Source organism: Brevibacillus sp. HB1.1 (assembly GCF_013332445.1).
Classification (GTDB): Bacteria; Bacillota; Bacilli; order Brevibacillales; family Brevibacillaceae; genus Brevibacillus; species Brevibacillus porteri.
This window is the reverse complement of record NZ_JABMIV010000001.1, coordinates 861,506-1,061,889: the sequence shown is the minus strand read 5'-3', so window position 1 is coordinate 1,061,889 and position 200,384 is coordinate 861,506. Positions and strand designations below refer to the sequence as shown.

General features: G+C 46.7%; 147 protein-coding genes, 5 tRNA genes and 1 pseudogene (1 of these 153 cut by a window edge). 108 read left to right on the top strand and 45 right to left on the bottom strand.

Annotation, left to right across the window (positions count from 1 at the left end; translation table 11 throughout):
• The first annotated feature begins 31 nt into the window (after positions 1–31).
• The 3 genes from HPY27_RS05005 to HPY27_RS04995 all read left to right on the top strand — a co-directional run bounded on the left by HPY27_RS05005 (position 32) and on the right by HPY27_RS04995 (position 309).
• A tRNA-Pro gene (locus tag HPY27_RS05005) sits at positions 32–108 on the top strand.
• A 25-nt stretch (positions 109–133) separates the two neighbouring features.
• Positions 134–221: transfer RNA gene (locus tag HPY27_RS05000), tRNA-Leu, on the top strand.
• A gap of 14 nt (positions 222–235) precedes the next feature.
• Positions 236–309: transfer RNA gene (locus HPY27_RS04995), tRNA-Gly, on the top strand.
• A 292-nt stretch (positions 310–601) separates the two neighbouring features.
• Here the strand turns inward: HPY27_RS04995 and HPY27_RS04990 are convergent.
• Positions 602–1,768: a sensor histidine kinase gene (locus HPY27_RS04990; RefSeq protein ID WP_017250398.1), complete on the bottom strand. Its 1,167-nt coding sequence runs from the start codon at positions 1,766–1,768 to the stop codon at positions 602–604.
• 213 nt (positions 1,769–1,981) lie between these two features.
• On the opposite strand from HPY27_RS04990, the gene HPY27_RS04985 reads away from it, so the two are divergent.
• The 13 genes from HPY27_RS04985 (at position 1,982) to ytfJ (ending at position 11,094) form a co-directional block, all read left to right on the top strand.
• Positions 1,982–2,632 (top strand): TerC family protein, encoded by a 651-nt coding sequence (locus tag HPY27_RS04985; protein WP_017250397.1) that lies wholly within the window; start codon positions 1,982–1,984, stop codon positions 2,630–2,632.
• Between the two features lie 121 nt (positions 2,633–2,753).
• Positions 2,754–3,338: a YkoP family protein gene (locus tag HPY27_RS04980; protein WP_017250396.1), complete on the top strand. Its 585-nt coding sequence runs from the start codon at positions 2,754–2,756 to the stop codon at positions 3,336–3,338.
• The gene (locus HPY27_RS04975) at positions 3,338–4,468 is read left to right on the top strand and encodes an MGDG synthase family glycosyltransferase (protein WP_017250395.1); all 1,131 of its coding nucleotides are present in this window, start codon (positions 3,338–3,340) and stop codon (positions 4,466–4,468) included. Before HPY27_RS04980 ends, HPY27_RS04975 begins: the two co-directional genes overlap by 1 nt.
• 79 nt (positions 4,469–4,547) lie before the next feature.
• A complete protein-coding gene (locus HPY27_RS04970; RefSeq protein WP_007717155.1) occupies positions 4,548–4,751 on the top strand; it encodes an alpha/beta-type small acid-soluble spore protein in 204 nt (67 codons plus the stop codon).
• A gap of 150 nt (positions 4,752–4,901) precedes the next feature.
• A complete protein-coding gene (locus HPY27_RS04965; protein ID WP_007717150.1) occupies positions 4,902–5,108 on the top strand; it encodes a DUF1657 domain-containing protein in 207 nt (68 codons plus the stop codon).
• 84 nt (positions 5,109–5,192) lie between these two features.
• On the top strand, positions 5,193–6,053 hold the full coding sequence (locus HPY27_RS04960) for a DUF421 domain-containing protein (protein WP_017250394.1): 861 nt from the start codon (positions 5,193–5,195) through the stop codon (positions 6,051–6,053).
• 15 nt (positions 6,054–6,068) lie between these two features.
• Positions 6,069–6,542 (top strand): stage V sporulation protein AC, encoded by a 474-nt coding sequence (gene spoVAC, locus HPY27_RS04955; protein ID WP_017250393.1) that lies wholly within the window; start codon positions 6,069–6,071, stop codon positions 6,540–6,542.
• A 3-nt stretch (positions 6,543–6,545) separates the two neighbouring features.
• Positions 6,546–7,562 (top strand): stage V sporulation protein AD, encoded by a 1,017-nt coding sequence (spoVAD, locus tag HPY27_RS04950; protein ID WP_173622308.1) that lies wholly within the window; start codon positions 6,546–6,548, stop codon positions 7,560–7,562.
• Between the two features lie 4 nt (positions 7,563–7,566).
• Positions 7,567–7,917, top strand: a complete 351-nt coding sequence (gene spoVAE, locus HPY27_RS04945; RefSeq protein ID WP_017250391.1) for a stage V sporulation protein AE — start codon at positions 7,567–7,569, stop codon at positions 7,915–7,917.
• A 94-nt stretch (positions 7,918–8,011) separates the two neighbouring features.
• Positions 8,012–8,659, top strand: coding sequence for a spore cortex-lytic enzyme (gene sleB / locus HPY27_RS04940; RefSeq protein WP_174224451.1), 648 nt, complete (start codon positions 8,012–8,014; stop codon positions 8,657–8,659).
• 146 nt (positions 8,660–8,805) lie between these two features.
• Complete coding sequence (locus tag HPY27_RS04935) at positions 8,806–9,777, top strand: S-layer homology domain-containing protein (RefSeq protein ID WP_238144496.1); 972 nt, start codon at positions 8,806–8,808, stop codon at positions 9,775–9,777.
• A gap of 66 nt (positions 9,778–9,843) precedes the next feature.
• Complete coding sequence (locus HPY27_RS04930; RefSeq protein ID WP_173622307.1) at positions 9,844–10,503, top strand: DUF2953 domain-containing protein; 660 nt, start codon at positions 9,844–9,846, stop codon at positions 10,501–10,503.
• A 108-nt stretch (positions 10,504–10,611) separates the two neighbouring features.
• Positions 10,612–11,094, top strand: a complete 483-nt coding sequence (ytfJ, locus tag HPY27_RS04925; protein ID WP_069851476.1) for a GerW family sporulation protein — start codon at positions 10,612–10,614, stop codon at positions 11,092–11,094.
• A gap of 68 nt (positions 11,095–11,162) precedes the next feature.
• On the opposite strand, the gene HPY27_RS04920 is transcribed toward ytfJ, so the two are convergent.
• Both HPY27_RS04920 and pyc read right to left on the bottom strand, forming a co-directional pair.
• A complete protein-coding gene (locus HPY27_RS04920; RefSeq protein WP_017250386.1) occupies positions 11,163–11,849 on the bottom strand; it encodes a hypothetical protein in 687 nt (228 codons plus the stop codon).
• 73 nt (positions 11,850–11,922) lie between these two features.
• Positions 11,923–15,369, bottom strand: a complete 3,447-nt coding sequence (pyc, locus tag HPY27_RS04915) for a pyruvate carboxylase (RefSeq protein ID WP_174224450.1) — start codon at positions 15,367–15,369, stop codon at positions 11,923–11,925.
• Positions 15,370–15,487: 118 nt separating this feature from the next.
• On the opposite strand from pyc, the gene HPY27_RS04910 reads away from it, so the two are divergent.
• The 12 genes from HPY27_RS04910 to HPY27_RS04855 all read left to right on the top strand — a co-directional run bounded on the left by HPY27_RS04910 (position 15,488) and on the right by HPY27_RS04855 (position 24,016).
• A complete protein-coding gene (locus tag HPY27_RS04910; RefSeq protein WP_371813445.1) occupies positions 15,488–15,925 on the top strand; it encodes a gamma-glutamylcyclotransferase family protein in 438 nt (145 codons plus the stop codon).
• Positions 15,926–15,974: 49 nt separating this feature from the next.
• Positions 15,975–16,508, top strand: a complete 534-nt coding sequence (locus tag HPY27_RS04905) for a hypothetical protein (RefSeq protein WP_017250383.1) — start codon at positions 15,975–15,977, stop codon at positions 16,506–16,508.
• An 87-nt stretch (positions 16,509–16,595) separates the two neighbouring features.
• Positions 16,596–17,117 carry a thiol peroxidase gene (tpx, locus tag HPY27_RS04900; RefSeq protein WP_007717107.1) on the top strand — a complete coding sequence of 174 codons (522 nt, stop codon included), beginning with the start codon at positions 16,596–16,598 and terminating at the stop codon, positions 17,115–17,117.
• Between the two features lie 178 nt (positions 17,118–17,295).
• Positions 17,296–17,925 carry a TetR/AcrR family transcriptional regulator gene (locus tag HPY27_RS04895; RefSeq protein WP_174224448.1) on the top strand — a complete coding sequence of 210 codons (630 nt, stop codon included), beginning with the start codon at positions 17,296–17,298 and terminating at the stop codon, positions 17,923–17,925.
• 7 nt (positions 17,926–17,932) lie between these two features.
• A complete protein-coding gene (locus HPY27_RS04890) occupies positions 17,933–18,637 on the top strand; it encodes an MBL fold metallo-hydrolase (RefSeq protein WP_069851467.1) in 705 nt (234 codons plus the stop codon).
• 73 nt (positions 18,638–18,710) lie between these two features.
• On the top strand, positions 18,711–19,226 hold the full coding sequence (locus HPY27_RS04885) for a hypothetical protein (RefSeq protein ID WP_017250380.1): 516 nt from the start codon (positions 18,711–18,713) through the stop codon (positions 19,224–19,226).
• Positions 19,227–19,275: 49 nt separating this feature from the next.
• A complete protein-coding gene (locus tag HPY27_RS04880) occupies positions 19,276–20,196 on the top strand; it encodes an RluA family pseudouridine synthase (protein ID WP_174224447.1) in 921 nt (306 codons plus the stop codon).
• 282 nt (positions 20,197–20,478) lie between these two features.
• The gene (locus HPY27_RS04875) at positions 20,479–21,396 is read left to right on the top strand and encodes a fumarylacetoacetate hydrolase family protein (protein ID WP_174224446.1); all 918 of its coding nucleotides are present in this window, start codon (positions 20,479–20,481) and stop codon (positions 21,394–21,396) included.
• 25 nt (positions 21,397–21,421) lie between these two features.
• Complete coding sequence (locus HPY27_RS04870) at positions 21,422–22,582, top strand: homogentisate 1,2-dioxygenase (protein ID WP_174224445.1); 1,161 nt, start codon at positions 21,422–21,424, stop codon at positions 22,580–22,582.
• Positions 22,583–22,601: 19 nt separating this feature from the next.
• The gene (locus tag HPY27_RS04865) at positions 22,602–23,222 is read left to right on the top strand and encodes a flavin reductase family protein (protein ID WP_017250376.1); all 621 of its coding nucleotides are present in this window, start codon (positions 22,602–22,604) and stop codon (positions 23,220–23,222) included.
• Between the two features lie 116 nt (positions 23,223–23,338).
• Positions 23,339–23,686, top strand: coding sequence for a PspC domain-containing protein (locus HPY27_RS04860; RefSeq protein WP_017250375.1), 348 nt, complete (start codon positions 23,339–23,341; stop codon positions 23,684–23,686).
• 150 nt (positions 23,687–23,836) lie between these two features.
• Positions 23,837–24,016, top strand: a complete 180-nt coding sequence (locus HPY27_RS04855) for a hypothetical protein (protein WP_017250374.1) — start codon at positions 23,837–23,839, stop codon at positions 24,014–24,016.
• Positions 24,017–24,081: 65 nt separating this feature from the next.
• Here the strand turns inward: HPY27_RS04855 and HPY27_RS04850 are convergent, their stop codons facing one another.
• The 3 genes from HPY27_RS04850 to map all read right to left on the bottom strand — a co-directional run bounded on the left by HPY27_RS04850 (position 24,082) and on the right by map (position 26,643).
• Positions 24,082–24,678 (bottom strand): TetR/AcrR family transcriptional regulator, encoded by a 597-nt coding sequence (locus HPY27_RS04850; protein WP_173622301.1) that lies wholly within the window; start codon positions 24,676–24,678, stop codon positions 24,082–24,084.
• A 14-nt stretch (positions 24,679–24,692) separates the two neighbouring features.
• Complete coding sequence (locus tag HPY27_RS04845; protein ID WP_173622300.1) at positions 24,693–25,718, bottom strand: LLM class flavin-dependent oxidoreductase; 1,026 nt, start codon at positions 25,716–25,718, stop codon at positions 24,693–24,695.
• Positions 25,719–25,896: 178 nt separating this feature from the next.
• Entirely contained in the window at positions 25,897–26,643 is a 747-nt protein-coding gene (gene map / locus HPY27_RS04840) for a type I methionyl aminopeptidase (RefSeq protein WP_173622299.1), read from the bottom strand.
• A gap of 132 nt (positions 26,644–26,775) precedes the next feature.
• On the opposite strand from map, the gene nadE reads away from it, so the two are divergent.
• The 3 genes from nadE to HPY27_RS04825 all read left to right on the top strand — a co-directional run bounded on the left by nadE (position 26,776) and on the right by HPY27_RS04825 (position 28,641).
• Positions 26,776–27,528, top strand: a complete 753-nt coding sequence (gene nadE, locus HPY27_RS04835; protein WP_017250370.1) for an NAD(+) synthase — start codon at positions 26,776–26,778, stop codon at positions 27,526–27,528.
• A gap of 2 nt (positions 27,529–27,530) precedes the next feature.
• A complete protein-coding gene (locus HPY27_RS04830; RefSeq protein WP_174224444.1) occupies positions 27,531–28,355 on the top strand; it encodes an MBL fold metallo-hydrolase in 825 nt (274 codons plus the stop codon).
• 64 nt (positions 28,356–28,419) lie between these two features.
• Positions 28,420–28,641, top strand: a complete 222-nt coding sequence (locus HPY27_RS04825; protein WP_173622297.1) for a hypothetical protein — start codon at positions 28,420–28,422, stop codon at positions 28,639–28,641.
• Between the two features lie 64 nt (positions 28,642–28,705).
• Here HPY27_RS04825 and HPY27_RS04820 read toward each other — a convergent pair whose 3' ends face one another.
• Positions 28,706–29,191 (bottom strand): DUF2062 domain-containing protein, encoded by a 486-nt coding sequence (locus HPY27_RS04820; RefSeq protein ID WP_026043234.1) that lies wholly within the window; start codon positions 29,189–29,191, stop codon positions 28,706–28,708.
• Positions 29,192–29,403: 212 nt separating this feature from the next.
• Between HPY27_RS04820 and HPY27_RS04815 the strand changes: the two genes are divergently transcribed.
• The 7 genes from HPY27_RS04815 to HPY27_RS04785 all read left to right on the top strand — a co-directional run bounded on the left by HPY27_RS04815 (position 29,404) and on the right by HPY27_RS04785 (position 36,785).
• Positions 29,404–30,033, top strand: a complete 630-nt coding sequence (locus HPY27_RS04815; protein WP_026043233.1) for a DedA family protein — start codon at positions 29,404–29,406, stop codon at positions 30,031–30,033.
• Positions 30,026–30,544 (top strand): YkvA family protein, encoded by a 519-nt coding sequence (locus tag HPY27_RS04810; protein WP_017250365.1) that lies wholly within the window; start codon positions 30,026–30,028, stop codon positions 30,542–30,544. The genes HPY27_RS04815 and HPY27_RS04810 overlap by 8 nt, the downstream gene beginning before the upstream one ends.
• A 19-nt stretch (positions 30,545–30,563) precedes the next feature.
• Entirely contained in the window at positions 30,564–31,511 is a 948-nt protein-coding gene (locus tag HPY27_RS04805) for a 3'-5' exoribonuclease YhaM family protein (protein ID WP_017250364.1), read from the top strand.
• A 123-nt stretch (positions 31,512–31,634) separates the two neighbouring features.
• Positions 31,635–33,200 carry a YcdB/YcdC domain-containing protein gene (locus HPY27_RS04800; protein WP_174224443.1) on the top strand — a complete coding sequence of 522 codons (1,566 nt, stop codon included), beginning with the start codon at positions 31,635–31,637 and terminating at the stop codon, positions 33,198–33,200.
• 166 nt (positions 33,201–33,366) lie between these two features.
• Entirely contained in the window at positions 33,367–34,362 is a 996-nt protein-coding gene (locus HPY27_RS04795) for a hypothetical protein (RefSeq protein ID WP_017250362.1), read from the top strand.
• On the top strand, positions 34,359–34,634 hold the full coding sequence (locus HPY27_RS04790; RefSeq protein ID WP_017250361.1) for a hypothetical protein: 276 nt from the start codon (positions 34,359–34,361) through the stop codon (positions 34,632–34,634). Before HPY27_RS04795 ends, HPY27_RS04790 begins: the two co-directional genes overlap by 4 nt.
• A gap of 81 nt (positions 34,635–34,715) precedes the next feature.
• Complete coding sequence (locus tag HPY27_RS04785; RefSeq protein WP_017250360.1) at positions 34,716–36,785, top strand: YecA family protein; 2,070 nt, start codon at positions 34,716–34,718, stop codon at positions 36,783–36,785.
• Positions 36,786–36,858: 73 nt separating this feature from the next.
• On the opposite strand, the gene HPY27_RS04780 is transcribed toward HPY27_RS04785, so the two are convergent.
• A complete protein-coding gene (locus HPY27_RS04780; RefSeq protein ID WP_017250359.1) occupies positions 36,859–38,076 on the bottom strand; it encodes an MFS transporter in 1,218 nt (405 codons plus the stop codon).
• Between the two features lie 227 nt (positions 38,077–38,303).
• Between HPY27_RS04780 and HPY27_RS04775 the strand changes: the two genes are divergently transcribed.
• From HPY27_RS04775 to HPY27_RS04735, 9 genes are all read left to right on the top strand, one after another.
• Positions 38,304–39,257: a carbohydrate kinase family protein gene (locus HPY27_RS04775; protein WP_017250358.1), complete on the top strand. Its 954-nt coding sequence runs from the start codon at positions 38,304–38,306 to the stop codon at positions 39,255–39,257.
• 57 nt (positions 39,258–39,314) lie between these two features.
• Positions 39,315–39,452 (top strand): hypothetical protein, encoded by a 138-nt coding sequence (locus tag HPY27_RS04770; RefSeq protein ID WP_007717021.1) that lies wholly within the window; start codon positions 39,315–39,317, stop codon positions 39,450–39,452.
• A gap of 229 nt (positions 39,453–39,681) precedes the next feature.
• On the top strand, positions 39,682–41,142 hold the full coding sequence (locus HPY27_RS04765; protein ID WP_017250357.1) for an LCP family protein: 1,461 nt from the start codon (positions 39,682–39,684) through the stop codon (positions 41,140–41,142).
• Positions 41,143–41,317: 175 nt separating this feature from the next.
• On the top strand, positions 41,318–41,632 hold the full coding sequence (locus tag HPY27_RS04760; RefSeq protein ID WP_017250356.1) for a hypothetical protein: 315 nt from the start codon (positions 41,318–41,320) through the stop codon (positions 41,630–41,632).
• Positions 41,633–41,707: 75 nt separating this feature from the next.
• Positions 41,708–42,178 (top strand): hypothetical protein, encoded by a 471-nt coding sequence (locus tag HPY27_RS04755; protein ID WP_174224442.1) that lies wholly within the window; start codon positions 41,708–41,710, stop codon positions 42,176–42,178.
• A 147-nt stretch (positions 42,179–42,325) separates the two neighbouring features.
• The gene (locus tag HPY27_RS04750; protein ID WP_173622292.1) at positions 42,326–44,329 is read left to right on the top strand and encodes an oxidoreductase; all 2,004 of its coding nucleotides are present in this window, start codon (positions 42,326–42,328) and stop codon (positions 44,327–44,329) included.
• A gap of 165 nt (positions 44,330–44,494) precedes the next feature.
• Positions 44,495–44,791 carry a hypothetical protein gene (locus tag HPY27_RS04745; RefSeq protein WP_017250353.1) on the top strand — a complete coding sequence of 99 codons (297 nt, stop codon included), beginning with the start codon at positions 44,495–44,497 and terminating at the stop codon, positions 44,789–44,791.
• Positions 44,792–44,865: 74 nt separating this feature from the next.
• Positions 44,866–45,714 (top strand): YtnP family quorum-quenching lactonase, encoded by an 849-nt coding sequence (locus HPY27_RS04740; RefSeq protein WP_017250352.1) that lies wholly within the window; start codon positions 44,866–44,868, stop codon positions 45,712–45,714.
• Positions 45,715–45,941: 227 nt separating this feature from the next.
• The gene (locus HPY27_RS04735; RefSeq protein ID WP_017250351.1) at positions 45,942–47,177 is read left to right on the top strand and encodes an MDR family MFS transporter; all 1,236 of its coding nucleotides are present in this window, start codon (positions 45,942–45,944) and stop codon (positions 47,175–47,177) included.
• On the opposite strand, the gene HPY27_RS04730 is transcribed toward HPY27_RS04735, so the two are convergent.
• Positions 47,169–47,957, bottom strand: coding sequence for a GDSL-type esterase/lipase family protein (locus tag HPY27_RS04730; RefSeq protein ID WP_017250350.1), 789 nt, complete (start codon positions 47,955–47,957; stop codon positions 47,169–47,171). The genes HPY27_RS04735 and HPY27_RS04730 overlap by 9 nt on opposite strands.
• Positions 47,958–48,086: 129 nt before the next feature.
• On the opposite strand from HPY27_RS04730, the gene HPY27_RS04725 reads away from it, so the two are divergent.
• The 3 genes from HPY27_RS04725 to HPY27_RS04715 all read left to right on the top strand — a co-directional run bounded on the left by HPY27_RS04725 (position 48,087) and on the right by HPY27_RS04715 (position 50,536).
• The gene (locus HPY27_RS04725; protein WP_017250349.1) at positions 48,087–49,046 is read left to right on the top strand and encodes an ABC transporter ATP-binding protein; all 960 of its coding nucleotides are present in this window, start codon (positions 48,087–48,089) and stop codon (positions 49,044–49,046) included.
• On the top strand, positions 49,012–50,007 hold the full coding sequence (locus tag HPY27_RS04720) for an ABC transporter permease (protein WP_017250348.1): 996 nt from the start codon (positions 49,012–49,014) through the stop codon (positions 50,005–50,007). Before HPY27_RS04725 ends, HPY27_RS04720 begins: the two co-directional genes overlap by 35 nt.
• A gap of 88 nt (positions 50,008–50,095) precedes the next feature.
• A complete protein-coding gene (locus HPY27_RS04715; protein WP_017250347.1) occupies positions 50,096–50,536 on the top strand; it encodes a small multi-drug export protein in 441 nt (146 codons plus the stop codon).
• A 42-nt stretch (positions 50,537–50,578) separates the two neighbouring features.
• Here HPY27_RS04715 and HPY27_RS04710 read toward each other — a convergent pair whose 3' ends face one another.
• Positions 50,579–51,025: a GNAT family N-acetyltransferase gene (locus tag HPY27_RS04710; protein WP_174224441.1), complete on the bottom strand. Its 447-nt coding sequence runs from the start codon at positions 51,023–51,025 to the stop codon at positions 50,579–50,581.
• A 158-nt stretch (positions 51,026–51,183) separates the two neighbouring features.
• On the opposite strand from HPY27_RS04710, the gene HPY27_RS04705 reads away from it, so the two are divergent.
• Positions 51,184–51,444, top strand: coding sequence for a YusU family protein (locus tag HPY27_RS04705; protein WP_015892299.1), 261 nt, complete (start codon positions 51,184–51,186; stop codon positions 51,442–51,444).
• Positions 51,445–51,491: 47 nt separating this feature from the next.
• On the opposite strand, the gene HPY27_RS04700 is transcribed toward HPY27_RS04705, so the two are convergent.
• The 4 genes from HPY27_RS04700 to HPY27_RS04685 form a co-directional block, all read right to left on the bottom strand.
• Entirely contained in the window at positions 51,492–52,325 is an 834-nt protein-coding gene (locus HPY27_RS04700; RefSeq protein WP_174224440.1) for a DUF1835 domain-containing protein, read from the bottom strand.
• A 74-nt stretch (positions 52,326–52,399) separates the two neighbouring features.
• On the bottom strand, positions 52,400–53,794 hold the full coding sequence (locus tag HPY27_RS04695) for a hypothetical protein (protein WP_173622286.1): 1,395 nt from the start codon (positions 53,792–53,794) through the stop codon (positions 52,400–52,402).
• A complete protein-coding gene (locus HPY27_RS04690; RefSeq protein ID WP_007716978.1) occupies positions 53,775–54,344 on the bottom strand; it encodes an RNA polymerase sigma factor in 570 nt (189 codons plus the stop codon). Before HPY27_RS04690 ends, HPY27_RS04695 begins: the two co-directional genes overlap by 20 nt.
• A 52-nt stretch (positions 54,345–54,396) precedes the next feature.
• Positions 54,397–56,061 carry a DNA repair helicase XPB gene (locus tag HPY27_RS04685; protein WP_026043231.1) on the bottom strand — a complete coding sequence of 555 codons (1,665 nt, stop codon included), beginning with the start codon at positions 56,059–56,061 and terminating at the stop codon, positions 54,397–54,399.
• Positions 56,062–56,202: 141 nt separating this feature from the next.
• Between HPY27_RS04685 and HPY27_RS04680 the strand changes: the two genes are divergently transcribed.
• The 5 genes from HPY27_RS04680 to HPY27_RS04660 all read left to right on the top strand — a co-directional run bounded on the left by HPY27_RS04680 (position 56,203) and on the right by HPY27_RS04660 (position 61,558).
• On the top strand, positions 56,203–57,522 hold the full coding sequence (locus HPY27_RS04680) for a hemolysin family protein (protein WP_017250342.1): 1,320 nt from the start codon (positions 56,203–56,205) through the stop codon (positions 57,520–57,522).
• Between the two features lie 129 nt (positions 57,523–57,651).
• The gene (locus tag HPY27_RS04675) at positions 57,652–58,656 is read left to right on the top strand and encodes an ABC transporter substrate-binding protein (protein WP_174224439.1); all 1,005 of its coding nucleotides are present in this window, start codon (positions 57,652–57,654) and stop codon (positions 58,654–58,656) included.
• Positions 58,657–58,748: 92 nt separating this feature from the next.
• Entirely contained in the window at positions 58,749–59,804 is a 1,056-nt protein-coding gene (locus tag HPY27_RS04670) for an ABC transporter substrate-binding protein (RefSeq protein ID WP_017250340.1), read from the top strand.
• Between the two features lie 28 nt (positions 59,805–59,832).
• Complete coding sequence (locus HPY27_RS04665) at positions 59,833–60,768, top strand: ABC transporter permease (RefSeq protein ID WP_017250339.1); 936 nt, start codon at positions 59,833–59,835, stop codon at positions 60,766–60,768.
• The gene (locus HPY27_RS04660; RefSeq protein WP_017250338.1) at positions 60,761–61,558 is read left to right on the top strand and encodes an ABC transporter ATP-binding protein; all 798 of its coding nucleotides are present in this window, start codon (positions 60,761–60,763) and stop codon (positions 61,556–61,558) included. The genes HPY27_RS04665 and HPY27_RS04660 overlap by 8 nt, the downstream gene beginning before the upstream one ends.
• A gap of 10 nt (positions 61,559–61,568) precedes the next feature.
• Here the strand turns inward: HPY27_RS04660 and HPY27_RS04655 are convergent, their stop codons facing one another.
• The gene (locus tag HPY27_RS04655) at positions 61,569–62,792 is read right to left on the bottom strand and encodes an MDR family MFS transporter (protein WP_174224438.1); all 1,224 of its coding nucleotides are present in this window, start codon (positions 62,790–62,792) and stop codon (positions 61,569–61,571) included.
• A 134-nt stretch (positions 62,793–62,926) separates the two neighbouring features.
• Here HPY27_RS04655 and HPY27_RS04650 point away from each other — a divergent pair, with 134 nt between their 5' ends.
• From HPY27_RS04650 to HPY27_RS04620, 7 genes are all read left to right on the top strand, one after another.
• Positions 62,927–64,729 carry an SgrR family transcriptional regulator gene (locus HPY27_RS04650; RefSeq protein ID WP_174224437.1) on the top strand — a complete coding sequence of 601 codons (1,803 nt, stop codon included), beginning with the start codon at positions 62,927–62,929 and terminating at the stop codon, positions 64,727–64,729.
• Positions 64,730–64,829: 100 nt separating this feature from the next.
• A complete protein-coding gene (locus HPY27_RS04645) occupies positions 64,830–65,261 on the top strand; it encodes a tellurite resistance TerB family protein (RefSeq protein ID WP_017250335.1) in 432 nt (143 codons plus the stop codon).
• Positions 65,262–65,392: 131 nt separating this feature from the next.
• Entirely contained in the window at positions 65,393–66,190 is a 798-nt protein-coding gene (gene surE / locus HPY27_RS04640; protein ID WP_017250334.1) for a 5'/3'-nucleotidase SurE, read from the top strand.
• A gap of 3 nt (positions 66,191–66,193) precedes the next feature.
• Positions 66,194–67,234, top strand: coding sequence for a hypothetical protein (locus HPY27_RS04635; protein WP_174224436.1), 1,041 nt, complete (start codon positions 66,194–66,196; stop codon positions 67,232–67,234).
• 149 nt (positions 67,235–67,383) lie between these two features.
• A complete protein-coding gene (locus HPY27_RS04630; RefSeq protein WP_017250332.1) occupies positions 67,384–67,866 on the top strand; it encodes a hypothetical protein in 483 nt (160 codons plus the stop codon).
• A 64-nt stretch (positions 67,867–67,930) separates the two neighbouring features.
• Positions 67,931–68,527 carry an RNA 2',3'-cyclic phosphodiesterase gene (gene thpR / locus HPY27_RS04625; RefSeq protein ID WP_174224435.1) on the top strand — a complete coding sequence of 199 codons (597 nt, stop codon included), beginning with the start codon at positions 67,931–67,933 and terminating at the stop codon, positions 68,525–68,527.
• A gap of 49 nt (positions 68,528–68,576) precedes the next feature.
• Complete coding sequence (locus HPY27_RS04620; protein WP_026043230.1) at positions 68,577–69,245, top strand: hypothetical protein; 669 nt, start codon at positions 68,577–68,579, stop codon at positions 69,243–69,245.
• Between the two features lie 62 nt (positions 69,246–69,307).
• On the opposite strand, the gene HPY27_RS04615 is transcribed toward HPY27_RS04620, so the two are convergent.
• A complete protein-coding gene (locus tag HPY27_RS04615) occupies positions 69,308–69,781 on the bottom strand; it encodes a chemotaxis protein CheW (protein WP_174224434.1) in 474 nt (157 codons plus the stop codon).
• A gap of 414 nt (positions 69,782–70,195) precedes the next feature.
• On the bottom strand, positions 70,196–71,014 hold the full coding sequence (locus tag HPY27_RS30720; RefSeq protein WP_483296510.1) for a DUF8189 domain-containing protein: 819 nt from the start codon (positions 71,012–71,014) through the stop codon (positions 70,196–70,198).
• A gap of 590 nt (positions 71,015–71,604) precedes the next feature.
• Between HPY27_RS30720 and HPY27_RS04605 the strand changes: the two genes are divergently transcribed.
• The gene (locus HPY27_RS04605; protein WP_017250327.1) at positions 71,605–72,603 is read left to right on the top strand and encodes a hypothetical protein; all 999 of its coding nucleotides are present in this window, start codon (positions 71,605–71,607) and stop codon (positions 72,601–72,603) included.
• A 219-nt stretch (positions 72,604–72,822) separates the two neighbouring features.
• On the opposite strand, the gene HPY27_RS04600 is transcribed toward HPY27_RS04605, so the two are convergent.
• Positions 72,823–73,344: a hypothetical protein gene (locus tag HPY27_RS04600; RefSeq protein WP_017250326.1), complete on the bottom strand. Its 522-nt coding sequence runs from the start codon at positions 73,342–73,344 to the stop codon at positions 72,823–72,825.
• A gap of 86 nt (positions 73,345–73,430) precedes the next feature.
• On the opposite strand from HPY27_RS04600, the gene HPY27_RS04595 reads away from it, so the two are divergent.
• Positions 73,431–74,111 (top strand): TerC family protein, encoded by a 681-nt coding sequence (locus tag HPY27_RS04595; protein WP_174224433.1) that lies wholly within the window; start codon positions 73,431–73,433, stop codon positions 74,109–74,111.
• 41 nt (positions 74,112–74,152) lie between these two features.
• Here the strand turns inward: HPY27_RS04595 and HPY27_RS04590 are convergent, their stop codons facing one another.
• Together HPY27_RS04590 and HPY27_RS04585 are read right to left on the bottom strand one after the other, a co-directional pair.
• Positions 74,153–75,241, bottom strand: a complete 1,089-nt coding sequence (locus HPY27_RS04590) for an HD-GYP domain-containing protein (protein ID WP_017250324.1) — start codon at positions 75,239–75,241, stop codon at positions 74,153–74,155.
• 154 nt (positions 75,242–75,395) lie between these two features.
• Positions 75,396–76,013, bottom strand: coding sequence for a MerR family transcriptional regulator (locus HPY27_RS04585; RefSeq protein ID WP_017250323.1), 618 nt, complete (start codon positions 76,011–76,013; stop codon positions 75,396–75,398).
• A gap of 233 nt (positions 76,014–76,246) precedes the next feature.
• Here HPY27_RS04585 and HPY27_RS04580 point away from each other — a divergent pair, with 233 nt between their 5' ends.
• The 3 genes from HPY27_RS04580 (at position 76,247) to fabI (ending at position 78,049) form a co-directional block, all read left to right on the top strand.
• Positions 76,247–76,972: a ZIP family metal transporter gene (locus HPY27_RS04580; protein ID WP_017250322.1), complete on the top strand. Its 726-nt coding sequence runs from the start codon at positions 76,247–76,249 to the stop codon at positions 76,970–76,972.
• A gap of 39 nt (positions 76,973–77,011) precedes the next feature.
• Entirely contained in the window at positions 77,012–77,179 is a 168-nt protein-coding gene (locus HPY27_RS04575) for a hypothetical protein (protein ID WP_174224066.1), read from the top strand.
• A 96-nt stretch (positions 77,180–77,275) separates the two neighbouring features.
• Positions 77,276–78,049 carry an enoyl-ACP reductase FabI gene (gene fabI, locus HPY27_RS04570; RefSeq protein ID WP_016742464.1) on the top strand — a complete coding sequence of 258 codons (774 nt, stop codon included), beginning with the start codon at positions 77,276–77,278 and terminating at the stop codon, positions 78,047–78,049.
• Between the two features lie 149 nt (positions 78,050–78,198).
• On the opposite strand, the gene HPY27_RS04565 is transcribed toward fabI, so the two are convergent.
• Both HPY27_RS04565 and HPY27_RS04560 read right to left on the bottom strand, forming a co-directional pair.
• On the bottom strand, positions 78,199–80,613 hold the full coding sequence (locus tag HPY27_RS04565; protein WP_174224470.1) for a UvrD-helicase domain-containing protein: 2,415 nt from the start codon (positions 80,611–80,613) through the stop codon (positions 78,199–78,201).
• A gap of 71 nt (positions 80,614–80,684) precedes the next feature.
• Positions 80,685–82,049: a hemolysin family protein gene (locus HPY27_RS04560; protein ID WP_174224432.1), complete on the bottom strand. Its 1,365-nt coding sequence runs from the start codon at positions 82,047–82,049 to the stop codon at positions 80,685–80,687.
• A 285-nt stretch (positions 82,050–82,334) separates the two neighbouring features.
• Between HPY27_RS04560 and HPY27_RS04555 the strand changes: the two genes are divergently transcribed.
• Together HPY27_RS04555 and HPY27_RS04550 are read left to right on the top strand one after the other, a co-directional pair.
• A complete protein-coding gene (locus HPY27_RS04555) occupies positions 82,335–83,057 on the top strand; it encodes a YitT family protein (protein ID WP_173622278.1) in 723 nt (240 codons plus the stop codon).
• Positions 83,058–83,066: 9 nt separating this feature from the next.
• On the top strand, positions 83,067–83,996 hold the full coding sequence (locus tag HPY27_RS04550; RefSeq protein WP_174224431.1) for an MBL fold metallo-hydrolase: 930 nt from the start codon (positions 83,067–83,069) through the stop codon (positions 83,994–83,996).
• On the opposite strand, the gene HPY27_RS04545 is transcribed toward HPY27_RS04550, so the two are convergent.
• Positions 83,966–84,328, bottom strand: coding sequence for a hypothetical protein (locus HPY27_RS04545; RefSeq protein WP_017250316.1), 363 nt, complete (start codon positions 84,326–84,328; stop codon positions 83,966–83,968). The two genes, HPY27_RS04550 and HPY27_RS04545, sit on opposite strands and share 31 nt — an antisense overlap.
• 106 nt (positions 84,329–84,434) lie before the next feature.
• On the opposite strand from HPY27_RS04545, the gene HPY27_RS04540 reads away from it, so the two are divergent.
• Positions 84,435–85,280, top strand: a complete 846-nt coding sequence (locus HPY27_RS04540; protein ID WP_174224430.1) for a PHP domain-containing protein — start codon at positions 84,435–84,437, stop codon at positions 85,278–85,280.
• 62 nt (positions 85,281–85,342) lie between these two features.
• On the opposite strand, the gene HPY27_RS04535 is transcribed toward HPY27_RS04540, so the two are convergent.
• Together HPY27_RS04535 and HPY27_RS04530 are read right to left on the bottom strand one after the other, a co-directional pair.
• The gene (locus HPY27_RS04535; protein WP_017250314.1) at positions 85,343–85,765 is read right to left on the bottom strand and encodes a DUF3995 domain-containing protein; all 423 of its coding nucleotides are present in this window, start codon (positions 85,763–85,765) and stop codon (positions 85,343–85,345) included.
• Between the two features lie 105 nt (positions 85,766–85,870).
• Positions 85,871–86,386, bottom strand: a complete 516-nt coding sequence (locus HPY27_RS04530; RefSeq protein ID WP_174224429.1) for a TetR/AcrR family transcriptional regulator — start codon at positions 86,384–86,386, stop codon at positions 85,871–85,873.
• 200 nt (positions 86,387–86,586) lie between these two features.
• Between HPY27_RS04530 and HPY27_RS04525 the strand changes: the two genes are divergently transcribed.
• The gene (locus HPY27_RS04525) at positions 86,587–87,486 is read left to right on the top strand and encodes an NAD(P)-dependent oxidoreductase (RefSeq protein WP_174224428.1); all 900 of its coding nucleotides are present in this window, start codon (positions 86,587–86,589) and stop codon (positions 87,484–87,486) included.
• A gap of 105 nt (positions 87,487–87,591) precedes the next feature.
• Here HPY27_RS04525 and HPY27_RS04520 read toward each other — a convergent pair whose 3' ends face one another.
• Both HPY27_RS04520 and HPY27_RS04515 read right to left on the bottom strand, forming a co-directional pair.
• Positions 87,592–88,047, bottom strand: coding sequence for a GNAT family N-acetyltransferase (locus tag HPY27_RS04520; protein ID WP_017250310.1), 456 nt, complete (start codon positions 88,045–88,047; stop codon positions 87,592–87,594).
• A gap of 78 nt (positions 88,048–88,125) precedes the next feature.
• Positions 88,126–88,635 (bottom strand): YjcG family protein, encoded by a 510-nt coding sequence (locus HPY27_RS04515; RefSeq protein WP_017250309.1) that lies wholly within the window; start codon positions 88,633–88,635, stop codon positions 88,126–88,128.
• 145 nt (positions 88,636–88,780) lie between these two features.
• Here HPY27_RS04515 and HPY27_RS04510 point away from each other — a divergent pair, with 145 nt between their 5' ends.
• A complete protein-coding gene (locus tag HPY27_RS04510) occupies positions 88,781–88,939 on the top strand; it encodes a hypothetical protein (protein ID WP_017250308.1) in 159 nt (52 codons plus the stop codon).
• Positions 88,940–88,941: 2 nt separating this feature from the next.
• Here HPY27_RS04510 and HPY27_RS04505 read toward each other — a convergent pair whose 3' ends face one another.
• Entirely contained in the window at positions 88,942–89,646 is a 705-nt protein-coding gene (locus tag HPY27_RS04505; protein WP_174224427.1) for an alpha/beta hydrolase, read from the bottom strand.
• A 180-nt stretch (positions 89,647–89,826) separates the two neighbouring features.
• Between HPY27_RS04505 and HPY27_RS04500 the strand changes: the two genes are divergently transcribed.
• The 4 genes from HPY27_RS04500 (at position 89,827) to HPY27_RS30025 (ending at position 91,879) form a co-directional block, all read left to right on the top strand.
• Positions 89,827–90,420, top strand: a complete 594-nt coding sequence (locus HPY27_RS04500; RefSeq protein WP_017250306.1) for a phosphatidylglycerophosphatase A family protein — start codon at positions 89,827–89,829, stop codon at positions 90,418–90,420.
• 419 nt (positions 90,421–90,839) lie between these two features.
• Positions 90,840–90,916: transfer RNA gene (locus HPY27_RS04495), tRNA-Ile, on the top strand.
• Positions 90,917–90,941: 25 nt separating this feature from the next.
• A tRNA-Val gene (locus HPY27_RS04490) sits at positions 90,942–91,017 on the top strand.
• Between the two features lie 148 nt (positions 91,018–91,165).
• The gene (locus HPY27_RS30025; RefSeq protein WP_254612808.1) at positions 91,166–91,879 is read left to right on the top strand and encodes a GNAT family N-acetyltransferase; all 714 of its coding nucleotides are present in this window, start codon (positions 91,166–91,168) and stop codon (positions 91,877–91,879) included.
• Positions 91,880–92,243: 364 nt separating this feature from the next.
• Here the strand turns inward: HPY27_RS30025 and HPY27_RS04475 are convergent, their stop codons facing one another.
• Together HPY27_RS04475 and HPY27_RS04470 are read right to left on the bottom strand one after the other, a co-directional pair.
• Positions 92,244–92,828, bottom strand: coding sequence for a DUF3221 domain-containing protein (locus HPY27_RS04475; protein ID WP_017250304.1), 585 nt, complete (start codon positions 92,826–92,828; stop codon positions 92,244–92,246).
• 35 nt (positions 92,829–92,863) lie between these two features.
• Complete coding sequence (locus tag HPY27_RS04470) at positions 92,864–93,643, bottom strand: S1 family peptidase (protein WP_173622276.1); 780 nt, start codon at positions 93,641–93,643, stop codon at positions 92,864–92,866.
• A gap of 617 nt (positions 93,644–94,260) precedes the next feature.
• Between HPY27_RS04470 and HPY27_RS04465 the strand changes: the two genes are divergently transcribed.
• Positions 94,261–94,773: a hypothetical protein gene (locus HPY27_RS04465; RefSeq protein ID WP_017250301.1), complete on the top strand. Its 513-nt coding sequence runs from the start codon at positions 94,261–94,263 to the stop codon at positions 94,771–94,773.
• 350 nt (positions 94,774–95,123) lie between these two features.
• On the opposite strand, the gene HPY27_RS04460 is transcribed toward HPY27_RS04465, so the two are convergent.
• Together HPY27_RS04460 and HPY27_RS30020 are read right to left on the bottom strand one after the other, a co-directional pair.
• Positions 95,124–95,951, bottom strand: coding sequence for a hypothetical protein (locus HPY27_RS04460; RefSeq protein ID WP_173622275.1), 828 nt, complete (start codon positions 95,949–95,951; stop codon positions 95,124–95,126).
• Between the two features lie 102 nt (positions 95,952–96,053).
• Entirely contained in the window at positions 96,054–96,173 is a 120-nt protein-coding gene (locus tag HPY27_RS30020; protein WP_254612807.1) for a putative holin-like toxin, read from the bottom strand.
• Positions 96,174–97,127: 954 nt separating this feature from the next.
• On the opposite strand from HPY27_RS30020, the gene HPY27_RS04455 reads away from it, so the two are divergent.
• Positions 97,128–98,183 (top strand): hypothetical protein, encoded by a 1,056-nt coding sequence (locus HPY27_RS04455; protein WP_174224425.1) that lies wholly within the window; start codon positions 97,128–97,130, stop codon positions 98,181–98,183.
• A 368-nt stretch (positions 98,184–98,551) separates the two neighbouring features.
• On the opposite strand, the pseudogene HPY27_RS30715 reads toward HPY27_RS04455, so the two are convergent.
• A pseudogene (locus tag HPY27_RS30715) lies at positions 98,552–98,659 on the bottom strand (tyrosine-type recombinase/integrase); the annotation flags it as partial.
• A 352-nt stretch (positions 98,660–99,011) separates the two neighbouring features.
• Between HPY27_RS30715 and HPY27_RS04450 the strand changes: the two are divergent.
• The 3 genes from HPY27_RS04450 to HPY27_RS04440 are packed head-to-tail and all read left to right on the top strand — an operon-like array spanning position 99,012 to position 100,216.
• Positions 99,012–99,563: a hypothetical protein gene (locus tag HPY27_RS04450; RefSeq protein WP_238144487.1), complete on the top strand. Its 552-nt coding sequence runs from the start codon at positions 99,012–99,014 to the stop codon at positions 99,561–99,563.
• Positions 99,556–100,092 (top strand): accessory gene regulator ArgB-like protein, encoded by a 537-nt coding sequence (locus HPY27_RS04445; RefSeq protein ID WP_017250294.1) that lies wholly within the window; start codon positions 99,556–99,558, stop codon positions 100,090–100,092. Before HPY27_RS04450 ends, HPY27_RS04445 begins: the two co-directional genes overlap by 8 nt.
• On the top strand, positions 100,082–100,216 hold the full coding sequence (locus HPY27_RS04440; RefSeq protein ID WP_017250293.1) for a cyclic lactone autoinducer peptide: 135 nt from the start codon (positions 100,082–100,084) through the stop codon (positions 100,214–100,216). Before HPY27_RS04445 ends, HPY27_RS04440 begins: the two co-directional genes overlap by 11 nt.
• Positions 100,217–100,533: 317 nt before the next feature.
• Here HPY27_RS04440 and HPY27_RS04435 read toward each other — a convergent pair whose 3' ends face one another.
• The 4 genes from HPY27_RS04435 to loaP form a co-directional block, all read right to left on the bottom strand.
• Positions 100,534–100,944 carry a hypothetical protein gene (locus tag HPY27_RS04435; RefSeq protein ID WP_174224424.1) on the bottom strand — a complete coding sequence of 137 codons (411 nt, stop codon included), beginning with the start codon at positions 100,942–100,944 and terminating at the stop codon, positions 100,534–100,536.
• Positions 100,945–101,106: 162 nt separating this feature from the next.
• Entirely contained in the window at positions 101,107–101,925 is an 819-nt protein-coding gene (locus HPY27_RS04430) for a lipase family protein (RefSeq protein WP_173622273.1), read from the bottom strand.
• A gap of 40 nt (positions 101,926–101,965) precedes the next feature.
• The gene (locus HPY27_RS04425; RefSeq protein WP_174224423.1) at positions 101,966–102,796 is read right to left on the bottom strand and encodes a lipase family protein; all 831 of its coding nucleotides are present in this window, start codon (positions 102,794–102,796) and stop codon (positions 101,966–101,968) included.
• Positions 102,797–102,995: 199 nt separating this feature from the next.
• On the bottom strand, positions 102,996–103,529 hold the full coding sequence (loaP, locus tag HPY27_RS04420; RefSeq protein ID WP_017250289.1) for an antiterminator LoaP: 534 nt from the start codon (positions 103,527–103,529) through the stop codon (positions 102,996–102,998).
• A gap of 370 nt (positions 103,530–103,899) precedes the next feature.
• Between loaP and HPY27_RS04415 the strand changes: the two genes are divergently transcribed.
• The 13 genes from HPY27_RS04415 to HPY27_RS04355 all read left to right on the top strand — a co-directional run bounded on the left by HPY27_RS04415 (position 103,900) and on the right by HPY27_RS04355 (position 180,500).
• Positions 103,900–104,661, top strand: a complete 762-nt coding sequence (locus HPY27_RS04415; protein WP_371736720.1) for a 4'-phosphopantetheinyl transferase superfamily protein — start codon at positions 103,900–103,902, stop codon at positions 104,659–104,661.
• An 83-nt stretch (positions 104,662–104,744) separates the two neighbouring features.
• Entirely contained in the window at positions 104,745–108,011 is a 3,267-nt protein-coding gene (gene fabD / locus HPY27_RS04410) for an ACP S-malonyltransferase (RefSeq protein ID WP_174224421.1), read from the top strand.
• A gap of 38 nt (positions 108,012–108,049) precedes the next feature.
• A complete protein-coding gene (locus HPY27_RS04405) occupies positions 108,050–108,853 on the top strand; it encodes an alpha/beta hydrolase (protein WP_173622270.1) in 804 nt (267 codons plus the stop codon).
• Between the two features lies 1 nt (position 108,854).
• Positions 108,855–109,670 carry a class I SAM-dependent methyltransferase gene (locus HPY27_RS04400; RefSeq protein WP_174224420.1) on the top strand — a complete coding sequence of 272 codons (816 nt, stop codon included), beginning with the start codon at positions 108,855–108,857 and terminating at the stop codon, positions 109,668–109,670.
• Positions 109,671–109,690: 20 nt separating this feature from the next.
• Positions 109,691–117,916: an SDR family NAD(P)-dependent oxidoreductase gene (locus tag HPY27_RS04395; RefSeq protein ID WP_174224419.1), complete on the top strand. Its 8,226-nt coding sequence runs from the start codon at positions 109,691–109,693 to the stop codon at positions 117,914–117,916.
• Positions 117,913–129,843, top strand: coding sequence for an SDR family NAD(P)-dependent oxidoreductase (locus tag HPY27_RS04390; RefSeq protein WP_174224418.1), 11,931 nt, complete (start codon positions 117,913–117,915; stop codon positions 129,841–129,843). The genes HPY27_RS04395 and HPY27_RS04390 overlap by 4 nt, the downstream gene beginning before the upstream one ends.
• The gene (locus HPY27_RS04385) at positions 129,840–151,361 is read left to right on the top strand and encodes a non-ribosomal peptide synthetase (protein ID WP_174224417.1); all 21,522 of its coding nucleotides are present in this window, start codon (positions 129,840–129,842) and stop codon (positions 151,359–151,361) included. Before HPY27_RS04390 ends, HPY27_RS04385 begins: the two co-directional genes overlap by 4 nt.
• Positions 151,362–151,363: 2 nt before the next feature.
• Complete coding sequence (locus tag HPY27_RS04380; protein WP_174224416.1) at positions 151,364–162,589, top strand: SDR family NAD(P)-dependent oxidoreductase; 11,226 nt, start codon at positions 151,364–151,366, stop codon at positions 162,587–162,589.
• A gap of 18 nt (positions 162,590–162,607) precedes the next feature.
• Positions 162,608–169,966, top strand: a complete 7,359-nt coding sequence (locus HPY27_RS04375) for a beta-ketoacyl synthase N-terminal-like domain-containing protein (protein WP_174224415.1) — start codon at positions 162,608–162,610, stop codon at positions 169,964–169,966.
• Between the two features lie 54 nt (positions 169,967–170,020).
• A complete protein-coding gene (locus tag HPY27_RS04370) occupies positions 170,021–176,035 on the top strand; it encodes a non-ribosomal peptide synthetase (protein WP_174224414.1) in 6,015 nt (2,004 codons plus the stop codon).
• A 26-nt stretch (positions 176,036–176,061) separates the two neighbouring features.
• Positions 176,062–177,879 (top strand): asparagine synthase (glutamine-hydrolyzing), encoded by a 1,818-nt coding sequence (gene asnB / locus HPY27_RS04365; RefSeq protein ID WP_174224413.1) that lies wholly within the window; start codon positions 176,062–176,064, stop codon positions 177,877–177,879.
• A gap of 93 nt (positions 177,880–177,972) precedes the next feature.
• Positions 177,973–179,289 carry a condensation domain-containing protein gene (locus HPY27_RS04360; RefSeq protein WP_174224412.1) on the top strand — a complete coding sequence of 439 codons (1,317 nt, stop codon included), beginning with the start codon at positions 177,973–177,975 and terminating at the stop codon, positions 179,287–179,289.
• Positions 179,290–179,333: 44 nt separating this feature from the next.
• The gene (locus HPY27_RS04355; protein WP_017250276.1) at positions 179,334–180,500 is read left to right on the top strand and encodes a cytochrome P450; all 1,167 of its coding nucleotides are present in this window, start codon (positions 179,334–179,336) and stop codon (positions 180,498–180,500) included.
• Positions 180,501–180,609: 109 nt separating this feature from the next.
• Here the strand turns inward: HPY27_RS04355 and HPY27_RS30015 are convergent, their stop codons facing one another.
• A complete protein-coding gene (locus HPY27_RS30015) occupies positions 180,610–180,834 on the bottom strand; it encodes a hypothetical protein (protein ID WP_017250275.1) in 225 nt (74 codons plus the stop codon).
• A gap of 124 nt (positions 180,835–180,958) precedes the next feature.
• Between HPY27_RS30015 and HPY27_RS04350 the strand changes: the two genes are divergently transcribed.
• The gene (locus tag HPY27_RS04350) at positions 180,959–182,029 is read left to right on the top strand and encodes a hypothetical protein (RefSeq protein ID WP_174224411.1); all 1,071 of its coding nucleotides are present in this window, start codon (positions 180,959–180,961) and stop codon (positions 182,027–182,029) included.
• Between the two features lie 37 nt (positions 182,030–182,066).
• On the opposite strand, the gene HPY27_RS04345 is transcribed toward HPY27_RS04350, so the two are convergent.
• Positions 182,067–182,957 (bottom strand): LysR family transcriptional regulator, encoded by an 891-nt coding sequence (locus tag HPY27_RS04345; RefSeq protein ID WP_017250273.1) that lies wholly within the window; start codon positions 182,955–182,957, stop codon positions 182,067–182,069.
• Positions 182,958–183,067: 110 nt separating this feature from the next.
• Here HPY27_RS04345 and hutG point away from each other — a divergent pair, with 110 nt between their 5' ends.
• From hutG to HPY27_RS04330, 3 genes are all read left to right on the top strand, one after another.
• On the top strand, positions 183,068–184,036 hold the full coding sequence (hutG, locus tag HPY27_RS04340) for a formimidoylglutamase (RefSeq protein ID WP_174224410.1): 969 nt from the start codon (positions 183,068–183,070) through the stop codon (positions 184,034–184,036).
• 12 nt (positions 184,037–184,048) lie between these two features.
• Positions 184,049–185,236, top strand: a complete 1,188-nt coding sequence (gltS, locus tag HPY27_RS04335) for a sodium/glutamate symporter (protein ID WP_174224409.1) — start codon at positions 184,049–184,051, stop codon at positions 185,234–185,236.
• A gap of 456 nt (positions 185,237–185,692) precedes the next feature.
• A complete protein-coding gene (locus HPY27_RS04330; RefSeq protein WP_173622258.1) occupies positions 185,693–187,267 on the top strand; it encodes an FAD-dependent oxidoreductase in 1,575 nt (524 codons plus the stop codon).
• A gap of 4 nt (positions 187,268–187,271) precedes the next feature.
• Here HPY27_RS04330 and HPY27_RS04325 read toward each other — a convergent pair whose 3' ends face one another.
• Positions 187,272–187,895 carry an AAA family ATPase gene (locus HPY27_RS04325; protein ID WP_174224408.1) on the bottom strand — a complete coding sequence of 208 codons (624 nt, stop codon included), beginning with the start codon at positions 187,893–187,895 and terminating at the stop codon, positions 187,272–187,274.
• A gap of 185 nt (positions 187,896–188,080) precedes the next feature.
• Here HPY27_RS04325 and HPY27_RS04320 point away from each other — a divergent pair, with 185 nt between their 5' ends.
• The 3 genes from HPY27_RS04320 to HPY27_RS04310 all read left to right on the top strand — a co-directional run bounded on the left by HPY27_RS04320 (position 188,081) and on the right by HPY27_RS04310 (position 190,125).
• Positions 188,081–188,554: a hypothetical protein gene (locus tag HPY27_RS04320; RefSeq protein ID WP_174224407.1), complete on the top strand. Its 474-nt coding sequence runs from the start codon at positions 188,081–188,083 to the stop codon at positions 188,552–188,554.
• A gap of 30 nt (positions 188,555–188,584) precedes the next feature.
• Positions 188,585–189,172 carry a DUF3238 domain-containing protein gene (locus tag HPY27_RS04315; RefSeq protein ID WP_174224406.1) on the top strand — a complete coding sequence of 196 codons (588 nt, stop codon included), beginning with the start codon at positions 188,585–188,587 and terminating at the stop codon, positions 189,170–189,172.
• A gap of 383 nt (positions 189,173–189,555) precedes the next feature.
• On the top strand, positions 189,556–190,125 hold the full coding sequence (locus HPY27_RS04310) for a GNAT family N-acetyltransferase (protein WP_174224405.1): 570 nt from the start codon (positions 189,556–189,558) through the stop codon (positions 190,123–190,125).
• 62 nt (positions 190,126–190,187) lie between these two features.
• Here the strand turns inward: HPY27_RS04310 and HPY27_RS04305 are convergent, their stop codons facing one another.
• Positions 190,188–191,648 carry a flavin monoamine oxidase family protein gene (locus HPY27_RS04305; protein ID WP_173622254.1) on the bottom strand — a complete coding sequence of 487 codons (1,461 nt, stop codon included), beginning with the start codon at positions 191,646–191,648 and terminating at the stop codon, positions 190,188–190,190.
• A gap of 155 nt (positions 191,649–191,803) precedes the next feature.
• On the opposite strand from HPY27_RS04305, the gene HPY27_RS04300 reads away from it, so the two are divergent.
• The 4 genes from HPY27_RS04300 (at position 191,804) to HPY27_RS04285 (ending at position 195,644) form a co-directional block, all read left to right on the top strand.
• Positions 191,804–192,367 carry a putative glycolipid-binding domain-containing protein gene (locus tag HPY27_RS04300; RefSeq protein ID WP_173622253.1) on the top strand — a complete coding sequence of 188 codons (564 nt, stop codon included), beginning with the start codon at positions 191,804–191,806 and terminating at the stop codon, positions 192,365–192,367.
• 23 nt (positions 192,368–192,390) lie between these two features.
• Positions 192,391–192,777, top strand: a complete 387-nt coding sequence (locus tag HPY27_RS04295; RefSeq protein ID WP_173622252.1) for a hypothetical protein — start codon at positions 192,391–192,393, stop codon at positions 192,775–192,777.
• A gap of 18 nt (positions 192,778–192,795) precedes the next feature.
• A complete protein-coding gene (locus HPY27_RS04290; protein WP_173622251.1) occupies positions 192,796–193,266 on the top strand; it encodes a macro domain-containing protein in 471 nt (156 codons plus the stop codon).
• Between the two features lie 362 nt (positions 193,267–193,628).
• Complete coding sequence (locus HPY27_RS04285) at positions 193,629–195,644, top strand: endonuclease MutS2 (protein ID WP_174224404.1); 2,016 nt, start codon at positions 193,629–193,631, stop codon at positions 195,642–195,644.
• 67 nt (positions 195,645–195,711) lie between these two features.
• Here HPY27_RS04285 and HPY27_RS04280 read toward each other — a convergent pair whose 3' ends face one another.
• The 3 genes from HPY27_RS04280 to murB all read right to left on the bottom strand — a co-directional run bounded on the left by HPY27_RS04280 (position 195,712) and on the right by murB (position 198,369).
• Positions 195,712–196,902 (bottom strand): multidrug effflux MFS transporter, encoded by a 1,191-nt coding sequence (locus HPY27_RS04280; RefSeq protein ID WP_174224403.1) that lies wholly within the window; start codon positions 196,900–196,902, stop codon positions 195,712–195,714.
• A gap of 188 nt (positions 196,903–197,090) precedes the next feature.
• Positions 197,091–197,444: a HesB/IscA family protein gene (locus tag HPY27_RS04275; RefSeq protein ID WP_173622248.1), complete on the bottom strand. Its 354-nt coding sequence runs from the start codon at positions 197,442–197,444 to the stop codon at positions 197,091–197,093.
• 22 nt (positions 197,445–197,466) lie between these two features.
• Complete coding sequence (murB, locus tag HPY27_RS04270) at positions 197,467–198,369, bottom strand: UDP-N-acetylmuramate dehydrogenase (RefSeq protein ID WP_173622247.1); 903 nt, start codon at positions 198,367–198,369, stop codon at positions 197,467–197,469.
• A 220-nt stretch (positions 198,370–198,589) separates the two neighbouring features.
• Here murB and HPY27_RS04265 point away from each other — a divergent pair, with 220 nt between their 5' ends.
• Positions 198,590–199,225, top strand: a complete 636-nt coding sequence (locus HPY27_RS04265; protein ID WP_017250256.1) for a helix-turn-helix transcriptional regulator — start codon at positions 198,590–198,592, stop codon at positions 199,223–199,225.
• Positions 199,226–199,278: 53 nt separating this feature from the next.
• Entirely contained in the window at positions 199,279–200,196 is a 918-nt protein-coding gene (locus tag HPY27_RS04260; protein WP_174224402.1) for a phosphotransferase, read from the top strand.
• A 55-nt stretch (positions 200,197–200,251) separates the two neighbouring features.
• Here HPY27_RS04260 and HPY27_RS04255 read toward each other — a convergent pair whose 3' ends face one another.
• Positions 200,252–200,384, bottom strand: the 3' end of a protein-coding gene (locus HPY27_RS04255; RefSeq protein WP_254612806.1) for a sigma-54 interaction domain-containing protein. It continues 1,346 nt past the right edge of the window; only the last 133 of its 1,479 coding nucleotides appear in the window; its start codon lies off the right edge, out of view; it ends in the stop codon at positions 200,252–200,254.

The following is a 200,384-nucleotide window of genomic DNA, read 5'->3' as shown; positions in this document are numbered from 1 at the left end:
CTTTACTACAAAAGTGAAGAAAATATAATGTCGGGAAGTAGCTCAGCTTGGTAGAGTACTTGGCTTGGGACCAAGGGGTCGCAGGTTCGAATCCTGTCTTCCCGACCATGATTTGCCCACGTTTTACAGGTTTGCCGGGGTGGCGGAATGGGCAGACGCAACAGACTTAAAATCTGTCGGGAGTTTCTCCCGTACCGGTTCAAGTCCGGTCCTCGGCACCAGCATTTATTTTGATGCGGGTGTAGTTCAATGGTAGAACTCCAGCCTTCCAAGCTGGTCGCGTGGGTTCGATTCCCATCACCCGCTCCATACATAAAGCAGAGAGCCAATAGGTTCTCTGTTTTTTTGCGTCTAGGAAAGCAGGACTATTTTTACTTGAGGCAAAAGTATGAAGGCTTATCCAATCGTTGAATAGATAAGCCTTTGTTCAATACAGGTATAAATTTTTGTCGAAAGCTGTCTGACGTTTTCTATGGTAGAAACATATGTTTTCGTGTACAGTAAAACTAAGATCGCTTACCGATGAAATTGGTAACGGATCTCTTGCCTTGCCTCCTGCCTTGTCAGGGGGCTTTTTTGCGTGAGACAAAAGAATGCGACCTTAGAGAGCTTCCATTCGTGGACCAACTTCCTGAGCATTCGCAATCGGCAGAGAAACGATAAAGCGTGTGCGTTTTTCATTGGAATCACAATGGATCGTGCCTTGATGCTTTTCAATAATATTTTTGCAGATGGACAAGCCGATACCTGTCCCATTTTGTTTAGTCGTAAAGAATGGTTGGAAAAGATTTTCTACGATCTCGGGTGGAATCCTTTCGCCGTTGTTTTCCACACTCAAATAGAGCCATCCATCTGAAGAAGTGGAAATGACATGAATATACTTGTCTGTACGATTTTGTACGGCGTCAATGGCATTGTTTAATAGATTGACGACAACTTGCTTCAAGCCTTCTTCATAACATGCGAGTGAGCAGGGGTGGATTTGTTTTTCAAAACGTATGTTTTCTCCCACGAGGCGAGGCGTAATCAGCATCTCTACTTCTTCAAGCAGTTCTTCTACTTGAACGGTTTTAAAAATTTCATCGAGAATTGGTTTTTTGGAAAAGCTGAGGAATCCGGTCAGTTGCCGATGTAAATTCTCAAATTCATGCATGACGACTTGAATGTACGTCTGAAGCTGGGCCTGTTCCTGCGTAGACTCGCCGATCAGCTTCAGGAACCCTTCAATGGCACACAACGGATTACGCAGCTCATGAGCCATATTGGCGGCAATTTTTCCGAGCATGGTCAGTTTGTCGTTATGCAAATAGGAGATCGTTTCTTCCTTCTGGACCAGCTCTTTATTTATCATTTGTTCAAAATGATAAACAGCCCAGAAGACACTTTCATCCATGGCCTTGCCCAGTTGGCTTTCCAAATAGTGCATTTCTTGTGAGGAGAGGGACCATCTCTGTAATTCTGGTTGGAGAACCCGCCAGAATACATTCCGGTACAATTGATATGTGCGCAAAATGGAGGAGAAGGGGAATTCCTGAGAACGAAGCCATTCTCCCATATCTAATGCCCAAGTCTGCATGTCATGATCTACATCCTCAACCAGATAGCGAGCCAAGAGCACTGTTCGTTTTTCTGCAAAATCGCGAGGAATGGTTACAGGAATTTCCATGCTGCGAACAATTTCTTGCAGCCATATTGTGGTGATGCTTGGTGTTAAGTCTAAAATCTTCCTTGAAACGTTATAAAGGTTTAGCGTCACAGTCTCCACCATCTCTTATCCACCCCACTAAAATCGTAAGGGAAAATGCCTAATTTAGACAAGGTATAATTATCCTGATTTCGCAATAAAATGTATTTTTTTCGGAAGTTTTTATCTACAAAATCCGCTGAAAACCGCCTTTTTTCGGAAAAATATTCAATCATGAGTCCGATTCCAGTCGCATAAAGTAGAATGGACGAACTTTATTGGACCAGGGAGGCAGGGATGGGCGAGTATTTTTGGCTGGGTCTTCTACACATCTTTATGATCGATCTGGTATTAAGCAGTGACAATGCTGTGGTCATAGGTATGGCCTGCCGCGGACTCCCTCAAAATGAGAGAAAACGGGCAATTCTATATGGGACATTGGGAGCAATCCTCTTGCGAATTGTGCTAACGGGAATGACTACTTGGATGTTGGATATTCCTCTCGTGAAGGCAATCGGGGGATTATTATTGCTATGGATAGCGTGTAAGTTGATGCTAGGTGAGAATGAAGAGTTCGCAGACGTATCGCATAATCAGACAATTGGTCAGGCGGTCAGGACCATTATAGTAGCAGATTTTGTCATGAGTTTAGACAATGTTTTGGCAGTTGGTGGAGCAGCACATGGCGATTTATGGTTAGTTTTGCTGGGGTTAGCGATGAGCATCCCATTATTAATGTGGGGAAGTGTATGGATTGCCCGCTTGATGAATCGTTTTCCCAGTATGGTCATCATTGGCGGAGGAATTCTTACCTTTACGGCAGTGGATATGTGTCTCCAGGATCCATATGTCTGGAAGTGGGTGAATCCTTTGCTCCTCAATCATATGTGGTTGCCCGTATTTGCTGCATTAGTGGTCATGTTTTGGGGGCGGATGAAAAGGACGTGAAAAGGTGATGAGGATTGTACATTGTTGGGCATACTACAACAAAGGTCATGGCCGTTTTGCGAAAATGTAAGTGGTCACATCCAGCTGAATGAAAACATAGCGGGAAAGGAACTATTTCGAAATGAATACAAGCCTCTTGATGCTATGGGGATACTGGGATGAAATCTACCAGCGTTGCACCAGACTTACCTATATTGAGAAAGGGAACAATATTTTTCGGGTTGTTGTATTACGCTATCGGGGAGAGCCACTCGTAACTACCGATCACTGCATCATTCATGACGGGGATTTGATCCTAAAGCTACATATACACAATTATTACTTTGCTACACTGTGCAAAGGAGTGAAGGATGAACTGCGCTTGGCACTTCTTTTGCGAAGACTTATCCTCCAATCACTGCCAAAGCTAGCCACGTTCCTGGATTCGATGGAAAATAAAGATCAAATAAAAGGGATAGTGGGAACGACCATGCTACATAAAGGGGTAACACCTTTGGGCTTCTCGATTTCTGATGTGCCCATGACTTGGTTTTTTCGGTACAAGCGATGGTACTTGCGCCTCATGCTAAGAATCGTGCATCCCAATGGAAAGCGGCGATTGCAATCATGGAATCATGAAATGCCCCTAAAGCGTGTTTATATGTCCAAGGAATTTTTACTCAATCGATATGCGGAGGGCAAGCAGCCTCTAGGAGAGTCCTACTAATGGCAAAGCGGTTTCTGTTAGTGACAGAGGAATGGGCAGGGAGTGGTCATCGGATGGCTGCTGAAGCTCTGCAAGAAGTTTTACTGGAAAGTGAGGGGGCACGATCGGCGCGAGTGGTGGGAGGATTGAAAACCGCCAGTCCAGGCTTACGTGTGCTCTCTCATTTTTTTTATCGCAATATGCTGCGCTACGGTCAACCCGTGTGGCAACGCATCTATGAACAGGAAGAAATGCTGGGCAGTGCATTAACCAAAGCACTGGGATGGTGGCTATCCGCAAGATTAACCAATCAACTGTTGCAAGAAGAGAAGCCAGATGTCGTCATCGCTACGCATGCATATTGCTTGTCCGCATTGGCAGAAGCGAAGAAAAGGGTGTCCAAGCCTTTCCAGCTCGTTTGTGTGCCCACGGACTTCCATATTAATCGGTTTTGGGTTCATCCAGCAATTGATGCGTACATGGTGGCACATGAGCAAATTGCGCAAATTCTAATCGAACGCTACGGGATTGGCCCTGAAAAAATCCATGTTTATGGCATTCCAGTTCGGCCTGCTTTTACTACAGCGTTGCATACCGACAAAGCGGCTTGGAAAAAACAACTGGGACTCGTGCCAGATCAATTCACTGTGCTGATTGGTGGGGGAGAAGGCGGTTATGGTGGAGTGGAGCAGGTCGTACGAGAGTTGCTGTTGGAAGAGCAACCATTGCAGATAGTAGTCGTGACAGGGAAGAATACAAGCCTGTACAGACGACTGGCGGGCTTATTAGGTACAAAGAGCACTGACCATCGTTTTATATTGAAAGGGTTTGAGCCGCAAATGTGGCAGTGGATTGGAGCAGCTGACGCCTATATAACGAAGCCAGGTGGCATTTCGTGCGCGGAGTCACTTGCTCTTAAGACACCGCTCATTTTATTCCACCCATTACCTGGACAAGAAAAGCATAACTGTTCCTTTTTACTCGAGCAACAAGTGGCGATCTTGGCTGAAACGCCGGTCGAAATCAAAGAAATCATCAGGTCATGGCGTCAGCCTGAAAAAAGGGATGCTTTTGTAGGATGTTTGGACAAGCTGGGGCGACCAGAAGCAGCTCATCGAATAGCCCATGCTCTGCTTCAATTAACAGACTAAAATTGGAAGAAAAAAAGAACGAATGAACAAGCAAAACTTCACGCATATTAAACTTACAAACGACGAGGAGGTGATACAAATGGCGAACAACAACAGATCCAGTAACAATCTGGTGGTTCCTCAAGCAAACCAAGCGCTGGACCAACTGAAATACGAAATCGCATCCGAATTCGGTGTTCAGCTTGGACCAGACACCACTTCCCGTCAAAACGGTTCAGTTGGAGGAGAGATTACAAAACGTCTTGTCTCCTTTGCTGAGCAACAACTGGCTGGACGTGGCTAATCTAATAAGCTGGATGAAGGGAGGCACCTATGGTGTCTCTCTTTTTATTTTTCTAAGAAAAAGGAAATTATTTACAGATGAAAATGGGGGAGACCACCGCATAAATATTGGGTGGAGGCGGATTCTATATGTGTTAGGAGGTGAGTGGATATGACAGTAGGAGCACAAGTAAAACAGACGCTTGCCAGCTTGAAAGGCGCACAAGCAGATTTTGAAACGTTTGCTCTTAGCACGCAAAACAAGAAAGCGAAGCAATTGTATTCGCAAGCAGCAGAGCAGACACAATCCATCGTAGACAACCTCCAGCAGCGTGTAACGGAGCTGGAAAAGGAAGAACCACAGTTTAAGGGATTCTAGTGGAAGTGTAGGGAAAGGGAGAGGGACTTCCTCTCTCTTGGTTTTACTACCTATAAAAATCACCTCAGGTGATGGAGGTGGCTTATGCCTGACTGGTTAAATATTACGCTGCGTTCCATTGGCGCAGTTGCGTACTTATTTTTATTGACGAAGATTATTGGGAAAAGGCAAATCAAGCAACTTACATACATCGAATACATTGTCGGCATCAGCATCGGTTCGATTGCGGCCTTCATGGCAACCGAAATGGATGGACCGATCTATCATAGTTTGATCGGCATGGGGATTTTTGCGCTTTTCCCTTATTTAATGGAGTGGCTATCACTCAAGAGCAAGTTTCTCCGCGACCTATTTGAAGGGAAATCAACAGTTCTCATCAAAGAAGGCAAGATTTTGGAGGACAATCTGAAAAAGGAACGATTGACTGCGGAAGACTTGATGGAACAATTACGAATCAAAAACGTGTTCCGAGTAGCTGATGTAGAGTTTGCGTTAATGGAGACAAGCGGGGAAGTCAGTGTCTTATTAAAATCAGAGAGTCAGCCGGTAACCCCCAAACACCTTGAATTGACAGTAGCTCCTGCGGAAGAGAATCAAGTGGTCATTATGGATGGGGTGATCATGGACGAGCCGCTGGCAACAGCAGGTCTGAATCGCAGATGGGTTCGCACGGAGCTGCAAAAAGCGGGAGTGGCTTTGGAAAATGTTTTCCTCGGCCAAGTAGACAAAGGTGGAGAGCTCTATCTCGACCTGTATGACGATAAATTGATGGTTCCAGGTGCCCAAGCGATGAAGCTGGCTTTTGCTACATTGAAAAAATGTCAGGCGGATCTGGAGCTGTTTGCACTCAATACAAAAAATGAACAAATGAAGCGTACCTACCAAACCGATTCGGAACAGCTACAACAGATTATCGATCAAGTAAAACCGTTCATGATACGGTAAAAAGGAGTAAGTAACATGGCAGATCAAAAAAAGAAAAAGCTGACTCCCGTCCAGCAAGAATATCAGGAATTGGCAAAGGGACACGAGCCTCCGCGACCGCTTTTGCGCAATTTTACTCGGGCATTTTTAGTGGGTGGCGGCATTTGTATGATCGGACAAGGGATACAAGAAATGTTCATTCACTACTTCCATTTTACGGAGAAAACCGCTGGGAATCCTACAGTAGCTGTCTTGATCATTCTTTCGGCTCTTTTGACCGGTCTAGGACTATATGACCGGATTGCCCAATGGGCTGGGGCAGGAACGAGTGTGCCGGTTACGGGTTTTGCCAACTCGATTGCATCAGCGGCGATCGAGCATCGCAGCGAAGGATTTGTGCTGGGGGTCGGCGGTAACATGTTCAAGCTCGCGGGGTCAGTGATTGTGTTTGGAGTGGCGGCGGCTTTCGTCGTTGGCTTGATCAAAACATTGTTTACGATGGGAGGCTGACGGATGCGCCAAGGTCATCAGTCTTGGGTCTTTCCTTTAAAACCTGTCATTCTCGGGCACGCTGCGATTGGTGGGCCTTTTGAAGCTAAGGGACCGTTAGCCGAAGACTTTGATATCTTGCACGGAGACTTGAATCTCGGACAAGACAGCTGGGAAAAGGCGGAGAAAGTCCTGCTGGAAGAAGCGTGCTCGAAAGCGGTGGAGAAAGCGGGGCTCACGAAAGAGCAAATAAACTTTATGCTTGCCGGGGATTTAATGAACCAGATCATATCTGCCAGCTTTTCGGCCCGGACGCTTTCGATTCCGTTTCTGGGGATTTTCGGAGCGTGTTCAACAGCGATGGAGGGCTTGGCCTTGGCTGCTCTCATGGTGAATAGTCAAGCTGCCGAGTACGTCTTGGCTGCTACCTCCAGTCACAATGGGGCTGCGGAAAAGCAATATCGCTATCCAACGGAGTACGGCTCACAAAAGCCCCCAACGGCACAATGGACCGTGACGGGAGCAGGGGCTGCTGTTGTAGCCAGTCAGGGTAAGGGATTGCGGATTACGGGAGCCACCATCGGGCATGTAGTCGATATGGGATTAACAGATCCATTCAATATGGGAGCAGCGATGGCGCCTGCCGCATTATCCACGATTGAGTCGCATTTCCGTGACTTTCAGCTCCCTCACGACCATTATGATTTGATTGTAACAGGCGATTTAGGACGAACGGGCCATGCCATTTTATCTGATCTGTTGCCCAAGCATCACATGCACATTCCCTTAGAGCGCTATGTCGATTGCGGGAAGCTCATTTATGGTGAAAATCCAAATGTATGGTCGGGTGGTAGCGGATGTGGCTGTATCGCTACAGTGACGTACGGGCATCTACTTCGGCGGATGAAGCAAGGAGAATGGAAGCGAATCTTGCTGGTTGCCACAGGAGCCCTCTTATCCCCGTTGACCTTCCAGCAGGGAGAAAGCATTCCTTGCATCGCCCATGCCGTGGCTATTGAGTCGGAGCAACTTGGAGAGTGATACCATGATGTTTTTGTGGGCGTTTCTCGTAGGAGGAACGATTTGCTTAATCGGTCAATTTCTCATGGATGTCGTCAAGCTCACACCTGCCCATACGATGTCCTCTCTTGTTGTCACTGGAGCAGTGCTAGACGGACTCGGTCTATACGAGCCACTGGTTCATTTTGCCGGAGCAGGAGCGACAGTACCCATCACGAGCTTTGGAAATGCACTGGTACACGGTGCAATGGCGGAGGCCGAGAAGCATGGAGTCATTGGCATTATTACCGGCATTTTTGAAGTGACGAGTGCGGGGATTTCGGCTGCCATCGTCTTCGGATTTATCACAGCAGTCATGTTCCGGCCAAAAGGATAATGGCAGGTACATATTGCCACTTGTGCCAAAATACTTGAATTGAACCTACTTTCGCCAACTTGTAGAATGGGTTGGGTAAAGGAGGGAACAATTTATGTGGTGGAGCAAGAAAGCAGTATTAACCTTGCTTGCTGCCTTTATGGCTGTAGCGTGTATTTTCCCGGCCGACTCCCTGGCAGCCATACAGATTCAGCGCGGAAGTGTGAACGGGGATGTATGGGATCTGCAGTATCGTTTGCAGATGCTGGGTTACTACAACGGCAAATTGGATGGCATTTACGGTGCGAATACAACAAAGGCCGTCAGACAGTTTCAAAAAGCATACGGCTTATCGATTGACGGTATCACTGGACCAAATACATGGCGCGTTCTAAAGAAAGTGTCGGTAAATAAAGCGGAAATGCAGATGCTGGCGCAGCTGGTCTATTCCGAAGCACGCGGAGAACCTTATGAGGGCCAAGTAGCTGTGGCTGCGGTCGCGTTGAACCGTGTCCAGTCCAAAAACTTTCCCAATACACTTGCCGGTGTCATCTTTGAGCCATTAGCGTTTACCGCTGTAGATGATGGACAATTCTGGATGACTCCTAACAAGACTGCTTATCAGGCAGCTTGGGATGCCGTACGAGGATGGGACCCGACAAACAATTCTATTTACTACTTTAACCCTGTTACGGCGACCTCCAAGTGGATTTGGTCACGTACACAAGTGAAAAAGATCGGCAAACACATTTTTGCCATTTAACCATTGCTCATGCAGCCCTTGAAACAGTATTCGTCATGATGCTGTTCGAGGGCTTTCCTTTTGACTGGAAACTATTGTTCGTTGTTTTTACAAAATAGTTCGATAAAATGGTACGAAAGGAATCGCATATTTCCCCATGGAGGTTGATGATGAAGAAACGGATGATCCTTGCCTCGCTGGCAGCCTTTTTGCTAATAGGTACACCAGTTGTCGAGGCAGAAACAACGAAAATGAACGAAACACCTTATGTAGACATTAGCGGCCATTGGGCAGAACAAGAAATCAATCAACTTTACATAGCGGACGTAATTGGTCAAAACGAATATTTTCGACCTGATGACAATGTGACATTGGGTGAACTGCTCACGATGTTTGTGAATGCGAAAGGAATTGAACCTCTTGGCAACAAGCAATCATCCTTTGCGGACGTACCGGGAAACAGCTGGCTGTCGCCTTATGCAGAGACGGCCTATCGACTGGGAATTGTCCATGGGCAGAAGCAGGGGAATCACCTGTTTTTACATCCGGATGCCCCAGTAAAAAGAGCAGAGCTCGCCTCTATCCTGGTAAGAACAATGGGGGACAGCGGGGTAGTCAATAACCTGAAGTGGTCTACGACGATCCAGACATTGAACCAATACCCGGATGGGAACAACGTGAAAGAGAAAGAGCAACGCCCACTCGTTTACGCCATGCAAAACGGGTTAATGAGTTCCTATGGGGACGGTACATTAAAGCCGAACAAGTATATGACGAGAGCCGAAGCAGCCACATACGCGGCCCTTCACTTGCTTCCGGATAAGCCGAGAACGACAAAAGCTCTCGCAAACGGAACACCTTTTCGCCAGGAATTAACGGTACAGACGACTGCTTACAGCTACCCGAACGACAAAATCCTGTCGTATCTGGAGTATCCACTGCGCGAAGGTGTAGTAGCGGTTGATCCAAATGTCATCCCGCTTGGTACGCACTTGTACATCGATGGCTACGGCTATGCAGTGGCAGCTGATATCGGTGGTGCGGTAAAGCAACGCCATGTGGATCTGTATCTTCCGACGTTGAACGAAGCTGAAAATCATGGCTTGCAAAAAGGCGTCAAAGTATACGTACTTGATTAATAAAAATGCTGAACATATTTCCTGCTCTTTCCACTCATACTAACGTGGAAGGGGTGGGATTTTTTCATGGTATGGGTGTTGCTAGCATTGTTTGGTTTATTTGTCCTACTAGCGATTACGCCAATACAATTGACGTGTTTTTACAGTCGCGAGGGCGATAATGATCAATTGGAAATTACGATTGCAGCTTGGGGTATCATTCGCAGGAAATACGAAATTCCCATTCTCCTCTTGAAAATGACAGAAACTGGGCCTGAGCTTGTCGCAAAGGTGGAAACGATCCAGCAAGGAAGCAAGCTTCGGGAAAAGGTCAAAGATTTTACGCGGAGACAAGTGAAGGTATGGTATCGAAATTATCGTGACGTGCTGGAAAGAGTGCGTGATTTGCTGCCTTTGCTAAAAGACCTGTTCAAACAAATTCGCTGTACGAAGTTAGAATGGCATACGTTGTTGGGCACAGGTCAGGCAGCGGAAACAGGGGCGCTGACAGGACTAATCTGGGGAGTGAAAAGTCTGATTGTCGGGATTCTCTCTCACTCCATCTCTTTACAGACGATGCCTGCCATGAGTGTACAGCCTGTCTGGAACCAAGCCCTTCTACATACGAAAGTTCAAGCGGTGTTACATTTTAGTCTGGGTCACTTCGTTTTCTATGCGCTAAAAGTAATTCTGCGGATTCGAAAAAGTAAACAACGAAAATGGCAAGCTGCGCCTACGCGTGCCTAATGACAAAGGTTGGAGCCCGCATATTTATTCCCTTGTGTAGGGTACATGCTCCGGATTTGTTGGGGGAATGATAAAACATGACACAGACAGGAAGGAGGAGCGACAAATATGGCAGACCACCCGATTCAAGGCCTGATGAGAACAGCGATGGAAAATCTCAAGCAAATGGTGGACGTGAATACAATCATAGGTGATCCGGTTGAGACACCTGACGGTAGTGTCATTCTTCCGATCTCCAAGGTAGGATTTGGTTTCGCAGCAGGGGGTAGTGAGTTTCAATACGATCACCAGCATAATGGGCACCAACACAATCAACAGCATGAACATGCTGGTCACCCGTTTGGCGGGGGTAGTGGGGGCGGTGTCTCCATCACACCTGTAGCTTTTTTGGTCGTTGGCAAACAAGGAATTCGCTCGATTCCGCTTGAAAATACGACCCATCTCTATGACCGGATTTTGGATTCTGTTCCGCAAATCGTGGATAAAGTTCAGGGGATGTTTACCAAATCGGATGAACCCACTGTTTATTCCAATACGATAATTGCCAGAGCAGAAGAACAAGATTTGGAAGACCTGATGGATCGAAAGTAAGGCAAGCACAAAACAGGTATGCTCCACAAAAGGGGCATACCTGTTTTTTCAGTAGTAAGCGTATGACATTACCAGCGTTCGTTTACATACAAGCCTGTTTTCGCAACATGCTGATAATGAAGGCTCGAGCTGGAGGAGGCGATATAAGGATGGAGAGCCATCGCTTCCTCGTAGTACCGTGAAAAGGAGCCGAGGGGCTTGCTTTGCAATCCCAATGTACCTGCTCTGAATGCTTGGGCTACTCGCTCCATTGTATTTGTATAGTCCACATAGTGGGTCTGTACGGCCTCCAGCCATTTCTCATCGTCCATTTCCAGTTGTCCATCTGGTAACAGCTTGATTCCAAACATTTGGAGTTTTTCCTCTGCGTCTTTTGCCACTTGAGCGAATGCATCCAGCTTTTGCGCCGTCAAGGTATCTGCCTTTTCCGTAAGAAATAGCTGCAGGTGATTGTATTTACTTACTAACGAGTGTGTTCGCTCATGGAATAGCTCCATGTCAGGTCCAGCTTCGCTATCTTTACCCGCGGCTATAAATTCCCGAGCACTCTTCTCCAAATCGGAGGAAAACCGGTAGAGACGCGATAAGGAATCGGAAAGCTCTGTTGTCCATTGCTGCTGACGAGTGTAGAACGGCTGCAAATTATAACGGAAGATTGGATTGACCGGCGTGCTTAATTTTGCCTGAAGCATATGGGTACGATAGCGGCCTACCCGCTGCGTAAATGGAACATGGCTGACTCGATTCGTTTTCATGTCGGTCACCTCCTTAAAAGCAAATGGAATGAATCCCCAGGAACAATTTACTATCTCCTATTATAGACGATGCCTACTCCATTTCAATGAGCAGATCGCCAGTTTGAATGGCTTCGCCTGCTTTCACGTAGACGGCTTTAATTTTTCCGTCGAGTGGGGCTTGAATCGTCGTCTCCATTTTCATCGCTTCACTCACCAAAAGATGCTCGCCTTTACGCACCTTGTCACCTTCTGCTACAAGCACCTTGAGCACTTTTCCAGGCATAGAGGCACCGAGGTGGCCAGGGTTTTGGGCTTCTGCTTTTCGGCGGATCAGTTCAGAGACTTTTGCGGATTGGTCACGGATGAAGATTTCACGTGGCTGTCCGTTCAGTTCAAAATAGATGATGCGTCTGCCATCTGGATGAAGCTCGCCAACTGCGACCAGCTTGATAATCAGCGTTTTACCGCGCTCGATCGTAATGGCGGTTTCCTCACCCGGACGCAATCCGTAGAAAAACGTTCCGGTATCCAATACCGACAGGTCTCCGTATTCCTTCAGGCGTTGTTCAAATTGCAAATAGACTTGCGGATACATGATATAGGACAGGACGTCTAGCTGACTGAGCTCACGTCCGATTTTGGCTTCCAACTCAGCCGTAACTTGCGTAAAGTCAATAGGCGCGAGCAATTCGCCAGGACGTGCAGTAAAGGCATCGCGACCTTTTAGCACGAGCTCTTGCAACTCCTTCGGGAACCCTCCCGGCGGTTGGCCAAGATACCCTTGGAAAAATTGAATGACCGAATCCGGAAAGTCGAGGCGTGTGCCTTTCTCCCAAATGTTTTCCTCATTCAAGTTGTTTTGGACCATGAACAATGCCATATCACCGACTACCTTGGATGACGGGGTCACTTTTACAATGTCACCACACATTTGATTGACGACAGCATACATGTGTTTCACTTCGTCCCAACGACCTTCCAGACCAACCGCTTTGGCTTGTTGCTCCAGATTGGTGTATTGTCCGCCAGGCATTTCGTGAACGTACACCTCAGTGTTGCTCGCCTTCATGCCACTTTCAAAGCCTTGGTAGTACGGACGTACATCCTCCCAGTAATCCGACAGCTTGTTGAACGATTCAAGAGACAAGCCAGTCTCACGCTCCGTATGGGCTAGGCTCGCGATCAACCCGTTCAAGCTTGGCTGGGAAGTGAGTCCAGACATGGAGCTGACGCAAGCATCGACGATATCCACGCCTGCTTCGATTGCTTTCAGAAGCATAGCACCAGCGTTTCCTGACGTATCGTGAGTATGCAAATGGATCGGAATGCTGATTTCTTGTTTTAAAGCAGAGACGAGCGAATAAGCAGCATACGGCTTCAAAAGACCTGCCATATCCTTGATCGCGAGAATGTGGGCACCTGCTTTTTCCAATTCTTTAGCCAGATTGACGTAGTAGGCCAAGCTGTATTTGGTCTTGGTCGGGTCCAGAATATCTCCGGTGTAGCAAATCGCTGCTTCGGCTACCTTGCCAGATTCACGTACGGCTTCAATGGCTGTTTGCATTCCGGGAAGCCAGTTCAGGCTGTCAAAGATCCGAAAGACATCAACGCCATTTTCCGCAGAGGCTTTAACGAAGGCGTGGATCACATTATCCGGGTAATTGGTGTAGCCTACGCCATTTGCTCCGCGCAAAAGCATTTGGAACAGGACATTCGGTATGCGTTGGCGGAGAATTTGCAGTCGTTCCCAGGGAGATTCCTGCAAAAAGCGCATCGTCGTGTCAAAAGTGGCACCGCCCCACATCTCCAGCGAGAAGAGCCCAGAACCGAGCTTGCCTGTCGCTTCTGCAATGGAGGCGAGATCGTAGGTGCGCACACGCGTAGCAAACAAAGACTGGTGGGCATCGCGGAATGTCGTGTCTGTAACAAGCACATGCTTCTGTGCCTGAATCCAGCGTACCAGACCGTCGGCACCTTCCTTATCCAGAATTTGCTTCGTCCCGTCCGGATATGGCTGAGCAAATGGTGTCCGCGGGATGCGAGGTGAGTCGAAGTGCGGCTTTTTCTCCGATTTCTGGAGACCAGGATATCCGTTGACAATCGTGTCTCCGATATAAGATAGTAATTTGGTACCCCGGTCCTGACGGCCAGGGAAGATGAACAGCTCTGGTTTGGTATCAATAAACGACGTATCGTAGTTGCCACTCAAAAAATCAGGATGTGTCACGACATTTTCCAAAAACGGCAGGTTCGTTTTCACGCCACGAATACGGAACTCACGCAATGTGCGGAGCATTTTGCGAGCGGCTTGGTCAAAGCTCGCGCCATACGTGGAGATTTTGACCAGAAGCGAGTCATAAAACGGTGTAATGATCGCGCCTGGATAACCATTGCCGCCGTCCAGCCTTACGCCGAAGCCGCCACCAGAACGCCAGGCGGACAAGCGGCCGGCATCTGGCAGGAAGTTGTTTTCAGCGTCTTCTGTTGTGACACGGCACTGGATGGCAAAACCACTCATCTGGATATCACTTTGCGCACTGATGCCAATCTCCTCACCGGAGAGCGCATGACCCTCAGCTACGCGAATCTGTGACTGAACAATGTCGATTCCAGTGATGAGCTCTGTGATGGTATGCTCTACTTGAATGCGAGGATTGACTTCTATAAAATAAAAACGCTTGTCCGGCGTTAACAAAAACTCGACAGTACCAGCGTTCGAATAACCGGCTTTTTGCATAAGAGTGAGAGCAGCCTGGCAAATTTCTTCACGCAGTTTGTCATTCAACGATAGGCTCGGTGCCACTTCGACCACTTTTTGATGGCGCCGTTGAACAGAGCAATCGCGCTCATACAGATGGACGATGTTTCCGTAGTTGTCTCCGAGAATTTGGACCTCGATGTGTTTGGGCTGTTCTAAGTATCGCTCCAGATACACCTTAGCATTGCCAAAGGAAGAGCGGGCCTCGGAACGTGCGCGATCTAACGAATCTTGCAATTCCTCCTGACTGCGGACGATACGCATGCCACGGCCTCCGCCGCCAGATACACCTTTAATAATGATGGGGTAGCCGTATTCTTTGGCAAAGAGAAGTGCCTCTTGAAGTGTTTCGATGGGCTCCGGAGTGCCAGGAATCACTGGGATTTCCGCTTCAATCGCAAGACGACGTGCTTCTACCTTGTCCCCGAATTTGTCGATCAGCTCAGGGGATGGTCCAATGAAAATGATGCCTTCCTCTTGGCAACGCTTTGCAAAATCAGCGTTTTCAGCAAGAAATCCATAGCCTGGGTGAATGGCATCGATATCGTTGCGCTTGGCTATTTCGATGATACTTTCGATATCGAGGTAAGCCTCAATAGGCCCTTTACCCGCTCCGACCAAGTAAGACTCGTCAGCCTTGAAGCGATGGATAGAAACGTTGTCTTGCTCGGAGTACACGGCTACCGTACGTATGCCGAGTTCCGTTGCTGCACGAAAGATCCGAATGGCGATCTCACCGCGGTTTGCTACCAGTAGGCGATTGATTTTTCTCTTTTTCATTATTCTCTCCCCCTTACGTCTCGGAAAAAAAGACGTATTAAAATTATATATAGAACAAATATACAAAATTTTCTCGACACAAGACACCCTTTTTTCGATCACAGGAGGATGGATGAACATGAGCAATCAGTACGACAAGCTGCCTGTATTTGTGTACGGCACACTTTTGACGGGCTTTGGTAATTATAGGAATTATGTAAAACCGTATCAGCATGAGGCAACACCTGCGATGATTCAAGGTGACATCTATCATTTGCCAGCAGGCTATCCGGGATTGCTGAAAGGAGAGCAGGGGATCGTGGGGGAGATCGTCACGTTTGCCCCTGACGTGTACGAGCAAGCACTAGCTGGACTTGACGAGCTGGAGACGTACTATGGCGAGGGTGATCCGTGCAATGAATATGAACGGATCATCGTGCCAGCGACCGTGGAAGGAACAGGTCAGGTCGTGAACGTCTACGTATATCGTTATTTGGATCAAGACCTGGTCAAGCAAACAGGAGTGCACATTTTGCATGGGAATTGGCGACGCTACATGCAAGAGCAGTCTGAATAGCCAGTGCTAGTTTTGCCAAAACTGGTAGGGAAAAGGAGGGAGCCCTGCCATGGAATTACTCCATAGTGAACCTGCACAAATCTGGCGTTACCTGATTCCGCAAAATCACTGGATGTTTCCCGACGAAGTTCCAGAAGATGAACTGATCTTTCATTATCGCGACCACATTTATTTTGTAAACAATGACGGCTCAGTTTTGTCCATGCCACAGCCTGCTTGCTTCGAAACGCTGGATATGGGGACCTTGCTGGAGTATTTGGCAACATCGGACGACACCATTGATTTTGACGATGAGGGAGAATTCGATTACGGCCATGTCTTAAAGCGTATGGGGTATATCGTGCCAGTCAGGGACAAGCGGGGAAAAGCCACGTATCAAATTGAAATTATCAACACAGCATTGCCGAAAGCACATGGAACGCGGTACGAAATGAAGCAGGTTACTTTCGCTTTTGCCCTCTATCACGCGCTGATGCGCTGTCATGAGCTGAATGCGAAAACGGATTGGGAGTATGAGCATGAAGTGAAGCGAATCGCCGAGGTACAAGCCAAGCGAAGCGGAAAAGTGCAAGTGAATCTGTAATTTCTACTATTGGCATAGTGAAAAAAAGTGAATGATAGGGTATGATATTGAGGTACATATGAAAGATTTGGTGAGGAGGAAGAAATCATGACAACTGCTGTTGAGCGTCAAGGCGCATTTGTATTCAAAGGTGGTCCTGTAACACTGCTCGGTCCTGAAATCAAAGTAGGAGATACTGCTCCTAACTTTACTGTAGTAGGTGGCGATCTGTCCCCTGTAACTTTGGAAGATTCCAAAGGCACTGTTCGCATCATCTCCGTAATCCCTTCTATTGACACTGGCGTGTGCGATGCACAAACTCGCCGTTTCAACGAAGAGGCTGCGAAATTGGAAGGCGTAACTGTGCTGACTGTTTCCGTTGACCTGCCATTCGCGCAAAACCGCTGGTGCGGTGCTGCTGGCATCGACAAAGTGAAAACAGTATCTGACCACAAAGACCTGTCCTTCGGTACAGCTTATGGCGTAGCGATCAAAGAGTTCCGTCTCTTGGCTCGTGCTGTATTCGTAATCGATGCAAACGACAAGGTTGTACACGCTGAGTATGTGGCTGCTGCTGGTGAGCATCCAAACTACGAAGCTGCGATTGCTGCTGCACAAGCTGCGAAGTAAGCAATTTTCATAAGTAAGCTCCCTTTTTGTCCATGTGACGGAAAGGGAGTTTTTTTATTTGCAGCAAGTGGAAAAAATAGTCTTGACGGATTTAGTAACCAGTGGTTATATTATAACCAATGGTTACTAACCGATGGTTACTAATTTTTTTCGAGAAGTAAGGAGTTGACTATCAAGCATGGCAAGCAAACAAGAAATACGCTCAGAAGAAACGAAACGGGCGATTTTGACGGCAGCAGCAGACCTTTTCGCTACCCGAGGCTTTGATACGGTATCCATCAGGGAAATCGCCAAAGCAGCCGGATGTTCCCATACAACCCTCTACATTTATTTCAAGGACAAAGAAGCACTGCTTCATCATCTGTCCAAGGAACCGTTGCAAAGCTTGGCGCTACAAATGGAAGAAACACTGTCCAAACAAGGACGAACACCAGAAGAGATCCTGCGTGAAATCAGCAGTCAGTTTATCCACTTTTGCTTGCGCAATCGAACGATGTATACGTTATTCTTCATGATCAATGCCTCTCGGATCGATGTAGAGGAACCGGAAAAAGAATTGCAATCGCTGCGCAATCAATTGTTTGGTTTGTTGAGGCAGGCTGTGAGACATTGCTTGCCAACTGAGATAGAGGAAGAAAAAACGCTTGCCTATGCACGAGTTTATTTCTACACGCTGCATGGCATCGTCGGTACGTATACACATTCCGAAGAACCATTGGACAGCTTGATGGAAAGGCTAGCCCCTACATTTGCTCTATCCGTGGAAGTTTTTCTAGCAGGAAGTCAAAAAATAATGAACAGGGAGTGACCAGAGAATGATCAGAGTGGAGCAAATCTCGGCGAACATTTGGTGTATCAAAGCGTGGTTGTTGATTCCTTTGCGGGTTTGGATTGTCAGGGAGGAGGATGGCGTTACGCTTGTCGATGCGGGGATGCCATTTATGACGAAACGGATTATGGCTTTTATCAAGCAGCTGAATGCAGGACCACTCAAACGAATTTTGCTGACGCATGGTCATTCGGATCATGTGGGGGCCGTTAAAAAAATAGCGGCGGCAGAATCCGTACCAGTCTTTGCCCATCGAATCGAGATTCCGTATATGGAAGGGAAAGAGCTGTATCCTCGTCGTAAAAAGCTGGAAGTAAACGTCCAGCCTGGCCTAGCTCAGTCTTTGCCAGAGGATGCCGAAGGGAATGTAGCTCCAATTGGCGGACTGCAACCTTATCTGACACCTGGTCATTCTCCAGGGCATGTGGTGTATTATCACGAAAAGGACGGAGTGCTTTTGGCGGGAGACTTGTTTACTTCCAAACGCGGCAGATTGCATCGTCCCATGCCGATGTTTACGGCGGATATGGCGCAAGCACTCAAAAGCAGTTTGATCGTCCGCCAATTGCAACCACGCCATTTGGAAGTGTGCCATGGCAAACCGATCTATCATCCGGCAGAACAGCTCGATGACTATCTGAAAGAGGTCTCTACTTCTTTTTCGATCCCAACTAGTGTTTGGCAATCATAGGGCACTTTTCGTCTGAGCTGAATCGTATGAAACGAATCCCCTTTTTCTCGCGTCATAGGTTTGAGGTGATTGGATGAAAAAGGTAGGATGGATTGGCCAACTATTTCTGATAGCGACACTGTTACTGACAGGGTGTGGGAACGGATCGTCTGCGCAAGGGACTTCGCAGCTTGCAGAACCACCACAGCCAGTCATTGAATGGAGCGGAAAAACAGCTGTGACGGTGCCTGCATCTTCCTGCTGGAGCTATAATAACGAGTCGATCTGCAAAGATATGGCGGCACCACCGGAACTTGTCGCAGAGCATAAGCCTGCCCCACTGCAAGTAAGGCCAGGGGCCACGATGACCATCACTTTTGCCCAGCAGCCAACTACAAATACGCTCAAGGTCACCCAATGGAACGGCATGAAAGAAGTGGAGCAAGTAATAGAGAACGGCAATCAGTGGAAGGCGCCCGAACAGCCAGGTTGGTATTTGTTTGACGTTCGCGGTCAGTGGGCGCAAGGTGATGCAGGGCATGCATTTGTCATCGAAGTAAAGGACAGCATCGGATCAGCATATCAGACGGTTATGGCCAAACAGCCATGATCGTTTTTTGCTATACTGAGGGGGAGGGAAGACTTAAAGGAGAGACAACATGCTAGAAGAATTAATAAGCTTCACGGTTGATGAGGCAGATGCAGGGCAAACTGTGCGAGAAGTACTGCAAAAGCGTTATGGTGTATCACGCCGCTTGCTCATACGTGCCAAGTTTAAAGGCTCCATTACTCGGAATGGCGTCCTCGTTTTTGTGAACGAAAAATTGCAAGCCGGCGACAAAATAGCAGTCATGGTTGAAGAAGAGGCGGAAGAGACCGTTGCCCCAGAGGACATGCCGCTCTCCATCCGTTACGAGGACGAGGATTTGATGGTCATCGCAAAGCCAGCGGGATTGGTCGTTCATCCGACAGGAAATCATCCCAGTGGAACCTTGGCAAATGGGATGATCGCGTATTGGAAAAAACGTGGCGAGCACAGAAAGTTCCGGGCGGTGAACCGTTTGGATAAAGATACATCAGGTTTGATGATCGTGGCGAAAAATCAATGGGCACATGAACAATTCAGTCGAATGCAGCAGATCAGGACGTTGCAGCGGACCTATCGAGCTATCGTTCAAGGGATCGTGGAGTCAGACGAAGGTACGATTGATGCGCCGATTGGTCTTGCGGAAAATTCGTTTATCACCAGACAGGTAAGACCGGATGGGCAGACAGCTGTTACCCATTATCGTGTGCTTGCCCGAGGGGAAGGAATGAGTTTTGTCGAGGTAAAGCTGGAGACGGGGCGAACGCATCAGATTCGCGTACATATGAGCAGTGAAGGGCACCCACTAGCCGGAGATGATCTGTACGGGGGAGAACGGGAGCATATCGGCCGACAAGCTTTGCATGCATGGGGGCTATCCTTTGTTCATCCGCGTAGCGGTCTTGCGATGAGCTGGGAGGAGCCACTGCCAAGTGATATGGAGCAGCTAGCCCAACTATTTTTTCCTGATTATCCGTGCAAGGAAATGACCTAGGCGAAAAATTTCGTCATTTCCCTCTGGAAAGCTGTAAGCGTTTTCGATATGATAGAAGAAATTCGTTACAAACAATTGGAGACACAACAGAGAATAGCTGGCTGTCTGCGGGGGGAAATCTCGCAAAGATTTTTTTCAGTAGCAGACTAGACCCAGCTTGCGCCTGATGCCTGTTTCGGATCGTTTTGACAAAGAGGGTTTCCCTTTTTATTTGTCATGCACCGGAATTGCTTTGGGGGTGAGCTGGGTTTTCTTATTTGCCCAAGAGAAGGAGAGGGTTTCATGAAGCTGGTTTCCTATCGAGAAAGGGAAAGGGATGCTTGGCGAGCAGGGCTTCTGCACGAAGGAAAAGTCAAAGATATTGCACATGCTTGCCCAGGGGCGCCGAGTACAGTGCTTGGATTGCTCGAAGAGTGGGCGAACTGGTTACCCGTTCTCAAAGCAGCATACGAAGCACAGGATGCCTGGGATTTGGAGCAGGTCGAGCTAGGTTCGCCACTTCCACGTCCTGCCAGCTTTCGAGACTTTTACGCCTTTGAGGCCCATGTGATGACAGCAAGAGCCAAACGCGGACTTCCGATGGTGCCCGAATGGTATCACTTCCCCGTCTTTTATTTTTCGAATGCAGCAGCTTTTACAGGGACGCAAGCGAATATTCGCAGACCAAAAGCAACCGAGTGGCTGGACTATGAGCTGGAAATTGCCTGCGTGATTGGAAAAGCAGGCGTAAACATCCCAGTTGAACGAGCGGAAGAGCACATCGCAGGATATTGTATCTTAAACGACTGGAGCGCCCGGGATATACAACGGGAGGAGGTCAAGGTCGGCTTAGGGCCAGCCAAAGGCAAAGACTTCGCAACGTCCATGGGACCGTGGCTGGTTACACCGGAGGAGCTGGCAGATGTAAGTATCGCAGGCGAAAAGGGGAGCCGCTATGATCTGGGGATGGTGGCACGCATCAATGGTAAGGAGTATTCAAAAGGAAACTTCAAAGACATTCATTATACATTTGCTGAAATGATTGCCCGCGCCTCAGAGGATTGCTCCTTGTATCCCGGAGATGTTATCGGATCGGGAACAGTAGGGACTGGTTGCATTTTGGAGCTGGGGACAGAGCAGTATGCTTGGCTTGCGCCAGGTGATGTAGTGGAGCTAGAGGTGGAACGCCTCGGTGTGCTTCGCAATACGATTTGTGAATAAGGATGAAAAAAGGAGGAAGGAACGTATGGCTTTTTATCAACGAATGGGGGAAGTTCCACAAAAGCGGCATACGACGTTTTACAAGCCGGATGGAGGACTGTACCGCGAGCAAGTGATGGGAACCAAAGGGTTTTCCGGAATTCAATCCATTCTGTATCACCACAATCCGCCTACTCAAGTGAGGGAGACGCGCAAATACGCAGACGTCCGCATGGAATATGTGGAGCAGGTTGATTTGAAGCATCAGCATTTTAAAACGTTTGATGTTCAGCCGGGAGGGGACCCGATTTTCGGACGTCGATACATGCTAGGAAATAACGACGTCGTCATGGCAGTATGCGCACCAACAGAGCCGATGGATTACTTTTATCGCAATGCAGATGGGGATGAAGTCGTCTTTGTCCATCAAGGAGAGGGAGAGCTGCAAACGATTTTCGGTACACTCACTTACAAGCCGGGTGACTACCTCGTTATTCCGATCGGCACGACCTACCGGATTGTACCTTCTGTGCAGAGTCGTTTCCTCGTCATTGAGTCCCAAAATGAGATCGTACCACCAAAGCGATATCGCAACGAATATGGTCAATTGTTGGAACATTCGCCGTTTTGTGAACGTGATATTCGTTTGCCGGAAAAATTGGTGACGCATGTGGAAAGTGGAGACTTCGAGGTGCGCGTCAAACGCCAATCCGTGGTCTACAGCTACTTCTTTGACTTCCATCCGTTTGATGTCGTTGGCTGGGACGGTTATTTGTACCCGTATGCATTGAGTGTTCATGATTTTGAACCGATTACTGGACGCATACATCAACCACCACCTGTACATCAAACCTTTGCCGGTCAAAACTTTGTCATCTGCTCGTTCGTTCCGCGAATGTACGATTATCATCCGCAAGCGATCCCTGCGCCTTACTACCACAGTAATGTAGAAAGTGATGAGGTGTTATACTACGTAGATGGCAATTTTATGAGTAGAAAAGGTATTTACGAGGGTTCGATCACTCTGCATCCAATGGGGATTCCTCACGGGCCGCATCCAGGCAAGGTAGAGGCGAGCATTGGGAAAAAAGAAACGCAAGAGCTGGCTGTCATGCTGGACACATTCCACCCGCTTCACGTTACAAAGCAAGCGTTGCAAATTGAGGATGAGGCATACATGTCAAGCTGGTTGCCACCGCAGGAATAGGAAGAGGTGTAAAAACGCAATGGAAATCGCCATTCACGAGATTGAACGGCAGGAAAAATACAAGCTCTTGATCGGATGTATCGTCCCGAGGCCGATCGCTTGGGTCACTTCGTTAGGGGAGGGAGGCATCGTCAATGCGGCTCCTTTCAGTTATTTTAATGTCGCTAGTATTGAACCGATGATGGTTTCGGTTGCCGTCATGCGCAAGCCGGGTAGTGTCCCAAAGGATACGGCACGAAACATCATGCAAACGGGAGAATTCGTGGTCAACATGGTGGACGTACACAATGTGGATGCAGTCAATCAGACTTCTGCTGATTATCCGCCAGAGATCAGTGAAGTAGAGGCATTGGGGCTGGAGGTCGCCCCATCTGTTCTCGTCAAGGTGCCGAGACTGCGTGCATCCCGCATCCATTTTGAGTGCAAGCTGCATCAGATTGTGGAATTAGGTAGTCCGACGACTTCGGATTTGATTATCGGGGAGGTGGTGCATGTACATGTAGCGGATGAGCTGTATCATGCAGGACGGATTGATGCCGCAGCGTTTGCTCCTGTTAGCAGATTAGCTGGCCATACGTATGCGACTCTGGGAGAACAGTTTGATCGTCCCCGCCCCGTTTATGAGCCTCCTGCCAAATGATTGATCTCCGTCCAGCGACGGAGGACAAATCCCTCTACGGACCATTTTACCGGAATCGCCTATCGGGTATCCTGTAGATACAAGGCAAGCGGATACTGTAGAGAGGGTGGAATGCAATGATGGAAAGACGACTATACCGTTCTCATGATAAACGGTTATTTGGAGTTTGTGGTGGGATTGCGCAATTCTTACGCATTGACTCTACGCTGGTACGTGTAGGAGTTGTCGTTCTCACTGTTTTTACAGGAGTACCGATTTTGCTTTACTTGCTGATGGCGATGATCATGCCAAAGGAACCGCAGTGGTCATACGCTTCTGACGGTTTCCCGATGCATGATGCCCCATATAGTGGACATGCACGTATGAACGATTTGGATCAGGAGATTGACCGTCTGGAGAAGCGTGCTTTGGTACAGGAAGTGTATCGCCTACGCGAAGAATTGGGCAAATACAAAGGACTTTAAAGCAAATAAAGAGACTTCCAGGGCTTTACGCTCATGGGAAGTCTCTTTTCACTTTTTTACCTATTTTGACCCTACAAAAAATGGTCAGCAACTTCTGGCGATTGCTGCATAACATGTAAGGTGGAAAACCTACATAGGGAGGGAAAAGCAGTGTATCTCGGCGTGTTCGATTTGAATGAGCGTTTGGAGCAAACCCGCAAAATCCTGCGGGAAAAGCAACATCTGAAAAAACTGATTGAAGAAGACATCTGTGACTTGGAACAAGACGTCAAAGAATTAGAAGCGATGACGGCGAAACAAGAAAAGTATGCGACCAGTGCCCGGCGCTAAAACAGCTGTATGAGCGACAAAAAGAGGAAGTGGCAACTGCCCGATGAAGGCAGAAAGCCACTTTTTTAATTATGAAGCGCTTGGTCCAAAACTTTTTCTACGATGGCAGGAACCATGCGGATCGCTGCACTATCGGTTCCGTACGTCTGGCTATCCGCGTAAGTACCTTCCATCAACAAGATCAGCATATAGGCCAGCTCGCATGGATTCGCAGCGCCAAGGGCAGTCGTGCGCTCCAAAAAAGCGTCGCGGATTCGTTTCTGATGGGAGCATACCAACTCGCGAACAGGATGAACCGGATCAGGAAACTCGACAGCTACATTGATAAAACAACAGCCGCGAAATTGCTCGTTGGTCGCGCGCTCAGCCAGATCAGCAAAAAACTGAATGAGTTGCTCTCGTGGCCGATTGGGATGTTTGGCGATGCTCTCTTCCCATTCTTGCCAAAAAACGTCTTGCTTTCGGGTCATGTAGGCGAGAATCAGGTCCGTTTTCGAGGAAAACTGCCGATAGACGCTCATTTTATTCATTCCGGCCCGCTCGACGATGGCGTCTACACTGACGGCATGGATCCCTTCTTGATAAAACAATTCTTCAGCAGCGTTCAATATGATCTCTTGTGCTTTTTCCCGAGGCACGCGAGGCCGTTTTGCTTCCGTCATATTCCATCCCCCATTTAGGACTTCCAGACGTCGGAGACAATTTCAAAAGAGCGCACACGATCGGCATGGTGGTACATTTGCGTCGTAATCATGAGCTCATCTGCGCCTGTAGCATCGAGTAGCTCTTGTAGTTTGCTTTTCACGGTAGCCGGGCTACCGATGATGGAAGAACGCAGCTGTGCTTGGACAGACAGTTTTTCGAATTCGCTCCATAGCTCATCCATATTGTCCACAGGTGGTTGGATAGGCTTGAGATCGCCGCGGACGAGATTTAAGAATGCTTGGTAATGGGAGGTGGCCAGTCGATTCGCGAGCTCATCGGTATCGGCTGCCATCACATTGACGCCAACCATGGCATATGGCTGATCCAGCACTTCCGATGGACGGAAACAATGGCGATACGTCTGCAATGCAGGTAAGGTGAAGTTCGGCGAAAAATGTCCAGCAAAAGCAAACGGCAATCCGAGCATGCCCGCCAGTCTCGCTGAGAAATCACTGGATCCGAGTAGCCAGATCGGGATGTTCAGACCTTCACCAGGGATAGCGCGGATAGCTGATGCCGACTCGTTAGTTCGTGGACGAAGATATTCACGCAGCTCCTCCAGTAACTCCGGGAAATCCTCTCCACCAATCCGCAAATCGCGGCGTAGCGCTCGTGATGTTCGTTGGTCCGCCCCGGGTGCGCGTCCAAGACCTAAGTCGATCCGGCCTGGATAGAGGGACTCCAGTGTCCCGAATTGCTCGGCGATTACGAGTGGAGCATGATTGGGTAGCATAATGCCGCCTGAGCCTACACGGATTTTGCTGGTGCCACCAGCAATGTAACCGATGAGAACGGAGGTGGCAGAGCTGGCTACGCTGGGCATTGCGTGGTGTTCGGCGAGCCAATAACGAGTAAAGCCCCATTTTTCCACCTGTTGCGCCAAATTGAGACTGTTTTTGTACGATTCAGCAGCGTTGCTGCCTTCTGTAATGGGTGCTAAATCGAGAACGGACAATGGGATATCTCGTAGTTGCTTAGATAAGATTGTATCGGACATGGGATGGAACCCTCCTTGTGCTTAGCGTTGCTGGTCGGATAAGTTTGTTACTGAGTAGTAACAAAGCGTACTTGCATCATACGGAGCGGCAGAAGGGATGTCAACGATTGGATGTGCGACCGAGCACATTGGGAGAAAAAGAAAGAGCCCTGACAATGCAAGGGCTCTTCGTACATCCTTATTGTTTTGTTAAGATAACAGGTCCATCCGCGGTAATAGCGAGGGTGTGCTCGTATTGAGCGGACAGCTTCCCATCGCGTGTACGTGCTGTCCAACCATCTTCATCGACGGTCGCATGGTACGTCCCGATGTTCAGCATGGGCTCAATGGTAATGACCATGCCTTCTTTAAGGCGTTGTCCTCTGCCAGGAGGGCCAAAGTGAGGAACGAACGGCTCCTCATGCATTTCCTGACCGATTCCATGTCCAGTAAAATCGCGCACGACGGAATAGCCTTGTGCTTGCGCATACGTTTGGATGGCGTGGGAAATGTCGCCGATCCGATTGCCTACAACAGCTTGCTCAATACCGAGATACAGCGATTTTTCAGTGACTTCCAGCAGTCTTTTCGCTTCTGGGGACACTGTCCCCACTTCATAAGACCAAGCGGAGTCTGCCAGCCAACCATTTTTGCGAACAACCATGTCGATTGTTACGATATCGCCATCACGCAGAGGCTCTTTTTTCGGGAAGCCATGGCAGATGACATCATTTACTGAACCGCATGTGGCATATGGATATCCATGAAACCCTTTTTGCTCAGGGGTCGCGCCATTTTTAGCCAAAAATTCTTCTACGAATTGATCAATCTCCCAGGTAGAAATGCCTGGACGAATCATCTTGGCAATCTCACGATGACAAGCAGCCAAAGTCTTGCCTGCTGCATGCATGAGTTCAATTTCTTCAGGTGTCTTGAGGATAATCATCGACTCTCTCCTTCTCCTCGTTAGTCAAGAACTCTCTATAGTATATAGTGTAGTCCCGTTCTGTGCCAATTGCCACACTGAAAACGGCATGGTAGGATGAGGGAGAAATACTCAACCCTGGGGGTAGGTAGCGTGGACAAGTTTCAAGAACATCTGGCGAACTACCAGATTCATGTAAAAGAAGACGTGGAAAAACGTATTGCCTTTATTCGTGAGCAAATTGACGGAAATGGCCTCGGCGGTGCAGTCGTCGGTATTTCTGGTGGGATTGACAGTGCGGTTACGGCAGCGCTGTGTGTTCGTGCATTAGGCTCTGAACGTGTTATTGGCGTTTGGTTGCCTGCTTACTCGCAAACCGTTCATGAAACAGATTCCAAGCGACTTGCTGAAGCGATTGGCTTTCACTTGCACAAGGTAGATGTAGGGCCTGCCTACGACGCTTTGGTTCCTGCTATCGAAAGTGTACTTGGGCTTGATGATAAAACAAAGGGAAATACAAAGGCTCGTTTGCGCATGACAGTGTTGTACGCCATCGCTAACCAAAAAGGATACTTGGTAGCGGATACGTGCAACCGCAGCGAGATTCATGTTGGTTATATGACAAAAGGCGGAGACGGTCTTGCCGATTTTAATCCAGTAGCAAGCCTGACGAAGCATGAGATGCGAATACTCGCAGCTGAGCTCGGGGTGCCAGGAGAGATAATTACGAAGCCGCCTTCTGCCGATTTGTGGGAAGGACAGACGGATGAACAAGAGATGGGCTTCACCTATGAGGATCTGGATCGTTTGCTGATTACAGGGGAAACTCGACCAGAAGCCAAAGAACGTATTGATTACCTGCATCGAATCTCTGAGCATAAGCGCAACACCATGCCAGGCATATAGATATGGCACAATCCTACAAGCTGTTTACAAGTTGTCTGTGGCAAACGACCAGTGCAGTTGTATCAACCGAACAACGTCTCTACTTGTTTGATCCGGCCTATTTTCCCCATGAGATAGAGGCGATTGCTGATTATGTGCAGAGTGAGAGGAATGGAAGGGAGCTTATTCTCGTCCTGACTCACGGAGATTGGGATCATGTAGTCGGAGTTGGCAAATTTCCGGATGCCACAGTCATTGCACAAAAGGAAATCCTCACCGCTGGACGGATCGAGAAGAAGCTGAACAAGGCGAAACGGTTTGACGGGTCGTATTACGTGGTCAGATCGTATGAAGTAGGAATGCCGACATTCGCGAAATTAGTAGAGGATGCACAGGATTGGCAGGAAGTCTTTTTCTTGCCTGTACCAGGACATACATCCGATCAGATGGCGACCTTGTTCCGGGAGCAGAAGCTGCTGGTTGTCGGTGACATGCTATCCAATTTGGAGTTCCCGTTTATCGATGATAGTAGTGCCTATTTGGAGAGTCTGGAAAAAATCGAGCAGTTGGTCTTACAAGGAGAAGTGGAAGAAGTTATTCCTGGCCACGGAGTACCTGCAAAAGGACGCGAGGAAATCCTGCATCGGATTGAACGGGATCGCCAGTATTTGTTGGATGCACGTGCAGTTGTGTTCGAGGCTATCGCCAATAACGTAGAGGAAGACGTACTCAGAGAGCAGTTTTCCCAACTGACGTATGATGGTGTATCGATCGATGAACATCTCTGTTCTTCCCATGACCAAAACCGGGATCAACTATACAAGGAAGCTATTTCGCAGAAAGGTTGATTATTCCACGGTTTTATAAGATAATAGGGGTTACGCAAATCTTTCTAGGAAAGAGGTGGAACAGATGTCTACAACTGAATTGATGCTGAGAACAAGTCTGGAAGGACGTGTGAAGCGTACGTTGCAAACGTACTTCCGTCGCCCTAACGACGTGTTGATCAAGGAAAGCCTCGGAGCGAACGGTTTGTCCCCAGAGCAAGTGGAAGTAACCGTGGAGCTCTTGAACGAAGACAAAACTGTTGCCGAAATCATGGAGCACCTGCACGATAAAGGCTACTTTGCATAACATTGCGAGCAAAAAAGACCGGACTGACATTCGATTGTCAGACCGGTCTTTTTCGTTCGAGCGATTAAGGGGTAGGGCTTTCCTCAGGAAATGAGCGCCGCAATTTCTTACGACGATACAATTGAAGGCCAGTTAAAACGAGAATGTAGCTCGCAAAAGCGACAATCAGCCCCATGATGGCACTCCCGGTAAAATAGACAAGTCCTTTTTCTTTCACCCAGACAAGCCATTGCATCCCAGGCTCGTGATGGATCAATTGCCCTTGTAACGGTTTGCCGATCAACACGTATCCAATATTGTAATTGAAAAGAATGAAAAGCGGTAAGATGAGCTTTCCGATGACAAACGCAACCAAAGCAGCGGGCAAGCTGGCGCGAAACAGCTTGCAAAGTGGGAAAAGCAACAAAAACGCAAGGCCAAAAGTAGGTAGGGTAATGAACTCGATGAAGATTCCGAGCGAAAATCCGCGGGCGACAAAAGCTGGAGCCCCTTTCATTCTCAGCACCTTGTAATATTCGAATTTTAGCTTTCGATATGTTTTTTTCCACATCCGTGCTATCCCTCGTTTGTCCCAAGTCATTTGTCTGTCATATCCCCTAAGGGTAAGGCGAATGGTGAAGCTGGATTTGTTTTTTGTTTGATGCTGTAGAGTATCTCCAAGTTGGCAAAAATTAATAGTTGCCATACGAGCTCTGATTTGTGAATGCGCCTTTCTTTTGGCATAATGGAAGAGGGCAGCTTGCTGGAAAAGTGGTGACATTCGTGGCAGATGTAATGGGAACCTTTAGTGACTATATTACGCAATATGGGTATGGCGCCTTGTTTGGATTGTTCTTTCTAGGAATTTTGGGGATGCCCTTACCTGAAGAAACGCTGCTCGTTTTTTCTGGATTTCTTGTCTCAACGGGAAAATTGCAATTTTGGCCTACTTTTTTCGTCTGCTTTCTCGGTTCCGTTACAGCGATGACGGTGGCATATTGGATCGGCAGAACGTTAGGTTACCCTTTTCTCGAACGATATGGGAAGCGACTAGGGATGGGCTATACCGTTTACAAAAAAACGGAAGAGTGGTTTAATCGCGTCGGCAAATGGGCGCTTCCGCTAGGCTATTTCATCCCTGGTGTTCGTCAGTTTACGGCCTATTTTGCGGGGATCACGCGATTGCCATTTCCGACTTTCATGCTTTATACCTATTTGGGTGGGCTGTTTTGGAGCTTGCTTTTTGTGACGCTTGGCTGGCAATTAGGAGAACGCTGGGATGAGCTGTTTGATTTGATTGCTCGTAACCTCGCGATTTTCTTTATCGCTTTGCTCGCATTGATCGCAACCTGGTCGTATTTCAGACACAAGAAGAATGTAAAAAAGCAATTACGGAGGGATCAGAATGAGTGAAGAAAACCGCAACGAAAATCTACTGCCTGTGGTTCAGAAGCCAACCGAACTGGTTCCTGTAGTATTACCGGAAAAACATCAGCGATTTTATGATAAATTACGTGACAAAATCGAAGCGTTCATTAGAGACAAGGGAGTCAATGATTCAGTAGCCAACTTTATATTGCTTGCACCCGATTTGTTTGTTCTCTTGGCTCGCCTTATGCTGGACAAGCGCGTAGGTGTTCAATCAAAAGCGTTAGCAGGTGTAGCGGTTGCCTACTTCATTACCCCGGTTGATTTTATTCCGGAGGTATTAGTGGGCGGATTCGGGCTTGTGGACGACGTCATTTTGGCCGTTTATGCTTTGCGCAAGATTTTGGTGGACATCGATGAATCGATTGTACGTGAGCATTGGAATGGCGAAGAAGACCTCTTGGCTGTCATTACGAAGGTAGTTCGATCTGCGGATGATCTGGTCGGCAAGAAAATAGTGAAAAAGCTGGAAGAAACCCTGTTCCGAAAAAAATAAGCTAGGATGGGACAAATAGATGAAATATTTATTGGATTATCAAGAGGGAGAGCGTGTTGTCGCTTTTTGCCTGATTAAAAGCAAGGAAGCTGGCGTAGCGAGTAACCAGAGTGAATACTTGAATTTGGAGCTGGGAGATCGCTCCGGAACGATCACGGCAAAGCTATGGGATGTCAATGCAGAAATGAAGGAATGGATCAACGTCAAGGCTGTCGTGAAGATCGACGCTGCCGTCCAAGTGTATCGTGGGAAAAAGCAACTGGTGATTCAACGGATCAGACCGGCTGCCGCATCAGACGAAGTTCAGATGGAGTCGCTCATTCCGATCTCTCCATTTCCAGTAGATGAACTGTGGACAAAGCTTACCCATGCAGTCGATAGCCTGCAGAGTGCCACGCTCAAGGCCATTATTCAAGAAGCGCTGGCAACAGAGGAGATTCAGGACCGCCTTCGCCATTATCCGGCTGGTGTTCGCATGCACCACAACTATTATCATGGTTTGCTCGAGCATATTGTCTCTCTGTTGACGGCGGCACAGAGCCTCTTGCCGCTGTATCCACAAGTAGACAGGGATGTACTGATTGCGACTTGTATTTTGCACGATATTGGAAAACTGTACGAGCTATCTGATCCCATCGCACCGGATTACACCACGCCAGGTCAGTTAATTGGTCACCTGGTCATGGGAGTCGAGATGGTGAGTGGCATTTGCCGCAAGCTAGATATTGCTTTAGGGGACGCGGAGGTTCTGCACTTGAAGCATTGCATTTTGAGTCATCATGGAGAGGTAGAGAACGGCTGGGGCAGTGCTGTATCTGGAAAAACGCCAACAGCTGTCATGTTCCATTATCTGGACCAGATCGACAGCAAAATGAACGCTTTGAGCCAGACATTAGCGGACATGACGGAAGAAGAGGAATGGGCGTACGCTGGCGTGCTTAGACGAAAAGTCTGGCGCGGGTATTAATTCATGGAACAAAAAGCCAACTGCTAAGCAAAACGAAGCAGTTGGCTTTTTTTAGATAAATCAGAAACGTTTTTGAAGGAAGCTCGTCTTAACAGTAATGTCTTGTAATTAGGAGGTAATCTTGTGAAAAAGCGAAACAGAGCTGCCATGTTTGTGTTGGCAGTCAGCATGGTCACGACACCAGTGGCACTTCTGCATCCGTTGTCTTCCTATGCGTATGATGGCAAATCAAGTCTGGAACCCATTCAGTTGCCAGAAGACATCGTCCACTTGTTAACAGAATTGAAAGAGGACTATGTGCCTCTCATGAAAGACCTTCATGTGGACTCATACGGTGGGACAAGCAACTCGGGGTATGTCATTAATCTCTCGGATCGAAAGAGTATCATTACTACGAATACGACGCTCAATATCTCCACGAATGCAGAGGGAGATATGACCAGATTTGTCCTGCATGATGTGAATCGGGACAAAACAACCAAAATCAATAAAAAGGAAGCCTATCAAAAGGCTGTCGATTTTATTCGAAATTACATAGCGGTTAACCATGTTATTTCCCCGCAAGCGACGCTCTCTTTCGATCGTGCGTCAGAGCTGGATCATCTGGCAGTCGTCAGTGTCTACCCACAGTTGAACAATACGTGGGTGGACAAAGAGACAGCGCGGGTCATGGTTGATGCAAAGGGCCAGGTTGTCTATTTTCAGCAAGATAAGGTAAAGCTTCCTACCCCAGCAGAAGTAGCGGACCCAAGCAAAACTGTACCACTCGAAAAGGCAACGAAGGAGTGGCAAGACAAGGTATCCATGGAACTGGTCTACGATGAGTCAGCGGGCAAGCTTGTTTACGTGCCCGACCAATTGCCAACGATAGATGCTCTGTCTGGTGAAGAAGTTCCGTCTGTGTATAAAACAACAACGAATGAGACGATGAAAATCAAAGGAACAGCAGACATGGGCATCTGGCGAGATACGAAAAAAATGGAGCAGATGCTCGAGAAGGATTTTGGACTGAAGCTGAATCAGCGCACGTACAAAAATGTAAAAGAAGACAAAAAGTATAAAAACAGTGACATCGATCGCCATGAATGGAATGCGAGCTCGTATCAAAGTGCGTGGATTACTCTCGACCGTAAAACAAAATCACCCATTGAATTCAAGCTGGACGGTTCCGTAGAAAAGGAGCTTGAGAAGCCGCTCACGCATGATGAGGCAAAAGACATCGCAGTACAATTTGTGGAGAAATACTTATTGTCCAAAGAACAAGCTTTCTCCGTAAAGGAGACGAGTCTTATAGAAAATCTGCCGGGTTGGGCGGATCAAAATTTGGTGCGGCCGATCAGTAGCTTTGCTTTTCATCCTGAGATTGATGGTATCCCTACGAAGAGACCATTGTTTTACATGGAAGTGGACGCAAAGAAGGGTAATGTAGTCCTTGTTCAAGTAAATGACCTGCCGTCCATGCCTGCTACCATCAGTAAAGACGGTATTGTCAAGGATGAGAAAGCAAAGGATGCGTATCTCAAAGAAGCAAATCTACGCTTGGCATACTGGTATCCGAAGGTAGGTACACATTCAGCGAAACTGCCGGAGCTGGCCTATTTACCAACGGCCGATGCCAAGTCTTTGCAGATCGATGCTGCAACGGGTGCAGTGGAAGAAACCTGGCTGGAATGGAAAGCGTCCGACTAAGCATTACCCGACATGGTGTAGAAGCCGTGTCGGGTTTTCCTTTTCATCATTATCGGAATTCATAAACACTTCAAGTCAGGTAGGATTTTTTTTCTTTTTGTAGAATATCTTCTTGATTCCCATTTGATTTGGCAAACAATGCCGAACACGAGAAGGAGAAAGTGCAATGAAACGGCCAACTTATACCCTACCAAGTATTGTAAAAAAGGTATTCCGGCCCGGTGAGCGCTCCCTTCCACGTACGGAGATCTGCTCCCGGATGGAAGCGAATGAGCTGAATGCTTTTTTGGATCTGGACTGCAAGACAATACTGGATAAAGTGTTGAACATGGAGCAGTCTCCAGTGCGAGTTGGAAGTTCAGAGGCGATCGTAGAGGTCACTCACCAGCCGCATCAAGTGTACGACTTGGCTCATCGCTATTTACGCGATAGCCAAACACCAAAAAAGCTTGAGCAAATTGTCGCAGAGCTGCGTCGTCAAACGCAGTTTGGCTGGAATCAGATTCTTCGTATGTTGCAATTGGAACGCGATCCTCGCTTTGTGCAATATCAAGGCGACAGCAGATGGTTTTTGGCAGAGTGGACTTTGGGCAATGACCAAGTGTATGCGTTTTGCCGCGACAATGGCATTACGCAGGTAGCTGCTCGCACATTAGTCCATTTTCTGGAGCAGGAAGTAGGAATTGCTGCAGATGCTGCTTTTCTCCCTGCGCAAGATGACCGCTTCCGCATTGACGGTGATACCATGTACATCATTGCTCGTAGCGAAGATTCCAAGGAAGAGCAGGCGGCCCTCGAGGTTGCTGTTGCTGCCCCTTCTGTATCGATAGGAAACAGCGAGTCCGTCTCAGAAGAAATTGCATCGGAAGAACCAGCGAATCCCTTACATCAGGTGGAACAACAACATGAACTATTAGTTACCAAGGAGGAAGCTACTATGTCTACCATTACCAACCAGCAAGTTCTTGAGGAAGTACAAAAACTGATGCAAGAAGCTATCGACCGCTTGGAGACAAGAAACCAAGAAATGTCCCAAGAAGTTGTCGCTCATTTTCAACAAAGCAATATGCAAGCTATAGAAGTGCTAATGAAAGAGAAACATAAGCATGAGCAGATCGTACTTGGCATTCAACAGGTGCTGGCGACCAGTGAACAACAATGAGTAAACTTGAGGCTACGATCCGGTTAGAGCAGAGATTTGCCATCCTGCGCGAGGTTATCGCGGGCTATCGGATTCGCCTTCAAGAAATGGAGCAGGAAGTGGTAGAGCTTTTTACCACGAACCAGCTCTCTGCTATTTCAGCATGTATGGGCGAGAAGCAGCGCATCGTCAGGTTGATGAATCGACTGGAACAATTTATTGTTCAATGGGAAAGCAACAACACGGATGTGGGTATCGCACATGAACCAAAGCGAGAACACTTGAACACATGACGAATAATGCGGTAAAATAGGGGGATTGTGCATGATTCCCCGCGCATGCCGCGTGGGCTGGAAAGGAGATCCAAACCCTCTATGTCGGTAGGAAGAAACGAACTGTGCCCTTGTGGGAGCGGAAAAAAATACAAAAAATGCTGTGGGGTTGTCACTCCCATTACGGAGCTGCGTAGCCGCCACGAGCAAAAGCTGCAAAAAGAATACGCTGGCTGGGTCGAAAGACTGAACCATTTTGTCGGCGCAAATGTAACCAGCGAGACGATTCAAGAAGCGCGGAATCGTTTTGCCGAAGAAGTAGGCTTGACTCAAGAGAGTGTCGCACGTCCTGAATGGGCAGCCCATTTCTTCAACTGGTGTGTATTGGACGTCAAAACAGGTGGAAGCACGCTGCTTGAGAACTATATCAAACAGCATGGACGTCGGATGGAGCCTGATCTTCGCCGTGCGTTTGCTGGATTGCACCTGAACGTTTATGAAATCGTGGAAGTGGATCGTGATGTCATCACGGTTCAACAACCGATATCGGAAGAAAAACACTATCTGCTTCGTGCCAATACGTTGAATGTTGTCCCTGGGCAATTGATCGTTGGGCGCCTGCTGAATCTAGGTCTGCGTGATATGCTCTTCTCTGGCAGCATCATCTTGCAGCCACATGTCAAGGAAAGCCTGCTCGAGTGGTTACGCCAGCATCCAGAAGTAGAAGCTGCGAAGGTAGATACGAGCAAGAGAAGCTATACGACAGAGCTGTATCACTTCATCGTTCAATTTGGTGGAGCGGCAAGCGAGTCGGAAGCACCGAAGCAAGAATCGCTACTGCGTCGTACCTATGCGATGCCAGATCGTAAACAGCTCCTGAAAGTAATCGAGTCGAATCCTGCATTCGAGCTGAAAAAACGGGATGCTGCTCGTGAGACATGGGTATATGCGACACGCAAGGAAGAGCATTTGTTCCCGAATTTAAAGGATGCCTTGTTGGAGCTATACGAAGTACAGGCAGAAGTGATTTTGCAGGATGATAGCCTGATTCTGGAAGGGTATGCATCGCAGTTAGATGAAGTCGCAGAGCTTTTACTGCTGCTTGCATTTGAGAACGAAGAGGAGATTCGCGTTCTTACTTCAACGGGCTCTCGTTTGTCCAAAGGAACTCTGTTTATCACGAGTCAGCCTACTTTGCCACCAAAAGTGTTGCAGTGGGCGGTCCAATCCTATTTTACCGAAAAATGGCTGGTTACTTCCCATGAACAGCTCGATGATTTGGCACCGCTCTTGGTTGCGGCTACAGAAAACGAGGAACTGCATGGGAAACTCCACAAGCTGATGGAGCAAATGGAACAGGATCATAAAATCGGACAAGGCTTGGCTCGCTTTATCCGCATGGACATTCTTCGTCCGCGCCTCTCGTTGTCAAATGACAGCCTGCATGTGCATAACCTGCTGCGCCGTCCGTTGATCGAGGGGTTGCCGGAGAGTGTGTACACCGTGCATCCTGACAGACTTGCGGACATCAATCGCTTCGTGCAAGAGATGACCGAGGGCAAGTCGGAAGCAACCGTCAAAAAATACGATGAGGTCATGAATAACTTCCGTTCATTCGTCAGAGGAGCGTTTGGCCCATCTTTCACATGGGAGCAGTTGCGTAGAGAGGATCTGGTATACTTCTTCGTCCACGACATTTTCACGCGCACAGACGCAACGACCAAAACGTTGGCAACGAATCTGATGTCTGTTTTGACGGCGTTCTTCAAGTGGCTGGATAAGCAAGGACCATACGCGCTTTATCCTGTCATGCAGCCATTGTTCGCCGAGTTGAAGGAAACATTGCCGGAATCCTATCGCTTGCGTGGTGTGCTGGAAAAGGAAGCGACTCAAAATCTTTTCAGCAAACCAATGGCGATCAAAGATGTCACGGAAGAATCCATACTCGTGCAAGAAATCACTTCATCTGGTTGTACGGCAAAACGAGCGAATGGCGAGACAATCAAGCTGTCTATTGGCGCTGAATTGGGTGCTATGCTGGCAGCAGATTGGGTGATCCATGGCTTGTTCGGTCAAGGTGAGGACGGTACTTGGAGACTGTTTGGTACGCCTGAAGTGTATCCACCAGTCATTGCCCAAGTGCTGGGCGCACCAACAGGTGTATTAGTCTAGAACCCCTAGCATAAAGAAAAACCCGAGGATTCGTGTCCTCGGGTTTTTTGTTTTGACTTTTCCTTGGAATAGATTAGTGAGCCCATTCGCGGAGTGTCTTGTCTTTCGGCAGCAAAAAGCCCATAACCCCGATTAACGGGAGGAACGAACATAACAGAATGACAAAGCTCAGACTGTAAAGATCGGCGAGATAGCCGAAAACGAGAGCGCCCATGCCTCCCATTCCAAAGGCAAGCCCGATGATCAGTCCGGATACGGTACCGATTTTGCCAGGCAATAGCTCCTGCGCGTACACGACTGTGACGGAGAAGCTCGAAAGCATGATAAAGCCGCTGATCACCATTAATGGAAAGGCCCAATTGCCTGAGACGTAAGGCGTCAGCAATGTCAGTGGAAGTGAACCGAGTGTGGAAATGATGAGCAAGTTCCTTTTTCCGAATCGGTCAGACAGCGGTCCGCCAAAAAATGTCCCAATCGCTCCTGCGAAAAGAAAACCAAAAATGACGAGCTGTGCACTGGCATAATCCATATCTTTCACATACATCAAATAAAACTGATAAAAGCTTTGGTAGCCAGCATTCATCCAGGACCGCACACTGACGATGACAACCAGGAGACCGAGGGCAATCAATCGCTTGTTCCGATTCGTATACGTGACAGGTGCGGCAGTAGCCTTTTTCAAGCGCTGTTGCCCACGATACCAGAGAGCAACATAGAGCAAGATGCCGCTAGCTAATAGCGCGGGCAACAGAAACCAGGCAGCCCCTGTCTGTCCCAGATTTGCAAAGACCAGGATGGTCATCAAGGGGGCGAGTGCTTGCCCGGCATTTCCACCTACTTGAAAAATGGATTGTCCCAGCCCTCTGCGAGGACCGGATGCCAAGTGGGCGAAGCGTGAGGCTTCTGGGTGGAAGATGGCTGAGCCAATACCAACACAGGCGACTGCTGCGAGAACGAAATAGTAACTACCGGAGAATGCGAGTGCCAGCATCCCCAATCCCGATACGATCAAAGCCAGTGGTGGCAATAAAGGAATCGATTTGCGATCGGAGAAGTAACCGACGAATGGTTGCAAAACAGATGAAGTAAGATTCATGACGAGTAAAATCATTCCGACTTGTGTAAACGTTAATGCCAGATTCTTCTCTACAATAGGAAGCAATGCAGGGATGACCGCTTGTAAGCTGTCGTTTAACAGATGCGCAATGCTAATGGCAAATAGCATGCGATAGACAGTTGGTGCCGCAGTCCCTGCCGGTGTAGAGTGAATGGGTGTTGATGAGGCACTCATGTCAGTTCATCCCCAACCTTTCTTAGGTAACTTACTTTTTATTTTTTTCAATGTAGCATGGATTCTACAGGACGTCATCCATGAATGATGGGAATATGATGGTCGGAAATAAAGAATTTGATCTGTCAGGAAGTTTTTTAAAAAGTAGGTAAATGGAGAAACGGTGTCGAAAAAGAGAGGAGCACAATGGACTAGACCATGAGCAGAAGGCTAGGGGGAATGCTGGAATGCTGGAAGGTATAACAGAATACTGGCTATGCGTGGGAGGAGCCAATGTTGACGTGCAGGGGATCACTTCTGCCAGACTGTTGCCTGGAACAAGTAATCCGGGTGAAGTACATCAAGCAGCAGGCGGCGTAGCTCGAAACGTGGCGGAAAATCTGGGATGGCTAGGAGAAGAAGTGCAGCTGTTTGCTCTGGTGGGAGAAGATGCAGATGGCGAGTGGCTAAGACAGGTCACAGCAAATAGTGGAGTGGCTACTCATGGCATGTTGCGAATCGCAGGGAAATCGACTGGGCGCTACTTGGCTATTCGTGATCGTGACGGTGAATTGTACACGGCTGTTGCAGACATGGAACTAAATGAAGAGTGGCCAGCGGAGATTGTCCAGCAAGGTCTCAAACGCTTGTCTCAGGCCGCAGGCTTGTTTCTGGATGCCAATCTTCCCGTCGAGGTTATGCGGGCATTTTTGGCGGAAGCTAGAAGACTCGATAAAAAGATCATCGTGGACCCTGTTTCTGTGAAAAAAGCAGAAAAATGGAAAGGGTTACTTGAAGGTGTTCATATACTTGTCGCGAGCATTGATGAACTGGAAGTGCTAGGTGGCCAATCACTTCATTCCTATAATGATGTGGAAATATGCGCGAAAAAATTGGTGGCAGAAGGTATTCATCAGGTCATGGTCATTTGTGGGGAAGCAGGGCTGTGGCTGTGCACCGCACAGGAGGAAAAATGGCTTGCTGCCCCGACTATGCCGATTCGAGAGTCCGCAGGAGATGCGTTTGCCGCAGGTATCATTTATGCGCAAAACAAAGCATTGTCCCTTACAGAACAAGCAGCTTTCGGCGTTGCTTTGGCTGAGATGAGAACAAAGGGAAATGGCCAATACGATATCGATGTCCTTTTGGCACGAAAAGATTACTATGCCGCAAAAGAAAGACAGATCCTCGACAGAGAATGAAAATACATAGCTTGACGTACACTACCCGTTAGTTGGTACAGAGGAGGAGTGTATGTCATGGAAAAGAAATCGAATGATGTGAATGGAAAACAAGAGAGCCATGTTCGGCAGGGTGGGGATTCACACCGCTCCAAAAACAAGCGTCCTGAAGGGCCTGTACAAGGATTTAGTCAGGCACCACGCGGCTTGCAATAAGTCTAAATTTATATGTGCAACTAAAGTCCCCTTATCGACAAAAAGATGGGGGACTTTTCGTTTAAAGGAACATTTTTCTACAAATGCAGACAACGATATGGTACAATACCTCAATCAGAGTATTGCCAACTGAAGAAAAAAGTGGTGCATATTGTCGAGTGGCACAATTCAAAATCGTGCCTCCCTTTACTTTGTCAAAAAGCGTGCGCGAACAAGGAGACTGATTCATATGCCAGATACTGTTGTGAAAACACGCGCTTCAGCTTCTCGAAAGAAACAGCCGAGCCGTAATCGAAAAATACGTAAACTCGTTGTATCCTTCACATTGATCACCTTGCTGCTGGTTGGCGGTGTGGCTGGAGCAATTTATTGGAAAATTGAGGACACTCTGACGGAAGTAACGAGTCCTGCAAACAGCGGATTTACTTCGCCAGTATCCCAAAATGTCGATCCTGTTTACTACTCGGATAAGCCAATGTCGTTTGTATTGCTTGGTTCTGATACCCGTCCGGAAACTGGTTCCATGAATACAGACGTAATGATTGTGGCAGTTGCCAACCCAAAGACGAAGAAAGTTACCATGGTATCGATTCCGCGGGACACACGCGTCAAGATCCCAGGCTATCGCGACTACCATAAGATCAATTCTGTCTATGCCAATGGCGAAGCAGAACGCAGGCAAGCAGAGCGCAACAACCGAACGGTTACTGAAGATGGTATTTCCTTAACGAAGAAAACGTTGAATGAAGTACTGGGTATTCCGATTGAGCATTTTGTAGCCATTGATTTCGATGGTTTCAAAGCGGTCATTGACGAATTAGGTGGTGTGGAAGTCAATGTGGATCGCAAACTGGTATACGATGATCCAACTGACGATACTCACATCAATCTCCAGCCAGGTCTTCAAAAATTGAATGGTGAGCAAGCACTTGGTTATGTCCGACATCGTCATGACAACCGTGGAACGAAGTACTACTCCAGTGACTTCGACCGTAACCGTCGCCAACAAGAGGTCATCAAGGCTGTCGTGGACAAAACGGCTTCTCTTGAAGGCTTAACGAAGATATTTAACGTCATGGACGTAGGTGCCAAGAATATACATACCGATCTTTCCAAGGATCAGATCAAAGGCTTGGCCTACGATTTCAAAGGATTTAATTCTTCTACGGTCACCGCATTGGATAATGGGGCATATTGGCAGGGAGGATACACGTATCTCGAAAAAGAAAAGCTCGAGTCTGTTCGCGATTCCTTGCAATCAGAGATGGGATTGAGTGGGAGCGTCGTAGCGTCGCTCAACAATTCTCCGATACTCGGTTCCGGTGAAGCGGTAGCGACAAGCAACAAGAAGAGCGTCAAGAAGAAAACGACAGAATCAGCTGCATCAACATCAACGAAACAAAAAACGGAGGCTCCGAAAGAACAAGAGCCGAATTCAACAGACAATCAAGACGGTACGGCAAATGAAGGTGCAATGCCGCCACCTGATGTCGTAGACTCAGAAGGGCAAGGCCAGTCGACAGATCAAGGTCAGGGAGCACAGACGCCTGCGACTGATGCAACACAATCTCCTGGGACTGTACCAGCAGGTAATAACGGCAACAACTCTACACCACCGCCGGATATTATCCCGCCGTCCAGTCAGGATGCAGGTCCTGCAACTACACAAGGATCGAACACGAACTCTTAACGAGTACGAAAAACACCCGTTCATCATGAGCGGGTGTTTTTATTTGTCGATTCATTAAAAAATTTTAAAAATTCGTTTATGGAAAAGGTTTAGAAAACACCAATTTCGTGGTACAATAATAATATGCTGATAAGACAGATTAATCAGATAATTATTACTGACTGGAGGGATTTCTATGACGATTTTCTTGGTGAACCTGTTCCTGGTGATTGCTTTTGTGTACCTGATCAGCCGCCAACAAAACGAAGAGTTTGTGTACGATGAAGATTTTTTCCTCCAGAACCCTTCAGCTTTGGAAGAATATCAGCAGATGCCGATTGATTTCCAGCATGCCTTTTTCCGCAAGCATAAAGAGTGGATTAAGGAAAAATATATGCGCGGAGAAAGCTACATTTTAGGTTACTGTCCAAACAAAGAAGTGCGTCGTGCGTGGCTGTCAGAATTCATGAATCAAAAAAATATGAACAATTCACCGACCCCTTCCTCGTGAAGGGGTTTTTCGCATCTGTAGAACTCGTGCTATACTGCTACGAGAGGATATCGTGAAATAGGAGGAAAGAAGTACGTGTTACAATTTATGCTGGAAAAACTAAATCAACAGTTACATACGCATGGAATGATTTCGGATATCGTCTTGCGCTCCGATCATTCGTTGCTGGAAGAAGCGGAAGGGCAAGAGGTTCTGATCACGTTTTCCGAGGCAGAGGACGAAAAGCAACCAACGGCTACCATCCATCTGTTTTCGCTTACAGAAGAGGACAGCTGTGAAATTGAGGTGGAAATTGACTATCCTTATAGCTTGCAAGATGAGGAGATTCAACAATTATGGAAGCAAGCAAAAAGCTTGGTAGCTGAGTGTTCGCTGACAGAAAAGCGCCGCTTTGTCGAGCCTGGCACGCAGGCGGAAGCGAAAGTCGTACTGGATTATCACTTTGTCGTGCAGATGCCACGAACAGAAGCTGAAGAAATCGCATTTACAGAAACCATCGCAAGATTTTCTGCAGATTTGGGGATGCTCGTCAAACTCGGCGCATAAAAATAGGCTGTACATAAGGAAAGCTCAGGGGTATTATCCTGAGCTTTTTGCATGAAATGTGAGGAAGGAGGAATATGAGGAGGAGAGAGAGAATCGTATAGATAATAAAAATGAATGAGCATTCACTCGTTAGGAGGGCGTTTTAACGTGGAACTTTCAAAAGTATGGGAACCGATTCAAATTGGTTCGATGACGTTGCCTAATCGGATAATGATGGGGTCCATGCACGTTGGATTTGAAAAGCTTGAGAATGGTGTAGCGAGGCTTGCTACCTTTTACGCAGAGCGTGCTAAAGGAGAGGCAGGTCTGATCGTGACAGGAGGGGCTGCTGTACATCCAGAAGGCGGTATGGGCGACGAGTATTGCAATGTATACCAAGACGAGGATATCGAGAAATTGCGTCTGATCACGAAAGAGGTTCATCAAGCCAATGGGAGAATTGCGTTGCAGCTGTTCCATTCCGGGCGTTACGCGTACAAGGAAGCAACAGGATTAGACCCGGTAGCACCATCGCCATTGCAGGCGCCGATTAACCGTTGGAAGCCGAGAGAGTTAAGCGCAGAGGAGATCGAAGTAACGATCCAATGCTTTGCTGATGGCGCCGTCCGTGCTAAAAAAGCTGGCTTTGATGCCGTAGAAATTATGGGTTCGGAAGGATACTTGATCAATCAATTTTTATCCCCTGTGACCAATAAGCGAGAAGATGAGTGGGGTGGGGACTTTTTACGCAGAGCCCGCTTTGGTATCGAGGTGGCTAAGCGTGCCCGCCAAGCAGTGGGACCCGATTATCCGATTATCTACCGGATGTCGGGATTGGACTTAATGCCGGATAGTACGACGATGGAAGAGACATTGCAATTTGCCAAAATGCTGGAGGAGGCAGGAGCTGATGCTCTCAATGTCGGAATTGGCTGGCATGAATCACAAGTGCCGACGATTGGCATGATGGTGCCGCGTGGAGCGTATGTATGGGTGGCTCAGCAAGTCAAGCAGGTCGTGAACATCCCGGTTATTGCCAGCAATCGAATCAGCGACATGCGCCAGGCTGAAAAGATTTTGTATGAAGAATGCAGCGATATGGTTTCGATGGCTCGTCCATTTTTAGCGGACCCGTATATCGTTCAAAAAAGTAAAGAAGGACGCTTTGATGAAGTAAACACATGTATTGCTTGCAACCAAGCCTGTCTCGACCATATCTTTGATGGGAAGGTAGCCTCCTGTCTGGTCAATCCTCTCGTGGGCAGAGAAGCAGAGTGGCAGTTGGTTACGGCGGAAAACCGCAAGAAGGTAGCTGTAATCGGAGCGGGGCCAGCCGGCTTGGAGGCAGCTCGTGTGCTGGCAGAGCGAGGGCATCAGGTGGTTATCATGGAGGCCAAAAGACAGATCGGTGGACAATTAAACTACGCCAGACAGGTGCCGGGTAAAGAGGAATTTAATGAAACGCTTCGCTATTATCGGACAGAGCTTGCGCGTCTTGGTGTCGAAATAAGGCTGGGAACAGTGGCAGAGGCAGACGCCCTGATTGAAGAAGGCTTTGCAGAAGTGGTAGTGGCAACGGGAGTCATTCCTCGGCGTCCAGAGATTCCAGGAGTGGAGCTTGGACATGTAAAGGGATATGATGCGGTATTTGAAAAGCGCGCCAAGGTCGGTAGACAAGTAGTCATCGTCGGTGCAGGAGGAATCGCATGTGATTTGTCCCATTTGCTGATGCACGACGAAACGATTTCACCGAAGGCAGCGGAATACTTGCAGGAGTATCGGATTCTGGATGGAAGAGCTGTACAGCAACTGCAACAGCGAAAACGAAAGATCAGCATGTTGCGGCGTGGGAAGCATGTCGGATCGGGCTTGGGTAAAACGACGCGCTGGGCAGTTCTCGCCAACCTGAAGCGACGTGGCGTAGAGATGCTGACACAAATTGAATATAGCCGGATTGCAGAAGAAGGGGTATACTTCATTCAGAACGGGGAGGAACGCATGATACCTGCTGATACGGTCATTGTAGCGGCTGGAGCGACCTCCAACAATTCGCTATACCACGCATTGCTTGATCGGCTGCCTGTGCACCTCATAGGCGGGGCTAAAGAAGCGGGAGAGCTCGATGCTAAGCGAGCGATTTTGGAGGGTGCGACGGTAGGAAGAGCGATTTAAGGTGATGAAAAGATTTTCTATTTCGAAAACAATGGGGATCGGATATGATTAAGAAAAGTATGTCGTCTTTTTAGAAGTTTTGTCGAATCGCTTTTCAACCTCCGCTAATTCTTGCAAAATGAAGTTATACTGTTCAAATTCATTTGATTGGGGGCTCTCGCCTTGATGAACCATAATGGCATTCTCTTAGGGAAACGTTACTTCCTGTACTCGTTAGCACCGCTAGTAGAGGTGGAGGGATGGACGTTTACGATAGCCCCGGGGTTTAAGATGATCGCAGGCGGGAGTGCCAATCCATTACAGACATTAATCAGCGTTTACCGAGAGAATGAAAAGGTAGCGCAACTCGTGCTTCATCATAGACGAAGTGATTCAGATGTCACTGTGCAGGCTGTATCAAGTGATCTCCTGTTAGAAATCGCCCCGGCGACTAGAACTGTAAGTGTAGCAGAAAAGATGTAAGGCACCCTGAACGGGGTGCTTTTCACTTTCGATCTTCAATCATCATTCCGAGCAATCGAGGAGGCGGCAGGATCATGGTAGGGAACGAATGGCAGGTAGGTCAGTTTCAATTGTCTTGGCTGAGAGGTGGACTCACGAAGCTGGACGGAGGCGCAATGTTTGGAGTCGTGCCCAAGCCGCTCTGGAGCAAAAGATATCCATCGAATGATCTCAATCAAATCCCTTTGCGTGCTGACCCGATCCTGGTACAGGCTCATGGCAAGCGTATTTTGATTGAATCGGGATTGGGAAATGATCGGCTAACGGAAAAACAGAAGCGCAATTTTGGCTTGGAAGAAGAGTCTCAAGTGGTGGACTCCCTCGCTGCAAAAGGATTGACTCCTGCTGATATTGATATCGTCATCATGACACATATGCACTACGATCATGCCAACGGACTTGTCTCTATTCGTGATGGACAACTTATCTCTACATTTCCGCAAGCTGTCATCTACGTGCAGGAGCAGGAATGGGCGGAAATGAGAGAGCCGAATATTCGCTCGAAGAATACATATTGGGAAGAAAATTGGCGTCCGATTGAGAATCAGGTGAAGACGTACGGAGCTTCGCAGGAAGTTGTGCCGGGAATCACGCTTCATCATACAGGCGGTCACAGCCAGGGACATGCTATCGTACGGATGGAGACAGAGGGGCAGCTGCTTTTGCATCTAGCGGACATCATGCCTACACACGCCCATCAAAATCCATTATGGGTGATGGCCTACGACGACTACCCGATGACATCCATCTTTGCAAAAGACGAATGGATCAACAACGGGATCAAGCAAGGAGCTTGGTTCACGTTCTACCACGATAGCGTTTACCGTGCGGTGAAATGGAACGAACAGGGAGAAATGATTGATCGGATAGAAGTTATTTTGTAAAAAGGACAAGCAAAAGACCGTCAGTGTTTACTGGCGGTCTTTTGTGTTGTTTAAGGTCACCGTGTCCAACCCTATCGAAATTTTGATTACTCTAATAGAAATGTTTCATAATCAAAAAATTTTGAATGCTCATTGACGAACGCCCATTGCCTCTCTACAATGGGAACATCACAGAGCATCTGTTCTGGCAAAGATGGAAAGGCATAACAGTGGTGAGGAGAGAGACAATGAGCTGGATCAAGATGCGTTTACAGGAGTTTCACCCGATCGTCTGGTCATTAGTCGTCGGGACCGTGTTCGTCCGGGCCGCCAGCTCGATGAGCATGCCGTTTTTGTTTTTATACTTGTCTAATCAAACAGATATGAGCTTGGCTATGATCGGATTGACTATTGGAGCAGGACCGCTCGCGGGTACAATCGGAGGCTTTATTGCGGGAGCGTGGTCGGACAGAATCGGGCGCAGGCGAGTCATGCTAGGCGCGTTGTACGTGTGGACGCTCGTGTTCGTCGGGTTTGCGCTTAGTAAAGACCCGTGGATTCTGCTTTTTCTCAATATAGCAGGGGGACTCTGTCGATCCTTCTACGAACCGGTCTCACAGGCGCTGATGGCAGATGTAACGCCACAAGAGAAGCGGCTTCGTGTGTTCGGTATTCGCTACATGGCGATTAACGTGGGGGTAGCGGTAGGGCCTATCGCAGGGGTAGTGCTGGCGAAAAGCTCTGTAGCCTTACCTTTCCTGATGACGGCAGTGATTTATCTCATCTATGTGATTAGCTTGCAAGGATTATTGAACAAATTTGGCATTAAGCAAATTGAGGGTCAAAAGAAAGAAGTGGTTACATTCGGCCGTGCATTCAGTGTAGTCGTGCACGACAAAGCGTTTCGTTTGTACATGCTCGCCGGTGTTTTGGGAGCGATAGGCTACTCGCAAATGTCATCTACGCTGGCAAAATTCGCAGAAATGACGGTCTTGAATGGAACAGAGCTGTTTGCCATCCTGATGACAGTCAATGCGATTGTCGTGATTGTGATGCAGCTTCCGTTGACGAACTGGGCAGAAAAAAAGACGCCTCTCACCGCGATTGTGGTGGGAAACGTCATGTATGCAGTTGGTGACGTGGGTTATGCCTTTGCCAACTCATGGCTGATATTCATTGTGGCGATGGTATTTTTCACAATTGGTGAAATCCTTACGTTTACAGCAGGAGACGTTCTGATCGACCGAATGGCGCCAGAGAGTATGCGCGGCAGCTATTACGGTGCGAAAAGCTTCAGCAACCTCGGCCAGTTCATCGGTCCGTGGATGGGTGGATTGCTGTTGGCACACTACGGAGGTACGACCTTGTTCCTGATTGTAGCAGCTACCTCGATGATGAGCAGTGCCTTCCAATGGGCGGGTGCTCGCGCCTTTGAGGCAACCCGTGGCAAGTCCTTGAATGAAGCGAGGGCTGAATCACTCTAACGCTTGCAAGATACGATCCGCCATCCGTTTATAGCCTTCAGCATTCGGGTGGAAGTGGTCTGTATACAAGTAGTTTTGTTCTTTACGCAAGAACAAGTCGTAGGTCGGCACCACGAATACTTGCGGGTATCTTGAGGCGATTTGGGACGCCTGATTGTTCCAGTCGAGCACAGGCCCGATGGTGTCGACGGATGCTTCGGTATTGCCAAAAGGATTATACAGGGAAGTATAGACGATCGTCGCTGTTTTGTTGACGCTGCGAATCTGTTTGAGAATCTCTTCATAGTTGACCGCAAGCTGATTAAGAGCTGTGGTCACTTTTTCTTTTTCAATGGTATACAGCCCACCTGTCTGCCTGAACAAGTCATTGCCACCGATGGTAAAAAGAATCAGATCGGCTTCAGCGAGCAGCTTCTTCACTTGCTCCTGAGACATTTGTTTGAGCAGCTCAGATGATTCCTGTCCATTAATCGCGAGGTTTGTGAACGTAATCGACTGGCCCGATTTTTTCTCCAATGCTTGGCGAACGAGTCCGACATAGCCTTGGCCATTTGCGTCTCCGGCACCGCGCGTGAGGGAATCCCCTAGTGCGACTACTTTGTGGACACCCTTTTCTGGTAAAGGAGAGGGTGGCTGCTCTTTTTGGGCAGGTGGGGTTGCTGCGGATGGTGCTAACTGCTGCGGGTTCATCGCGAGGACAAACCCTGTCGCAAATAAGAGAAAGGAGAGTAAAGACAAGAGACCTGCCGTGCGCCAAAGAAATTGGCCGGATGTGCGCATCGGGTATCCTCCTATTCGTTTTAAAGTGTATGGTCATGGTATAATGTGGATGGACATCTTATGACAGTGTACCATAAACAGAACGCCATCGTCAGTTGACGAGGCATGACTCAGATAGGAGGGCGCACATTGGCCGAAACGGTCCTCTCAGTAAAAGGATTGCAAAAAGCGATTGGCAAAAAGTCGATCATTCATGATATTACGTTTGATGTTTTCGCCGGAGAGGTATTTGGATTTCTCGGGCCGAATGGCGCAGGCAAAACCACTACGATCCGCATGCTCGTTGGATTGGCAAAAGCCGATGGGGGAGATATTCGCATCGGAGGCATCTCCCTTCAGGAACAGTTTCCGCAAGCAATTGCGCAGGTTGGTTGTATCGTCGAAAATCCGGAGCTATACAAGTTTTTGACGGGTAGAGAGAATCTGGAGCAGTTTGCGAGAATGAGCGGTGGTATTACGCCTGAGCGTATTGAGGAAATCGTTCGCTTCGTTGATTTGGAGAGGGCAATTGATGATAAGGTAAAAACGTACTCACTCGGAATGAGGCAGCGTCTGGGGATCGCGCAGGCACTTTTGCATCGTCCGAAAATATTGATCCTGGACGAACCGACGAACGGTTTGGACCCGGCGGGGATTCGAGAGTTGCGCCAATTTATTCGCAAGCTTGCCGAGGAGGAAGGGCTCGCTGTCTTCATTTCGAGTCATCTTCTCAGTGAAATCGAGATGATGTGTGACCGGGTGGCGATTATCAGCCAAGGGAAGGTCATTTCGGTTGGATTAGTCAAAGAACTGATGGAGCAGTTTGCTGATCAGGTTGATTGGACAATCCCGTCTTCCCACATACAGAAGGCCGAGGAAGTCCTGCGGAAACTACCAGCAGTGACAGATGTGTGGGTGGTCAGTGAAGAGCGTCTGAAATCACGCATGGACATAGAAAAAGTGAGTGAGGCTAACCAAGCGTTGGTCAATGGTGGCATACCTGTGATGGGAATTGCGACAAAGACGGTTACACTGGAAGACCTGTTCCTTACATTGACGGGAGGAGGGGGAAGTCATGGAGCAGAGCATGGTGGGGCTCGTACAGAATGAAACCATAAAATTGCTGCGTCGGCGCCGTTTTCTTGTTGTTGTGCTGATCTTGGCGATTCTGATCCCGATTTTTACATACGCGCAGTACCGCTCGGTTGTCACTGCACAAGAACGAATGGGGACGACCGACTGGCGCCCGTTATTAACCCAACAAATCGTCGATATGCAAAACAGGCTGGCATCAAGCCGTCTTCCTGAAGAGTGGCGGGATTTTATCAAGGTCAGGATTGCACAGCAGCAATATTATTTGGATCATGACATTAACCCGATGGCGCCGGGTGGACCTACATTCGCCCGTGGCTTTATGGATCAGGCCATTTCGATGTTTTTGCCGATGATTATCGTCGTACTCGCGGTCGACCTCGTATCTTCAGAGTTTAGCGAGGGGACGGTCAAGCTGCTATTAACGCGACCCGTACGGCGTTGGAAGGTATTGACCAGCAAATACATCACCCTGCTGCTATTTACCTCTCTCACGGTTCTCACGACACTGATTCTCGCTTATTTACTCTCTGGGGTCGTATTTGGCTATTCGGGATGGGACCTGCCCATTTTGACTGGCTTTGAAGTGGCGGGAGGAGAGCTCGAGACATCTGGCGCATTCATGCTGCCACAATGGCAATTTTTGCTGATGCAGTATGGGCTAGGCTGGTTCGTCTGCGTCGTGGTTGCCACGGTCACACTCATGGTCTCTGTTTTGGTTCGGAGCGCGGCTGCGGGGATGGGAATTATGATGGCAGCATTAATTAGCGGAACGATCCTGACGCAGATGGCATCCTCCTGGGAATCGTCCAAATACTTGTTCGTGGTAAATTTGCAGCTTACGGATTATCTCAATGGAACACTACCTCCGATTAAAGGGATGACGTTGCCGTTCTCGCTGACCGTGTTGAGTGTATGGGCGATCGCAGCGCTGATCATTGCGTACGCGACCTTTATCCGTAGGGATGTCACATCCTAATTTAACAAATTCCGTTACTTATTGACATGTCTGCTCGTCTTTACCATGACGAATGAAAAAGACAGCGAGAGGAGAAAGGCGAAACAGAATGGACGTATTATGGAAAGCAGGCTCGGTGACATTATCTGGCATGTTTGAGCTGTGGGCAGCGATCCCTGTAGGTTTTATGTTGCAACTACCACCGGTTCTGATCGGAATATTTAGTGCGGTGGGTGCGATTATCAGCGCAGGTGTCGTCATTTTTTTGGGAGGTTCTTTGCGCGCCTGGCTTTTAAAGCGTGTAGAGAAACGGAGCAAGCGTCAGGGGCGCATGTGGCAGATATGGGATAAATACGGAGTGGTCGGCCTTGGTCTCGCTTCGCCGCTTTTAACGGGAGCCCCACTGGGAGCTGCTATTGGTATCTCGCTGGGAGCCCCTACGAAAAAGCTCATGCTGTGGATGTCAGTGGGCATCATTATCTGGAGTGTGTTATTGACGGCAGGAGTGGCTTTTGGTCTGTTGCAATTCATGGTACCAGAAACGAAATAGCTATATGAAAGAAAACCGCCAATTTCTGGCGGTTTTTGCTCATCATAACGTGATTCTGTAGACAATCTCTCCATCGTATACGTCGCCAGTTTCTTCAAAGCCGGTTTGTCTGTATAAATGTCTTGCACCTGTATTGTCTGGGCATACGGTCAGGTTGACAAATCGGCTTTGCGGGAAACGGTTCCGTACCGTATCCACGATCGCTGTGAGAGCCGCTCTGCCATATCCTTTGCCTTGGTACTGGTGATCGATCAAAAAACCGTTGAACCAGTAACACCAATCTGTTGAGGCGTCATAGGTAATCATGACAAACCCAACCATTTCATCAGCGTTATACAAACAGAATGGTTCATATGCGCAGTTGTCACCATCAGGGCGGATATGAACCTTCGCTAATGAAACGGCAACAGACGGGACAAAGCGCTGCTGCTCATCTTGTACCTGCAAGCGTAATGCATCTTGCCAGTTATCTCTGGTTGTTGGAACCAATCGAATACCAGTGTCTTTGATAAGTCTTCACCTCGATCATCTTGATAGCTTAAGCGTAACCGATCGTTCCTGAAAAATCTTCCTTTTCTGCTTGGGCGTTTTTTCGTAAAATAAACAAGGATACAAATAGAAAAGTTCCTGAAAGTGAGGTAACTGACATGGACGAGAAAAAAGAAGCGTTGGTCCCTGAACTGGAGGATCTCGTTCGTAAATTTACAGAGCTGTTGACAGGAGAAGCGACTCCTGAGCGCGTAGAAATGGTAAAAGTATGGTGCCTGTACACGACAATGGCAAAAGCAATGCCTCCGCTGATTCAGCATTGGGGAAGCGAGCCTGAGCATATGGAAGCACGGAATCAAATTCGGGAAATCATCGAGCAAATCAAGCAGTGGAATCAGGAGAAAAATCAAAAGCATTAAAGAGTAGGAAAAAACGCTGTCTCTTTGCGAAAGAGAACAGCGTTTTTTTACTTCAATCGAATCTCTAAGCGGCGTAGAGGCATCAACTCTCCACGGTAATCTAGCAGGCCTTGCTTGATCAGCTCATGAACCCGGTATGTCAAATACGTGTCACCAATACATTGATCGCTTTCCCCCATGACGGTACCGATCACACGTGCAGCCTTTTGGAACTTATTTGATGCATGTTCCAAGAGCAAGGCATCATAATAATCCTCCGATACTTCTAATACCTCACCCTGTTTGTAAACGCGCAGCGTGCTATCAGATTGCGACCACTTTTCCCATTCGAGGATGAGGCTTTGTACGAGAGGCGCAGGCATATTCTTTTTCACCTGATAAGCGTCCATCACCAATTTGGGAGGGAGGGCACCCGCGCTTTTCAATACATAAGATACCTCGTTGCCATCTATGTTTCTTACTTTGTAATCGCAATTCACACTAAATGCCGTTATATCGATTCCTTCGAATGAGAGGTTTTTATCCTGAAGCATGGAGACAACATAACGAATCCCTATGCTGTCAGATGCGTTCTGACCATACCACAGAATTACGCTACTGCCATCAGGGACCTGTGATGGCAAGGTTAGATTTCGCAGCAGGTATGCTTTTATCGTTGTCAGGTCTTCGTTAGAGATCGGTTCTACTTGCTTGAAGAAAGAATGAATCCATTCAATCCTTTCATTCATCCCGGTTGCGGTCTCCAGTTGATGTAGCGGTCCAACTGAAAAATCATCCTCGATACAGATGATGCTTTCTGTTTGTAGTAGATTCTGTTTGCGGAAGACGGATCGAAGTGTACCGTAGGCAGGTAGGCTGAAGCAGATGTGAAATTTGTTCATTCGTTAGCTCCTCATGATTAAAAAGACACGATCCCGAAAATCAGGTCGTGTCTTTTCCGATTGTAGGGATCTTTTTACGGATTCCACGTGATATGTTTGGTAGCATCCATTAATTCATTTAAGGTAACTCCGTTTGCGGTCACTACCACATACAACGATTGGTTGTCGGATTGAGCGTTAAAATGAACCGCATGCTGGGCTGTTGATCCTTTTGAATCCGTTTGATCAAAAGAAACGGCGATGGCTTGCTCTCCGTTGACAGCGAACAACTGAGTAGCGGAGAAAGTGCCTGGGATAGAGAGGCTGCGCTTGCCTTCTGTATTGCGCACAACATCTAGGCGAATCCAGTCGTTGTTCCGCTTGTAATCGGCAGTTAAGCGAGTCACCTTCTGACTGGTTTCGGATTCATATTGGACCGATACCGTACTCATCGAGAACCCATTCGGTGCTTGCGAGAGGGCAGGTACGGGCATATCTGATGCTTGTACAGCAGTGTTCAAATCCGAGAAGGAGGAAAGCGTAATGGGCTGCTTCGCTACCGCCGGCAACGTTGGACCCACTAATGCGTTCTCAGTCTTACCGCCATCAGCAGTGTCTGGTTCCACTTGGGAAGCGATCCCAAAAGTCGTAGGCTTCTCAGCAGCGGCGCCATTGGCTTCCTTTGCAGCTACTTGGTTACCAGTATTTGCTGACACGGCTGGAACTTCCGATTTCGCTTTTGCTGCTTGATCAGCTGAGTTCCCTTGTAATCCGCGAGATGCCACGCTGTTCTGCCCGTCTTTATTGATCGTACGTGGCTCGGATGTTACTACTTTTTCCTCTGGTTTCACCATCGCAATCGCATTGTTCGATTGGGGAGGTGATGCAGGAGGTGTATCTTTTGCAGGTGCAGTCGGAGCGACCTGCGATTGTGTAGCGGCGGACTCTGGCTTGCTTTCTGCTTTTTTCATCGTCGGACTATCGGCTGCTGCTGGTATGGAAGCGATAGCAGGTGCTGGGGCTGACGGTGCCGATTTTGATTCCGTATCGGTAAATGCAAAAGTGTTCTGGTTGTCTTTCATCCCGGTTTCTTGAATGGCAGCCATTTGAAGATTATCCGGTGCCATTTGTTGGTAGCCGACGAAACCAACTGCGAGCAAGACAGCCGCTGCGCTAACCCAGGCGTATGAAGGGAAGCCTTTGGTCCAACGCTTGTTTGGCTTTACGATCACTGTGCTCGTTTGTTGCTCTGAAGATGCAGTAGCGGCGTGAGGGGGTACACCTTTTTCGGCGGTCTGGTAGATTGCTTGCATGATTCTGTCTTCCAGGTTCGCTTGAGGTAGTGGAACCTCCTTCAAGAACTGCACCTCCTCTTCTGTTGTCATTTGCGTTTCTATCCAAGCGATGCATTCGTCACAGGTTTCAATATGTGAGTGTGAATCGCTATCTGTGTCATCTAGCCATGCTTTTCTAAATGCCTGGCAGTTCATGTACGAGCCCCCCTTCCTTGCGGGATAACAATTTTGCGAGTTCCTGACGAGCACGCAAGTAACGGACGCGAGCTGTAGATTCGGCGATGCCGAGGAGTGTAGCTATTTTTTCAAACGGATATTCGTGCGTACAGCGAAGGACAATCACTTCTCGATAAGAATCCGACAGTAAGGCAAAGGCCTCCTGAATTTCTCGACGTTGCTCTTTTGTCATGAGCGATTCCTGAGGGGATTCATCCCGTGTATTTGATGGCACATAGGCCAATTGTTCATCCGAGTCATGATACTTTCGGCGACGCAAGAAGTCGATGCTCTTATTTCGGGCAAGCGTATGTAACCAAGAAGAAAACTGGCTGTCCCCGCGGAAAGTGGACAATTTTTCATACGCTTTTACAAATACTTCTTGAGTGAGATCCTCTGCATCAGAGCGATTGTTTACCATTTTGTAAATGAAAACATAGATCATATGCTGATATCGCTGGATGAGGTCGCGATACGCTTCGATGTCGCCTTGAAGAATCCGCTGAATGATTTCGGCGTCGGATTGCATTGAATCTTTGGCCTCCCTTCCCTCTATGAGACGCTGGTTATTCGTAAACGTTTCAGACCAGCGTTTCGATTTCTATAATATCGTATGGATAGCCTTGTTCGACCAGAAAAAGCTGGCGATGGAGCGAAAACTCCTGCTCTCTCGTGTCTCGTGTTACCAATGTATAAAAATGGGCGGTGTTGTCGTCTGTTTTGGGCCTTAAGATGCGTCCCAGGCGCTGTGCCTCTTCTTGTCTGGAACCATACGTCCCGGAAATTTGGATCGCGACGTTGGCATCCGGCAAATCAACCGCAAAGTTGGCTACCTTGGATACGATCAGGCGTGTAATTTCCCCTTTTTTAAACTGCGTGTACAAAAGCTCACGTTCTTTGTCCGGTACTTTTCCTGTAATGAGTGGCAGTTGGAGGGCCGTTGCCATCTGTTCAAGCTGATCGATATATTGCCCGATGATCAAAACACGATCGTGGGCGTGCCTCTCCAATAGCTCGCGGACGACCTCCAGTTTTTTTGGATTTTCTGCCGCAATGCGAAACTTTTGACGAGCGGTTGCATGTGCATAAGCCTCACGCCACTTCGGCTCAAAGGGGAGTCGAATTTCTCGGCAATGCGCCTCCGCGATCCAGCCTTGCTCTTCCATGACTTTCCACGGAACCTCGTACTTTTTTGGACCAATTAGCGTGAAAACATCTTCCTCCCGCCCGTCTTCCCGAACAAGAGTAGCAGTCAGCCCAAGTCTGCGAGTGGCTTGAATCCCAGAAGTAACACGAAAGATGGGTGCGGGCAACAAATGCACCTCATCGTAAATAATAAGCCCCCAGTCGCGCTCTGAAAAGAGTTTCAGATGAGGAAAATCATCTTCGGCGGTGGGGCGGTATGTAAGAATTTGATAAGTCGCCACAGTAATTGGCTTGACTTCTTTATTGTCACCAGTGTATTCGCCGACCATATTTGGATCAAGTCCTGTTTTGTCCAAGAGCTCTGCAATCCATTGACGAACCGATGTCGTATTCGTGGTCAAAATGAGTGTGGCTGTTTGCAATTGGCAAATGGCACCAAGTCCAATGACCGTTTTTCCAGCACCACAGGGCAGGACGAGTACACCGCTTCCCCCGGTCACAGCTCCACCAGAATAGAAGGCATCGACAGCTTCTTTTTGATAAGAGCGCAAGGAGAATGCTCGGCCTTGGGATGTCGTTTCCCGCAAGCTGACTGCACAGGATTCTCCTTCTGTATAGCCCGCCAAATCTTGAACAGGAAACCCGAGCTTGATCAGCTCTTGTTTAATCAGACCGCGCGCATAGCTTTTGATGACGAATTCATTCTCAAAAAGAGCAGCGATTGATTTATAACTGGTCACCTCTGCTAAAAGAAGGGGGTCATCACTCATTAATACGAGATGATCACCAATGCGTTCCAAACGAAACAAGCCGTATTTTCGCATCGTATCTTCTATTTCTTTGACGATGGTAGGCGGGACACCGTACTTGCTATAGCTGCCAAGCACGTCCGTTACCTCTTGTGATGTAAGACCAGATGCAGCCGCATTCCAAAGCGATAAAGGGGTGATCCGATAGGTATGGATGTATTCTGGGTTCTTGATTAGCTCGGTAAAACCACTGATAGCTTGTCTGGCCTCGGAAAATAAAGGATGCTGTGTTTCCAACAATATCGTCCGATCGCTTTGAACGATCAAGGGCAGGTCTGGACGGTACGACAATAGACTCACCTCATTACAAAAGGCATAGGAATCAGCACTATGGTATCACAATCTCAAAAAGAAAGAAAAACGAACAGGTAACATTTTGGCGAGGATGGGAAACAATATCCCAAAGCATGGACGGAAAGGACGGCGGGGAGCATGGCAATTTGGGGAAGCTTGTTTAATTTGATCTTGGTCATGATCCTCGTACTCCTGAACGGGTTCTTTGTTGCGACTGAATTCGCGATTGTAAAAGTTAGGGAATCGCGCATTGTCCAGCTCGCAGCGGAAGGAAACAAGCGCGCTGTTGACGTCGAGAGGGTCCTGCACAATTTGGATGCTTATCTCTCCGCGTGCCAACTTGGGATTACGCTGGCTTCATTAGGACTCGGTTGGCTGGGAGAGCCTGCTGTCGCGCATCTCCTGCATCCAGTTTTTCGTTACTTCCATTTAAATGAAACGGTTGTTAGCAGTATTTCCTTTATTATCGCTTTTTCGCTGATTACGTTTTTGCATATCGTGCTGGGGGAGCTGGCTCCTAAGACACTGGCTATTCAATACTCCGAAAAGGTGGTACTTGCGGTAGCCAAACCGATCCAGCTCTTCTACAAAATCATGTATCCCTTTATTCAAATGCTGAACTGGGCCGCGAGTCGTTTTCTTGCGCTCTTTCATATATCCTTGGAGCCGCATCAAGAAGCACATACAGAAGAAGAGATTCGCATTCTCGTCAATGAAAGTCACAAAAGTGGCTTGATTGATCAAACTGAGCTGATGCTGGTCGATAATATTTTTGATTTCTCGGAGACGATGGCAAGAGAAATCATGGTTCCACGTACAGATATGGTTGTCTTGAACCTGCGCGATCCCTTTGACGAAAACGTGAAGCATGTCCAAAATGGACGGTTTACCCGCTATCCGGTAGTGGATGGTGACAAGGACCATGTTGTGGGTAGTTTGCACATCAAGGATATGTTGACAGGGCTTCTGGAAGGGGAGAGCAATGACCTTCAGAGCTTCATGCGCCCTATTTTGACTGTGCCGGAGACGATCTCGATCAGCCGGTTGCTGACTATGCTACAAAAACAACGAGGACAAATGGCGATTATCATTGACGAGTATGGGGGCACTGCCGGTCTGGTGACGCTTGAAGATATAATGGAGGAAATTGTCGGAGATATTCAAGACGAGTTCGACGACGAGCGCCCCGAGGTGGAGCGAAGTGACGGAATGCTGTCATTGGACGGGCGTATGCTACTGGAGGAAGTGGGCGATTATCTGGACATCGAATTGGAGTCAAGCGATGTAGATACGCTAGCAGGTTGGATTTACATGCAAATCGATCATCCGCCGCGCGTGGGGGATCGAGTAAAAGAGGGGAAGTACGAATTTGTCGTGGGAGAAGTCGACCATTACAGAATCACCAGGGTATATGTAAAGAAAATCGGCAAAGCAGAGGAAGAAGTCAATTTTACTTAAGTAAGGAAAGGGGCTTCTCAATGCGCAATAATATGCTATAATGGGACACAAGTTGCCTAGATGGCAATGAGCCTAATTGCTTAGGGCGATTAGAGCAGCTGAGAGTAGAGACTAGAGGAGGAAGTACAGATGAGACGAGCAGTCAGTATGGTACTGACCGCATTGCTGGCGTTTTCTTTGGCAGCATGTGGCAACGAAACAGGTGGGAAAACAGAGACAGCAGCAACGACAGGCCAAGGGCAAACAGTGAAGCTGGGGCTGACGCAATTCGTGGAGCACCCTGCGCTGGATGCTATTCATAAAGGAATTTTGGATGGACTGAAGGATGCTGGCTACGAAGAGGGCAAGAACTTGGAGGTAGACTCCCAAAACGCCCATGGCGACATGAACAATACGGTCTCGATCGCACAGAAGTATGCCGGAGATAAAAAGGATCTTGTCGTAGCGATTGCGACGCCATCCGCTCAGGCTGCAGCCAAGGCGATTGCAGATAAACCTGTTATTTTCAGTTCCGTAACAGACCCGATCTCGGCTCAACTGGTTGGCAGTCTGGAGAAGCCAGACAAAAATGTCACCGGGACGTCCGATAAAGTATCGATGGAACAACAATTGAAGCTGGTGAAAGCATTCCTGCCTGAGTTGAAAAAGCTGGGCGTGATCTATACGACCTCCGAAATTAATTCAGAGGTACAGGTCAAGGAATTGGAAGACGCAGCGCAAAAAGAAGGCGTAGAAATCATCAAGGCTGGCATTTCGCAGCTATCCGAAGTGCAGCTAGCAGCGCAATCGCTTGCTAGTAAAGTAGATGCCATTATTATCCCAATTGACAACACGGTCGTATCTTCGTTTGAAGCGGTACTCGGAGCAGCAGAAGGAAACAAAATCCCTGTCTTTGCTTCTGATACCGATACAGTGAAACGTGGAGCGGTTGCTACGTATGGGATTGATTACTACCAAATCGGTAAACAAACAGGCGATATGGCTGCCCGTATCTTAAAAGGGCAGAGTGTTGCTGATACTCCTGTAGAGATTTCGAAACAAGCTGATTTGTATATTAATGAAACAGCTGCTGCAAAGTTTGGTCTCACTATTTCTGAGGCACTCAAACAACAGGCGAAAGAAATCATCAAGTAAAAAGAGAGCGTCATGCTCTCTTTTTATTCTTTTAAAACCGTTTTATCCATGTTAAAATTGTAGAAAAAAATTCACGAGGGGGAATTCACTAAATGTTCAAACAAAAGAAGAGTGTTAAAATTTTTCAGAGTTTTTTATTTCCTTTATTGCTTTTGTCTGTTACCGCATGTGGACAGCAAAGCGCTACTCCTGCAAACAATTCTACACCAGCCCCCGCAACCACGACGGCGCCTGCTCCGTCTACTGAAACCAAGCAGCTGACGATTGGAATTGCCCAATTCGTGGAACACCCTGCTTTGGATGCAGCAAGAGAGGGCTTTATCAGCCAATTGGCGAAAAACGGCTACGAAAAAGACAAGCAAGTAAAAATCGATGTGCAATCCGCTCAAGCGAGCATGGATACTGCCATTCAGATTGCCCAAAAATTCGAGGCTGACAAAGTAGATTTGGTGTTGGCTATTGCAACCCCGACGGCACAGGCTGCCGCACAAACTAGCAAGCAGATTCCAATCCTGTTTACGGCGGTAACTGATCCAGTAGAAGCTGGTCTGGTAGCTGCGATGGACAAGCCAGGAGCGAACGTAACTGGTACATCGGATATGAACCCTGTCGAAGAGCAATTGAAGCTGATCAAAGAAATGAAAGCTGATGCGAAGTCTGTTGGAATCATTTATAGTTCTGGTGAAGTCAACTCCAAGGTACAGGTGGATGCGGCAAAAGCTGTAGCTGGCAAGCTTGGTTTAGAAATTAAAGAAGCGGCGATTACGAGCGCAACGGAAGTGAAGCAAGCAGCTGAGTCCATGGTGGGCAAAGTAGATGCTTTCTACGTACCAACTGACAACATGGTCGTATCTTCGATTGCAGCTGTTATCGGTGTAGCGGAAGCACAAAAAATTCCGGTCATCGCTGGTGAAGAAAACTCTGTGAAGAGCGGAGCGATTGCCACTTACGGGATCGACTACACAAAGCTGGGTGAGCAAACAGCTGATATGGCAACAAAAATCCTGAAGGGTGAAGCGAAGCCAGCTGATATGGCTGTTGAAGTGCAAGCAGACATGAAGCTCGTATTGAATAAGAAAGCAGCGGAAAAAATGGGTGTGACGATTCCGCAAGCCATGCTCGACCGTGCTGGACAAGTGATCGAGTAATAAATGCAGTAATTGGAGGATTTCTTCTATGAATCAACTGGCAATAATGGGAGCCATTGAGCAAGGTTTACTATTTGGTATCTTGGCTCTCGGTGTATATCTGACCTTCCGAGTTCTAAACGTTCCTGACTTGACCGTAGATGGTAGTTTTGCCTTGGGAGGCGCAATCGCAGCCAAGTTCATAATCGATGGCACCAATCCGTTTTTGGCCACTTTGCTGGCTTTCATCGTAGGTGGTTTGGCAGGGGCTTTTACGGGCGTCTTGCATACCAAAGGAAAGATTAACGCACTTTTGGCGGGGATCTTGACGATGATCGCCTTGTACTCGATCAATTTGCGTGTCATGGGGAAAGCGAATCTGCCCCTTTTGCGGGAAGATACCCTGTTCACTTATGTGAAGGATATGGGCATTCCGAACCTGGCCGTAGGTGGAGTTACCTTGCTGTCTGGTGTAGCAATCGTCTTTATCGTAGGGGTTATGGTGTTGAAGCTCATCATTGACTGGTTCCTGCATACGGATATGGGTCTGGATTTGCGTGCGACAGGTGACAACTCGAAGATGATCCGTAGCTTTGGGGTAAACACGGATTCGACAACGATCATTGGTTTGGCTCTCTCCAATGGCTTGGTAGCTTTAGCTGGTGCGTGGGTAGCCCAATACCAAGGCTTTGCGGATGTAGGAATGGGGATCGGGATGATCGTCATCGGTCTCGCTTCCGTTATTGTCGGGGAAGTTTTGTTTGGCAGCTCTTCGATTTTCCGAGTGACGCTTGCTGTCATTCTCGGCTCGATTGTGTACCGCTTAGTCATTGCACTGGCTCTGGATGCAGGACTCAATCCTTCTGACATGAAGCTGATTACTGCCCTGATCGTTATCTTTGCCCTGACTGTCCCAACGGTGGCAAAAGGCATCTGGAAAAAGCAAGCGGTACGCACGGCAAGGGGAGGAAGCAGCGATGCTTAAAATTAAAAACGTCAACAAAGTATTCAACGCAGGAACTGTGAACGAAAAGATCGCGCTTCGAAACGTTAATCTGGACGTTAAGAAGGGAGAGTTCATCACCGTTATCGGTAGTAATGGTGCCGGTAAATCGACGATGATGAACATGATCTCCGGTGGACTGACGCCAGATGAGGGTAGCATTACGATTGATGGCAAAGATGTCACGCGCTTGGCGGAGCACCAACGCGCAGGTCTGATTGGTCGAGTCTTTCAGGACCCAATGGCAGGTACAGCGCCGAACATGACGATTGAGGAAAATCTGGCAATCGCTTTGGGGCGGGGAAAACGCCGTACACTTGGATTTGGGGTGAATAACCAGAAGCGAGAGCTGTTCCGTGAGCAGCTCAAGCAGCTGGATCAAGGGCTGGAGAACCGCTTGAAGACCAAGGTAGGTTTCCTCTCAGGGGGACAGCGTCAAGCGCTTAGCCTGTTGATGGCTACCTTCACAGAACCGAAGATTTTGCTCCTCGATGAGCATACAGCAGCGCTTGACCCAAAACGGGCGCAGTTGATTGTAGATTTAACGGAAAAAATCGTGGAGCGCTATAAACTGACGACAATCATGGTCACGCATAATATGGAACAAGCGTTGAACATGGGCAATCGTCTGCTGATGCTCCACGATGGGGGGATTATCCTCGACATTCCGGATGAGAAAAAACGGACGATGAAACCGCAGGATCTGCTTCGCGCATTCGAAACAGCCCGCGGTGGAGAAAGCTTCAGTGAAGATCGCTTCTTGTTAACCTAATCGGATCGAATCAGCCTTCCTGTTCAAGCAGGGAGGCTTTTTCATGCTTGGAAAGATACATGTACATGAATCCGGCACCGATCAAGAGGATGCCCGCTACAATGGTGAATAGCATCGTGCCGCCATCATGTAGCAAGACAAGGCTACCCAAATATGGTCCACACATGCGGGAGATATCCCAGTGTGTTCCCGTGATTGCGAAGTACCGCCCGCGCATCGTGACAGGTGATATTCGTGTGACGAAGGCCATCAGCTGAGTCAGACCAATACTCTCCCCAAGGACGAGCAGCACTTGCAGAGAAAGAAGGACAGGTATGTTGTCGATGAAGGCGTAGCCCAAGGATACGATGAGAAAACAAATGTACGAGCCGCTAATCAACAGGCGAGCCGGCAAGTGCTGTGTCCATTTGACGAGCAAATACTCGAAAAGGAGCAACAGGACCCCTTTTACCGCAATGAGTAAGGCAAGTGTTTGCAAATAGTCTGGCAGCGTGTATTTTAGATGAAGCTGGAGATTCGTCTCGGTTTGCGCGTAAAACAGACTGATCGGCAAAGACAACATCATAATGGCAAGGGCTGGTCGATAAGCATGCCAGGAGCCTCGTGAACGCACATCAGCTGCTTCCTCGACAGGAGCTTCTGGCAGCGGAGTTTGCGGGATTTTCCACCAGACGGCAAGAGCATAGATCAATAGCGAGATCGCAGTAAACAAAAATGCCATAGCAGGATCGTACTTATAAATGATGACGCCGACTAAAGGTCCCAATGCGGCCCCGATACTGCTAGAAGTATTGAGAAGGGCAAAGGCACCTGCCATTTGTGCAGAGGAAATCGTATCAGCGAGATGCGCGCGGCTGGCAGGGATAAACAGGGAGCGGCCAGCACCGTTGATGATGTACAGGATCGCAAAGCCCAGCATGGAGTCTGCCCAAGCCATTCCCAACATGGCGAAGCCTTGCAGGAACAGTGCGAGTAGCATGATCGTTTTTCGGCGATAGCGGTCCGTGATACCACCAGCAAATATCGTCAGCAAAATTTCGGAGAAGGGCTGCAAGCCAATGACAAGCATGGTCATAGTGACAGAGCCGCCGATGTTCTCGCTCAAGTACAATACGAGAAACGGAGCGATCATGGCGCTGGATAAAGAGGTAAGCGTTTCGCCGAACAGACGGACCCAGAGAAGTATTGGATACGCAGCAAAGAATCGACGGAGTGCATGAGGGATGTGTGACATAAGAAAGTCCTTTCTTTCGGCTTTTTCCGGTTAGTTGGTGTTTTTAGAATTGTAAGGTGGCAAAGACCGGAGAAAAAGCGTACGATTAGGCGAATAGTTTTTTCATGTTTTCTGAGGGAATTGGTGGTGGCAAGATGCAACTGGTTGAACAATACATGCGTTTATGTGCGGGGCGGCCTAATGAAGAGATAGGGCATCCGCTTGACATATCGTTAGCTGAAGTTGCTTCGCTTTTATTTTGTACATTGCGGAATACGACCTTGACCTTGAAAAAAATGCAAAGTCAGGGATGGGTAGTCTGGCAGCCGGGGAGAGGGCGAGGAAATCGATCTGTATTGACATGCTTGCTTGCGCCGGAAGACCTGATTCTGAGCGTAGCCAAGGAGCTCGTTCAAAAAGGGGAGATTCGTGCTGCACGGGATATGATCGACGAATATGGGGTAAATTTGCCTGTTTTAGGTGAAAAATTTTCACGATGGATGAATAGTCAGTTTGGACATCGTGTGAAACGGGAAAAGGGAAATAAGGGCAGAGTCGATACCTTGCGTTTGTTTTACAATCGGCCATTTGCAGGGCTTGATCCGATCCATATTCTCCTGCGCTCCGAGTCACATATGGTAAAGCAGCTATTTGATTCTCTGGTTCAGTTTGATCCTGTCACGAAACGGATTGAACCCGCTATTGCTTTTTATTGGGACACTAGTGAAGAAGGGAAGCAGTGGACTTTTTACTTGCGGAAAGGTGTATTATTCCATCATGGCCGTCCACTTGTTGCGGATGATGTGCGCTTTTCCTTGCTTCGTTTGATGGAGCATTCCTATAAACATCGCTGGCTAGCCGCTTCAATCGAATCGATTACCGTCAAAGATGACCACGTATTGACGATCTCCTTGCATATGCCGGATGAATTGTTTTTACAGGCACTAAGCAAGGAATATATGGCGATTGTCCCCTGTGATTACGTTCTGGAGATGGGGGAGCAATTTGCGCAAATGCCAGTAGGAACGGGGCCGTTTCGAGTAGTCCGCAACGACGATTCCATGCTCGTGCTGGAAGCGTTCACGCCTTATTTTGGTGGTAGGCCGTTCTTGGACCGAATTGAAATCTGGTGCGTACCTGGAATGGCAGCAGAAGCAAAGGCAGATGAGAGTTTGTTATCCGTAATGGCTATGGATGATCATCGGGATACGAGCGCTCTGACATGGAGTGATGTCGGCAGATTGGAAGATTGTTTTCAATACGTCAGCTTGAATGGAGCAAAAAATGGCCCGCTGTCACATAGCGAATTTCGGAGTCTCATGGTGGCTATCATTTGTGGACAAGCCTTGAGACAAGAGCTACAGGGAACGAGGGAGCATGCAGTCATTTGGGGTGGAAGTGATTCGTTCCAAGAAAAAAGAGAGGTGCCGGATGTGCAGGAGTTGGTTCGTATTTTCAAAGAGAGCGGGTATCAGGGAGAGGCACTGTCGCTCTACACGTATCCAGATTCCGATCATATAGAAGATGCCCAGTGGATTCAGAAAACGTGCGAGGAATACGGAATTGCCATTGAGATCAGGTATGCATCTCCGGAGGAGCTTGCCTTGCCTCCGTTGTTACAAGAGGCAGATTTGGTTGTGGATAGTGCGAATGTAGATGAAAGGGCGGAGCTGTCTTTACGAGAATTTCTAAACGCTGGTGCGTTGAGTATTTCACATCATTTAGATCCGCATGGAAAGGAAGAGATCGCGTATTGGATGAACCGCATGTCGTGCGTCCAAACAGCGCAAGACCGACAAGCTTGCGTGGACAGCATCATGCATACGCTTGCGGCTTACAGTACGTTTGTCCCGCTGTATTCGAATCGGGTAGAGATACTTGCACATCCGCGGTTATCGGGTGTAAGTCTGGATGCCTATGGCTGGATGGATTTCAGACGCATTTTTGTTAGGGAATAGCATAAATTTGTCACATAATGATGTGAAACCGCTTTCGTTTTTCATCGTATTATCATATGTAGTTATATATTATGCTCATAAAGCTTTTTGAGGAGGAACTATGCCGGTGTATACCAAAATCGAAAAGGACAAACACATTTTGTTTGCGTCCATTCGCTTAATGATCTGCGTCGGACACGCCGACGGTTATATAGGAAATAAAGAAATGGATCGTATTCATGAAATCGTGAATTCGGAGCATTTTACATTGAAAGAACGACAAATTTTAATGGATGACATGGACTATCCGAAGCGTCCGGAGGTCATCGTGGAAGACCTGGTAGCCATGACGCAGGCTGAAAAGCTCGTTATGATGCGCAAGCTCTACCATATGGCATTGATCGATCGGAAGTTATCACCAGCGGAGACAAAAGAGATTGCCCGCATCGCTTGCCTGATCGGAATCTCGGAGGAAAAGCAGCGTCAAGTAGAAGAGTGGATTCGCGAAGGGATTGTTTGGCGCGAACGCTGGAAAGATATTGTAGGAGAATAGACGGGGCCCCAATATGATTGGGGTCCTTTCGTTTTAGGTGGAAGCTTGGCGCAGCCTCGAATTCTACAGTACAATAAGAAAAATGATGTCTTGGCGAGTGGCGACGCTATTTATGAAGGAGGAGACCCAAATTGCGGATCTTGGTTACGAATGATGATGGCATCGATGCTCTTGGTATCAAGCGATTGGTAGAAGCTTTGCTCACTTTGGAGGGAGCGGAAGTCTATATAGTGGCACCGGTTGAAGAGAAAAGCGGGGTGGGACACGGAATTACTTATCGCAGTGCGCTCGCGCCTGAACAGCGTGATTTTCACGGAATGCCGGTGAAAGCGTGGGCGGTCAATGGCAACCCTGCAGACTGTGTAAAAGCTGCTTACCATCTCCTGTTTGAACATGGGAAAAAGCCGGATATCGTATTTTCGGGGATTAACGTCGGGACGAATCTCGGACGTGATATTTATTACTCCGGTACGTGCAGCGGTGCCAGGGAGGCGGTAATCTTGGGGGTTCCCGGTGTTGCCCTTTCCTATGATAACTGGTTCGATCAAGACAACTACGGCGATGTAGTGGAGATGATTCGTCCGATTGTAAAAGAATTCAGTGATCGTGCGGTCAAAGGAGAACTGGCGTCAGAGGTATTCTGGAATATTAATATCCCGCATGTACCGCTGGCTGAGGTGAAAGGAATGGTTCCGGCCACCTTGTCCATGAATCACTATGAAGACAAATATAGCGAAGAAGCAGAAGGCTATTATTTGGCACGCGAGTACCCTCAAGTCATGCCACTGGCGGAGCCGCTGGACTATGATTTGCTCAAGCATGGCTATATTGCGATTACCCCTGTCCACATTGACGCGACAGATCGGACTCTCTTAAAACAAATGGACAATTGGACATTGCTAAAAGCTTGGGGAAAACAGGAGGAATAACGCATGAATGAAGAATTTTTCCCCTCGTTAGCCCCCGATGATACCCTGTGTTCTCCAGACGATTCAACACAGGGAGAGGTTCTCGATCCCGTGGTTTATCACGATTTGTACAAGCTGGCAGAAGAGGAGGGGCTTCCTTACTTTGTCCGTCTAAGTGGAACGGGCGAGGTGGAGCTGTATTTGGTGTTCGAATCGGTGGATGCTTTCAGCGAGCAGACGAGAGATGCCGTTTCGCTCGAATTCAAGACGTATCAAAATAAACTGCTCGCTGTCATTTGGACACTGTCGGACCCGCTGAATCCACTTGGTTTTCCCTTGACGTTCGACATAGCGCATGCTGATGAGCGAAGCATGGCTTTGACAATGATCGAGCAGCCGTATATTTCTTTGCACTACTTGGCTTACGCGGATCGTGAGCTTACCCACATCTATTCCGAGTCGATTTCTTTTTCCCCAGCGGAAGTGGTTCGTACGCGTGAGATGATTCAGGCGCTCTATGAAGGAACACCTGATACTCTTCCAGAAGAGGTGCAGGTGCGTGAGGAAGAGACAGAAAGCATCTCAGCGATGAGTTTGCCTGGATCTGTTTTTACAGAATCGGGGATGGCCTTCGTATTGCGTTACAAGCACATGAGAGATGTCCATGGTGAAGAAGGAGCGCAGCATTTATTGATGAGTACTGTGCAGCAAGCAGTATGGGTCATGCGCAGGCACGCCCGCAGCGAGGTCCGGGATACGTCCTTTACCGTATGGGCTGCGGAAGAGGGAGATTACGCGATGATCGTGCTGACGCCAAGTCTCTCGCATTTGTTCGAGGTCGTTCATATGTCAGAAGATGAAGCGAATCCTTTCTCGCGCTTTTTGATGACCTTGCCGGAGTATGTGGAAACACAGGACGCTTCTCCCTTGCAGGTAGGCGCCTATCCACTATTGCGTTATGAGAGCGGTCGCCTCTATCATTTGGAGCTGGATGAAGATGTACAGAAGCATCTCGCGCAGGTGTTTGCGAAAGCGTTTCCAGGAATGCCTGTCCCTTACCTGTAATTGTTGAGAGATTGTGAAAAAAGACTCTCCCTGGAATTTTTTGTTCTTCGATGAAATATGGGTAAATAAGTCATTTTTCAACAAAGGATATGACAAGCGGGAATTCGAATTAAGTAAGACAGACAATCCATTGGGGAGAGGTGACGACGATGTACGCTGTTGAACCCAATTTGTTCCAGGCTGTTTCTGAATGCGCCCACCGTTTTCAAGGGGAGATTGAGCAACTGGCACAACGTCATGCACTTACGATCGAAGGAGGGCTTCCTGCCTTGGAGCTGCAGGTACATCCGCAGTTTCAGGCTTTGCTCGAGTACAATTTGTGGGGAGAAGCCGGTTTAGTAGTTATTCATGGGAAATTACATAAGCGCGATCAAGTTTGGACAGATTCGTTTTCAGTCATGATGAAGTTTTCCTTGACGCATGATCCGAGTATCGATATCGAAGGAAAGAAGCAGCGCATTGAAGAGTTTTTATATGGGGAAGCAGAGTACTTCTGGAATATCCCTCCTGCTGGTCATGTCGGTCATAGTGAGCTGACCTTGCGTTTTACCTACCAGCCTGGCTCGAACCGTCTTGCGGAATATGTCAGGAGTGTTTTGGGAATCGTAACCGGAAAGATGATGGCTGCCTAACGAGGCAGGAAAGATAAATGGCTCTCCGTCACAGGAGGGCTATTTTTTTCGAAGGAGGACAGAAATGCGCTTATTCATAGCGTTGGATATTCCAGCTGATGCTGCCGCTTATATTGCCGATGTTCAAAAACGGTTAAAGCAAGATGTGACTGCGGACAGGTGGCAGTCTCTCGCTAATTTGCATTTGACTCTGCATTTTCTTGGAGAGGTGGATGAGTCACTCGTACCCGCTATCTGTGAGGATATGGATATCGTCGGCGCGATCATCCAGCCATTTACCCTGCGTGTTGGTAACTTCGGGGTTTTTCCAAATGCCCTGCATCCACGTGTGCTCTGGCTGGGACTGCGCGGCCAACTTTCTCCACTCAACCAGCTGCATTTATTGTTGGGTAGAAGGTTCGAATTGCACGAAGGCTTGTCCTACGATCGGAAGCGGTATCGGCCGCATATTACGATGGCGCGCGGTCCGCATCGCAGTGGGGATGAGCTTGCCCTCGTAGATTGGAATGAACGTTATTTAGCGCAGGAGCCCCCACAATGGAAGGCACGGCATTTCCATTTATATCGTTCCGAGCTGTTGCCGGAGGGCGCGGTACATACGATGATCCACACGAGCACGTTTGATAAAGATCACAGCAAAAAACAAGCGTTGCCTGAATAGACTAAGAAGAAAGGATCAGGGAAGCCTTCCAGAAAGCGGTGGAAAACGGATGGGTGAGTTCACGACCGGCATTCTTTATCCACGCAAATACGAACCGAAAGTACTGATTGCCTTATCCAAGACAGAGCAGCCATACTTCCACAGAAACGTCAACATCGACTGGAATGCATTTTTCCTGCAGGATGAGTGGCTGGAAACCTCCACGACGCTTGATTTTTTGCTGAGACTGTCCAAGCAATTCGTACCCCTCCTCTGGTTTCATGACGCTGAGGACAACGGCTGGGGCTTTCGCTTGTTCGATGCAGGATACGAGGTTGCGTCAGCGACAATCAGCTACTCGCTCGATGTAGAAATGGCGGAAGCCGAGTTTTGCAGGCTTTATCCAGAGATTGACCTGCAGGAAGGAATCGTAGAAAGCGAGGACGTTCGGCAAAAGTATGAAGACATACTGGAGAGGGTAGTGCGTTCGGAGTTGTATCGGCGCGAGGTAGGTAAAGGGATCACACGTATCAAGCCGCAGTCATTTGGTCGGATCGTGGGTCCAAAGCAGATTCAGCAGTTACGTTCCCTTTTTGATCTGCAGTTGTTGACGAACGTCGATGACGACACAGGAGCTTCACTGTTGTATGACTCGGTTGACCTGTTCAAAGAAATTTTGGGAATCGAAGAGATGGTATGGGTGAACTATGCGTATTTAGCAAGCGGAGGCAGAGAGTAGGGAGTAACGAATAAAGAGAACAAAAGCCCAGTGCATCATCGCACTGGGCTTTACACTGCCGCTTACTTCTTTTTCCACTGTCCAAAAATTTCATCCACATCGAGCAGCATGATCAGCTTGTCGTTCAAACGGGCAATTCCGTGCAAATACTTGCCCTCTACACCAGCGATAATCGGTGGTGCAGGCTCGATCAAGTTCTGCGGAATATTCATGACCTCCGAGACAGCATCTACGATAATCCCGATGTTCAACACATCCATCTGCAAATCGACAAAGCGAGTATCATCCGTTTGTTCCAAAGGTTCCAAATCAAACATTTTCCGCAAGTTGATTATCGGTAAGATCCGCCCACGCAGATCAATGACTCCTTCGACATAAGGTGGAGATTTTGGAAAACGTGTAATGGGAAGTGGCTTGATAATCTCACGTACGAGTGAAATCGACAGTCCGTAATATTCATTCCCCATTTTAAACAAAATCTGTTGGTCAACAGCTACTTCTGCCTCCAAATCATTGCTTCTTTTCGTCAAATCCATGTGCACTATTCCTCCCCGAACCGCTTTCCATGTCTTTACCCATATTGTACCATGGACAAACCTATTCAGGACGTTTTTTTGTGGCAGGCAAAGACTTATGAACTAGTTTCAGGGGATGATCTGCAAGGAAGCGAGAACAACAATGGTCATGCTGACTCCAAAGCTGAGAAAGGCAATTTTGCTCAATGTTCTGTCAAAACCAATCTGCATGATCTATTCAGGGTGATTTGATAGAGAATGTACGTTCGAATTGAGTGCAGTATTTGACTAGAAAATATAGTTGTAGACTGAAAAATAAAGTTCTAGACTCGCGGAGCTATTACGCTAATGGGACTTTATGAAAGGGTGTAGCAGTAGCTGATCTCAAATCAATCAAAAAATTTGCTTTACAGTAAGATTTCTTTTACAGCCAGATTACGGTTTGCGAAATCTTTTCCAGGGTGTCCAAGCGGCATTTGGATCGGTACTAACCTTCCACTGTGTGTGGATATCCCCAGATTGGTCAGCTACCCACACTTGCAGACGCCCGTCATTCAACGGTGCCACAGTGAAGGCGACGGGCCGGCCAGGCGCGTGGAATGACCTCCATGGGCTCCAGTCGGAGTTCGGGCCGCCAGTCTTCCACCGGCTCGACAGATGTCCATCAAGTTTGAGACGCCACAGTTGCACCCGCCCGTCGGGAAGAGTACCTGCCGAGATCTTGTCGTCCTCCCTCGTATCGTACCAAACACGCCACGGTGCCCAGTCCGAGTTGGCGTGTCTATGCACCATCCAAGTCGTCAACACGTTTAGTCCAGTAGTCACGAAGAGTTGTATTCGTCCGTCCGCCAGGATGCATGCCGAGATCCGCCTGATGCGATGCCCGCCAGGCGGCGTGAATTCGTGCCATGGAACCCAATCGGAGTTTTCGGCGGTCGTCTTCTTCTGGGTGGTGAAGATCGTGTTGGTCCTCAGGGTAACGAAGACTTGGAGACGCCCGTCGGGGAGAGCAACAGCCGCCACGCTTGTCACGCCAGCACCGTTCCAGAATAATTGCCAGTCTGACCAGCGATGCATCAAAATCTCCCACATCGTTCTGACGCTCGAATCGGAGTTCGCGATGACGAACGCTTGCAGCAACCCGCCCACCCGTGGAAACACACTACCTACTGTCACACCCCCAACTGGAACTCTCACCTTGCGCCATGGCGTCCAGCTGGAATTTGGGTCGTATCGGTTCACTTTATCGACCATCCAGAGGGTGCCATCGTTCTTGCTGATAAATACAGCTGGAGTGGGGCCGTAGCTGGTAGCTCTGTACGAAGCCATGAGTCCGCTGTACATATTGACTGCCTCCTTTGCTTGTTATACAAAACTGAATCTGAGGTTACTACAATTGTTTAGTAACCTCAGATTCACATTACTACATGATTATGATTACCTCATGAGCTTTATACGGTTCAGAAAGTAGTGTTACTACCGCCCCATACTTTCCGAACTAGACGACTTTTGGTTAAAAAGCATTAGCGTAAACAAAGGGGCCGGTATCGTGATGAATCCTAACCTTACGTGGAATGACAATATTTCCACTTCTGTCACTCATGCAGTTACAATCCAAGTGATTCTAACTGAGGGTGTGGTAGCTGTTAGCGGAACACCGACGTGGCGTTTATGTGACTGTGTTTTAATAGGGGGACCGTCCGCAAGCCAAACCGCGTTATCTTAACTCCAATGTGACAATCTAGCTGACTCGGATCTGGATTAAAGCAATTAGGAGAATTTTCTACTTCTTACATGAATGATATTTCATGAAATGGTCAGCCTACTGTTTGGAGACATTCGGAATGAAAATGCAACAAACAATTGCAAGCGTAAATCCCTTTGTAGTACGAAGACAAAAATATTATTGGGGGTTATTTATCATGCTAGAAGTAGAACTAGATATCTTTTCAGGAAGGCCCAATCCCAAATGGATTTTGTCTGAGACCGAAGAGAAGGAACTACTTAAAATAATAACCTCCGACCCGACGCAAATTTCACCAGTGTATACCCCTGAGGAGGAGTTTGGTCTTGGCTATCGTGGATTTATTGTCCGCGAGATTAAGACGGATGAAGGGATTTGGAGCAGGACCAATCGGGAATTGGAAAGTCCACTCCCCATGGAGTTCCGTGTTGGAAGTAAACCAGCGAAGCAAGCCCTCGCTACTGAGTGGCTTTTGCAAACATCAGAAAAGAAAAACAGTAAAGTAACGGACAATCTGCGTGAAGAGGCTGCAAGTGGTGTCGTTTTATTACCTTCGCCCACTGAAGTTGTTGATCCAACCATAGATACTAGTAGTGAAGTCTCCGAATCAATGGTCTGCGCTTCTATGTACTACAATAATAACGTAACCGCTTTCAATGAACCTCATCAAATCGCTAATAATAATTGCTATGCCTTCGCCAGTAATCATCTGGGGGGAGGGCGCTGGGCTCACCCTGGCCTCCGCGGAGGCCGTCCAGCAAGGGAAAATACATGTAGTGAAGTGATGGGTGGTCTGTACGCCGATGGTTGGAGTCATCACTGCTCACCTAGCTCATTGAACGTATTGATGATTGGATGCGTAATTAAACCAGGCGGACCACTTGATTCGGATTTTCACTTCTATCGGCTAGTCACGGATGGATCTCATGGTGCGTTGTGGGGCCACAAACCAGGAGCGACACCAGCTAAAAACAGAGATGATTGTGGGCGGCTTATTGGTTTAGGTTATGACCCAAGAACCATTTGCAGAGGCAGATACACTGAATTCTGTGGCTTTTTCTATCATAATGGTCCAGTGGTATTCGTCAAATCTTATTAACTATTCGATGCCAGGATACAAATGATAGGAAGGATGAGAGCAGGGCAGCCAAGACGCCATGCTTCAGAGATTGTACCGAATGTTGGGACAACTTCAAGCTGAATCATCCTTTTGATTCAGCAGAACCTGACTGATGAGTGACGGCTCCCTTCTACCTTTTTCATTTGTCTCACTAAGAACAGACCGACAAGCGTCAGGCTCGTCGGTCTGTTTTCTTGATTATGGTTCACGAAGGTCGTTCAATGAGATTCCTTGCTCAAGCGCGAAATCAAAATCATCCACATCGTAAAATTGAACAGGCACGATATATTCCAATATCCGATCCTGATAATCAGGCTGGTCTGTGAGAAGTGGGACCTCAAACTTCATGGCCGTCAACAATAGCTGTGTTTCTACGGGATCAAATATCTCCCCCCACATGGCGTTGTCCTCCACTTTTACGACCGTCAGTGTCACACCGTTCGGAAAAGAAAAGGGAACCTTGGACCATGGGGCTATCAGTCCTTTTTCCATTCGCTTGCGATTGAATGGATCGGCAAAAAATTGGCTCATTTCTTTCATAATCCGCCGGACATACTGATCATCAGCAGAGTAGGGCATGATAGGTTCAGGACTCTGGATAAATTCGTCCAATTCATAGATTGTCGACGCGGGTATCAGATATTCTACTGGTTGCGATGGGACCATCAACTCCCCGTAGATAGCCAACATGATCGCTTCTATAACGAATTGTTTCGACATTTCGACAACCCTCCTCGTTACCATCATACAAAAAATCAGGGGCACCGTACAAGGGTGGCGAGTAGGGCTCAAAAAGTTCTGGGAGGGTGCATCCTTTGTTTGAATCTGCCTTTTTTTCGTCGCTGCTACTCATTATTACCATCAACCTTGTATTAAGTGGAGATAATGCCGTGGTCATTGCCATCGCTTGTCGGAAGCTTCCTATCGAACAACGAAAACGAGCCATATTGTGGGGGACGTTTCTTGCTATCATCGTACGCGTGATCGCTACGATTCTTGCTGTTTATTTGCTGAAAATCCCGTATCTGTACATGATCGGCGGAATTATCCTGCTATGGATCAGCTACAACCTGTTACGCGAGGACGAGCGAGAGGAAGCAATCAGCTCGAGTGAAGACTTGGTTCAAGCGGTCAAGACGATTGTGGTGGCAGATGTGATGATGGGACTGGATAACGTACTCGCCATTGCAGGAGCAGCGAAAGGAGATATCGTCCTCATCGTGCTGGGCCTTTTGATCAGTGTGCCTCTCATGATTTTTGGCAGCCAGCTCATTCTAAAAGCAATGGAGCGCTTTGTATGGCTTGTTTATATTGGTTCAGGTGTCCTGGCTGTAACAGCGGTGAATATGATTCTAATGGATGATACAATGCATGAGTGGATCGCGGGGAGGGCTTGGCTCGAATATGCGATCAAAATTGGATTGGTCGCTCTCGTGTTAGTTGCGGGATATTTGCAACGTACGAAAACACCACGTCCCCACGCATGAAAAAACTGAGATGAATAATAAATCTCAGCTTTGTCGCGGGCCTATAAGGTTTTGACGATCGTCACGCTCATCCATTCTTTATCGTAGAGATCGACTTCATAGGTGGAGGCTACTTCAGATCCATCTTCATTGGTAAGAATACGGATCGTCGGTCGATTCACTGCCAATGGATTCACTTTGGAAACGACCCCGGTATGCCCTGTACTTAGCATTACAGTTGAAGCAATTGGATAAATAGCGACGTGCTGCAGGAATAGCTTGAGCAGGTCGAGGTCAAAATAGGTGTTTCCTGTAGCGAACAAATACTCGGTAGCATCACTCGGCGAGTAGCTTTTCCGAAATGGGCGCGGGGAAACCAAGGCATCGTAAACATCAGCGATTGCCACGATTCGTGCATACTCGTGAATGTTTTTCTCACAGAGCTGACGGGGATATCCTGTTCCGTTGTATCTCTCGTGGTGCTGCAACGCACAGTGTGCGGAGACGACCGAGATATTATGTTGATTCCGCAAAATATTGAAGCCTTCTTCGGTATGGTATTGGACACGTTGTCGTTCTTCTGCGCTTAACTCCGTACGCATGGTCCAGAGCTCCTTAGGAACCTGTGTCATGCCGATGTCGAACAAAAGCGCACCAATGCCCAACTCCATCATCTGTTGCTGGTTGTAGCCTTTGGCCATCCCTACCACACCAGACAGAACGGCGACATTGACTGCGTGGTGAAAAAGGTAACCATCCAATACGTGAAGACTGGATAGGTTGACCAAGATATCTTTACGACTGCTCAAATCTTGAAAGATTTCCCGAAAAACCTTTTGAAAACTGCTCCCGAAATCAGGTACGGACGTACGGCGCTTGATCTGCGGCTGATCCATGAGGGTGGTCATCGTTTTGTACACGGCATCCACGGCTTCTTTACGCGTCTCATCGCGGATTACATCTTCCGGCATGATATCTTCTGTGTGCTTGTCTTGAATGTAAAGGGTATCAATTCCCAATTGAACAAGCCGTTCAATGTATCGAGGGGTTAGTTGTACCCCGATCCCCAACAAAACGTTCCCATTTTCCTGGAACAAGCTCTTGGCGATGACATCGCCCGGCTTTACCGAAGTAATATGCAATTTTCTCACAACGAAAGCCCCAGTCCTTTTATGGTGGAATGTAAATAGTCCTGATTTTCAGTCGGTTCATATAGTACCATTTTATCACAGTAGAACATGGGGAGACTACCGCTGTTGAGGTTATTCTCATAATTGTCATTTTTTTCCTTATAAAAAAACACGATTATTGCTCGGCTGCGCGATCTGAACGTGTAAACCAGCGGAAAGGGTTGAGTGACCAGCGAGGTTCGTAGCGGGCATAGCGCTCCTTGCGACGAGTCAAGCGCTGCTGCATGAGATCCAGTTCAAAAGTAACACGACGCATTTCCAAGCGAAGGGACTCTTGCATTTCTTCTATATCCGCAATTTTTTGCAGAATGGTCGATTGCATATGATTCATAGAGGAGAGCTGTGTGAGCTCCTGCTGAAATTGGACGAGTGTCTCGTGGACAGTCACTTCCACTTCTCGCATGCCTGTTCCCAGCTTGTTTGTGGCGCTAATCGTAACGGCGGTTTCTTCTGCACCTGTGAGTTCTTCTTCCAGGAGCATTTCCTCGGACAGACGTCCTTCTTCTATCAGTTGGCGCTGAATATCTTTTAACGAGCTGTTGCCGCTGTCTTTTCTTTCCTTTACTTCCTTGAGCAGTTCAAAGCCTGCTTCGCTGATCAAATAGTGACCCTGCGGATTTTTCAGACGTTCCTGTGCAGGTACGAACAAGTCCAGCCAGTTACGCAGTGTACGAACATGCACATCAAGGCGATCAGCTACCTCTTTTGAAGCCATCCAAACTTGTACATCCATCCAGAATCACTCCTTTTTTTCCTCTCGGTATTCCCGGTGGACTCATTATAGCACCAAAATTTTCCGGGTAAGAGAGAATCGACAAAGGTTCTAAAAACTAGTGATCTTTCGTCCGATTCGGACAGATCGTCGTATTTTGTCAAATTTGGTTGACTGCTCATAATGACCGGGACAGGCGCGTACATATGGAAGGAGAAACCATGTTTTTGCTCGTTGGGTGAGGAGAGGACCGGATGATGCAATCTGTTTTCTGGATTGTCCTTTTGACTGCTGCCTTGGCGAGCAGTATCGGAGGACTGCTGTTGTGTTTGCGTGCCTGGTCATCCGAGGCATTGTTTGCGATGATCAGTGCAGGGGCTGGGCTACTGCTAGCGATAACGCTACTAGATTTGATGCCACATGTCTTTTCTGACAAGAGCTTGTGGTTGATGCCATTTGTGCTCGTTGGCTTTGTGATGCTTTTTGCTCTGGAACTAATCAGCAAGTCTAGCGGAGAGTTTGGCTCCACGGGAATCATTGGGGTCATGACAGGTTTTTTATTGCATGCATTTGTCGAAGGGGTCTCATTAGTCGCTAGCTTGCAGATGGATTCAGAAGTAGGGGTATCGGTGTTGGTGGCGATGCTGCTGCACAAAATTCCAGATGGCGTGACCATTGCCTCTCTTTTGCTGGCAGCGACCAACTCGAGAAAGAAAGCATTTTGGGGGGCGACATCCCTTGGAATCGCGACGATTGCAGGAGCTCTCAGTTTTGGCTTTGCCGAGCAAATGTTTCCTTCGAATTGGTCTGGCATTATGTTGGCCATGACGACCGGTATCTTTTTGTATGTATCCGCTAGCCATCTCGTCCCTTATATCGGACAAACCAAAAAGGCACAGTACGGAGTTTATTTTGTTGGTGCCATGGCCGTGTATTTGATTTTGTCTGCCTTTTTACACGCGAACCACTTGCATGCATAAAAGGTCCCATTCCTAGCCAGTCTAGTCTGGAGGAAGGGAGTGTGGACTGACAGTATGAACCATCAAGAGCAATTGCAAACAGACGATCTCTTGCAGTCACTGACTGAATTCCCGGTCATGGGGACATCGTTGAATCCAATGCAGGAATCGTGGGCTTCCTCTGAAGCTCTAACTGCGCTAACCGATCAGGCCGGAAGTACCGATTAAATGTTTTTGTACGGCCCCTCTCGTTTATCCCCTCGTATCCATGGACAAGATCGGTTATAATGCAGGGGAATAAGTTGGGAAAGGGGCAGATACATAATGAATACATTGTTGCAAGGAAAGAACATCGTCATCATGGGCGTAGCAAACCACCGCAGCATTGCCTGGGGAATTGCGCAATCCTTACATAATGCTGGAGCGAATCTGATTTTTACGTACCAAGGGGAGCGTCTGCGTGAAAACGTGGCGGCACTCACGGAAAAATTGGGAGTAGAGTCGCTGTTGGTAAATTGCGATGTCACGAAGGATGAGGATGTCGAAGCGGCTTTTGCTGTGATCAAAGAAAAAGTGGGCGTTATTCACGGTCTAGCGCACTGCATCGCGTTTGCGAAAACCGAAGAGCTCGAAGGCGAGTATGTCAACACATCCCGTGAAGGATACGCACTGGCACAAGACATTAGCGCATTCTCCCTGGTAGCAGTTGCTCGTGCTGCTCGTCCTTTGATGACCGAGGGCGGAAGCATCGTGACTTTGACGTACCTTGGCGGTGAGCGCGTGATTCAAAACTACAACGTAATGGGTGTAGCCAAAGCTGCGCTTGATGCATCTGTTCGTTACTTGGCAAACGACTTGGGCAAAGAGAATATTCGTATCAATGCGATCTCTGCTGGTCCAATCCGTACGCTTGCTGCAAAAGGCATCCGCAATTTCAACTCCGTGCTGAAGGAAATTGAGGAAAAAGCGCCATTGCGCCGCACGATTGATCAATCGGAAGTAGGCGACACGGCCCTCTTCTTGTTCAGCAATCTCTCCAGAGGAATCACGGGTGAAATTCTGCACGTCGATGCTGGCTACAGCATTATGGGCGGCTAACCAGAAGCAAATTTCCCGAAAAAGAATAACAGGCCCCTATTTCTCGCATACTATACCCAAAATGCGTGAAAGGGGGCCTGTTTTTTATGTTTCCATTAATTACGAACATGGAAGAATTCTTGATTTATATGGGGGGCGGCTTTCAGTACTTACCTGCCCATCTCGGCGATGAAGCGGGAGGTGCGGGTCTTTCGTCCGAATCGCTCCCGGGGGATACCGATACACAAGCTGTGACGGGCCCGGGTAATCGCGACGTATAGGAGACGACGTTCTTCTTCAAGAGCACCGGAGCCGCCTTTTCGCAGCTCATCCAATGTGTACTCATGAGGAAGGGCACCTTCTACCAGATCGGGCAAGAAAACGTGGTCGTATTCGAGACCTTTTGCCCGATGGATACTTAAAACATGAACAGCTTCGTCCGGGAGTGGTCGCATCGTGCGCCACTCTTTTTCTTGTCGGGCCATTTGATCGATATAAGCCAAGAAATCGCTGATTGTCGCATGACGCTTGGAGGCTGCCAGTATTTGTTGCAGCTCATCGCTCCAACGTTCCCGGCCATCTTCCCGGTCTTTCGCCCGTTTTTTTAGATAGTCGCGCAGTTTGCCATCCTCAAAGATGAGCTCCAATGCCTGAGCAGGTGGAACGTCCTTGCACGCGGTGAGAATCTCATTGATTTGCTGCATGTGCTTGCGCTGATACGGTTTGAGCTGTGTCAAATGCGGAAGAACGTGCAGAATCGGCTTGTCCTCGATGATTGCTTGGCTGCGCAAGGCATTCCACATTTCGGCTGAGATGTAGAGAGTCGACAATATTTCTTTAAGCGCATCGGTGTCATCCGGGTTTAACGCGAGCCGTAAGTAATTCAGCGTCCAGCGAACCGTCTGGCGTTGGTAAAAGGAATCCTCCTCTTGGGTGTAATGAAAAGGAATCCCTGCTTCGCTCAGACGCTCTAAAATGGGGCGTGCAGATTCATTGGTGCGGTACAAGATCGCGCATTCCCCCAAAATGGCTCCTTGCTCACGACGATGGATAATTTCATCGACGATCCGGGAAGCTTGTTCTTCTTCGTCTTCCGGCTCGAATAAATACGTGTCGCCTTCCTCGCGATGGAAGGACTGACATTCCTTTGCCCAACGCTCCCGGTTGTGACCGATCAGCGAATAGCCAAGACTGACAATCGAGGAATGGGAACGGTAGTTGACCTCGAGTGTAAATGTCGACGCCTGTGGGAAGTCTTTGGTGAAGCCCAAGATGTACTGGGGATCACTGCCGCGAAAGCCGTAAATGGACTGATCGTCATCCCCGATGACACACAAATTGTTTTGTGGAGCGGCTAACAGCTTGACTGTCTCATACTGAATGCGATTGATATCCTGAAACTCATCGACCATCACATAGGTGATGCGTTCCTGATAACGGCGCAGGAGTCCTGAATCATCGCGCAGCATTTCGTAGCAGCCAATAAGCATGTCGTCAAAGTCAAACCAATGATGCTTTTTCTTCGTGGCCTCGTACAGAGGATAAAGCTGGATCGCCCGTTTTTCTGCATCGTTCGTTGCTTCCCGATACGCGACCTCATGGGGGAGGATGTATTCGTTTTTCCAACGGCTGATAATGCCGAGTGCTTCGGTGATCTCTGTTTCTTTTAACGTGGCAAGGTCATCATGACCGAGCAGTGCGCCAGTCTCGCGTATCAACCGCCATTTTTGCCAATCCTTTTTCAAGAGGCGCTGCTGATCCCAGCGTTCTGGCTGGTGATGCAGGAGCATTCGGTAAAAGATGCTGTGGAACGTACCGGCAATCAGCTCACGTGCTTGTCCAGCAGGTAGCTGCCGGGCAATGCGCTGACGGATTTCATCGGCGGCTTTGGTCGTAAAGGTCACGACCATGATTTGATTCGGCTTTACGCCCAACTCACAGATCAAATGAGTCGTGCGAGCCGTCATAACGCGCGTCTTGCCACTTCCGGCTCCGGCGAGGATGAGAAAAGGTCCCTCGGTAGCGTGCACCGCTTGCTGTTGTCCCGGATGCAGCGGTTGATCACGCATTTGCTCAGCCATGTGAGAGATGGTCTTCTTCGGCATCAAGCGTTTGCGGAAAACCGGTGGCTTCGGAGCTGGCGGGGGAGGCGTCGTGCTCGTGCCAATCGTTCTCTTTTTCGGAAGGCGAAAGGAGCCGATGGTTGTTGTATCTACTTCGTCTATGGATGCACTGTGTTCCATGGTTGAGAAAGCGAGTGGTTCTTTCGTGTTGTCGTCGCTGTCGCTGTGATCCTTTTCGGCCGTAGCAGTCAAGACAGCCTGAAAGGCAGTGGCAGCCGTCTCGTTAATCGCGTGTAGCGAATCGAGAGGAGCAGGACCATTTTCCGTCAGAAGCGGGCACTCTGCTCCTTCAGGATGGAAGAAATGCGGCTCAAAGCTGATGCCAGCATGAAGACGAAGCGCTGATGCACAGGCTGGACAGCGTACCTTGTCCTGCCGGGCAGCCATGCGCCAAAACGGTATGCGGTTGTAGTTCTCTGGTAGCAACAGGATGGGTTTGTTGTCTAGTAAAGCGTAGTTCATCATGACACCTCGGAAACAAGAAGTGCCCCCTGTCGGCAGGGGACACTTGCCATTATGGTTGTTCTTTTCGATTAGGAGTGCAGCGACACGATGTCCTCCGGGAAAGCGGACGAATCTTCTGCTCCCAAATACGTGATGCTCACCCGTGTGATGCGATGGTTTTCCAGTTCACTGATCGCAAAAAGATAGCCTTGGAATGTGACGGTTTTGCCTTTCGCGACCTCTTCATTTAACTGGCTGTAGAGCCATCCGGCAATGGTATCGACTTCGTCGGAAACGACTTCAATCGATATGTAATCATTCAGTTCTGTCAAGAGAGTTTTGCCGGAAACCGAGAGCGTATTGCTGGAGCTTTCTTCAATTTCAGGGCGCTCATTTTCATCGAACTCATCCTGAATATCACCGACGATTTCCTCCAAAATGTCCTCCATCGTTAACAGCCCTGCTGTACCTCCGTATTCGTCAATCACGATGGCGAGCTGGGAGCGGCGTTTTTGCATTAAGCGCAAGACATGGCTAATTTCCATAGACTCCGGCACCGTCAATAGAGGGCGGAGAAAATCATTTAGCTCAGCCTTTCCTGTCGTCAACGCAGAGAGGTAAAAATCTGAGGTGTGCACAAAGCCAATCAGCCTGTCCTTATCCTCATGGGCGACGGGAAAGCGTGAATGGCGAGACTCTCTCATGATTTCGAGGTTTTCGTCAAACGTGTTGTCGTCGTAAAGGCAAATCATATCAATCCGTGGGATCATAATTTCCCGGGCAAGACGTTCGGAAAACACGAAGACATTGTCAACCAACGCCATCTCGGTCTGGTCAATGTGACCACTTTTATGACTCTGGTTCATGAGAAGGCGGATTTCTTCTTCTGTATGAGCAGATTCGTTTTCCGTGGCAGGCTCGATTCCAAGGCGTCTGATCAGTAAATTGGCTGCCCCGTTTAAAAACCAGATGAGCGGATAGCTCAGCTTGTAGAAAAACATGAGTGGTGCAGCAGTCCATAGGGAAGTGGCCTCCGCTTTTTGGATCGCCAAAGACTTGGGCGCAAGCTCTCCGAAGACGATATGTAAAAATGTGATAATAGCAAAGGAGATTGCAAGTGAGGTCGGACCGACCAAATAAGTTGGGAAATGAAATAATGCCATGACGGGCGCGACGTAATGGGCGACGGCAGGTTCACCTACCCAGCCTAACCCCAATGAAGCCAGCGTTATTCCGAGCTGGCAGGCGGACAGATAGGCGTCGAGCTCTCGCGTGACTTTTTGCGCGTAGCGGGCACTTTTGTTATTGCCTTCACTGACGAGCTGGGTCAGACGTGTTTGGCGAACTTTTACCAACGAGAATTCTGCTGCGACGAAGAAGCCGTTCAGAAGAACCAAAAATACCACGAGCAGCAGATTCAGCGTAATCTCCCCTATCGGACTCTCCAAGCACACCTCCGCCTCCCGCAGTGCGAAAGGTGGAGAATTCACCTCCGATACGATAATGGTATTTTACATGTACGACCAAAAACGGATAAATATTCGATCTAAAACCTGCAATGGATATGCTTTTCATGAGCCATGCCTCAGGTTTTCTTGTTACTCGTAAGTATACCAATAGGTCAACCGAACAGTCAAAACGTTCCGATTTGAACGAGCGCATTCTTAGGCAATGCTTGGACATACCTGCTTCTTTCTGATCATAAATATAAACGAGCACGGTCCAAGGAGGGGAGCAACGTGTACTGGCTGCAAAAAGGTGTAGCGATTCTCACAGGAAGCGTGCTTCTAGGCATAGGAGTCAATCTGTTTTTGGTTCCGCACCGCTTGATGGACGGGGGCATGATTGGGATCGGTTTGTTGGCGACGTATTACATGCAGATGCCTCCGGGTCTCGTGATGATTTTGGTAAGTATTCCTGTGTATGTCATCGTCTTTTTTTATGATCGCAGATTGTTTTTTCACAGCTTTCACGGCATGCTGATTTCTGCTTTCTTTATAGATATTCTCTCGGATATGCGTGGTTGGAATCTATGGTCAACATCCTTTTCCGCAATTACTGGCGGCGTGTTAATTGGCATGGGTATCGGCTTGATGCTTGCCTACGAGACGAATACGGGCGGGACAGACCTGCTCGCGCAATTTCTTGCCAGACGATACAAGCTGCGCATTGCCTTGCTGATTTTTCTAATCGATGGGCTGATCGTACTCGGCTCGATTCAGACGATCGGGATGGAGAGAATGATTTTCTCTTTGCTGACGATCGTCGCAGTGGCAGCGACTACGCATATGTTCAGTGGACTCGGACGACCTTTACCACCGTATACGATCATTGGCCCGCTTCTTTCGCCCAAAATAGATGGTCGCTCGTCGCGGCTCTATGTAAACAAGAACACGAGAAATAGGAACGGGGAAGGGGAAGGCGATATTTTGGAGAAAATAAATAGGAAAAGGATGAAATGAGGGAGTGCTGTGTCTGGACAAGCATTTCAAATGATAACGGAGCGTGTCGGCTATTTTCCCGGTCATGTTAACATAGGCCTCGTCATTGGTGAGCATGGAGCAATCCTGATTGATTCTGGTCTGGATACCCAAAACGCAAAAAAAATCAAAAAAGGACTGGACGTTATCGCCCAGCCCTTGTGTGCAATCATTCAGACACACTCTCATGCCGACCATTTCGGTGGAAACGCCTACTTGCTCGGATGCTGGCCCGAAGCAAGGGTCTATGCGCCACCGCTGGAAGAGGCGATCATTCGGAATCCGATACTTGAGCCCATTTACTTGAACGTGGGTGCAGCACCACTTGAGGATCTCAAAAACAAGTTTTTGCTGGCGCAACCTTCTCGGGTGGACCACCTCCTTCCACTGGATGAAGGGATCGAGATAGATGGCGTACATTTCTTTATCCTTTCTCTGCCGGGGCATAGCTGGCAACAGGTTGGCGTCGTCTGTGACGAGATTTGCTTCGCTGCCGACAGTTATTTAGGCGAAGAGGTTTTGGAAAAGCACAAGCTGCCGTTTCTTGTGGATGCGCATGAGACTCTACTCAGTCTTCATAAACTGCTTGCAACCAACTACAGGGGATACTTGCCTGGGCACGGAGCATATACCACCACCTCTCATGATGCCGTGAACAAAAATATTGCTTGGCATGAGCGGATTTTCTCGGTGATCTGCGACATTTTAGTAGAGGAGAGAACACCAGAAGAAGCATTAACTCTCCTGTGTGAGCGTTTACACATTTCCATAGAAAATGCTTCGAGCTACGTCCTGTTTCGGACGGCGTTTATGGGTTACTTGGTCGGGCTTCAAAAAACAAAGAGGGTGGCATACCGATTTGAACATAATCGGTGGTTGTGGAGAACTGTTCAGGATGGAGCGGAGGGAGCAGAAAGGTAATCGGCGATTTCTGCTAGCTTATGCTCTGCAGCTTCGCGGACGGCCTTGGGAATGAAAAAAACTTCTTCGGATGCGGTGTTCATATAAAACTTTGCTTCCAAATACGGATGACCCAGTTTGACATTCAGTTCCCCTTTTCCGGTCGTTGTGCTGGTGTAATTCGTCGGGATGCGCAAAAAATATGCGCTGCTGCTGGCGGAGTCGTACATGACGACATCGTATGTTGGCATACTGTCGCCGCCTGATCGATGAAAGCCTTGTTGCCGCAGCATTTTGTCAACATAAGAGAGTGGCTGAACGACACCGGTAAGGGTCTTGTTTTTTAACCGCATGGACATCCTCCTCGGTTCAACCATTGAGAAATCGAGCTTATTCTCATACTATGTACGGCAATATCAATTCAGACTTGTAGAAAAAGAAAAGAAGGAGTGGACGAGGATGGAACTTATAGCAGATTTGCATACACATACAAAGGCTTCAGACGGTACCTGCGAGCCTGCGGAAAACGTGCGTTTGGCGAAGGAGGCTGGACTTGCTGCACTGGCGATCACGGATCACGACACGGTAGCAGGGATTCCAGAAGCAATGGAGGCTGCCCGCGCACTCGGCGTGGAAATCATTCCGGGAGTCGAAGTGAGCTCCGTAGGGAAGGGGCAGGATATTCACGTTCTCGGCTATTTTGTCCCGTATGAAGACCCAGCTTTTGAAGAGCGTCTCTTCCGTTTGCGAGAGACAAGACATGAGCGTAACCAACTGCTGATAGCACGGCTGCAGGAGCTCGGTATCGACATTTCATTGGAAAAGGTATACCGCCGCAAGCAGGGCACGGACAAAAACATCGGGCGACCGCATATTGCAGAAGAACTGATTGAGCTGGGGATCGTTTCAACGATCGCGGAGGCCTTTGATAAGTACTTGGGCAAAGGGGGAGCGGCTTATGTCAATCCTCCACGCATTACCCCGCAGGAAGCAATCACGCTGATCAAAGAGGCTGGCGGAGTGGCGGTGCTGGCTCACCCGGGTCTGTATGACGATGATGAGCTGGTCCAGGAGTTGATTGTATTCGGATTGGACGGGATTGAAGTGAACCACCCGGACAACGATGAGGTACAAAAAATGCGCTACAGCAAATGGGCAGCACAATACGGACTTGTTATAACGGGCGGTTCTGATTTCCATGGCTGGCGTGGAGAGGAGCCGTTTCATGCGATGCTCGGTTCTCATACCGCAACGATGGATGCTGTTGAACAGATACGTGCGATTGCGGCGAAGCGGAAGGCGTAATTCATCCATACGTAATGGTAAGGACCCTCTTCTCTTTTATGGGAAGAGGGCTTTTTGTGAACTTATAACAAGGCGAGTAGAAATGATATCCCTAACCACAAGCATAGAGGGGTGAACAATGCCGTATCTTGACGAGCAAACTTCGTATTTTTTACTTTTTTAAAAAAGCCAATGTAGTTGAAGTCTCCCACAGCCCGCAGGACAAATACAGCGGCACAGACAATGCATCCCCATTGAATCAAAGAACGGGTTATAACGGGTGGGAGATAACCGCTCTGGGCAAGCAAAAGGTAAGCGGCACAAGTCAACAAGCAAGCAACGACGATCGTTCCGCCTTTCCGAGGGGAAAAAGTTCGACGTGAATGATCAGCTGTTGTGGGAATGACGGAATCGGTCCCCCATTTTCCTCCGAAGGCCCAATAAAAATGCAGCAAGGACACGATGACTAAGAAGATAGCAGATGAGATGGGGAAAACATGCGTCATGGGAATGCCTCCTATTGATTTAAAAGGTTTTGTGAAAGATACGAATCCGTATGTTTTGGGCAAAAAAATCTCTGCGCAGTATAGCCTGTCAGGCAGAGAGGGGAATCAAATCCAAGTCATAAAATGATGCAAGGGTTCGGACATATCGAAAGGTGCTTCTAGCTCTCGGCGCACGAGCCAACCAACATAGAGGAGGTACGCGAGCTGGGCGCGTGCCTTTGCTTCAGCGGGAGCCAGCCCTTTTTTCTCATATAATGTGGCCACGAAGCCGATTCTGCGCTTTTCGATTTCCACGAGACGTTTGGAAAGGGCAGGATGCTGCTTCGCCCAGTTGTAGATAGCGGCTTCGATTTTTCGCTCGCTGTTAAAAACACTCGACAACAGCTGTTCCAACGACATGTTGTCAGCGTGTGGCGCGCGAATGATCCGCTCTGTCGCATGCTCCTCCCAATATTCGATCATGGAGTCCAGTAGCGCTTGACGATCTGGAAAGTGATGATAAAAGCTCCCTTTGCTGATCTTCAGTTTTCTGGCGAGAGGTTCCACACGAACAGCGTCAATGCCTGCTTCAGCCAACATATCAAGCCCTGCCCGAATCCAATCTTCACGTACGTATTGCATGGTTCACCTCAAAAGATACGGTATCGTATGTTTCTGATTCCATGTTATTCCACCGGGAGTGAAGTGTCAAGAAGCATTGATTTTTGTATTGACATTCACACTAGTGTAAACCTTTAGAATCGCAATCAAGAGCGATAGATCTTGCATGTAGCGTCAGATCATCTCACTTGCAAAGTATAAAATGAATGGAGTGTCAAACGATGAAATCAACATCAATTCCAGCGTCTGTATCAGTAATTGGCCTTGGCAATATGGGAGTAGCACTCGCGGATGCTTTTCTAAATGGTGGTCATCCAACGACTGTCTGGAACCGTTCAGCAGATAGAGCCAAAGGTCTAGTCGGGAAGGGAGCAGTACTGGCGGGCAGTGTAGCAGAGGCAATCACGGCAAGCAGCTTGGTCGTTGTCTGCTTATCGACCTACAAAGTCATGCAAGACCTGCTAGAGCCCTTGGAAAATGAATTATCAGGGCGTGTCATCGTCAACCTCACCACCGGAACCCCGGAGGATGCACGCAAGTCTGCCAAGTGGGTAAGCGAGCGCGGTGGGCAATATCTCGATGGAGCGATTATGGCTGTCCCTCAAATGATTGGACTGCCTGAAACACTCATTTTCTACGGCGGGTCGAAGGCTCTATTTGAAGCATATGAACCGACATTGAAGCTGCTGGGAGGTAACGCTGCCTATCTCAGTGAAGACCATGGCGTGCCGTTGATCTACGATTTGTCGCTGCTCACCATGATGTATGGCGCTTGGTATGGTTCTCTGCATGCGTATGCCTTGTTAAGTACGGCAAACATAACGGCGACAGAGTTTCTTCCATACGCAACCAGCTGGATTCATCACTTGATTGCCCCGCTCTTATCAGATCCGGTTGCCGCACGTGCACGTGATGAAGGAAACTTCACGACCGATGTGTCCAACATGAATACGAATAAACTCGGACTTGAACACATTATCCATGCCAGTAAGGAACAGGGAATCCCCGTTGATTGGTTAACGCCGTTGCTAGCATTGGCCACACAGAAAGTAGCAGAGGGCCACGGTGCAGACTCTTTTGAACGAGTGATTGAGGCAATCCGGAAACCACAGCTGATTTAATGCCTTTCTCGGGTGACAATGAAAAACAACCTCGCTTCGCATGATGATCATAGCGAAAACGAGGTTGTTTTTCTATCTGAGGGATGGGGCTGCACGTAGCTTCTGTTATTCGCGAATGGATTTGACCATCGCAATATGCTCGATACCCGCATCATCAAACAAGTCGCCAAAAGGTTCATAGCCGAGCTTTTCATAAAACCGTTGGGCTTGCGTCTGTGCGTTCAGCTTCAGGCTGTCATACCCGTGTTGTTTGGCCAACTCTTCCATCGCGAGCATGATTTGGCGGCCCAGTCCGGTACCGCGTTCTGTTTTGGCAACCGCTACCCGTTCAATTTTTCCTACCCCAGGTGCGTAGGTACGGAGACGGCTTGCCCCCACTGGATTTCCTTCGCGGTAGACTACAAAATGAATCGTCCCGCTATCCAATGTATCATGCTCATCTATTTCCAACTCTTCTGGTACTTCCTGTTCCTCGATGAAAACGACTCGGCGTACGGACAGGGCATCCGCCAATTCTTGTTCAGTGGTGACTCTTTGGATCTGGTAGGTTTGCAGGTTCATCGGTATTCGTCCTTTGTTAGAAAATATCCCTCCCTACGACGGATACGCAGGGAGGGTTGATGATTGAGGAAAGGGTGTTTATTTTTTGAGAAGGAAAGTCTGGTAAACGCTCCAGATGCCATCCTCGAGTTGATAAACCAAGTGGAAGCGATCAATCTCGCTGTTCAGGTCAATTTTTGCCATGCTCAGTTGGCCGGTTACATCCCGCAGCTCATCGTCGGACAGGTCGCGCCCGATGGTCAGATGCGGTACGTATGCGTAGGTTTCTTTCTCATTCACACACTGATTGGCAATCTTTTGATGCAGCTCGTTAAATGGTTCTTTGTTTTGCACAGCCAAATAGATCACGTTGTTGGTAGGGTGGAAAGAAGATACCCGATGGAAATGAGCCGAAAAGCTGTCGGTAGAGGAGGCAACCTGCTCCAGATGGCTCACCAGCTCAGGAAGCTTGGCTTCGTCCAGCTCAAAGGCTTCCTTCAAACGGATATACGGAGGAACCAAAGCATAGCCCGGGTCATAACGTTTCCGGTAAGAATTGGCTACTTCTTGCACCTTGCTAGATGGGAATATAACGATACTGTACATCATCAGAACCACTCCTCCTTACTATCTATCATGCTCTACAAGATATTATTTTAACAGAAAATTCTTCATTTGTGTAATGTTAAGCGTGGGTCTGTATATTCCTTGTGTCAAAGGAAAGACTGTGTAGTGCAAGGAGGTGCCGCACTGCATGTATACGGCTATGATGATCACATTCATTTTTCTCGTTCTGCTTCTACTGTCTGTGCTGACCTTCACGATCTTGACTGCGATACGAAAAGGAGAATTCGAAGAAGCACTCGTATCGACTATCAAGGATGAAGGTCCACAAGAAGAACAGCCACGGTAAGTTTACCCGTAAAGCGTCTTTAGCATACGCGGTAGATTGCGCTGCCAATGGCCCCACGTATGGTCACCCTCAAACGTTTCATAAACGAGGGTGGCTTTTTTCGTACCCAAAATCTCGCGCAACTCTTCATTGGCCGCAAGAAGATTCAATGTGCCCCGGCCCGTGCTTACTGCCGTTTCCTCCGTCCCGATCTCCAAATAAATGGTTTGCGGCACGGAAAAGTCAGCGTCAGCTATCAGACGATTTAACTTTGCGTCCATGGCAATCGACTGGCAGGCAACTTGTCCAAACGTATGTGGATAGTAAAGAGCAGTAAACAGAGAGACAACCCCGCCCAAAGATTCGCCAAGAAGTGTTCGTGCGTTCCCCAAAGGATGTGTGGAGTAATGCGTATCGACATAGCTCACGACTTCATCGGCGAGGAAGCGACGGTAGGCCATATGCTCCTTGCCATCCGGATGATAGCGGTCGTTCCGTTTGCTTTTCTCGACCGGGAGAAAGACAGCGATGATATCAGGCAATTCTTTGTCCCGATTCAATTGATCTAGCAAAGAAGCCATCCTGCCCATTGCCAAGTAATCTTCTCCGTCCTGCACATAAAGGACTGGATACGAGTAGAGTGGCGAGTAGCGTTGGGGTGTGTAGACAATCAGCTTTTCCGGCGTCCCCAAATGCCGGCTTTCCAAGATGATTTCCTCAAGGGCCACTGCGGTGTCCTCCTTATTGGGATCTTCTATTCATTATTATACAGGAGTGAGCGGGCATGCCCAACAGTTTGGGTGCAGGGTCAGTCAGGCTGTGGGCGAAAGATTGTCGCAATTTGGTCAGCGTGTGATACTATGGTAGGAAACGACTTCACTCGATTTGTGGAAGGGGTTGTCTCTTATATGAAGAAGCAAGTACACAGCATCGAAGTCAGAAACGCTGCTCTCGCACGTTTGGCAGAACGCGGAGTGACGATGGATGATATCGCAGAGATCGTCTATCTCATGCAATCACCTTACCATCCAGATCTCACGATGGCGCAGTGCATCGAGAGCGTGAAAGCGGTCTTGGAAAAAAGGGAAATGCAGCACGCCATCCTGGTTGGCGTTGAGTTGGATACGTTAGCAGAGAAGGGCCTCTTGTCCGAGCCGCTCCAATCTATCATCGCGTCAGATGAAGGACTGTTCGGATGCGACGAAACATTGGCGCTAGGCTCCGTATTTGGATATGGAAGTATCGCGGTGACCACCTTTGGCCATTTGGATAAGCACAAGGTCGGGGTGATTAAAAGGCTGGATACCAAGTCGGGAGAGGGACGTGTTCACACATTTTTGGACGACCTCGTGGCGAGTGTGGCAGCCAATGCGTCTAGCCGTATGGCCCATCGGATGAGAGATGAGCAGGAGGCGGAATTGACACGAAATGAGGCGTTGAAGCAACAGGAAGCCGAGCTGCGTGTCGAGGAGAAAGGGAAAGGGACGGAGCAGGCGGGGTAGGTTAGGGTTGCGATGAGGAAGTTTGTCTCGATCATTACCTAATTATCTTGTTTGTTGTTGTACCCTTTATTGGATCGTCTTTAGACTGGCAGAAGCCAATTCTTCACTGGTGTAGCTCATATGCTTGATGGCGTCATGTTTGATGTGATGCCATCAAGTAGGTAATCCCCATGTTTAGTAGGGGGGATGTGGGTCGCAGCGGTGGGGAATGGCTTTTTTGTTGGGGTCTTGGGTAAGCATATATAGCTGAAACGAGATGACGAGGCTTTTTACATGGTAAAAGCAAGACTGATATCACTGGGTTTCTTAGTGTTCTTTTGGTACGAGTGAAAATTTTTACAAGAAATTATTCATTTCCTCTTGAAATCCATTTTACGATGCTGTATAGTAATAAATGTGATCGACGTCCGATACGATTCGGGCCCTTAGCTCAGTTGGTCAGAGCGGTCGGCTCATAACCGATTGGTCGTAGGTTCGAGTCCTACAGGGCCCACCATTAAACGATCACACACATATCCCATGATCCGGTAGCTCAGTTGGGAGAGCACCATCTTGACAGGGTGGGGGTCGCTGGTTCGAACCCAGTCCGGATCACCATAGTATGAACGTTAGAACCCTTGAGGAATCAAGGGTTTTTTATTTTATGCTTTTGATTAGCCACAGTCACTAACCTCCATATTCTACGATTTGGGTGGCAAATACTATTCGTTTTAAAATGGGGACTTCATGAGGAAGGAGGGTGTGAATGAGTACAATTAGAGAAGGCCCTAAGGAAGGTCTTCTCGAATCTGGATTTTCTCCTGAGATTGTGGGAGCAGTCGTTGCTCTAACTAGAAATGAAGGCGAGACCTACATGGAAATTGTAAAAAGAGCGGAACTTGACCCGATAGCAAGGTTCGTTAAACTGGCAGACCTAGAAGATAACTGTGACTTGACCCGCATCCCAGATCCAACAAAAATGACCATGAACGGATGTTGCGTTACAGGAGAGCCATTAAAGAACTACTCTCTACATAAATTGGGATTTGATGAGGTTAGAATAATGAAGATAACATTAGCTGATTCATGGTCAGGGAATGATGTTGTATTTTTCTTTCAGAATAACATTCAAGAAAATAACGATGGTATTTCTAATAGGGAATTTTTATGTCCTGATGGAGCATTTGCTGCTGTGCGTAGAAGGCAAGTCGTTGTAGCAATAGATGATAACCAAATTGTAGGAGCATTACGCTTTTATCCTAGAAAGTCTGATCAAACTATTTCGCTATATCAGTTTGCAATTCGTCCAAGTCATCGAGGACAGAGGTTAATGGATAAAATGCTTCAGATCTTGGGGGAGTGCCCAATTGAGGTAATATGTCCGACTACTTCTAAAATGAATGAGTATTATGAGAAGAGTAGTTGGAGATTGAAAGAAGAAAAGACAGACAGCAACATTTGGGAATGGATGAAATGTTAATTTGATTGGAAAAGGGTGATAGAGATGGACAAAAAAGAGGTTGTCACATTTGAGCACTTTATGGCAATGTATTACTGCAATTTCAAAGAAAAGCCAACTCGCGCTACACTTAGACAATACAGTAACTTATATCGAACAATGAAGATCGAGAAGTAGTAAATATACTTCTGAGTGATTTGGCATTAATCAAGTCAGAAATCTATAACAATGAGCTGACTGATATTTTAAATCATTATGGTTTTGGAATTTCAATTAACGAATTTCGTTCATTAATTGATCCATTGATAGGTGAATTGAACGAATAAAATGACACTTTTATGAGAAATTATCACCTCCTTTCTTTAGTTGCAGCAGGGTACAAATTTTAAATCTCTTTTACTTCTCCTGTTTGTGCATTGATTTTTAGAGTAGTATCTGTTTTATGATCATAGTCGGTTGCTTTTATCAGCCAATGATCTTTCTGTCCACTTGCACTTTTAATAATGATTCCATCGTTATGTGTGTTCTTTAAGTAATTGATTGCGTGTTGAACCGCACTTTTTTCATCCATTTGATCAATAGGATTTTTACTTTCTTCTTTAATTACAAGTTTACTGAGTTCTGCGCCACTGGGATAAGACTGTGCTGATGGTGTTGTTGACCATGTAGATACTGTGTGACCAACTTCGATTTCATCATACGAGATGCTATTCCCCTTGCTATCGAGGAATACGGCTTCTTCTTTTGGGAAATACCACTCTGCTGCATAGAAATTCTCATCGCTCGTCTTGGTTTCATCATTTTCTATAACTAAGAGACCTTTTTTTTCATAATCTTTTTCAGTTACGTATCCTGTTAATGCTTGCTTTTCAACCTTCTTGTGATTAGTGGCACATCCAGTTATGAGCAATGCTGCAATGATTAATATCAAAGCCTTTTTCATTGTGTCATTTCCTTTCTTGTTCCCCATGAGAAAACCTTCTCTCATGGGGAACTTTATTTCAACTAGTTACCAGTAAAAATTGAATCAATGTTAAAATAATCTTCTATTTCGCTGATATGTGTGAAAACTCCAGTATCCGCGCTATGAACTCCTATTGCTGTTCCACCATAAAATATAGGCCCTCCGCTATCCCCTTGTACTTCTGAATAACTAGCTTGTCTCATGTTAGTAAAGTATTGTGTCTCTCCATTGGGGCTTTCTATATTCCCCCTCCAATTAGTTGATTTCAGCGTTCCACACTTCACTCTTTTCATTTGACTTCCTGAAATGCAAACAGTATCTCCAATGGTTTCATCCCTTGTTCTCTGAACCTCTGTAATAGTATTGTATTCTGATTTATAATTTCCAAAAACATAGTAAGTAGCATCATCAGATCCCTTTGTTAGTTCGATGAGTGCTGCATCAACACTACCACCGAAATTAACATCTGCAGTTTTACCAAACCTTGTTCCTCCTTGCTCAAATATATCCCCAACATTTTCCGTGCAGTGTCCAGCAGTTAAAACATAAAAATCGTTATCCTTTTGTACTGAAAACGCAGAAGTGCAACTTCTGTCTTCTGTAGTATTTTTTATTCTTAAGCCAGCTTGAATTGGTCTAAATTTGTCGCTTGGCTGAGCCTGAGCCTTGCGTGGTTCTTCTTTCTTGATAATGAAAATGTCAGCATCAAAACCTATTTCAGCCAATGCAGCCTTTTCATCTATTTTTGCCATAAGAAGCTTTGCAGCCTTTTTTTCTGATGTCTTTTCCTTTACTCCAATGTTAATTTTTTGAGTTGGCAAGTCAACATTGACAGAAACTATATCTAACCCTTTATTCTTAAGGTTTGCTGAATTTTGAAAGACATTTCTGTTATAAAATACAATAATAGGTATATTTTAGGTGAAGGTCAATCTACGATTTTTAAATCTACCAAACAATCATACTGACATTTCCGAATATCAATATATTTTCTGTAATTTAGTTTCAATTATTCACTCAGTTAGTGAGATCTATTTCATAACTAACTCATCGTTTTACTTGTTACTTTCATATGCAATGGTTTTTTTGTTCAACCTTACGAACCAAAATGCTCTCTATTTTGTTTGCTTTACAATCCTCTAGTATCTCAAGCTCACGTTCATTGAATCCTACTTCATTCAACTTCAGCAGCATCTTTGACATCTCTTTTTGAGTAATCTGCATACCACGATATTTCTTAACATTAATGATTGAAAGAGATGTCAATAAAAGAGCTAAAAAAGGATTATATAAATTGCTAGTACCTGTTAATTTACAAGTTGTTATTGAACTAATGAAGTGGCAATTTAGAAATTACAAACCCGAGTTTGTACTAGAACCATTTAATATTGCAATCGATATTTAATGCTATATTAAGAAATAAAAAGGGAGGATGCTCATGGAAACGATCATAGTTGAGCCACGAAAAGGAATTGGGCAGATAACGTTAGGAATGACTAGAGAGGAAGTAAGAAAGTACGCCGAAGCAAAGGGTGTGAGACTCTTCAATCCAAGGAAAGATTCAACGGCGGTGCAGTCCGTTGGGGATTTCAAGGTAGAGTACGATTCGGAAGATAGAGTTATATTCATAGAACTGTCTTCTTTTAAGGGTGATCATGATATAACCTGTTTGCTTATGGATATTAATGTGTTTGAGACAAAAGCAGAGGATTTAGTTGAACGAATTGATAAAATTTCTCCATATGATAGAAATGATTGGGAGTTAGGATATAGCTATACCTTTCATGAATTGGGGCTGGCATTTTGGCGACCAAATGTTTTTAGAGATGAGGATATGCAGCAAGAATGGTTTTTATCCCATGATAAAGAGGAGCAGGAATCCTATTTGAGAGATCAATATTTCAGGACTGTAGCAATAGCAGTGGATGGGTATTGGAATAAATCCAAATGAAAGTGACATTTAATTCAGTCTTACAAACTACAAATGGTAAAATACAGGAAAATGCACTTATATCAGGAGTGAATGAACCTATGAAAGGCAAAAGAAGACTATCCCTCAGTCATTTTCCTGAGTTTGGGATAGTCTTCTTTTTACATATTCATCTGCCTGTCTAGAGAATATCATAGATGTTTTACCTATCACTAAAATCAACAAGAAGTAGATTGATGAGCATGAAGAAGCATAGAATTTATAAAGGGGTAATTAGAGAAGGATTAACAGAAAGGTTATCTTCCGAATACTACTTAAGAATCCCACTGATTGCCAAGGTTTTAGAGCTGGGAGTCTCAAATACTCAACTGTTACTTTAGTACAATTTCCTTTTTCCATACCAATTCTTGATTTGCTTCGTTTTTAAAAGTGAGCGTTAGGACACCCTTCTGACCCTTCATCTTTTGAGCATCATAATTAAAACTGAGTATCTGCAAGGAGCCACCGATTGTAAATTTAGGTTTTGTACTCTCAGAAAAAGCGTTTTCCACCGCTTGTTCAACTGTATTCACAATCGTTTTCTCATTTGATTTCCATTCCATCTTCTCAAGTGTGTAACCTTTTGAGAATTTGTCTACGTAAAAAGTAAACGCATCTTTATTCATTGGATTTGTAGCATCCTGATCGACTTTCACGCCGATCATCTTGTCGTTAATGGCATACACAGAGTACTGCTCTTTCGTATTTTCTTGTGTATTTTTTGGTGCAATCCAAGCCTCACCTGTTCCAACCATTACCCCGCTATATTTCACAAAAAGCTCATTCACTTTTTGGTTTAAAAAAGCATCCTTGACGTTTTTGGTTAGAATTTGATCATATTTTTGGATAAATTCTTGCTTGGTTTTAATTATTATTTCTATGTCTTCACCGTTCTTTTCGCTACTTACAGTCAACGGGAATTCGAAACGATTCGCCACACTATTTTTGTCTCCAGCTTTTATCTCTTTTTGCAGACTAGTAAAATATGACTCAAATGCCTTCGCATCATCAATGCCAGCGACAAAGTATGGATTCTTTTGTTCTACAGTTGGACTTGGATTTTTTACCGCAGCGGCTACAGACATTTCCTTTTGCAACCCCGGTAAAAAACCTACTGATAATACTGTTGCAACGATTATTGCATTTGTGACTTTTTTCATTTCAAACTCCTCCTAGGATTTAGCTTCAAAATAGATGTAAAAGTGTTGAACAGTGAGTTTTCGGGCAAACGCTCATCTTCTTACCTTTCCTGGGAGGGAGGTTTATTTACGTTTATTTTGGTAGATGGCAGTGACGATAGATTCACCCAGCCCCAGCAATGCGATAATCAACATGCCGAAACCAATCATAAGCGTCAAAGTATTCCTAACCTCCACAGGCATCACTTCCCTTCCGCGAGGTTAGCTAAACGTCCTTTTAAGCCTATTCGATTGAGTAGGATTAGTATACCGTTTATTTCCAATTGCAAGGTGTACTTTTCTGCGTCCAAGCGTTTCTTCTCCTTTACTTCGTGTGTATGATGAGTAAATGCAGAAAGGATTGTCCAATACTCGAATTTTTATTCGCAGACAAGTTTAATCTTCTGAATCCTTGCCCATCCTGTGGTATTCGTGTTTGGATTAAGAAAGAAAAGATTGAAGTTACGAAAGTGGCTAGATCAGAGAGGATTTACGCAACAGTGGTTGAGCAAAGAATCGGGGGTAAACAATACTATTGATTCGCGTCTAGCATCAGATAATGAATATCTAGCGACTATGAAAACTGCTCAACGAATACTAAATGCACTTAGCGAGGGTAAACAAAAATGCGAAACAGGCTGATTTCTGGACCATGTAGGATAGTGGGGACGAATGGGGACAAAACTGACTTGAATCGTCAAAGATTCACTCAGATGCGAACGAGAAAAACACTTGATTTTCAAGGGTTTTACAGATCAATTAGCTTTAAAAACGATGACCCGGTCTTTTTGACAGGGGGAGCTGGTTCGAACACAGTCCGGATCACCATACTATGATCGAGATACGGGTCATTATGCGGCGAATGCATTGCGTGATGCAGTAGGCATTTCTAAATAGTGGCACAGCCCTCCTTCGGAATATTCCGGGGGAGGGCTGTTTTAATTACTTGTCATATAGCTTTAGTAAAATAAATATTAAAACCCAAAATATACCGCCTAGTATTATGTTGCTACCTCCTCCAAAGAATAATCCAGTAAAGAGTCCTAAAACAACGATTATAAATATTTCCAATAATTTGAACATTATTATTCATCTTCCTTTTTTAGAATTTCACGTATATAATAACACGGAAAGAAAAATGGAAAAAATGGGAATTATATGAAGAAGTTAGCATCTTTTTTGTGTGTCTGCTTTGCTACAACATTAGTGTTAACTCCTGGGATAAGTGACAATGTATTGGCAAAAGAACGCTTGAAAAAACTAGAAATAGTTGAGATCGCATTAGATGACTCTCGTTCCTCGCGATCGTTAAAAGCGTTGAATAATAATGATAGCGAAGAAACTTATTACTTCATCCATAATGAAGGTGGAGAAATAGATCCCAAAGATATAAAGGAATATGTAAAGACTGAACTCAAAATAAATCGCTCGTCTGAAGACGAAGGAGTTGCACCAAAACTGATGGGTGTAGGTGTCTATAAACAAGATGGCACTAGACACGTTGATTACATCTTTGATCAACTAGATGAAGTCCCTTTAGAAGAAATTCGTGAAGAAATTGAACAAAAAGTTGAACTTGCTGAAAATGAAGGTGCAAGGAATATTATATCATTAAAAGCTTCTGCGAGTTCTGATGATGATACATATTCCGATTCCTACACGTATAGAGTGAGAGATGATAATCGAAATGAGATCGCGGGTGTTTATACCAGCAACGTAGACTATATAAGAAAAGGTACGTCAACATTAAAGGGAGAGAAAGTCTCTGTTTGGGATGTTAAGTTTTTCAATCAAACAGAACCAAGAAATAATTATCAAACTCGAGAATTAGCAATGAGATACAGACATACTGGTAGTGATGCTGACGAACAGACAATTCGTTCATATGGGCCATATACAACTGACACTGACTCATCTGCTTCTGTTGGATTATCAGGTTTAGTTCCTTCTGTGAGTTGGACTTTCAACACTAAATCAGCAAATATTAAGGATGAATCAAGCTTATCCGATAATTATACTAAGTGGATTGTCGATTTTAAGTTAGGAACGAGGACAGCAAAAAATAACTTTGTATATGAACCAGGTGTTCGTGTAACAAATAACGACGCAGGGATAGTTTTTAAGCATAACCATTATGTTAATTACTACAGAAATCTTGATTCTCAAGCAAAACTAAACACGGGCACCATTGAATTAATTTTAACAGACTTGTAATAAATACAATAGCAAACAACCCGCCAGGCTTAACATCTTGGCGGGTTGTTCTCTTACACAAGCAGTTTGGCTAAAATACTTTTAAACTCCGCGATATCCAAATAAACCTAATCTAAAGTCTCTATCTGATAGTCCTTTACACAGTGGCTCTGGCACATGATAAGTTTGTTATAGCTTATGATGGTAACAGTCCTTCGGGGAGTGTTATCTACTTTGTCAAAAATTTTGACGTTTTTTGAAAGTTAATCTAAAAACGCACTATATTAATGCTAAGCACGATGAATAAACCGCCCAGGTAAATAACCGGGCGGTTTTTGTTTTGGGTACACGAATTTGGAAGGAGTAAGAGCGTTGAGCCAATCGGATATTGCATATCCTAATCTTTCACTTACCACTTTAGGATTGGCACCTTGAATAAGAAGAAGCGTAGCATGAGTATGTCTTATGTCATGGAAACGTATTTTTGGAGCGTCTACGCTCTTTATGACTGGTTTGTACGTTCTCTTCAGATTTCGGGGGAATTGAAGTATCTCTAATATCGTACAAAGGCCAAGGCTATTATCTTGATAACTTGTACCTCAAGCTTTCTTTTCTTCAAAAATATACTCCCGTTCTCAGTGACGCTTGAACGCTCTAAAATGTCAAAACTGGTAAATTCAAGCAGGAATCTGTCGTTTCTAGTAGAATATAACCCTCAATAAGTAATTGAGGTGAAAAAGTTACATGCTGTTTGTCCTATTTTCAACATTGGAATACCTCGCAATATTTGCTCTTATGACTACGTTATTTAGGTTTGGTTTTTTGGTGCATATCAACAGGATTCTCTTTGTGAGTCTGGTATTAATGCTATTCTCGTTTGGGCTACGACAATTTACGCCATATGGAGACTATGCAACCATAGCCCAAGTCGTCATCATCTTTGGAGCATTAATCCTGGTATGGAACGTGAATTGGGGACATGCTGCCTTAATGACCATGATAACAGCAGGAATATACTTGGGGATTCAGATGGTGGAAGTGTTCTTCCTGACCGTCATAGGAGCCCTAGAGACAATCGAATCGTTACGGGATCGAACCATCAACACAGGTTTCATATTCCAGACAATCTCCGCATTATTTACCTTTGCATTATGCTATGGGCTTCGAAAATTTGGACTGCAATTTACATTTGTCAGAGACGGAGCGCCTTTCTTTATTTACCATAGAATCAACATGGTTATTTTGTCACTGATTGTTGTAACAGGTGTATTGATAACGGTCTTGTTTAAATTAGCAAGTACATATGGAATTGCTTCCATAGTCTGGATCTTCTTTGGGATGGCAATCGGAATCACGATACTGGCATGGCTGGCTATAAAAAGGGATGGGGAATATGATTGAAACTCTTGCTGAAAGAATAGCAATCCAACTAAAGTCGATCAATCCACATGAAACGAAGTCAGTGCCTACAATGAAATTTGGGTTAATCCTTATCATCAACATGCTTCTCATCATTACGAGTAGCCTTACCATTTCACTAATGATAGGGACATTTCAAGGAACATTAATCACATTGGCTGGATTTTTAGTACTACGCCAATTTTCAGGAGGATTTCACTATTCATCGTCTGTCTACTGCACCATGACAAGTATAGTGGGAGCTGTATTAATCCCTCTCATTACCCTACCTAATGATTTTGTCACCCCGATTATTATTATCACATTAGTCCTAGTAGCACTTTTTGCACCGCAAGAAATGGAATTGCAATCACGACTATTCAAACAGAATCAGACTTTGCTCCTCAAGACCATCTCCATTATCATCGTCAGTTCATTATTTTTCATAGACAGCGAAACACTGGTTAAGACCTTCTTTGTGCAATCACTGACGCTAATTCCACTGAAAGGAGGTGGAAAAGATGAAAAATAAAGCGATGATGTTCGTAGCGAAACATGTTTCAGCAGTTGCTTCATTTGTTGCGGTACTGGCGGTAACTACAGCATCCTTTGGATTCGTGGGGAAACCTGAAATTCCAGAGGAATTAAAGAAATAAGGAGCAATGAACGACACAGACCATTTCTCACTCGACTTAACATCGAACGGGGAAAACTGGTTGCCCCATTGCCCCATTGTAAATCATAACTCTATAAACAGAACATCCGTGTTTGAATGTATTGTACTTATCGACTGCTTCTTTCACATCGTTACTAATAATCTCAACCCCTCTGTAGACAAGGGGGGTCTTTTTTTGCACCTGGTTTATTGACGTCAACAACGCTGATTTTCGAATTGTTAATGAATCCAAGCGGGCTGTCTCTTTGGCGAGAAATCGACTTTTGAGACAGCCCCTTACTGTTTTACATACGCTTATTAAAACTTGGAAAGAGCGAATTTAGCTGTAAAATTCATTTTCTTCATATAGGAAGAATTCGCTCCGGCTTGAAATTGTACAGAGATATTGCCGTTTTTTTGCGCTTGGAATACACGTCCGTATGGTGAATTAGCTTGGTATGTACCAATCGCTTGATTATCTGCATCAAAGACTGTATAAGAAATCGGGAATCCTGAATTGTTTACAAAAATCGTAAGCTCTTCACCCTTTTTAAGCGGAAAAGATTCTTTTTGGGTCACTTCGTATGAACTCAGAGAATAGTATTTCGTAACCTCTTGAATGTCTAAAGCCGTTGCTGCTGCGTTAACTTTTGAGACTTCCAATCCTGGCAAATTTGCACCTGAAAGTACTGCAATCCCTAATGCTCCTGCTAAAATGGCTTTTTTCATAATCGTAATGCCTCCTTTTTTGCTCATCCATGAGCGAAAGTAAATATTTGGAAATTATAACCATTATAATATCATTGAAAATGGTTATCAATAAGTTTTTTTGTAGATTACCTCTCACGGCGTGATAAAGAGGGCATAAAAAAAGAGAGTGATTCCATTGAATCAACATCCCCCTAAAAAAGGCACACACATCCCTGTATCCGGACAAAACCCCTCATTCTCGGCACACAACCTCTCCGTAAACCCAGGCTCCTCCTGCGCCAGAAACTTAAAATAACAAACAATTTCATGATTCCTTACAGCTACACTATTCAACTGAAAATCCAACAAATACTTCCGATCCACATGCTGGTAGTACAATCCTTTCTTCGTAAACGGAGGTGGGTACGCCTTGGACGGTAAAGTTGGAATAATATCATGAACATTTACGATCCGAACACTGTTCTTTACTGTCTCATTAAACCGCGAAGCAAAGACAGGATCTCCGACGCGAGGACTCCCATACGTATACACAAAAGGATGCGCAAATTTCGTATTCACCGCAATATCCAAACCAGCTAGGGCGGCCAACCCTCCCCCTAAACTGTGCCCTGCAACAAATAGTTTTTTTGATCTGGAGAGCTTGCTCAGCTCCCGAATCAATTCATCTCTCGCGGATTGATACATACAAGTAAACCCACGGTGGGTTTTTCCTGCTTTTCTGACGAAACGATAGGGGACTTGATACAAATCTTGATCAGTCTCATTGTCGTTAAACGTGCGTGTTCCTCGAAAAGTTACAACGATACTGTCGGATGACTCGGCTACAAAACCAAACACCTCTGGCTCCGGAGTCTCAACACCAGCCCATGCTCGAATAGTCGAGAGCTGACGATACCCTTTTGGCAAGACAAGTGAATCTGTTTCAAATAGCTGATAGGCCTGATGGATCATAGCCGCAAGTAAAATCGCATCTTTGCTGTTATAAATACGATCGATCATTCATGTGTCTCCCTTTCTGAGTTTCAAGGCTGTAAAAAAGCTAGCATTTGCCTAAAAACGGAATACACGTATCGGTATTGGGACAAAACCCCGGATTTTCCACACAGAGCGTTTGGGCATAATCAGGGTCAAGCTGAGTGAGGTTATGAAAATAGCAGGCGATACTATCGTTGCGAGGCGTATTATTCAGTTGAAACGAGAGAGGAAACTTGTTTTTTACATGTTGATAATAGATACCTTCCTGGGTAAAAGGAGGCGGATACTTTTGATCGGGGAATGTAGGAAAAGAGTCGTGGACATTTACAATGCGTAGACTATTGACAACGACTTGATTGAAGCGTGAGGCGAACTGGGGGTCACCAATACGTGGACTACCATAGGTGTAAACGATTGGTTGCCTAATCTTTGTGTTTACCGCAATATCTAAAGCTGCTAGTACAGCTAGCGCGCCGCCGTAGTTGTGGCCAGTAATAAACAGCTTTTTTGATGCGGGAAACTGATTGATTTTTCTGATGAACTGATCCCGTGTTGATTGATACAGGCAGGTAAATCCACGTGAGGTTTTCCCTGCATCTGTAACAAAAGGATAGGGAACTTGTAGGATGTCATAGGCCGCCAAAAGGTCTGCCGGATATGCTGCGTACCCTCTGAAGGCAATGATGATTTCATCTTTAGATTCTGCCACAAAACCATATACATGTTCTGTTGGATTCTCTACATCTGCAAAAGCCTGAATCGTGTATCGAAGCTGAAAACCTTTGGGTAAGGTAAGCTTCCCTTCAAAATATAATGGATAAGTCTGATAGCTCATGGCTGCTAGGAAAATGGCAGCCTGACTAGTAAACATGTTGTCTTCGTCCGAGAAAACCATGTAGACAATTTCCTTTCCAAACAAGAATAAGGATCTAACACTTTTGAAAAGTCGTACATCGGAACTCTTGTCTGTCTCTCCCAAATGAAAGCAGGGCAGTCCTACTCGAATGATACTTACCATGAGCCTATGTTTTTACGATGGAATGCGTGCTTGTATGAAGAAAATAAAAAGGGGAGGCGTACGCAACGCTCCCCCTTTACAAAGGTTTTGAGAGGATTTCAATTCCCACATCAATTGTTTTCTCTACTCCCATAAAGGTTAAAAATATTTTAGCCCTGTTTTTGTGCTTATCCACTTTTTTGATAAGACCTTCCAGTCCTTTAAGGGGACCAGATTCTACGATCACCTTTGAATTTTCTAGATAAACCTTTGAATAATCGACAACTTCACCGTTTCCCATGAGTTGGAGGATCGGGGTGATTTCTTTTTCATCAATGCTCGAATAATAAGTACCCTCATCTTGCGAATAGTAACTACCGTTATTGACCAAACGCAAACTTCTAGGAATTTTTTTGATTTTGTGGAACATTTCGTTAGTCATTTCAGTCTTAATAAGTACATATCCAGGAAAAATATTCTTCATGACACTATTCGCAATGCCTGACTTTTTCTCAGGAACCAATCTCTTCGGCACAACGGACTTTAAAGACTGCTCATTAAAATAGAGTTTGAGGTACTTTTGAACGACTTCTTCTTTACCAGATTCTACAAAGATGGCATACCATTTCAAGGTGAGTAATCCTTTCATTATGAAGTAGATTCGCAAGTATCTTGAGCGCTTACTGCTTCCACAAAAATAGGAATGATTGAGTAGATAAAATCCTAAATTTTGTGGTATTATACTAAATATATCCAATTTTTTCGCGTTATGCAATAAACGTGGTTGTTGGAACTTTCTGCATAAATATAAAGAATTAGCTGTATAAGTTTTTTATCGAAAGGAAAATCCCTTAGGGAATTTAATCGATGTTTCGGCACGTTAAAGGAACGTAGGGAGGACATACGTTGAAACAGTAGTGTGTATATTTATTTACCCACGAACTGGGGAAGCTCTGCCCTTTGGCATAGTAGGAGAACGGAAGGCGGAGATTGAATTGCATGTGTTTCCACAGATCTTTACGAAAGAATTCGTTATAAAAGGTAAGGATAGAGAGTATCGTGCCAGTTTGTGCATGGGCTATTTTTCTGTTCCCGCTGATTTTTTAAAAATAGTAAAATTCTTGCACCCAAAAGAATTCGAGTACTATTTTCAGCTGGAGTATGAGCGGAGAGTAAAAAGCTACCTGACAGGGAGATATGTCGCCAAAAGAGCCGTTTCGTTTTTGGTTGGAGACGAAAGCTTAGAGCGAATATGTATTGAACAGGGCATTTTTCATCAACCTGTCGTAAACTTACCGAATGCAACCAACGTCCAGGTGAGTATCACCCATTGTGACGATCTTGCAGCCGGCATTGCTTTTTCGGAAGAACTGCCGATGGGGATTGATATGGAGAGAATTAGCGTGGATAGAAATAAAGTTCTGGAGACGCAAATGACTGTGAAAGAGAGCAGCTTGTTTTCATGCTTGCCTTATTCTTATGAAACGACTCTCACTCTTTTCTGGACAGTCAAGGAAGCGTTATCCAAAATTTTGAAAACAGGTTTAACCACTTCTTTTCATATCTATGAAATAAGCCAAGTAGAGGCAAGGGATGGGGTTGTTTATAGTCTTTTTGAAAACTTTCCTCAATACCGTACTGCATCCTTTATCCTTGGTGACTATGTGTGTTCGATCACCTACCCGAAAAAGACAGAGTGGAGTGTTGCTGTCGTAAAAGATGTACTTCAGGAGATAGAACACTCTATGACAAATCGCTTATGAATTCCCCACAACGGTCAATTGACCAGGCTGTGGGGAGTTTTTATTATAAAAAACTGTTTTTAAAAACAAGGGGTGCATCATACATGGAAAAGCCTGTTGTGTTTATGTTTTCTGGACAGGGGTCTCAGTACTATCAGATGGGGAGAGACCTTTTTGATCAGAATCCGGTATTTCGCAAATGGATGCTTAGTTTAGATGAAAAGGTACATTCCCTGATCGGGGAGTCTGTCCTTGCCCAGTTATATGATGACACGAAGCGTCGAGACGACATATTTGATCGCACCCTTTTTACGCATCCCGCCATTTTTATGGTGGAATACGCTCTGGCTCAAGTTCTCATGGAAAGCGGAATTAAGCCTGACTATTGTCTGGGGAGCAGTTTGGGGGAGTTTGCGGCGGGGGCTGTGTCTGGGATCATGCCTGTGGAAGAATTGCTACAACTCGTGGTTGAACAAGCCACCCTTTACGAAACGTATTGTCAGAAAGGGAGTATGCTTGCGATTCTCCACAATCCCGATTTGTATGACCAAGACCCTTTATTGCATCGAAATAGTGAGTTGGTGGCGGTGAATTTTCATTCGCATTTTGTCATTGCCGGGAGCAGTCATCAGCTACAACGCATGGAGGATTATGTAAAAGGCAAGGGGATCATTTGTCAACGACTACCCGTATCGTATGCTTTTCACTCAGCTTACATCGATCCGGCTGAACCACATTATCGGGAGGTATTGAAACAGAAAACGTTTGGAATTCCCCAGATTCCCTTTGTCTCGTGTGTTCACGGTGAAATCATGAAGGAACTGCCAGTTGACTACTTTTGGCAAGTGGTAAGAAAACCAATGCAGCTTCCAAAAGCTGTCCAAGAGCTGGAGAAACAGCAAAGCTACATCTATTTGGATTTGGGACCAGCAGGAAATTTGAGTAATTTTACAAAGCGAAATCTGCGACAAGATTCACAATCAGAATGCTACTCGATTATCACTCCTTTTAAAAAGGATGGTGAAAATGTAGAGCGCATCAAGCAACTATTTTCAAATAAAAGTTTGCATACAAACAGAAAGGAAGACAGAAAAATGACCACATATGTTTTCCCAGGGCAGGGCTCCCAAATAAAAGGAATGGGGGGCTCTCTGTTTGATGAGTTTCCAGAAATAACCGCCAAAGCTGATCAGATATTAGGTTATTCCATCAAAGAGCTTTGTCTGCATGATCCGGACAAACAGTTAAGTAAAACCCAGTTTACTCAGCCTGCTTTGTACGTGGTAAATGCGCTTAGCTATCTGAAAAAGGTAAAGGAAACCGGGAAAAAACCAGATTATGTGGCGGGGCACAGCTTGGGTGAGTACAACGCACTTTTTGCATCAGGGGTGTTTGATTTTGAGACAGGGTTACACTTGGTGAAAAAAAGAGGCGAGTTGATGAGTCTGGCCATCGGTGGAGGTATGGCGGCGGTGATCGGGTTTACTTTGGAGCAAGTAGAACGCGTGTTACATGAAAATAATTTGACCAGTATCGATATTGCCAATCACAATTCTCCCTTCCAATTTGTGATTGCAGGTCGAAAAGAAGATATAGAGCGGGCCAACCCTGTTTTTCAGGAAGCGGGTGTAAAAGTATACATCCCCTTAAAGGTGAGCGGAGCATTCCATTCCCGTTACATGAGTGATGCGAAGCAACGCTTTGAGGACTATTTGAATCAGTTTGCCTTTTCCAGTATGACCATCCCTGTGATTTCAAATGTTCACGCAAGACCCTATAAACAGAGCGATGTGAAACGAAATTTGGTGGAACAAATTACACACCCAGTGAAATGGAATGACAGCATTCGATATCTCCTGGCCTTGGGGGAAAATGAAATAGAAGAAGTTGGTCCTGGTACTGTGTTGACCAAGTTAGTTACTACGATACGAAATGAAGCAGAACCCCTGATCATAGAAGAGGAAGCAGAGAAAGAAAACATGGAGCAAGAGATATCGAACAGCATGGAGCAGCCAAAAGGGATTACCGCTTTTTCGCTGGGAAATCAGCAATTTAAACAGGACTACAAACTGAAATATCCCTACCTGGCAGGAGCGATGTACAAGGGAATCTCATCGGAAAAGCTGGTCATTAAAATGGGGAAAGCCGGAATGATGGGCTTTTTCGGAAGCGGTGGCTTACAGCTGGATAGAATCGAGCGTGCCATCCAACAGATTCAACGTGAACTACAGCATGGCGGGCCGTATGGGATGAATTTGTTGCATCATCCGAGTGACCCGTCCATGGAAGAAAAAACCGTCGACCTGTATCTTGCTTATCAAGTGAGGGTGATGGAAGCATCGGCGTTTATGGCGATTACCCCTGCGTTGATCATCTATCGGGCCAAGGGATTAAAGCGGGGGATGAACGGGCAAGTGGAGGCGGCAAACAAAATTTTTGCCAAAGTATCACAGCCTGAGGTTGCAGAAGCCTTTTTAAGTCCGGCACCTGAGTATCTGATAGAAAAATTGGTGCAAGAACATAAGCTTACGACAGAAGAAGCGAGTCTGTTACGAGAAGTTCCGATGGCGGACGAGTTAACGGTAGAGGCCGATTCTGGCGGAAATACCGATCACGGTGTAGCTTCTGCTTTGATGCCAGCGATGATCAGACTACGAGATAACATGATGCACAAGTATGGATACCGGAAGCCAATCAGAATCGGGGCTGCGGGAGGGATTGGAACTCCTGAGGCTGCAGCGGTCGCTTTCATGCTTGGGGCAGATTATATTGTTACAGGCTCGATTAACCAGTGCACAGTGGAGGCCGCGACCAGCGAGTCTGTGAAGGATTCGTTGCAGTTGGCCAATGTTCAAGACACAGAGTATGCTCCGGCGGGTGAAATGTTTGAAATGGGAGCCAAAATTCAGGTGTTGAAAAAAGGCTTATTCTTTCCAGCCAGAGCGAACAAGTTGCACGACCTCTATCGTCAATACAACTCGCTCGATGAAATCGATGAAAAAACCAAGAAGCAGCTCCAGGAAAAGTATTTTAAACGTAGCTTTGAAGAGGTATATGAGCAGATGAAAACCACTTGCCCGCCTCAGGAACTGAAAAGAGCGGAACGAACGCCTAAATACAAGATGGCGTTGCTTTTCAAATGGTATTTTAACCGTTGTTTTGACTGGGCTTTGGACGGAGCCGAAAGCTATAAAGTGGATTATCAGATTTACTGCGGTCCAGCGTTAGGTTCTTTTAATCAATGGGTGAAGGGAACGGCTGTTGAAAATTGGAGAGACCGTCATGTTGATCAAATTGGTGAAATGATGATCAAGGAGACTGCCAACCTTTTGAATCAGCGTATCCATGCCTTAACAGGTTCAAGCAAATAAAGAAGCAATGACTCTCAAATACGAAAGGAACGTCGAAAATGAATTTGGAACTAGTAGAATACCATCCTGAGGGCGTTTCTAGCGAAGCGTCTCTTCTTTTTGTCCATGGAGCATGTCACGGAGCATGGTGTTGGGAAAAAAACTTCCTTCCTTATTTTGCTGACAAAGGCTTTTCTTCCTATGCGCTGAGTCTTCGTGGACATGGTGAAAGTGACGGCTATGAAAATCTTCATTCCTACACACTTCAGGATTACACGGATGATGTTCTTGAAGTGATCGGGCGTCTAAAAAGCAAGCCAGTGCTGGTCGGACACTCTATGGGTGGAGGAATTGTGCAGAAGATCTTGCACCAGCATCCAGATATAATCTCAGGTACCGTTCTGGTTGCCTCGATTCCTCCGCATGGTGGAATGGGTGACTTATTCCGATTAATGTTCAAAAACTTTAAAGAAGCTATGCAATTATTTACATATAACGAGAAAAGAGATGCATCACTGCTCGCCAATGTCTTTTTTTCCAAGGAGCTGCCGATTGAAAAAAAGGATGAGTGGGTGAAGCTCTTGCAGCCTGAATCACTGAAAGCAAGAACCGAGATGAATGGAAAAATTGTTCCAAAAACCGTCCGTGCGAAAACTCCGATACTGGTTCTCGGCTCCAAGCAGGATCGGATGATTTCTGAGAAAACAACGCGCCGAATTGGCAAAACATACGGAATCGAACCCGTTCTGTTCCAAAATATCAGTCATGATATGATGCTTGATCCTGAATGGGAAGCTGTTGCTGGCCACATTTTGACTTTTTTGAGCGAATCTATTTATCTGAATGGCGGAGGTAGGGAATAACATGGAAGGTTCTTATCAAATCGCAAACATTGCTACGAATGTTGAGGTAGAAATAGAACGTTTGAAATCGCAGGTGGAGTTGTTTTGGGATAAAGAGCTGAAGCATTATATCGAGTTTGGTCTGACAGATGGAATGTCGGTGATAGAGCTAGGCTCGGGACCAGGATTCGTAATGGAAAAGGTCATGCAGGAGTTTCCAAATTGCAGAGTCACGGGATTGGAGCTTGATCCGCTTCTCGTTGATTATTCCAGAAACTATTTAACTCAAAAGCAGTCGGATCAATTTGAGATTGTCGCGGGATCGATTATGGAAACTGGCTTACCTAGCGATTCCTATGATTTTGCCATTACTAGACTCGTATTGGAACATTTACCAGACCCAGTCGGTGCGGTTCGTGAAGTGGCGAGGTTGTTAAAACCAGGTGGCAAAGCGGTATTTATCGACAATGATTTCGAGATGCACATTATGACCACCCCACATGTACCAGAATTGCGAGAGCTGTATGATGCCTATTGTGCGGCACGCTATGCGGAAGGCGGCAACCCGAAAATCGGTCGAGAACTGCCGACGGTCCTCAAGCAAGGCGGACTTGGAAATATAGATTTCGAAGTGATTTGCGCTCACAGTGAGCTACTCGGGTACGAAATGTTTCTAAAGTCGGAGGGTGTAGGCATTCCTGTGCAGTTGGTGCGTGACGGTTATTTATCTAGCAAGGCGTTGGGTAAGCTATCTGTGGCATGGCGAAACATGCTGAATACGGAAGGTCATTCTATTCTCAGACAGCTATACATGGCTGTTGGTGAGAAATCGGTGTAGAAGAAAGGGGGGAGTCGAGTATGAAGGTACTTTTTCATTCATTTCATGATGTGGAAACCATAGTGAAAGAAGTAATGACCGACTTATTAAAAGATACGACGAATCCCTTGGATTTCGATAAAAACTTCATAGAATTAGGTATCAGCTCGGTGTTGTCTGTAGAAATGGTAGAGAGGATGAATAGGAAGCTAGGCATTGACTTAGGGATTGAGGTCGTTTTTGATCATGAGAATATCAAGCAACTAGCCACGCACATTTTCGAAAAATATCAGGAAATCACTCAAGCAACAGATCGTACCCAGGCTGATCATGGCTCAACAACGATTGCGAGCAAGATAGGTAAAATCATGGCTCAACTATTGGATACACCTGTGGAAACTCTTAATTTCGATAAAAGTTTCATAGAGCTGGGCATTCATTCTGTGTTGGCGGTCGAATTAATAGAAGCAATCAATGCTGACTTGGGGATTCATCTTGGCGTAGAAGTTATTTTTGATTATACAGAGGTGGGTGAACTGGCTGAGTATATCTCTCTGCAATTTGCGTCAGAGATGGTAGCAGACGACAGCCAAATCCTGCCTACTGTTTTAGCAAATGAAATTCGCCACTCCGATATCGCGATCATCGGAATAGCAGGCAGATTTGCTGGCTCAGATTCGGTGGAAGAGCTTTGGAAGCATCTTGCGTCTGGCGACAGTTGTATCGAGGAAATATCACGCAGTGGTTGGGAAGCAGATCAATATTACGGCGGGCTTCTCAAGGACATTGATCAATTTGATGCATCCTTTTTCAATATTTCGTCTGACGAAGCAAAAAGTATGGACCCTCAACAACGGTTGTTCCTGCAAGAATCCTATAAAGCTTTTGAAGATAGTGGATACTCGGTTGAACAGTTATCCGGGAGAAAAGTAGGTGTGTTTGTCGGGGGGCGCCATTCAGACTACAAAGAGAAATCCGTGTTAGCTGAAGGTGTCTCTTCCCAAACGATGCTAGGCAATGAAATGTCGATGTTAGGGGCAAGACTCTCCTACTTTTTAAATCTCAAGGGACCAAGTCTTGCTGTTGATACAGCTTGCTCCTCTGCGTTGGTTGCCATTCATTTAGCTTGCGACAGTCTGCGCAGGGGAGAATCCGAAATGGCTCTTGCAGGCGGAGTGGCGATTCACAGCTCCCCTGACTTTTTTGTGATGTCCTCCAAAATGGGCGTGGTCTCACCTGATGGAACATGCAACACCTTTGACAATCATGCGAATGGAATGGTGTTTGGAGAAGGAGTGGGAGCAGTCGTACTGAAGCCAGTTGCGAAAGCAATGGAAGATGGCGACCATATTTATGCGATCATCAAGGGCTCGACCGTGAATCAGACAGGAAAATCAAACGGTATTACAGCACCGAGCATGCTTGCCCAAAAAGAATTGATTGTGGATGCCTATGAAAATGCAGGGGTTGATCCGGAGACGATCAGTTATATCGAAACGCATGGGACAGGAACGCAACTGGGTGATCCTATTGAAGTGAAAGCATTGATGGAAGCATTTCGTTCATTTACCGATAAAACACAATTTTGCGCGATTGGCTCACATAAGCCCAACATCGGTCATGCCACGATGACATCTGGGCTGGCGAGTCTGTTTAAAGTGGTCATGGCGATGAAATATAAGAAGATCGCTCCGACGATCAGTGTCAAGGAAGTCAATAAGCATATCAAATTGACCGGAAGTCCCTTTTTCATCAATACCGAGCTCATCGAATGGAATACCAGTGACGCGACTCCGCGAAGAGCAGGAGTGAGCGCTTTAGGATCGAACGGAACCAATTGTCATCTGATTCTGGAAGAAGCGCCGACGGTACAACTGCAATCAAGCAAGCAGCAAGCAGGAGCCTATTACTTGTTCCCGTTTTCAGCCAAGAGCGAGTTAGCTCTCACGCAAAAAATGGATGAAATGTCCCAATGGTTAGCAAAAGAAGCGGGACGTTTTCACGAACAAGATATTTCCTATACCTTGTTCACGGGGAGAAGTCATTTTTCGCACCGTTGCATGTTTATTGCCAAGGACGTAGAGGAATTACGGCAAAAAATCGAGGAAGTAAAAGAAACGGGAACAGCTGCTGATTATTTTGTCCATAATGAATCGGATTTCGTGCAGCTAGAAAAGAGCTTGAAAGAGTTCGGAGAAAAATTAATTACAGAAGTAGTAGAGAACAGTTCGCTAACCACCCAAGCAAGGAAAGAGAAGCTGTCCACGCTTGCTGATTTATTTGTAGAAGGGTACAAGCTGGATTGGAGCTCCTTATATAAAAACGGCAAATACACCCGGGTGCCTTTGCCAGCCTATCCATTTAGAGGGGAACGCTATTGGCTGCCCAAAACAAAGAGACAGGATCGCTTGCCCAATACCCACCCCGAATTGTGGAAGGAGATGGACGAGCTTCTCTGCAAACTGTTGTGGGGGCAAATGCAGTCCATCGGTTGGTTTACGGACAAGAGTGTGAATGTCGCCGACCTCAAGGCAAAAACAGGCTTCCATCACCGTTACGAAAAATGGCTGGAAGAAACTATCGCGATGTTCACTCGTCATGGCTATCTCGATGGCTTTGATGGAGAGCAATGCCTGGTGGTTGATCCGACTTTGATCGAGGTAGATGCTGTATGGGCAGAATGGGATCGACGTAAGGTAGCATGGCGTAAGGATGCCAATCTAGAAGTGCGGATCAGATTGCTGGAAGCTACGATGAAATCTCTGCCGCACATTGTAACAGGCAAGCGACTTGCTACGGATGTCATGTTTCCAGGCTCTTCTATGGAATTGGTACAACATATTTATAAAAATAACCCGGTGGCAGATCACTACAATGAAATGCTAGCGGAAACAGTTGCCACCTATGTGGAAGAACGGTTGAAACAAGATCAGTCTGCAAAAATTCGCATCATAGAGATAGGTGCGGGGACAGGCGGAACAAGCACGTTTGTATTTGAAAAGCTGAAGCCTTATCAGCAGTTTATAGAAGAATATTGCTATACTGACATCTCCAAAGCATTTTTGATGTTCGCACAAAAGGAATATGGACCGAACGTTCCGTATCTGACCTATCAAATTTTTAATGTGGAAGCGCCTTTTGCTGAGCAAGGCGTTCGAGAGGGCTATTACGATCTAGTAATTGCAGCTAATGTGTTGCACGCCACCAAAGATATTCGCAAAACCTTGCGCCATACCAAAGCTGTTTTACGAGAAAACGGTTTGGTTCTTTTAAATGAGATTAGCAGTAATTCCTTGTTCCTTCATCTGACCTTTGGTCTTTTGGAGGGATGGTGGCTGTCTGAAGATACGGATGTACGTATTCCAGGTTCTCCTGCCTTAACTCCGGCAGATTGGGAAACGGTACTGGAAAAGGAAGGATTTCACGCAATCTCTTTTCCAGCGCGGGAAGCTCATGATCTGGGGCAACAGATTGTCCTTGGAAAAAGCGATGGCGTCCTCCACCCTGATGTTCGTGTCGATACGACTGTTTCACCTATCGCGCGCGAGACTGTCCATCAGGCAAAAGAAGAAGGGAAAGTCTCTTCGCAGCCAGCACCCCAAAACATTCCAAGCCAGTCTGTGGTGACCGAGCAGACGGTGACGGATTATGTGAAGGATATGATTATAGAAAAGCTGGTCACCGCATTGGAAGTCGATGTCGATTCGATCGATGTGGACGAACCTTTTAGAGATTATGGATTGGATTCCATTCTCGGGGTTCGTTTGGTTCAAGAGATCAATCAAGCGTTGATGATTGAAATAGAGACGACCATTCTTTTTGATTACAGTACAGTCAATCAACTTGCCAGCTATATTTTGTCTGAGTACAAAGAGGTCATTGCTCAAGCGTTAGGGCAGAAAGTCAGTCTATCCGAGCAGAGGGAAGATTCCGTCTCTGCTATTCAGACTGAGCCATTCATTCAAGCAGCCCCTATGCTTTCAGCGGTAAAAGGGCGCGCATCAGAAAAAGCTGCGTTCCTTACTGAACCCATTGCGATTATTGGCATGAGCGGTACGTTTGCCTCATCTGACAACACTGACGACTTATGGGATCACTTGGTGAACGGTTCGGATTTGCTTACGAAAGTGACTCGTTGGGATTTATCAGCGTACGGACTGGACGAGGCAGAGGGCTATCAATACGGCGGGCTTGTAGAAAATATTGACTTGTTTGATCCGCTTTTTTTCAACATTTCCGGTCTGGAAGCTGACTATATGGACCCGCAGCAACGCTTCTTTTTGGAGGAGTCCTGGAAGGCGTTGGAGGATGCTGGCTATGCAGGTCAAGGCGTGCAAGGAATCCAATGCGGCGTCTACGCAGGATGTGCCAAAGGTGATTACGATCGTCTCGTGGGAGAGAATCCTCCTGCCCAAGCCTTCTGGGGAAATATGGAGTCCATTGTGCCTGCTCGGGTTGCTTATCATCTGGACTTGCAGGGACCTGCCGTCACGATTGATACGGCTTGCTCCAGTTCCTTGGTGGCGATTCATATGGCGTGCCAAGCCTTGCGTACAGGTGAGGTCGACATGGCATTGGCAGGTGGTGTCTTCATTCAATCTACGCCGGGATTCTATTTGTCTGCCAAGCGAGCAGGTATGCTGTCACCGACAGGACGCTGCCATACATTTGATAAGCGGGCCGATGGCTTTGCGACGGGAGAAGGCGCTGGTGTCGTTGTACTGAAACGTCTCTCGGAAGCGATTGCTTGCGGTGACCATCTTTACGGTGTCATCCGTGGCTCGGGAATCAATCAGGATGGGACGACGAATGGGATTACAGCACCGAGTGCGAAATCTCAGGAGCGCTTGGAACGCAATGTCTACAATACATTCGACATCAATCCTGAGCAAATTACGATGGTCGAGGCTCATGGAACGGGAACCAAGCTGGGAGATCCGATTGAGTATCAAGCGCTAACTCGCGCTTTTCGGGCCTATACGGATAAAAAAGAATTTTGTGCGATTGGATCGATCAAGACGAATATTGGTCATACCCAGATCGCAGCAGGCGTTGCAGGGGTCATCAAAATCCTTTTGTCATTGAAACACAAACAAATCGCGCCATCTCTGCATTTTGAAGCAGGGAATGAAAACATTACGTTTGCAGACAGCCCATTTTATGTCAATACAAGCCTGAAGGAATGGTCAGTGGAGCCGCAAGCCAAACGTTGTGCGGCGATCAGTTCCTTTGGAGCCAGTGGTACAAATGCGCATATGGTCATCGAAGAGGCGCCTCAGGTAGAGCGGAATCATGCGAAAAAGCCAGGCTATTTGATTGTGTTGTCGGCGCGCACTTTTGAACAGCTACGCCAGCAGGTTGCCCAATTGCTTTCGTTTTGTGAAAAAGCACCGGAGACGGATTGTGGAAATATCAGCTATACGCTGTTAGTAGGCAGAAAGCATTTCCATCACCGCTTCTCTTGCATGGTTCAGCATACAGCCGAGCTTGTCCAGCTTTTGAAAAAGTGGCTGGACACAGGAAAAGTATCTCAGGCTTTTGTTTCCGAGTTAAATGAAAAAGATCATCGTGAACAAACCGCATTGAAACGTTACGGTAATCAAAGCATCGAGAATTTGCATGGGACGAGTCAGGCGAGCGAATATTTGGAACAGTTGTCTGTGATTGCAGAATTGTTTGTGCAGGGATATGGATTGGACTATGACAAGCTGTTTGCGAACGATCCGTATTCTCGTATTTCACTTCCCACGTATCCTTTTGCCAAGGAACGCCATTGGGTACTTGAGAGTGAAACAAAAGCAAATGCAAGGGTAGCAGCAAAAAACACCACAGCGTCCGTGATCCATCCCATGCTACATCAGAACACTTCTACTTTCTCCGAGCAACGGTTTAGCTCCACCTTTACGGGAGAAGAGTTTTTCTTGGCGGATCACGTAGTCAAAGGGCAGCGGGTGTTACCGGGAGTTGCCTATCTTGAGATGGCAAGAACCGCGATGGAGCACGCTGTAGGAGAGAGAGTCCACGGGGATACGGCGATGAAACTACAAAATATCGTATGGGCTCGTCCGATTGTTGTAGGCGATCAGCCTGTTCAGGTACATACGGGTCTCGTTCTCGAAGAAGATGGTGAGGTGTCCTACCAAATCTATAGCAAGGCAGAGGGCAGTGATGCTGAGATCGTGGTACACAGTCAAGGAAATGCTGTGCTTAGTCCGCTTTCGGAGTTGCAAATGCTTGATTTTCCCGTTTTGCAAGCACAGTGCAGCGAGCATGTGATTTCATCCGAGGAATTCTATGAGTTCTTTAGAGCGATTCAGATTGATTATGGATTCGGACATAAAGGAATAGACAAGGTATATGTCGGGCCAGGACAAGTCTTGGCAAAGCTGGTTTTACCGTTATCGGTCACCGGCTCAGAGGATCAGTTTGTCTTGCATCCAAGCTTGATGGATTCAGCTTTGCAGGCCTCTGTGGAGTTAACACTCTCTTCCCGTCACGTGATGTCGTCGGATAGTAGGGCAAAACGCAAGCCAGTGATGCCTTTTGCCCTGGAGGAGATTGAAATCATTAGCCCGTGCACCCCTGAGATGTGGGCGTACGTGCGATACAGCGACGGAAGCCAAGCGGGGGATAAGGTAGAAAAATACGATATGGATCTATGTGACGACACAGGAACGATTTGTGTACGAATGAAGGGATTCACATCTCGGGTACTGGAAAGAGAGATCCAAACCGATCGGACAGCGACGAATGCGCCAGTTGAGACCTCTAGCGAATCGCTGATTGGAACGATGCTGCTCAGTCCTGTATGGGAAGAGGTTGTGATGGACCGTGGTTCGGAAACGCCACTTGCAAGTGATCGTATTCTGATTGTTTGTGCGGATGACGAGAACCGAAGCCTTGTTCAACAACGCTATCCCCGGGCAGCTGTTATGGAGCTTACACCCGCAGAAAGTATAGATGAAATAGCTGTGAAGCTTGCGCAGGTTGGTTCGATTGATCATATCATCTGGATTGCCCCATGGATTGATTTAGAATATCTGGCAGAAGAGGCACTCATCATCGAGCAGGAGCGCGGTGTATTTCATGTGTTTCGCTTGCTAAAAGCGCTGCTCAAGCTGGGCTACAATACCAAGGAGTTAGGATGGACTCTCGTAACCTTCCAAACCCAACCGATTCATCCAAACGATGTGGTCAACCCTATGCATGCCAGTCTTTACGGATTAGTCGGTTCGATGGCAAAAGAATACACAAACTGGCGTATCCGACTTGTTGATCTGGAAGCTGGTCGTGCTTGGCCAATGGAAGAGGTGTTCACCCTTCCGCCAGATGCCGAGGGGAATGCAACGGTTTATCGTGGAGGGAAATGGTATCGTCAGGAATTGATTCCATTACGTCAACCGCAATGGGCACAGGCTTCCTACAGGCAGGGGGGAGTCTATGTTGTGATTGGAGGTGCTGGCGGTATTAGCGAAGTCTGGAGCGAATACATGATCAGCACGTATCAAGCGCAAATCATCTGGATTGGACGCCGAGAAAAGAATGCAGAAATCCAAGCCAAAGTGGATCGACTTGCGAAGCTCGGACCTGCTCCTGTCTACATTGCGGCGGATGCAACGAATCGCAAGTCCTTGTATTTTGCCTATGAAGAGATCAAAAAGCGATACAAGCAAGTAAACGGAGTCATTCATTCCGCGATTGTCCTGCTAGATAAAAGCCTCGCGAATATGGACGAAGAGCGCTTCCGTGCCGGACTTTCGGCAAAGGTAGATGTAAGCGTGCGGATTGCTCAAGTATTTGATCGGGAGCCGTTGGATTTTGTCATGTTCTTCTCATCGATCAACTCATTTACCAAGTCGCCTGGACAAAGCAATTATGCGTCAGGTTGTACGTTTAAAGATATATTCGCGCACCAGCTTTCGTTGCATAGCCTCAGTGCAGTGAAGGTGATGAATTGGGGTTACTGGGCGAACGTAGGCATAGTTGCCACCAAGGATTATCAGGAGAGGATGGCACAGGCAGGATTAGGCTCCATTGAACCTAGTGAAGCGATGATGGCCTTGGAAAACCTGCTTGCTGGACCGATGAATCAAGTCGCGTTGGTGAAAACAACGAAAGCACAGGCCATGCTTACGATAAATTCGGTTAAATCGATTCACATCTATCCAGAAAAACTGGTATCACACATCGAAAGTGTAAAGAATGATATGCCCAAACTAGAGTTTTCGTCTCAACGTAGACAATCTGAAATGGAGGCTTATAAATGAACACAATGGATAAGCTTCTCAGTGAACTACTCTATGGTCAATTACAGTCAATCGGGCTGTTCACGGTAAAAAAACAGACAATAGCAGAACTCAAAGCCAAATTGCATGACAGGTATGGCAAATGGCTGGAAGAAAGCATAGCCGTTCTCGTGCAAAACCATTATCTTGCGTACGACGGAGAGTCACTCATCGCAAACGATATCACCCCTATTGATCTCGATACAGCATGGAAAAAATGGGAGGAAGAAAAAACAGCATGGCTCAACGACCCGAATAGTAAAGCTCAGGTGATTCTGGTAGAGGCAACTATGCGAGTATTGCCAGAGATTTTACTAGGAAAGATTCCAGCTACAGAGATCATGTTTCCTAATTCCTCGATGGAATTGGTGGAAGGGATTTATAAACATAATGTGGTTGCGGACTACTTTAACGAAGTGCTAGCCAATACAATTGTTACCTATGTGAAGCAGCGTACGGAGCAAGATGCTTCTGCACGGATTCGAATTTTGGAAATCGGGGCAGGTACAGGTGGAACCAGTGCGATCGTACTGCCAAGGCTAAAACCCTTTCAGAAGCATATCGAGGAATATTGTTATACCGATGTTTCGCAAGCCTTTTTACTTCACGCCGAAAAAGAGTATGGAGCCGAAAATCCATATCTTACGTATCGGATATTTAACGTGGAAAAGCCTGTTGAGGATCAGGGGATCGCTGCGGACACCTATGAACTGGTGATTGCCACAAACGTGCTGCATGCGACGAAAAATATTAGCCAAACCTTACTCCATGCCAAAACAGCTTTACAGAAAAATGGCTTACTGATTCTGAATGAGTTGACGAGCAATACCTTGTTTGCTCACTTGACGTTTGGCTTGTTGGATGGTTGGTGGCGCTATGATGATCCAGAATGGCGTATTCCTGGATGCCCTTTGTTAACGGTTGAAACATGGCAAAGGATGTTGAAGAAGGCAGGATACCGATCTGTTTTCTTGCCAGCGGAAGAGCATTTGGATTTATGCCAACAGATTATTGTTGCAGAAAGCGATGGGGTTATACGTCGTAGCAGTCAGCCGAGGCAGTCGGCGGTAACAGTTGCGGATTCGCCTATAAAAAAGCAAGCCACAAAGTTGAAGGCGAAACCACTCAAGAAACAAGTGCCTGTACGCACAACACCAGCGAAAAAATCAGGCAGAGTCACTGAGGAATTGCTTCGCGAAAAAAGTACGATTTATATGAAAAGGCTGATTGGTGAAACGCTTAGAATTCCGACCCATCAGATTCAATCATCAGCCCCATTAGAGCAATATGGGATTGATTCGATTCTGGTTGTGCAATTGACCAATTCTCTTCGCAAAGATTTTGCGAATATGAGCAGTACAATATTTTTCGAGTATCAAACGATTGATGCCTTGATAGAGTACCTCATCGAGACGCAAAAGGAAGTGTTGATCAAGGTAATAGGTTTAGAAGCACAGGAAACAATTGACGAAACATACCAGAGCGAGATAGAGAATGAGGAAATGACCGTTTCTGCTTCAACGGCGTATACCAATCTTCCTGTGAGAAAAACGAGACGCTTTTTATCCGTTCGAGAACAAGAAAGCAAGGAATCCATTTCGCCTTCATCTGTGGTGCGGGATGTGGCGATCATCGGTCTTTCCGGGCGTTATCCGCAGGCGAAAAATGTGGATGAATTCTGGAACCGTTTAAAAGAGGGGAAAAACTGCATTTCTGAAATCCCGAAGGATCGCTGGGATTGGAAGAATTATTTTGACGAAGAAAAAGGCAAAAAGGAATCTATGTATTCAAAATGGGGCGGATTTATCGATGATATGGATAAATTCGATCCCTTATTTTTTCAAATCTCTCCAAAAGATGCCGAAGAGATGGACCCGCAGGAACGGTTATTTTTACAAGAAGCCTATGCGAGTATCGAGGATGCTGGATATACGCCTACCAATCTGTGTGAAAGCAGAAAAGTAGGCGTTTTTGTCGGCGTGATGAATGGAAATTATCCGACGGGAGCCACTTATTGGTCGATCGCGAATCGCCTCTCTTATCTCTTAAACTTTCAAGGTCCAAGTGTGGCGGTGGATACCGCTTGCTCCGCTTCTCTCACAGCGATTCATTTCGCCTTGGAAAGCTTGTACAGCGGTACAAGCGAGTGTGCAATCGCAGGGGGAGTCAATCTCATTGTCGATCCCGTCCACTATATGAAATTGTCAGCTTTGACGATGCTCTCTCCCTCGGATCAATGCAAGTCCTTCGGCGATCAAGCGGACGGTTTTGTGGATGGAGAGGGTGTGGGCGCTATCGTCTTGAAGCCTTTGGATAAGGCGATAGCCGACGGTGACCATATTTACGGGGTCATCAAAGGAAGTATGATGAATGCCGGTGGGAAAACGAATGGCTATACCGTCCCTAATCCGCAGGCGCAGGCGCAGTTAGTGGCAGATGCCTTACAACGTGCCAAGGTACATGCAAGAACGGTCAGTTATCTGGAAGCACATGGAACAGGGACGGAGCTGGGAGACCCGATCGAGGTTGCTGGACTTACTCGCGCCTTTGAAAAAGACACCCAGGACAAACAGTTTTGTGCATTGGGATCAGCGAAGTCGAATATTGGACATTGTGAAAGTGCGGCAGGAATTGCTGGCGTAACGAAAATATTATTGCAGCTGAAGCACGCGCAATTAGTGCCCTCCTTACATTCCAGCACACTCAATCCCAATATTGATTTCACCAAGACTCCGTTTGTGGTTCAGCAAGAGTTGGCGGAATGGAAACGCCCAATCGTTGAGATCAATGGCACAACCAATGAATATCCACGAATTGCAGGGATTTCCTCGTTTGGTGCGGGGGGAAGCAATGCTCATGTGATTATTGAAGAATATATTCCGGAAGAGCAACAGCGATCCAGTATAAAAATCACACCTCAGAACCCGGCTATTCTTGTTTTGTCAGCAAAGAATGCGGAGAGGTTATATGAGAAAGCTCATCAGTTGTTAGCCTTTATCCAAGAACACTCCTTATCTGATGCGAACTTAGCCGACATGGCGTACACGCTTCAGGTAGGACGTGTCGCCATGGAAGAGCGTCTTGCTGTCCTTACTGGCTCTGTGAAGGAGTTGCAACAAAAACTAACAGCTTATGTAGAAGGGCAAGAGCATATTGCTGATTTGTATCGGGGGCAGGTAAATCGAAATCAGGAAATGCTGGATATTTTGACGTCCGATGATGAATGGGAAGAAACGATTGCGAGATGGATGGAACGAGGCAAATACAGCAAGCTTCTCGACCTGTGGGTGAAGGGCTTACCGATTGATTGGAACAAGCTTTATCAGGAAGAGCAACCGAGTCGTATCAGTTTGCCGACGTATCCTTTTGCCAAGGAATCTTATTGGATCGAAGCCAAGCCTGTTAGCAGTAGCGCAGGGGGAGGTTCGATTCATCCTTTGTTACACAAAAATACATCCGACTTCATGGAGCAGCGGTTTAGCTCCACGTTTACGGGACAGGAGTTTTTCCTGAGTGACCATGTCATCAAGGGTCAACGTGTCTTGCCAAGTGCGGCTTATCTGGAGATGGCACGGGCAGCGATACAATTGGCGACGGGAGGTCTGAGTTCGGAGCAAGAACAGGAAGGACTTCGTTTCAAAAATGTGGTCTGGACTCAACCTTTGGTTGTCGGGCCAGAGCCCGTTCAGGCTCATATCGAACTCTATCCTGAGGCGAATGGTGAGATTGTTTTTGAAATTTACAGCGATAGCAGGCAAGACCAGGAGCAAAGAGCGGAGATTGTACACAGTCAGGGAAGTGCCGTGTTGTGCTCCATTCCAGATATTCTACCTTTCGATCTCACCGCATTGCGGGAACAGTGCAACCTAAGCACACTCAGCGCGGAACAATGCTATGAGGCTTTCAAAAAGATGGGAGTCGACTATGGGCTTGCACATCGTGGGATCGAGCAAATTTTGATCGGTCAGGGGCAGGTGCTGGCGAAGCTGTCTCTGCCTTCTTCCGTGATGAAGACCCAAGGACAATTTGGTCTGCATCCGAGTTTGCTCGACGCAGCCCTACAGTCGTCGCTTGGCTTGATGATGGCAACCAGTGATTTTTCGCTGATTCTTCCCTTTGCTCTTGAGGAATTGGAGATCGTAGGTGCTTGCTCCGCTTCCATGTGGGCACTCATTCGTTATAGTGAGGGCAGTAAAGCTGGAGATATAGTGGAGAAGTTTGATATCGACTTGTGTGATGAGAACGGAAATATCCAGGTGCGGATGAAGGGCTTTTCTACGCGCAAGATCGCAAATGAATCTGTTGGAGCAGGAGTAGAAGCGTCAAAAGCTTCTGTTCCTTTCGTAGAGGAGAATGCCGTGGATTCCTCCTCACTAATGGAACAGGCAACCCATTATTTAAAAAAGCTGCTTTCCTCCGTCATCAAATTACCAGCAACGAAAATGGAAGCAGACGCCTCGTTGGAAACATACGGTGTCGATTCCATTGTGGCTATGCAGATGACCAAGGAGTTGGAAAAGCGATTTGGCTCGTTACCAAAAACGCTATTTTTTGAATACCAAACAATTAAAGAATTAACAGGTTATTTCGTTGAAAACTACCGTGAAAATCTGATGCACATCCTGGGGATGGGGGAAAATGCGGAAGCTCCCCTCACGCAAGTGCCAGAAACAACGATTGTGGACGAGAGGACAGCACAGACAGAGCGCAGGAGCCAAAAACGCAAGTCTCAGCGTTTCGCGTCCCTGCGCATGGAAACCCAACGAGCAAAAGGAGCGTTGGACATTGCCATTATTGGTATTTCTGGACGCTATCCGCAAGCTTGGAACATACATGACTATTGGAAAAATCTGCGCGACGGCAAAGATTGTATTACCGAAATCCCAAAAGACCGTTGGGATCACAGTCTGTACTTTGATGAAGCAAAGAACAAGGGCGGTAAGTCGTATTCCAAATGGGGTGGCTTTATAGACGGTGTCGATCAATTTGATCCGCTGTTCTTCCATATTTCCCCGCGGGAAGCAGAGCTGATGGACCCACAGGAGCGGTTATTTTTACAGTGTGTCTATGAAACGATAGAGGATGCAGGGTATACGCGCGATGCTCTTGGCAAGCACGATGGCTTGGGAGGCAATGTAGGGGTTTACGTAGGAGTTATGTACGAGGAATATCAGCTCTATGCGTCCGCTGAACAGGCGTTGGGCAGAGCGCTTACGATTGCGGGAAGTCCAGCTTCCATCGCTAACCGCGTCTCCTATTTTTGCAATTTCCACGGTCCGAGCATGGCGGTCGATACGATGTGTTCTTCATCGTTGACGGGAATTCATTTAGCGTGTCACAGCCTGCAACGCGGTGAATGTGAGGTTGCGATCGCAGGTGGTGTGAATGTTTCTATTCATCCAAACAAATATTTGTATTTGTCGCAGGGCAAATTCGCTTCCAGCAAAGGACGATGCGAAAGCTTTGGGGAGGGCGGAGACGGATATGTACCTGGCGAAGGAGTCGGAGCGGTATTGCTCAAGCCTCTGGCGAGAGCAATCGCAGATGGAGACCACATCTATGGTGTGATCAAAGGAAGCGCCATTAATCATGGTGGAAAAACGAACGGCTATACGGTTCCCAATCCTCATTCTCAATCAAGAGTGATTCGCCGTGCTTTCGAAGAGGCAGGAATTCACCCGCGAACGGTCAGCTACATAGAGGCACATGGTACAGGGACTTCATTGGGGGACCCGATTGAAATTGCCGGATTGACGAAGATTTTTCAGGAATACACGAAGGAGAATCAGTTCTGCGCGATTGGTTCGGCCAAGTCAAATATCGGGCATGCTGAGAGTGCGGCAGGGATAGCAGGGTTGACCAAGATATTGCTGCAAATGAAATACAAGAGGCTAGTTCCGTCCCTTCACTCCCGCACACTGAATCCGAATATTGATTTCAGCAAGACTCCATTTGTCGTGCAGCAAGAGCTGGCGGAGTGGAAGCGACCGGTGGTTGAAATCAATGGGGTAACGAGAGAATATGCAAGGATTGCGGGGATATCCTCCTTTGGGGCGGGAGGGGCAAATGCTCATCTCGCCATGGAAGAATACATCGAAGAGGAACACCGCCCACAATTCAGCATCTCGGCAAAAAATCCAGCTGTCATCGTATTGTCAGCCAAGAATAAAGACCGTCTCCTAGAGCAGATGCAGCGGATGTTATCTGCTATTCGGGAGCAAGTGCTGACGGACAACGATCTAGCAGACATTGCCTACACGCTACAGGTAGGACGTGAGGCGATGGAAGAGCGGTTCGCTGTGATCGTCAAGTCGATCTCTGAGCTGGAAGCAAAGCTAACGGGTTATCTGGAAGAGGAGGATGACATACAAGACCTGTTCATGGGTCAGGTAAAGCGGAATAAAGAAACGATGGATGTTTTCGCCGCAGATGAAGATTTACAACAGGCAATCGATACATGGATCGCAAAAGGGAAATACGCAAAGATTTTGCAGATGTGGGTACAGGGACTGATTTTTGACTGGAACAAACTCTACGGGGATACGAAGCCTCGTCGAATCAGCTTACCTGCTTATCCTTTTGCAAGAGAGCGCTATTGGCTGCCAAAGGTGGATTCACAAGCAGCTGGTTTTACCGCAGGAGCGCTGGCTACCCTACATCCCATGCTGCATCAAAATACGTCGACACTTTCGGAACAACGGCATAGTTCTACTTTTACAGGGCAGGAGTTTTTCCTTAACGATCATGTCGTGAAGGGGCAAAAGGTCTTGCCTGGGGTAGCTTATCTGGAGATGGCACGAGTAGCTGTCGATTTGGCAGCAGGTGTCCGATCTGATAACCAGTCGGTGATTCAATTGAAAAATATCGTGTGGGCGAAACCAGTTATTGTGGAAGATGCACCCATCCAAGTACACACGGGACTATACCCGGAAGAGAATGGTGAAATTACTTTTGAAATCTACAGCCAGCCAAGGGAAGCCGAGGAGAATCTAGTAGTACATAGCCAGGGAAGAGCAGTACTACGATCAGCTATGGAAGCGCCAACGCTCGACCTTTCTGCCCTTCAAGCACAGTGCACAGAGAGTAGTTATCACTTTAGCCAATGCTACGAAACGTTTCATGGGATAGGACTGGCATACGGTCCATCACACCAAGGGATTGAGAAGCTGTTTGTCGGGTCAGACCAAGTGCTGGCGAAGCTGATCTTGCCTTCCTCTGTTACGGATACAGCAGGAAAATTTGTCCTCCATCCGAGTATCATGGACGCCGCATTACAGGCATCGCTCGGTTTTATGATGGGCACTACCGACCTTCAGCCGTCCCTGCCTTTTGCCTTGGAGCAATTGAATATTTACAGTGCTTCTACAGCTGCGGTATGGGCGTTGGTTCGATACAGTGACGGCAATGCAGCTACCCAAAAAGTGCAGAAGCTCGACATTGATTTGTGTGATGCGCAAGGCAAGGTTTGTGTAAGTTTGAAGGGGTTCACAACGAGGAGCCTCGAAGGTGAAAAAGCTGCCGGAGTTGTACAAGGCAGCAAAGGTGCAGGGGAGTCAGATAAAATCACGAGTACGCTGATGCTTCAGCCTGCTTGGATTGAAAAAGCCATTCCTATGGAAGCCAAAGCTCCTGAATATGAACAGCATGTAGTGATGCTCTGCGAACCAGAGAAGATTTCTTTGGAAAGCATTTCCTCTCAGATAAACGGTGCGAGATTCCTTGTGTTGCAATCCGATCAGCAAGGCATAGCGGAACGATTCCAAGCGTATGCTGTTCAGGTTTTCGAAGAAATCAAAGCCCTTCTTCATGCAAAACCAAAGGGGAAGGCGCTGATTCAGTTTGTTGCTCCTCTCCAATCGGAACAACGACTGTTTGCTGGAATCGCTGGTCTATTGAAAACGGCACAGATCGAAAACCCGAAAGTAATCGGACAGTTGATCGAAATCGATTCAACAGAAGATTCAGCGGGATTGGCGGAGAAGCTGAGAGCAAACAGCCTGTGCCCAACCGATAGCCAGATTTGTTATCAATTAGGGAAACGATATATGGCGGGATGGAGTGAAGTGGCAGCTCCACAGCATGAAGCAAGCATGCCGTGGAAAGACAACGGAATTTATCTGATTACGGGCGGAGCAGGTGGCTTGGGACTTATTTTTGCCGAAGAGATGGCGGAGAAAGCCCGTGGCATCACCTTGATTCTGACGGGACGCTCTGCGCTGACTGAGGAGAAGCAAGCAAAGCTTCGTATGCTTGCGAACACCGGGACAAAAGTCGAGTATCGCCAAGTGGATGTCACGCAGAAACAGGCAGTGGAGGATTTGGTCCAAAGCATTCGATCAGAGTTTGGCGATCTTCACGGCATTATTCACAGTGCGGGTGTGACTCGCGACAATTTTATCCTAAAGAAAACCAAAGAAGAAGTACAAGCAGTTCTCGCGCCAAAAGTTGCGGGACTCGTTCATTTAGACGAAGCGACTAAGGGGCTGAATCTGGATTTCTTTGTGCTCTTTTCTTCAGCGGCTGGAAGCTTGGGCAATATGGGACAAGCAGATTATGCGACTGCCAACGCCTTTATGGATACCTACTCCGCATACCGAAACGAACAAATCGCGTTAGGTGAACGGCAGGGTCAGACGATCTCCATCAATTGGCCTCTGTGGAAAGAGGGCGGAATGCAGGTAGACGAAGAGACAGAAAAGAGATTGTGGGACGACCTTGGCATGGTTGCTATGCAGACAGCTTCGGGTATCAACTGCATGTATCGGGGGTTAGCTTCGGGACAAGATCAGTTGATGGTAATGGAAGGCGATCTTGTACGAATGAAGCAAAGGCTGATGGGGGTCTCTGTGACCTTGTCGACACCAACAGCTCATTCGAACAGCTTGCAAAGTGAAGTTCAAGCGTCTTTGCTGAAAATAGTTGCTGATTTGCTCAAGGTTGATAGAGAGGATATTGAAATCCACGCTGAGCTCCATGAGTACGGCTTTGACCAGATTAAGCTGACCGAATTGACAAACAAGCTGAATCAATTCTATGAGCTTGAACTTACGCCAACTGTATTGGTAGAGTACCCGACGCTTTTTGCTGTCTCGCAACACTTGATGGATGCCTACCAGGATCGGTTCATCCAACAGTTCCAACGAGTAGAGAGCGCAAATATCTCTGCAAAAATGGAGAATCAACAGCCTGTTTCTGTTGGGCAACAAGATATGCTTCGGGCAAAAGTAAGGGAGTATCTGAAAAAGGAAATTTCTGCTGTTATCAAGCTCCCAGCTTATAAAATCGATGAGGATGCTCCGTTGGAGAAATACGGGATCGACTCGGTTATGGCGATGCAATTGACCAATCAATTGGAAAAAGCATACGGTTCGCTGTCGAAAACGCTGCTCTATGAATACCAAAACATAGAGGATTTGACAGGCTATCTTTTGGCGCATCATGGAGACAAAATCATCGCAATTATGGGAGCCGGGAAAACGGCAGAGACAAGCACAGTAGAGAATATTGCTAACGTGCTTGCCCCTACTGACTCCATAACAGAGCATCGTCGTCGTTTCTCGAGGTTTGTTGCGCGTGAGCATGCAAATAATCAAACCACATCTGACCTGGACATTGCCATTATTGGTATTTCGGGTCGCTATCCGCAGGCTGCCAATGTACAAGAGTTCTGGAACAATTTGCGGGATGGCAAAGATTGTATTACAGAGATTCCGCAAGAGCGCTGGGATCACAGCCTGTATTTTGACGAGGCTCGGAACAGACAAGGAAAAGCATACAGCAAATGGGGCGGCTTCATAGACGGTGTCGATCAGTTTGATCCGCTGTTCTTCCATATTTCACCGCGGGAAGCGGAAATGATGGACCCTCAAGAACGCCTTTTCCTGGAAACCGTGTGGAATCTGCTCGAAGACGCAGGACACACGCGAGAGGTGTTACAACGTCAATATGATAATAGAGTCGGCGTCTATGTAGGGGCGATGTATCAGCCGTATCACGCATTTGATACGGATATGGAAAAGGGCTCTATTATTTCCCTCTCTTCCTACCATTCGATTGCCAACCGAGTCTCTTACTTCTTTAATCTGCAAGGTCCGAGCATGGCGATTGATACAGCGTGCTCTTCATCTGCCATTGCCATTTATCATGCCTGCGAAAGCTTGATAAAGGGAGAAAGCACGCTTGCTATCGCAGGGGGCGTGAATGTTTCGATCCATCCTAAGAAATACCTAGGATTAAGTCAGGCTCAAATGATTGGAAGCCACGCAGACAGCAGAAGCTTTGGAGATGGAGACGGATATTTACCAGCAGAAGGCGTAGGGGCTGTACTATTGAAGCCTTTAGCCAAAGCGATGGAAGATGGGGATTCCATCTTAGCTGTCATCAAATCAGCTGCGACCAATCATGGTGGACGTACCAATGGATTTTCGGTGCCGAATCCCCATGCACAAGCACAGTTGATGGAAGATAATTTTGCTAGAGCGGGCATAGATCCACGGACGATCAGTTATGTGGAAGCCGCCGCTAATGGTTCGCTGCTGGGAGATCCGATTGAGTTGAAGGCGTTAACAAATGCTTTTTCGAAGCAGACGGATGATGTTCAGTTTTGTGCAATCGGGTCGGTCAAATCGAATATCGGTCACGCCGAAGCAGCTTCAGGTATTTCTCAGCTGACAAAGGTGATCTTGCAGCTACAGCATCAGGAGTTGGTTCCCTCTATAAAAGCGGAGCCGTTGAACCCGCATGTCAATTTTGCAGAAACGCCTTTTTATCTGCAAAAAGATCGACAAAAGTGGGAGCGACCACTGGTAAGCATCAATGGAGAAGAACGAGAGGTTCCACGCCGGGCTACAATCAGTTCGTTTGGAGCAGGCGGGTCAAATGCCCATTTGATTCTCGAAGAATATATTCCGTCGCAGACAGAGATGAAATCCATTTCTTCTACCACTTCACCCCAGATCGTGGTTTTCTCGGCAAAAAATGCGGAGCGATTGCGTGCCGTTGCCCAGCAGATGCTTGCATTTGCCAAGCAGCAAGCGTTTTCCTTGGCGGATTTTGCCTATACGCTTCAAGTGAAACGAGAAGCCATGGAATGCAGGTTGGCTATGCTGGTTCAAAATCGAGAGGAATTGATTCAAGGATTACAGGCGTTTTTGGAAGCGGTCGAGCAAGGCAGTGAGCCAACGGCATCGATTCCTATCTACATAGGAGATCTCGAAGAAGATCAGGCAGGCGTGCGAAATCTTCTTTCAGGCAAGGTAGGAGATACGGTGTTGCAGGTTCTTTTAGCAGAAAATAATCTGGAAAAGCTTGCCCTTCATTGGACGCAGGGAGGTAAAATTCCTTGGGAATCCTTGTATCCACAAGAGCGTCGCACACTCTCTCTGCCTACTTATCCTTTTGCTAGAGAACGCTATTGGCTCTCCGCTTCAGAGGGTGAGGGGGAGCAGCTTGGGACTGAAACGATCCGTCAAGCTATGGAAAAAGCGACGTTCGCGATTGATATCAACCCGGACAGCCCAACAGAGGAAAACATTCAGCGGGATATGGCACAATTTCTCTCTCGGGAGTTACATCTTTCGGAAGGGCAAATTAACATAAACAAATTTTTCTTGGACTATGGCATGGATTCGATCATGGTTACCAAACTGATTCGTCATTTAGAGCAGCGCTGGAATATCAAAATCAAAGGGCGGGAAGTGCTGGAGAACCCGACGATGAAGTCTTTAGCTCATCTACTTGCTTTAAAAATAAGAGAGCTGAGTCATAAAGAGATTGCTTCCACTACAGATTTAGAAGCAACGTCTCAGATTCGCAGTGAACGGACAGAGAATCTGTTGCAAAAATTCAAAGAAGGCCTGCTAAGTTTGGAAGAGATCGAACAGGTAATCGACAAAGGAGGGATGATATGATGCGACGGGAAATCCTCATGGCTTACAAAGAAGGTAAGCTGTCTGCTGCGGAAGTCCAAGAGAAGCTTCTGGAGCTGGAAAACCCATCGTTTACAAGTCCTCTGTCCGTCGGGCAGCAAGGATTGTGGATGTTGCAAAAAATGTCTCCTACGATGAGTGCTTATAATGTTCCGTTATGCTTTTGCATCCGTCAGAAATGGGACGTAGCCTTATTTAAACAGGCTTGCCACCTTGTACGTAAACAGCATCCGATTTTACAGAGTTCGGTTGAAGAAAAGCATGGTGTTCCGTATCTGCTTCAACGTCTGCAATCGCTTGCCATTGAGCAGGAGGACATCTCACACCTAACGTCCCAGGATGTGTTGCCATATCTCAGGCAAAAAGTAAAAGAACCCTTTTCATTGGAAGAGGGTTCTTTACTTCGCATTCATCTATTGTCGCGTTCGGAAGAAGAGCATTTTGTCCTGATTACGATTCATCATATGATATTTGACGGACATTCCTCCTTGTTATTACTACAAGCATTGGTCCATACCTATATCGAGCTGGTTGAAGGAAAGCAGCCAAAAGTAACACCGAATTCAACCAGTTACGCTGACTTCGTAAAGTGGGAACAGGACATGATGGCGAGCGGGGAAGGTAGGGAACATCGTTCTTACTGGCTGGAGCAATTGTCCGGGACGCTTCCACAACTGGAGCTTCCTGCCGATCGGCCACGTTCTTCTGCACCAAGCTTTGAGGGGCAGGTTTTTACGCACGTATTTTCACGAGAGTTGAGTCAGCAGGTGAAGAAGCTCTCTAAGCATTACCGCATGAACGCATCTGTTCTCTTGTTAGGGATTTTTAAAGCCTTATTGTATCGCTATACAGGTCAAACAGATGTGATTGTCGGCATGCCAACGATGGGACGTCCAGAAGAAAGATTCGATTCTCTGATCGGTTATTTTGTCAATATTATCCCCATTCGCAGTCAGGTAACGGGGGAAAAGTCTTTCTCCCAGTTCATTCGGGAATTGCAGCTTACGCTGATTGACGGGATGGATCACGCTGTCTATCCTTTTCCAGCGATGGTTCGAGAGGCAAATATACCTCGACTTCACGGGAATTCACCCGTATTCGATATCATCTTTACGTACCAAAATTTTCTACAATCGCAAAACTTGCAGCGATTTTATGATGAATGTCAATACAAGCTTGCCATCGAATTGATGGAGGGTGTTCATCAAGAGGGTGAGTATGAATTTGAGTTAGAGGTGTTTGAGCAGGAAGCCGAGTTTGTATTGAATCTGAAATACAATCCACATGTCTTTGACCAAGCAACGATACAGCGGATGGCAGAGCATTATCACAATATCGCAAACGAAGTCATCCAAAATCCTGACATCGCTTTGGATGAGATACGACTTATTTCTGTTGAAGAACGAAACATGCTGCTCGTTGAGTGGAATGCGACTGAAGCGGCATTCCCACAGGCTTTATGCATCCATGATTTGTTCGAGAAGCGAGTCAAGCAAACACCAGATGCTGCGGCTGTTGTTTATGACAATCAATCGTTGACCTATCGTGAACTGGATGAACAAATTACCACGCTGGCTATCTATTTGCAAGCCGAGGGAGCAGGTCCTGAAGCTACAGTGGGGATTTGTGTCGAACGCTCTTTGGAAATGGTCATCGGCATTTTAGGTATTCTGAAAGCGGGCGCAGCTTTTGTTCCATTGGACCCAACCTATTCCACAGAGCGGTTGGCATACATGGTGGAAGACAGTAAGAGCCGTTTGGTGCTTACCCAAGCACGCCTTTTGGACAAGGTATCGTCAGCGGCAGGAGGAAATGCGAAATGCATCGTGTTAGACAGGGATTGGGAAGAGGTTGAGCAGACAGCCCAGCGACAAAAAACACTCAACCGGGTAGTAAACCCAACCAATCTAGCCTATGTGATTTATACATCTGGAAGCACAGGGAAACCCAAAGGGGTCATGGTGAGTCATGAAAGTATCATCAATACCCTCTTTTTCCTTGAATCCCGTTATCCCGTTATGGAGAACGACGTTTATCTGCTCAAAACCAACTATGTGTTTGATGTTTCTTTGTCCGAGCTGTTTGGCTGGTTCATTGGTAGAGGACGTCTGGTTATTCTTCCGCCACATGGGGAGAAGTCTCCAGAAATGGTAGCCGAATCTATCGTGAAGCATCGTGTGACTCATGTCAATTTTGTTCCGGCGATGCTGAATGTCTTCGTGAACGGCGTTGGAGAGAATCAGCCATTCCTGCAGCATTGTCCGCTCAAATATGTAATGGTTGCAGGAGAAGCCTTTCCAAAAGAGTTGGTGAAAAAGACGGTTGCTACTTTTCAAAAGGCGAAGATTGAAAACATTTACGGACCAACAGAAGCCTCTATTTATGCGGCATGGTTCTCCTGCTCTGAACATGAACTGGTTAGCAACAATACACCGATTGGTAGACCTGTCGCAAATACACAACTCTACATCGTTGATCGCCATATGAATCCCGTCCCAGTTGGTGTTCCAGGGGAGCTTTGTATTGCAGGAAAAGGCTTGGCTCGCGGCTATTTGAATCGCCCAGAGCTTACCGCAGAGAAGTTTGTGGATAACCCGTTTACACCGGGAACCAAGTTGTACAAAACAGGGGATTTAACACGTTGGCTCCCTGATGGAACGATTGAGTATTTAGGCCGAATCGATCATCAAGTAAAAATTCGTGGTTTTCGAATTGAATTGGGTGAGATCGAGAGCCAACTAATGGCTCATCCACAGATTCAAAGCGTTGTGGTGTTGGTGAAAGAAGAGGGAGATCATAAACGGTTGGTTGCTTATTATGTTCCGAAAGCAGGTGCAAACCATGAACGGCTTGAGCCCTCAAAATTACGGGATTATTTGAGAATGAATTTGCCAGAGTATATGCTCCCGGCATTTTTTGTTTCTATGGATAAAATCCCGTTAACCGCTAATGGAAAAGTGGATCGCCCAGAGCTGCTAAATCAAAAGCTTGTGGTAACACAGGCGAAGAAGCAGAGTCTGCCACAATCTGATATTGAGCAAAGGACTTTGAAAATTTGGCAGGATGTCCTGAATGTAGAGGGGATCAGTACAGAAGATGGCTTTTTCGATGTGGGTGGAGACTCGATTCTCGCTACCATGGTTGTAGCCAAAATGACGGAAGAGTTTCAGTGCGATCTAAATGTGACCACGTTGTTTAAGTACGTCAATATTAGAGAAATTAGCGAATATATCGCAACAAGGAAAGAGAATGAATCGGATGAGCAAGCTGATTTTGTCAATCCGAACCAGGCAACGGCGAATAGCGAAGGACAAGTGGAGGAGACTTATCCTGAATACTATGAAGATAGCATCGCGATTATTGGAATCTCTTGCCACTTCCCGGGAGCGAAAAATCATAGAGAGTTTTGGGAGAATTTACGGAACGGCGTAGAAAGTGTACGTTTCTTCTCTGATGAGGAAATCGATCAATTACACCTGCCTGATGAATACTTACAGAACCCGAACTTTATTCCGGTGCAGTCCACCATCGAAGGAAAGGATCACTTCGATCCAGGATTCTTTCACCTTTCAGCTAGAGACGCAGAATTTATGGACCCGCAGTTTCGACTGTTATTGACCCATTCATGGAAAGCATTGGAGGATGCAGGGTATACACCGAAACAGGTTCCGCAGACGGGTGTTTTTATGTCGGCGAGCAATAGCTATTATCAAGCACTCTTGCCGCATTTCACCAAGGAATCACCGAATGTCATGAAGGACCCGAATGAATATGTCTCGTGGGTTTTGGCGCAAGGTGGAACCATACCGACGATGATTTCTCATAAAATGGGGCTGAAGGGACCGAGCTTTGCCGTCCATTCCAATTGCTCTTCCTCGCTGGTTGGTTTGCATCTGGCTTATCGCAGCCTGCAAGCGGGAGAATCAAAGGTGGCTTTGGTAGGGGGCGCGACGATTTTCCCTACGACTTATACAGGGTATGTCTATCAAGCTGGATTGAACTTTTCCAGTGATGGTCACTGCAAGACGTTCGACGCGTCAGCAGATGGCATGATCGGTGGAGAAGGAGTCGGCGTGATTGTCCTCAAAAAAGCTTCCGATGCGATCAAGGACGGCGATCATATTTACGCCCTCATGAGAGGAATTCGCATCAACAATGATGGGGCAGATAAAGTCGGATTTTATGCGCCAAGTATAAAAGGTCAGGCTGAGGTGATTCAGCAAGTATTAGACGACACCAAGGTTCATCCTGAAACAGTTAGCTATATCGAAGCGCATGGAACGGGCACTTATTTAGGAGACCCGATAGAATTTGCGGCGCTCAATGAAGTGTATACAAAATACACATCCAATAAACAGTACTGCGGACTTGGATCGGTGAAGACCAATATTGGACATCTCGATACAGCCGCAGGGTTAGCGGGTTGCATTAAAGTAGCATTAAGCTTATACCATAATGAAATTCCTCCATCACTAAACTATGAAAAGCCGAATCCGAATATCAATTTGAATCAATCACCTTTTTATGTAGTTGATACGCTCAAAAAATGGGAGGATGCGCCTGTTCCCCATAGAGCGGCGTTAAGTTCATTTGGACTTGGCGGGACGAATGCTCATGCGATTTTTGAACAATGGAAGAATGGGACAGAAACTAAGCGTGTCAGCGTAAGCGATGATAACAACCAGCACGTTTATTTCGTGCCGTTATCCGCCAAAAACGATGATCGAGTACTTGCGTATGCCCAGCAACTCATTGATTTCCTTAGCGGGAATCATGAACAAGTCCATATTGCAGATTTGGCCTATACTCTCCAAATGGGAAGAGAAGCGATGGAGAGCAGGGCTATTTTTATTGTCAAAAATACAGGGGAACTCATTCAAAAGCTGGATGACTTTTTGAGTGGAGAGGAACAAGCTGCAGGTAGCTTTAGCGGAAACGTAAAACAAGCAAACCATGAAGTCTCCCTATTGAAAAAGAATGAGACGAATCGTGAGTTGATTTCCAAGCTGTTTGCAGAAGGCAAAGGAGAAAAAGCAGCCGAATTGTGGAGCAAGGGTCTGGATATCGAGTGGGAAGTCCTGTATAAAGACGCAAAACCTCGTCGCATCAGTCTTCCTACCTATCCTTTTGCGGAGGAGTCCTATGGGGTTCCCGAGATGGATACGAAAACGAACATGAATGTGCGCACGGAGTCGGGATCGGCTTCTGTACAGATTTCGCCAATCTCTTCAGCAACTCCAACGCCAGAAACGCTGCTTCTCCAAACATGCTGGAACGAACAGGAGATCAGCCAAAAAGCTGGTTCGCCTGCTTTTGCAGAGCATCTCGTGATCCTTTGTGAATGGGCAGAGGAATTCAGAGAGCGTATCGAATCCGAAATGAACGGAGTGCACTGCCTGGTCTTACAACCACAAGCACAGCAGGAAAGTATCGCAGAACGGTTCCATGCCTACACCGTTCAGGTATTCACGGAAATCCAGCGAATCCTTGCCAATAAACCAAAGGGAAAAGTTCTAGTTCAGCTTGTTGTACCTGACAAAGAGGAACAGCAATGCTTCTCCGCTCTCTCTGGTTTGCTGAAAACGGCTCAATTGGAGAATCCAAAGCTGATTGGACAGCTTATTGAAGTGATGGCAGAGGTCAATCCAGCAGATTTGGTCCAGAAGCTGAAACAAAACAGCAATGATGAGAAAAGTAAGCACATTCGTTATCAGGATGGCAAGCGCTGGGTGAGCGGCTGGACAGAAATGAAATCTTCTGGGCAAGCGGAGCATGTATGGAAAGAAGATGGGGTTTATCTGATTACGGGCGGTGCAGGCGGATTAGGCTTGATTATTGCCAAGGAAATCGCCGAGCGAACGAAGGGAGCGACTGTGATTATCACGGGTCGCTCTTCCTTGGATGAAGATAAGAAAGCCAAATGCAAGGAATGGAAAGCACTAGGAGCCAATATTCAATATCGTCAGGCTGATATCACACAAAAGCAGGCGGTAGAAGACTTGTTCCAATCTATCAAGCAAGAGTTTGGTAGCCTCACTGGCATCATTCATGGTGCGGGAGTCATTCGTGACAGTTTCATCATTAGAAAAACAACGGATGAACTGGAACAAGTGTTGGCGCCAAAAGTTTCTGGACTTGTGCATCTCGATGAGGCAAGCAAGGATATGGCGCTCGATTTCTTTATTCTCTTCTCCTCTGGGGTGGGGTGCTTCGGGAATGCGGGGCAAGCCGATTATGCTGCTGCCAATGCCTTTATGGATCAATACGCCAAGTATCGTCGTGGATTGATGAAAGCAGGTGAACGACAGGGCCAAACACTCTCTATCAATTGGCCGTTGTGGAAAGATGGCGGTATGCGTGTGGATGAAGCGACAGAGAAGATCATGGAGGCAAGAGGCATGGTAGCGATGCCGACTGCAAGCGGCATTCAGGCACTGTATCAAGGGGTGGCTTCTGGCTCTGTGCAGATGTTGGTTATCGAAGGCAATTTGCCAACACTCAAGGAACACTTGCTAGGTAATCCTGTCGTGTCGCAGCTCGATTCGACACCGATGCAGGATGCGAAGCTATCGGTCGATGCAGGCGTGTTAAAAGATAAAACGCTTTATCAGCTAAAAGTGATGTTCGGTCAAGAGACGAGGCTTGGGGCAGGTAAAATCGCTGTCGACGAACCGTTCGAAACATACGGAATCGATTCGATTATGGTGATCCAGCTGAATAAAAAGCTAGGTGATGTCTTTAGCGAATTGTCCAAGACGATCCTGTATGAATATCAGACTCTTAACACCCTTGCAGATTATCTCGTCGCTGATCATCATCAGGAATGCATGAAGTGGACGGGGCTTGATCGTCAGGGTGCGGTCAATCATGGAACTCCAACACCACGGGCGCATAACGAACGTGATACAGCCAACCATGAACCGACTGGCAGTGTAGCCGTGCAATCAGGAAATCAGATAGCGCGGGAGCCGATTGCTATTATCGGCATGAGCGGACGTTATCCAAAAGCGCGATCGTTGAACGAGTATTGGGAGAATCTGAAATCCGGAAAGGATTGCATTACGAAAATTCCAGAGGAACGTTGGTCATTGGATGGCTTTTTCGAACCTGACCCAGACAAAGCTGTGGCAGAAGGAAAAAGCTACGGAAAATGGGGCGGCTTTGTAGACGGATTCGCTGACTTTGACCCTCTCTTTTTCAATATGTCCCCGTGGGAAGCGATGCATTTCGATCCGCAGGAACGGTTGTTTATGGAGTCGTGCTGGGAAGTGCTGGAGGACGCAGGTTATACGAGACAACTGCTTGCAGAAAAGTACAATCGACGAGTCGGAGTGTTTGGAGGGATCACAAAAACAGGGTACAGCTTGTATGGACCTGATTTATGGAAGCAGGGTGAATTGATTTACCCGCACACATCGTTTAGCTCACTGACGAATCGTGTTTCCTATTTCCTCAACCTCCAAGGTCCGAGTATGCCGATTGATACGATGTGCTCTGCTTCGCTCACAGCGATTCATGAAGCGTGCGAGCATCTGTATAACGGGGATTGTGAGCTAGCGATTGCTGGCGGAGTCAACCTATATCTGCATCCTTCCAGCTATGTCTTTTTGTCAGCGCTGCATATGCTTTCCGTAGATGGACAATGCAAAAGCTTTGGGCAAGGCGGAAACGGTTTTGTACCGGGAGAAGGCGTAGGTACAGTACTGCTCAAACCACTGTCAAAAGCAATGGCAGATGGCGACCATATCTATGGATTGATTCGTGGAACCAGTGTGAATCACGGTGGAAAAACCAATGGCTATACCGTACCGAATCCAACTGCTCAAGGAGAGCTGATTCGCCAGGCGTTGGATAAGGCAGGCGTTCATGCCAAAACCGTAAGCTATATAGAAGCGCACGGAACAGGCACGGAGCTAGGTGATCCAATTGAAATTACGGGTCTCATTCAGGCCTTCCGCAAGGATACGCAGGATACGGGATATTGTGCGATTGGTTCCGTTAAATCCAATATTGGTCACTTGGAAGCGGCGGCTGGAATAGCAGGAGTGGCAAAAATTTTGCTGCAAATGAAGCATCAACAGCTGGTCCCAAGCCTGCATGCGCAAGAGTTGAATCCGAATATTCCTTTTTCGAAAACGCCTTTTGTCGTTCAGCAGGACTTGGCTGAATGGAAACGACCGATCATGGAAGTGGATGGAGAAAGGAGAGAATTCCCGAGAATTGCCGGGATTTCTTCTTTTGGTGCAGGAGGGTCCAATGCACACGTCGTGATTGAGGAATATATTTCTCAGGTCAAGGAACGGCCTTCGATTACGATCAGTCCGCAAAATCCGGCGATCATCGTCCTGTCGGCAAAGAATAAGGAGCGTCTCGTCGAACAGGCTCAAAGACTGTTAGCGTCGATTGAGGAGCAATCCTTTACAGATGTGGATCTGGCTGATATTGCGTATACGCTCCAAGTAGGACGTGAGGCAATGGAAGAACGCCTGGCCCTGATGACGAGCTCGCTTACAGAATTGGTAGAGAAGTTGCGTAGCTTTCTTGCAGGTGATAACAGTATTACGGACCTCTATCGCGGTCAGGTAAAACGAGGCAAAGAAACAGCAGACATCTTCGCAGGCGATGAGGAATTGCAAGAAGCGATTGAAAAATGGATGCAACGCAAAAAATTCTCGAAGCTTCTCGATTTCTGGGTGAAGGGTTTGCATTTTGATTGGAATAAACTTTATGACGATGAAAAGCCTCGTCGGATTAGCTTGCCAGCGTATCCTTTTGCCAGAGAGCATTACTGGCTGCCAGAACCAAAGAAACAACCGTCAACTATCACTCAAGGTACGCTTGGTCTAACTGCTTCCTTACATCCTTTGCTGCATCAAAATACCTCGGATCTCAGTGAGCAAAGATTCAGCTCTACGTTTGATGGTCAGGAATTCTTTTTATCGGATCATGTTGTAAAAGGTAAGAAGATCCTGCCTGGGGTTGCTTATCTTGAGATGGCTCGAGCTGCTGCGGATCTAGCAGCGGGAGTGCTGGAAGAAGAGCAATTCACGATAGAGCTTAAAAATGTAGGTTGGGCGCAACCAATTGTGGTGGAAGACAAGCCTGTTCAGGTGCACATCGGCATTTATCCTGAGGATAACGGAGACCTTCGTTATGAAATATACAGCGAACCGCAGAGAGAACAGGCTGAATCGGTAATACACAGCCAAGGAAGTATGGTGTTTGCAGCAATCACTGCTGCACCCACGCATAATCTCGATGGGATCAAAGCCCAATGCAGCTATCGCACGCTTCATGCAAGTGAGTGTTATGAAGCCTTTCAAACAATGGGACTTGTCTATGGACCAGCCCATCAAGGAATTGAGCAAGTGTACGTGGGAGAAGGACAAGTATTGGCCAAGTTAGTCATGCCTTCCAAGGTTGCCGAGACGCAAGGAGAATACGTTTTGCATCCGAGCATGCTGGATTCGGCCTTACAATCCTCTATCGGATTATTACTTGGCACAGGCGATACAGCGATTCTGAAGCCACTCCTGCCTTTTGCACTGGAGAAGCTGAGCATTTTTAGCCAGACTACCTCCCGGATGTGGGTATGGATTCGACAGGCTGACGGCAGTAGGACGGGAGACAAGGTTCAGAAAGTAGATATTGATTTGTGTGACGACCAAGGAACGGTTTGCGTGCGTATGCAGGGCTTCTCGGCACGAGTACTGGAAGGCGAAGTAGAGACGCTGGATTCCAATGGGAGACTCGGAACCCTGCTGGTTCATCCTGAGTGGAAGGAACAAGCAGTTGTGAGCAACGCTGAAGCCCCTGATTATACACAGCGAGTCGTGATGATGGTTGAACCGGATCGCGTTTCTTGGAACAATCTCCAAACCTACTTGAATGGAGTCCGTTGCATTCCTTTGCGATCCTCACAAAAAGGCATTGCCGAGCGTTTTATTGATTATACGACGCAGGTATTTGAGGAAATTCAAGAGATTTTCAAGCAAAAAGTACGCGGCAAGGTATTGGTTCAGCTTGTCGTTCCTTTGCGAGCAGAACAGCCGTTTTTCACTGCGTTCTCTGGGTTGCTGAAAACGGCAAAATTGGAGAATCCCAACTTGATTGGACAGGTAATGGAGGTAGAATCGGGCGACAGCGAATTCGAGATTGCTGAAAAAATAAAGGAGAATGTACGCCGCCCATTGGATGTTCAGATTCGATATCAATCTGGAAAGAGATATGTATCAGAGTGGGTAGAACTGGATGCTCCACAAGAGGCGAGTATTCCGTGGAAAGACGGTGGGGTTTATCTCATCACTGGCGGGGCAGGCGGACTGGGTTATCTTTTTGCCAACGAAATTGTACAAAAGGTCCAACATGCGAACCTGATTCTGACTGGACGTTCCCCATTGGATGAAGAGAAGCAAGGGAAACTCCAGACATGGAGAAGATCGGGAGCAAGAGTTGAATACCGCCAAGTTGATGTGACGCAGAAACAGGAAATGGCAGAATTGATCCGCACGATTCTACAGGACTATGGGCGACTTCATGGCATTATTCATAGTGCTGGCGTGCTTCGTGACAGCTATATCCTCAAGAAAAACAGGGAGGAAGTCCAATCGGTTCTGGGTCCGAAGGTTACGGGTCTCATCAATCTGGATGAAGCCAGCAAAGATGTAGATCTGGATTTTCTGGTGCTGTTTTCCTCGGTGGCAGGCAGCTTGGGAAATATCGGACAAGCTGACTATGCTTGCGCCAACGCCTTTATGGACAGATTCGCGCACTATCGCAATGGATTGGTTGCATTACAGCAACGTCACGGACAGACATTGTCCATGAATTGGCCATTGTGGAAAGAGGGCGGAATGCAGGCAGACGTAGAGGCTGGTGACATGTTGAAGCAAAGCATGGGAGTAGTTGCTATGCAGACTTCGACGGGTATTGCAGCGATGTACCAAGGCTTAGCCTCCGGAAAAGCTCAGGTCATGGTGATGGAAGGTGATCTGGCTAAGCTCAGGCAAACACTGCTTTTGCAAACACCAGTCAGCAGTTCTCAATCGAAGCATGCTCTTGTCCGATCCGAAGCGTTGGTCACGGTGGATACCAGCAGTCTGTTGCAAAAAGTGGAACTTGCTTTGATGCACATCGTGTCGGAGCTGCTTCAGGTTCAACCCATAGATATCGATGTCAAAGTGGAGCTGTCTGAACTCGGATTTAATCAGGTACTACTGACTGAATTCGCCAACAAGCTTAATCAGCACTACCACATTGGGCTGATTCCGACTGTATTCGTAGAGAGTCCGACGCTACAACAGCTTGCATCCTATTTACTTGAAGAATTTGAAGAGATGCTGATCAAACAGATGCAGCCAGTGGTATCGATCACACCAACGAAGGTAGAGCCAAATGAAAAACAAACGATCACCACTGTGGAACCAAATGTCCTTAAAGAGAAAGCGACTCATTTTGTTAAAAAGGAATTTGCCGAGGTTCTGCAACTGCCTGTGAATCGAATCGAAGAAGATGTCGCGATGGAGACATACGGAATTGATTCGATTCTATCCATGAAATTAACCAACCAATTAGAGAAAAGCTTTGGCTCGCTGCCGAAAACGTTATTTTTTGAATATCAAACGATTCAAGAATTGATTGGATATTTCTTGGACACCTATCGAGACAAATTCATGGAAATCTTGGGTCTTACGGAACAGCAGGAAACCGTTGTTATCCAAGAAACAGTATCCGTGACAAAAGAAGAAAACACATCGAAAAGGCAAAGGAACAGCCATCGCGGAAGAAGTCGCAAAGGCTCGCGGTTCATTACGACACAGAAGGAAACCCAACCAGCCAAAGGAGCTTTGGACATTGCGATCATTGGGGTTTCTGGACGTTATCCGAAAGCACGGAATACACAAGAGTTCTGGAACAATCTGCGCGATGGCAAGGATTGCATTACGGAGATCCCCAAAGAGCGCTGGAACCACAGCCTGTATTTTGATGAGGATAAGAACAAACGAGGGAAAACCTACAGCAAATGGGGCGGATTCATAGACGGTGTTGACCAATTCGATCCGCTTTTCTTCAACATCTCGCCTCTGGAAGCAGAAATCATGGACCCGCAGGAACGTTTATTCCTGGAGTGTGTGTATGAAACCTTAGAGGATGCAGGTTATACTCGCGAATCTCTTGGCTCGTCTCAAGGCTTCGGACTTGGCGGTAATGTCGGTGTTTATGTAGGCATCATGTATGAAGAGTATCAACTGTATGGTGCACAAGAAACCATGATGGGCAGACCGATGGCCCTTGGCGGAAGCTTCTCATCGGTAGCGAACCGGGTTTCTTATTTCTTTCATTTCCATGGTCCTAGCGTTGCTGTAGACACCATGTGTTCCTCGTCTCTAACCGGCATCCATTTTGCTTGCCAAAGCTTGCTGCGAGGTGAATGCGAGGTTGCGATTGCGGGTGGTGTCAATGTTTCGATTCATCCAAATAAATATTTGATGCTCGGACAGGGGAAATTTGCTTCCAGCAAGGGACGATGCGAAAGCTTTGGGCTTGGCGGTGACGGCTATGTACCTGGTGAGGGTGTCGGAGCGGTACTACTTAAACCCCTGGCGAAAGCAATCGCCGATGGAGATCAAATTTACGGTGTGATTAAAGGAAGTGCCATTAACCATGGCGGCAAAACAAATGGTTATACCGTACCTAATCCGAATGCACAAGCGAGTGTAATTGGACGTGCCTTGAAGGAGGCAGGAATTGATCCACGGACGATTAGTTATTTGGAAGCTCACGGCACAGGTACTTCTTTAGGGGATCCAATTGAGATCGCAGGATTGACAAAAGCCTTTCAAGCGTACACGACAGACAAGCAATTCTGCTCAATCGGATCAGCGAAGTCCAATATCGGGCATTGTGAGAGTGCAGCGGGAATTGCCGGGATAACGAAAATCCTGTTGCAGCTCAAACATGGACAACTAGCACCATCCTTGCATGCGGAGGTGCTAAATCCGAATATTGATTTCAGCACGACTCCGTTTGTCGTACAGCATGAGCTGGCAGAATGGAAACGTCCTGTTATTGACGGTCAGGAAATTCCAAGGCGCTCGGGGGTGAGCAGCTTTGGTGCGGGTGGCTCGAATGCTCATATCGTCATCGAAGAATTCATTCCAGAATATGAGCAACGTCCAGCTATCCAAGTAAGTCACACGAATCCAGCGATCATTCTCCTGTCAGCGAAGAATGAAAGCCAGCTCCACGAACAGGCACAGCGTTTGTTAGCTGCGATCAAGGATCAGTCCATTTCTGACCTGGATGTAGCAGCTATTGCCTACACGCTTCAAATTGGACGAGAAGCCATGGAAGAGCGCCTGGCTGTGATGGCCAGCTCCATTCAAGAGCTTCAGGAAAAGCTGACGCAATTTGTAGATGGACAGGAAGGCGTCGCAGACGTATTCCGTGGACAGGTGAAAGGCAACAAAAAGACGATTGCGGTGTTCGAAGCGGATGAAGATTTGAAACAGGCAATCGATGCTTGGATAAGCAAAAGAAAATACGCCAAGCTGCTTGATCTGTGGGTAAGTGGAGGCGTGGTTGAATGGCACAAGCTCTACGGTGAGAAGAAACCTCGTCGCATTAGCATGCCTACGTATCCGTTTGCAAGAGAACGTTATTGGATTCCTCAGATGGATACGCAATTTGTGAGCGAAGTTGCAGCAGCATCAGAAGGGACACTCTTCCTTCACCCATTGCTCCAGAAAAACACGTCTGAATTGTTGGAACAACGGTATAGTTCTACGTTCCGTGGACAGGAATTTTTCTTGGTCGATCATGTTGTGAATGGACAGCAGCTCTTACCGGGTGTTGCTTATCTCGAAATGGCACGCGAGGCAATTGATCAATCAGCGGGAGCCTTGAGGGCGGGACAGAATGGCCTGACGCTCAAAAATATGGTGTGGGCCAAGCCGATTGCTGTCGATGATCAGCCTGTCGATGTTCACATTGGTCTTCAACTGGAAGACAGTGGAGAGATTGGCTATCGAATCTACAGTGAGCATACAGGAAATGAAGCAGAAGAGATTGTGCACAGTCAGGGAAATGCCGTATTCCATGCGGTTGCCGAGACGCCAACGCTTGATCTCGCTACGTTACAAGCCGCGTGCAGCCTTGGCATCTTGAGTGGCAGCCAATGCTATGACGGTTATAAAGCAATGGGAATCCATTATGGTCCGGCGCTGCAAGGAATTGAGCAAGTGTATAAGGGCACGGAGCAGGTGTTGGCAAAGCTGTCTTTGCCTTTCGCTGTTTTGGGGACAGAAGAACAGTTTGTGCTGCATCCAAGTATGATGGATTCTGCTTTGCAGGCGGCGATTGGTTTATTTATGGAGGCAGATGACAGGAGCTTCTCTCACCAGCCTGATTCGTTAAAGCCACTCTTACCATTTGCGCTGGATGAGCTGGAAATCTTCAGTCCATGCACGCCGAAGATGTGGGTGTATATTCGCTACAGTGATGGCAGCAGCGCTTCTGATCCTGTGCAGAAGCTGGATATTGATTTATGTGACGAGCAAGGAAATGTTTGCGTCAGAATGAAGCGATTTTCATCTCGTAAGCTGGACGGCAAAGTGGAAGACTTCGAAACCACAGGGGCACAAGAGATGCTGATGGTTCATCCTTGCTGGAAGGAACAGGCAGGTGTTCAGGAAACGGAGACTCCTACCTATGCACAGCATATCGTGATGATGGCGGAAGGCTTTGAATCGTCGCTCGCAAGTATAGCAGCACAGATGAACGAAGTGCGCTTGATACCTTTACAATCCCAACAGGATGGCATTGCGGACAAGTTCGAGACCTATGCTTCCCAAGTATTTTTGGAAATCCAAAGCATCTTTCAACAAAAGATACTTGGCAAAGTGTTATTACAGGTTGTCGTTCCCGACGAAGCGGAGCAATCGTACGTAAGCGGACTTTCTGGCTTGCTGAAAACAGCTCAGCAGGAGAATCCAAATGTAGTCGGTCAATTCATGGAAATAAACCCAGGTGAACATGCGGCAGTAATCGTAAACAAGCTGCAAGAGAATGCCTGCCATCCTATGGACGACCGAATTCGCTATCAAGCGGGTAACCGCTATGTACTGGGCTGGTGCGAAACCAAGCTATTGCATGATGAAGTCACTATTCCATGGAGAGATCAAGGAACCTATCTGATTACGGGTGGTGCAGGTGGTTTAGGGTTGATTTTCGCAAGGGAAATCGCAAATCAAGCGAAACAGGCAACCTTAATTCTCACAGGACGTTCTCCTCTTCGTGAAGATACACAAGCGATGCTCCATGATTTGCAAAGGTCAGGGGCAAGCGTTGTCTATCGTCAAGTTGATGTGACGGACAAACAGGAAGTCGTCCAGCTCATCCAAAGTATTCAACAGGAATTCGGAGGTCTTCACGGCATTATCCATAGCGCGGGTGTCGTTCGAGATAACTTCATCCTCAAGAAAACGACAGAAGAATGGAACCAAGTGGTAGCCCCAAAAGTTGCCGGCCTTACGAATTTGGATGAGGCAAGTAAAGATCAGCCTCTCGATTTCTTCGTCCTCTTTTCTTCGATAGCAGGAAGTATAGGAAATGTTGGTCAGGCAGATTATGCTTGCGCGAATGCCTTTATGGATGGCTATGCGAAATATCGGAATGAACGGGTGCAGGCAAAGCAACGTCAAGGTCAAACAGTCTCCATCAACTGGCCGCTCTGGAAAGAGGGCGGGATGCAAGTAGACGAAGCAGTTGCGGAGATGGTGAAACAAAGGGTTGGAATGATCGCTTTGCAGACCGCGACGGGTATTCGTGCATTTTATGAAGCCGTAGCTTCTCGAAAAGATCAGGTGATGGTAATGGAAGGAGACCTGCAACGCCTCCACGCAGCAGTGGTGGGAAGACCGAAGACAACAGAACAAGAAGTCAAAGCTTCTACCGTCATACAACCAACAAGTCAACATTTGCCAAAGGAAAAAGCGATTTATTATTTCAAAAAGCTGGTCTCTTCCGTCATCAAGCTGCCAATTGACCGCATCGAAGCAGACGCCTTGTTGGAAAAGTACGGAATTGACTCGATTATGGTCATGCAATTAACCAATGAACTAGAAAAAACGTTTGGTTCGCTGTCGAAAACATTATTTTTCGAATATCAAACCATCGAAGAAATTGCGAAATACTTCCTGGCATCGTATCGAGAGCAAATGATGAGCATCTTTGGTATGGACGAGAAAGAAGCACCAACGGTATCCCCTGTTAAAAAATCGAGCGTTGCACCAGCGATGGTTGCGGCAACGGCAAAACCGATCATTAACAACCGCAGGAGCAGAGGCAACGCATTGATAGAAACGACGAGAGCAACCAAACAAGTAAACGACGCCTTAGACATTGCGATTATTGGGGTCTCCGGTCGTTATCCGAAAGCTGGAAACATGAATGAGTTCTGGCGTAACCTGCGTGATGGCAACGATTGTGTCACAGAAATTCCTGAAGAGCGTTGGGATCACAGCCTGTTTTTTGATACAGATAAGAAAAAGCAAGGAAAAACCTACAGCAAGTGGGGAGGCTTCCTGGACGGTGTAGATCAATTTGACCCGTTATTTTTCAATATCACACCAAGAGAGGCTGAGATCATGGACCCGCAAGAGCGCTTGTTCTTGGAATGCGTCTATGAAACGTTAGAGGATGCCGGGTATACTCGTGAATCTCTCGGCTCAACACCTGGCATGGGTCTAGGCGGTAATGTTGGGGTTTATGTCGGAGTCATGTACGAAGAATACCAGCTCTACGGAGCCCAGGAAACGATGCTCGGCAGACCGATGGCACTGGCAGGAAGTCCAGCCTCCATTGCGAATCGGGTTTCTTATTTCTGCAACTTCCATGGACCTAGCATGGCGGTAGATACGATGTGTTCCTCTTCCCTGACAACCATTCATTTGGCTTGCCAAAGTCTACAGCAAGGGGAATGTGAGGCTGCTATTGCAGGTGGAGTCAATGTTTCCATTCACCCGAATAAATACTTGATGCTTGGGCAGGGAAAATTTGCATCGAGCAAGGGACGATGCGAAAGCTTTGGTATCGGCGGTGACGGGTATGTACCTGGCGAGGGTGTGGGAGCAGTCCTGCTCAAACCTCTGGCGAAAGCGATTGCCGATGGAGATCAAATTTATGGTGTGATAAAAGGAACAGCGGTTAACCATGGAGGAAAAACGAATGGATACAATGTACCTAGCCCGAATGCCCAAGCTCGGGTTATTGGACGTGCTTTCCAAAAAGCCGGAATCGATCCTCGGACGATCAGCTATCTGGAAGCACATGGTACGGGAACCTCTTTAGGCGATCCCATTGAAATTACGGGCTTAACGAAGGCTTTCGAAACGTATACAAATGACAAACAGTTTTGTGCTATTGGATCAGCGAAGTCCAACATCGGGCATTGCGAGAGTGCAGCGGGCATTGCTGGGGTGACAAAGGTCTTGTTGCAGCTCAAGCATGGACAATTAGCACCATCCCTGCATGCCGAAGTACTCAATCCGAATATAGATTTCAGCTTGACGCCGTTTGTTGTTCAGCAAGAGCTGGCGGAGTGGAAACGCCCTGTCATTGACGGACGGGAAGTTCCACGACGTGCTGGTGTGAGCAGTTTTGGTGCGGGAGGATCGAATGCTCATGTGGTGATTGAAGAATATCTTCCCAAAATGCAAGAGCAGCCTACGGTACGGACAAGTCCGCAAAATCCTGCTTTGATTCTCTTATCGGCCAAAAATGAAGAACAGCTTCATCAACGGGTACAACGACTGCTCGGAGCCATTGCGGAACAGGGATTGTCTGATGCGAATTTAGCTGAAATGGCATATACCCTTCAAGTGGGACGAGAAGCGATGGAAGAACGTTTGGCTGTGATCGCGGGCTCAATGATGGAAGTTGAAGAGAAATTAAAGCAATTCATAGGAAGACAGAAGGACATTGAAGACCTGTACCACGGACAGGTAAAACGTCATAAAGAGACCTTGGCAATCTTTGCAGCAGATGATGATATGCCGCAAATGATTGATTCCTGGATGAACAAAGGCAAATACGGAAAATTGCTGGACGTTTGGGTGAAAGGGCTGAACTTGGACTGGAGCAGCTTGTATGGTGAGAGAAAGCCTCGCCGGATTAGTCTTCCAACCTATCCCTTTAGCAGAGAAGCTTATTGGGTGCCTGGTGGATATACGTCATTTACAGGTGCAACATCCCTATCCACATATGAGCAACATCCCGTTGACTCTGACATGCGCATCGTGAAAAAGCAATGGAAGGCTTGCCCAGTTATGCCAACCAAGGTAGCTCATCGGACGATAGGTATTTTCACAACGGATGAAACGAAGCATTTGGCGATTCAACTGTCCAACCATTTCGCTAAGAGTGAAATCATGGAGCTGAACGAGCTCGAATCACGATTCCATCAGGATGAGATGGAGTGGAAAAACTATGATGGCATCGTAGATTTGATCGGTTGTGGACATCAGCAGCAGACCGATACGCTGGCTTGGATTCCGTGGCTGCAACAACTCATTGAGAATGGTCATAAGGAAGGCTTGAAGTTATTGGGTGTGACAAAAGGCTTGGAGTCTTTCCAGAATGACTCGGTCAATTTGGCAGGTGCCTCACGTGTTGGTTTGTACCGCATGCTGCAAAGTGAATATAAGCATCTGCAATCACGCCATGTGGATTTAGATCCATTGGCTGATGGAGAAGAACTGGCGCAACAGATTGTAGCAGAGTTTCTCATCGATGATCAGGAAACAGAGGTTTGCTATCGATCAGGTGAGCGTTATAGCGCTTATCTGCAGGAAGAGATGGTAGCGGAAAGTCAGGAGTCAGCGCTTGTTTTCCCAGAGAACCATGTTTTATTGATCACAGGAGGTACACGAGGGCTTGGATATTTATGTGCCAAGCATTTTGTAGAGCGTTATGGTGTCAAAAAACTGGTGCTCACAGGGCGAGAAAGTCTGCCGCCACGCGAGCAATGGGGAGCCTATCAGCAGCAAAGCAATTCTGTAGCAAAGAAAATTCAGGCGATACAAGCTTTGGAAGCGCAAGGCGTGCAGGTTCGAGTCTTATCTGTATCTTTAACCGATGAAGAGGCTTGGCAACAGCATTTGCAGGATTTGAAACAGACGATGGGTCCGATTGGCGGGTTGATTCATTGCGCTGGTTTTAGCGATGATCAAAATCCTGCGTTTATTCGGAAATCGACGGAGGGAATTCAGCAGGTATTACAACCGAAAGTGGCTGGGCTGCATACGATTTTCCATAACTGCAAGGACGAGCCTCTACAGTTCTTCGTTCTCTTTTCATCTGTTTCGACAATCATTCCATCCCTGGCTGCGGGCCAGAGTGATTATGCGTTAGCCAATGCCTATATGGATTATTTTGCAGAGGCACATGCAGATTCTTGCCCGATCATGAGCGTTCAGTGGCCGAGTTGGAAGGAAACGGGAATCGGTGCCGTTGCGACCAGAGCGTATCAACAAACAGGTCTGGTACACATCACTGACGAGCAAGGACTGCGATTGTTGGATCATATTCTATTGAAAAAGATGGGTCCCGTTGTTTTCCCGGCAGTCATTAACCAAGAGCTGTGGGAACCTCATCAGTTGATGCGACACAAAAAGCAAGAAGCTTCTGCTGCGAGCCTGTCTTCTCGTCGTCCAACAGCAGGCAAGCCGACGCAAAGCGTAGTGGATCTTGTGAAGACAGCACAAACAAGACTGATTGACCTGTTTGCGAAGGAACTGAAAATAGATCCTGCCAGATTGGAGATAGATAAAGAGTTTCCAGACTATGGGATCGATTCAGTGTTACTGGCTCAAGTCATGAATGAGATCAGTAAATGGTTAGGCAAGGACTTGGACCCGACGATTTTATATGAATATCCCACTATAGAAACGCTTGCAGAATGGCTGTCTAGCAATCACGGCGCTTCCATCACTGACGATCAGACGCTGACTTCTCCTGAAAGGAACGACGATCCGAAGAGTCAGCCCGTCCAGAGTGAGACTGTGAAAAGCCAGAGGTTGAGTAGTCAGGCTACTCCATATAGGGAGGCAAATCCATCTGACATTGCAGTAGTGGGGCTTTCGTGCCGTTTTCCGGGTGCTCGTAATGTGGAAGAATATTGGAATTTGTTAGCGGAGGGCCGTTCAGCCATTGGTGTTGTACCCAAGGAACGCTGGGGCTATGAAAATTCCTATCATGCAGGACTTCTGGACAACATTACTGCTTTTGATCCTTCTTTCTTCTTGATAGCAAAAGAAGATGCGAAGGCCATGGACCCGCAAGCCTTATTGGTATTGGAGGAAAGTCTTCATCTCTGGCATCAGGCTGGATACACACCGAAGGACATCAAGGGAAAATCGGTAGGCGTCTACATCGGGGCAAGAAGTAATCATCGCCCAAGTGAAGATCGTCTGCATCAAACACAGAACCCAATTATGACCGTAGGACAAAACTATTTGGCTACAAATATTTCCCAGTACTTCGATCTTAGAGGTCCGAGTATGGTCATCGATACCGCATGCTCTTCGGCGCTGGTCGGGATGAATATGGCGATTCATTCCCTTCGGAGTGGAGAGATTGAGGCTGCTATCGTAGGTGGGGTTAACGTGTTAAGCGGTGATGAAGCGCATCGGATGTTCCACCAAAGAGGGATTTTAAGCGAAGAGCCAGCCTTCCATATTTTTGACAAACGTGCGGGCGGACTCGTATTGGGAGAAGGCGTAGGAATGGTTTTATTGAAGACCGTGGAGCAAGCACTTGCAGATGGTGATGAAATACATGCCGTCATCAAGGGAGTAGCGGTCAACAATGATGGACGAACGGCAGGTCCTGCCACCCCGAATATGCAAGCCCAAAAAGAGGTTATGCAGTTGGCAATGACTAAAGCTGGTGTGAATCCGGAACAAATCAGCTATATAGAAGCGAATGGCTCGGGTTCAGAGGTGACAGATTTACTTGAACTCAAAGCGATTCAGTCTGTCTATCGCTCATCTCATACAGCCGCTTGCGGATTAGGCTCGATCAAGCCCAATATCGGTCATCCATTATGTGCAGAAGGCATTGCCAGTTTGATAAAAGTCGTGCTGATGCTCAAAAACCAACAATTGGTTCCGTTCCTGTCGGGGCAAGAGCCGATGACCCATTTCCATATGGAGTCAACGCCTTTTTATTTTCAGCGACAGCTTTCTGAATGGAACGATTCGCACAGAATAGCAGCGATGAATTGTTTTGCAGATGGGGGGACCAACGCAAACGTCGTTTTACAATCCTGGGAGGAGGCAGTCTCACGTCCGAACAAACGACAGTCGATTGCACCTCCGACGTTAAACCGATTTGACGTCTACCGTGAAGAGGCAGGTCGTTCAACAAAAACACTGACATATCTGAGCCAGAAACCAAACCATACGACCAGTATCTGGAAGCGACAAATAGTGGAGGGATAAAAGTGCATGATCAGTTTCTCATAACGATCAACCATCCAATCCTCAAAAATCATAAAGCGCACGGTCAGGAACTGTTGCCTGGATTAGCTCATATTGATTTGTTGTATCAAATGTTTCGAGAAAATGGTCATGATTACAGCGAGCTTGAGCTTCGTAATCTAACGATCTATCATCCGATCATGGTGGGACAAGATTATGATGTCATGCTGAGCATTTGGTGCACGCAAGGCAAAGCAGGACAGTGGCAGATTCGGATGGAGGGTCAGACACAGCGCAACGGCATGTTAGACTCGGAGAAAAAGCTATATGTCACTGCTGATATGCATCAAAGTGCTCCTGCGCAGTTCGATGAAACGCTGGATCTTCCCATCCTAGAGCAAGCTGCAAACAAAAAAGTCAATCTGCATGACGTATATGAACAATGCCGTCGTCAGGAATTGGTGCATACAGGTTTTATGAAGGCAGAAGGAACGATATATGAAACAGATTCAGCGGCGGTAATGGATATATCTCTCGGTAAACATGCCCTTCCCAGTGCGGAAGGGTTCATGTTTCACCCGACGTTGATCGATGGGTCCGCTATCGGCTCGATGGTATTGTTCACCTCGGTAATCCAAGAAGAACAACGGCTATTTTTGCCGCTTTTTTATGAATCTTTTCGGGCCACAGCTCTTTTACAGCAACATTGCTTTGCCAGAGTACAAACGTCATCCATCCAGCGAAAAAATGAACTGATGTATTTGACGATGGAGTTCTTTGATCGATCAGGCAAAAAAATTGCGCATTTGCAAAATTTTGCGGGCAAGTTAGTTCGTGATCCTGGTCTAATCAATCCCAATAAAAAAGAAGTACCTCAGCTTCGAGGGGATATCAAAGAACCCCTTCATGAATCGAATGAGCCACAGTCTGCCTTCGTGAGTAAAGCACAAACTTTTTTGCAACAACTGCTGGCAGATCGATTACAAGTTCCAGCCGCGTCGATTGATACGCAGATTGGTTACTATGAAATGGGGCTTAATTCGCCGGGCTTGTTGGAAGTCGTGAAAGCTGTCGAAGCGAAAGTAGGAGCGCCGCTGGCTCCTACTTTATTGTTTGAATATACGAATATCGCTGAGTTGGCCGCCTATCTTGCCGAGAATCATGCTTCCGTATTCAGCGGGCTTGATTTGATGAAACAGGAAGGTAGCCATGAGTTGCCGCAACCTGCAACGGTCGTACATTCAACAGCACCCTCGGAGAATCATACAGCGAATGCCAATGAAGAAATTGCGATCATCGGGATGGCAGGTCGTTATCCAGAGGCCAGAAATCTCCATGAATTCTGGATGAATTTAAAAGAGGGCAAAGACTGCATCAAAGAAGTCCCGAAATCTCGCTGGGATTGGCAGCAGTTTGGAGAACTCAAATCCCCTTCTGGAAAGCAGATGTCCAAATGGGGAGGGTTTATTGAAGACCATGATTGCTTTGATTCTCCATTTTTCAGAATATCCCCGCGGGAAGCAGAAACGATGGACCCCCAAGAGCGTTTGTTTTTGGAAACATGCTGGGAAGCGATGGAAGACGCGGGTTATACGCCGAAGACGATTGTTCCGCCTCGGGGGAGCAGTAACAGGCGGCAGGTTGGTGTCTTTGTTGGCGTGATGCACAAGGATTATTCCCTAATCGGAGCGGAAGCGATGTCTCGGGGAGAAATGTTCCCGTTATCCCTGAACTATGCACCGATTGCCAATCGCGTTTCTTATTTCTGCAATTTTCATGGTCCGAGCATGGCGATTGACACCGTATGCTCCTCCTCGCTGACGGCTGTTCATTTGGCGCTGGAGAGCATCAAGCGCGGAGAATGTGAGGTAGCATTGGCGGGTGGCGTCAATTTATCCTTGCATCCTGGAAAATACTTGTCCTATGGCATGATGGATATGCACGCTAGTGATGGCTATTGTCATACCTTTGGCAAGGATGGCGATGGGTATGTTTCTGGAGAAGGCGTCGGTACCGTCGTGTTAAAGCCATTGCGCCAAGCGATTGAGGATGGAGATCATATTTATGCCGTGGTAAAAGGAAGTAGTGTGAATCACGTCGGATCGGTGAGCGGGCCTTCCGTACCAAGCCCTGTTGCTCAAGCAGAAGTGATTACAGCATGCCTGGAAAAGAGCGGTGTGGACGCGCGAACGATTCGGTATGTGGAAGCGCACGGGACCGGAACTTCTTTAGGCGATCCGATTGAAATTCAAGGATTGGTGAAAGCGTTTCGTCAATATACAGAGGATCAGCAGTTTTGCGCTATTGGCTCGGTGAAATCGAATATCGGACATGCAGAATCTGCTGCGGGTATCAGCGGTCTGCAAAAAGCTGTTCTTCAGCTCCACCATAAAACGCTCGTAGCTTCCTTACATGCCAAGGAAGTGAATCCGTTTATTGATTTTGCGCAATCTCCTTTTTATGTACAGCAACGGACAGAAGAATGGAAATCGGAGAGCATGAAAAACGGTCAAAAAGTCACCGTTCCGAGACGAGCAGGGGTAAGTTCGTTTGGAGCTTCGGGGTCTAATGCCCATATTATTTTGGAAGAATACATTCCAGCTGAAACAAAGCCGAAAGCGCAAGCCATTGGTCATAAAAATCACCCAGTGATGATTCCGCTATCTGCCAAGAATAAGCAACGCTTGCAAGCCTATGCGCAAAAAGTAGCGGAGTTTCTAAAAGGGGCATCATCAGACAATCACCCTCAACTACGCACGGAAGAGAAGCGAAATCAGCTTCAAGAAATGCTGGAGAAGAAGCTTCGCGGGATTTTATCCAGTATTATTCACGTGGGAGAAAACAGCATTGAGATGGAACAAGAGTGGCATGAATACGGAGTAGACCTCGTTCAAATCACACAGCTAACGCAAAAACTGCAAGAGGAGCTGCATATTCAGCTAGATATCAAGGAGTTCGATCAAAGCAGCTCCATTGCTTCCGTCATCGCTTCTCTCCTAGATAACCATCGAGACGATATAGAGGGAGAAGGTCAGTATTTTACTGATCCAGCAGCGCAAATCGATCTGGAAAATGTGGCGTATACTTTGCAAGTTGGACGAGAAGGGATGAGGGAACGAGTAGCCTTTGTCGTCGAGGATATACCTGAGCTGATCGGAAAATTGGAAGCTTATTCGAGAGGCGAGAATACGATCGATACTTGTTGGGAAGGGAGCTTGAAGCCTAACAACGAGTCAACCGGATTCCAAAGCTGGATTGCAGAAGGCAGCATCAGAAAAATGGCTGAATGTTGGGTGACAGGCTATGAAGTGGATTGGGAACAGCTTTATTTGAATAACAAACCGAGACGTGTTCCCTTGCCGACGTACCCATTTGCGAAGAATCGTTATTGGATTCCAGAGAGCAAAATGAAATCTGTAAGCGGCAAGACAGCAGCTCCATTCACGAGCGAACCTGCGATTCATCCACTGTTGCAACGGAATACTTCTGATTTTTCTGAACAGAGGTTTAGCTCCACTTTTACAGGTCAGGAGTTTTTCCTATCGGATCATGTCGTGAAGAATCAGAGAATCTTGCCGGGAGTTGCCTATCTGGAGATGGCGAGAGCAGCAGCAGAGCAAGCAACGGCTGCCTTGACCGAAGAACCAGCCCAGATTCAACTCAAAAACGTGGTTTGGACACGGCCAATTGTTGTGGGGGACCAACCTGCACAGATCCATATCGGTCTTGTTCCCGAAGAGAATGGTGAAATTCGTTTTGAAATCTATAGCGAGTCGGAGGCTATGGATGCAGAACCAGTCGTGCACAGTCTGGGGAGCGTCATGCTTCATTCTGTTGCTGAGAAGCATGCCTTGAATCTGCCATCCATACAAGCAGAATGCGGCCAACGTGAGTTTTCATCCGAACTATGCTACAGCATTTTTCAATCAATAGGAATGGATTATGGTTCGGCACATCAAGGAATTGATACCTTGTATGTAGGGGAGGGCAAAGTATTAGCCAAGCTAACCTTGCCTGCCTCCGTCTCCGAAATGGAGAACCCTTTTGTCCTGCATCCAAGCTTAATGGATTCTGCCTTGCAGGCATCTATCGGGCTAATGATGGGTGGGGAAGATACCCCATCAGCGGATGGCGACTCCAGTCGCAAGCCCTCCTTGCCTTTTGCCATGGAGGAAGTTGACATTCACAACAAGTGCACATCCTCAATGTGGGCGTACGTTCGTTACAGTGCTAACAGCAGCGCAGATGACAAGGTACAGAAGCTAGATATTGATTTGTGCGATGACCAAGGAACCGTTTGTGTACGAATAAAGGGATATTCCATGCGAGTGCTGGAGGTCGGGAAGCCAGCGAATCACGTTGCTTCGAGCAGCGCTTCTTCCGTACCCTCACTGGAGCCTCCGGTGGGGAATCTCATGCTGTCCGCTGTGTGGGATGTGACTCCCGTTGAGAAGGGGCAGCTTTTCCCTACTGCTGATGAACAGGTTGTCATTGTAGGGGGAAATGAAGAGAATGGGAGCGCGATTCAACCATACTATCCACGAGCAAAAGTGTTGTCCATTAAGGCTGAGAATACGATTGAGGAAATCGTACACCGACTAGAAGAGCTTGGTTCCATTGATCATATGGTGTGGATCGCTCCTTTTGATGCGATAGATTCCTTGGCGGATCATCGATTAATCGCGGGGCAAGATCAGGGAGTGATTCTATGCTTCCGAACGATTAAAGCCTTGCTTCGCTTGGGATACGGAAGTAAGGAGTTGGGGTGGAGCGTCATCACGGTTCAATCCCAGCCCATTCGAAATACAGATGTTGTGAATCCTTGCCACGCCAGTATTCACGGGTTAATTGGTTCGATGGCGAAGGAATATCCAAACTGGAAGATTCGACTCATGGATGTAGAGGCCGAATCTGAATGGCCGTTGGATGATATGTTGCGGCTGCCAAGAGATCGTCAGGGTCGTCCGTGGGTGTATCGTCAAGGAGAATGGTATCGCCAACAGTTGCTTACCATCGACCATCCTCCGATCGATCAGACACGGTTGAGGCAGGGTGGCATTTATTTGGTGATTGGCGGTGCTGGTGGCATCGGCGAAGCATGGACCGAGTATATGATTCGTACCTATCAAGCCCAGATCATATGGATGGGTCGTCGTCAAAAAAATGAAGAGATTCAAGCGAAGATGGATAGACTTGCCGCTTTTGGACCAGCACCAGACTATATAACAGCGGATGCAACGCAGCAGAACGCTTTGCAACAAGCTTATGAACAAATAAAGCAAACGTATAGACGGATTGACGGAGTTGTTCATTCTGCCATGGTCTTGGTTGAGGAAAGCTTGGAGACTATGCAAGAGGAAGGTTTCCGAGCAGTGCTTTCATCTAAGGTTGATGTGAGTGTGAACATCGCGTTGGTGTTTGAGAAGGAGCCTTTGGATTTCGTATTATTCTTCTCTTCACTCATGGCAGTTACGAAAGCTCCGAAGCAAAGCAACTACGCTGCCGGATGTACCTTTAAGGATGCATATGCTCATCAATTGACCCAAGCATGGCCATGTGCGGTGAAACTGATCAATTGGGGATATTGGAGCAGTGGGCAAGTGGAAGAGTCTCATCAAGAGATGGTAGAAATCTATCGGCGTTTGGAGCAAATCGGCATTGGCCTTATTCAGCCTCCAGAAGCTATGCAAGCTGTAGAGACACTTCTCGCAGGAGCCATGAATCAAATTGCTTTTATGAAGATAACGAAGCCTATTGTCATTGAAGGGATGAAGGTAGAAGAATGGGTGGATGTTCACCCTGAACGTTATCCATCCATGCTACAGCTGTCTGCCCATGAAAATGAAGGGCTTGCTGATGTAGCGGCTGCCTTTATCGAGGAGCGGTTGAAGCAGGAGCAATTTGCAAGAATTCGGATTCTCGAGATCGGAGCAGGTACAAAATCTACCAGTTCTTTGATTTTACAAAAATTACATGCCTATCAAGAGCATATGAGCTTCCAAGTTTTTGATCCAGAAGCGGCGTTAGGTGAACAAGGAATGAACGCTGGTGCATACGACTTGATTATCACAGCTGATAATCTGCACAAAGCTCAGCATATTCGCCAAGCCATGCGTACCTGCAAGTATCTCTTAAAAAGGAATGGTCTGCTTCTACTAGAACTTTCATTGCCTCTGGAAGGTTGGCAGAAAGTGTTGAAAGATGAGGGCTATCGAGTTGATTCCTATCCACAGTTGATAATTGCTGAAAGTGACGGCGTTGTCCGCAAGTCCAAACAACAGCAGAAATCAATGGGGACCTCAGCTTCTACTCAGCCAAGTCCTCCAGCTACAGACAGAGGAACAAGCACGGAGGATATGCTTCATGAGAAAAGCATCGCCTATTTCAAGCAATTGGTCGGAGAAACACTGAAAATTCCATTTGACCAGATCGACTCTTCTGCCGCCCTGGAGGAGTATGGCATTGATTCGATTATGATTGTGCAAATGACGAATGTCTTACGGAAAAAATTGCATCAGATCAGCACGACCCTCTTTTTTGAATATCAAACGATTGATGCGCTGGTCGAGCATTTCATGACAACACAAAAGGATGAACTACTTGCTCTAGTAGGAATAGATGAACAGCAGCCTGTTCAAAAGCAAGTAACCAACTCAGCAGCTACTGCAAAGCCAACCAGAGAGCAAGCTGGCTCGGCATTTCGAAAGGCAAAGTCTCGCCGTTTCCTGCAAGCTCTTGATACGCAACCGGAAAAACCAGCAGCGCCGTCCAGACAGGATGTGGCGATCATTGGTCTTTCAGGTCGTTATCCGCAAGCGGAAGATGTCTGGGAGTTTTGGTCTCGCCTGAAAGAAGGGAAGAATTGTATCACGGAAGTACCGGAGGATCGTTGGAACTGGCAAGAATATTTCAGCGAAGAAAAAGGAAAAAGAGGATACATGTACACCAAATGGGGCGGTTTCATCGAGGATATGGATAAATTCGACCCGCTATTTTTCCAAATTTCGCCTAACGAAGCGGAGCAAATGGACCCTCAGGAGCGCTTATTTTTAGAAACGGCATACGCATGTATGGAGGATGCGGGTTATACTCCTGCGACATTAGGAGAAAGCAGAAAAATTGGTGTGTTTGTTGGTGTCATGAATGGAAATTACCCAGCAGGAACGAGCTACTGGTCGATTGCCAATCGCCTTTCCTACTTGTTCAATTTCCAAGGACCAAGTCTAGCAGTGGATACGGCATGCTCCTCTTCTTTGACGGCGATCCATTTAGCCTTGGAAAGCCTGTATAGCGGAACAAGTGAATGTGCCATCGCAGGCGGGGTCAATTTAATTGTCGATCCGTTCCACTATATTCGACTGTCTGGAGCGACTATGCTATCTGCTGGTGACTGCTGCAAGTCGTTTGGCGACCAAGCGGATGGCTTCGTAGATGGAGAAGGTGTGGGAGCTATCATATTGAAGCCTCTGCAAAAGGCGATTGCCGACGGTGACCACATATACGGCGTAATCAAGGGAAGCATGCTCAATGCAGGCGGCAAAACAAATGGATATACGGTTCCAAACCCAATCGCGCAGTCGCAGGTAATCCACGACGCATTGCAGCGGGCAGGAGTAGATGCTCGTGCCGTCAGCTATATCGAAGCGCACGGTACAGGGACCGCTCTGGGAGATCCAATCGAGATTGCGGGACTGACTCGCGCATTTGGACAATACACGAAAGACAAGCAATTCTGCGCCATCGGCTCGGCCAAGTCGAACATTGGGCATACGGAGAGCGCGGCAGGAATTGCAGGATTGACCAAAATATTGCTTCAGATGAAGTACGGTCAAATAGCACCATCCCTGCACGCTGAGGTAATGAATCCAAACATTGATTTCAGTCAAACGCCATTTATGGTTCAGCAACAGCTGGCTGAATGGAAGCGACCCATCATGGAGATCAACGGAGTAACCAAGGAGTATCCGAGAATCGCTGGGCTATCGTCTTTTGGGGCGGGAGGAGCTAATGTCCATATTGTCATCGAAGAGTACCTCGAAAAAGATAGACAGCCCGAGAGTAGCATTCAGCCACAGCAACCAAACATGATCGTTCTCTCAGCGAAGAACGAAGAGAGACTGTTCGCTCAAGTGAATCGATTATTGAAGGCGATCAAAGAAGAAGCATTCACCGATGCCCAATTGACTGACGTCGCTTTTACGCTTCAAGTAGGGCGGGAAGCGCTGGAAGAACGCTTGGCTGTTATCGTCCGATCAGTGGGTGAGCTTGCGGAAAAACTAACGCAGTTTGCAGAAGGCGCAGAGAACATTGCCGAGCTGTATCGTGGGCGAGTGAAGCGCAATCATGACACGGTAGCTCTTTTTGCTGATGAGGATATGAAGCAAACAGTGGAGACATGGATTGCCAAGGGGAAATACGCTAAACTGCTGAATCTTTGGGTTAAGGGCGTCTCTTTTGACTGGAATAAGCTATATAGCGAAGATATTCCGCGCCGCGTCAGTTTGCCTACCTATCCTTTTGCCAGGGAGCGTTATTGGATAGACGTTCAAAAACCAATGGCAACAAGTAGGAATAAAGCTTCTTCCGTTAGCGGGGATATCCTCCATCCATTGCTTCATAAGAACACTTCTGACCTCTATGAGCTGAGATACAGTTCCAGCTTTACAGGGCAGGAGTCATTCCTGGCAGATCATCTTGGAAACGGGCAGCGCCTCTTTCCACTCACTGCTTATCTGGAAATGGCACGGGCGGCAGTGAAACAGGCAGCAGGAGATCGAGAGGGGACTTTATCTGGAATCCGAATGACTCATGTTGCTACAGATGTTCCGCTATTGGTGGGCGATGATCTGGTTCAGGTACACCTGGGTATCTATCCAGAGGACACTGGAGTGCTTGCTTATGCAATCTACAGCGAATCGAAAGAAGAGGAGACCAGGTCTGTGGTACACAGCCAAGGTATGGTCGAATTCACTTCGCTCGTTGAAGCACCCATGTTGGATATACCTGCCTTGCAAGCCGAGAGCAGTGAGGTGCTTACTGCCCAAAAATGCTACGAGCTGTTTCAAGGGATTGACCAAGTATACAGGACACGAGGACAAGTATTGGTAAAACTCTCCTTGCCTTCGATTGCCATGGAGCCAGCAGGACAATTCGTTCTCCATCCTAGCCAGTTGGAGTCTCTGTTGCAGTCATCTCGTTATCTCATCACGGAGTCTACATCATCTGACAACACCAGCTCCATCCAACCAAATGGTACGTTTACCCTTGAAGAGCTGGAGATCTTCGAAAATCATCCTGCTGTCATGTATGCTCTTATTCGATCCAGTGATGAATCGGAGAACAAGAAAATAGATATCGATATATGTGATGAGTCAGGCAGAATTGGCGTGAGGATAAAAGGTTTTGCAGTTGGAAGTGAAAAACGGGGTGCGACGGTGAGAGAGACTCAGGAAATAGTGACTTCCACTCCACCGCTGATGGGAACCACGATGCTCACGCCAGTATGGAACGCCGTGTCTGTAGAAAAAGGGGAAGTCATTCCAGCAACAAGTGATCAAGTAGTCATCGTTTGCGCCGAAGAAAAGGACAGAAGTCTCCTTCAACGTCATTACCCTCAAGCTACTGTTTTACCGCTTCAGTCAGATGACTCTATTGAGGCTATCGCAAGTAAACTGCAAGAGCGGGGTGTGATCGATCATCTCATGTGGGTGGCTCCCAACAGCCCAGTGGAATCGGTAAAAGAGGAGTCTTTGATGATTGGGCAGGAGCGGGGCGTTATTCAAGTTTTCCGCTTGATCAAGGCTTTACTTGCGTTGGAGTATCAGACGAGAGACTTGGGCTGGACGATCATTACTGTTCAGGCGCAGGCTATCTACAAAAAAGATACGGTTCATCCAACGCATGCCAGCATCCACGGGTTGATCGGATCGATGGCGAAGGAATATCCGAACTGGAAGGTAAGACTCGTCGATTTGGACGCGCATGCCGATTGGCCGCTACGCGATATTTTTGCTTTACCTTCCGACGCTCATGGAAACGCTTGGGCATATCGTGGACATGCGTGGTTTCGCCAGCAGCTAATGCCCGTGCAGAGTCCTTCCATTAACCAAACCGTCTACAAACAGCATGGAGTCTATGTTGTGATTGGAGGCGCGGGTGGTATTGGACAAGCGTGGAGCGAATACATGATCCGCACCTATCAAGCACAAATCATTTGGATCGGTCGCCGCAAGAAAGATGAGTCGATTCAGAACAAAATAAATCAACTTGCTGCCCTAGGACCTGCACCGCTCTATTTCGAAGCCGATGCTACGGATCGCGAGTCGCTGCAAGCTGCTTACGAAGAGAGCAAGAAACGATTTGGCAAGATTAACGGAGTGATTCATTCCGCTATTGTTCTCCTTGATAGAAGTCTGGCGAATATGGACGAGACAGCCTTCCGAGCCGGACTGGTACCAAAAGTAGAGGTAAGTGTGCGGATGAGTCAAGTATTTGGCGAGGAGCCATTGGATTTTGTCCTGTTTTTCTCCTCGATTAACTCGTTTACCAAATCGCCTGGACAAAGCAATTATGCTTCAGGCTGCGCCTTTAAAGATGCTTTCGCCCATCAGCTTGCCGAGGAATGGACGTGTGCGGTAAAAGTAATGAACTGGGGATACTGGGGCAGTGTTGGAATCGTTGCGTCCAAGGGCTATCAGGAACGAATGGAACAGATCGGCATTGGCTCGATTGAACCTTCAGAAGGGATGGAGGCATTGGAAGCTTTGCTATCAGGTCCGATGAATCAATTGGCGTTGATGAAAACAACCAAGCCACTCGATATGGAAGGAATCCATACAAGCGAATCTGTTACAGTCGTTTCAACCAAAATTTCCTCCAGCATGGCAAGCATTAAAAACAAGTTAAAAGTAAAAGAAATGCCCACAGCAGCCTATTTTGCATCAGAAACAAATACGGACAGGAACAGCTTGTTTGATAACGTACTAGCTACGATCATTCAACTCGCCTCTCTAATCCTGAAGGTAGAGAGTGAAGAAATTGATACGGATATTGAATGGAAGGAGTACGGTTTCGATCCAGTCAAGCTCACCGAATTTTCTACCAAAATCAATCAGAAGTACAAGCTTGAACTGACACCTGCTGTGATGATGGACTACCCAACGCTTAAGCACATCACTGAATTTCTAGTCAATACCACCCTGAAATCTCAATCAGAAAGAGAACAGGACAAACCGGTTCTATACGTGTAAGCCGAAGGAGTGCCTAGAATGAACAAAATGGACGAGCTTCTCTTAAAGTTACTATGGGGTCAAATGCAGTCGCTTGGCTGCTTTACGGAAAAGAATCAAGCGCTCAGCGATCTCAAAAGAAAAAGCGGTCTGCTTGACTTATATGACATGTGGCTCGAAGAAACGGCTTCTGTTTTGGCTCGGAATGATTATCTCGTTTACGATAGTGCAACATCTACCGTGATCGATACTGCTCCCATTTCCAGTACGGCTGTCTGGCAAGAATGGGAGCAAGAAAAAGAAGTCTGGCTAAAAAATTCGGATACGAATGCGCAAGTCAAGCTAGTCGAGGCAACCCTGCGTGCTTTACCGCAAATTCTCACTGGAAAAGTGCGGGCCACAGAAGTCATCTTTCCCAATTCGTCGATGGAATTAGTCGAGAAGGTATACAAAAATAACACGGTTTCCGACTACTTCAATGAAGTTCTCGCTGATACAGTGGTTGCTTTTGTTGAGGAACGGTTGAACCAAGATTCTGCGGCCCGCATTCGCATTCTCGAGATTGGTGCAGGTACGGGAGGAACAAGTGCCGTCGTTTTCCAAAAACTAAAGGTGTATGAAGAGCATATCCAGGAATATTGCTACACAGACCTCTCCAAAGCCTTTTTCATGCATGCAGAAAAAGAATATGGCCCAAGCAATCCTTATTTGACCTATCAGATTTTTAACGTAGAAGAGTCGGTGACGGGACAAGGAATTGATCTAGGCGGGTATGATATTGTCATTGCAGCCAATGTCCTGCACGCCACCAAAAATATTCGCCAAACGCTGCGTAACGCGAAAGCTGTTTTAAAGAAGAACGGCTTGCTACTGCTGAATGAAATGAGTAAAAACACCATCTTCCTCCATCTTACCTTTGGTTTGTTGGAGGGATGGTGGCTGTACGAAGACCCAGAGCTGCGCCTTTCAGGCTGCCCTGGGCTATCTTCGTCAAAGTGGCAGAGAGTATTGGAGGAAGAAGGATTTCAGTCGGTCTTTTTCCCAACAGAAGAGGCGCGCGTGATGGGGCAGCAGATTATTGTTACCGAAAGCGACGGCGTGATTCGCCAACAGCAAAAACAACAGCCTAAACCTGCAACGAGCATAAATGCGGAACAACCAAAACCAAAGAGAGTGAACATACCTTCCGCTCCTGAAGGAAAGGCAATCGAGGAAGTCCTGCGCGGAAAAAGTATGGAATACATCAAACAGTTGATTGCTGAAACGCTGAAAATGCCGAGTAACCGAATGGATACTTCAGAGTCTTTAGAGGCATATGGGATGGATTCCATTTTATCTGTACAACTGATCAATCAATTTCGGAAAATTTTCGGGGAAACGATCAGCGGTACATTGTTTTTTGAATATCAGACAGTAGATGACTTAGTCGAGCATTTACTAGAGACACAAAGGGAAGCACTGATTTCACTCACAGGATTGGATGATCACAAGCAGGAGCCAAATCGAACGGAAGATCATGTTGAGTTTTCTCCATTGCCGAAAATCGAAGGGAAACGAAACCCAAGAAAAGCGAGAGCATTTGCGTCATCTGCTCATTCGCAAATGACGGCGTCAAAGCCTGCGTCCCCCGGTAAAATAGCGATTATTGGCATGAGTGGGCGCTTTGCTCAAGCTAACACATTGGATGAGTTTTGGGAGAATTTGGTGCAGGGTAAAAAGTCTATTTCAGAAATTCCAGCCAAGCGTTGGGATTGGACAGAGTATTATCATCCAAATCGAGAGGAAGCCATTTCCCAAGGAAAAAGCTATAGCAAATGGGGGGCCTTCTTAGAAGAATTTGATCAGTTTGATCCGTTATTTTTCAATATGACTCCGCGAGAAGCAGAAAATATAGACCCTCAAGAGCGCCTCTATTTAGAAGAGTGTTGGAAGGCGTTAGAAGATGCAGGCTATGCCTCATCGAAGATGTCTACGGAGCTGCGAAAGCGAACAGGGGTATTTGGTGGCATTACGAAACAAGGTTTTCATCTGTATAGCACGGAAACCACCCATCACTTTCCGACAACCTCATATTCATCGATGGTAAATCGGGCTTCCTACTATCTAAACTTACAGGGTCCGAGTATGCCGATCGATACGATGTGTTCCTCAGCGTTAGTAGCGATTCATGAAGCATGTGAATACATCCGAAACGGGAAGGGAAGCATGGCGATTGCTGGTGGGGTGAATCTGTACACCCATCCGCATACCTACTTTGGTCTGACAGTGGGACAGCTCATCTCCCATACTTCTGACAGTGCTGCCTTTGGGAACGGCGGAATAGGTTTTGTGCCTGGTGAGGGAGTGGGTGCTGTTGTTCTCAAGGATTACGATCAGGCTGTACAGGACCTGGACCATATTTATGCCGTGATACGAGGAACCGCCGTCAACCATAAGGGCAAAGCCAATAGCTACATGACACCAAGCCCCAACCCAATTGCAGATGTGATGAAAGAAGCATTGGAAGAAGGCGGACTGGACCCTCGATCCATTAGTTATCTAGAAATGTCTGCCTATGGATCAGACATCGTCGATGCGGTCGAAATGACAGCGGTGACGAAAGCTTTTCACAACCGTCAAGGAACAGCAGGGGACTATCGACTCGGTTCGGTCAAACCGAATATCGGGCATTGTGAATCAGCTTCCGGTATGTCGCAGCTGATGAAAGTGATTTTGTCGTTACAGCATCAGACGCTGGTTCCAACCCTGATTCCTGACGATTTGAATCCAACTATTCCTTTTGATCAACTCCCCTTTCAATTGCAGCGAGAGGTATCGGAATGGAAGAAGGTCACTGTAGATGGGCAGACAGTCCCCCGACGAGCAGGCATTACCAGCTTTGGCGGCGGTGGAGTGAATGCCCATCTTATCGTTGAGGAATACAACCGAAATTCACCAAGTAGAGTAAATGATTCAGAGCCTCAGCTGTTTGTTTTTTCGGCTAAGACGAAAGAGAGATTGCAAGCGTACATTCATCGCTGGATTGGTTATTTGCAAAAGCACCAACATATCGATCTAGCGAATACAGCTTATACCCTTCAAATCGGAAGAGAAGAAATGCCTTGCCGTTTAGCTGTTATCACCAATAGCCAAACAGAACTTTACCAGCAATTAGAACGTTGGTTGGAGCATCAAGCAGAGACGGATCATTGCTTTTTTGGTGATCTCAAGGAAAACAAAGAATGGATGTCAGACCGAGTTGCTCAGGCAATCGAACTAAGAGATGTAGTGGAACTGGCAAAATGGTGGGTTCTAGGCAATCCCATCCCTTGGCAGAAGCTGCATGAAGGGAAGGAGTTATCCCGAGTAACTAAGCTCCCAACCTATCCATTTAAGAGGAGAACGTGCTGGATAGAACGCAATCAAACGAATCACTCTAGGAGGGAGACGAGCATGACATCCGCTCATCCAGAATTCGAAAACAAGGCCGTTGAGATTTACACCTATAGCGCCAACAGCAGCGAAGCGGAGTTTTCGGAGGATTACTTGACCGTATGTCCATTTGAAAGGAAGATTCCAGGCTTTTCAATGAGTCGCGTCATTTTGAATCCGGAAAAATATCCGTTGGAAAGAGAAATGGTAAGAGAGAAGCAAGTAGAGATGCGACAAGTACTTTTTTGCAAAGAAAATTTTTCGCGCGTGCAAAAAGTGTTGGACTTTGGATGCGGTCATGGGACAGATGTGATTCAAATAGCAGAGCTCTATCCGCATATGCAAACCCACGGATTTACGATTACCAAGGCGCAAGCAGAGCTTGGCAATCAACGAATCGCGCAGAAAAATCTGGGTGCTCGTGCGAAAATTTTCAACAAAGACAGCTCCAAGGATGCCTTTCCCGATCTCTACGACATGATTGTCGGGATTGAAGTGAGCTTCCATATTCGAAATAAACATGGATTATTTCAAAATATCTCTTCTTCTCTGAACGAAGAGGGAACTGTTCTGTTGATCGATTACATAGCGAATACGCGAGGACCAATCGTAGACCAGAACGTAGAAGTCAGCATTCCCACCGTGCAAGAATGGATTGAGCTTTTAGCGGAGCATCAGTTAGTGATCGATGAAATCATTGACGTATCGCCGCAGATTGCTAACGCCTTGCATGATCCTGACGTGGAACAGTACATCAAGCATCTGCCAAAAGCTGTTCAAGATTTGTATATTAATACAGTCAATCAATCCATCTCACTCGAACGAGGGTGGATCAGCTATTGCTTGTTTAAGCTGAAAAAGGCTCCGCATCTTGCGTATACGAAGCGTTGTGAATGGAATGCCAGCAAAATATCGAAGAAAAGACCTTACCCAGAAGCATTAGCGGAAATGGTAAACAGCGGTTCTATTCCTTATCCGAAAAAGCAAACGCGAACTCTCCCGAATCCAATTCAGTATGACCACAGCTTTCATTGGAATAGGGAAACCATCAAAGAATCTTTGGTAGAGGCTTTTGCTGCCGTTTTAGGTCATCTACCAGGAGAGCTGGAAGAAGTAGAGACCTTGAAGGATATAGGAATTGGCTCTCTTAATGCCGTTGCCTTATCCGAAATGATTAATAGCAAATTCAATCTGAAACTACCGACCAGCGTTGTGTTCGAACATAATACATTAGACTCATTGGCAAGCTATATAGCCAGCCATTTGCAGCAATACGAGCCTAGCCAGCTCCATGCAAGAAAACCATTCGTGTCGGATGCTCAAAATCACTCAATTACATCTGAATATTCTGAACAAAAATGTGATTTTGCGGCAGATCAGCCTATTCCGGATCGGGCAAAAATCAAAGCGAGCCTGATCCAGGTCTTTTCGACCGTTTTAGGCTTGAGACAAGAAGAGCTGGAAGAGGTAGAATCCCTTAAGGATTTGGGAATTGGCTCGCTCAATGCCGTTCCATTATCCGAAGCCATCAATAGCAAGTTTCATCTAAAACTACCAACGAGTGTTGTGTTTGAGCATAATACGCTAGATGCATTGGCGAGCTACATCGCGACTCATCTACCAGAGCGCCTATCAGCGCAGACAGAATCGTTTAACCAAAATCATGGAAATCTTGACGAGGAGCCTGCTTATACAGAGAGAGTCTCAACCCGGAATATTGCCTACGAGCCGCCTAAAGCTGCTTCCGATGATATTGCGATCATTGGGATTTCCTGCCGCACAGCAGGAGCCCGGGGGCAAGATGAATTCTGGGAGCTCGTCAGTCAGGGCAAAGATTGCATCAGAGAAGTGACCAATCCAGACTGGCGCGCCTTTTTCAAAGAAAATGCACTCGGCGATATTCCGATTAAATACGGGGCGATGGAGGAAATTGAATATTTTGATCCAGCGTTTTTCAAAATTTCTCCTACCGAAGCCCAATCAATGGATGTCACGCAGCGCATCCTTTTACAAGAGAGCTATAAAGCATTAGAGGACGCAGGTTATACCCCGTCCATGCTGAGAGGACAACCCGTTGGAACCGTCATTGGCGCCATGGCGGGAATGACAGTAGAACAAGATTTCTCTCATTTTGGCATGCTCGGATCGGATACGAGTATACTCGCCTCGCGCATCGCTTATTTCCTTGACCTAAAAGGACCCGCTCTGGCTGTGAACACAGCTTGCTCATCCTCTTTGGTGGCGATCGATATTGCTTGCCAAAAGCTGAAGACGGAAGAGGTCAATCTGGCCATCGCAGGAGGAATTACGATTTATTCCCATCCTGCCCCGTTTATTTCGATGAGTAACGCAAGGATGCTATCTCCTACAGGGGAGTGCCGTCCGTTTGACAATGGAGCCAATGGCATTGTAGTTGGGGATGGCGTTGGCGTTGTGATTTTAAAAAGATTGCAAGATGCATTACGAGATAACGATAGCATCTATGGTGTCATCCGTGGCAGTGGGACCAATCAGGATGGACGGACATTGGGCATTACCGTGCCTAGCTTCCAAGCGCAAAGCGACCTGCAAAAATCCATTTACGCGAAAAAACAGATGGATGTGGAAGACATTCAATATATCGAGGCACACGGAACCGCAACCAAATTAGGGGACCCTGTAGAGATTCATGCGCTGAGTGAATCCTTCCGCCAATTCACACCGAAGAAACGATTCTGCGCCATTGGTTCTTTGAAAGCCAACATCGGCCATACCACAGCGGCGGCTGGGGTGTTGAGTGTCATCAAGGTTTTACTCAGCATGAAAAACAAGAAGATGGCCCCTTCGATCCATTTTGTCAAAGAGAATGAACACATTGATTTTGAAAACAGCCCTGTTTACGTGAATACGAAGCTGCAAGATTGGCAGACCAATTCCAAAGGCTCTCGATTGGCAGCGGTCAGCTCTTTTGGCTTCAGCGGCACCAATGCTCATCTGGTGATCGAAGAGTTTGATAGAAGCAAGGTAAGAGCCTCTGCTCCTGTTGTGGGTCAAGAGATAGCGACGGGAGTCTTCGTGCTGTCAGCAGAATCACGTGAGCAATTGGTGGCCTATGCCATGAAAACAAAGGCATTTGTAGAGAATCATCATGATGTGAAACTGGCAGATTTCCTTTATACCTATCAGACTGCAAGGGAATCGATGTCTCATCGAGTAGCAATCGTGGTAGACAGTAAGGAACAGCTGATTGCGCAGTTAGAGCAATTCATACAAAGTAATGGGGCGAAAACGGCTGATCTGTTTATCGGAGAAATAAACAAAACGGGCGGAATCAAGATCGGCGATACGGAAGAGGGACGGGATTTTATCCGCAATCTCGCTCTGAACAAGAAGATCAAAAAACTGGCTGAGCTATGGGTTCATGGTAACGAAATAGAGTGGGGAGCTCTCTATCCAAAAGGAATGGTAAGCCGACTATCAGGCCTGCCAAGCTATCCTTTTGCCAAGGAACGATACCGTTTACCCAAAGTTGTCGTAGGCAACCGAACCCATCCAGAAGCAGCCGCCACCTCCGAACTGACAGCAGAAAAACACGAACACAGAGCAGCAGACATAGCCAACTCAACTGAGCTACCTCGTGTTCAGGTGGAAGAAGCAGATGTGAGCGAGACAGAAATCCAAAACTCGGTGATCCATCATGATGTCATACATGCTGACGATGATGATACACCACGTAACGAACTCGTGAGAAAAATTGCTGCTGCGTGGGAAGAGGTACTTGGCGTGAAAAAGGTTGACATCCACAAAAACTTCCAAGATCTTGGCGGCGATTCAATCATGGCCACTCAGATTATTTCCAGATTGAAGAATAGCTTCCCGGTTGATTTGGATTTAGACAATCTCTTTTCCGCGCCAACCGTGGCAGGGATGGCGGAGCTGATTGAAGAGGAACTGATTGCTGCTATTGATGAGCTTCCAGAAGAGGCAATTTTGGAGCTATTAAGCTGATGAATTCATCTATAAAAAAGGCAGCAGAATCACCATGTGGGAAGGAGCAATCCGATGATCAATGAGAAGGAATCAGCTAAATCAAGAGATGAGATACTTGCCGAGAGCAGATCGAAGCTTTCCGAGAAGAAACTGGCATTGCTGGAGAAGCTGAAAGGCTCAAAACTGGAGACGAAAAAGACTGGAATTCCGCGGCGTTCAAGAGAGGGCTTCGTGCCCCTCTCTTTTGCCCAGCAGAGACTATGGTTTTTAGACCAGTTGGTACCGAACAGTCCTGCCTATAATGTGGTTGCCGCCTTCCATCTATCGGGTGAGCTTCACACAAACATCATGGAGCAGTGCGTTAATGAGATAGTGGAACGCCATGAAGCCCTGCGAACTACCTTTCAAGTCGCAAACGGAGAGCCGTATCAGCTCATTGCTCCTGCCTTGCAAATTCCTTTTCCTATTGTCGACCTGACAGGACATCACGAGGCGCAGAGGGAGGATGAGTTTCGCCGACTCGCGAAAGAGGAAAGCATGTATGTTTTCGATTTAACCAAGGGACCGTTGTTGCGTGTTACTTTATTCAGACTCGGCGAAGACTTGAATATTCTACTTTTGAACGTTCACCATATCATCATAGACGGATGGTCAGTCGGAGTTTTCTTCAGAGAAATGGTTCTGCTTTATCAGGCATATCTTGCGGACAAGCCTTCCCCATTGCCTGAGCTTCCGATCCAGTATGCTGATTTTTCAAGCTGGCAGCGGGAGTGGCTTCAAGGAGAAGTGCTTGAGAAACAGCTTTCTTACTGGAGAGAAACCCTTGGAAAAGAAAGCAGCGCGTTAGAGCTACCAGTAGACCGTACAAGACCTCCTATCCAAACGTTTCAAGGAGGGAGCCTAAAACTAAAGATTCCCTCTTCCCTTTCACATGCTATGAAAGCGCTGAGCGAGCAAGAAAATGCCACGCTGTATATGGTTTTGATCACCGCGTTAAAGATATTGTTGCACCGTTACAGCGGGCAAAATGATATCCGGGTGGGAGTGCCCGTAGCGAATCGTAACCGAGTGGAAATGGAGAATCTGGTTGGCTTTTTTGTAAATACGTTGGTTCTCAAAACAGATGTTTCCGGCAATCAAAGCTTTAGAGAACTGTTGTCACGTGTGAGAGAAACAGCGAACAGCGCATACAGACATCAAGACGTACCATTTGAACGATTAGTGGACGAATTGCAGCCTGAGCGTAATATGAGTCAAAATCCACTGTTTGAAGTTTGCTTTGTGTTGCAGAACTTTCCTATGCCGAAAAAATCGGACATGTCTGCATTAGGTTTTTCCTTGGTCAAATTTGAAGAGTTCCGTAACAACACATCCAAGTTTGACCTCTGGATTCAGGTTGTAGAAAAAGGCGATATCCTTGACCTAGACGTCGAGTTCAATTCCGATATTTTTAATGAATCGACAATTAGTCGCTTGTTAGAAAGCTTTACAATCGTGCTGGCAGGCATTGTCGCGAATCCGAACCAGCCGATTTCAGATTTGCCGATTTTGACCACTGCGGAAGAGCAAAAGCTGTTGGTCGAATGGAACGATACGAAGACGTACTACCCACAGCAAGATAGGTGCCTCCACGAAATGATCGAAGCGCAGGCTGCCAAAACACCAGATGCCCCAGCCGTTATTTTTGAAGAGAAGCAACTCACTTACCGTGAATTGGATCAACGGGCGAATCAACTGGCTAACCATCTCGTAAAACAGGGTGTAAGCGCGGAAACGCTTGTGGGCATTTATATGGAGCGCTCATTTGAGATGGTCATTGGGCTGTTAGGTATCCTCAAAGCAGGTGGGGCCTACGTTCCCCTAGATCCAAGCTATCCGCAAGATCGGGTTGCCTTCATGATCACGGATGCGAATCCTTCTTTCCTCTTGACTGCGGAGGAGCTGAAGAACACGCTCCCTGAATACGGTGGACAACTCATTTGCCTCGATTCAGATTGGGAGACAATTAGCATGGAGAGCCATATGGCGCCTGCAAGCGGAGTCAACAGCGACAATTTGGCGTACATGATTTACACCTCAGGTTCCACTGGAAAGCCAAAAGGTGCGATGAATGCTCATCGCGGTATCGTCAACCGACTTTTATGGATGCAGGAACAATATCAACTGAATGAAACCGATCGCGTCATGCAAAAGACGCCTTTCAGCTTTGATGTGTCGGTTTGGGAATTTTTCTGGCCGTTAATGACGGGCGCTTGCATGGTAGTAGCTCGTCCAGAAGGTCATAAAGATACGACTTATTTGGCACGTTTGATCAAAAAAGAGAAAATCACTACCATGCACTTTGTTCCTTCGATGCTTCAGGTGTTCCTGGAGGAGACAGAAATTAGCGGCTGCGATACGCTACGACAAGTCATTTGCAGTGGCGAAGCCTTATCTTATGCAACGCAGGAGCGCTTTTTCGAGTGTCTCGATGCGGAATTGCACAACCTCTATGGTCCTACAGAAGCGGCGATTGATGTCACGTACTGGGCATGTCAAAAAGGAAGCAAGCTTAGATCCGTGCCGATTGGACGTCCTGTGGCAAACACCCAAATCTACCTGTTAGACGAGCACCTGAATCCTGTTCCCGTGGGTGTTGCCGGCGAGCTGCACATCGGTGGTGTACAGCTGGCTCGCGGATACTATAACCGACCTGAGCTGACAGAAGAGAAATTCATCCCTGATCCATTCAGCAAAAAAGAGGGGGCACGCCTTTATAAAACAGGTGACTTGGCACGTTACATGCCGGATGGAACGATCGAGTATCTGGGTCGAATTGATTTTATGGTCAAATTAAGAGGGTTCCGTATCGAGCTGGGTGAGATTGAAGCTGTATTGGATGAACATCCACATGTACAAAAAGCGGCTGTGATCGTTCATGAATCCGAGCAGAGACCAGGGCATAAGCAGTTGATATCTTATATCGTGCCAGATTCACAGGCCAAGGAAAAACTGAAAAAGGCAACAGAAGAAGAAGCGCTTCCAGCGGAACAGGTATCAGAATGGCAGGATGTCTTTGATAAAGCCTATGATGATGAAAATAAATATGAGGCCGATTTCAACATTACCAGCTGGAACAGCAGTTATACGGGTCAGCCCCTTTTAGCGGAAGAAATGCGTGAATGGGTCAATTCGACGGTTGATCGTATCCTTGCCTTGCAACCGAAAAAGGTACTCGAAATCGGGTGCGGTACAGGGCTGTTATTATCCCGGATAGCGCCTCATTGTGAGCAGTATTGGGGAACAGATTTTTCGTCGATGGCGTTGGATTATATTACGGCGAATCTGATCAACCAAAGAGAGGATTTATCTAATGTCACACTGCGTAAGAGCTATGCGGATGATTTTCGTGGGCTAAAGGGACAGAAGTTCGATGTGATCGTGCTCAACTCTGTGGTGCAGTATTTCCCGGATGCGAGCTACCTGTTGGATGTGCTGAAAAAGGCCATACACGCCATGAATGACAAAGGAGCAATCTTTGTCGGTGATGTTCGTAATCTTTCTTTACTGCAAACCTTCCTCACTGATGTTGAGATGGAAAAGTCACCGGCGACGTTGACTATCGATCAATTGCAGCACCGTGTGCAGAAGCGAATGAGACAAGAGCAGGAGCTGGTTATCGATCCTGCATTTTTCTATGCGCTTCAAGCGCAGCTGCATCAGATCAGCCATGTAGAAATCAAGTTAAAGCGAGGAAGTCATCATAACGAATTAACTCGCTATCGCTATGATGTGGTTCTTCATCTCGGCAAAAAAGTGCAGCCGATTGAGGACTTTTCCTGGCTGGATTGGCATGAGGAGGGATTCCAAAATATTGATGGACTTCGTCAAATCATGACCAAGTATAAACCGCAAATCTTAGGTCTTACGAATATCCCTAATTTGCGGTTGGACAGGGCGAATCGATACCAGTCGTTGCTTGCTGACAGCGATGTTCTCAAAACGGTAGAAGAACTGAGAACAGATCAAAACCATCCAGGCACTGGAATAGATCCTGAGGAGCTTTGGCAGTTGGGCGCTGAGCTTCGATACAGCGTGGATATCGCTTGGATGGGTGATAGAGAGAATGGCAGCTATGAAGCAGTACTCCGACCTGAGCATTTACTAGAAAAAAGACAGCGTAACACAGTGGTCACCGCGTGGCACCGTCCAGCGAAACAATACCAGGCGATCGAAACGTATGCGAACGATCCTTTGACAGACAGAGTTGCTCGCCAGTTCATTCCAGAGCTGCGCAGTTATTTACGGGATAAGCTGCCAGATTACATGGTTCCGTCTATCTTCGAGTTTATCAAGGAAATGCCAGTGAACATGAATGGAAAATTGGATCGCAAAGCGCTTCCTGCGCCGCTTATGGAAGTGCCAGAGATGGAGGGAGATTTTGTACCACCGACGACGGAGACGGAAAACATTCTTGCCAATGTCTGGGCTGAAATATTGGGCTTGGATAAGGTTGGCATACATAATAACTTCTTCGGATTGGGTGGCGACTCCATTCATACCATTCGAGTGGTTGCGAGAGCAAAACAATTCGGTCTGGAACTGACTCCACAGCAAATTTTCCAATTCCAGACCATAGCTGAACTAGCAGAGGTTGTAGGTGGGGCCTCCACCCAAAGCGCGAAGCGAACTCCAAACGCAGTAGAGTTACCAACATTGGATAAGCATCAGCTGGATCGGATAAAAGGAGATAACCCATACATGGAGGATGTTTATCCGCTGACGATCATGCAAGAGAATATGCTTTATCGATACAAGCATCATCCAGAACCAGGTTTGAATGTGGTTCATCATGCTTTTCGCATAGAGGGTGGCCCTTTCCATGTATCTGCTTTCGAGCAGGCATGGAAGCATCTCATCCAACAATTCCCTGCATTGCGAACTTCCTTCATCTGGGAAGAGCTGGATGAACCGATGCAGATCGTGCATGAGAAAGTGGATATCCACATCAAACAGGAAGATTGGCGTGACATTCCGGAAGATGATCAACATGAACAATTGCAATCCTACATTCAAAAGCTTAGACAACAAGGATTTGAGATGGGCCATGCACCACATGCGCATCTTGCTCTGCTTCAAGTAGGAGAGGATGTCTACTACTTTATTTATGTCTTCAACCTGATGTTACAGGATGGCTGGAGCTATACGTTGATCGTGAAAAGATTATTCGAATATTATCAAGCGTTTTCCCAAGGGACGGCGATTGATATTGTGCCTGTCTATCCTTATCGGGATTATGTTGCGCTACAAAAAGGGCAGGACTTAACGGATGCCGAGTTGTTTTGGAAGAAAAATCTGAAAGGAATGACCAGCTCCACTCTTGAATGGGCGCAAGCGAGCAGGAAGAATATCTCTGCCGATGAACCTCCCTATTCTCAAGAAAGGTTCATCGTATCGCCAGAAGTCTCCTCGGCGCTATTATCCTTGTCCAAAAAGTATCATCTGACGCCATATACATTGGTGCAGGGGGCTTGGGCATTGCTGCTCCATCATTACAGCGGTAAGGAAGACGTTGTTTTTGGTACGATCTTCTCCGGCCGCAGCATTGCGATGATGGAGGTCGAGCATTCTGTCGGGCTTTTCTTCAATATTCTGCCCATTCGCGTGAGCATTGAGCAAAACATGAGGTTCTTGTCTTGGCTCCAAAACATGCAGTCCAAGGTAGTAGAGACGAGTCAGTACGAATACACGCCGCTGAAAAAAATATACGAGTGGTGCGATATTCCACGAGATCGGCTCTTGTTTGACAGCTATCTGGTAAGCGAACAGCTTCCAGATTTCTCTTCTGTGTTTAGAGGATTTAATGATGTCCTCGGCGCTACCATCTATGATTCTATCGCGCAGACGGAGCATCCGTTACGAGTGGAAATCCTTTTCTATGAACAAGTGCTAGTCCTGCATATCAACTACTATCGACGTTTCTTCAACGATAAGGAGATTAGCGGTATGCTGCAGCATTTGAATACTCTTTTAGAAGGATTGGTAACGACCCCAGAGCAAAAGGTAAGCGAGTTAATCAATACGATAACGTATCATCCCCAACACTAAATTGGCGAACAAGAGGAGAGGTTACTATGTGTGGAATTGTGGGATGGCTTGATTGGGATGACGATTTGTCATCCCAGCATGCTATTTTGCACAAAATGGCTCAAGCGATCCAGCATCGCGGGCCAGACGAAGAGGGATATTGGTTGTCTCCTCGGGCAGCGATTGCGCATCGGCGCCTGATCGTGATCGACCCAGAAGGTGGCAAGCAGCCCATGATCTACCGAGAAGGAGATCAGACGTGTGTCCTATCGTTTAATGGCGAAATCTATAATTATTTGGAACTGCGCCGCCAGTTAGAATTGCTCGGACACTCCTTTCAAACCAATTCTGACACGGAAGTATTACTGCACGCTTTTTTGGAGTGGAGAGAGGAATGTGTCCGTCATCTCAATGGAATTTTTGCATTCGCCATTTGGGACGAAAAAAATCATCGATTGTTTTTAGCGCGTGACCACTTAGGTGTGAAACCATTATTTTATTGCCAACGAGGGAGCTCGTTCTTGTTCGGCTCCGAACTGAAAGCTTTGCTTGCCCATCCAAAAGTGAAGCCTGAAGTAGAAGCGGATGGGTTAGCGGATATTATCGGACTCGGTCCGGCGAGAACGCCTGGATTTGGAATTTTCCGCAATGTCAATGAGGTTCGCGCTGGACATTGTGTAACAGTCACGAAGGATCAAATCAGAACAAGGGCCTATTGGAAGCTGGAAAGTAACGTGCATACTGACGATATAGATACAACGACAGAAAGGATACGCGCTCTGTTACAAGACACGGTTCAACGTCAGTTAATCTCTGACCTGCCATTGGTTAGTATGCTGTCTGGCGGTTTGGACTCGAGTGGCTTGGTAGCTTTAGCCGCTGAAGAGCTTCGTAAAAAAGGGAAGACGTTGCACACCTATTCGGTTGATTTTGTTGACAATGATCAGCATTTTGAAGAGGGTTTGTTGCACATTAGCTTGGATGCACCATGGGCGAAATCCGTTTCAGAGCATGTACAAACGAAGCATCAAGAGATTACCTTCAACGCTCAAGATCTGATTACTCATTTTCATATGCCGTTGAGAGCGCGTGATCTGCCGGGATTAGGAGAGACGGATACGTCGCTCTATTTGTTTTGTCGTGAAATGAAGAAAAACGCGACCGTCTCGCTATCAGGTGAATCGGCAGACGAAGTGTTTAACGGGTATCCTTGGTTTCAGAAGGAGAAATTCTTGAATTCAGGCAAATTCCCTTGGATGGAGCATGACGGGTGGAGTTCATTTTTAAATGAAGAAGCCATCGAAAAAATCCGCCCACAAGAATATCTTCGCAGGCGGTATGAAGAAGGGATTGCAGAGGTACATCCTTTGGAAGGGGAGACAGCATTGGAAGCGCAACAGCGCAAAATGTCGTACCTCTTTATCACACGCTTTCTTCCGCTGCTATTGGATCGCAAGGATCGAATGAGCATGTATACGGGGTTTGAAGTACGTGTTCCTTATTGTGATTACCGTCTAGTTGAATATTTATGGAATGTCCCATGGAAAGTAAAAAATATTGATCAAATCGAAAAAGGCTTGCTTCGCAGAGCGTACAAAGGATATTTGCCGCAAGAAGTATTGTACCGCAACAAAAGCGCATATCCGATGACCTATCATCCAGAGTATTACCATGCGATTTTGGACCATATGAAACAAATTTTAGCGAATCCTAATTCGCCTCTACTACCATTGATTAATCAGTCTGTGATCCAATTTGTACTGGATGGAAAAGCACCGATGAATCTAGCTCAATCAACGAAGCTGATCGAATACCTCGTTCAGATCAATATGTGGTTAGAGGAATACAAGATTTCCATTCGATAGAAGCCCGTGGATTTGCTGATAAAAAGGACAGTCAGGATGATTTTTCCTGACTGTTTTTCTTTCAAAAATTAAGTTTGAAGGGGTGTGGAGGAAATGAATGTCAGTGAGGTAAATCAGAACATGGCAATCCCACAACGTCTGCCTGCAAACGGAAGTGACAGGTTTAATTACATGGTCAGCTATCTTTCCGATTGCCAACTTCAAATGGTGCTGGAAATGGACGGACATGTGAATCAACAGCGATTGCTTCAAGCGATGGAGGCAAGCACCATTGCTGAACCTATCATGGGTTGCCGCTTTATAAAAGATTCAGTCCGCCCCTATTGGGAGCGACGCAGCGATTTGGCGTCAAGCGGTTGGTGTTCCTTACAACTTCTCAGTGAGTCCGATTCCGAAGAGAAAGCCGTACAGGAGTGGCTGTCGAGCCCAATAGACATCGATGCTGATGCGATGGTCAAAGTTCGCATTCTACGGACCTCGACCAAAGATATCATTTGCATCAAATTAAATCATCTATGCAGCGATGGTGCAGGGTTGATAGAGTATGTTCACCTGCTAGCTTCGTTATATAGTGAGCTGGCCCAAAACCCTCGCTACGTCCCCAAGTCAAACCCTGAGGGCAGAGATCAGAGTCGTTTGTTCAAGGAGATGGGTATCCCAAATGGCGGGATGCCGCAAGCTCCAGAACCGCAGGGACCAACACTTCCTTTTACGCCTGGAGAACCAGCGAAAAGGCGACAAGCCATTCGCAGAATACCGCGCGAAGAGTGGTTGGAGCTAGTGCAAGGATTTAAACAAAAAGGGTTCACGGTAAATGATGTGTTATTGGCTGCCTATATGCGCGCTTTATCTCAACAGATGGAGAACGTTCCGGCAGAGCAAATCAAGGTCATGGTCACTGTTAATGTAAGAAAATTTTTACCCACAGGCAAGGCAGACGCCATTTACAACTTGTCTGGCGTAGTTCACGCCTGCATGAATCAAGCAACAGGGACATTTGCAGATCAGGTGAAAGAAGTGGCCGAATTCATGAAGAATCAACGCGATAATAAAGAGATTCTGCATGATGCGGTAAACACTTTTGCCTTTGTGGAAAATTTAGAGTTCCATCACACATTGCAGATCATTCAGGATGTAAGAAAACAAATCGTAGCAGATGGAAACAGCACGCCAATATTATCAAATTTCGGTGTGATTAGTACAAGTCAGATATCATTCGATGATGTGAAAGTTGCAGGTGCGTATATCGTCTCGCCAGCCTATTACGCACCAGGACTGATGCTTGGAGTCAGTACGTATCAAGATTGCATAACCCTCACTATTTCCTTCTTTGAATCGAACACAGACATTGGGGTAATAGAAAAACTCATGGATACCATGTTAGAGGAAATCAAGTCATACAAAGAGTAGCCGTTTGCAGCAATACCTACCCATTTAGATAAGGAGTGAATGAAATGAATAAAGTAGTATTCCCTAATGAAATATCAGGTGCCGAGAATCTGCAACAACAGTTTGAACCCTACGGCTGGTATGCAGAAATGAGAAAAAATAGCCCGGTACATTACGATGAAAAGCAACAAGTTTGGAACGTATTTCTGTATGCGGATGTAGAGCGTGTGCTGACCGATTATCACCTCTTTTCAAGCGATACAGGCAAACGAATCGCGGGTTCCCTCGCATTGAAAGAAAAGGGGATCACAGAGATGGACCCGCCTGATCATGGAAAAAGGAGAGCTCTCTATACAAAGGCATTTTCAACCAGAACACTCCAAGAGTGGGAACCGCGTATTCAAGAAATTTCACGTCATTTGCTAGAGGAAGTAAAAGAAAAGCAAAGCATCAAAATTTTAGGTGATCTCGCAACTCCGATGCCAGTGATTGTCATTGCCGATTTGCTCGGTGTACCGTCCAGTGATTGGATGCTGTTCAAACAATGGTCCGATGTGCTCATCTCTTCCGGAACCCGCGAAACGTATGAGGATATTAACCTCAAAAAGGAAGAAATCATGAAGGAAATGGCCGTTTATCTCTCTCCGATCATTCAAGAAAAAAGAGAGAATCCGGCAAAAGACTTTCTTTCCGATTTAACGCAAACAGAATACAAAGGACAAAAACTATCTGACCGCGAGATTATTGATATTGCAATCAGCTTGCTGCTTGCCGGAAATGTCACGACAAGTACGCTCTTGTTCAGTGTTTTCTACTGCTTTTTACTAGACCGACCAGGCGTCTATCGTGAATTAAGAGAGAATCCGCAGCTGGTAGATCAAGCGATCGAGGAAGTATTGCGCTTCCGTCCGCCAGCACAGGTTTTGATGCGCAAGGTTCAAGAAGATACGGATATGTTCGGAAGTATGATGAAAAAAGGCGAAATCGTCATGGCATGGCTCGGTTCTGCCAATCGTGATGAAAATACCTTTGCGCAGGGAGACCAATTCGATATCCATCGACCTAATAGCAATAAGCATCTATCCTTTGGAAAAGGCTGCCACTTATGCTTGGGCGCACCACTATCCAGACTGGAAGCAAAGGTGATGCTAACAGAAATGATCAAGTGCTATTCTGACATCTCAATCGGTGGATTTGAAAACGATCTGATCCTCAATGTGACGAGAGGCTAATCCTCTCGTTTGCCCGTTTTCGTATCTAAAAAAGCAGTTGAGCAGGAAGGTTATCCCTGTTCAACTGCTTTTTTTATTTGGAGAGAAGGAAAAGAGAATTCCTTATTTTTCAATACTTATCTTTCCGGATCACCAAATAAACAATCAACCCAATAACCGGAAAAAACAAGGATGCAACAAGCCCGATGATAGCGAATTCCTTGCTATTCCCTCGTCTCCTTGCATCGCGGTATACCCAGATACTGATGACAATGTTAATGATGTTTAAAAATAAGATTATTAGTAACGGGAGGAACACAATAAAGTTAGAGGGAGCATCGCTTACTTGAACCAAAGGATCACCTGCTTTAGAATTTTTTCAAGACTTTCCCAATTATATAAAAGGATATGGGAATTGTGAAATGGTATAATCGAAATGTATTTTTCTACTTTTTACCACTCCTGGAGGCGCTTAACCATTGAGAAAAGCTTTGAACAAAAATAGATGGCTTTCGATGATCTGTATGATCGCATTGGTAACCGGCTGTCAACATGAACCGAACAAGCCAATAACATCGGAGAACGCCGGGAAAACAACAGAGGCCACAGCAAAACCAATCCCAGCTCCACTTCCTACCTCTAGCCCAGTCTCTACAGCACCTACCAATCAACCAATGGAAGAACAACAAAAAGAATCCCTGTCACCCTATCAAGTACTCAATAAAATCCGTGAAATAGAAAAAGTGAAAGGGGGAACATATCAGGGGGAGTGGAAAGAGGATGAATACACATTTCACCTACCCGACAAGGACGGGGATCGCCGAAACGCCCGCTACTATGAACGTTCGACTCACCATGTAAAAGTATATGGAAAAGATGGTTTGAAGTATTTCTATCATCTTTTTGATCCCGCTACTTATCCACTGACAACCTTGGAGACCGAAAGTATACAGGTGAATCCGGAAACATGGCAGCAAATGAACAAGATCGAGCAGAAGCTGTATACAAGCGAGGATACATTTCACGCCGAATGGTCGCCGAACTTTCAAGCAGTTGCCTATTATAAGGGGACTACCGAAGATGGTCAGGCATACATTTGGAAGGTTGGCAACGATTCACCCTCCCCAATAAAAGAGGCTGTCATCGACCGCTATTTCTTTACATGGTCTCCCGATTCTGAGTATCTCTTATTGGATACGGGAACGAGCAGACATCGCGGCGGACAAATCTATCAGGTAGCAAACGATAGAATGAGTGAGCCTTTCTCGTATATTTCCCAATTCCGATTCTCACCAGATTCGATAAGGGCAGCATTTTCTCAATTAAGTGGGATAATCTCGAAAGAAAAATACGGGATGGAAGATGAAGAGACCGAAGACATTTGGTTGTATGAATTATCTACAGGGAAGCAGAAGAAGCTTCTTCAAGCCGATGATCATACCGACTACTTCCCGCTCGAATGGAAGAGTGAAACAGAGCTCCTCTACTGGAAGCAAGATTATCAGAAGAATACGGAAGAAGAGTTAACGGTGACGATTCCTCAGAAGTAGTAACCCAATACCCTCTATGTGATGTAGAGGGTATTGGCTATGTTTTGGAAGGAAACTTCCCCCGAACCTCCTCTAAAAAAGCCTGCACCGCCGGGGCCAAATAACGATTTTTCAAATACGCTAAATAAACCGTCCGCTCCAACGCAGGCGAATCAATCGTTTTCCGAACAAGCGAAGCATCTGTTGATCCAGACAAATAGTTCTCAGGAATGATCGTAACCCCCAAATTCTCCCTCACTAACGTTAACGCGGTTTCAAATCGCTCAATTTCAAATTTGATTTGCGGGTTGACTTGTTCAAACGAAAAGGCCGTTAAAATATCCTCCCGCGTCTGAAATCCCTCTGTACTAATGATGAATGGCTCACTAGCCAAGTCTTTCAATCGAATCAATTCCTTTTCCGCCAGAGGATGATCCTTGTGTAGCACCAGCATTAAGCGCTCATCATACAGGGGAAAGGATTCGATATCTTCTTCATCGATGAATTGGTTGGTTATGAGTAAATGCGTATGATACTTCCGCAGTGATTCCTTGACAGCTTTCCCACTCAGCACCTCGATTAGCTTGATGTTAATAGAGGGAAAACGCCTCTGATATTCGCGAATGACTTTTGGAATCCAATGCTTCACGGACTCAATGATGCCGATGATGAGATCGCCGCTTCCGGTTAGCTTTACTTCTTCCATCTCTTTTTTCAGCATGTTCATTTGGGAAAGAAGCAGCAACGATTTCTGATATAAAATTTTACCAGCGTCCGTCATTTCCATTTTTCTCGTGTTTCTCTCGAGCAGTGGAGAGCCGACTTCTTGCTCCAGATTTTTGATCGCGTTACTTAAGGAAGGCTGTGAAATATGCAGTTTTTGTGCGGCTTTGGAGTAGCTCAACTGATCGCAAACTGTCACAAAATAGTGCAAATGTTTGATGTCCAACTGGATCGCCTACCTTAATTTATAGCTTTAAGCTATCAATTTATTTAAATTATATATTAGAAATAATAAGTTTGTCATTATATAATCAATAAACAAAAGGTTCAGAAAGGATGAATAGCTTGCCAAAGAATGTATCAGCAGATTTGTGGACCGGCCGGACTGACCATACGGAGAGAAGAAGCAGTTTTCGCTACCATCAGATTGTAGAAATAACGGACTTGGATACATTGCAAGCGGCCAAGGATCGCACAGTCGCTATCATTGGGTTTGAATGTGAAGAGGGAGTGAGGCGCAATCAAGGACGATTAGGCGCAGCCAAAGCTCCAAACGCAATTCGGCAAGCGCTTGCAAGCCTTCCTTGGAAAGTGGAGGAAGGAAAACGGATTGTTGATGTGGGGAATGTTGCTTGTCCAAACGAAGAGCTAGAAGCTGCCCAGGAAGAATTGGGGAACGCTGTCTCTGCAATCTTTTCGAAAGCCATAACGCCGATTATTTTAGGCGGAGGCCATGAGACATTGTATGGACATTACGTAGGTGTCCGAAAGCATATCGGAAAAGAGGCTTCTCTGGGTATTATCAATATTGACGCTCATTTCGATTTGCGTTCCTATGAAGTTCAGCCTTCATCTGGGACGATGTTTCGGCAAATACTAGAGCATGACAAAAATAGCAGCTATTTTGTGTTAGGGATTCAGCGTTTCGGAAATACGCAGGAGCTATTTGATAAAGCAGATGAGCTCGGTGTTCGTTATGTGTATGAAGAAGAGATGACAGACGCACGAATGGATGAAATTACTTTATCTGTAAGCGAATTCATCGAAAAACACGATTATGTCATGCTGACGCTATGTACAGATGTTTTAAACGCAGCTTTTGCACCGGGGGTAAGTGCTCCATCTCCTTTTGGCTTAACACCAATGGTTGTCCGCACTTTGATCCGTACCGTTGCCACTCATAAGAAAACGCTTTCTTTTGATATTTGTGAAGTGAATCCGATATTAGATGAAAACGGAAGAACAGTAAAGTTAGGTGCTTACTTGACGAATGAAGCCATCATGGGATTACTAGAGAACAACTAAGGGGAGACAACTATGACGTTAGCACTTAATCAAGTAACGACGATTTTTCTCGCAGTAGCACTTCTCGTATTAGGTACATTCCTCGTAAAAAAGGCTAGTTTCTTGCAAAAGTTTTGTATCCCGGCACCAGTGGTTGGGGGCTTGTTGTTCGCTGTCGTTGCAACTGTTTTGAAAGCGACCGGAATTTTACAAATTACATTGGATACTTCCTTACAAAGCTTGTTCATGCTCACGTTCTTTACTACCGTTGGATTGGGAGCGAGCTTTAAGCTGATCAAGCTTGGTGGTAAGTTGCTCGTTATTTACTGGATCGCCTGTGGATTTCTGGCTTTGGCACAAAACGTAATTGGTGTGTCTTTGGCTTCCGTGTTCGGCATTCATCCACTGATCGGGATGATGGCCGGAGCTGTTTCCATGGAAGGTGGACATGGAGCGGCTGGAGCTTTTGGACAAACACTTGAGGACATGGGCATTCAATCTGCTTTGGCGGTTGGGATCGCAGCAGCTACCTTTGGTCTCGTAGCAGGGGGCTTGGTTGGCGGACCGACTGTGAAATATTTGATTACGAAATACGATCTGAAGCCGACAGAAACGGAAGAAGTAGTAGAGACAGTAGAAGAAAAAGGACAAGCGATTACGTCGAATACCTTCTTCATCCAAGTGCTATTGATTACATTCTGTATGGCATTGGGAACGTATTTGGGAGAGCTGTTCTCGACTGCAACCGGATTTGTTCTGCCGGGTTATGTGGGAGCGATGTTTGTAGCGGTAATTGTCCGTAACATTGTAGACAAGCTCAATCCAAAGGCAATCGACATGAAGAGCATCAACCTGATCAGTGATGTGACGCTTGGAATTTTCCTGTCCATGGCACTGATGAGCATCAAGCTGTGGGAAGTTGCAGACCTTGCGCTTCCAATGCTCGTGATCGTATTTGTTCAAGTAGTATTCATCGTTTTGTTTGGGATTTTCGTCTTGTTCCGTTTGCTTGGCAAAAACTACGACGCCGCAGTCATGGTCGCAGGCTTTACCGGACATGGTCTGGGCGCTACACCAAACGCAATGGCGAATATGGCGGCAGTAACGGGAAGATTTGGTCCTTCGCGAAAAGCATACCTGGTCGTTCCAATCGTAGGTGCCTTCCTGATTGATGTGTTCGCGATGCCGATCATTATTACCACGATTAATTTGTTTAAATAAAGACGATTCAAAAATCCCTTCATGCTGGAGATAGTCTAGCTGGAGGGATTTTTTGTGCGTATATTCACTTTAGCCAACTCTCTATCGTTTGATTGATTACAAATAATAGAAAGAAAAGGAAATAATTTCTTGGCTGTTCGCATCTTGTTCGTGTATATTTAATTAAGAACATATGTTCTTGTTTTTGGAGCCTTTGCAAAGACAATCTCACCTAAAAACACAAGTTTTAGGGTGGAAAAGTGGATTTCGGTTTGGTAAGAGACAGCAGGAAGGGGCTGGAAAGGGGCATCAACTCCTAGGTAAATTTGAAGCACTGATGCTGAGTCAAAGTTTGCACAAGCAGAAGCTAATGGAAAAAATATTTAGTTTTTTCTGCGAAATTTGTAACCTATTGTCATTTTTTGCGTATTAATTGGCAGAAACAACCAAAAAGTAGAAAATGTGGAGGGAAAAAGAATGAGAGAACTTCATGCTGATGTGGTAATCATTGGGGGAGGTACTGGTGGCTGCGCAGCAGCACTGGCAGCAGCGAAATCAGGAAAATCAGTCATTATGACGGAAGAGACCGATTGGATTGGCGGTCAATTTACGAGCCAAGCGGTACCGCCAGATGAGCATCCATGGATTGAACAGTTTGGTTGCACGCGGAGCTATCGCACATTCCGTGACAGCGTGCGTGACTATTACCGTAACCATTATCCAATGACGGCAGAAGCACGCGTCATCCCGAATCTTGACCCTGGTAACGGTTCCGTAAGTCGCCTTTGCCACGAACCGAAAGTAGCGCTCGCTGTGTTTTATCAGATGCTTGCTCCTTATATTAACAGCGGTAGACTTACTATTCTGACGAATCATAAGCTGCATGCTGTTCGCATGGCTGGCGATAACGTACTGTCGATCACAGTAGAAGATCAGAAGCATCATGATTTTCATGAACTGGTAGCACCGTATTTCTTGGACGCGACAGAATGTGGAGATGTACTCCCGCAGGCTGGCGTAGAATACGTACTTGGCGCTGAATCAGTCGATCAAACGGGAGAGCCAAATGCTGTTGTCGGGCCGCCGCAGCCAAATGATATTCAGGCATTTACGTATTGCTTCGCGATGGATTATTTGGAGGGAGAAAATCATACGATTGCCAAGCCGGAAATGTATGACTTCTGGCGCAACTACAAAGCAGATTTCTGGCCGGACAAGTTGCTCAGCTGGACAGGCTCCAACCCGCGAAATACTGCTGAATCTGTACGATATGAGCTGTTCCCGGGGACTAAATATTTTCCACTCTTCACGTATCGCCAGATTGCTGATCCGAAAAACTTCCAAACCGGATTGTACAAGAGTGGCGTAACAACCGTTAACTGGCCGCAAAATGATTACTGGCTTGGCTCGATCATTGATGTACCAGAGGAAGAGCGTCAGCGTCACCTCTACGGCGGTAAACAACTGAGTCTCTCCCTTTTGTATTGGATGCAAACAGAGGCTCCTCGCCCAGATGGTGGACAAGGGTATCCAGGGCTGCGACTGCGCAAGGATGTAATGGGAACAGAGGATGGACTGGCGATGTATCCATATATACGTGAATCCCGCCGGATCAAAGCCGAATTCACCGTATTGGAGCAACATGTGAGTGCATTTGTCCGCAATACAGGCAAGGCAGAAGCCTTCCATGATTCCGTTGGGGTCGGCAGCTACCGAATTGACCTGCATCCAAGCACTGCGAACCGCAATTACGTCGATGTGTCTACCTATCCGTTCCAAATTCCGCTGGGCAGCTTAATCCCTGTGCGTGTAAATAACCTGTTGCCAGCAGGCAAAAACCTCGGGGTTACGCATATTACAAATGGATGCTTCCGTCTCCACCCAGTAGAGTGGAACGTCGGTGAAGTTGCTGGCTATTTGACAGCTTATTGCTTGCAATATGGCCTGACTCCTCGCGCTGTCCGAAATACTCCTGATGAACTGAAAAAGTTCCAAGCGTTCTTGTACGCGGAAGGCGTAGAGTACTTCTGGCCAACGATGTACGCAGTGTAAGCAGTTAGACGATCTGGTTGCCTGAGTTCGGTATTTTATCGGACTCAGGTTTTTTCTTGGAGAGCGAGAGAGCAGATTCAGAAAAAGCAATCCGCATAATTTCGTCGACAGTTTCCTGTGGTGTCTGCTCGGAAGAATCGATCCACATGCCGAGCTTTGGTGTTTCGGTCTGCAAGATTTGATTGAGGTGGGGAATCGTCCAAGCACCATACCCTGTTTTGGAACGGGATGCCTCTCTCTCTTCAATCACTTTTTCATTTGGCGTGAGTACGACAACATACAATGGACGGTTCCGAATCATTTCAACAAATTCGCTCAAAAGGGGGCCGATCACAACGTCCTGTACAACGACATTAAATCCTTCTTCAAAAAAAGTGTCTGCCGTAGAGGCTGCTATTTTGTAGCGCAACTGCAACTGACGAATGGCTTCTTCTGATGGTTCAGGCATAAATTCCTCTCTGCCATTTACAATCATTCGTCGGAACGAATCACCTCGCAGATGAACGCCTCGATTTAGCTTTTCAGCAAGTAACTGAGCGACTGTTGATTTTCCAGAAGCCATAATCCCTGTAACGAGAAAAATACATCTGTCTGGAACGTGAAGATTCGCATTCTCGTGCAGCATCATTATCCCACCTTACTCATACGATGTTATGTACGTTTATATATGGTAATCATTGGATGATCCTTATCTTTTTGAATCATAACATGGCGGTCATGAAAACGCGATTGAGGAAATGAGGCACAAATAGGATAATATTTCTACATGTCGAAATAGGAAGTACAGTAACACCAAATAAGGGGGACTTCATTGTGATAGGTCCCATTTTTTTGCGTGGGGAATTGATAGAGAGATTTCGGGAGCATCTATTGAACATGCCTTATTATCAGATGATTCATCAAGGAATTAGCTGCGTTGACAACGAAATGAAGAAGGTAAGCGCGGATGATGTAAATGAGATCATCAAGCATTTTGTACATGCTCGTTTCCCTATTGTTTGTTCTGCTGGGAGTAAAAGCACCATACCATTTTGGGATTATCATCTGGCCTTGCAATATGACGAGGATAAGAGAACAGCTATCATCTGCGAGTTACTCGTGCGTGAACCAAACCAGGATCATTGTAGAAAAGCGTTACTCATGGCGTATTATTTATTAGTGAATCCGAAGATGGGCGTAGAAAGGATACAAGCCCCTATGAATCTGTCCCATTTGGCTGATTGCAAAGATTTTGAAGCGATCTGCATGGAGTGCGTTCCTCACCAAAACATCACATATTTGTCTTAGAAGAACAATCACACATGGAGGTGCCAATGTATGGTGAACCTGATCAAAATCAGAGCGAGTGTATTTATCCCCCAGTCATGGACGGAGCCCAGAACAGATCCGCAAACAGGAAAAGTCATTCAATTTGAAGGCGATTCGCGCGAATTTACCCCCTATGCCGTAAATGCCATGCGTTCCAGAGTGGAGCAAGAGGTCGTCGTAGACTTCATGAAAAAAGAAATTTTTTCTTATCAGAACACGGGAATCACAACGGAGAAAATCACGAATTCTGATGGCTCGATTCAGCTGCGAAAAGGAAAAGCGAGTACAGAGGGCATTTTGTGCAGGAATATGGTATGGAAATCGGATGATGAAGTGAGCTTTGAAATGAGCGCAAGTGCGAGTAATCCCCTGAATGATCATGCGCCTCCGGTGGACTACTTATTATTGGTGACTGCGAAAAGGGATGGTCTTGTACAGATTGAAGGAGCACATGATGGCTTCCCTTGCTTTGAATTTTATAAGCAAGCGGATTTTGGGCCGTTTGAAACGATTTATACCCATGATTTCCGCGAAACAGGTGATACTCCGGCAGCATTGGCTGGAGAGATGGACTATCAATTTCGTAAGACTCTGTAGTACGAACGCATGATGTACGTTAAAAAACATTGGTAAATCAAGGTTTTTTCTTTTTGGTAGGCGTTGATCGAGGATACGGATCAAAAGTGGGAAATTCCTATTCAGATAGAAAAAGAGTAGGCCGCGTCGGTTTGCCTCATTTCCTCAGATAGCAAGAGGGAATGGGGCTTTTTTCTTCAGGGAAATTGCCATGAGCCTCCCGATCTCTTATTTATTTCGCGAGCAAACCAACTAATGGGAAAGAGACAGAAGGTTACAAAGAACACGACAGACATTGCTTCTGCTTCTTGTCCTTCCTATAATAAACCATATCATTCACTAGATGATGGAAGGGAGTAGGCATCAAAAATCTTCCATCCTACGTTTACAAGGAGGTTCTTATCATGAGTAACCCGACTATGTCCGATCAATTCCCTGTCATCGAAACAGACAGATTGATCCTTCGACAACCTAATCAACAAGACATTGAAGATATTTTTGAAGTGTTGTCACATGAAGATGTGGCGAGATATGTAGGAATAGCGAGGTTTCAATCAATAGCAGATGCTGAAAATGAACTTCGATGGTACCGAGACTTATTTGAACAAAAACAGGGACTCAGGTGGGCGGTTACGGATCGTTCCACTGGAAAATTTCTTGGCAGCTGCGGCTACAAACATTATCATGCTGTACATAACAAAGCGGAGATTGGGTATGATCTGAATTTTTCGTGGTGGAATAAGGGGATCATGTCGGAAGCACTGCGGCCCATTATCGCGTACGGGTTTACGCATATGCATCTAAACAGAATAGAAGCAGAAGCAGATACGCGAAATACGGCATCCATCCATTTGCTCCAAAAATTTGGCTTTCAAGTAGAAGGAATCCATCGAGAAACGGAATTTGAAAATGGGATGTACATTGATCTTGTGAAGCTTGCGTTGCTTCGAAAAGAATATGAATTGAATTCGTAAAAGAATCGTAGTCGATAAACGGCGGGGGAATGTACGGAATCTTTCATCGTACAGACCCCCGCTCATTTATTCCCCACTTCTACAGCCACGCGCAAAGCAGACTCAATCGCCCCTTGAATCCAGCCGTGATGTTCATTCGAGGTGTGCTCCCCCGCAAAATAAATTCTTCCTTCAGGCGCACCAATGTAGGGAGTTAATTCCGTCTCCTGCAACGGTTTGAACAAGGCAAAGGCACCAGCAGCATAAGGCTGCAACGCCCAATTATGTGTGACCCCCGTAACGAAGGTAGTGTACACCTGCTCCCCATGAATGTCAGCCAGATGCTTTACCGCTTGCATAACTTGTTTTTCTTTCGACATGCTTAGCCACGGAAGGTCGTCATCCTCCCATGTATAACTGACTAATACGACACCACCAGGCTGATCAAAACCGTGGTTGGGAAAGTAGGAGAGGCGAATAGGCGAATCTGTTACGGTTTGTCCGCTCCTTATTCCCTGTGCTTCCCAGAATCGCTGCGAAAACTGGATGCCTATTTTGGATGAGGAAACATAGTGGAGTTGACGAATAGCTTTCCATTTTTGATAGGAAAACAGATCGTACGGTTCAACCCGAACAAACTGCAATACGGTAAAAGGGATGGTAATAATCGCGATATCACTGGTCATCTGAAACCGTTCGCCTGTGTCGGTACGCACGCCTGAAATCGTAATTTGATTCCCCGTCTCGACGATTCGCGTCATTTTATGCTGGAAGTAGATATTCTCCTGTAATTGGGGGAGAAATGCCTGTGGTAGCTGGTCAAATCCTCCTGTTATTTCGAAAAAGCGTGTAGAGGGATCGAACAGGATGAAGTCTCGTAAAATTTCGGGAAAGGCGAGCTCAGGGAATCCTTCGAAGCCAGTCATGACCTTGATCATATCGATAGCGGGGGCGGATAAGGAAGGGGCAACAGGATTGAAGCGCAAGAACTGATCCATGGAAAAGCCATCGTACTTTTGGACGACGATGGGCCAATTCTTCGCTGGATCGAGGTTGATGAAGTCGATGATAGGCTTAATGGCTTGCCTGGCCAATTCGTCGAACGTACGGCCTTTTTCATGTGGAGATACAGGGAAACGGAGGATGTCCGGATCGCGCTGATAGATCCAACGCCTTGTTTTGATACCATTTACGGAGATGATGTCGTTCGGAGAGCTGTTGATAAACGGATGAAGCGGAAGAGCGAATTTCGTCACGTATGCCAGAGTAAGTTCGTGCGTGAGAGGAATACGCATGGCTCCAGCTTCTAGATAATGACCATGGGTAAAAGGAGAGCGCAATGTAAAAACTCGGCCGCCTATCCGGTCCGCTGCTTCCAAAATTGTTACGTTGTGTCCCGCTGCTTTAAGCAACGAGGCAGAAACAAGACCAGCCATTCCAGCCCCGACGATGATGATAGTGAGGGGGGAGTGGGTTTGTGGGAGACCATTGCGAATAATGGATAGCATGTCAGGTTGTGTTAAGGAGAAGGAGGGATTATTCATAGATTGTCTCCTTTCCATTCTTTTCCGGTACTATGATCCTATTCCATGGATTACTCAGGTATGCGTTGTGTAAGTTGATCATACAGGACTCTACCAATTTCATCCAAGAAATGATAGGATGGAGAAAAGGGGAACAAATGATCGGAGGAGCTTGAATGTTACCAACGAATGTTATCTGGAAACCAACGACAGGTGTCGGATATGAGCACTTGAGAATACGGGAGGGCTCGAACAGAATCCACGTCAATAGCATAGTGATTGGGAGGCTGGATGACGCCACCCTAACAAGAATCCAGTACGAAATTGTTCTTGATTCAAATTGGGTCACGCGAGAGGTTTCACTAGCAAGCATGGGCGAAGAAGGCGCTTTGCATCTCTCATCGGATGGAAAGGGAAATTGGACGAACGAGGTAGGTGAGCCCATTCCTGAGCTCTTTAGCTGTATCGATATCGATATTTCTTGTACGCCTTTCACGAATACACTGCCGATACGCCGTTTGTCGTATTCTCCACGGGAACCACAGTCTATACAAGTAGCCTATTTCTCAGCTCATGAGCTGACATATAGACAAGTTGAGCAGCAATATACACTGCTAGAAAGTAAAGGGGATTCTTCTGTCTACCAATACCGGGCAGGAACATTCGTGGAGAACATCACGGTCGATACAAATGGGTTGGTTCTGAACTATCCAGACCTGTTTATCCGTGAGCAGGTGTAGGGAGCAAGGAGTGATTGTCCAGCATGGCTGAAAGGTTTATTGCGGGTATACTGGCCAGTTTTTTATTTACATTTGGGATTGCACTACTGTATTTTCAGGATCGATCTTCGGTTCTTCTTGTCGGGATGTTTACGTTCCCGACCGTGTTTTTGTTAGGGATTCCGCAATCTCTCATCATTGATTGGGTCATGAAGCGATTACCATGGAACAAGGGAAGTCTCCTTTTCATACTGGAAGCAATGCTGTACATTGTGGCTGGAATTATCGCAACCATCATGCTTTTCTTCATCGTTACGCATACCTTTATGCTGCTTCTCAAGTTTTACGTCTTGGGCGTAGTTGCATCTTTGCTTTATTTTGTTTGCCTGCGTTTCCTAAGACGTAAAAAGAAAGTCGTGCATGTAGTGTAAGGAAAAGGAGTGAGTGTCATGAATGAATGGGTACAAGTCGTGTCAGGCAACATTTTGGAAGCCACGGAAACTATTATCGTGCAGCAGGTGAACTGCATGGGTGTGATGGGAGCAGGGCTTGCCAAGCAAATAAGAGCCAAATACCCAAGCGTTTATACGGAATACAAGCGGCATTGCGAGCAGTATGCGCATGCACGTGAGGACCTTCTTGGACAAGTATTGCTTTGTCAGGTTGGGGAAGGAAAGTACATTGCCAACCTTTTCGCACAGCTCGGTTATGGGAAAAAAGGAGTCTATACGAAATATGACATGCTGCAAAAAGGGTTGGAAGAAGTTCTCTCCCTAGCGAAAAAAGAAAATCTGACCCTCGCCATTCCATACGGGATCGGCTGCGGATTAGCAGGGGGAGACTGGGATGTGGTAAGGAAACAGCTTGATGATATTTTTGCTGGCTATGGCGTGAGAGTGTACAAATTCGAAGCGGATTGACGGCAGGAGATCACATGCGCTATAGTAAAAAGAACCATATCTAGGGAGAGATGTTGATGTCGGCGGTCGTTCTTAACTAAAGCAATTCCATACAAAAGGTCTTGATTCATCATTTGAAATTTTGCCTTTTAGCAAAGTTTCTTTGTGCTGGATGATCATCGGCCTTGGAATTAGTTAAGAACAACGGATATCATACAATGCCTTAGGTGAAAACCCTATCATTGCGCCCAAAATCCGTGCTGTGTTCAGCGCGGTTTTTTATTTGGTTGCGTTTTGTTTAGGTATCCCAAAAAAAGGGCGGAGAATGACATTTGTTCATTCTTCGCCCTTTTTTATTTTTCATAAAAAAGGAGAAATCAGTCATGAATGAAAAAGCATTGCAGCGTCTCGAATACGACAAAATCAAAGAAAAGGTAATGGATTACGCTTTATCGTACGCAGGGAAAAAGCATGTAGAACAAATGATGCCGATGGACTCTGTCAAAGTAGTGCGAAGTAGGTTGGACGAAACAGCAGAAGCAAAGAACATCCTGCAAAATGGAGCAAGTGTACCGATTCCTGCGCTGGAGGGGATGGAGAAGATCCTTTCCCTTCTGGGGACAGGATATGTATTTGGCGTAAATGATTTTACCAATCTGTACCTGTTCCTAACGAGTTGCTCACAACTAACAAAATACATGGCGACAAAAGCACAATTGGCGCCACGCGTAAGTTCTTATGCAGCATCGATGTACGACGCCACCAAATTGAAAAATGAAATCGAACAATGCATCCGACATGGGCAAGTTGTCGATTCCGCCAGCAAAGACTTGTTGAAAGTGCGTAAACGTATCGTCGTATTTGAAGAGCGCTTGAAAAGACAACTGGATTCCATCATGAACAAATATCGTTCGATCATGCAAGAAAATGTCATTAGTACACGCAATGGACGTTATGTCATTCCCATCAAAAAAGAACATCGCAAGCAAGTGGCTGGCAGTGTTTTAGATGAATCGGCGAGCGGTCAAACCGTCTATATGGAACCGACGGAGATCAGCACCGTACAGTTCGAGCTCACAGCACTCAAGGCAGAGGAAGAACGCGAAGTAACAAAAGTACTGATGCAATTGTCCGCATTCGCAGAAGAATATACGTATGAACTCACCGTGAATGTCGAGACTGTTGGCATGTATGACTTTCTTTTCGCAAAAGCGAAGTACGCATTGGCAATCGGAGGCGCGAATGTCGAACTAAATGAAAAAGGGATCATCGATGTCAAGGAAGCACGGCATCCGCTACTCGGTCCGAAAATGGTGCCGCTGCATATGAGGATTGGTCGAGAATACAAATCGCTTATTATTACAGGTCCCAATACAGGCGGGAAAACATTGACGTTAAAAACCATCGGGCTTTTAACCATGATGGTGCAGTCGGGTTTGCTCGTACCAGTACAGGAAGGCAGTCGCTTCGCCATTTTCCGCAACATCGCGGTAGATATTGGGGATGGGCAAAGCATTGAGCAAGCGTTAAGTACGTTTTCCGCGCATATTCATAATGTGCTGGAAATCTTACAGATTACGGACGCTTCTACCCTCGTTCTGATTGATGAGATGGCTACCGGTACAGATCCAGGAGAAGGTGTCGCCTTGTCGATTGCGATTTTGGAGGAGCTGCACCGAAGAGGTGCGACGGTGATTGTGAATACACATTTTAACGAAATCAAAAATTTTGCCTCCGCAACTGCCGGGTTCCAAAATGCACGAATGGAATTTGACGAGGAGACCTTGCAGCCACTGTATCGCTTGCGAATCGGAGAAGCAGGCCAGAGCTACGCATTTCTGATCGCACTGAAGCTGGGTATCCCGTCTGAGATGATTCAGCGTTCTCGGGAAATTACTCGGAATGGATTCACGACTACGACTACCACTACAGAAAGGCTGGAACAATACCAAGACAGAGAGCAGGAAGAGTATGAGGCTCTCCATTATGTGGAGACACGAATAATAGAAAAGCCAGAAGAAGTGGAAGTAGAGGTGGAAGAGGAAAGACGAGAGCAGCTTTCACAGGAGATTTCCGAAAAAGCAGCAGATACTCCAGTCAAACCTGAGCGTGACAAACCATTTGCTGTTGGTGATTGTGTATTCATTTCCTATCTGGGGAGAACTGGCATCGTATTTGCTGCGGAGGACTCCAAAGGCATCGTTGGCGTCATGATTCAAAATCAGAAATATAAAATCAACAAAAAGCGCCTCGTCTTGCATATTGAGGGCAAAGAACTGTATCCGGCCGATTATGACATGGACATCGTGTTCGAGACAAAAGAGAACCGGAAGAAGCGCAAAATGATGAGTCGCAAGCATGTCGAAGGATTATCGATCGAGACGAAACGGGAGGGGTGACGAGTACGGGCAAAAAGCCGATTTTCTCTAAGAGAATCGGCTTTTTGATGTTGACAGGATGAATAGGCTAGTTGGCTGTAGGGCTAACCGTCATTTGTTTACTAACAAGCACCATGATGATCGCCAATAGCAAGAAGTAGATTGGCATGGTGACGAGCGAGCCATTATGAAAATAACTCATGCCGCTGGTGATAAGACTGACGACGATGTAGTAACCCAAACCAAAAATAGCGCCAGCAGTTCCGAGTACATCGCTGTAGTGGACAAGAGCTAAACTCAGGCAGTTTGGAATCATGATCCCAATCCCTAGCAGAAGAGTAAAGATAGAGGCTACCATGATCGCCATCGAGACAACGGACGGACTCACTCCATACAAAGTGAAACTTGTGAGGCATACTGCCCCTAACGTCGTTACCAGTGAGCCGATTTGGATAATATTCTCAGCCGGGTATTTGGCTAGCATTTTTTTCGAGAGCATGGCTCCGATCACAGAAGCCAACGCTACGAAAATACCCAAAAACCCAAACACACCAGGTGTCATGCCGAAAAACGCAATGAAAATAAAGGGAGCTTCGGCATAGTAACTGAACAACATGCCATTTGTCGCCCCAATTAAGAAACCAAAAGCCCATATCCTTTTGTCCGAAACAAGTCGTTTGGCTACAGCAAGCGTATTTATGCTTAAAGCTGTAGACGTTTTGGTCTCAGGTAACGAGACAAACGCATAAGCAAAGATCGCTACGCTCATCGCAATCAGTGTGAAGAAAACCGCCTGATATCCAAACGATTGATCCACCCAACCACCGATTAAGGGGCCAATTGCAGGCGTAAAAGCGAGAGCAGCTGAAATCTGAGCAAAAACAGCATGGCGCTTGGTCGTGTCAGTACTCTCTCGTAAGATGGTTTGGGTTACCACCGATCCTGCACTCGCACCGAAGGCTTGAATGAAGCGGCTCCATAACAACCAATCAGCCGAATCGGAGAGATAGCAACCAAAGCTCCCCAAACCATAAACAAATAGTCCCCAGAGCATGGCAGGGCGTCTACCGATAGAGTCAGAGAGTCTTCCCCAGCAAAATACACCAAAGGCAAAACCGAGGAAGTAAATACTGAGTGTCAGTTGGATCGTATTGTTACTGGCATGGAGACTATTGGCGATATCAGGTAACGAAGGTGTATAGATCGTTTCACTAATTTGCGGAAAACCAACCAGGATGATCAACAGTAACAAAGATGGTGTTGAGATTTTTCTATTCACTTGTACATTCCCCCTATATTCCGAAAATCTCAAACAGCGTAGGAGGAGAGATTACGGAATTGGGGGTTTACATTTACTTAGTCTTGAAAATGAAAGCATATTGTCACCTTACATAAGTTATAGGGGGAATTTTTTCAATAGAATAGCATTTGTTTAGAATCGGTGACAAGTCATTTTCGTCTGGCGGATTACTCACACTTTTCTCTTTTCCCTCGATGTAGGGCTGTACGGAAGCTGCTGCCACAGCCGCAGGTTGCGACTGCATTCGGGTTTTGGATCGTAAATCCACCCATCATCCCTGTTTCTTTGTAATCGATTTCGACGCCATCGACATACGGATAGCTTTCCGGATTGACGACCAGCTTCACGCCATCAATATCGATTGTGGTGTCGCCTTCTTGATAAGTATCATCAAAACCGAGTCCATAGGTCATCCCAGAGCACCCTCCGTCCTTTACGCCAAAACGAATGAAGAGAGTAGAGCTTTCTTGTTCGAGCATATTTTGAAGGCGAGTTACAGCAGTTTCGCTAATTTGAATCATCGTGAGACCTCCTTTTTTATGCTTACTGTTCACCTACGATCACAACTTCAGGAACAAGGTGAATACCTGATTGGCTGTGAACTTTATCCTGAATCTGTCTCATGAGTGTCCATACATCAAGTGCGGTGGCATTGCCGGTATTCATAATAAAATTGGCATGCTTGCTCGATACTTCCGCGCCTCCGTACCGCATGCCCTTTAGGCCAGCATCTTCAATGAGCTTTGCAGCAAAATGGCCTGGGGGATTTCTGAATACACTGCCTGCACAGTCAAAAGGCAGAGGCTGTGTTTTTAAACGTTTTTCTTTATAGTGGTTCCACTGGAGCTTGATGCTTTCGCTGTCGCGCGGGGTCAGCTCAAAAATAGCTTCCGTGATCATGACATCAGTATCTTGCAAGGAAGAGTGGCGATAAGAAAAATCCAAATCTACAGCATGCAAGGAGCGAATGGTTCCCGTTTGTGTGATCACTTCAGCTGAATGGAAGATGTCCGATATATCCGATCCGTTCGCGCCTGCATTCATGTACACAGCGCCGCCGACAGATCCGGGTATTCCGCCAGCGAACTCCAATCCACTGAGCCTGTGCTTGTTTGCCAATGCTGCAAGCTTGATCAAGGAGTAGGCAGCCCCTGCGTAAATCTGATTGTCCACGATTCGGGCATAGTCCAAAGCCTTGTTTAATTTTATGACTGCGCCACGATACCCCTTGTCTGTGACTAAAAGGTTGGAGCCCTTTCCCATCACCATCCATGGGACATGATGTTCATTCAGTATTTGCAGGACCATGATCAGTTGGGATTTACTGCTCGGTGTAATCAGTAAATCCGCAGGTCCGCCAATTTTCCAGGTAGTATGTGCCGCCAAAGGCTCTTGATAAGTCACTTCGACCTGTCGTTCACGGAGAAGCGAAAATACAGGTTTCATACGTTTCACCTATCCTTCTTGGAAAAAAACACCTTGCACTGCAACTACAGTATATGCACTATTTTATATATATTCAACTAAAATGTTTAATAAATTGTGATTGCGTAGATCTCACGATGAGCAATGAATGTCACTTTATAAACATGTTTGTTGAATTAGTTATACAAAGGACATATACTGTGAGCGTATCGTTCTTTTCCAATAAAGGGGCGAAGAGAAAATGGAGAGATATAGACATCTATCAACACGTGAATACATTTTATTGTTGCTGAAAAGGGAAGGGGAGCTCAGCACAAAGGATTTGCAAAACAGGCTGGAGCTCACAAAGGTAGCTGTCAGCAGGCAAATGATCTACTTGGAAAAAGACGGTTTTGTTGTGTGCAGAGTAGGTCGTCAAAAAGCAGGCAGACCGATGCACTACTATTCGTTGACACAGCAAGGTAACGAACAATTTCCGAATGATTACGGGCAATTAGCCGTGGATTTGATGGAGCATATCGTGCTGGCAGACGGGGAAGACCGGGTGGATCAATTTTTCGCAAGGCAGCAAGAGAAGATTATCCAGAAATACGAGGGACAAATGGAAGGAAAAGAGCTATCTGAAAAGGTGGCAGAGATGGCACGCATCCAAGATGACAACGGATTTATGGCGAGATGGGAGCAGGTAAGTGATGAGGAATTTGTGATCACGCAGTACAATTGTCCATATTTTAAAGTAGCAGATCGATATCAGATGATCTGTGCAAGAGAGCTTAATTGTTACCGAGCGTTACTCCAGACGAGCGTAGAACGGACGGAATGCGTGGCAATCGGCGGAAAGAAATGTGTCTATCAGATCCGTTCTACACAATCGTAGCTGCAAAGCATCATCACGGCAGATGAAATGACAAATGGGAGGGAACGAAAGCAATGACCAACTCGAATCCATGGGATGCTGACTGGGAAGTATCTGAACCATTGGCACGCGCACTCATCTACAGTCAGTTTCCGCAGCTATCTTCTATGCCCATCAATCTTATCGGCTGTGGTTGGGATAACGTGGTCTTTCGAGTGGGGGACGAATATGTTTTCCGTTTTCCCAGGCGGAATGTCGCTGTTGAACTGATCAAAAAGGAAGGGGTGCTGCTGCCAATGCTTGCGGCATTCCTGACGATACCATATCCGAAGCCAGTTTTTTATGGGGAACCAAACGACGACTATCCATACCCTTTTTTGGGGTACACGTATGTACCGGGAACGTTTCCAAAAGGCTTGACCGACGAGCAGCGTGCTTCATCAGCAGTGGCACTTGCGACGTTTTTAAAACGTTTGCACGCGTTTCCGTCCCAGCGTGCCCGTGAGAATGGGATCGAACATGATCACAGGAACCTCCTGGACATTGCACAGAGAAAAGAAAAGATGCAGACGTTCTTGTCTACCTTAGCTGTACATATTTCTGCAGAGGATCGGGATGCGATCGCGAATTATTTAGGGCAAGTCGTGATAGACCGAATAAGTCCGCGTGAAGTGCTCCTGCATGGAGACTTGCATGTGAAAAATATGCTGGTAGATGAAGCTGGGCATATATCAGGCATCATTGACTGGGGAGATCTCAATGTGGGTCACCCGGGAGCGGATTTAAATGTGGCCTACAGCTTTTTACCGCCACAAGCCCGTCAGCCATTTTTTCATGCGTATGGAGAAGTGGATGAAGAGACAAACATATTGGCCAGGATGATGGCGGTGTACATTCCGATGCTGCTCTGGATGCAAGCCATTGATAACCATGACGAAGAAGTGGCAGAGGAAGCAAGAATGACGATAAGGCGAGCACTCGCTGACGAATAGGGCATCGGTAAAATGTTTCGGGGGACAAGCTGCTTACGCTCATCCCCCGATTTTCTTATCCGATTCCTAACTCTTCCATTTTCCGATACAGGGTGCTTCGCGCAATTCCTAGCTTTTTGGCAGCGGCGCTGATGGACGGAGCTTGTGTGATGGCTTGCTGGATCGTCTGTCGCTCTAATTCGCGCAAT

Excerpts from the sequence above, each read along its gene's own strand:
- HPY27_RS04460 (WP_173622275.1), bottom strand. The coding sequence starts at position 95,951 with ATGAAAAAAGTCACAAATGCAATAATCGTTGCAACAGTATTATCAGTA.
- HPY27_RS04730 (WP_017250350.1), bottom strand. The coding sequence starts at position 47,957 with ATGCGCACATCCGGCCAATTTCTTTGGCGCACGGCAGGTCTCTTGTCT.
- HPY27_RS04705 (WP_015892299.1), top strand. The coding sequence starts at position 51,184 with ATGGACGAGAAAAAAGAAGCGTTGGTCCCTGAACTGGAGGATCTCGTT.
- HPY27_RS04960 (WP_017250394.1), top strand. The coding sequence starts at position 5,193 with ATGCCTGACTGGTTAAATATTACGCTGCGTTCCATTGGCGCAGTTGCG.
- sleB (WP_174224451.1), top strand. The coding sequence starts at position 8,012 with ATGTGGTGGAGCAAGAAAGCAGTATTAACCTTGCTTGCTGCCTTTATG.
- HPY27_RS04580 (WP_017250322.1), top strand. The coding sequence starts at position 76,247 with ATGATGCAATCTGTTTTCTGGATTGTCCTTTTGACTGCTGCCTTGGCG.
- HPY27_RS04260 (WP_174224402.1), top strand. The coding sequence starts at position 199,279 with ATGACCAACTCGAATCCATGGGATGCTGACTGGGAAGTATCTGAACCA.
- gltS (WP_174224409.1), top strand. The coding sequence starts at position 184,049 with ATGACGTTAGCACTTAATCAAGTAACGACGATTTTTCTCGCAGTAGCA.
- HPY27_RS04620 (WP_026043230.1), top strand. The coding sequence starts at position 68,577 with ATGGGTGAGTTCACGACCGGCATTCTTTATCCACGCAAATACGAACCG.
- HPY27_RS04430 (WP_173622273.1), bottom strand. The coding sequence starts at position 101,925 with ATGATCGATCGTATTTATAACAGCAAAGATGCGATTTTACTTGCGGCT.
- HPY27_RS04720 (WP_017250348.1), top strand. The coding sequence starts at position 49,012 with ATGGAGCAGAGCATGGTGGGGCTCGTACAGAATGAAACCATAAAATTG.
- HPY27_RS04740 (WP_017250352.1), top strand. The coding sequence starts at position 44,866 with ATGGTAGGGAACGAATGGCAGGTAGGTCAGTTTCAATTGTCTTGGCTG.
- HPY27_RS30720 (WP_483296510.1), bottom strand. The coding sequence starts at position 71,014 with ATGGTCGATAAAGTGAACCGATACGACCCAAATTCCAGCTGGACGCCA.
- HPY27_RS04605 (WP_017250327.1), top strand. The coding sequence starts at position 71,605 with ATGAAAATGCAACAAACAATTGCAAGCGTAAATCCCTTTGTAGTACGA.
- HPY27_RS04790 (WP_017250361.1), top strand. The coding sequence starts at position 34,359 with ATGAGTAAACTTGAGGCTACGATCCGGTTAGAGCAGAGATTTGCCATC.
- ytfJ (WP_069851476.1), top strand. The coding sequence starts at position 10,612 with ATGGCAGACCACCCGATTCAAGGCCTGATGAGAACAGCGATGGAAAAT.
- HPY27_RS04985 (WP_017250397.1), top strand. The coding sequence starts at position 1,982 with ATGGGCGAGTATTTTTGGCTGGGTCTTCTACACATCTTTATGATCGAT.
- HPY27_RS04445 (WP_017250294.1), top strand. The coding sequence starts at position 99,556 with ATGATTGAAACTCTTGCTGAAAGAATAGCAATCCAACTAAAGTCGATC.
- HPY27_RS04305 (WP_173622254.1), bottom strand. The coding sequence starts at position 191,648 with ATGAATAATCCCTCCTTCTCCTTAACACAACCTGACATGCTATCCATT.
- HPY27_RS04975 (WP_017250395.1), top strand. The coding sequence starts at position 3,338 with ATGGCAAAGCGGTTTCTGTTAGTGACAGAGGAATGGGCAGGGAGTGGT.
- HPY27_RS04780 (WP_017250359.1), bottom strand. The coding sequence starts at position 38,076 with ATGAGTGCCTCATCAACACCCATTCACTCTACACCGGCAGGGACTGCG.
- HPY27_RS04820 (WP_026043234.1), bottom strand. The coding sequence starts at position 29,191 with ATGTGGAAAAAAACATATCGAAAGCTAAAATTCGAATATTACAAGGTG.
- HPY27_RS04525 (WP_174224428.1), top strand. The coding sequence starts at position 86,587 with ATGAAATCAACATCAATTCCAGCGTCTGTATCAGTAATTGGCCTTGGC.
- HPY27_RS04435 (WP_174224424.1), bottom strand. The coding sequence starts at position 100,944 with ATGAAAAAAGCCATTTTAGCAGGAGCATTAGGGATTGCAGTACTTTCA.
- HPY27_RS04475 (WP_017250304.1), bottom strand. The coding sequence starts at position 92,828 with ATGGGGAACAAGAAAGGAAATGACACAATGAAAAAGGCTTTGATATTA.
- fabD (WP_174224421.1), top strand. The coding sequence starts at position 104,745 with ATGGAAAAGCCTGTTGTGTTTATGTTTTCTGGACAGGGGTCTCAGTAC.
- HPY27_RS04615 (WP_174224434.1), bottom strand. The coding sequence starts at position 69,781 with ATGGATTTGACGAAAAGAAGCAATGATTTGGAGGCAGAAGTAGCTGTT.
- HPY27_RS04850 (WP_173622301.1), bottom strand. The coding sequence starts at position 24,678 with ATGACGGAAGCAAAACGGCCTCGCGTGCCTCGGGAAAAAGCACAAGAG.
- HPY27_RS04770 (WP_007717021.1), top strand. The coding sequence starts at position 39,315 with ATGGAAAAGAAATCGAATGATGTGAATGGAAAACAAGAGAGCCATGTT.
- HPY27_RS04370 (WP_174224414.1), top strand. The coding sequence starts at position 170,021 with ATGATCAATGAGAAGGAATCAGCTAAATCAAGAGATGAGATACTTGCC.
- HPY27_RS04545 (WP_017250316.1), bottom strand. The coding sequence starts at position 84,328 with ATGCGGTTAAAAAACAAGACCCTTACCGGTGTCGTTCAGCCACTCTCT.
- HPY27_RS04565 (WP_174224470.1), bottom strand. The coding sequence starts at position 80,613 with ATGAACTACGCTTTACTAGACAACAAACCCATCCTGTTGCTACCAGAG.
- HPY27_RS04910 (WP_371813445.1), top strand. The coding sequence starts at position 15,488 with ATGAGCAATCAGTACGACAAGCTGCCTGTATTTGTGTACGGCACACTT.
- HPY27_RS04500 (WP_017250306.1), top strand. The coding sequence starts at position 89,827 with ATGAAGAAGCAAGTACACAGCATCGAAGTCAGAAACGCTGCTCTCGCA.
- HPY27_RS04860 (WP_017250375.1), top strand. The coding sequence starts at position 23,339 with ATGATGGAAAGACGACTATACCGTTCTCATGATAAACGGTTATTTGGA.
- HPY27_RS04695 (WP_173622286.1), bottom strand. The coding sequence starts at position 53,794 with ATGAACTGCCAGGCATTTAGAAAAGCATGGCTAGATGACACAGATAGC.
- HPY27_RS04680 (WP_017250342.1), top strand. The coding sequence starts at position 56,203 with ATGGCAATTTGGGGAAGCTTGTTTAATTTGATCTTGGTCATGATCCTC.
- HPY27_RS04330 (WP_173622258.1), top strand. The coding sequence starts at position 185,693 with ATGAGAGAACTTCATGCTGATGTGGTAATCATTGGGGGAGGTACTGGT.
- HPY27_RS04520 (WP_017250310.1), bottom strand. The coding sequence starts at position 88,047 with ATGAACCTGCAAACCTACCAGATCCAAAGAGTCACCACTGAACAAGAA.
- HPY27_RS04540 (WP_174224430.1), top strand. The coding sequence starts at position 84,435 with ATGGAACTTATAGCAGATTTGCATACACATACAAAGGCTTCAGACGGT.
- HPY27_RS04665 (WP_017250339.1), top strand. The coding sequence starts at position 59,833 with ATGAATCAACTGGCAATAATGGGAGCCATTGAGCAAGGTTTACTATTT.
- hutG (WP_174224410.1), top strand. The coding sequence starts at position 183,068 with ATGAATAGCTTGCCAAAGAATGTATCAGCAGATTTGTGGACCGGCCGG.
- HPY27_RS04400 (WP_174224420.1), top strand. The coding sequence starts at position 108,855 with ATGGAAGGTTCTTATCAAATCGCAAACATTGCTACGAATGTTGAGGTA.
- HPY27_RS04390 (WP_174224418.1), top strand. The coding sequence starts at position 117,913 with ATGAACACAATGGATAAGCTTCTCAGTGAACTACTCTATGGTCAATTA.
- HPY27_RS04325 (WP_174224408.1), bottom strand. The coding sequence starts at position 187,895 with ATGATGCTGCACGAGAATGCGAATCTTCACGTTCCAGACAGATGTATT.
- HPY27_RS04935 (WP_238144496.1), top strand. The coding sequence starts at position 8,806 with ATGATGAAGAAACGGATGATCCTTGCCTCGCTGGCAGCCTTTTTGCTA.
- HPY27_RS04830 (WP_174224444.1), top strand. The coding sequence starts at position 27,531 with ATGGCACAATCCTACAAGCTGTTTACAAGTTGTCTGTGGCAAACGACC.
- asnB (WP_174224413.1), top strand. The coding sequence starts at position 176,062 with ATGTGTGGAATTGTGGGATGGCTTGATTGGGATGACGATTTGTCATCC.
- HPY27_RS04375 (WP_174224415.1), top strand. The coding sequence starts at position 162,608 with ATGAACAAAATGGACGAGCTTCTCTTAAAGTTACTATGGGGTCAAATG.
- HPY27_RS04265 (WP_017250256.1), top strand. The coding sequence starts at position 198,590 with ATGGAGAGATATAGACATCTATCAACACGTGAATACATTTTATTGTTG.
- HPY27_RS04440 (WP_017250293.1), top strand. The coding sequence starts at position 100,082 with ATGAAAAATAAAGCGATGATGTTCGTAGCGAAACATGTTTCAGCAGTT.
- HPY27_RS04310 (WP_174224405.1), top strand. The coding sequence starts at position 189,556 with ATGAGTAACCCGACTATGTCCGATCAATTCCCTGTCATCGAAACAGAC.
- HPY27_RS04775 (WP_017250358.1), top strand. The coding sequence starts at position 38,304 with ATGCTGGAAGGTATAACAGAATACTGGCTATGCGTGGGAGGAGCCAAT.
- HPY27_RS04635 (WP_174224436.1), top strand. The coding sequence starts at position 66,194 with ATGAATGAAGAATTTTTCCCCTCGTTAGCCCCCGATGATACCCTGTGT.
- HPY27_RS04920 (WP_017250386.1), bottom strand. The coding sequence starts at position 11,849 with ATGAAAACGAATCGAGTCAGCCATGTTCCATTTACGCAGCGGGTAGGC.
- HPY27_RS04515 (WP_017250309.1), bottom strand. The coding sequence starts at position 88,635 with ATGATGTACAGTATCGTTATATTCCCATCTAGCAAGGTGCAAGAAGTA.
- HPY27_RS04275 (WP_173622248.1), bottom strand. The coding sequence starts at position 197,444 with ATGATTCAAATTAGCGAAACTGCTGTAACTCGCCTTCAAAATATGCTC.
- HPY27_RS04285 (WP_174224404.1), top strand. The coding sequence starts at position 193,629 with ATGAATGAAAAAGCATTGCAGCGTCTCGAATACGACAAAATCAAAGAA.
- HPY27_RS04690 (WP_007716978.1), bottom strand. The coding sequence starts at position 54,344 with ATGCAATCCGACGCCGAAATCATTCAGCGGATTCTTCAAGGCGACATC.
- HPY27_RS04845 (WP_173622300.1), bottom strand. The coding sequence starts at position 25,718 with ATGTCCGATACAATCTTATCTAAGCAACTACGAGATATCCCATTGTCC.
- HPY27_RS04980 (WP_017250396.1), top strand. The coding sequence starts at position 2,754 with ATGAATACAAGCCTCTTGATGCTATGGGGATACTGGGATGAAATCTAC.
- murB (WP_173622247.1), bottom strand. The coding sequence starts at position 198,369 with ATGAAACCTGTATTTTCGCTTCTCCGTGAACGACAGGTCGAAGTGACT.
- HPY27_RS30025 (WP_254612808.1), top strand. The coding sequence starts at position 91,166 with ATGAGTACAATTAGAGAAGGCCCTAAGGAAGGTCTTCTCGAATCTGGA.
- HPY27_RS04645 (WP_017250335.1), top strand. The coding sequence starts at position 64,830 with ATGCCGGTGTATACCAAAATCGAAAAGGACAAACACATTTTGTTTGCG.
- HPY27_RS04535 (WP_017250314.1), bottom strand. The coding sequence starts at position 85,765 with ATGACGCATGTTTTCCCCATCTCATCTGCTATCTTCTTAGTCATCGTG.
- HPY27_RS04670 (WP_017250340.1), top strand. The coding sequence starts at position 58,749 with ATGTTCAAACAAAAGAAGAGTGTTAAAATTTTTCAGAGTTTTTTATTT.
- HPY27_RS04880 (WP_174224447.1), top strand. The coding sequence starts at position 19,276 with ATGCTAGAAGAATTAATAAGCTTCACGGTTGATGAGGCAGATGCAGGG.
- HPY27_RS04425 (WP_174224423.1), bottom strand. The coding sequence starts at position 102,796 with ATGGTTTTCTCGGACGAAGACAACATGTTTACTAGTCAGGCTGCCATT.
- HPY27_RS04785 (WP_017250360.1), top strand. The coding sequence starts at position 34,716 with ATGTCGGTAGGAAGAAACGAACTGTGCCCTTGTGGGAGCGGAAAAAAA.
- HPY27_RS04825 (WP_173622297.1), top strand. The coding sequence starts at position 28,420 with ATGTCTACAACTGAATTGATGCTGAGAACAAGTCTGGAAGGACGTGTG.
- HPY27_RS04875 (WP_174224446.1), top strand. The coding sequence starts at position 20,479 with ATGAAGCTGGTTTCCTATCGAGAAAGGGAAAGGGATGCTTGGCGAGCA.
- spoVAC (WP_017250393.1), top strand. The coding sequence starts at position 6,069 with ATGGCAGATCAAAAAAAGAAAAAGCTGACTCCCGTCCAGCAAGAATAT.
- HPY27_RS04395 (WP_174224419.1), top strand. The coding sequence starts at position 109,691 with ATGAAGGTACTTTTTCATTCATTTCATGATGTGGAAACCATAGTGAAA.
- HPY27_RS04865 (WP_017250376.1), top strand. The coding sequence starts at position 22,602 with ATGGAAATCGCCATTCACGAGATTGAACGGCAGGAAAAATACAAGCTC.
- HPY27_RS04290 (WP_173622251.1), top strand. The coding sequence starts at position 192,796 with ATGAATGAATGGGTACAAGTCGTGTCAGGCAACATTTTGGAAGCCACG.
- HPY27_RS04930 (WP_173622307.1), top strand. The coding sequence starts at position 9,844 with ATGGTATGGGTGTTGCTAGCATTGTTTGGTTTATTTGTCCTACTAGCG.
- HPY27_RS04805 (WP_017250364.1), top strand. The coding sequence starts at position 30,564 with ATGAAATATTTATTGGATTATCAAGAGGGAGAGCGTGTTGTCGCTTTT.
- HPY27_RS30020 (WP_254612807.1), bottom strand. The coding sequence starts at position 96,173 with ATGCCTGTGGAGGTTAGGAATACTTTGACGCTTATGATTGGTTTCGGC.
- HPY27_RS04315 (WP_174224406.1), top strand. The coding sequence starts at position 188,585 with ATGGTGAACCTGATCAAAATCAGAGCGAGTGTATTTATCCCCCAGTCA.
- HPY27_RS04355 (WP_017250276.1), top strand. The coding sequence starts at position 179,334 with ATGAATAAAGTAGTATTCCCTAATGAAATATCAGGTGCCGAGAATCTG.
- HPY27_RS04765 (WP_017250357.1), top strand. The coding sequence starts at position 39,682 with ATGCCAGATACTGTTGTGAAAACACGCGCTTCAGCTTCTCGAAAGAAA.
- HPY27_RS04885 (WP_017250380.1), top strand. The coding sequence starts at position 18,711 with ATGAAAAAGGTAGGATGGATTGGCCAACTATTTCTGATAGCGACACTG.
- HPY27_RS04510 (WP_017250308.1), top strand. The coding sequence starts at position 88,781 with ATGTATACGGCTATGATGATCACATTCATTTTTCTCGTTCTGCTTCTA.
- HPY27_RS04890 (WP_069851467.1), top strand. The coding sequence starts at position 17,933 with ATGATCAGAGTGGAGCAAATCTCGGCGAACATTTGGTGTATCAAAGCG.
- map (WP_173622299.1), bottom strand. The coding sequence starts at position 26,643 with ATGATTATCCTCAAGACACCTGAAGAAATTGAACTCATGCATGCAGCA.
- HPY27_RS04905 (WP_017250383.1), top strand. The coding sequence starts at position 15,975 with ATGGAATTACTCCATAGTGAACCTGCACAAATCTGGCGTTACCTGATT.
- HPY27_RS04795 (WP_017250362.1), top strand. The coding sequence starts at position 33,367 with ATGAAACGGCCAACTTATACCCTACCAAGTATTGTAAAAAAGGTATTC.
- HPY27_RS04295 (WP_173622252.1), top strand. The coding sequence starts at position 192,391 with ATGGCTGAAAGGTTTATTGCGGGTATACTGGCCAGTTTTTTATTTACA.
- HPY27_RS04585 (WP_017250323.1), bottom strand. The coding sequence starts at position 76,013 with ATGGATGTACAAGTTTGGATGGCTTCAAAAGAGGTAGCTGATCGCCTT.
- spoVAE (WP_017250391.1), top strand. The coding sequence starts at position 7,567 with ATGATGTTTTTGTGGGCGTTTCTCGTAGGAGGAACGATTTGCTTAATC.
- tpx (WP_007717107.1), top strand. The coding sequence starts at position 16,596 with ATGACAACTGCTGTTGAGCGTCAAGGCGCATTTGTATTCAAAGGTGGT.
- HPY27_RS04760 (WP_017250356.1), top strand. The coding sequence starts at position 41,318 with ATGACGATTTTCTTGGTGAACCTGTTCCTGGTGATTGCTTTTGTGTAC.
- HPY27_RS04465 (WP_017250301.1), top strand. The coding sequence starts at position 94,261 with ATGGAAACGATCATAGTTGAGCCACGAAAAGGAATTGGGCAGATAACG.
- HPY27_RS04810 (WP_017250365.1), top strand. The coding sequence starts at position 30,026 with ATGAGTGAAGAAAACCGCAACGAAAATCTACTGCCTGTGGTTCAGAAG.
- HPY27_RS04650 (WP_174224437.1), top strand. The coding sequence starts at position 62,927 with ATGCAACTGGTTGAACAATACATGCGTTTATGTGCGGGGCGGCCTAAT.
- pyc (WP_174224450.1), bottom strand. The coding sequence starts at position 15,369 with ATGAAAAAGAGAAAAATCAATCGCCTACTGGTAGCAAACCGCGGTGAG.
- HPY27_RS04455 (WP_174224425.1), top strand. The coding sequence starts at position 97,128 with ATGAAGAAGTTAGCATCTTTTTTGTGTGTCTGCTTTGCTACAACATTA.
- HPY27_RS04990 (WP_017250398.1), bottom strand. The coding sequence starts at position 1,768 with ATGGTGGAGACTGTGACGCTAAACCTTTATAACGTTTCAAGGAAGATT.
- HPY27_RS04965 (WP_007717150.1), top strand. The coding sequence starts at position 4,902 with ATGACAGTAGGAGCACAAGTAAAACAGACGCTTGCCAGCTTGAAAGGC.
- HPY27_RS04655 (WP_174224438.1), bottom strand. The coding sequence starts at position 62,792 with ATGTCACACATCCCTCATGCACTCCGTCGATTCTTTGCTGCGTATCCA.
- HPY27_RS04700 (WP_174224440.1), bottom strand. The coding sequence starts at position 52,325 with ATGAACAAATTTCACATCTGCTTCAGCCTACCTGCCTACGGTACACTT.
- HPY27_RS04660 (WP_017250338.1), top strand. The coding sequence starts at position 60,761 with ATGCTTAAAATTAAAAACGTCAACAAAGTATTCAACGCAGGAACTGTG.
- HPY27_RS04300 (WP_173622253.1), top strand. The coding sequence starts at position 191,804 with ATGTTACCAACGAATGTTATCTGGAAACCAACGACAGGTGTCGGATAT.
- HPY27_RS04405 (WP_173622270.1), top strand. The coding sequence starts at position 108,050 with ATGAATTTGGAACTAGTAGAATACCATCCTGAGGGCGTTTCTAGCGAA.
- thpR (WP_174224435.1), top strand. The coding sequence starts at position 67,931 with ATGCGCTTATTCATAGCGTTGGATATTCCAGCTGATGCTGCCGCTTAT.
- HPY27_RS04675 (WP_174224439.1), top strand. The coding sequence starts at position 57,652 with ATGAGACGAGCAGTCAGTATGGTACTGACCGCATTGCTGGCGTTTTCT.
- HPY27_RS04735 (WP_017250351.1), top strand. The coding sequence starts at position 45,942 with ATGAGCTGGATCAAGATGCGTTTACAGGAGTTTCACCCGATCGTCTGG.
- HPY27_RS04530 (WP_174224429.1), bottom strand. The coding sequence starts at position 86,386 with ATGCAATACGTACGTGAAGATTGGATTCGGGCAGGGCTTGATATGTTG.
- HPY27_RS04385 (WP_174224417.1), top strand. The coding sequence starts at position 129,840 with ATGATGCGACGGGAAATCCTCATGGCTTACAAAGAAGGTAAGCTGTCT.
- HPY27_RS04715 (WP_017250347.1), top strand. The coding sequence starts at position 50,096 with ATGGACGTATTATGGAAAGCAGGCTCGGTGACATTATCTGGCATGTTT.
- HPY27_RS04360 (WP_174224412.1), top strand. The coding sequence starts at position 177,973 with ATGAATGTCAGTGAGGTAAATCAGAACATGGCAATCCCACAACGTCTG.
- HPY27_RS04895 (WP_174224448.1), top strand. The coding sequence starts at position 17,296 with ATGGCAAGCAAACAAGAAATACGCTCAGAAGAAACGAAACGGGCGATT.
- HPY27_RS04630 (WP_017250332.1), top strand. The coding sequence starts at position 67,384 with ATGTACGCTGTTGAACCCAATTTGTTCCAGGCTGTTTCTGAATGCGCC.
- HPY27_RS04870 (WP_174224445.1), top strand. The coding sequence starts at position 21,422 with ATGGCTTTTTATCAACGAATGGGGGAAGTTCCACAAAAGCGGCATACG.
- HPY27_RS04745 (WP_017250353.1), top strand. The coding sequence starts at position 44,495 with ATGAACCATAATGGCATTCTCTTAGGGAAACGTTACTTCCTGTACTCG.
- spoVAD (WP_173622308.1), top strand. The coding sequence starts at position 6,546 with ATGCGCCAAGGTCATCAGTCTTGGGTCTTTCCTTTAAAACCTGTCATT.
- HPY27_RS04970 (WP_007717155.1), top strand. The coding sequence starts at position 4,548 with ATGGCGAACAACAACAGATCCAGTAACAATCTGGTGGTTCCTCAAGCA.
- HPY27_RS04600 (WP_017250326.1), bottom strand. The coding sequence starts at position 73,344 with ATGTCGAAACAATTCGTTATAGAAGCGATCATGTTGGCTATCTACGGG.
- fabI (WP_016742464.1), top strand. The coding sequence starts at position 77,276 with ATGAATACATTGTTGCAAGGAAAGAACATCGTCATCATGGGCGTAGCA.